Source organism: Cognatiyoonia sp. IB215446, assembly GCF_033963825.1.
Classification (GTDB): Bacteria; Pseudomonadota; Alphaproteobacteria; order Rhodobacterales; family Rhodobacteraceae; genus Yoonia.
The window spans coordinates 771,890-999,656 of sequence record NZ_JAXBMD010000001.1 but is presented as its reverse complement, the minus strand read 5'-3'; the positions used below and the strand labels follow the sequence as shown (position 1 = coordinate 999,656).

The 227,767-nt window shown below is 58.3% G+C and carries 230 protein-coding genes, 1 tRNA gene and 1 other RNA gene (1 of these 232 only partly in view); 113 read left to right on the top strand and 119 right to left on the bottom strand.

Annotated elements, in window-relative coordinates; all coding sequences use genetic code 11:
• Positions 1–6 precede the first annotated feature (6 nt).
• The 19 genes from SLH49_RS05045 to SLH49_RS04955 form a co-directional block, all read right to left on the bottom strand.
• Entirely contained in the window at positions 7–705 is a 699-nt protein-coding gene (locus SLH49_RS05045; protein ID WP_320268060.1) for a nucleotidyltransferase family protein, read from the bottom strand.
• A complete protein-coding gene (locus SLH49_RS05040; RefSeq protein WP_320268059.1) occupies positions 698–1,480 on the bottom strand; it encodes an XdhC family protein in 783 nt (260 codons plus the stop codon). The genes SLH49_RS05045 and SLH49_RS05040 overlap by 8 nt, the downstream gene beginning before the upstream one ends.
• Entirely contained in the window at positions 1,477–2,658 is a 1,182-nt protein-coding gene (locus SLH49_RS05035; RefSeq protein WP_320268058.1) for a vWA domain-containing protein, read from the bottom strand. The genes SLH49_RS05040 and SLH49_RS05035 overlap by 4 nt, the downstream gene beginning before the upstream one ends.
• On the bottom strand, positions 2,655–3,530 hold the full coding sequence (locus SLH49_RS05030) for a MoxR family ATPase (protein ID WP_320268057.1): 876 nt from the start codon (positions 3,528–3,530) through the stop codon (positions 2,655–2,657). The genes SLH49_RS05035 and SLH49_RS05030 overlap by 4 nt, the downstream gene beginning before the upstream one ends.
• A 59-nt stretch (positions 3,531–3,589) precedes the next feature.
• The gene (locus tag SLH49_RS05025; RefSeq protein WP_320268056.1) at positions 3,590–6,019 is read right to left on the bottom strand and encodes an aerobic carbon-monoxide dehydrogenase large subunit; all 2,430 of its coding nucleotides are present in this window, start codon (positions 6,017–6,019) and stop codon (positions 3,590–3,592) included.
• On the bottom strand, positions 6,016–6,510 hold the full coding sequence (locus SLH49_RS05020; protein WP_320268055.1) for a (2Fe-2S)-binding protein: 495 nt from the start codon (positions 6,508–6,510) through the stop codon (positions 6,016–6,018). The genes SLH49_RS05025 and SLH49_RS05020 overlap by 4 nt, the downstream gene beginning before the upstream one ends.
• An 11-nt stretch (positions 6,511–6,521) precedes the next feature.
• The gene (locus SLH49_RS05015) at positions 6,522–7,376 is read right to left on the bottom strand and encodes a xanthine dehydrogenase family protein subunit M (protein WP_320268054.1); all 855 of its coding nucleotides are present in this window, start codon (positions 7,374–7,376) and stop codon (positions 6,522–6,524) included.
• Between the two features lie 112 nt (positions 7,377–7,488).
• On the bottom strand, positions 7,489–8,568 hold the full coding sequence (locus SLH49_RS05010; RefSeq protein ID WP_320268053.1) for an MHYT domain-containing protein: 1,080 nt from the start codon (positions 8,566–8,568) through the stop codon (positions 7,489–7,491).
• Positions 8,569–8,852: 284 nt separating this feature from the next.
• Positions 8,853–10,004: a Gfo/Idh/MocA family oxidoreductase gene (locus tag SLH49_RS05005; RefSeq protein ID WP_320268052.1), complete on the bottom strand. Its 1,152-nt coding sequence runs from the start codon at positions 10,002–10,004 to the stop codon at positions 8,853–8,855.
• Positions 10,004–11,059 (bottom strand): sugar phosphate isomerase/epimerase, encoded by a 1,056-nt coding sequence (locus SLH49_RS05000; protein WP_320268051.1) that lies wholly within the window; start codon positions 11,057–11,059, stop codon positions 10,004–10,006. Before SLH49_RS05000 ends, SLH49_RS05005 begins: the two co-directional genes overlap by 1 nt.
• Positions 11,060–11,076: 17 nt before the next feature.
• Positions 11,077–12,117 carry a LacI family DNA-binding transcriptional regulator gene (locus SLH49_RS04995; protein WP_320268050.1) on the bottom strand — a complete coding sequence of 347 codons (1,041 nt, stop codon included), beginning with the start codon at positions 12,115–12,117 and terminating at the stop codon, positions 11,077–11,079.
• Positions 12,118–12,139: 22 nt separating this feature from the next.
• Positions 12,140–13,759, bottom strand: coding sequence for a dihydroxyacetone kinase subunit DhaK (locus tag SLH49_RS04990; protein ID WP_320268049.1), 1,620 nt, complete (start codon positions 13,757–13,759; stop codon positions 12,140–12,142).
• A gap of 13 nt (positions 13,760–13,772) precedes the next feature.
• Positions 13,773–14,765, bottom strand: coding sequence for an ABC transporter ATP-binding protein (locus SLH49_RS04985; protein ID WP_320268048.1), 993 nt, complete (start codon positions 14,763–14,765; stop codon positions 13,773–13,775).
• Positions 14,758–15,852 carry an ABC transporter ATP-binding protein gene (locus tag SLH49_RS04980; protein WP_320268047.1) on the bottom strand — a complete coding sequence of 365 codons (1,095 nt, stop codon included), beginning with the start codon at positions 15,850–15,852 and terminating at the stop codon, positions 14,758–14,760. The genes SLH49_RS04985 and SLH49_RS04980 overlap by 8 nt, the downstream gene beginning before the upstream one ends.
• Positions 15,853–15,854: 2 nt before the next feature.
• Positions 15,855–16,049 carry a hypothetical protein gene (locus SLH49_RS04975; RefSeq protein ID WP_320268046.1) on the bottom strand — a complete coding sequence of 65 codons (195 nt, stop codon included), beginning with the start codon at positions 16,047–16,049 and terminating at the stop codon, positions 15,855–15,857.
• A complete protein-coding gene (locus tag SLH49_RS04970) occupies positions 16,046–17,008 on the bottom strand; it encodes a carbohydrate ABC transporter permease (RefSeq protein WP_320268045.1) in 963 nt (320 codons plus the stop codon). Before SLH49_RS04970 ends, SLH49_RS04975 begins: the two co-directional genes overlap by 4 nt.
• Positions 17,005–17,952 carry a sugar ABC transporter permease gene (locus SLH49_RS04965; RefSeq protein WP_320268044.1) on the bottom strand — a complete coding sequence of 316 codons (948 nt, stop codon included), beginning with the start codon at positions 17,950–17,952 and terminating at the stop codon, positions 17,005–17,007. The genes SLH49_RS04970 and SLH49_RS04965 overlap by 4 nt, the downstream gene beginning before the upstream one ends.
• Before the next feature lie 91 nt (positions 17,953–18,043).
• A complete protein-coding gene (locus SLH49_RS04960) occupies positions 18,044–19,363 on the bottom strand; it encodes an ABC transporter substrate-binding protein (protein WP_320268043.1) in 1,320 nt (439 codons plus the stop codon).
• Between the two features lie 410 nt (positions 19,364–19,773).
• Positions 19,774–20,658, bottom strand: coding sequence for a polysaccharide deacetylase family protein (locus SLH49_RS04955; RefSeq protein ID WP_320268042.1), 885 nt, complete (start codon positions 20,656–20,658; stop codon positions 19,774–19,776).
• Between the two features lie 223 nt (positions 20,659–20,881).
• Between SLH49_RS04955 and SLH49_RS04950 the strand changes: the two genes are divergently transcribed.
• The 11 genes from SLH49_RS04950 (at position 20,882) to SLH49_RS04900 (ending at position 32,808) form a co-directional block, all read left to right on the top strand.
• Positions 20,882–21,964: a TRAP transporter substrate-binding protein DctP gene (locus tag SLH49_RS04950; protein ID WP_320268041.1), complete on the top strand. Its 1,083-nt coding sequence runs from the start codon at positions 20,882–20,884 to the stop codon at positions 21,962–21,964.
• A 74-nt stretch (positions 21,965–22,038) separates the two neighbouring features.
• Positions 22,039–22,548 (top strand): TRAP transporter small permease subunit, encoded by a 510-nt coding sequence (locus SLH49_RS04945; RefSeq protein ID WP_320268040.1) that lies wholly within the window; start codon positions 22,039–22,041, stop codon positions 22,546–22,548.
• 4 nt (positions 22,549–22,552) lie between these two features.
• On the top strand, positions 22,553–23,872 hold the full coding sequence (locus tag SLH49_RS04940) for a TRAP transporter large permease subunit (protein ID WP_320268039.1): 1,320 nt from the start codon (positions 22,553–22,555) through the stop codon (positions 23,870–23,872).
• A gap of 139 nt (positions 23,873–24,011) precedes the next feature.
• Positions 24,012–24,713 carry a FadR/GntR family transcriptional regulator gene (locus SLH49_RS04935; RefSeq protein WP_320268038.1) on the top strand — a complete coding sequence of 234 codons (702 nt, stop codon included), beginning with the start codon at positions 24,012–24,014 and terminating at the stop codon, positions 24,711–24,713.
• Positions 24,710–25,702, top strand: a complete 993-nt coding sequence (locus SLH49_RS04930; RefSeq protein WP_320268037.1) for an ABC transporter ATP-binding protein — start codon at positions 24,710–24,712, stop codon at positions 25,700–25,702. Before SLH49_RS04935 ends, SLH49_RS04930 begins: the two co-directional genes overlap by 4 nt.
• Positions 25,699–26,799, top strand: coding sequence for an oligopeptide/dipeptide ABC transporter ATP-binding protein (locus SLH49_RS04925; RefSeq protein ID WP_320268036.1), 1,101 nt, complete (start codon positions 25,699–25,701; stop codon positions 26,797–26,799). Before SLH49_RS04930 ends, SLH49_RS04925 begins: the two co-directional genes overlap by 4 nt.
• Before the next feature lie 23 nt (positions 26,800–26,822).
• Positions 26,823–28,331, top strand: coding sequence for an ABC transporter substrate-binding protein (locus SLH49_RS04920; RefSeq protein ID WP_320268035.1), 1,509 nt, complete (start codon positions 26,823–26,825; stop codon positions 28,329–28,331).
• A 61-nt stretch (positions 28,332–28,392) separates the two neighbouring features.
• A complete protein-coding gene (locus SLH49_RS04915) occupies positions 28,393–29,337 on the top strand; it encodes an ABC transporter permease (protein ID WP_320268034.1) in 945 nt (314 codons plus the stop codon).
• Complete coding sequence (locus SLH49_RS04910; RefSeq protein ID WP_320268033.1) at positions 29,334–30,209, top strand: ABC transporter permease; 876 nt, start codon at positions 29,334–29,336, stop codon at positions 30,207–30,209. Before SLH49_RS04915 ends, SLH49_RS04910 begins: the two co-directional genes overlap by 4 nt.
• A gap of 9 nt (positions 30,210–30,218) precedes the next feature.
• Positions 30,219–32,018, top strand: coding sequence for a gamma-glutamyltransferase family protein (locus SLH49_RS04905; RefSeq protein ID WP_320268032.1), 1,800 nt, complete (start codon positions 30,219–30,221; stop codon positions 32,016–32,018).
• 1 nt (position 32,019) lies between these two features.
• Entirely contained in the window at positions 32,020–32,808 is a 789-nt protein-coding gene (locus tag SLH49_RS04900) for a DUF1028 domain-containing protein (RefSeq protein ID WP_320268031.1), read from the top strand.
• A gap of 409 nt (positions 32,809–33,217) precedes the next feature.
• Here SLH49_RS04900 and SLH49_RS04895 read toward each other — a convergent pair whose 3' ends face one another.
• Complete coding sequence (locus SLH49_RS04895; RefSeq protein ID WP_320268030.1) at positions 33,218–33,421, bottom strand: phospholipase effector Tle1 domain-containing protein; 204 nt, start codon at positions 33,419–33,421, stop codon at positions 33,218–33,220.
• Positions 33,422–34,064: 643 nt separating this feature from the next.
• Between SLH49_RS04895 and SLH49_RS04890 the strand changes: the two genes are divergently transcribed.
• A complete protein-coding gene (locus tag SLH49_RS04890; RefSeq protein WP_320268029.1) occupies positions 34,065–35,126 on the top strand; it encodes a hypothetical protein in 1,062 nt (353 codons plus the stop codon).
• 1,168 nt (positions 35,127–36,294) lie between these two features.
• Positions 36,295–36,834 (top strand): hypothetical protein, encoded by a 540-nt coding sequence (locus tag SLH49_RS04885; protein WP_320268028.1) that lies wholly within the window; start codon positions 36,295–36,297, stop codon positions 36,832–36,834.
• A 644-nt stretch (positions 36,835–37,478) separates the two neighbouring features.
• Here the strand turns inward: SLH49_RS04885 and SLH49_RS04880 are convergent.
• Positions 37,479–37,552: transfer RNA gene (locus SLH49_RS04880), tRNA-Cys, on the bottom strand.
• Positions 37,553–37,720: 168 nt separating this feature from the next.
• Here SLH49_RS04880 and neuC point away from each other — a divergent pair.
• The 3 genes from neuC to SLH49_RS04865 are packed head-to-tail and all read left to right on the top strand — an operon-like array spanning position 37,721 to position 41,386.
• Positions 37,721–38,845: a UDP-N-acetylglucosamine 2-epimerase gene (gene neuC / locus SLH49_RS04875; protein WP_320268027.1), complete on the top strand. Its 1,125-nt coding sequence runs from the start codon at positions 37,721–37,723 to the stop codon at positions 38,843–38,845.
• Positions 38,829–40,097 (top strand): 3-deoxy-D-manno-octulosonic acid transferase, encoded by a 1,269-nt coding sequence (locus tag SLH49_RS04870; RefSeq protein WP_320268026.1) that lies wholly within the window; start codon positions 38,829–38,831, stop codon positions 40,095–40,097. Before neuC ends, SLH49_RS04870 begins: the two co-directional genes overlap by 17 nt.
• The gene (locus tag SLH49_RS04865; RefSeq protein WP_320268025.1) at positions 40,094–41,386 is read left to right on the top strand and encodes a 3-deoxy-D-manno-octulosonic acid transferase; all 1,293 of its coding nucleotides are present in this window, start codon (positions 40,094–40,096) and stop codon (positions 41,384–41,386) included. The genes SLH49_RS04870 and SLH49_RS04865 overlap by 4 nt, the downstream gene beginning before the upstream one ends.
• Here the strand turns inward: SLH49_RS04865 and modC are convergent.
• The 4 genes from modC to SLH49_RS04845 are packed head-to-tail and all read right to left on the bottom strand — an operon-like array spanning position 41,383 to position 45,072.
• Positions 41,383–42,483 (bottom strand): molybdenum ABC transporter ATP-binding protein, encoded by a 1,101-nt coding sequence (gene modC, locus SLH49_RS04860; RefSeq protein WP_320268024.1) that lies wholly within the window; start codon positions 42,481–42,483, stop codon positions 41,383–41,385. The two genes, SLH49_RS04865 and modC, sit on opposite strands and share 4 nt — an antisense overlap.
• Positions 42,444–43,139, bottom strand: coding sequence for a molybdate ABC transporter permease subunit (gene modB / locus SLH49_RS04855; protein ID WP_320268023.1), 696 nt, complete (start codon positions 43,137–43,139; stop codon positions 42,444–42,446). The genes modC and modB overlap by 40 nt, the downstream gene beginning before the upstream one ends.
• Positions 43,136–43,876 carry a molybdate ABC transporter substrate-binding protein gene (gene modA / locus SLH49_RS04850; RefSeq protein ID WP_320268022.1) on the bottom strand — a complete coding sequence of 247 codons (741 nt, stop codon included), beginning with the start codon at positions 43,874–43,876 and terminating at the stop codon, positions 43,136–43,138. Before modA ends, modB begins: the two co-directional genes overlap by 4 nt.
• Before the next feature lie 38 nt (positions 43,877–43,914).
• The gene (locus tag SLH49_RS04845; RefSeq protein WP_320268021.1) at positions 43,915–45,072 is read right to left on the bottom strand and encodes an acetoin utilization protein AcuC; all 1,158 of its coding nucleotides are present in this window, start codon (positions 45,070–45,072) and stop codon (positions 43,915–43,917) included.
• A gap of 43 nt (positions 45,073–45,115) precedes the next feature.
• On the opposite strand from SLH49_RS04845, the gene SLH49_RS04840 reads away from it, so the two are divergent.
• The 5 genes from SLH49_RS04840 to ptsP all read left to right on the top strand — a co-directional run bounded on the left by SLH49_RS04840 (position 45,116) and on the right by ptsP (position 50,299).
• Complete coding sequence (locus SLH49_RS04840) at positions 45,116–45,580, top strand: NUDIX hydrolase (protein ID WP_320268518.1); 465 nt, start codon at positions 45,116–45,118, stop codon at positions 45,578–45,580.
• 62 nt (positions 45,581–45,642) lie between these two features.
• The gene (locus tag SLH49_RS04835) at positions 45,643–46,047 is read left to right on the top strand and encodes a DUF1178 family protein (protein WP_320268020.1); all 405 of its coding nucleotides are present in this window, start codon (positions 45,643–45,645) and stop codon (positions 46,045–46,047) included.
• Positions 46,048–46,057: 10 nt separating this feature from the next.
• Entirely contained in the window at positions 46,058–46,708 is a 651-nt protein-coding gene (locus SLH49_RS04830) for an SDR family NAD(P)-dependent oxidoreductase (protein WP_320268019.1), read from the top strand.
• 72 nt (positions 46,709–46,780) lie between these two features.
• The gene (locus tag SLH49_RS04825; protein ID WP_320268018.1) at positions 46,781–48,019 is read left to right on the top strand and encodes an aspartate kinase; all 1,239 of its coding nucleotides are present in this window, start codon (positions 46,781–46,783) and stop codon (positions 48,017–48,019) included.
• 36 nt (positions 48,020–48,055) lie between these two features.
• The gene (gene ptsP, locus SLH49_RS04820; RefSeq protein WP_320268017.1) at positions 48,056–50,299 is read left to right on the top strand and encodes a phosphoenolpyruvate--protein phosphotransferase; all 2,244 of its coding nucleotides are present in this window, start codon (positions 48,056–48,058) and stop codon (positions 50,297–50,299) included.
• Here ptsP and SLH49_RS04815 read toward each other — a convergent pair.
• Together SLH49_RS04815 and SLH49_RS04810 are read right to left on the bottom strand one after the other, a co-directional pair.
• Positions 50,290–51,096, bottom strand: a complete 807-nt coding sequence (locus SLH49_RS04815; RefSeq protein ID WP_320268016.1) for an EcsC family protein — start codon at positions 51,094–51,096, stop codon at positions 50,290–50,292. The genes ptsP and SLH49_RS04815 overlap by 10 nt on opposite strands.
• Positions 51,097–51,131: 35 nt before the next feature.
• Entirely contained in the window at positions 51,132–51,629 is a 498-nt protein-coding gene (locus SLH49_RS04810) for an N-acetyltransferase (RefSeq protein ID WP_320268015.1), read from the bottom strand.
• A 70-nt stretch (positions 51,630–51,699) separates the two neighbouring features.
• Between SLH49_RS04810 and SLH49_RS04805 the strand changes: the two genes are divergently transcribed.
• Positions 51,700–52,308: a flavin reductase family protein gene (locus SLH49_RS04805; protein ID WP_320268014.1), complete on the top strand. Its 609-nt coding sequence runs from the start codon at positions 51,700–51,702 to the stop codon at positions 52,306–52,308.
• A 97-nt stretch (positions 52,309–52,405) separates the two neighbouring features.
• On the opposite strand, the gene SLH49_RS04800 is transcribed toward SLH49_RS04805, so the two are convergent.
• A complete protein-coding gene (locus tag SLH49_RS04800; RefSeq protein ID WP_320268013.1) occupies positions 52,406–54,031 on the bottom strand; it encodes a SulP family inorganic anion transporter in 1,626 nt (541 codons plus the stop codon).
• Between the two features lie 168 nt (positions 54,032–54,199).
• Here SLH49_RS04800 and SLH49_RS04795 point away from each other — a divergent pair, with 168 nt between their 5' ends.
• On the top strand, positions 54,200–55,069 hold the full coding sequence (locus SLH49_RS04795) for an S-methyl-5'-thioadenosine phosphorylase (RefSeq protein WP_320268012.1): 870 nt from the start codon (positions 54,200–54,202) through the stop codon (positions 55,067–55,069).
• A gap of 11 nt (positions 55,070–55,080) precedes the next feature.
• Entirely contained in the window at positions 55,081–55,611 is a 531-nt protein-coding gene (locus SLH49_RS04790) for an adenine phosphoribosyltransferase (RefSeq protein ID WP_320268011.1), read from the top strand.
• A gap of 86 nt (positions 55,612–55,697) precedes the next feature.
• On the opposite strand, the gene SLH49_RS04785 is transcribed toward SLH49_RS04790, so the two are convergent.
• The 10 genes from SLH49_RS04785 to coxB all read right to left on the bottom strand — a co-directional run bounded on the left by SLH49_RS04785 (position 55,698) and on the right by coxB (position 65,591).
• Positions 55,698–57,110, bottom strand: coding sequence for an FAD-binding oxidoreductase (locus SLH49_RS04785; RefSeq protein WP_320268010.1), 1,413 nt, complete (start codon positions 57,108–57,110; stop codon positions 55,698–55,700).
• Positions 57,111–58,105: 995 nt separating this feature from the next.
• Positions 58,106–58,690 carry a GNAT family protein gene (locus tag SLH49_RS04780; RefSeq protein WP_320268009.1) on the bottom strand — a complete coding sequence of 195 codons (585 nt, stop codon included), beginning with the start codon at positions 58,688–58,690 and terminating at the stop codon, positions 58,106–58,108.
• Entirely contained in the window at positions 58,690–59,958 is a 1,269-nt protein-coding gene (locus SLH49_RS04775) for a pitrilysin family protein (protein ID WP_320268008.1), read from the bottom strand. Before SLH49_RS04775 ends, SLH49_RS04780 begins: the two co-directional genes overlap by 1 nt.
• Positions 59,955–61,340: a threonine synthase gene (gene thrC / locus SLH49_RS04770; RefSeq protein ID WP_320268007.1), complete on the bottom strand. Its 1,386-nt coding sequence runs from the start codon at positions 61,338–61,340 to the stop codon at positions 59,955–59,957. The genes SLH49_RS04775 and thrC overlap by 4 nt, the downstream gene beginning before the upstream one ends.
• Before the next feature lie 4 nt (positions 61,341–61,344).
• Positions 61,345–62,022, bottom strand: a complete 678-nt coding sequence (locus SLH49_RS04765) for an SURF1 family protein (RefSeq protein ID WP_320268006.1) — start codon at positions 62,020–62,022, stop codon at positions 61,345–61,347.
• Positions 62,023–62,117: 95 nt separating this feature from the next.
• A complete protein-coding gene (locus tag SLH49_RS04760; RefSeq protein WP_320268005.1) occupies positions 62,118–62,921 on the bottom strand; it encodes a cytochrome c oxidase subunit 3 in 804 nt (267 codons plus the stop codon).
• A gap of 28 nt (positions 62,922–62,949) precedes the next feature.
• Entirely contained in the window at positions 62,950–63,561 is a 612-nt protein-coding gene (locus tag SLH49_RS04755; protein ID WP_320268004.1) for a cytochrome c oxidase assembly protein, read from the bottom strand.
• A complete protein-coding gene (locus SLH49_RS04750; RefSeq protein WP_320268003.1) occupies positions 63,561–63,764 on the bottom strand; it encodes a hypothetical protein in 204 nt (67 codons plus the stop codon). Before SLH49_RS04750 ends, SLH49_RS04755 begins: the two co-directional genes overlap by 1 nt.
• Entirely contained in the window at positions 63,764–64,696 is a 933-nt protein-coding gene (gene cyoE / locus SLH49_RS04745; protein ID WP_320268002.1) for a heme o synthase, read from the bottom strand. Before cyoE ends, SLH49_RS04750 begins: the two co-directional genes overlap by 1 nt.
• Positions 64,697–64,766: 70 nt before the next feature.
• Entirely contained in the window at positions 64,767–65,591 is an 825-nt protein-coding gene (gene coxB, locus SLH49_RS04740) for a cytochrome c oxidase subunit II (RefSeq protein WP_320268001.1), read from the bottom strand.
• A gap of 183 nt (positions 65,592–65,774) precedes the next feature.
• Here coxB and tldD point away from each other — a divergent pair, with 183 nt between their 5' ends.
• The 3 genes from tldD (at position 65,775) to topA (ending at position 71,303) form a co-directional block, all read left to right on the top strand.
• Positions 65,775–67,196 carry a metalloprotease TldD gene (gene tldD / locus SLH49_RS04735; protein WP_320268000.1) on the top strand — a complete coding sequence of 474 codons (1,422 nt, stop codon included), beginning with the start codon at positions 65,775–65,777 and terminating at the stop codon, positions 67,194–67,196.
• 305 nt (positions 67,197–67,501) lie between these two features.
• Positions 67,502–68,635 (top strand): DNA-processing protein DprA, encoded by a 1,134-nt coding sequence (gene dprA, locus SLH49_RS04730; protein ID WP_320267999.1) that lies wholly within the window; start codon positions 67,502–67,504, stop codon positions 68,633–68,635.
• A 103-nt stretch (positions 68,636–68,738) separates the two neighbouring features.
• Positions 68,739–71,303, top strand: a complete 2,565-nt coding sequence (gene topA, locus SLH49_RS04725) for a type I DNA topoisomerase (RefSeq protein ID WP_320267998.1) — start codon at positions 68,739–68,741, stop codon at positions 71,301–71,303.
• On the opposite strand, the gene SLH49_RS04720 is transcribed toward topA, so the two are convergent.
• The gene (locus SLH49_RS04720; RefSeq protein ID WP_320267997.1) at positions 71,300–71,749 is read right to left on the bottom strand and encodes a MarR family winged helix-turn-helix transcriptional regulator; all 450 of its coding nucleotides are present in this window, start codon (positions 71,747–71,749) and stop codon (positions 71,300–71,302) included. The two genes, topA and SLH49_RS04720, sit on opposite strands and share 4 nt — an antisense overlap.
• An 85-nt stretch (positions 71,750–71,834) precedes the next feature.
• On the opposite strand from SLH49_RS04720, the gene SLH49_RS04715 reads away from it, so the two are divergent.
• The 4 genes from SLH49_RS04715 (at position 71,835) to SLH49_RS04700 (ending at position 74,132) form a co-directional block, all read left to right on the top strand.
• Entirely contained in the window at positions 71,835–72,422 is a 588-nt protein-coding gene (locus tag SLH49_RS04715) for an SRPBCC family protein (protein WP_320267996.1), read from the top strand.
• Between the two features lie 96 nt (positions 72,423–72,518).
• Complete coding sequence (locus tag SLH49_RS04710; protein WP_320267995.1) at positions 72,519–73,223, top strand: CoA transferase subunit A; 705 nt, start codon at positions 72,519–72,521, stop codon at positions 73,221–73,223.
• Entirely contained in the window at positions 73,223–73,849 is a 627-nt protein-coding gene (locus tag SLH49_RS04705) for a CoA transferase subunit B (RefSeq protein ID WP_320267994.1), read from the top strand. Before SLH49_RS04710 ends, SLH49_RS04705 begins: the two co-directional genes overlap by 1 nt.
• The gene (locus SLH49_RS04700) at positions 73,842–74,132 is read left to right on the top strand and encodes a GNAT family N-acetyltransferase (protein WP_320267993.1); all 291 of its coding nucleotides are present in this window, start codon (positions 73,842–73,844) and stop codon (positions 74,130–74,132) included. Before SLH49_RS04705 ends, SLH49_RS04700 begins: the two co-directional genes overlap by 8 nt.
• A 25-nt stretch (positions 74,133–74,157) precedes the next feature.
• Here the strand turns inward: SLH49_RS04700 and SLH49_RS04695 are convergent, their stop codons facing one another.
• Complete coding sequence (locus SLH49_RS04695) at positions 74,158–75,048, bottom strand: lytic transglycosylase domain-containing protein (protein ID WP_320267992.1); 891 nt, start codon at positions 75,046–75,048, stop codon at positions 74,158–74,160.
• Positions 75,049–75,395: 347 nt separating this feature from the next.
• Between SLH49_RS04695 and SLH49_RS04690 the strand changes: the two genes are divergently transcribed.
• The 16 genes from SLH49_RS04690 (at position 75,396) to pdeM (ending at position 91,927) form a co-directional block, all read left to right on the top strand.
• Positions 75,396–75,578 carry a hypothetical protein gene (locus SLH49_RS04690; protein WP_320267991.1) on the top strand — a complete coding sequence of 61 codons (183 nt, stop codon included), beginning with the start codon at positions 75,396–75,398 and terminating at the stop codon, positions 75,576–75,578.
• A gap of 164 nt (positions 75,579–75,742) precedes the next feature.
• Positions 75,743–75,934: a hypothetical protein gene (locus tag SLH49_RS04685; RefSeq protein WP_320267990.1), complete on the top strand. Its 192-nt coding sequence runs from the start codon at positions 75,743–75,745 to the stop codon at positions 75,932–75,934.
• Between the two features lie 459 nt (positions 75,935–76,393).
• A complete protein-coding gene (gene cpaB / locus SLH49_RS04680) occupies positions 76,394–77,227 on the top strand; it encodes a Flp pilus assembly protein CpaB (RefSeq protein ID WP_320267989.1) in 834 nt (277 codons plus the stop codon).
• Between the two features lie 214 nt (positions 77,228–77,441).
• Positions 77,442–78,893, top strand: a complete 1,452-nt coding sequence (locus SLH49_RS04675) for a type II and III secretion system protein family protein (RefSeq protein WP_320267988.1) — start codon at positions 77,442–77,444, stop codon at positions 78,891–78,893.
• Positions 78,894–78,908: 15 nt separating this feature from the next.
• Positions 78,909–79,565, top strand: a complete 657-nt coding sequence (locus SLH49_RS04670; RefSeq protein ID WP_320267987.1) for an OmpA family protein — start codon at positions 78,909–78,911, stop codon at positions 79,563–79,565.
• Positions 79,566–79,814: 249 nt separating this feature from the next.
• The gene (locus SLH49_RS04665) at positions 79,815–81,062 is read left to right on the top strand and encodes an AAA family ATPase (RefSeq protein WP_320267986.1); all 1,248 of its coding nucleotides are present in this window, start codon (positions 79,815–79,817) and stop codon (positions 81,060–81,062) included.
• 11 nt (positions 81,063–81,073) lie between these two features.
• Positions 81,074–82,537, top strand: coding sequence for a CpaF family protein (locus tag SLH49_RS04660; protein ID WP_320267985.1), 1,464 nt, complete (start codon positions 81,074–81,076; stop codon positions 82,535–82,537).
• 6 nt (positions 82,538–82,543) lie between these two features.
• Entirely contained in the window at positions 82,544–83,509 is a 966-nt protein-coding gene (locus tag SLH49_RS04655) for a type II secretion system F family protein (protein WP_320267984.1), read from the top strand.
• Positions 83,510–83,518: 9 nt separating this feature from the next.
• Entirely contained in the window at positions 83,519–84,481 is a 963-nt protein-coding gene (locus SLH49_RS04650) for a type II secretion system F family protein (RefSeq protein WP_320267983.1), read from the top strand.
• A gap of 12 nt (positions 84,482–84,493) precedes the next feature.
• Positions 84,494–85,054: a tetratricopeptide repeat protein gene (locus SLH49_RS04645; protein ID WP_320267982.1), complete on the top strand. Its 561-nt coding sequence runs from the start codon at positions 84,494–84,496 to the stop codon at positions 85,052–85,054.
• Between the two features lie 27 nt (positions 85,055–85,081).
• Positions 85,082–85,933, top strand: a complete 852-nt coding sequence (locus tag SLH49_RS04640) for a hypothetical protein (RefSeq protein ID WP_320267981.1) — start codon at positions 85,082–85,084, stop codon at positions 85,931–85,933.
• Between the two features lie 9 nt (positions 85,934–85,942).
• Entirely contained in the window at positions 85,943–86,470 is a 528-nt protein-coding gene (locus tag SLH49_RS04635) for a prepilin peptidase (RefSeq protein ID WP_320267980.1), read from the top strand.
• A 126-nt stretch (positions 86,471–86,596) separates the two neighbouring features.
• Positions 86,597–87,907, top strand: coding sequence for an ATPase (locus tag SLH49_RS04630; protein ID WP_320238046.1), 1,311 nt, complete (start codon positions 86,597–86,599; stop codon positions 87,905–87,907).
• Positions 87,908–87,979: 72 nt separating this feature from the next.
• Positions 87,980–88,774: an NAD(P)-dependent oxidoreductase gene (locus SLH49_RS04625; protein ID WP_320267979.1), complete on the top strand. Its 795-nt coding sequence runs from the start codon at positions 87,980–87,982 to the stop codon at positions 88,772–88,774.
• A gap of 30 nt (positions 88,775–88,804) precedes the next feature.
• Positions 88,805–91,204, top strand: a complete 2,400-nt coding sequence (locus SLH49_RS04620) for a ligase-associated DNA damage response DEXH box helicase (RefSeq protein ID WP_320267978.1) — start codon at positions 88,805–88,807, stop codon at positions 91,202–91,204.
• Positions 91,205–91,243: 39 nt separating this feature from the next.
• Positions 91,244–91,927: a ligase-associated DNA damage response endonuclease PdeM gene (gene pdeM / locus SLH49_RS04615; protein ID WP_320268517.1), complete on the top strand. Its 684-nt coding sequence runs from the start codon at positions 91,244–91,246 to the stop codon at positions 91,925–91,927.
• Here pdeM and SLH49_RS04610 read toward each other — a convergent pair.
• From SLH49_RS04610 to ruvC, 17 genes are all read right to left on the bottom strand, one after another.
• Complete coding sequence (locus SLH49_RS04610) at positions 91,881–92,564, bottom strand: LytTR family DNA-binding domain-containing protein (RefSeq protein WP_320267977.1); 684 nt, start codon at positions 92,562–92,564, stop codon at positions 91,881–91,883. The genes pdeM and SLH49_RS04610 overlap by 47 nt on opposite strands.
• Before the next feature lie 121 nt (positions 92,565–92,685).
• A complete protein-coding gene (gene folD / locus SLH49_RS04605; RefSeq protein ID WP_320267976.1) occupies positions 92,686–93,579 on the bottom strand; it encodes a bifunctional methylenetetrahydrofolate dehydrogenase/methenyltetrahydrofolate cyclohydrolase FolD in 894 nt (297 codons plus the stop codon).
• Between the two features lie 102 nt (positions 93,580–93,681).
• A complete protein-coding gene (locus SLH49_RS04600) occupies positions 93,682–95,358 on the bottom strand; it encodes a formate--tetrahydrofolate ligase (RefSeq protein WP_320267975.1) in 1,677 nt (558 codons plus the stop codon).
• A 144-nt stretch (positions 95,359–95,502) separates the two neighbouring features.
• Positions 95,503–96,081, bottom strand: coding sequence for an MOSC domain-containing protein (locus SLH49_RS04595; protein WP_320267974.1), 579 nt, complete (start codon positions 96,079–96,081; stop codon positions 95,503–95,505).
• 207 nt (positions 96,082–96,288) lie between these two features.
• Positions 96,289–98,187: an ATP-dependent zinc metalloprotease FtsH gene (ftsH, locus tag SLH49_RS04590; protein WP_320268516.1), complete on the bottom strand. Its 1,899-nt coding sequence runs from the start codon at positions 98,185–98,187 to the stop codon at positions 96,289–96,291.
• Between the two features lie 104 nt (positions 98,188–98,291).
• Positions 98,292–99,557: a tRNA lysidine(34) synthetase TilS gene (tilS, locus tag SLH49_RS04585; protein WP_320267973.1), complete on the bottom strand. Its 1,266-nt coding sequence runs from the start codon at positions 99,555–99,557 to the stop codon at positions 98,292–98,294.
• Positions 99,548–100,363, bottom strand: a complete 816-nt coding sequence (ybgF, locus tag SLH49_RS04580; RefSeq protein ID WP_320267972.1) for a tol-pal system protein YbgF — start codon at positions 100,361–100,363, stop codon at positions 99,548–99,550. The genes tilS and ybgF overlap by 10 nt, the downstream gene beginning before the upstream one ends.
• 22 nt (positions 100,364–100,385) lie before the next feature.
• Positions 100,386–100,901 carry a peptidoglycan-associated lipoprotein Pal gene (gene pal / locus SLH49_RS04575; RefSeq protein WP_320238056.1) on the bottom strand — a complete coding sequence of 172 codons (516 nt, stop codon included), beginning with the start codon at positions 100,899–100,901 and terminating at the stop codon, positions 100,386–100,388.
• Positions 100,902–100,976: 75 nt separating this feature from the next.
• Positions 100,977–102,293 carry a Tol-Pal system beta propeller repeat protein TolB gene (tolB, locus tag SLH49_RS04570; RefSeq protein ID WP_320267971.1) on the bottom strand — a complete coding sequence of 439 codons (1,317 nt, stop codon included), beginning with the start codon at positions 102,291–102,293 and terminating at the stop codon, positions 100,977–100,979.
• Positions 102,294–102,395: 102 nt separating this feature from the next.
• A complete protein-coding gene (locus SLH49_RS04565) occupies positions 102,396–103,523 on the bottom strand; it encodes an energy transducer TonB (RefSeq protein ID WP_320267970.1) in 1,128 nt (375 codons plus the stop codon).
• Positions 103,524–103,526: 3 nt separating this feature from the next.
• Entirely contained in the window at positions 103,527–103,997 is a 471-nt protein-coding gene (locus SLH49_RS04560) for an ExbD/TolR family protein (protein ID WP_320238059.1), read from the bottom strand.
• A gap of 1 nt (position 103,998) precedes the next feature.
• Positions 103,999–104,673 (bottom strand): protein TolQ, encoded by a 675-nt coding sequence (gene tolQ, locus SLH49_RS04555; RefSeq protein WP_320238060.1) that lies wholly within the window; start codon positions 104,671–104,673, stop codon positions 103,999–104,001.
• 113 nt (positions 104,674–104,786) lie between these two features.
• Complete coding sequence (gene ybgC / locus SLH49_RS04550) at positions 104,787–105,173, bottom strand: tol-pal system-associated acyl-CoA thioesterase (RefSeq protein ID WP_320267969.1); 387 nt, start codon at positions 105,171–105,173, stop codon at positions 104,787–104,789.
• On the bottom strand, positions 105,170–105,787 hold the full coding sequence (locus SLH49_RS04545; protein ID WP_320268515.1) for a hypothetical protein: 618 nt from the start codon (positions 105,785–105,787) through the stop codon (positions 105,170–105,172). The genes ybgC and SLH49_RS04545 overlap by 4 nt, the downstream gene beginning before the upstream one ends.
• Before the next feature lie 40 nt (positions 105,788–105,827).
• Positions 105,828–106,847: a Holliday junction branch migration DNA helicase RuvB gene (gene ruvB / locus SLH49_RS04540; RefSeq protein ID WP_320267968.1), complete on the bottom strand. Its 1,020-nt coding sequence runs from the start codon at positions 106,845–106,847 to the stop codon at positions 105,828–105,830.
• A gap of 48 nt (positions 106,848–106,895) precedes the next feature.
• Entirely contained in the window at positions 106,896–107,546 is a 651-nt protein-coding gene (ruvA, locus tag SLH49_RS04535) for a Holliday junction branch migration protein RuvA (RefSeq protein ID WP_320267967.1), read from the bottom strand.
• On the bottom strand, positions 107,543–108,049 hold the full coding sequence (gene ruvC, locus SLH49_RS04530) for a crossover junction endodeoxyribonuclease RuvC (RefSeq protein WP_320267966.1): 507 nt from the start codon (positions 108,047–108,049) through the stop codon (positions 107,543–107,545). Before ruvC ends, ruvA begins: the two co-directional genes overlap by 4 nt.
• Positions 108,050–108,359: 310 nt before the next feature.
• On the opposite strand from ruvC, the gene SLH49_RS04525 reads away from it, so the two are divergent.
• The gene (locus SLH49_RS04525; protein ID WP_320267965.1) at positions 108,360–108,569 is read left to right on the top strand and encodes a DUF1127 domain-containing protein; all 210 of its coding nucleotides are present in this window, start codon (positions 108,360–108,362) and stop codon (positions 108,567–108,569) included.
• A gap of 71 nt (positions 108,570–108,640) precedes the next feature.
• Here SLH49_RS04525 and SLH49_RS04520 read toward each other — a convergent pair whose 3' ends face one another.
• The 7 genes from SLH49_RS04520 to SLH49_RS04490 all read right to left on the bottom strand — a co-directional run bounded on the left by SLH49_RS04520 (position 108,641) and on the right by SLH49_RS04490 (position 115,914).
• Entirely contained in the window at positions 108,641–109,024 is a 384-nt protein-coding gene (locus SLH49_RS04520) for a hypothetical protein (protein ID WP_320267964.1), read from the bottom strand.
• Between the two features lie 63 nt (positions 109,025–109,087).
• A complete protein-coding gene (locus SLH49_RS04515; RefSeq protein WP_320267963.1) occupies positions 109,088–109,966 on the bottom strand; it encodes a 50S ribosomal protein L11 methyltransferase in 879 nt (292 codons plus the stop codon).
• A 30-nt stretch (positions 109,967–109,996) separates the two neighbouring features.
• Entirely contained in the window at positions 109,997–110,731 is a 735-nt protein-coding gene (locus tag SLH49_RS04510; protein ID WP_320267962.1) for an SGNH/GDSL hydrolase family protein, read from the bottom strand.
• The gene (locus tag SLH49_RS04505; RefSeq protein ID WP_320267961.1) at positions 110,728–111,561 is read right to left on the bottom strand and encodes a PhzF family phenazine biosynthesis protein; all 834 of its coding nucleotides are present in this window, start codon (positions 111,559–111,561) and stop codon (positions 110,728–110,730) included. The genes SLH49_RS04510 and SLH49_RS04505 overlap by 4 nt, the downstream gene beginning before the upstream one ends.
• Positions 111,554–112,204, bottom strand: coding sequence for a peptide-methionine (S)-S-oxide reductase MsrA (msrA, locus tag SLH49_RS04500; RefSeq protein ID WP_320267960.1), 651 nt, complete (start codon positions 112,202–112,204; stop codon positions 111,554–111,556). The genes SLH49_RS04505 and msrA overlap by 8 nt, the downstream gene beginning before the upstream one ends.
• A gap of 53 nt (positions 112,205–112,257) precedes the next feature.
• On the bottom strand, positions 112,258–113,487 hold the full coding sequence (locus SLH49_RS04495) for an MFS transporter (RefSeq protein WP_320267959.1): 1,230 nt from the start codon (positions 113,485–113,487) through the stop codon (positions 112,258–112,260).
• A 30-nt stretch (positions 113,488–113,517) separates the two neighbouring features.
• Positions 113,518–115,914 carry an EAL domain-containing protein gene (locus SLH49_RS04490; protein ID WP_320267958.1) on the bottom strand — a complete coding sequence of 799 codons (2,397 nt, stop codon included), beginning with the start codon at positions 115,912–115,914 and terminating at the stop codon, positions 113,518–113,520.
• Positions 115,915–116,254: 340 nt separating this feature from the next.
• Between SLH49_RS04490 and ccoG the strand changes: the two genes are divergently transcribed.
• From ccoG to ccoS, 4 genes are read left to right on the top strand one after another with little or no spacing between them, the layout of a single operon-like run.
• Positions 116,255–117,667, top strand: coding sequence for a cytochrome c oxidase accessory protein CcoG (ccoG, locus tag SLH49_RS04485; RefSeq protein ID WP_320267957.1), 1,413 nt, complete (start codon positions 116,255–116,257; stop codon positions 117,665–117,667).
• A complete protein-coding gene (locus SLH49_RS04480; protein WP_320267956.1) occupies positions 117,667–118,119 on the top strand; it encodes a FixH family protein in 453 nt (150 codons plus the stop codon). The genes ccoG and SLH49_RS04480 overlap by 1 nt, the downstream gene beginning before the upstream one ends.
• The gene (locus tag SLH49_RS04475; protein WP_320267955.1) at positions 118,116–120,263 is read left to right on the top strand and encodes a heavy metal translocating P-type ATPase; all 2,148 of its coding nucleotides are present in this window, start codon (positions 118,116–118,118) and stop codon (positions 120,261–120,263) included. The genes SLH49_RS04480 and SLH49_RS04475 overlap by 4 nt, the downstream gene beginning before the upstream one ends.
• Positions 120,260–120,412, top strand: coding sequence for a cbb3-type cytochrome oxidase assembly protein CcoS (gene ccoS / locus SLH49_RS04470; protein ID WP_320267954.1), 153 nt, complete (start codon positions 120,260–120,262; stop codon positions 120,410–120,412). Before SLH49_RS04475 ends, ccoS begins: the two co-directional genes overlap by 4 nt.
• Before the next feature lie 88 nt (positions 120,413–120,500).
• Here the strand turns inward: ccoS and SLH49_RS04465 are convergent, their stop codons facing one another.
• Positions 120,501–122,720 (bottom strand): right-handed parallel beta-helix repeat-containing protein, encoded by a 2,220-nt coding sequence (locus SLH49_RS04465; RefSeq protein WP_320267953.1) that lies wholly within the window; start codon positions 122,718–122,720, stop codon positions 120,501–120,503.
• A 382-nt stretch (positions 122,721–123,102) separates the two neighbouring features.
• Here SLH49_RS04465 and SLH49_RS04460 point away from each other — a divergent pair, with 382 nt between their 5' ends.
• The 5 genes from SLH49_RS04460 to SLH49_RS04440 all read left to right on the top strand — a co-directional run bounded on the left by SLH49_RS04460 (position 123,103) and on the right by SLH49_RS04440 (position 127,864).
• Positions 123,103–123,387 (top strand): co-chaperone GroES, encoded by a 285-nt coding sequence (locus tag SLH49_RS04460; RefSeq protein WP_320238085.1) that lies wholly within the window; start codon positions 123,103–123,105, stop codon positions 123,385–123,387.
• A gap of 48 nt (positions 123,388–123,435) precedes the next feature.
• The gene (gene groL / locus SLH49_RS04455; RefSeq protein ID WP_320267952.1) at positions 123,436–125,082 is read left to right on the top strand and encodes a chaperonin GroEL; all 1,647 of its coding nucleotides are present in this window, start codon (positions 123,436–123,438) and stop codon (positions 125,080–125,082) included.
• A gap of 168 nt (positions 125,083–125,250) precedes the next feature.
• Positions 125,251–126,096 carry an NAD(P)-dependent oxidoreductase gene (locus SLH49_RS04450; RefSeq protein WP_320267951.1) on the top strand — a complete coding sequence of 282 codons (846 nt, stop codon included), beginning with the start codon at positions 125,251–125,253 and terminating at the stop codon, positions 126,094–126,096.
• A gap of 152 nt (positions 126,097–126,248) precedes the next feature.
• Positions 126,249–127,085: a DMT family transporter gene (locus SLH49_RS04445; protein ID WP_320267950.1), complete on the top strand. Its 837-nt coding sequence runs from the start codon at positions 126,249–126,251 to the stop codon at positions 127,083–127,085.
• Between the two features lie 53 nt (positions 127,086–127,138).
• Entirely contained in the window at positions 127,139–127,864 is a 726-nt protein-coding gene (locus tag SLH49_RS04440; RefSeq protein ID WP_320267949.1) for an alpha/beta fold hydrolase, read from the top strand.
• Here SLH49_RS04440 and SLH49_RS04435 read toward each other — a convergent pair whose 3' ends face one another.
• From SLH49_RS04435 to SLH49_RS04425, 3 genes are all read right to left on the bottom strand, one after another.
• Complete coding sequence (locus tag SLH49_RS04435; RefSeq protein ID WP_320267948.1) at positions 127,865–128,935, bottom strand: 5-(carboxyamino)imidazole ribonucleotide synthase; 1,071 nt, start codon at positions 128,933–128,935, stop codon at positions 127,865–127,867.
• Positions 128,928–129,419 (bottom strand): 5-(carboxyamino)imidazole ribonucleotide mutase, encoded by a 492-nt coding sequence (gene purE / locus SLH49_RS04430; protein ID WP_320267947.1) that lies wholly within the window; start codon positions 129,417–129,419, stop codon positions 128,928–128,930. The genes SLH49_RS04435 and purE overlap by 8 nt, the downstream gene beginning before the upstream one ends.
• Positions 129,420–129,480: 61 nt before the next feature.
• Positions 129,481–129,699 carry a YdcH family protein gene (locus SLH49_RS04425; RefSeq protein ID WP_320267946.1) on the bottom strand — a complete coding sequence of 73 codons (219 nt, stop codon included), beginning with the start codon at positions 129,697–129,699 and terminating at the stop codon, positions 129,481–129,483.
• 170 nt (positions 129,700–129,869) lie between these two features.
• Between SLH49_RS04425 and SLH49_RS04420 the strand changes: the two genes are divergently transcribed.
• Both SLH49_RS04420 and SLH49_RS04415 read left to right on the top strand, forming a co-directional pair.
• Positions 129,870–130,283: an Hsp20 family protein gene (locus tag SLH49_RS04420; protein WP_320267945.1), complete on the top strand. Its 414-nt coding sequence runs from the start codon at positions 129,870–129,872 to the stop codon at positions 130,281–130,283.
• A gap of 3 nt (positions 130,284–130,286) precedes the next feature.
• A complete protein-coding gene (locus SLH49_RS04415) occupies positions 130,287–130,511 on the top strand; it encodes a DUF1150 family protein (RefSeq protein ID WP_320267944.1) in 225 nt (74 codons plus the stop codon).
• A 26-nt stretch (positions 130,512–130,537) separates the two neighbouring features.
• Here the strand turns inward: SLH49_RS04415 and SLH49_RS04410 are convergent, their stop codons facing one another.
• From SLH49_RS04410 to trxB, 3 genes are all read right to left on the bottom strand, one after another.
• A complete protein-coding gene (locus SLH49_RS04410) occupies positions 130,538–132,247 on the bottom strand; it encodes a bifunctional sulfate adenylyltransferase/adenylylsulfate kinase (RefSeq protein WP_320267943.1) in 1,710 nt (569 codons plus the stop codon).
• A gap of 118 nt (positions 132,248–132,365) precedes the next feature.
• Complete coding sequence (locus SLH49_RS04405; RefSeq protein ID WP_320267942.1) at positions 132,366–132,899, bottom strand: RES family NAD+ phosphorylase; 534 nt, start codon at positions 132,897–132,899, stop codon at positions 132,366–132,368.
• Positions 132,900–132,902: 3 nt separating this feature from the next.
• Complete coding sequence (gene trxB / locus SLH49_RS04400; RefSeq protein WP_320267941.1) at positions 132,903–133,868, bottom strand: thioredoxin-disulfide reductase; 966 nt, start codon at positions 133,866–133,868, stop codon at positions 132,903–132,905.
• A gap of 137 nt (positions 133,869–134,005) precedes the next feature.
• Between trxB and SLH49_RS04395 the strand changes: the two genes are divergently transcribed.
• Together SLH49_RS04395 and SLH49_RS04390 are read left to right on the top strand one after the other, a co-directional pair.
• Positions 134,006–135,031, top strand: a complete 1,026-nt coding sequence (locus SLH49_RS04395; RefSeq protein WP_320267940.1) for a sterol desaturase family protein — start codon at positions 134,006–134,008, stop codon at positions 135,029–135,031.
• Positions 135,032–135,117: 86 nt separating this feature from the next.
• Positions 135,118–135,618 (top strand): Lrp/AsnC family transcriptional regulator, encoded by a 501-nt coding sequence (locus SLH49_RS04390; protein ID WP_320268514.1) that lies wholly within the window; start codon positions 135,118–135,120, stop codon positions 135,616–135,618.
• Between the two features lie 11 nt (positions 135,619–135,629).
• On the opposite strand, the gene SLH49_RS04385 is transcribed toward SLH49_RS04390, so the two are convergent.
• From SLH49_RS04385 to ccoN, 8 genes are all read right to left on the bottom strand, one after another.
• A complete protein-coding gene (locus tag SLH49_RS04385; protein ID WP_320267939.1) occupies positions 135,630–136,832 on the bottom strand; it encodes a DUF1501 domain-containing protein in 1,203 nt (400 codons plus the stop codon).
• An 11-nt stretch (positions 136,833–136,843) separates the two neighbouring features.
• On the bottom strand, positions 136,844–138,844 hold the full coding sequence (locus SLH49_RS04380) for a DUF1800 domain-containing protein (RefSeq protein ID WP_320267938.1): 2,001 nt from the start codon (positions 138,842–138,844) through the stop codon (positions 136,844–136,846).
• Between the two features lie 175 nt (positions 138,845–139,019).
• Positions 139,020–140,411, bottom strand: a complete 1,392-nt coding sequence (locus tag SLH49_RS04375) for a HAMP domain-containing sensor histidine kinase (RefSeq protein WP_320267937.1) — start codon at positions 140,409–140,411, stop codon at positions 139,020–139,022.
• On the bottom strand, positions 140,392–141,066 hold the full coding sequence (locus tag SLH49_RS04370) for a response regulator transcription factor (protein ID WP_320267936.1): 675 nt from the start codon (positions 141,064–141,066) through the stop codon (positions 140,392–140,394). Before SLH49_RS04370 ends, SLH49_RS04375 begins: the two co-directional genes overlap by 20 nt.
• 209 nt (positions 141,067–141,275) lie before the next feature.
• Positions 141,276–142,148 carry a cytochrome-c oxidase, cbb3-type subunit III gene (ccoP, locus tag SLH49_RS04365; protein WP_320267935.1) on the bottom strand — a complete coding sequence of 291 codons (873 nt, stop codon included), beginning with the start codon at positions 142,146–142,148 and terminating at the stop codon, positions 141,276–141,278.
• Positions 142,145–142,336, bottom strand: coding sequence for a cbb3-type cytochrome c oxidase subunit 3 (locus SLH49_RS04360; protein WP_320267934.1), 192 nt, complete (start codon positions 142,334–142,336; stop codon positions 142,145–142,147). The genes ccoP and SLH49_RS04360 overlap by 4 nt, the downstream gene beginning before the upstream one ends.
• 14 nt (positions 142,337–142,350) lie before the next feature.
• The gene (gene ccoO, locus SLH49_RS04355; protein WP_320238109.1) at positions 142,351–143,112 is read right to left on the bottom strand and encodes a cytochrome-c oxidase, cbb3-type subunit II; all 762 of its coding nucleotides are present in this window, start codon (positions 143,110–143,112) and stop codon (positions 142,351–142,353) included.
• A 14-nt stretch (positions 143,113–143,126) separates the two neighbouring features.
• Positions 143,127–144,722: a cytochrome-c oxidase, cbb3-type subunit I gene (ccoN, locus tag SLH49_RS04350; RefSeq protein ID WP_320267933.1), complete on the bottom strand. Its 1,596-nt coding sequence runs from the start codon at positions 144,720–144,722 to the stop codon at positions 143,127–143,129.
• A gap of 221 nt (positions 144,723–144,943) precedes the next feature.
• Here ccoN and SLH49_RS04345 point away from each other — a divergent pair, with 221 nt between their 5' ends.
• Positions 144,944–145,777 (top strand): universal stress protein, encoded by an 834-nt coding sequence (locus SLH49_RS04345; protein ID WP_320267932.1) that lies wholly within the window; start codon positions 144,944–144,946, stop codon positions 145,775–145,777.
• A 104-nt stretch (positions 145,778–145,881) separates the two neighbouring features.
• Positions 145,882–146,325 carry a universal stress protein gene (locus SLH49_RS04340; RefSeq protein ID WP_320267931.1) on the top strand — a complete coding sequence of 148 codons (444 nt, stop codon included), beginning with the start codon at positions 145,882–145,884 and terminating at the stop codon, positions 146,323–146,325.
• A gap of 9 nt (positions 146,326–146,334) precedes the next feature.
• Here SLH49_RS04340 and SLH49_RS04335 read toward each other — a convergent pair whose 3' ends face one another.
• The 3 genes from SLH49_RS04335 to fnrL form a co-directional block, all read right to left on the bottom strand.
• On the bottom strand, positions 146,335–147,261 hold the full coding sequence (locus SLH49_RS04335; protein ID WP_320267930.1) for an OmpA family protein: 927 nt from the start codon (positions 147,259–147,261) through the stop codon (positions 146,335–146,337).
• Between the two features lie 64 nt (positions 147,262–147,325).
• Positions 147,326–147,859, bottom strand: a complete 534-nt coding sequence (locus SLH49_RS04330) for an outer membrane protein (protein WP_320267929.1) — start codon at positions 147,857–147,859, stop codon at positions 147,326–147,328.
• 229 nt (positions 147,860–148,088) lie between these two features.
• Positions 148,089–148,808 carry a transcriptional regulator FnrL gene (gene fnrL, locus SLH49_RS04325; RefSeq protein ID WP_320267928.1) on the bottom strand — a complete coding sequence of 240 codons (720 nt, stop codon included), beginning with the start codon at positions 148,806–148,808 and terminating at the stop codon, positions 148,089–148,091.
• Positions 148,809–149,056: 248 nt separating this feature from the next.
• Here fnrL and SLH49_RS04320 point away from each other — a divergent pair, with 248 nt between their 5' ends.
• Entirely contained in the window at positions 149,057–150,457 is a 1,401-nt protein-coding gene (locus tag SLH49_RS04320) for a selenium-binding protein SBP56-related protein (protein WP_320267927.1), read from the top strand.
• 91 nt (positions 150,458–150,548) lie between these two features.
• Complete coding sequence (locus SLH49_RS04315) at positions 150,549–151,223, top strand: hypothetical protein (RefSeq protein ID WP_320267926.1); 675 nt, start codon at positions 150,549–150,551, stop codon at positions 151,221–151,223.
• Positions 151,224–151,523: 300 nt separating this feature from the next.
• Here SLH49_RS04315 and SLH49_RS04310 read toward each other — a convergent pair whose 3' ends face one another.
• From SLH49_RS04310 to SLH49_RS04290, 5 genes are all read right to left on the bottom strand, one after another.
• Positions 151,524–152,075 (bottom strand): acyloxyacyl hydrolase, encoded by a 552-nt coding sequence (locus SLH49_RS04310; protein ID WP_320267925.1) that lies wholly within the window; start codon positions 152,073–152,075, stop codon positions 151,524–151,526.
• 582 nt (positions 152,076–152,657) lie between these two features.
• On the bottom strand, positions 152,658–153,437 hold the full coding sequence (locus tag SLH49_RS04305; RefSeq protein ID WP_320267924.1) for an IclR family transcriptional regulator: 780 nt from the start codon (positions 153,435–153,437) through the stop codon (positions 152,658–152,660).
• Positions 153,438–153,446: 9 nt separating this feature from the next.
• Positions 153,447–154,805, bottom strand: coding sequence for a TRAP transporter large permease (locus SLH49_RS04300; protein WP_320267923.1), 1,359 nt, complete (start codon positions 154,803–154,805; stop codon positions 153,447–153,449).
• Entirely contained in the window at positions 154,805–155,467 is a 663-nt protein-coding gene (locus tag SLH49_RS04295) for a TRAP transporter small permease (protein ID WP_320267922.1), read from the bottom strand. The genes SLH49_RS04300 and SLH49_RS04295 overlap by 1 nt, the downstream gene beginning before the upstream one ends.
• Before the next feature lie 101 nt (positions 155,468–155,568).
• Complete coding sequence (locus SLH49_RS04290; RefSeq protein ID WP_320267921.1) at positions 155,569–156,798, bottom strand: TRAP transporter substrate-binding protein; 1,230 nt, start codon at positions 156,796–156,798, stop codon at positions 155,569–155,571.
• 91 nt (positions 156,799–156,889) lie between these two features.
• Between SLH49_RS04290 and SLH49_RS04285 the strand changes: the two genes are divergently transcribed.
• Positions 156,890–158,500: a choline dehydrogenase gene (locus SLH49_RS04285; RefSeq protein WP_320267920.1), complete on the top strand. Its 1,611-nt coding sequence runs from the start codon at positions 156,890–156,892 to the stop codon at positions 158,498–158,500.
• A 9-nt stretch (positions 158,501–158,509) separates the two neighbouring features.
• Here SLH49_RS04285 and SLH49_RS04280 read toward each other — a convergent pair whose 3' ends face one another.
• Both SLH49_RS04280 and nudC read right to left on the bottom strand, forming a co-directional pair.
• A complete protein-coding gene (locus SLH49_RS04280; protein WP_320267919.1) occupies positions 158,510–158,974 on the bottom strand; it encodes an SRPBCC family protein in 465 nt (154 codons plus the stop codon).
• Between the two features lie 42 nt (positions 158,975–159,016).
• The gene (gene nudC / locus SLH49_RS04275; protein ID WP_320267918.1) at positions 159,017–159,967 is read right to left on the bottom strand and encodes an NAD(+) diphosphatase; all 951 of its coding nucleotides are present in this window, start codon (positions 159,965–159,967) and stop codon (positions 159,017–159,019) included.
• Between the two features lie 91 nt (positions 159,968–160,058).
• Here nudC and SLH49_RS04270 point away from each other — a divergent pair, with 91 nt between their 5' ends.
• The 3 genes from SLH49_RS04270 (at position 160,059) to rsgA (ending at position 163,319) form a co-directional block, all read left to right on the top strand.
• A complete protein-coding gene (locus tag SLH49_RS04270) occupies positions 160,059–161,924 on the top strand; it encodes a bifunctional 2',3'-cyclic-nucleotide 2'-phosphodiesterase/3'-nucleotidase (protein ID WP_320267917.1) in 1,866 nt (621 codons plus the stop codon).
• A gap of 39 nt (positions 161,925–161,963) precedes the next feature.
• Positions 161,964–162,062: signal recognition particle sRNA small type (gene ffs / locus SLH49_RS04265), an RNA gene on the top strand.
• Positions 162,063–162,287: 225 nt separating this feature from the next.
• Complete coding sequence (rsgA, locus tag SLH49_RS04260; RefSeq protein WP_320267916.1) at positions 162,288–163,319, top strand: ribosome small subunit-dependent GTPase A; 1,032 nt, start codon at positions 162,288–162,290, stop codon at positions 163,317–163,319.
• A gap of 15 nt (positions 163,320–163,334) precedes the next feature.
• On the opposite strand, the gene SLH49_RS04255 is transcribed toward rsgA, so the two are convergent.
• The 3 genes from SLH49_RS04255 to SLH49_RS04245 all read right to left on the bottom strand — a co-directional run bounded on the left by SLH49_RS04255 (position 163,335) and on the right by SLH49_RS04245 (position 166,148).
• Entirely contained in the window at positions 163,335–163,817 is a 483-nt protein-coding gene (locus SLH49_RS04255) for a protein-tyrosine phosphatase family protein (RefSeq protein WP_320267915.1), read from the bottom strand.
• On the bottom strand, positions 163,804–165,342 hold the full coding sequence (locus SLH49_RS04250) for an ankyrin repeat domain-containing protein (protein ID WP_320267914.1): 1,539 nt from the start codon (positions 165,340–165,342) through the stop codon (positions 163,804–163,806). Before SLH49_RS04250 ends, SLH49_RS04255 begins: the two co-directional genes overlap by 14 nt.
• A 173-nt stretch (positions 165,343–165,515) precedes the next feature.
• The gene (locus SLH49_RS04245) at positions 165,516–166,148 is read right to left on the bottom strand and encodes a TetR/AcrR family transcriptional regulator (protein ID WP_320267913.1); all 633 of its coding nucleotides are present in this window, start codon (positions 166,146–166,148) and stop codon (positions 165,516–165,518) included.
• A 64-nt stretch (positions 166,149–166,212) separates the two neighbouring features.
• Here SLH49_RS04245 and SLH49_RS04240 point away from each other — a divergent pair, with 64 nt between their 5' ends.
• From SLH49_RS04240 to SLH49_RS04205, 8 genes are all read left to right on the top strand, one after another.
• Positions 166,213–166,542: a DUF3817 domain-containing protein gene (locus SLH49_RS04240; protein ID WP_320267912.1), complete on the top strand. Its 330-nt coding sequence runs from the start codon at positions 166,213–166,215 to the stop codon at positions 166,540–166,542.
• On the top strand, positions 166,535–166,942 hold the full coding sequence (locus tag SLH49_RS04235) for a CopD family protein (protein WP_320267911.1): 408 nt from the start codon (positions 166,535–166,537) through the stop codon (positions 166,940–166,942). Before SLH49_RS04240 ends, SLH49_RS04235 begins: the two co-directional genes overlap by 8 nt.
• Before the next feature lie 79 nt (positions 166,943–167,021).
• Positions 167,022–168,767 carry a DNA polymerase III subunit gamma/tau gene (locus tag SLH49_RS04230; RefSeq protein WP_320267910.1) on the top strand — a complete coding sequence of 582 codons (1,746 nt, stop codon included), beginning with the start codon at positions 167,022–167,024 and terminating at the stop codon, positions 168,765–168,767.
• Positions 168,768–168,811: 44 nt separating this feature from the next.
• Positions 168,812–169,372, top strand: coding sequence for a hypothetical protein (locus tag SLH49_RS04225; RefSeq protein WP_320267909.1), 561 nt, complete (start codon positions 168,812–168,814; stop codon positions 169,370–169,372).
• 74 nt (positions 169,373–169,446) lie between these two features.
• Positions 169,447–169,791, top strand: a complete 345-nt coding sequence (locus tag SLH49_RS04220; protein WP_320267908.1) for a YbaB/EbfC family nucleoid-associated protein — start codon at positions 169,447–169,449, stop codon at positions 169,789–169,791.
• 24 nt (positions 169,792–169,815) lie between these two features.
• On the top strand, positions 169,816–170,409 hold the full coding sequence (recR, locus tag SLH49_RS04215) for a recombination mediator RecR (RefSeq protein WP_320267907.1): 594 nt from the start codon (positions 169,816–169,818) through the stop codon (positions 170,407–170,409).
• A 133-nt stretch (positions 170,410–170,542) separates the two neighbouring features.
• Positions 170,543–171,847, top strand: coding sequence for a hypothetical protein (locus SLH49_RS04210; RefSeq protein WP_320267906.1), 1,305 nt, complete (start codon positions 170,543–170,545; stop codon positions 171,845–171,847).
• On the top strand, positions 171,844–172,683 hold the full coding sequence (locus SLH49_RS04205) for a hypothetical protein (RefSeq protein ID WP_320267905.1): 840 nt from the start codon (positions 171,844–171,846) through the stop codon (positions 172,681–172,683). The genes SLH49_RS04210 and SLH49_RS04205 overlap by 4 nt, the downstream gene beginning before the upstream one ends.
• Before the next feature lie 66 nt (positions 172,684–172,749).
• Here SLH49_RS04205 and SLH49_RS04200 read toward each other — a convergent pair whose 3' ends face one another.
• Positions 172,750–173,511, bottom strand: coding sequence for a DUF1013 domain-containing protein (locus tag SLH49_RS04200; protein ID WP_320267904.1), 762 nt, complete (start codon positions 173,509–173,511; stop codon positions 172,750–172,752).
• A gap of 133 nt (positions 173,512–173,644) precedes the next feature.
• Here SLH49_RS04200 and SLH49_RS04195 point away from each other — a divergent pair, with 133 nt between their 5' ends.
• Entirely contained in the window at positions 173,645–174,274 is a 630-nt protein-coding gene (locus tag SLH49_RS04195) for a ribonuclease T2 (protein WP_320267903.1), read from the top strand.
• Between the two features lie 45 nt (positions 174,275–174,319).
• On the opposite strand, the gene SLH49_RS04190 is transcribed toward SLH49_RS04195, so the two are convergent.
• Positions 174,320–174,634: a hypothetical protein gene (locus SLH49_RS04190; protein WP_320267902.1), complete on the bottom strand. Its 315-nt coding sequence runs from the start codon at positions 174,632–174,634 to the stop codon at positions 174,320–174,322.
• A 140-nt stretch (positions 174,635–174,774) separates the two neighbouring features.
• Here SLH49_RS04190 and SLH49_RS04185 point away from each other — a divergent pair, with 140 nt between their 5' ends.
• Positions 174,775–175,377 (top strand): HAD-IA family hydrolase, encoded by a 603-nt coding sequence (locus tag SLH49_RS04185; protein ID WP_320267901.1) that lies wholly within the window; start codon positions 174,775–174,777, stop codon positions 175,375–175,377.
• Here SLH49_RS04185 and SLH49_RS04180 read toward each other — a convergent pair.
• A complete protein-coding gene (locus SLH49_RS04180) occupies positions 175,364–176,137 on the bottom strand; it encodes an alpha/beta hydrolase (RefSeq protein ID WP_320267900.1) in 774 nt (257 codons plus the stop codon). The genes SLH49_RS04185 and SLH49_RS04180 overlap by 14 nt on opposite strands.
• Before the next feature lie 65 nt (positions 176,138–176,202).
• Here SLH49_RS04180 and SLH49_RS04175 point away from each other — a divergent pair, with 65 nt between their 5' ends.
• The 4 genes from SLH49_RS04175 (at position 176,203) to SLH49_RS04160 (ending at position 180,098) form a co-directional block, all read left to right on the top strand.
• Entirely contained in the window at positions 176,203–177,681 is a 1,479-nt protein-coding gene (locus SLH49_RS04175; RefSeq protein WP_320267899.1) for an NAD-dependent succinate-semialdehyde dehydrogenase, read from the top strand.
• Entirely contained in the window at positions 177,662–178,138 is a 477-nt protein-coding gene (locus SLH49_RS04170) for a GNAT family N-acetyltransferase (RefSeq protein ID WP_320267898.1), read from the top strand. Before SLH49_RS04175 ends, SLH49_RS04170 begins: the two co-directional genes overlap by 20 nt.
• Before the next feature lie 95 nt (positions 178,139–178,233).
• Positions 178,234–178,770 (top strand): RNA polymerase sigma factor, encoded by a 537-nt coding sequence (locus tag SLH49_RS04165; RefSeq protein WP_320268513.1) that lies wholly within the window; start codon positions 178,234–178,236, stop codon positions 178,768–178,770.
• Positions 178,767–180,098 carry a YfbK domain-containing protein gene (locus SLH49_RS04160; RefSeq protein ID WP_320267897.1) on the top strand — a complete coding sequence of 444 codons (1,332 nt, stop codon included), beginning with the start codon at positions 178,767–178,769 and terminating at the stop codon, positions 180,096–180,098. The genes SLH49_RS04165 and SLH49_RS04160 overlap by 4 nt, the downstream gene beginning before the upstream one ends.
• Before the next feature lie 15 nt (positions 180,099–180,113).
• Here SLH49_RS04160 and SLH49_RS04155 read toward each other — a convergent pair whose 3' ends face one another.
• From SLH49_RS04155 to SLH49_RS04140, 4 genes are all read right to left on the bottom strand, one after another.
• A complete protein-coding gene (locus SLH49_RS04155; protein WP_320267896.1) occupies positions 180,114–181,121 on the bottom strand; it encodes a serine hydrolase in 1,008 nt (335 codons plus the stop codon).
• Positions 181,122–181,182: 61 nt separating this feature from the next.
• On the bottom strand, positions 181,183–181,875 hold the full coding sequence (locus SLH49_RS04150; RefSeq protein ID WP_320267895.1) for a YafY family protein: 693 nt from the start codon (positions 181,873–181,875) through the stop codon (positions 181,183–181,185).
• On the bottom strand, positions 181,876–182,241 hold the full coding sequence (locus SLH49_RS04145; RefSeq protein WP_320267894.1) for a VOC family protein: 366 nt from the start codon (positions 182,239–182,241) through the stop codon (positions 181,876–181,878).
• 108 nt (positions 182,242–182,349) lie between these two features.
• Entirely contained in the window at positions 182,350–183,099 is a 750-nt protein-coding gene (locus SLH49_RS04140; protein ID WP_320267893.1) for a hydroxypyruvate isomerase family protein, read from the bottom strand.
• 197 nt (positions 183,100–183,296) lie between these two features.
• On the opposite strand from SLH49_RS04140, the gene SLH49_RS04135 reads away from it, so the two are divergent.
• Together SLH49_RS04135 and SLH49_RS04130 are read left to right on the top strand one after the other, a co-directional pair.
• Positions 183,297–183,452 (top strand): hypothetical protein, encoded by a 156-nt coding sequence (locus SLH49_RS04135; RefSeq protein ID WP_320267892.1) that lies wholly within the window; start codon positions 183,297–183,299, stop codon positions 183,450–183,452.
• A gap of 96 nt (positions 183,453–183,548) precedes the next feature.
• The gene (locus SLH49_RS04130; protein ID WP_320267891.1) at positions 183,549–184,274 is read left to right on the top strand and encodes a sterol desaturase family protein; all 726 of its coding nucleotides are present in this window, start codon (positions 183,549–183,551) and stop codon (positions 184,272–184,274) included.
• A gap of 71 nt (positions 184,275–184,345) precedes the next feature.
• Here SLH49_RS04130 and SLH49_RS04125 read toward each other — a convergent pair whose 3' ends face one another.
• Positions 184,346–185,296, bottom strand: a complete 951-nt coding sequence (locus SLH49_RS04125) for a hypothetical protein (RefSeq protein ID WP_320267890.1) — start codon at positions 185,294–185,296, stop codon at positions 184,346–184,348.
• A gap of 149 nt (positions 185,297–185,445) precedes the next feature.
• Positions 185,446–186,021 carry a DUF1285 domain-containing protein gene (locus SLH49_RS04120; RefSeq protein WP_320267889.1) on the bottom strand — a complete coding sequence of 192 codons (576 nt, stop codon included), beginning with the start codon at positions 186,019–186,021 and terminating at the stop codon, positions 185,446–185,448.
• Between the two features lie 68 nt (positions 186,022–186,089).
• On the opposite strand from SLH49_RS04120, the gene SLH49_RS04115 reads away from it, so the two are divergent.
• Genes SLH49_RS04115 through SLH49_RS04095 form a run of 5 tightly spaced genes read left to right on the top strand, consistent with a single transcriptional unit; the run spans position 186,090 to position 193,706 of the window.
• Positions 186,090–187,097: a MoxR family ATPase gene (locus SLH49_RS04115; RefSeq protein WP_320267888.1), complete on the top strand. Its 1,008-nt coding sequence runs from the start codon at positions 186,090–186,092 to the stop codon at positions 187,095–187,097.
• Positions 187,094–187,963, top strand: a complete 870-nt coding sequence (locus SLH49_RS04110) for a DUF58 domain-containing protein (protein ID WP_320267887.1) — start codon at positions 187,094–187,096, stop codon at positions 187,961–187,963. Before SLH49_RS04115 ends, SLH49_RS04110 begins: the two co-directional genes overlap by 4 nt.
• Positions 187,963–190,725: a DUF4159 domain-containing protein gene (locus SLH49_RS04105; RefSeq protein WP_320267886.1), complete on the top strand. Its 2,763-nt coding sequence runs from the start codon at positions 187,963–187,965 to the stop codon at positions 190,723–190,725. The genes SLH49_RS04110 and SLH49_RS04105 overlap by 1 nt, the downstream gene beginning before the upstream one ends.
• Entirely contained in the window at positions 190,722–192,788 is a 2,067-nt protein-coding gene (locus tag SLH49_RS04100; protein ID WP_320267885.1) for a hypothetical protein, read from the top strand. The genes SLH49_RS04105 and SLH49_RS04100 overlap by 4 nt, the downstream gene beginning before the upstream one ends.
• Positions 192,789–192,794: 6 nt before the next feature.
• A complete protein-coding gene (locus SLH49_RS04095) occupies positions 192,795–193,706 on the top strand; it encodes an endonuclease (RefSeq protein ID WP_320267884.1) in 912 nt (303 codons plus the stop codon).
• A gap of 88 nt (positions 193,707–193,794) precedes the next feature.
• Here the strand turns inward: SLH49_RS04095 and SLH49_RS04090 are convergent, their stop codons facing one another.
• Together SLH49_RS04090 and SLH49_RS04085 are read right to left on the bottom strand one after the other, a co-directional pair.
• A complete protein-coding gene (locus tag SLH49_RS04090) occupies positions 193,795–194,133 on the bottom strand; it encodes a hypothetical protein (protein WP_320267883.1) in 339 nt (112 codons plus the stop codon).
• Positions 194,130–194,828 carry a DUF599 domain-containing protein gene (locus tag SLH49_RS04085; RefSeq protein WP_320267882.1) on the bottom strand — a complete coding sequence of 233 codons (699 nt, stop codon included), beginning with the start codon at positions 194,826–194,828 and terminating at the stop codon, positions 194,130–194,132. Before SLH49_RS04085 ends, SLH49_RS04090 begins: the two co-directional genes overlap by 4 nt.
• Before the next feature lie 89 nt (positions 194,829–194,917).
• On the opposite strand from SLH49_RS04085, the gene SLH49_RS04080 reads away from it, so the two are divergent.
• The 5 genes from SLH49_RS04080 to SLH49_RS04060 all read left to right on the top strand — a co-directional run bounded on the left by SLH49_RS04080 (position 194,918) and on the right by SLH49_RS04060 (position 200,306).
• Positions 194,918–196,351, top strand: coding sequence for an FAD-linked oxidase C-terminal domain-containing protein (locus tag SLH49_RS04080; RefSeq protein WP_320267881.1), 1,434 nt, complete (start codon positions 194,918–194,920; stop codon positions 196,349–196,351).
• Between the two features lie 60 nt (positions 196,352–196,411).
• Positions 196,412–197,509: an FAD-binding protein gene (locus SLH49_RS04075; protein ID WP_320267880.1), complete on the top strand. Its 1,098-nt coding sequence runs from the start codon at positions 196,412–196,414 to the stop codon at positions 197,507–197,509.
• Positions 197,509–198,828, top strand: coding sequence for a glycolate oxidase subunit GlcF (glcF, locus tag SLH49_RS04070; protein WP_320267879.1), 1,320 nt, complete (start codon positions 197,509–197,511; stop codon positions 198,826–198,828). Before SLH49_RS04075 ends, glcF begins: the two co-directional genes overlap by 1 nt.
• A 68-nt stretch (positions 198,829–198,896) precedes the next feature.
• Positions 198,897–199,709 carry a trypsin-like serine peptidase gene (locus tag SLH49_RS04065; RefSeq protein ID WP_320267878.1) on the top strand — a complete coding sequence of 271 codons (813 nt, stop codon included), beginning with the start codon at positions 198,897–198,899 and terminating at the stop codon, positions 199,707–199,709.
• Positions 199,710–199,838: 129 nt separating this feature from the next.
• A complete protein-coding gene (locus tag SLH49_RS04060) occupies positions 199,839–200,306 on the top strand; it encodes an Hsp20 family protein (protein WP_320267877.1) in 468 nt (155 codons plus the stop codon).
• Positions 200,307–200,385: 79 nt separating this feature from the next.
• On the opposite strand, the gene polA is transcribed toward SLH49_RS04060, so the two are convergent.
• Positions 200,386–203,184: a DNA polymerase I gene (gene polA / locus SLH49_RS04055; RefSeq protein WP_320267876.1), complete on the bottom strand. Its 2,799-nt coding sequence runs from the start codon at positions 203,182–203,184 to the stop codon at positions 200,386–200,388.
• A gap of 61 nt (positions 203,185–203,245) precedes the next feature.
• Entirely contained in the window at positions 203,246–203,428 is a 183-nt protein-coding gene (locus SLH49_RS04050; RefSeq protein WP_320267875.1) for a zinc-finger domain-containing protein, read from the bottom strand.
• A gap of 88 nt (positions 203,429–203,516) precedes the next feature.
• On the opposite strand from SLH49_RS04050, the gene SLH49_RS04045 reads away from it, so the two are divergent.
• Positions 203,517–204,446 carry an ABC transporter ATP-binding protein gene (locus tag SLH49_RS04045; RefSeq protein ID WP_320267874.1) on the top strand — a complete coding sequence of 310 codons (930 nt, stop codon included), beginning with the start codon at positions 203,517–203,519 and terminating at the stop codon, positions 204,444–204,446.
• Positions 204,447–204,452: 6 nt separating this feature from the next.
• Here the strand turns inward: SLH49_RS04045 and SLH49_RS04040 are convergent, their stop codons facing one another.
• Together SLH49_RS04040 and SLH49_RS04035 are read right to left on the bottom strand one after the other, a co-directional pair.
• Positions 204,453–204,815, bottom strand: a complete 363-nt coding sequence (locus tag SLH49_RS04040) for an HIT domain-containing protein (RefSeq protein ID WP_320267873.1) — start codon at positions 204,813–204,815, stop codon at positions 204,453–204,455.
• Between the two features lie 8 nt (positions 204,816–204,823).
• Entirely contained in the window at positions 204,824–206,401 is a 1,578-nt protein-coding gene (locus SLH49_RS04035; protein ID WP_320267872.1) for a DUF5928 domain-containing protein, read from the bottom strand.
• Positions 206,402–206,527: 126 nt separating this feature from the next.
• On the opposite strand from SLH49_RS04035, the gene SLH49_RS04030 reads away from it, so the two are divergent.
• Positions 206,528–207,325 carry a sulfotransferase family protein gene (locus SLH49_RS04030; protein ID WP_320267871.1) on the top strand — a complete coding sequence of 266 codons (798 nt, stop codon included), beginning with the start codon at positions 206,528–206,530 and terminating at the stop codon, positions 207,323–207,325.
• A gap of 89 nt (positions 207,326–207,414) precedes the next feature.
• Positions 207,415–208,134 (top strand): hypothetical protein, encoded by a 720-nt coding sequence (locus SLH49_RS04025; protein ID WP_320267870.1) that lies wholly within the window; start codon positions 207,415–207,417, stop codon positions 208,132–208,134.
• Between the two features lie 61 nt (positions 208,135–208,195).
• Here SLH49_RS04025 and SLH49_RS04020 read toward each other — a convergent pair whose 3' ends face one another.
• The 3 genes from SLH49_RS04020 to nth form a co-directional block, all read right to left on the bottom strand.
• Entirely contained in the window at positions 208,196–209,398 is a 1,203-nt protein-coding gene (locus SLH49_RS04020) for a C4-dicarboxylate ABC transporter substrate-binding protein (RefSeq protein ID WP_320267869.1), read from the bottom strand.
• 208 nt (positions 209,399–209,606) lie between these two features.
• Complete coding sequence (locus SLH49_RS04015; protein WP_320267868.1) at positions 209,607–210,596, bottom strand: adenosine kinase; 990 nt, start codon at positions 210,594–210,596, stop codon at positions 209,607–209,609.
• Entirely contained in the window at positions 210,583–211,236 is a 654-nt protein-coding gene (gene nth, locus SLH49_RS04010; protein ID WP_320267867.1) for an endonuclease III, read from the bottom strand. The genes SLH49_RS04015 and nth overlap by 14 nt, the downstream gene beginning before the upstream one ends.
• Before the next feature lie 93 nt (positions 211,237–211,329).
• Between nth and SLH49_RS04005 the strand changes: the two genes are divergently transcribed.
• The 3 genes from SLH49_RS04005 to SLH49_RS03995 all read left to right on the top strand — a co-directional run bounded on the left by SLH49_RS04005 (position 211,330) and on the right by SLH49_RS03995 (position 213,826).
• The gene (locus tag SLH49_RS04005; protein ID WP_320267866.1) at positions 211,330–212,178 is read left to right on the top strand and encodes a bifunctional helix-turn-helix domain-containing protein/methylated-DNA--[protein]-cysteine S-methyltransferase; all 849 of its coding nucleotides are present in this window, start codon (positions 211,330–211,332) and stop codon (positions 212,176–212,178) included.
• A gap of 117 nt (positions 212,179–212,295) precedes the next feature.
• Complete coding sequence (locus tag SLH49_RS04000; RefSeq protein ID WP_320267865.1) at positions 212,296–212,952, top strand: OmpA family protein; 657 nt, start codon at positions 212,296–212,298, stop codon at positions 212,950–212,952.
• A gap of 103 nt (positions 212,953–213,055) precedes the next feature.
• Positions 213,056–213,826 carry a FadR/GntR family transcriptional regulator gene (locus SLH49_RS03995; RefSeq protein ID WP_320267864.1) on the top strand — a complete coding sequence of 257 codons (771 nt, stop codon included), beginning with the start codon at positions 213,056–213,058 and terminating at the stop codon, positions 213,824–213,826.
• Positions 213,827–213,891: 65 nt separating this feature from the next.
• Here the strand turns inward: SLH49_RS03995 and SLH49_RS03990 are convergent, their stop codons facing one another.
• From SLH49_RS03990 to SLH49_RS03965, 6 genes are all read right to left on the bottom strand, one after another.
• A complete protein-coding gene (locus SLH49_RS03990; protein ID WP_320267863.1) occupies positions 213,892–214,449 on the bottom strand; it encodes a F0F1 ATP synthase subunit B in 558 nt (185 codons plus the stop codon).
• A gap of 5 nt (positions 214,450–214,454) precedes the next feature.
• Complete coding sequence (locus SLH49_RS03985; RefSeq protein WP_320238196.1) at positions 214,455–215,000, bottom strand: F0F1 ATP synthase subunit B'; 546 nt, start codon at positions 214,998–215,000, stop codon at positions 214,455–214,457.
• Positions 215,001–215,078: 78 nt separating this feature from the next.
• Positions 215,079–215,303, bottom strand: coding sequence for a F0F1 ATP synthase subunit C (locus SLH49_RS03980; protein WP_008233394.1), 225 nt, complete (start codon positions 215,301–215,303; stop codon positions 215,079–215,081).
• A gap of 55 nt (positions 215,304–215,358) precedes the next feature.
• Complete coding sequence (locus SLH49_RS03975) at positions 215,359–216,111, bottom strand: F0F1 ATP synthase subunit A (protein WP_320238197.1); 753 nt, start codon at positions 216,109–216,111, stop codon at positions 215,359–215,361.
• On the bottom strand, positions 216,101–216,436 hold the full coding sequence (locus SLH49_RS03970; RefSeq protein ID WP_320267862.1) for an AtpZ/AtpI family protein: 336 nt from the start codon (positions 216,434–216,436) through the stop codon (positions 216,101–216,103). The genes SLH49_RS03975 and SLH49_RS03970 overlap by 11 nt, the downstream gene beginning before the upstream one ends.
• A gap of 177 nt (positions 216,437–216,613) precedes the next feature.
• A complete protein-coding gene (locus SLH49_RS03965) occupies positions 216,614–217,501 on the bottom strand; it encodes a LysR substrate-binding domain-containing protein (RefSeq protein ID WP_320267861.1) in 888 nt (295 codons plus the stop codon).
• Positions 217,502–217,605: 104 nt separating this feature from the next.
• Between SLH49_RS03965 and SLH49_RS03960 the strand changes: the two genes are divergently transcribed.
• The gene (locus SLH49_RS03960) at positions 217,606–217,797 is read left to right on the top strand and encodes a hypothetical protein (RefSeq protein ID WP_320267860.1); all 192 of its coding nucleotides are present in this window, start codon (positions 217,606–217,608) and stop codon (positions 217,795–217,797) included.
• A gap of 42 nt (positions 217,798–217,839) precedes the next feature.
• Positions 217,840–218,160 carry a metalloregulator ArsR/SmtB family transcription factor gene (locus SLH49_RS03955; RefSeq protein WP_320267859.1) on the top strand — a complete coding sequence of 107 codons (321 nt, stop codon included), beginning with the start codon at positions 217,840–217,842 and terminating at the stop codon, positions 218,158–218,160.
• Here SLH49_RS03955 and SLH49_RS03950 read toward each other — a convergent pair.
• On the bottom strand, positions 218,157–219,041 hold the full coding sequence (locus SLH49_RS03950; protein WP_320267858.1) for a DMT family transporter: 885 nt from the start codon (positions 219,039–219,041) through the stop codon (positions 218,157–218,159). The genes SLH49_RS03955 and SLH49_RS03950 overlap by 4 nt on opposite strands.
• A complete protein-coding gene (locus SLH49_RS03945; RefSeq protein ID WP_320267857.1) occupies positions 219,038–219,919 on the bottom strand; it encodes a LysR family transcriptional regulator in 882 nt (293 codons plus the stop codon). Before SLH49_RS03945 ends, SLH49_RS03950 begins: the two co-directional genes overlap by 4 nt.
• Positions 219,920–220,026: 107 nt before the next feature.
• Here SLH49_RS03945 and SLH49_RS03940 point away from each other — a divergent pair, with 107 nt between their 5' ends.
• Positions 220,027–220,566, top strand: a complete 540-nt coding sequence (locus SLH49_RS03940; protein WP_320267856.1) for an FMN-dependent NADH-azoreductase — start codon at positions 220,027–220,029, stop codon at positions 220,564–220,566.
• Positions 220,567–220,696: 130 nt separating this feature from the next.
• Positions 220,697–221,902 (top strand): sodium/glutamate symporter, encoded by a 1,206-nt coding sequence (gene gltS / locus SLH49_RS03935; RefSeq protein ID WP_320267855.1) that lies wholly within the window; start codon positions 220,697–220,699, stop codon positions 221,900–221,902.
• Here the strand turns inward: gltS and SLH49_RS03930 are convergent.
• Entirely contained in the window at positions 221,877–222,623 is a 747-nt protein-coding gene (locus SLH49_RS03930) for a class I SAM-dependent methyltransferase (protein WP_320267854.1), read from the bottom strand. The two genes, gltS and SLH49_RS03930, sit on opposite strands and share 26 nt — an antisense overlap.
• A gap of 31 nt (positions 222,624–222,654) precedes the next feature.
• Between SLH49_RS03930 and SLH49_RS03925 the strand changes: the two genes are divergently transcribed.
• The 8 genes from SLH49_RS03925 to SLH49_RS03890 form a co-directional block, all read left to right on the top strand.
• Positions 222,655–223,071, top strand: a complete 417-nt coding sequence (locus SLH49_RS03925; RefSeq protein ID WP_320267853.1) for a hypothetical protein — start codon at positions 222,655–222,657, stop codon at positions 223,069–223,071.
• A 23-nt stretch (positions 223,072–223,094) separates the two neighbouring features.
• Positions 223,095–223,565, top strand: a complete 471-nt coding sequence (locus tag SLH49_RS03920) for a hypothetical protein (protein ID WP_320267852.1) — start codon at positions 223,095–223,097, stop codon at positions 223,563–223,565.
• A gap of 35 nt (positions 223,566–223,600) precedes the next feature.
• Positions 223,601–223,939 carry a hypothetical protein gene (locus SLH49_RS03915; protein ID WP_320267851.1) on the top strand — a complete coding sequence of 113 codons (339 nt, stop codon included), beginning with the start codon at positions 223,601–223,603 and terminating at the stop codon, positions 223,937–223,939.
• A gap of 402 nt (positions 223,940–224,341) precedes the next feature.
• On the top strand, positions 224,342–225,838 hold the full coding sequence (gene ffh / locus SLH49_RS03910) for a signal recognition particle protein (protein ID WP_320267850.1): 1,497 nt from the start codon (positions 224,342–224,344) through the stop codon (positions 225,836–225,838).
• Between the two features lie 129 nt (positions 225,839–225,967).
• Positions 225,968–226,516, top strand: coding sequence for a GNAT family N-acetyltransferase (locus tag SLH49_RS03905; protein ID WP_320267849.1), 549 nt, complete (start codon positions 225,968–225,970; stop codon positions 226,514–226,516).
• On the top strand, positions 226,513–227,019 hold the full coding sequence (locus SLH49_RS03900; RefSeq protein WP_320267848.1) for a GNAT family N-acetyltransferase: 507 nt from the start codon (positions 226,513–226,515) through the stop codon (positions 227,017–227,019). The genes SLH49_RS03905 and SLH49_RS03900 overlap by 4 nt, the downstream gene beginning before the upstream one ends.
• Entirely contained in the window at positions 227,016–227,528 is a 513-nt protein-coding gene (locus SLH49_RS03895) for a GNAT family N-acetyltransferase (protein WP_320267847.1), read from the top strand. Before SLH49_RS03900 ends, SLH49_RS03895 begins: the two co-directional genes overlap by 4 nt.
• Positions 227,525–227,767, top strand: the start of a protein-coding gene (locus tag SLH49_RS03890; RefSeq protein WP_320267846.1) for a GNAT family N-acetyltransferase. The gene runs 264 nt beyond the window's last position; only the first 243 of its 507 coding nucleotides appear in the window; it begins with the start codon at positions 227,525–227,527; the stop codon falls past the right edge of the window. Before SLH49_RS03895 ends, SLH49_RS03890 begins: the two co-directional genes overlap by 4 nt.

The following is a 227,767-nucleotide window of genomic DNA, read 5'->3' as shown; positions in this document are numbered from 1 at the left end:
CCTTCGTTAGCAACAGGGAAATCGAATGTTGTCGGCCTGTTCAGGCGTCATCTTCAGCTTGTGGAGAAGGCGTCTCAGCCATAGGTGAGTGCGGGTCATAGAACGGCCTCTTTGCCTTGTTCGAACAGCCTCGCGAAGTCTTCGGGCGTATCCGACGTCAGCATAAAACCCGCGTGCGTCGAGTTCGGCGGCTTGCACGTGTTCGGGATGGTCGCGGGTAAAACGCATGCATCCCGGACGCGCGGGGTTTTCGGTAAGCCTGTGGCGCAGAGCGCGGGGCACGATGATCGGGTTGCCCCGTTGTCCGGCGTGGACGGGGATGGTGATTTTCTTGCTGTCACCAGCCCTTTGCGCGGCGATCAGTTTTGTAAGGTCATACGGAGTGAGAAGCGGCTGGTCTCCCAGCCCGACCGCCAGGAGTTCAGCCTCTGGTGCATGCTTGAGCCCCGTTGCAACGGAACCGGGCTGACCGCCGGCAAACGCTGCGTTGTGGGCGAAGTGCACTGGCAGGTCGTTGAGCACGGTGCGCACCTGTTCGGCCTCGAACCCGGTGACAACGGTGAGGGGTCCGTCGAGCACGCTCAAGTAAGCCCGCGCAACTCGACGCACCAAAGGCTCGCCCTCGACATCAAGAAGCAGCTTGTTCTGGGGGCCCATGCGGCTGGACAGGCCAGCGGCCAGGAGGATGGCGGCGATGCTATGCATCTAATGGCACCAGGTCTTTGCGGCGAACGCGAACAAGTTGGGCAAGGATCGACAGCGCGATTTCCTCAGGTGTGACAGCGCCGAGGTCTAACCCCGCTGGCGCGTCGACGGCCTCCGTCAAGGCTGGGTCGACACCATCCTGATGGAGCCTTTCTGCCAAGGTCGCGAACTTGCGCGCACTTCCGACAAAGGCCGTGTAGGTCGGCGAATGCGCCAACGCCGCCTTCAGAGCAGCGAGATCGCCCTGCCCTTGGGTCGCGACGACGACGTATTTGTGGCGCGCTGGATTGCCTTCGTCAGGCAACGACGAAGACACGGACCAATGAAACTGCGGGGCGAAAGCACTCAGAGCCTGTGCAACCGGTGATCCGCCCAAAATCACAAGTTCCGGCATTGGCACACAAGGCTCGATGAAGATGTCGACTGTGCCCCGTGAAGGGCAGCCGTTGCGGGCGAATTTTGTGCCGTCGACAGTTTCCCCGGGAGCAACGCCCTTTTCTTCGAGCAGGTCTTCCGGGGCCACCGAGATGAGTTGCGGCGCGCCACTTTGCAGTGCCTCAAGTGCCGCGCGTTTGACTGCCCCGCGCGTGCAGCCACCGCCGAGCCAGCCGTGCAGGATGGTTCCATCCGCAGCGAGCAGTGCCTTGGCGCCCGGCTTTGCGGCAGTTGCGCCAGCGGTACGGACAATCGTGGCGAAGGCGAAGGGCTCTTGTCGGGATCGCAGCTCTTGCGCGGCTTCTGCCAAATCCGCGTCGAGGATTTCGACCGGGCTCATATCGCCACCAGCTCCGGTTCCAACGAGGCGAGATCGTCCAGCGTGTTGGCCGCCTTGAAGAGATCGAGGTGCGGCAGAGCCGCTGCCATGCCACCCGCGACGGGTGTGTAATCTTTCCAGCCTTTCAACGGGTTGAGCCAGATAATTTTGCAGCCGCGTTTTCTGAGCTTGGCGAGAGCATTAGAAATGTGCTCCGCCGGTTCAGTATCGCAGCCGTCCGAGAGGATAAGCACGACGCTGCGCCCATCGACGAAGCGCTTGGCATAGGTGTCGGCAAACCGTTGCAGGGACGGCCCGATCTTGGACCCGCCGCCAAACCCATCGGCCATCAGTGACATCCGACCGATGGCCCGCATCGCATCCTTATCGCGCAGGGCGTCTGTGATCCGTACAAGGCGCGTATGAAAGAGATAGGCATCCGCATTCTTGTCCGCCCGCATGAGGCCTGCAAGGAACGCAAGAAAGACCTGTGCATAAACGCTCATCGAGCCGGATACGTCGCAAAGCGCGACGATCTTCCGTTCCCGGTCGGGCCGGTGCTTGCGCAACAGACTTAACGGTTCACCTCCAGTTGAAAGGCTGCGTCGAATCGTTTTGCGAAAGTGCAGCCGGTCGCCTTTGCTGGCCGCAATGCGGCGGTGGGAGCGGCGGTCGCGCAGAGCGGCGCCGATGCGGCGGGCTACCGCCTCGGCCTCGGCGATCTCGTCCGCCCGCACCAAATCGCGCAGATCGCGCCGGCTCAGGTTGCGTTGCTCTGTCGCGATGAGCTTGCCTGTGCCGTCGCTGTCCGCCTCGCCATCGCCGGTGTCGGGCGCGGTGGACGTACCGCTGGCGTTGGCGTCTTCGCCGGTGCCGTCGCGCGAGCTATGGACGTCGTCATGCAGTGTCGCTTGGGTCTTGGGCACGATGCGCTGTTTTACCCGCCCGGCATCCATCCAGAAGCTGTCAAAGAGCGCATCGAACCGTTCCGCGTCTTCCTTGCACCCGGTGCAGATCGCGCGCAGCACGCGGCGGCATTCATCGGGTTTGGCGGCGTTGACGTGGGTCAAGGCGCTGAGGCTCAGGTCCGCTTCGGCCACGCCCAGACGCAGGCCATTCTCGCGAAGGTGCGCGATGAACCCGACCAATCGCGCCGCAGGCCCAGGATCGCGAGCGGCAAAGCGGGTGACGCGGCTCATGCAGCTTTCCCCGCGATACGGGCAGCAACTTCGGCGGTGATCTGGGCCTGATCGCTCTGTGTCTTGATAAGTGTCGTTAGCGTAGAATGCAGAACGGCTGGGTCGTCCGTAAGATCTGCGATGCCTAGCCCGATAAGAGCGGCAGCGAAGTCGAGCATCTCGGCGATGCCGGGTGTCTTTTCGAGTTCCTCTTCGCGTAGCTTCTGGACAAAACCGATGATCTGATCAGCCAGACGCGCCTCAACCTCCGGGCAGCGGGCCCTCAAAATCGCAAGCTCTGTCGTGCGATCTGGATATTCGACAAAGGTGTAAAGGCAGCGGCGACGGAGCGCGTCGGAGAGGTCGCGGGTGCCATTGGATGTCAGAATGACAATGGGTTTGGAGGTTGCCGCAATCGTGCCAAGTTCTGGTACGGAGACCTGATAGTCGGACAGCACTTCCAAAAGATAGGCCTCAAACTCTTCATCTGCCCGGTCGATCTCGTCGATCAGGAGGACCGGGGGGGTCTCTTGGGTGATGGCCGCGAGGAGAGGACGCTCAAGGAGGAAATCACGCGAAAAGATGCGATCTTCCACTGATTTTCCAGTCTCCCCATCCTCAGCCGCCGACCGGATGGTGAGAAGCTGGCGTTGGTAGTTCCATTCGTAAATCGCCTGTGAGGCGTCTAGCCCCTCGTAACATTGAAGCCGGATCAGCTTCGTTTTCTGCGCCATGCTCAGAGTCCGGGCGACCTCTGTCTTTCCGACACCTGCTGCGCCTTCGAGCAGCAAAGGCCGCTCCAAAGTGAGCGCGAGGTGCAAGGCGACGGCGAGGTCGTCAGATGCAATATAGCCGTGCGCCGCCAACGCTGATTGAAGGGTCTTCCAGGTCATTGAGGTCTCCGGTGCCAAGGCGCGCACGGCAAAAGTGCGCGCGCCTCAAAGATTGCGTCTTAGCCGTGTAGGCCCAACTCATTGGCGGTCTTCCAGATTCGCCAGTGATCGTGCGGCATGTTGGTGTGCCGCAGGCCGAAGGCCCGGAAGGCATCCTGCACCGCGTTCGAGAAGCATGGCACGCCGCCTACATGCGGGCTTTCGCCCACGCCCTTCGCACCGATGGGATGATGCGGTGATGGCGTCACGGTGTAGTCGGTCTCGTAATTTGGCACTTCCCAGGCCGTCGGCAGGAAAAAGTCCATTAACGTTCCGGTCTTGACGTTGCCCATCTCATCGTAAGCAATCTCTTGCCCCAGCGCGACAGCGAGTGCTTCGGTGAGGCCACCATGCACTTGGCCTTCGATGACCATCGGGTTGATCCGGGTGCCGCAGTCGTCCAGCGCATAAAAGCGGCGGATGTTGGTCACGCCGGTGTCCACGTCGATGTCCATCACACAGACATAGGCGCCGAACGGATAGGTCATGTTGGGCGGATCGTAGTAGCTAACCGCTTCCAAACCCGGTTCAATGCCCGGGATGGCTTGGTTGTAAGCGGCGAAAGCGATTTCCTTCATGGTCTTGAACCGCTCCGGCGCACCCTTGACCACGAACCGGTCTACATCGAACTCAACGTCATCGTCATGCACTTCCAGAAGGTAGGCGGCGATCATCTGCGCCTTGGCACGGATTTTTCGCCCGGCCATGGCGGTGGCTGCCCCGGCAACTGGGGTCGAGCGCGAGCCATAGGTGCCGAGACCGTAAGGCGCCGTGTCGGTATCACCCTCTTCGATCGTGATCGAGTCAGCGGGCAAGCCGATCTCGGACGCGAGGATCTGTGCAAATGTCGTCGCATGCCCCTGCCCTTGCGAGACTGTGCCCAGCCGCGCGATTGCAGACCCCGTCGGATGGATTCGGATTTCACAGCTGTCGAACATGCCAAGGCCGAGAATGTCGCAGTTCTTGACCGGTCCCGCTCCGACGATCTCGGTGAAGAAGCTGAGACCGATGCCCATGAGTGATCGTGTCTTGCCTGCCTTGAAGTCTTCGACCCGTTGCGCCTGTTCTGCACGTAGCGCATCGTAGTCAACGGTCTTCAGAGCCTTATCCCAAGCGGTGTGATAGTCACCTGAGTCGTACTCCCAGCCCAGCGCAGCTGTGTAGGGGAATTGTTCCTTCTTGATGAAGTTGATCCGGCGCAGCTCTGCGGCATCCATGTTCAACTCAATCGCGAGAACTTCGATCATCCGCTCAATGAAGTACACAGCCTCGGTGACGCGGAACGAACAGCGATAGCTGACCCCGCCCGGCGCTTTGTTGGTGTAGACGCCATCGACCTCAAGAAAGGCGGTCGGAATGTCGTATGAGCCCGTGCAGATGTTCATGAATCCGGCAGGGAACTTGGTGGGGTCCGCACAGGCGTCGAACCCGCCATGATCGGCTGTGACGTGACAGTGAAGGCCAGTGATCTTTCCTTCTTTCGTCGCACTGATCCGGCCTTTCATCCAATAGTCACGGGCGAAGGCCGTCGTCATCAGATTATCCATCCGATCTTCGATCCACTTGACCGGTTTGCCAGTAACGATGGAGGCCACGGCCGAGCAGATATAGCCCGGATATGCCCCCACCTTGTTGCCAAATCCGCCGCCAATATCAGGCGAGATTATGCGGATGTTATGTTCCTCAATGCCGGTGATCAGGCTGACCACAGTGCGGATTGCGTGGGGCGCCTGGAAGGTGCCCCAAACGGTCAACTTTCCATTAACCTTGTCCATCGACGCCACGCAGCCGCAGGTTTCCAGCGGGCACGGGTGTGTGCGGTGGTAGTACATTGTTTCTTCGGCCACGACCTCGGCATTGTCGATGGTCTCAAACGTCGGCTCCTTTTCACCGGCTTCCCATGTGAAGATGTGATTGGGATGCTTCCGCGGCCCATGCGCACCATCGACGGCCTTGCCAGCCTCATCGACCGTATCCTCGCGCAACACGACGTCGGATTCCAACGCCTTGAACGGGTCGACGAGAACCTCAAGCTCTTCGTATTCGACCTCAACCGCCTCTATCCCATCCGCTGCTGCATAGCGGTCTTCGGCAACGACAAAGGCAACTTCTTGCCCTTGGAAAAGTACCTTGCCATCAGCCAAAACCATCTGTTTGTCACCGGCGAGTGTTGGCATCCAGTGCAGACCCAACGGCTCAAGATCCTTCGCAGTCAAGACCGCCAGAACACCCGGTACTTCCAAAGCCGCCGCAGTATCGATGTTTTTGATCCGGGCGTGGGCGTAGGGGGAGCGCACGAAGTCGCCAAAGATCATCCCATCAAGCTTGATGTCATCGACATAGTTGCCCTTGCCTTGGGTAAAGCGCGCGTCCTCCACCCGCTTGCGCGAGCAGCCCATGCCTTTGAGGTTTTCAATCCGCTCCTCGCGGCTTGTTACTTCGTCCTTCATTCTGCCGCCTCCTTGGCTGCATTCATCTCAGCCGCAGCGGCCTGAATGGATTTCACAATGTTCTGGTACCCGGTGCAGCGGCAGATGTTGCCCGCCATCCCAAAGCGGATTTCTTCTTCGGTGGGGTTCGGGTTTTCTTCCAGCAGCTTGGCAGCGCGGGTAATCATCCCCGGTGTGCAATAGCCGCACTGAAGTCCATGATGCTCCTTAAAGGCGTTTTGGAGTGGATGCAGGTCATCCGGCCCGCCGATGCCTTCGATCGTGGTAATGTCCTTACCGTCGGCCTGCGCGACGAACATCGTGCAGGCCTTGACCGACTTGCCGTCGATGGTGACCGTGCAGGCCCCGCAGTGGGAGGTCTCGCAGCCGATGTGCGGGCCGGTGATGTTGAGGCGCTCACGAAGGGTGTAGATGAGTAGTTCGCGTGGCTCTGCGAGGAATTCCTCCTCCTTGCCGTTCACTGTGATCGAGTAGTGCTGTTTCTTAGACATGTTTTCCTCCCTCACGCCCGCGACCACGCGCGCTCAACAGCGCGGCGCAGGATCACGCCCGCGACATGTTTTTTGAAGGCGATGGGGCCGCGATTGTCCTCGGTGGGGTCAATGTCGCCCAGTATTGCGCCCGCAGCGGCGGAGAGCGCCGCATCATCAACGGTCGTCCCCACAAGCGCAGCGCCAGCCGTCTCGGAGAAGACTGGCGTATCGCTCAGGTTTGTCATCGCGATGGATGCGGCGGCGCAAGTGCCCCCGTCTTTGACGATCTGGACCGCCGCCGCTGCTGTCGCATAATCGCCGATCTTGCGCTTCTGCTTTTCGTAGGCGTAGCCGCCCTTTGGCGTCGGGATCGTGACAGCGGTTAGGACTTCCTCATCCTCGCGGGCCGTCATGTAAGCCGCCTCGTAGAACTCCCGCGCCGGGATCTCCCGGGTGCCGTCGGGGCCAACTACGGTGAAGGTTGCATCAAGGCACTGCATGAGCCCAGGCATGTCGTTGCCCGGATCACCGTTGGCCACGTTGCCTCCAACAGTGCCCATGTAGCGCACCTGCGGGTCAGCGATCTGAAGCGCGGCTTCGCGCAGAATGGGCGCTGCCGTCGCAAGTGCGTCGTGGTCGATAATGTCGTGCTGAGTGACCATCGCACCGATGCGAATGCTGGCGGCCCCGATCTCAATATCAGACATACCGCCGACGTCCTGAAGGTCGATCAGGTGCGGAACATCAGCCATCCGCAGCTTCATCATTGGGATCAGGCTATGACCGCCCGCCATGACGCGAGCATCGTCGCCATGTTCCTCCAGGATCGACAGAACTCCTGCCATGTCCTTGGGTCGGTAATACTCAAACGCCGCTGGTATCATCGGCTCTCCTCCCTAAAAGCGATTCAACTTGCTGGAGGAAAGAAGTGCATAGGCCCACATGCCGAGGCTTCAGGAAATCAATGAAAAACAGGAATTTTGCACGAAATGCGCCTTAGAGCGCACGAGCTGCGCCCACCTGCGCCGCGAGCGCATCCTGTATAGCCTTCAGTTTTGAGCGGCTGACCGGCGCGGGCGGCAAATCGGCGCTGTCAAAAAGGCAACGCCCTTTGTCTTTGCTCCTTTCAAACCGCGCGACGCGCAACGGATTGACCAGATAACTTCGATGGGTCTGAAGGAAACCGAACGGCAACAGACGCTTGGTCGCCTCGGTGACCGACCAGACACAAAACAGTCGCTCATCCTCGGTATATACCTGAGTGTAGTGACCGTCCGCACGGACAAAGACGATGTCCTCCGCAGCCACAAACACCTTCCCGCCATCACGCTCGCACGGGATTTGCAGCTTCGGCTGACGCGGCGCGATCTCTGGCTCTGGCTCCTTGTCAGGCTCCCCGACTTGAATACGCTCAAGATAGGTGACGCTGACCCAGAGGCAGGCGCCGAAGATAATGAAGCTGAACATAATCACGCCCAGCGCCAAGGTTTCATTGCTCATGCTCGGGCCAAACTCGGTCGCGCCGGGCACTGCTACGAAACGTGTGCCCGACATTGCGAGGAAATGAACGGAGCAGACTGCAGCAGCGAAACACAGCGTTCCAAGGAGGATATTGCGGTTCGTTCGATGTCCATAGGCCACCCAGATGGCAAGAATGCACAGGGCGACGGCGACAATCGACGAAATGACGATTCCGATTGGGGAATATGTCGCACGACACAACTCCAGCCCTGCCATGCCGATGTAATGCATCACCAAGATGCCCATGCCGACAACGCCGCCGGCAATGGTGATCACCACTGGTGTCCTTTCGGTGAAGTGAAGCAGGATCAGCGCCCCGCCAACGATAAGAACGGCGGTCAGCGCAGAAACCAGGGTGATCGCCGCATCATAGTAGAAAAGGATCGGCAGTTGCAGGCCGAGCATCGCGATGAAATGCATCGACCATATCCCACCCCCAAGCGCGATAGATGCCAGCGCAACGGAAACCTTCTTCTCGAACGCGGGCTTCTTCGACAGATCACGCGTGAGCGACAGACCAGTGAAACCCGCCACAACGGCGACGACACAAGCCATTGCAACCAGAAAAGAACTGTGTGTGAAGTCTATAGTCTCCATATGTGCAAAATGCCTAACGATCATGCGTTTTGCAAACACCGGCGCGCTTCGATGCTAGAGATCAAATGATTGATAGATAGGTATAGGATCAGGAGGAATACGATATTCGAGGTTTGAAAGCATCATGGGGTATAGTCGAAAGAGACACTAGTGTGGCCAATCAAATTGTGTTGCCCGGCGGAGCAACCAATGTGCTGCCTTCGTTGCAACGCAGAGGCATTAGAAAGCCTCGCCCAAAGCTACTATAACGCGACCCAGGCCGCATTTCGCTTCGCGCTTTTGACGCATGCGTCGATAAACTGGACGCCCTTCAGCCCGTCCTGAACCGTCGGATAGATGACATCGCTGGGTGTTGGCGCGCCTGTCCTATGCGCCAAAATCGCCCTTGCAGCTTCGGCATATATGTTTGCAAAGCCTTCCAGATACCCTTCCGGATGGCCAGGTGGGATGCGACTGACACGCGCTGCGGCGTCGCCAGCACCAGCGCCGCCGCGTGTGATCAGGCGCTTGGGTTCTCCGAACGGGGTGTGCCAGAGGTAGTTCGGGTCTTCTTGCGCCCACTCCAACCCGCCAGTTTCGCCGTAGATCCGGATGCGCAGCGCGTTTTCATTGCCGGGGGCGACCTGGCTGGACCAGAGCATGCCTTTTGCTCCGCCTTCAAAGCGCAGCATGACATGCGCATTGTCATCGACCTGACGGCCCGGCACGAAGGCATCCAAATCAGCAGCCAGTTCTACGGCCACCAACCCGGTGATGAAGCAAGCGAGGTTGTAGGCATGAGTTCCGATGTCACCGGTCGAACCACCGGCACCTGAACGTGCCGGATCAGTGCGCCATTCGGCCTGTTTGAAGTCTTGTTCAACCGTCAACCAGTCCTGCGGGTATTCGACCTGAACAACCCGGATCTTCCCGATGGCGCCCGCTGCCACCATCTCGCGCGCTTGGCGAACCATCGGGTAGCCAGTGTAGTTATGGGTCAGGACAAAAAGGGCATCTGACGCCTCTACCGCTTTCACGAGTTTCTTGGCATCGGCGAGCGTTGAGGTCAGTGGTTTGTCGCATATGACATGGATGCCGCGCTTAAGGAACTCGCGCGCGGCGCTGTAGTGCACATGGTTCGGCGTGACGATGGCAACGGCCTCGATCCCGTTTTTCAACCGCGCCTCACGGACCGCCATTTGTTTGAAATCGTCATAGACGCGCGGCAAACCCAGCGCCTCGCCGCTGGCACGCGACTTTTCCGGGGTGGAAGACAGCGCGCCTGCGACCAGTTCGAACTGGTCATCAATGCGCGATGCAATCCGGTGAACACCGCCAATGAACGCATCATTGCCACCGCCAACCATGCCAAGACGAATACGACCTGTCAGATTTTCATTTCTGCCTGTGACCATCAGCTTATCCCCAACATTTTGCGGTTGCCTGCCTCATCCGTGCCGCCATCGGCGAAATCGTCGAACGCCACCTCGGTCGGGCGAATGATGTGATCGCGGACAAATGCGGCACCCTCCCGGGCGCCGTCTTCAGGATGCTTGATCGCGCATTCCCATTCGACGACCGCCCAGCCATCAAAACCGATTGCCGTGAGTTTTGAGAAGATCGCCTTGAAATCCACTTGTCCGTCGCCCAGCGAACGGAAACGACCGGCGCGGTCGACCCAGCTCTGATAGCCGGAATAGACGCCTTGGCGCCCGGTTGGATTGAACTCCGCATCTTTCACATGGAACATGCGGATGCGGTCTTTGTAGATGTCGATATTGTCGAGGTAATCCAGACACTGCAGCACATAATGCGACGGATCATAAAGCATACAGGCCCGCGGATGGTTGCCCGTGCGCTCCAGAAACATCTCGTAAGTGACACCGTCATGCAGATCCTCGCCCGGATGGATTTCATAGCAAACATCAACGCCGCAATCCTCGGCATGGTCGAGGATCGGCCTCCAGCGCGACGCCAGTTCGTCAAACGCCGCCTCGACAAGACCGGCGGGGCGTTGTGGCCAAGGGTAGACATAAGGCCAGGCCAGCGCGCCGGAAAAGGTTGCATGCGCTGAGATGCCCATATTCCTTGAAGCCGACAGGGCTTTCTTTACCTGATTAACTGCCCATTCCTGGCGTGCTTTTGGATTGCCGCGTACGGCCTCTGCCGCGAACCCGTCGAAGGCCTCGTCATAGGCGGGGTGGACGGCGACTAGCTGGCCTTGGAGGTGCGTGGAAAGTTCTGTGACCTCGACGCCATTCTCGGCAGCTATGCCTCTGAACTCATCGCAATAATCCTTGCTGTCAGCCGCCTTTTCGAGGTCGATCAACCGGCTATCCCAGCTGGGCACCTGCACCCCGACATAACCGCAATCGGCGGCCCATTTGGTGATCGCGCCCCAGGAATTGAATGGCGGGTCGTCCCCGGCGAATTGCGCCAGGAACAAAGCAGGCCCCTTGATTTGTTTCATTTTTTCCTCCCTCAAAGCTATTTCATGGTTGGCAGGTTTTCACGGATGACGATGTCGATCCGGATGTTTTCCTGCGAGGCGATGACCGGCTTGTTGTCGCATTTCGCGCGCAAGACACGCAACGCGCTGCGCGCCAGATGGCCGGTGTTCTGGGTGATCACCGCATCAAGCACCCCTTCCCGGATGAAGTGGGCCGAATTGTCGGTCAATTCGTGGTCGATGAAGATGGGGCGACCGTGGAAATTGTGTTTGGCAATGGCCCCGGCGACGCCGAGCACGCTGGCCCCGGCAGAGTAGATGCCGACGACGTCCCGGTATTGGTCCAGAGCCGTCAGCACGACGGCTTCGGTGTAGCCGGGGTCTTCATGGCCTTCGATGCTGGGCTGTGCATTGAGGTGATCAAATTGCTCCCCGAGGATCTGGTCGAACCCGTGGCGGCGTTCCAGCATATCGCGCGATTGACGGGAGGAGACGACTACCAGCACCTTGCCCTGCCGCCCGGCCAGAAAACGCCCCATGAGCATGCCGGCAGTGCGCCCTGCGGCGACATTGTCGATGCCGACGAAATGATCTCTTTCCGAGCCGAGTTGATCCGTTATCAGTGTCACCACCGAGATCCCACGCCGCCGAAGCCGAATGATGGCGTCCCGGACAACGGGGGTTTCCTTCGACATGATTGCCAGCCCATCGATCTCATCCGGACCTAATGCATCCAGTTCGCGGACCAGAAATGTATGATCATGGTTCGGCACGAGGATCGTGCGGATTTCGGTCCGGTCAAGGTGGGCCTGGGCTGCGACCTCTTCGATTGAACCCATTAAAGAGGCGAAGAACTGCCCCTTCCAATCCGGCAGGACAAAGGCGAAGCGATAGGTCTTGCTGCGCGCGAGGTTGGCGGCGGCTGTGTCGCGCACATAGGCAAGTTCGGCAATGGCGCGGTTCACCTTCTCGATTGTCGCTGCGCGCACGCCGGGGCGTTCGTTCAAGACCCGGTCAACGGTCGCAAGGCTGACCCCAGCCACACGCGCGACGTCGTTGACTGTGGGTTTCGCAATCACATCAAGACGCGTTTTGCCCAGTTTAGGTCTCCATCTCTTTTGCAAGTCCTTCGAACACAAGTGCGACGGCCTGTGCACCCGGATCGTTGTGGCCTTTGAGGTTTTCTTCGGGAACATATGCCGCCCGCCCGGCCTTGGCTCGGTGGATCGATGCGGTGTTGTCGGCGCCGGCGCGGGCCGCGGCGGCTGCGGCGGCGATGCCGTTCGGCAGCGCCTCCAATGCCGGCGCCAAGGCGTCGATCATAGTCCTGTCACCGACTTGCGCACCGCCAACCTCGCTGACCCGGCGCAACCCGTCGACTAACGCTTTTTCAACAGATGCACCATTTGCGCAAGCGTCCCCCGCCGCGTTGAAATAGATCGCGAGGATCACCCCTGACGAGCCACCCATGGTTTGGCTCAATTCATTGCCGAGTGCAGGAAATAGTTGTGTGAGATCGGCCAGCGGCATTCGGTCCAACCCGGATTTGAGCGCCCGCGCCGCTGTCGCGAGCGTGCTGCCCGTGTCGCCATCGCCGGACTTCGCGTCAAGCGCATTCAACTCGCCCTCGGCCGCGATCAGTAGGTCGGCCACGTTTTCGATGATGCTTTGCGTTCTGCTGTTGGTCGACGGGATCGGCTCGATTGGGGTTAACCCGTCCGGCAAAGGCACAACCGGCGGTGCTGTGACCGCGGCCATGCCGGGCCAGGCGGGCAGGGACACCGGCGCCGCCAAGGCGCTGTGTTCGGCGGGCGTTGCGTGCATGACCGATACTGAAAACCCGTGCATATCCAGCGAGGTCATCAGCGGTGCCGGTCCGATGATCTGCTTTACCAGACCGGATGCGGTCAGCGTGTGGGTCAGCACCGACATCTCAAGCGGCGTTGTCGAGCCGAGGTTGTTCACAATCGCGACGATATCTCCGCTGGCATGTTCCTTGAGCTTATCGACAACCGTTTCCATCGCCGCCATCGCGGTTGAGAAATCGACCTGCTCAACACCCGGTTCGCCGTGAATGCCGAGCCCCAGTTCTGCTTTACCCGCGCCAATGCGATCTTCTTTCTCTGATCCGGGAATGGTGCAGGTATCGAGGCTCATCCCGATCGAGGCAACCTTGCCGATCACCGCATTCGCCGCATCGGTGACGGCCTGCAGATCGGCACCATCTTCTGCCAACGCACCTGCGATCTTGTGCACAAAGAGCGTACCTGCGACGCCGCGTGACTGCGGCAGATCAGGCAGTGCGATGTCGTCATCGACAACAACCATTTCGACCTTGCGGCCCTGCGCCCTTGCACGCTCAGCGGCGAGGCCAAAGTTCAACCGGTCACCCGTGTAATTCTTGACGATCAGCAGACAGCCTGCGTCACCGGTGACGGCAAGAATGCCGGCCAGCACGGCCTCAACTGACGGGGACGCGAAAACCTCTCCGCAGACCGCCGCTGTCAACATGCCCTTGCCGACAAAACCAGCATGTGCTGGTTCGTGGCCCGAACCGCCGCCAGAGATCAGCGCGACCTTTGACTTGTCCCAATCCGAGCGAAAGACGACCTTGATATGCGGGTATCCGTCGAGCCGTGAAAGCGCGCCACCGGAAGAGGTGAGCAGACCATCGATGGCCTCGGTCACCAGATCTTCCTTGGCGTTGATGAATTGAGCCATTCTTGCTCCTCCCTTAGATGGCCCGCGCGCCGTCGGCGTCGAAATAGAGCGGATTTTGCGGGCTGATCTTGATCGTTGTGTTGCTGGCATAGTCCTGATGCGGATCGGTGAGCGTGGTGATCGGATGCCCCTGCACATCAAGATGAAGGCGCGTCTGATCGCCTAAGTGTTCCGAGCGCAGAACGGTGGCGTCGATGCCATCGCCCTGCCGGATGTTTTCAGGCCTCAGCCCGATTTGCGTGCCTTTATGCGTACCGGGGAACAGCGCGGACGGCAGAATATTGATGCGCGGCAATCCAAGACGGCTGGCCACATAGACGCTGTTGGGGTTTTCGTAGATATCCTTGGGGCTGCCATATTGGACGAGGCGGCCCTCTTCCAGAACGCCGATCTGCGTGGCCATGGTCATCGCCTCGATCTGATCATGGGTGACGTAAAGCAGGGTTGAGCCGAGATCGGCCTGAATGCGTTTAAGCTCGACCCGCAGGTCTGCGCGCAGTTTCGCGTCAAGCGAACTGAGCGGTTCGTCCATCAGGTAAATCTGCGGGTCGCGGACAAGGGCGCGACCAATGGACACGCGCTGCATCTCGCCGCCAGAAAGCTCGGTCGCCTTATTGTCGAGTTTGTGCGGGATCTGCAGGATCTCGGCGATCTGCTGAACCTTTGCCGCGATGACGTCTTCCGGCGTTTTCAGGATCGGCGAGCGCAGCGGGAAGGCGAGGTTGTCGCGCACGCTCATATGCGGATAGAGCGAGTATTGCTGGAAGACCATCGCCACATCGCGCTGCGCAGGTGTCTCAAGGCCAACGTCGCGCCCGCCGATCTGAACGCTGCCGCTGTCAAGCTTCTCAAGCCCGGAAATGAGGCGCAACGTGGTGGTTTTGCCAGCCCCAGTTGGGCCGAGCAGCACAACGAAGGCGCCATCGTCGATGGTCATCGAGATATCGTCGACGGCCTGGGTTTTGCCGAAGGCTTTCGAGACGTTCTTGAGGGAGACTTCAGCCATGGAGGACGCCCTCATTCAATTCGGATTTCAGCGCACGACCCGATTGACGATCAAACAGGGTGATGGTGGCGGGGTCGAATTCAAGGCCGACTGTCTCGCCCGGCTTCGCCACTTGCTGCGCTGGGGCGCGGGCCTTGACCTCACCGCCATGGGTTTGCAGCGTCACGATTTGGGTGGTTCCAAGATATTCGCTGGCCAGGATTTCGGCCCGGAACGGCGCATCATCCGAAAGCTTGATATGTTCCGGGCGGACGCCGAAAGCCATGTCGCCCTCAAAAGGCTCACGGGACTGCGGGATTGCAAAGCTTTGGTTATGCAGGGTGATGTCGCTTGCCGCAGCACCAAGTTTCCCGTTGAATTTCAGGAAGTTCATTGATGGCGATCCGATGAAATCGGCGACGAACATGGTGGCGGGTTTGTCGTAGATCTCCTGCGGGGTGCCGAATTGTTCGACCACCGCGTTGTTCATCACCACGATCTTGTCGCCCATCTGCATCGCTTCCAATTGGTCATGGGTCACGTAGACCGTCGTCGCCCCCATACGGTCATGCAGGGCGCGAAGTTCCTCGGCCATATGCTCGCGGAACTCCGCATCAAGTGCACCGAGCGGTTCGTCCATCATGAAAGCCTTCGGCTCGCGCACGATGGCGCGACCCAAGGCAACGCGCTGACGGTCGCCGCCTGACAGCCCGCCGACGGGGCGGTCAAGGATGTCTTCGATGCCGAGAATACCCGCCACTTCGGCAACCTTGGCTTTGACCTGCGCGCGTTGCATGCCCTGGCTGACCAGCGGATAGCTGATGTTCTTGCGCACGTTCATATGCGGATAAAGCGCGAACATCTGGAAGACAAAGGCAATGTCCCGTTGGGATGGCGGGCGCTGCGCGATGTCCTCACCATCAAGATAGATGTTGCCCGAGGTCGGCAGTTCCAGCCCGGCGATCATTCTCAGCGTCGTGGTCTTACCGCAGCCCGACGGGCCCAGAAGCATGAAGAACTCTCCATCCTCGATCGTGAAAGAGCTTTCGCGCACGGCAGTGAAATCGCCGAACTGCTTTTTGAGGTTCTGGATGACGATCTGCGCCATGACTAGTCGCCCTCCGGAAAGTGGCTGACGATGATGAACATGACCGTGCCAACCAGGGTGGTGATGAAGGAATAGGTGAAGGCCCAAATCACGAAAGGCTGCATCAGCATGAACACCCCAAGCGCGATGATGGTGGTGGCTAACATCTCCCACGGGCCGCGACGGAAGCGGAGAAGGCCTTGGATGAAGTTGCTCATTTGCGGACCGCTCCAAACGTGATCCCGCGCAGCAGATGTTTTCTCAGCAGGATGGTGAAGATCATGACTGGCAACAGGAAGAGCGTGACGCCAGCGGCGATGGCAGGCCAGTCGAGGCCACCGACACCAATGATGGTCGGGATAAAGGGTGGTGCTGTCTGCGCATTTGCTGTCGTCAGCAGAACGGCGAAGGCGTATTCGTTCCAGGCGAAGATCAGACAAAAGATCGCGGTAGAGGCGATACCCGTCGCGGCCTGCGGCAGCACCACTTTGTAGAAGGCCTGAAAGCGGGTGTAGCCGTCGATCAGCGCCGCCTCTTCATATTCAATGGGAATACCGTCGATGAAGCTTTTCAGCAGCCACACCGCCAGGCTGATATTCACCCCGGTGTAAAGCAGGATCATCCCAAGATGCGTATCCGACAGGCCCAACTGTCGGTACATCAGAAAGATCGGGATCGCGACCGCGATTGGCGGCATCATCCTAGTGGACAGGATGAAGAACAGGAGGTCATCGGCAAGCGGTATCTTGAAGCGACTGAAGGCATAGGCCGCAAGCGTGCCGAGAAAGACGCTCAGGAAAGTTGAGCCAAAGCCGATGATCACGGAGTTCAGGAAACGTTCGCCGAATTTTGAGGGGCCCACGATGACCATGTCATATTGCCGGACGATCTCGTCGGCCCAATTCTCGGGCGGGTTAGCATCTAGGAATTCTTGGGTTTGCCGGGTTCGCGTCGTGAACAGGTTCACATAGCCTTCCAGCGTCGGCTTGAAACCGGCCTCGCTATCGGACCCAATGATGTATTTGGGTGGATAGGCGATGGCATCGGCGGGGCTTTTGAACCCGGTGATAGCAATCCACACCAGCGGGATCATGGTGATCAGCGCATAGAGGATGACCAGCGTGCCGGCGAACCACTTGGTGCGGTTCGATGGTTCATTGACAGAGAATGCGCTCATCTCTCCTTCACCTTATTGAGGGCTTTGACATAGATACTGGCGAGGCCGAAGACGGTCACGAACAGGATGATCGCATAGGCCGAGGCGTAGCCGGTGCGCCATTTCTCGAACGCTTCGCGCTTGAGGTTGATGGAGGTCAGCTCGGTCACCGATCCCGGGCCGCCGCCGGTGAGTTGCACGACGAGGTCGAACATCTTGAAGTTCTCGATGCCCCGGAACAGCACCGCCAGCATCAGGAAGGGCAGCACCATGGGGATTGTGATGGTGAAGAACTGGCGCACCTTTGAGGCGCGGTCGATCTCGGCGGCTTCGTAGATATAGTCCGGGATACTTCGGAGCCCGGCGAGACATATGAGCATCACGAAAGGCGTCCACATCCAAGTATCGACAATGACAATGGACCATGGCGCAAGGTTCACCTGCCCCAACATCTCAAAGCTTGACGGGTCTTTGCCGGTGAAGAAGGCGACGATGTAGTTGAAAAGCCCGATTTGCGGTTGGTAGAGGAATTTCCAGAAGTTCCCGACCACGGCCGGTGACAGCATCATTGGCAACACGATGATCGTCGTCCAAAGGTCGTTGCCACGGAATTTCTTGTTGATCAGCCAGGCCAGCGTGAAACCGATCAGGACCTGAAAAAAGATGGTCCAAATCAGAAAATGCGCCGTCGCCTGCATGTTCAGCCAGATATCGCTGTCGGTCAGAATACGTTCGTAATTGCGCAGGCCGATGAACTCAGGCTCACGGTTCAAACGGTTCGCGCGATAGTTGGTGAAGCTGAGCTGGATGGTCCAGATCAGCGGAAAAATGTTGATCGCCAGCAGCAGAAAGATCGTGGGGGCGACGAATATCCAGGCGATGGCCCGGTCAGAGAGCCCGCGGATTTTGCGCGCAACTGGCGTGGGCGTTGCCGCGGCAACACGATCTATTGTCCGATCAGGCATAAGCTCGGTGACCCGTCACTTGAAGGATATGCCGGGGTCTTGCGCGACCCCGGCGCCAATGATGCATCGGCATAAGCCGACGCGCGGAGGTTTACAGTTTGCCTTCGTCTTCGAAAACTTCCGTCCAGTCCTCGATCAGCTTATCGAGCGCTTCCTGTGCCGTGCCCTGGTCGGCCACGACATAGTCGTGAACGCGCTTCTGCATCGCGAGAAGCAGTTCGGCATAGGCCGGCTCTTGCCAGAAGTCCTGGACACCATCCATCGCTTCCAGGAAGTCACCTGCAAAGGGCTGGCTTTCGACAAAGCCCGGATCCTGCAGGACCGCATTGTGGGCTGAGTAACCGCCCAGCTCCCACCATTTTGCCTGCACGTCAGGCTGGGCGAACCATTTGATGTACTCAAGCGCGGCGTCTTGCTTGTCAGAATAGCTGACCACCGAGATGCCCTGCCCACCCAAGGTTGACGCGGCGATGTTCTGCGGCGGGTTCACGAAAAAGTCGATCTTGTCGCCGCCCGTAGCCGGGTCAGCATAAAGGCCCGGGAAGAAGGCGAACCAGTTCATCGCCATCGCAACCTGGCCAGACTTAAAGGCGTCAAGGCTCTCACCCATATACGAGTTGGTGTAGCCCGGCGGTGTCGCGGTCTCGTAGAATTCCTTGTAGAATTCCAGCGCCTCGACGGCCTCGGGCGAGTTCACAGCACCTTGCATGTCGTAGGAACCCGGGGTGTTCTCATACTTGAAGCCCCAAGGGTAAAGCGCCGACGTCACGCCCATGGTGATGCCTTCCGAGCCACGCTCGGTAAAGATTGCAGCACCATAGACGGTCTTGCCGTCAATCTCGCGGCCTTGGAAAAACTGTGCGATCTGCAGCAACTCTCTCTGCGATTGCGGCTCGCGCAGGTCCTCTCCGGTAGCTTCCTTGTAGGCCGCTTGGATCTCAGCATCGGCGAACCAATCCTTGCGATAGAACCAGCCGTTCGCGTCACCCATGGCAGGCAGCGCGTAGTAGTTTGGCGTGCCTTTGGGCCAGGTCGAATAGGCGTACACGGTCGCTGGTGCGAAATCATCCATGCTAATGCCTTCGCTGTCGAAGAAGTCATTCAGCTGGACATAATGACCATTCTCAGCACCGCCGCCGATCCACTGGCTGTCACCGATCAGCAAGTCACACAGCTGCCCGCCCGAGTTCAATTCATTGAGCATCCGGTCTGCAAAGTTCGGCCAAGGCACAAACTCGAAATTCATGGTATGGCCCGACTGGGCTTCAAATTCCTTGGACAGCTCAACCAACGCATTGGCCGGATCCCAGGCCGCCCAGCATAGCGTGAGATCTTCGGCCTGCGCCGTCTGGGCCGCGCCCGAAGCGACAAGCGCAATGGCGCTGGCAGTTGCCAGTTTCGAATACGACATTCATTCCTCCCATTTGTTTGCCGCTTGTAATCATGACGAATCGCGACATGCATTGACGCTACCTGAGGTACGCACCTCAGGTCTAGATATTTCTGAGGTACGCACCTCAAGCGCAGAAACTTGTAGGAAAATCAAATCTGTACGCAATCTTCATTTGGTCGGATAGCTACAAAAATGAGTTGTGTCTGGTGATGTATCGACTCATGAAAGGCTTTACGATTGCGCCATATATTGAAGACGGTACCTATCTCATTATTTGGCCGACGCGGATGTTGATTGATCCGAGTGTCGACGTCAGAGCCTACGGCATTACACCGATACGCAGACATGCGCGATGGACCAGCGCGGAGATGTTATCAATTGCCTTGCCGATACGGGCCTGATTGATTTCGGCTTCCATCGCCGAGTGATCAGTCGGGTACCACATACTTGTAGTGATCACTGATTGCACCTGCGGTCGTCCACCAGATCTGATCACCACCATTGTCGCGAATATGACGTAGGGCGCGCTCCAAGTGTTTGAGCCGATGTGGGTGTCCCATAAGGTAGCCATGCAGCGCGATCCCCATCACAAGCGGTCGGCGCGTACTTTCTTCGAGCATGACGTCAAAAGCATCGCAGATCATGTCCCCGAACTCGGCCCCTTCACGTTTGCGTCCGACGATCTGGGGAATGTCGTTGAGTTCCTGTGGATAGGGTACTGACAGAATGCGCCCGCCTCTTGTTTTCATCCAGATCGGTTGATCGTCGTGACACCAGTCAAGCAGGTATTCGTAGCCCGCCTCTTCCAGCAGGTCAGGTGTGACGGCGCTTTGGCTGATCCAGGGGCCAAGCCAGCCCTTGGGCCGGTGAACCTCATGCTGTTCAACAGTTTTCGTCGCCTCTTCGATCAATGCGCGCTCTGCGTCTTCGTCCAGGACGCCCTGCCGTTCTGCGTTAGTGCGCCCATGCCCGGCAATCTCATCACCTCGGTTTCGGAAAGCTTCGATAAGGCCGGGGGCATGTTCATAGAGGTCGGAATTCACCAGCGCCGTGGTCGGTACGGACAGACGGTCGAACAGTTCCAGCATCCGCCACGCGCCAACCCGGTTGCCGTAATCACGCCAACCATAGTTCAGCACATCCGGTTGTGGTCCACCCGGCGCGAGTTCCGCCCCGAGCCCCTCACCAAAAGCGAAACACTCCAAATTCATGCCAAGATAGACGGCCAATCTGCGCCCATCCGGCCAGTCGAAATCGGGTCGGTCAGTGATGGCCGAATATGCATATCGTCCGTGATGGGGCAGGTTGGGCACCGCTGTCGCTCCTCTTGTTCGTAGCTTTCTTCTTCGCGATCAATGACGCGTTTGTCTCGCGCAAAAAAACGCCGTTCGTACAAAAAAGACGCTTATCACGCAGGCATTCGCGGGTTTTCAGACGGTTTTGACGGTCGAAACAGGCGGATTCCTCGCCCGTCGGCAAACGAACCCTAGCACGTCACTGAGGTAACAAAAGACAATGTGACAACAGGAGAAAAGTATGGATCGTCGCAAGTTCCTAACAACCGCCGCAGTGGGCACTGGTGCCACCGCGCTGGCCGCGCCAACTATCGCTCGGGCGCAGACAATCAGCTGGAAAATGACTACGGCATTCCCGCCGGGTCAGCCATTTTACTCGACCGGCCCCGGTTCGCTGACCGACTTTGCAGATCGTGTCCGCGCCATGTCGGGTGGCGCACTGGATATCACCGTCTATCACGGGGGGGAGCTGGTCCCGGCCTTTGAAGGGTTCGATGCGGTGCGGCAAGGCATCGTCGAAATGAATGGCTGGGTCAGCTATTTCGGGGCCGGTAAAGTGCCGGCCGCGCAATTCTTTGGCGCCGTACCATTTGGCATGTCGACCCAAGGGCAGAACGCCTGGTTCTATATTGGTGACGGCATGGACCTTTGGAACGAGACCTATGAACCGCTAGGCCTGGTCGCGATGCCGGTCGGCGCAACGGGTGTGCAGATGACCGGCTGGTTCAACAAGGAAATCAACTCCATCGAGGATATGCAGGGCCTGAAGATGCGCATTCCGGGCCTTGCCGGTCGCGGTTATGCCCGAGTGGGCGTTGATGTACAGCTTCTGCCGGGTGGCGAGATTTTTCCGGCGCTTGAGCGTGGCGTGATCGATGCCGCCGAATGGGTCGGCCCGGCTCAGGACAAGATCCTTGGGCTTAACACGGCGGCCAAATATTACTACACGACCGGCTGGCATGAGCCCACCACGGTGACCGAACTGGCCATCAACAAGGCGGCCTGGGACACGCTGGGGAATGAATTGCAGGCGATCGTCTCGAACGCGGCGGCGGCGTGTAACGTCATTTCGCATAGCTGGGCAGAGGCGAATAATGCCGCAGCACTGGAAGAGTTCCGCGCGAGCGGTACGGAGGTGCGCGTGTTGCCGGATGACGTGATCGCGGCGCTGAAGGTCGAGATGGGTCCGGTTTACGAAGAACTCGCCGCTGAAGACCCGCAGTTCAAGAAGGTGATGGACAATTACTTTGCCTTCAAAGAACAGCATGACATCTGGGCGTCAGCCTCGGAACAGGTCTGGCATTCGCAACTGCGCGACGCCTGATTGATCCATCTTAGGACTCATGGGCGATCCGAGGCCGGGTCGCCCAAATGCATGAATACCGGAATACCAATCCCATGAATAAAGCACTTGCTTTTGCCGATGCGGTCGATCGAGTGACGCGCGCGGCCTCCGCGCTCGCGTCTGCCCTTCTGCTCCTCATGATCGCCCTCGTCTTTTTCAACGTCTTTGGGCGCTACGTGGTCGGGGCCAGCCCCGTTTGGGCGCAAGAGTTGGAATGGCATCTGATGGCACCGATCGCGCTTCTTGGGATCACTGTGCTGATGCTGGAAAAGGGACATGTGCGTGTGGATATGGTGTTTGAGCGCTTGCCTGAACGCGCCCAGCACGCGCTTGATTTGTTCTCCATGCTGTGCGGGGCTGTCATTGCGGTCCTCTTCATCAAGTATTCGGCAGGCTTTGTGGATAGCGCCTGGTCGATCCGCGAAGGCTCACCCGATCCCGGCGGGCTGCCTGCGCGTTATGTCGTCAAGGCGATGATCCCGTTTGCCTTTGGCCTTTTTGCGCTGCAATGCCTTGCGAATGCGATCCGGCATGCAGCAGCCCTGCGCCGCGTCGGAGGGTAGCGCGATGGACGATATGCTCGCTATCTACATGATCCTTGGCTTCATGTGCGCGCTTCTGATCGGCATGCCGGTGGGCATCGGTATTTCGGTGGCAGGGTTCACCTTTGGCTGGATGGGTTTTGGGGATTTCCTGTTCAACCTCGTGCCATCACGCATCTACGGCGTTGTCACGAAATACGAATTCATCGCCATTCCACTTTTTGTCTATATGGGCGTCATGCTGGAGAAATCCCGCGTAGCCGAGGACATGCTAGAGGTGATCGGGCGTCTTTCCGGCCGAATGAATGGTAGCATGGCGGTTGCACTCATTGTAGTTGGCGTGCTGATGGGCGCATCGACGGGGATCGTGGGGGCGACCGTTGTGACGTTGACCATGCTCACGATGCCCATTCTTCTCAAACGCAATTACGATGGCGGCTTGGCTGCAGGTGCCATTTGCGCAAGCGGCACGCTTGGCCAGATCATCCCGCCATCGCTGGTGCTGATCCTGCTGGCCGATATCATGGGCGAAAGCGTCGGCACCCTTTTTGCCGCCGCGATGATGCCGGGGCTGATGCTGGCGGGGCTCTACATCGGGTTCATCCTGGTCCTAGGCCGCCTACGGCCCGATCTGATGCCACCGATCCCGGAAGCGGAACGCGCCGAAATTCGTGGCTGGGCGTTGGCTCGCAAGGCGGTGTATTCGCTTGCCCCGCCGCTTTTGCTAGTGGCTGGGGTGCTGGGCACAATCATCGGGGGGATCGCAGCACCGACTGAGGCCGCGGGTGTGGGCGCCGTCCTGTCTATCGTCATTGCGCTGATCTATGGTCGCTTGACCTTTGCGATGATCTGGAGTGCGGCGCAATCCGCGCTGCGCATCTCGGCTATGATCTTTTTCATCCTGATCGCAGCGCAGGTCTTCTCCGTCGCGTTCCGGGGCCTGAACGGTGAGGACATTGTGCAGGACACACTGGCCCTGCTGCCTGGCGGCGAGACGGGTGCGCTGATCTTTCTGATGCTGCTTTTGTTCGTGCTGGGCTTTTTCCTCGAATGGATCGAGATCAGCTATATCGCGCTGCCGCTTCTGCTGCCGTTCTTTGTGGCCTCTGGAACCGACATGGTGTGGCTGGCTGCCTTGATCGCGTTGAACCTGCAAACGTCGTTCCTGACGCCCCCCTTTGGCTGGGCGCTATTCTTCTTGAAAGGGGCCGCACCGCCACTGGTGACGACGGCGATGATTTATCGCGGTGTTTTACCATTCATCGCGATTCAGGTGGTCGCTTTGGTGATGCTGTTCAATTTCCCTGCCATTGCAACATGGCTGCCAGAAGCAATTGGCTGGTGATGTGGGCATCTGATCAAAAAGCAGGCGGAAGACGTCTGCCTGACCGCCGATTTTCATGATCTTCCTTGACCTTAGGTAAATTGAACCAAATTATGATTGGTGCGAACCAATTTATGAATGGTTCATAACCGGGTGCGCGATGAATATCGAAACCAGCTTTACAGAGAACACGACGCAGACCCTGCGCCAGATCAGGCAGCTGATCGCTTCCGGTAGCTTGCCGCCTGATGGGCGTCTGCCAACGGAACGGGAACTGTCGCAAGAATTCGGGATCAGCCGGCGCGCCGTGCGCCGCGCGCTGGAGGTGCTTGAGGCCGAAGGGCTGATCTGGCGCAAGCAGGGCAAGGGCACCTTTGCCGGAAAACCGCCAGAGCCTGCGTCTCAAATCGCGGCGAATATCACGGATGAAGTGGATGCGCTGGCGGTGATGGAGGCGCGGTTGGGGATTGAACCGCAACTGGCCGCCCTTTGCGCCCGCCGTGCGACGGTTGAGGATGTTGAACGCTTGCGCCATCTGGCGGCGCGCCTGTCCGACGCTGCTGACTCAGACGCATCCGAACTCTGGGACGGCGCCATGCACCGGATGATCGCGCGGATTGCCGATAACCCGATCCTGTCCACCGCCTTTGATGTGCTTGAAGCCATTCGCGCCCGCGATGATTTTCAACATAGCCGCCAACGCGCCCGCACGCCTGAAACGCGCGAAATATACACCGCCCAACACGACAAGATCATCGCCGCCATCGATGCCCGCGATAGTCATGCCGCGCGGGCGGCGATGACCGACCATCTTGAGACGCTGATCGCGAACCTCAAGAAGTCGCTTGAGGTGGTGCCATGAATGCGCCGCTTCTTGATGTGCGCGGCCTGTCGATCCGCATTGACGGCACAGAGCGGGATCTGGTCGAGGATGTATCGTTTACGCTGAACGCGGGTGAGACCCTCTGCATCGTCGGGGAGTCCGGCTGCGGCAAGAGCCTGACGGCGTTGGCTCTGATGGGGCTTTTGTCCACCCCACCCCTGCGGATCACCGGAGGCACGGCAGCGTTTCAGGGGGCCGATCTGATGCGGCTTCCACGCACTGCGTTGCAGGATTTGCGTGGCGACAGGATCGGGATGATCTTTCAGGAACCGATGTCGTCGCTCAACCCCACAATGCGGATTGGCGACCAGATTGCGGAGGCCGTCGAACGGCATAAGGGTGTGAGTACGGCAGAGGCCCGCAAACGTGCGCTCGACATGCTGCGCCGTGTCGGCATCCCCGCACCAGAGCAGCGGATGGCGGCCTATCCGCACAATCTGTCGGGCGGGATGCGCCAGCGGGTCATGATCGCCATGGCGCTGGCCAATGATCCCGCGCTGATCCTGGCGGATGAACCGACAACCGCGCTTGATGTCACGATCCAGGCGCAGGTGCTTGACCTGATGAAGACCCTTCAGGCCGAAAGTGCCAGCGCGATGATCCTGATCACCCATGATCTGGGCGTCGTGGCGGAAATGGCCGACAAAGTCGCGGTCATGTATGCTGGGCGAATTGTTGAGATTGGCCCGGCGGCGGCGATCTTTGATGATCCCCAGCACCCTTACACGATTGCCCTGATGAGCTCGATGCCCGCCTATGGCGCGCGGACCGACCGGCTTGTCACCATCCCCGGCGTCGTACCGCAGGCAGCCCGCATGCCAGCCGGATGCCGGTTTGCGCCCAGATGCCCTTTTGTGACGGATGTTTGCACAGACATGCCGCCGGATACGACCGTCGCCGCCGGCCATAGCGTCGGGTGCTGGCACGCCCCGCTTGAGGCGCTGCCCGAAGAGCGCATATCGGCATGACCGTACCAGAGACCATCCTTGAAGCATCCGCACTTCGGCGCGAATTCGTGACCAAGCGCCCGCTCTTCGGCGCGCCAACATTGGTGCGCGCGGTTGATGGGGTCGATCTGAAAATCCACCGTGGCGAGACCTTCTCCATCGTGGGCGAGTCCGGTTGTGGGAAATCCACGCTTGCCCGGCTGCTTGTCCGGCTGATCGAACCGACAGAGGGGGCCGTCCGGTACGCTGGGCGCAACATCGCCGACATCCCCGAGGCCGAGATGCGCCGCCTGCGCCGCGATTTGCAATTCATATTTCAGGACCCCTTTTCCTCGCTCAACCCGCGCATGACCGTCGGCGCATTGCTGGAAGAGCCGATGCAGGTGCATGGGCTAGGATCCGGCACAAAGCGCAAGGCGCAGGTGGCCAAGCTGCTGGCCCGGGTGGGCCTGCCCAGCGATAGTGCGGATCGTTACCCGCATGAATTTTCCGGCGGCCAGCGTCAAAGGATCGGTATTGCCCGTGCCTTGGCCAGCGGCCCAAAGGTCCTGATAGGCGATGAGCCGGTCAGCGCGCTGGATGTGTCGATCCAGGCACAGGTCCTCAATATCCTTGAAGACCTCAAGGCGGAATTCGGGCTGACCCTGATCGTCATTGCCCATGACCTCGCCGTTGTGCGCCACATGTCGGACCGTGTGGCGGTTATGTATCTGGGCGAGATTGTCGAAACCGCCGCTGTCGAGACACTGTTCAGCGCGCCACAGCACCCCTACACCGCCGCCTTGATCGCGGCGATCCTCGTGCCGAAAGTCGGCGTGCGTCGGGCGCATACCGCCTTGCAAGGCGATCCGCCCAACCCCATTGATCTGCCCTCTGGCTGCCGGTTCCACCCGCGCTGTCCGCACGCGACTGAGATTTGCCGGACGACACGTCCGGTGTTGTCGCCGCGGTCAGGTGGTGGGGCAGTCGCGTGTCACCACGCGGACACGCTGCACCTCAAGGGGCTTGAAAACGCTGAAGCGGGTCTCAGCGCCAAAGCTGCCGCCCGCATGGAGCTTTACCGTGCCGCGCGGGCGCGGGCCGATGGCGGGGGGGCCGCTGCAACGACACCACAATAAGACCAACACGGGAGTTAAGTCAGATGCAAACCAAATACCTTCTTTCAACCACAGCCGCGCTGGTGTTCACCACCTCGCTGGCCTTTGCGCAGGATTTCAGGATCGGCCTGGCCGAAGACCCCGATATCCTTGATCCGGATCAGTCCCGCACATTCGTGGGTCGGATCGTTTACGCGGCGATGTGCGACAAGCTCGTGGATATCACGCCCGACCTTGAAATCATCCCGATGCTGGCAACCGGATGGGAATGGTCCAGCGACGGCATGACCCTGACGATGACCCTGCGCGAAGACGTGACCTTTCATGATGGCGAGCCCTTCAATGCCGAAGCCGTCGCTTATAACATCAATCGATCAAAAACCCTGGATGAAAGCCGTCGCAAGTCCGAAGTGGCATCGATCAGTGGCACCAATGTGGTGGATGAATACACGATCGAGATCATGTTGGCGAACCCCGATGCGACGCTGCTGGCGCAGTTTGCTGACCGTTCCGGCATGATGCTTTCGCCGAAAGCGGCAGAGGAAATGGGGATCGGGTTCGGGAACGCACCGGTTTGCGCCGGTCCCTTCAGCTTTACCGAGCGCGTCCAGCAGGACCGGATCGTGCTGACCAAGTTCGAAGATTACTGGCGCGCGGATGAGATCAATTTCGACACGGTAACCTATCTGCCGATCACGGACGATACTGTGCGCCTGGCCAATCTGCGGGCGGGCGACGTGGACATGATCGAACGGCTGGCAGCGACGGATGTTGCCTCGGTTCAGGCGGATGATGGCCTGTTGCTCGAACAGGCCGTGTCACTGGGCTATCAGGGCCTGACGGTGAACGTCGCAAATACAGACCGGTCCGAAACACCGATGGGTCAAGATGCCACGGTGCGCCGTGCCTTATCGCTCGCCATCGACCGCGAGGTCCTGAATCAGGTGGTGTTCGAAGGTGTCTTTGCACCCGGCAACCAGCCTTATCCACCGACCTCGCCCTGGTATAACAGCGATTTCCCCGTGCCCGCCCGTGATGTTGAGGCGGCAAGGGCACTGCTAGCGGAAGCAGGCGCAGAAGGGATCAGTGTTGAGGTCCAGGTCTCAACCAACCCGGTCGCACAGCAGGTTGTGCAGGTGGTGCAGGCAATGGCCGCTGAGGCCGGCATCAATATCAGCATCGTGGCCAAGGAATTTGCGACGCTGCTGTCCGAACAGACCGCAGGTGCCTTTGAAATCAGCCAGATCGGGTGGTCGGGCCGCGTCGATCCGGATGGCAATATCCACCAATTCATGACCTGCGAAGGCGGGATCAATGACAGTGGCTATTGCAATCCAGAGATTGATACGCTGCTCAACGCCGCGCGCACATCGACAGATGTCGCGACCCGCAAGGAGAGCTATGACGCGGCGCTCGCCATTCTCCAGGAAGAGATCCCGATCATCTATCTTTACCACCAAACGTGGATCTGGGCGATCGATGACGCGGTTGCGGGCTACGTCCCCTATCCCGATGGCATGATCCGTCTGGTCGGTGTGTCCAAGACCGAGTGAGCACCTTGTCCCCGGCGGGTCACACCGCCGGGCCTGCCCGTTTCACCCCTAAGAGGCCCCCATGCTGCTTTTCATTGGACGCCGTCTTCTGGTCGCGATCCCGACGGTCATCCTGATCTCGATCTTCGTGTTTTTCCTGCAAAAGCTGTTGCCGGGTGATCCGGTTCTGGCGCTAGCGGGGGAGGACCGGAATCCCGAGATCTTGGAATACCTGCGCGAGAAATACCGGCTGAACGATCCGCTTTATGTCCAGTATTTCCACTGGATCGGCAACGCGCTGCGGGGCGATTTGGGGATTTCGCTGCGCACGCAGCAGCCAGTTCTGGAACTGATCTTGGAAAAGCTGCCCGTGACCTTGCAGCTGGCTGTGATGGCGCTGGTCTTTGCGATGGTCATCGGCATCCCGGCGGGCGTGATCTCGGCCTATTACAAAGGCACCTGGATCGATTGGGTGGCGAATGTCATCGCCCTGTCGGGGCTGTCAGTGCCGAATTTCTGGCTGGGGATCATGATGATCCTGCTTGTGTCGGTGAACCTGGGCTGGTTGCCCGCCTCCGGCTATCGGCCTTTTAGCGATGATCCACTGCAATCGATCCGCACCATGCTGATGCCCGCTTTCGTGCTGGGAACGGCCATCGCCGCAACGCTGATGCGGCATACGCGCTCGGCAATGCTGAGCGTGCTGCAATCAGATTATGTGCGCACCGCCCGCGCCAAAGGATTGCGCGAAAAGGTGGTTGTGCTGCGCCATGCGCTGAAGAACGCGCTGGTGCCAGTGGTGACGGTGATCACATTGCTGTTCGGCGAATTGCTGGCAGGCGCCGTGCTGACCGAGCAGATTTTCACCATCCCCGGCTTTGGCAAGCTGGTCGTGGATGCGGTATTCAATCGCGACTACGCGGTTGTTCAGGGGATCGTGCTTTGCACCGCGATCACCTTTATCCTGATGAATATCCTGGCAGACGCGCTTTACCGCGTCCTGAACCCACGCATGGCGACGCCATGACCGCGATTGATCTCGCCACGCCCGCCGAGGCGCTGCCGCCCCGCCGCAACCGCGTCTGGGCAAAGCTGCAGCGTAATGTGGCCGCGATGGCGGGCGTGGTGATTGTGGGGTTCTTTGTCATCGTGGCGCTGCTTGCGCCGGTTCTGCCAATCCCCGGCCCAGCAGAGACCGACTGGGGCGCTGTTCGCAAACCGCCCTCGCCTCAGCATTGGCTGGGGACCGACGAAATCGGGCGCGATATCCTGAGCCGGATGATCTGGGGCGCGCGGGCGTCGCTTTTGGCCGGTGTCGTCTCGGTCGCCATTGCGATGGCTATCGGCATTCCCCTTGGCGTGCTCGCGGGCTATGCCAAAGGCTGGTCCGACGCGATCATCGGGCGCGTGACAGAGGCCCTCCTCGCTGCCCCTTTCCTCATCCTCGCTATCGCACTTGCAGCCTTTCTGGGGCCATCGCTGACCAACGCGATGATTGCCATAGGCCTGTCGGCGGTGCCGATCTTTATCCGCATCGCACGGGGCCAAACGCTCAATGTGTTGACCGAGGATTATATCGAGAGCGCACGCGCCGTTGGTTTGGGACATGGGGCCATCATCTGGCGCTATGTCCTGCCCAACATCACGCCGCCACTTTTGGTGCAGGCGACACTGACGGTGGCGGCGGCGATCATTGCCGAAGCGTCGCTGTCTTTCCTTGGCCTTGGTCAGCAGCCACCAGCGCCGTCCTGGGGGGCGATGCTGAACACGGCCAAGGCGTTTATGGAACAGGCGCCATGGATGGCGTTCTGGCCCGGCATCGCGATTTTCCTTGTGGTGCTTGGCTTCAATCTTTTGGGTGACGGGCTGCGCGACGCGCTCGACCCGCGCGATACGTAAAGGCGACCAATGCAAACACCTCAGTTCACCACACGTCCTGAAATCCTTGGCACCTTTGGTGTGGCGACCTCGACCCATTGGATCGCGTCAGCCGTGGGCATGGCGATCCTTGAAAAGGGCGGCACCGCGATTGATGCAGGGGCGGCAATGGGCTTTGTCCTGCAAGTGGTGGAGCCGCATCTTTGCGGCCCATTGGGCGACATGCCGGCGCTGATCCATCTGGCGGGCGAGGACACACCACATGTCGTTTGCGGTCAGGGAACGGCGCCCGCAGGTGCGACGATTGCGCATTACAAGGATGAAGGGCTCGATCTGGTGCCGGGGTCAGGGCTGCTCGCCACTGTGATCCCAGGTGCATTTGGTGCCTGGATGCTGATGCTGCGCGATCATGGGCGGCTACCGCTGCGCGATATTCTGGAACCGGCGATCCATTATGCGCGGCACGGACATCCGACGCTGCCTCGCGTGTCTGCGACGATCAAAGGGCTGTCGGAGTTCTTTCGCGACGAATGGCCGACATCCTACGCCACCTGGGTGTCGGGCGGTGCCGCGCCAGAGCCTGAAAACCTGTTCAAGAACCCTGCACTCGCTGATACCTATGACCGTATCCTAACAGAGGCTGAAGCAGCATCAGGTCGCGAAGCCCAGATCGAGGCGGCGCGGCGCGCCTTCTACGAAGGTTTCGTGGCCGAGGCGATTGATACATGGCTACGTGAGGCCTGTGTGATGGATGCCGCGGGCGCGCGCCGCAGGGGTGTCATGACCGGGCAGGACATGGCCGATTGGCAGCCGAGTTATGAAGCGCCCGTTTCTGTCGACTATGACAGATGGACAGTTTGGAAGGCCGGTGTCTGGACGCAAGGCCCGGTGATGCTGCAGACGCTTCGGTTGCTTGAGAATACCGGGATTGGCAAGGCAGACCTGACGGGCGCAGATTTCGTCCATCAGGTGACCGAGGCGATGAAGCTCGCCTTTGCGGACCGCGAGGCCTATTACGGCGATCCCGACCATACGGATATCCCGCTCAACACTCTGCTCAGCCGGGATTACGCGGTCGCGCGGCAAAAGCTGATTGGCGACACCGCATCCTTGGAACAACGGCCCGGAACGATTGCGGGTTTTGAGGATTGGGCCAGTGCGGCTGTCGCGCGGGCCTCGCAGGATATCGTCGATACGCCCGGCGCCGGTGCCGGAGAACCGACAATGGCGCATCTGACCGAAAAGCGCGGAGATACCGTCCATATCGATGTGATCGACCGGTGGGGAAACATGATCTCGGCAACGCCTTCAGGTGGATGGTTGCAGTCCTCGCCGGTAGTGCCGGGGCTTGGCATGCCTTTGAATTCCCGGGCGCAGATGTTCTGGCTGACCGAAGGCCTGCCGACATCGCTTGCGCCCGGTCGGCGCCCGCGTACCACGCTGTCGCCATCCATGGCACGCGGTCCGGACGGGCGAGCGTTGACCTTTGGCACGCCGGGTGGGGATCAGCAGGATCAATGGCAACTGATCCTGTTCCTGCGGTTGGTGCATGGTGGGGTGAACCTGCAGGCCGGGATCGATGCACCCCTCTTTCATACGGCGCATTTCCAAAGCTCGTTCTACCCCCGCGCAGCGCAGCCCGGGCATCTGATGGTCGAGCCTGCTTTCGGCGATGCAGTCATCGCCGATCTGCGTGCACACGGGCATGGCGTAGAGGTGGCAGAACCATGGACCGTCGGCCGCCTGACCGCCGCAGCGCGCGACCCCTCTGGACTGATGCGCGCCGCCGCCACGCCAAGGCTGATGCAAGCTTACGCGGTGGGGCGATAGGATGACCTATTCCATTCTCGCACGTGATCCTGAGACAGACCATCTGGGCATCGCAGTCGCCAGTCGTTTTTTCGCTGTGGGCGCGCTGGTTCCGCACATTCGAGGAGGCAAAGGTGCCGTAGCAACGCAGGCATTTATCAACCCGATGCTGGGTGTTGAAGGTGTTGATCGGCTGGCGAAAGGCGAAGCAGCAGAAAAGGTGCTTTCGGATATGATTGCCCGCGATGGCGGGCGGTTGCAGCGTCAGGTGCATATGGTCGATGCAAATGGTCAGATATCGGCTCATACGGGTGCCGAGTGCGTCGACTGGGCGGGTCATGCTGCGGGTCCGGGGGTGTCCGTCGCGGGCAATATGCTGGCCGGACCACAGGTCGTCGAACATACCCTTGCTGCGTATCAGGCGGCTATGCACGAACCCCTGCCCAGGCGACTGTTGACTGCCATGGAGGCCGGGGCAGCCGCGGGTGGCGACAAACGAGGCACGCAATCCGCAGCACTCTGCATCCACAGGACCGAGGATTACCCATGGATCGACCTGCGCGCTGACGACCATCCCGATCCGCTGGCAGAGTTGCGCAGACTTCTGGACGTCGCCGGAGAGCGGTTTTTGCACGTGGCTGAGATCATGCCGACAAAGGCGGATTTTTCGGGCCTGACCGACAGAACAAGCATCGACGCCGCCATCGCTGCGGAAGAGGCCCGGCGCAAGGCCGAAGGCCGCGTCAGCCGGTCCTTTGCCACAGAACTGGGCGACCAGAGGCAAAACCCATCGGTAGCGCTGAAAAAGTGAGCATTCGCCTGACCACGCTGGGGCGACGGCGGTCAATGACGTGACATCGAGCACAAATGGCTCTCGACTACCTGTGACATATCAATGGCAGAGACAATTACTCAAGCGGACATTGCAGGCGCTGAACTGCTGCTTAGCATCGCCCAAACCGCGAAATAGCGATAGCAGATGCTGGACAATCTTGATGGCCAGCGGGATCTTACGGCTGCCAAGCGTACGCCGACCTTTCACAATACGACACCGATGGCCTGCCAGTTTGATCCGCGTCTTCCGGGCTTTACCATGCCGCATGGTCGCGACGCGCTGGTTCTGTCTGAGATTGCGAAGATGCTGCCGGGCGATGCGACGGATATCGCCTTCGCCCCGCTTGTCTTGCCCCCGCAAAGCTGTGCCAAAGTTGGCTCAGTTTTTAGAGACGGGATTGATGGCGCGGAAACGGTACTCGGACGAAGATATTCTGCGGCTTCAACTGATCTCGAAACCGTTCCTGAAAATCGAGTTTGCATCGAACGGCGGCGTCTACCATCCAATCTAGCGTGGTGTCGCCCAGCCCGGTCTCTGCATAGGAGCCGCCAACGTCGCCATGGACGCCCGGAAACCAGACCTGCTTCACGTTGGGCCTATTTTCCACGTCCCATCACAGCGGACAACCAGTCTCATAAAACAACCCAGACAAAAAACTTCGCGGTGAATTACCTGGAAAGTTGAATGAATTGAGCACTTTCGTCAAACCAGAGTGCGTTGATGTTGCCGCAACCCTAGCGAGTTTCGCGGTTTGGTTTCGATTTTTTGTTCGAACCGCAGATTACAGAAGTGCTGATTGCGAAGGAATGCAGTCTTCCGTGAAGAAGGTCGTAAACGGCAGCGAAAGCAAATATTCCCTCGCTGCCGTGTAACCAGTTACCTAATAATGCTCACTCTAAAAGGGGCTAATTACTCACCAACTTTACTCGTCACATGCACTGGATCACATCGGATTGTGGCCGCATATGGTTCTCTGACCCTGTCCTTTAGGATAGGTCGGCCACAGTTTGGTCGTAGCCCTTAACCGGAAGTTAATTTTGTTCGGTTTTGCGCTGGCACAAGCCATCCCGGATATCCGTCCAACATCTCACTTGAGGCCCAGTTCCTCAATCCCGCGCTTAGCGCGAATGACCGCCGGGCAGGTCGTTGTCGCACTTTAGCTGGGACGGCTTGTCTTCGTCCTGCCGTTACGTCATCAAGCACAAAAAGCTTTGCTTTGATGAGGGCGATTCATGCAGATGCGCAGCTGTGTTCCGATGATGCTAACGGTCGGTGTTCTGTACATGCCAGCTCCTTTGATTGGTCAGAGTTGGGAGAACCCGGCAAACAGATATCTGACTGCTCATGAAGCCTATGACGACGCGACCTGTCCGGTCGGTGCCGATGGTATTCAGCATTTCGTGTATTTCGCGCGGGACCGCCGTGCCATGCGTCGTCACGCTCTGCTTGAGTCCGGTAGGTTCGAAGGTGCTCAGGTCATGTACGCCTGGGCTGATTTAGAGCCACACAGAGGTGTCTATGATTTCAGCGATATCCAAGAGGATCTCGCTTACCTCAGACTGCATGGCAAGACACTCTTTATCCAACTTCAGGACGCGAGTTTCTGGCATCGCAATGTCCCCGTTCCAGGATATCTAAGATCGGACGAGTTCGACGGCGGAGCGACTGAGCAATTCTATGAGAACGGGCAACCGGAAGGTTGGGTTGCCAAGCGGTGGTCACCAAGAGTTCAGGAGCGGTTTAGTGCGCTTCTGCAGGCCCTTGGAGAAGAGTTTGACGGAGAAGTTGCTGGAATAAACCTTCAGGAAACCGCGATCGGAGTGTCCTCCGAAACAGACCCCAGTTTTTCTCCAGAACTCTACTTTGAAGGCATCAAAACAAACATGCAGGCTCTGGCAACTGCGTTTCCTAATACTGACAAACTCCAATACGCAAACTTCATGCCTGGCGAGTGGTTGCCTTGGGAGGATGAGGGATACCTGTCAGGCGTCTATCAGCACGGTGAGGTGATTGGTGTCGGTCTCGGCACTCCTGACCTGTTAATGCAGCGCAAGGGTCAGCTGAACCATCCCTTGGCAATGATGCACGAAGGTACTTTTTCTGTTCCGCTTGGGATCGCCATTCAGGATGGCAACTATGTTGGGCAAACGAACTCAAATGAAGTCCAGAGTGGGCGTACAAGTCTTGTGCCGAAACTTAGCGCATTTGCCCACGAGTTTTTGCAAGTGGACTACATGTTCTGGGTGAACCAGGAGCCATATTTTGAGGAAGATGTTCTGCCTTGCTTTGAGTAGACACCACGAAAAAAACGCGCACGGATGAGCGAGTACCAGTAACTTTTTTGTAACGTTTACCCGAAGGGCGGCAGGTAGAGATGTCAGTTTTATGGCGCTACCGGAGGGTAGAAAAGGCACGGTGACGTCTTGTTGTTCAAGAAAGTGATGCCCAAGCTACGTGTGACGAAGATGCGAAGAGGTGCTCTTAGACTATTGTAGACAGCACGATGCTACGCCGATTTGGCTATTGATTGCCGAGCGCAACACGTGGCCTAGCGGGAATAATGATCATAGCTGTTGGCAACGATCAGAGGGAGTGTGGTGGGAGGCAGCCAAGAAATGGGAATCTGTCAGTTGGAACAACGACACTAAACGCTGACCTGCGAAGCGGTACGAACCACTCAAACAAATTCACGCTAAATGATGGTACGGCCACAAAATGGCCCACTGCAGTCTACCTAAACCTATGTAATCTTTTTTATTCAATGAGTTATGAGGTTTTTGTGGAGGCGAGTACCGGATTAGCCTACATGTATTAAATAGTATTGTTTTTAAAGGATAAATTCGAAAGCGTATTGTCCAAGATATAGTCCAACAGATGCTTCGCGTTTGTGCTCGGCTGTTGGGGCCGAACGCAAAGTCGCCGACGATCCAAAGCGCATCTTGAGGGCCAACTTTGGATGTGAGGTTTTCAATCAAAACTGCGTCCATAAGTGGTTGATGACTTTCACGCAGATTTGCCCACTCTCTGGCCGAGGGAATGGATGCGAAAGCGTTGTATGCAGACGGCTCGATGCCTCCTCGTCGACCGTCCCGGACAGATCGAGCTCTTGAGTTACTGAAACAACACACGTACCGATCAAACCAATCGCAGAGCGTGGTGATGCCGCCTTTCAGTGAGCGGGCGATCATGGATGCAACTACGTCCGTCTTGACGCGCGCCGTATCCTGCCAAGCTCGCACAAGGCTCAACGTGGGGAATGAAACCGGCCAAAGGCAAGGGAAGCGACTTATGAAACGATACACATTTCGGGCTAGAAAGGTAGCGAGCAAAGGATTTCTGCTGACTCTTCCGCTTGATCTAAGTTAGTCTATCGGCATGAACGGGTGGGCAATATTTTTAGCATCTTACTGTGCAGTTGCACTTGTTACCTTCATTCCCGTAGGCCGCGCAATCCTAAAGCGAGTGAACCTGAAGGAAGCCAATTTTACTTTCTCGCATTCGCCTCACTTTTCTGAAGAAAATCGCGAACTGTTCGAACAGCACTATGATCGTCTAAAAGGAACGCTCGTTTTCTGGAAGAATAATGCTGCGAAATACGGTAACTTCCACCACTACTGTGTCGCTTGGACGATCCTGGGTGGAATATCGATACCCTTCCTTGCGCAGGCAATCACAGGCGATCCATTTTCAAAATGGTCGCTTACAATAGTTTCAGCGCATGTTGCCGTGCTTTATGTTTCTCAGAAAGGCTTCAAAGTCGAGCAGAACTACAAGAGCTTTCGCCTTGGTGAATCCGAGTTCTATGATCTTCGTAGAAGGCTTCTCGACATGCCCCATAAACTCGGAGAAAACGAGTCTGATCAAATCAAGAACTATTTTGAGCAAGTCGAAGCCATTCGCTCAGACATGAGGTTGCGGGAAGTGGATGGCATCGCTTCCTTTGAAGATTTGCGGCAAGCTGTTCAGCAAAGCAGAAACAATGACCCGACGGGTAATCCATAAGAATCCCAATTCTCCCGCCCCCCAGCAAAGCAGACAAGCCCGTTCCCACATTGCGCAATCTATTTACTATGCCTGGGTCAGGCGTGAACTTGCATCAAGGGGTATGGGCAGTCTCCGCCGTTGTCATCGATCCCAGGCGCTCCAATGTACCGTTAAAGCAGAAGATGGGTCAGAGCGTCCATGTCATCGATCTGTTGGGATCGCAACACCGAAATCCGCGCGGTTCGATCCTTTTGATGGCCCCGATCCTAACGATGCCCGAAAGCCTTGGAGTAGCAACAGGAACAACACAACCTGGGTCTCGGGGGCATACTTTGTGATTCCCGGTCAGCTGGTTATTAGAGTCGAGTAGCCGACAAGCTAAGTGATCCGACGCTACGGCTCCAAGATACACGTGGAACGGCCGCAACGAGGCTACTTCGAGCGGCCTTGGCCTCAACCAAATCGCAAATCACATGGGGTGGTCGCTTCGGTATGCCGCCGCTGTCATCGAGCATTATGCAGCCGTTTCGCCTGCCGAGAGCGCGGAAGTCCTCGACTTACTGAAGCGCGAAAAGCAGCGCCGCGAGGACAAAACTGTAAACGCTATTGCAAACGCCCCTGATGGGGCAAAGAGAGGAGAGAGCTAAGTCATTGAAATTAAATGGAGGCGAGTACCGGAATCGAACCGGTGTACACGGATTTGCAATCCGCTGCGTCACCACTCCGCCAACTCGCCTCGTGACTACGGGTCAGTAAGGCCGCACGTTGACGCAGTCAAGCGCATTAGGCTTGCGACCGTGAGGAAATCCAAACCAACAGAGTTTGCTTTCCCCTTCCCGCCCGATAGGCTAGCAGTCAACCTCCCGACGGGCTGCTCCGGCAAACGATCTTATTTGGAACAAAGATGCCTCGATCCATCCTTTTTGTGACCGGCACGCGTGCGGATTTTGGCAAGCTGGAACCTTTGGCGGTCGCTGCGCGCGACAAAGGTTTCACAGTCGCATTCTTCGTCACAGGCATGCATATGCTGGCGCGGTATGGGCTAACGAAACTCGAAGTCCACAGGACCGCAGGCGTTGCCGTGCACGAATTCCTCAACCAGCGCGATGATGATCCGCAGGATCTGATCCTCGCCAAGACGCTGATCGGGTTCTCGGATTTCGTCAAAGAGCATGCACCGGATCTTGTGGTGATCCATGGCGACCGGGTCGAGGCGCTCGCCTGCGCGCTGGTTTGCGCGACCAACTACATCCGTTGCGCGCATATCGAAGGCGGCGAGGTCTCGGGCACGATTGACGAGATTTACCGCCATTGTAACAGCAAGCTGGCAAGCCACCACTTCGTATCCTCGGATGTGGCAGCGCGGCGTGTGATGGCTTTGGGTGAACCGTCCGAAAAGATCCACGCGATTGGCTCACCGGAACTGGACTTCCATGCGGGACCATCCGGCGTCAGCATCGAAGAAGTTAAGGAGCGATATGCCTTACCTTTTGATGATTTCGGGATTTGCGTGTTCCACCCGGTCACGTCTGAAGTGACGACGATGGGCGATCAATCGCAGGCGCTTTTTGGTGCACTCAACGCATCTGGGAAACAATTTGTGGTGATTGCCCCGAACAATGATCCCGGCACGACCGACATTTGGGCTGCCATCGATACGCTACCTAAAGAGCGATTTCGTGTCTTGCCCTCTATGCGATTTACGCATTTTTCGGAACTGATGAAGCATGCAAGCGCGATGGTCGGCAACTCCTCGGCGGGTGTGCGTGAGGCGCCGTTTCTTGGCCTGCCCTCGCTTGATATCGGCACACGGCAGACCAACCGGGCGCAATCCCCATCCGTGTCATTTGCCGGAGCTTTTGAGACCGACAAGATCGCGCGGTTCCTGCAAGACGAATGGGGCAGGTCCTATCCCCGCCATCACGCATTTGGCGGCGGCAGTGCGGCCACACGTTTTCTGAAGGTCCTTGAGGATGACAATTTCTGGCGGGGATCGCTGCAAAAAACCTTCCATGATGCCGCGCAGTAAGATGCATCGCGGCGTGCTGCTGCGACTTTATCTGTTCATTGCGCATCTTGTTCCGATGATTGCGCCTTCGGTGTTGCGGCGCCGTCTGCGGAAGGGCAAGGAGCATCCCAAGCGTTGGCCGGAGAAGCAGGGGCGCGCTCTTGCCGCGCGGCCCGAGGGCACGTTGATCTGGCTCCACGCGGTAGGCCTTGGCGAAGTCATGTCGTTGCGTGGCCTGATCGCCCGCCTCACTGCCCTGCAACCAGATGTGCAGGTCTTGGTGACATCAACGACGGCGGCCTCGGCAGAGGTATTTGTCAGAAACCTGCCTCCGCGGACGCTGCACCAGTTTCTGCCACTCGATGCCCCGCTCTACCGCAAACGCTTTCTGGATCATTTCAAACCCAACCTTTGTATCTGGGTCGAACAGGATATCTGGCCGGGCTTTGTTCATGATTTGCACCGGGACGGCGTACCCCAAGCGATGGTTGCGACACGGATGAACGCTGAATCCTTTCGGCTCCACCAAAAGGCCGCAAAGTTGTACCGCGACCTTTACGGGGTCATGGCAATGATTACCGCGCAGGACGATGCGAGCGCTACACATCTGCGGCGATTGGGGGCGGGGCCCAGTGTCTCAGGCTCGCTCAAGCCCGCAGCACCGGCTTTGGCCTGTGATGGGGCGGTTCTGGAGCGGCTTAGAGATGCGTTGCAAAATCGGTGGGTCTGGGCCGTTGCCCCTTCACATCCTGATGACGAACAGATCGCAATCGCAGCTCATGACATCGTCACACAAGCCGATCCGACGGCGTTACTCATCATTGCCCCCCGATATCCCGAACGTCGGGATGAGATTACGGCACAGATCGGCGGAAACGCCCCAATCCGATCACGTGATGAGATCCCTTCTCAGGATGATCGCGTCTGGCTATGCGATACATTTGGGGAAATGGGGCTGATTTACCGCCTCGCGCGGGCGATCTTAGTCGGCGGTACCTTTGGTCCTGTCGCCGGTCACAACCCGTGGGAGGCGGCGGCACTGGACACCGCGATCTTTCACGGGCCACAGACGGCAAATTTTGCGCATGACTTTGAGGTGCTGGACTCGGCAGGCGGCGCACTAAAAGTTGACGACGCTGAGGCGCTCGCCACAGCGCTCATGCACCACGACCAGCCGGAATTAGCGCAGAATGCACGCGACTGCATCGCCAAAGCAAGCGCACAAACCGACAAATTGGCACAAGACCTTGTCGCACTGTTGAGGCCTGCATGAACACGCCGTTTCCTAGTTTGAAACTGCGCGTCGCGCTTATCGGCTATGCGGCGCTCTGGTGGGCGATGATGCCGGTCATCCTGCTTTACCTCTGGCGACGTGGGCGCAAGGATCCGCTATATTCAAAGCACATCTCCGAGCGGTTTGGCTGGTATCGCCAAACACTGCAGCAACCAGTCTGGGTGCATGCTGTCTCATTGGGCGAAATGCGCTCAGCAACACCACTGATCCGGGCACTCCTTGATAGGGGCGAGACGGTGCTGACGACGCATTTCACGCCAGCGGGCCGCCGCGAGGCTGAACGGGCCTTTGCAGAAGAAATCGCTGCCGGACAGGTCCAGACCGTGTGGGTACCATTCGAATACGGATTTTCGTATCGCCGGTTTCTACGTCATTTTGCCCCCAAATACGGGCTGATCATGGAGATCGAAATCTGGCCGCGCATGATCGCGGCCTGTCATCGCCTGGGCACACCGCTTTTCATGTGCAACGCGCAATATCCCAAGAAAAGCTATGAGAAGGATACCCAAGGCCTTGGCCTACGCGCCGAGCTGTTGGCTGGTTTCGCCGGTGGATTTGTCAAATCCGAAGGGCAACGTGCGCGTTTCGCGTCCCTGAACATGCCGAACCTGTATGTGACAGGTGAGTTGCGCTTTGACCAGCCGATCCCCCAAGCGCATCTGGATGCTGCCGCGCATGTCCGGCAGCGGCTGACACGCGGCCGCCCGACATTCACGCTGACAAGCGTGGTGGAGGGTGAAGACTCGATCTATCTGCGCATGATCAAAGCCACGCCCGAGGCGTTCTTTGTCTATGTGCCCCGCGCGCCTGAGCGATTTGATGAAGTGGCCGAGATGTTGTCTGCCGCCGGAATTCGCTACGCCCGCCGGTCAGAGCTGTTTGATGACACATTGGCGCCGCGCGGAGACACTACCGAGATCGACGTTTTGCTGGGCGACAGTATGGGCGAGATGTATTTCTACCTCGCGCTGTGTGGCCGCGCCATCGTGGGTGGCGGCTTTGTCACCAAAGGCGCGCATAACGTCATCGAACCACTTGCGCTGAAAAAACCGGTTATCGTCGGGCCGCATATCTGGACCATTGAATATCCTGCGACAGAGGCGATTGCAGCTGGTGTCTGTGCTCATGTGATGACCAAAGAGGGGCTGATCAGCACAGTGCAAAACCCGCCGCCGGTCAGCAGCGATCAGATTACCGCATTTTATGACGCCCATGCGGGCGGGGCCCAACGGACGATCGCGGCAATCGAAAAGGCCCTGCCCCGCTAGACGCCGACATCCTCGGGGCCAACGGCAGTGGCCTTGATGATCGCGTAAACCTCTTGCCCCACCGCCAATTGCATGCGCTGTGCGCTGCGCTGCGTCACCCGCGCCAAAAGCCGGTCCTGCCCTGCCAAGAGGCCGACCGCGACGCCGGGTCCCCGCCCGTCTTCAAGCCCGGTGATCTGTACTGGCAGGATGTTCAACGCGCTGATCCCAGCGGGCTTTTCGCGGGCCAGGATGACGTCTTGGGCCGGGATACGCAGCCGCACTTTCTGGCCAAGCTGCCCCAGGTGACCGGGCATCATCAACCGCCCGCCGGAAAAGGCAAGTTCTGTAAGGCCATCATGCAAAAGCCTGCCCGCAACACGGGTCTCGATCACCGCACCCGCCGCCCGCACACCGACCAACGGCACGGCATCAGGCCGCGACAGCACATCACCGATAGGGCCCGCAATACTCACCTGTCCCGCATCCATGACGACAAGTGTGGTCGCCAGACGGGCGACTTCTGACACGTCATGGCTGACGTAGAGAATGGGGATCTGCACCTCATCGCGCAGCTTCTCAATGTAGGGCAGGATCTCTGCCTTGCGCCGCGCATCAAGAGCAGCCAGCGGCTCATCCATCAGGAGGATCTGCGGGTTGCACATCAAGGCGCGCCCGAGCGCCACACGCTGCTTTTCACCGCCCGACAAACCCGCAGGCCGACGCGCCAGCAAATCCTCCAACCCCAATAGCGCGATCAGATGATCTGCATCATGATCACCGCCATATCGCAGGTTCCGCTCCACACTTAGATGCGGAAAGAGCCGGGCATCCTGAAAGACATAACCGACACGCCGCTGATGCGCGGGGCGGTTGATGCGTGCCGCGCTGTCAAACAGAACGCTGTCGCCTACCGCGATCCTGCCTGCATCTGGCTTGACAAGCCCCGCAACCGCATTGACCAGTGACGTCTTGCCAGAGCCGGACGGTCCGAAAATCGCCGTCAGCCCCGCCGGAGCTGTCACTTTCGCCTGCAAGGCAAAGGCACCCAGTTGCTTGGTGACATCGATCTCCAGCATCAGGCAGCCATCTGTCGGGCCACACGGCGCGCCAGCCATTCCGACGCCAGCAAAGCCCCCATCGCAAGGATGATAGAGACGATCACGAGACCAAGCACCGCAGGCTCGCTGCCGGGAACCTGCAGCAAACCATAGATCGCGGAGGGGATCGTTTGAGTCTCGCCGGGGATGGCCGCGACAAAGGTGATGGTCGCACCGAACTCGCCCAGCGCCTTGGCAAAACCAAGGATTGCCCCGGCCAGTATACCGGGAAGGATGAGCGGCAGCGTAATGGTGCTCAGCACCCGCCAGCGCGAGGCACCCAAAGTTGCCGCCGCATCCTCCAGCCCCGGATCCACGGCTTCGATCCCCAGCCGGATCGCGCGGACCATCAGCGGAAAGGCCATGATGCCCGCAGCCAGCGCCGCGCCAGTCCAGCGGAAAGCGAATGTGATGCCCAACATGCTTTCCAAGAACCCGCCAATGGGTCCTTGCCGCCCAAAGACCACGAGCAACAGGTAGCCTGTGACAACGGGCGGCAGCACCAATGGCAAATGAACCAAACCATTCAGGAACTGGCGCCCGATGAACTGCTTTCGCGCAAGAAGGTAGGCCACCCAAATCGCGAGCGGGAGCGCGACCAGCGTCGCCACCAGCGCAACTTGCAGCGAAAGGCGGATCGCCGTCCACTCGGCCGGTCCTAAAAGATCGGTCATTCGCCCACCGCCAAAGGTGGCAGGAAACCTGAAGCGGCCAGTTTTTCGCGGCCTTCCGGGCCCGTCAGGGTATCGAGAAATGCCTGCGCTGCGGGGTCTGCATTACGCGTCAGCGCGGCCTGATAGCGGATAGGCGGGTGACTATCGCTTGGAAAAATCGCCAGTTGCCGGACGGCGTCCGTGATCCGTAGATCGGTCGCATAGACAATCCCCAAAGGCGCCTGTCCGCGCGCAACAAGTGTCAGTGCCGCGCGCACATTGTCCACTTCTGCCAGACGATCCGATAGCGCCTCCCACAAATCCAGCGATTGCAGCGCAGATTTGGCGTAAATGCCCGCCGGCACGGCCTCGGTGAGGCCTAGCGCCATGCGTCCCCCGTCGAGCGCCTGCAGCAAATCACCAGCCTCCAACGCAAGAACATCCTCTTGCGCATCGCCGATCAAAACCAGTCGATTGCTGGCGAAATCGATGACGCTGGCAGGCACAACGTGACCTCCTTCAACAAGGACATCCATCCAGTCTTTGTTTGCGAGCAGAACGACATCGACAGGCGCGCCCAGACTGACTTGGCGCGCCATCGTGCCGCTGCCGCCATAGGACACCACGACATCATCCAAGGATACTGCAATCGCATCCACCGGTTCTTTGAGGCTGGCGGCGGCAAAGACAAGCACATCCGCGCGCACCATAGCGCCGGAAAGGCCAAGCCATATCAAAAGGACGAACCGCCATATCATGGCGCGACTATCTGACCGATCCTAAAGGGGTGCAAGTCTTAGGCCCACGCCGCGCGACGACTTGCCAGAACATTCACGCCATCACGGATATCTTCATGGATGGGTCCATCCCGTGGGCGGTCACGCAAAGTGGTGATCCAATGCTCCTGCGGCATGATCCGCCGCTGCGGTCCGTCCCAATGCAACGCCGCGAGCACGTCTCTGGCAAGCTCTGGCAATTTCTCCGGGATCTCCTGCCCATTCAACGTGGCCCAGACGCCCGACCACAAACGGCCAACAGACCAAGGGTTGTAGCCACCACCACCCAGAACCAGATAACGCGGCGCCAAAGGTCTGAGTGCTGCGACAATCGCCCAATGCGCATTGTTTGACAGGGTCAGACGCGATTGCGGGTCTTCGGCCACCGCGTCGGCCCCGCATTGCAGAACAATCGCATCGGGGTCGAACGCCGCCACGCAAGGCAAAATCAGCTCGTCGCGAATGAAAGCCATATCGGTGTCGTTCATTCCCGCAGGAACCGGCAGGTTAAAGACCTGCCCCGCACCACGATCCGCGAGCGCGCCTGAGCGGGGCCAACGGTTCACCTCATGCACAGAAATCAGCAAGGTGTCAGGGTCGTTTTCGAATGCGAACTCAACGCCATCCGCATGATGCGCATCGATATCGACATAGGCGATGCGCGACGCGCCGTTGCGCCGCAGCGACTGGATCGCAAGAACAGGGTCATTCAGATAGCAAAAGCCATTGGCACGGTCCGGCAATCCGTGATGTGTGCCGCCTGCAGGCGAATAGATGACACCTCCACGGGCCAAAAGCTCGCCTGCAAGCAAGGACGCACCCGCTGACGTGGCTGGTCTGCGATACATCTCTGGAAAAACTGGATTGGAGGGAGTGCCTAACCCATGGCGCGCGCGAACATCGTCGCTCACCCTTTGCGCGGCCTCTGCCGCTTGAAGGGCCGCGATATAGGCGGGCGTATGAAAACCCATCAAAGCCGCAGGCTTGGCGCGCGGGCTGACGATGAATTGCGCAGGCGGCAACCAGCCCATCGCGCGGCAAAGATCCATCACCGTCGACACACGCGGCACGCGCAAGGGGTGCCAGGCGCCGTAGCTCGAATGCCGATATATCTCAGAGCCGATAAATCTCGGCGCGGGGGTTGCCGGACCTGCGGTGACATGGGAAGTTTGCGTCATAGAAGCGGATGTAACTTAAAGTGTAACAGGAACCACGGTGAATATGACTGTGCGACAACTTCCGCTGAAATTGCGCACCGGGCGGAAAACCGATGCACGAGCGCAGTTTGCCGCACTTTGCTGGCGCGTGAAGAACGGGCGGCTGGAAATTTGCCTGATCACGAGCCGGACCCGCAAACGCTGGATCATCCCCAAAGGCTGGCCGATGCATAAACAAACGCCAGCCAATGCCGCGGCGACAGAGGCCTTTGAAGAGGCCGGGCTAAGCGGCGATGCCGTAGATCAATGCCTCGGCGTTTACACCTACAGCAAGCCACAAAAGGTGGACAATGCCCCGATTGTCACGCTGGTCTACCCGCTTCACGTCAGGAACGTGCACAGCAAATGGCCGGAAAAGCATGAACGCCGCCGCAAATGGTTCAGCCAGCGCAAGGCGGTCAAGAAACTCTCCGAGCCCGAGCTGAAACGGATCGTCGCCACATTCAAACCCAAGAAAACGCTACGTTAGCAAAACTTGCACCGGTTTTGAAAACGCTTAATTAGTCGAATGCTGTCAACACTCAGGATGCGATGATCAAATTTCACCTCAAATGCGACCAGGGTCATGAATTTGAAAGCTGGTTCCAGTCGGGCGCTGCTTTTGACAAGCTGGTTGCCGGTGGCATGGTGACCTGCACTGCATGCGGCTCAACCTCGGTGACGAAATCCATCATGGCGCCTGCGGTCAGCACATCCTCGCAGATCACGGCACCCAAGCAGACCGAGGCGGCACTGGCTGCATTCCGCAAGAAGGTCGAGGAGAACTCCGACTATGTCGGGACCTCCTTCGCCAAGGAAGCGCGGGATATGCATGACGGGCTCACCCCCGAACGGCCGATCTATGGTGAGGCCAAGTTCAATGAGGCCAAGAAACTGTTGGATGACGGTATCCCCGTGATGCCCCTGCCCTTTGTCCCCAGCAAAAAGACGAACTAGGCGGTCTGCGATGAACATTCTGATCACCGGCGCAAATCGTGGTATCGGCAAAGCGCTGTTTGATGGCTATGCCGCCCAAGGCCAGAACATCATCGGAACGCATCGGCAGGCTGACGCCGGGGCGATGCGGGAACTGGATGTGACCGATCCCGCCGCACATGCACGGCTTGCCGAGGCACTTGAGGGAACAGCGCTTGATCTGCTGATCTGCAATGCGGGTATCTATCCCGATAAGGGCCAGACACTTGATCATGGCTACAGTGCTGCGATGTGGGCCGAGGGGTTTGCCACCAATGTGACCGGCGTGTTTCTGACAATCCAGCATCTGCTGCCCCATCTGCGGGCTGCGCAAGATGCCAGAATCGCGATCATCTCGTCACAAATGGCCTCACATACACGCGCGCCTGGCGGCAGCTATATCTACCGTGCGAGTAAGGCTGCGGTGTTGAACCTTGGGCGCAACCTCGCCACCGATCTGCGGCCCGAAGGGATCAGCGTGGGCATCTACCACCCCGGCTGGGTACAAACCGATATGGGTGGCGCAACAGCAGAGATTGATGTGGACACTGCAAGACGCGGCCTGATGGACCGTTTCGCGGCCCTCAGCATCGAAACGACGGGCTGTTTTGAAACCTGGGATGGTCAGGCGCACGCCTACTAACCGTTTGCCCTTCATCACCGGCCTCTTTAAAGGAAGCGCGGATAAGTACCGCTGTTGCCTTTAGGACGACCCATGCCGACGCTTGTGATGAAATTTGGTGGCACTTCCGTGGCCAATCTCGACCGGATCGCACGGGCGGCAAAACGCGTGGCACGCGAGGTGGCCAATGGCTATGACGTGATCGTCATCGTCTCGGCCATGTCAGGCAAAACCAATGAACTGGTCGGATGGGTGGAAGAGACCTCGCCCCTTTATGACGCGCGCGAATATGATGCGATCGTTTCATCCGGTGAGAATGTGACTGCCGGGCTGATGGCGCTGCGACTGCAGGAAATGGATATACCGGCGCGGTCCTGGCAGGGCTGGCAAGTGCCCTTGAAAACAACCTCCGCCCATTCCAGCGCCCGGATCGAAGAAATCCCGACCGACAATATCAACGCCAAATTCGCTGAGGGCATGCGTGTCGCTGTCGTAGCCGGTTTTCAAGGGCTCAGTGCCGAAGGACGGATTTCGACCCTTGGGCGCGGCGGCTCGGACACTACCGCCGTTGCATTTGCCGCCTCCTTTGGTGCGGAACGGTGCGACATCTACACGGATGTCGATGGTGTCTACACCACAGACCCGCGGATCGCATCGAAAGCGCGCAAATTGGACCGCATCGCGTTTGAGGAAATGCTGGAACTTGCCTCGCTTGGCGCCAAGGTCCTGCAGACCCGCTCGGTCGAGCTTGCGATGCGCTACAAGGTGCGCCTGCGCGTCCTTTCATCATTCGAAGAACCGTCAGACAGCGCCGGAACGCTTGTCTGTGACGAGGAGGAAATCATGGAATCCAATGTCGTGGCCGGTGTGGCCTATTCCCGCGATGAGGCGAAGATGACCCTGATCTCGGTCGCGGACCGACCCGGCATCGCCGCCGCGATCTTCGGCCCGCTTTCCGAAGCAGGCGTGAATGTGGACATGATTGTTCAGAACATCTCGGAAGAAGGGCGCACCGACATGACCTTCTCTTGCCCTATCGATCAGGTGCTGCGCGCCGCGCGCGCGATGGAAGAGGCCAAGTCAGCGGGTGATATCAACTTCCATGATTTGGTCACAGATGATGCCGTCGCCAAGGTCTCGGTCGTGGGGATCGGCATGCGCAGCCATGCCGGTGTGGCCGCGCAAATGTTTAAGGCACTCCACGATGAGGGGATCAACATTAAGGTCATTACAACCTCTGAGATAAAGATTTCCGTCCTGATCGATCGAAAATACATGGAACTTGCGGTCCAAGCCCTTCATGATGCGTTCGAATTAGAAAAAGCGGCCTGATCCAAAGACGGGGTCCGGCCGTGTGACGGGGGACCAATGCCACATCGGTTCGAAAGCGAAAGCCGCAAGCTTTTGGGGCGTCTGCGTGCCGCTTTGGCAAGCGACACCGAAGGTCAGGCCCGTCTGAATAAAGTGGTCGAACTGATCGGCGATTCCATGCAGACCGAGGTCTGCTCAATCTATCTGTTCCGTGACGCCGACACGCTTGAGCTTTGCGCGACCAAGGGCCTTCAGGAAGAGGCCGTGCATCAGACCCGGATGCGTCTTGGCGAGGGTCTGGTCGGGCGTACGGCCAAGAACCGGACCGTCATCAACACCGCCGACGCCCCCGCTGAAAAAGGGTTCCGCTACATGCCCGAGACCGGGGAAGAGCGGTTTTCGTCCTTCTGCGGCGTCCCGATCCAACGACTGGGAGAGGTGCTTGGCGTTCTCGTCGTCCAATCCAAGGCGGCACGCGAATACACGCCCGATGAGGTTTACGCGCTCGAGATCGTTGCGATGGTCATTGCCGAAATGACCGAACTTGGTGCCTTTGTGGGCGCCGGTGCTGCCCTTTCAGCCCGTCATCAGCAGCCGGTTCTGCTGCGGGGATCAATCGCGCAAGAAGGGGCGAGCGAGGGCCAGGTGTTCCTGCACGAACCCCGCGTTGTCGTCACAAACCCGATCTCGGACGACCCGGAGACTGAGCATAACCGCCTTGTTGGTGCGATTGACGAATTGCGCCAATCGATCGATGACATGCTGAAAGGTGCCCGCAGCGTCGACCCCGAACAGGCCAAAGTGCTTGAGGCCTATCGGATGTTCGCCAATTCCGGCAGTTGGTTGCGGCGCATGAAGGCCGACATCGAAAACGGGCTTTCGGCAGAGGCAGCTGTCGAGAAAGAACAATCGCATGCCCGCGCGCGGATGGCACGGTCCGGCGATGCATACTTGCGCGAGCGCCTGCATGATCTTGACGATCTTTCCAATCGGCTTCTGCGCATCCTGACCGGCCAGGGCGTCGATCTGCAGGCCGACATGCCCGACAATCCAATCCTCGTCGCCCGCAATATCGGCCCGGGTGAGCTGTTGGAGTACGGCAAGAAGATCAAAGGAATTGTGCTAGAGGAAGGTTCCGTCGGCAGCCATGCGACTATCGTGGCGCGTGCCTGGGCGATCCCGCTTGTCATCAATGCGCGCGGTGTCACCCGAGAGGCGCTCAATGGCGACACGATCCTTGTGGATGGCGAACAGGGGATCGCGCATTTGCGACCCGATGAGACCGTGCTTGGTGCCTTTCGCGACAAGATTGCGATGCAGACCCGCGCACAGGAACGCTATGCCTCGATCCGAGACCTGAAGGCGCAGGCGAAATGCGGCAGCGTCGTGTCGCTTCACATGAATGCCGGACTGATCGCTGATCTGCCATCGCTGGAAGGGTCAGGCGCTGAAGGCGTGGGCCTCTTTCGTACGGAATTGCAGTTTCTGGTGCGCAACCAGATGCCCCGCCGGTCCGAATTGTCGGCGCTTTATGCACGGGTTCTGCGGGCGGCCAATGGCAAACGCGTGGCCTTCCGCACCCTTGATATTGGGTCGGACAAGGTCCTGCCTTACATGAAACCCAATGACGAACCCAACCCAGCCATGGGATGGCGGGCGATCCGCGTGGGTCTCGACAAACCGGGCGTGCTGCGCATGCAATTGCAGGCGCTGCTTCGCGCCGCCGATGGTGCACCGCTAACGGTGATGTTCCCATTCATCACCCAACTCAGTGAGTTCCGCGCCGCGCGGGCCGAGATGGACAAGGCCATCGCGCGCGAAACCAAGCTGGGCCACACTCTACCCAGCGCGTTGGAAGTTGGCGCAATGCTCGAAACACCATCGCTCGCCTTCGCGCCCGAGGCCTTCTTCGAAGAGGTCGATTTCCTCTCCATCGGCGGCAATGACCTCAAACAATTCTTCTTTGCCGCCGACCGCGAGAATGAGCGGGTGCGCAAACGCTATGACACGCTTGATGTCAGCTTCCTGTCGCTGATCGAACAGGTCGTGAAACGGTGCAAAGCCACCAACACGCATCTGTCCTTCTGTGGCGAAGATGCGGGGCGACCGGTCGAGGCACTGTGCTTCGCGGCGCTTGGTTTGCGCACGCTGTCGATGCGCCCGGCCTCAATCGGACCGGTCAAGCACCTGTTGCGGCGCGTGAACTTGGATGAGGTCAAGGCGGTGATGGACGAAGCCATTGCCAAGGGCGATCAATCCGTGCGGCGCGCCGTGGCGGATTGGCTGGTCTATCAGGTCTGAACAGGGACCTTTGCCGCGGCGAGAACGCGGTGGAATTCGTCCAACACGGCCTCTTCGCCATAGATGCGGGCCAGACGTCGCAGACCAAAATGGACGTGTGCCATGGCGACGTAGTAGTCGATGAACGCGTAATTCGTACCAGCACCCGCCGCCGCACCCAGCACCGGCACCGCCTGGCTGGCGAGTTTCTGTGAGAGAACTGCCGCAAAACGCGGCGCAACCCGCCCGATCAATCCGTTCACAGCAGCGCCGGTAATGCTGAGCCGCGCGCCGATAAGTGCCGTGTCAACCCCGTCATCCGCACTGCCGGGTCCACCGGCGCCAAAAACGGCGAGACATTCCATACGTGTTTCTGGGGCGTCAGGGTCTTCGCCATATTCGGTCGCCACGTGATGAACGGCGCGGAAGATAACCGTTGTCGTGACCGGCAACTCAGCCAGAGCGGTCGGCAGCCCGCCAAGACCACCCACAGCACCCGACACAGTGCCTACGAGCTTATGCAGGCGATCAGACCCGATATTGCTGCCCGCGCCCTGCCGTGACGCATGCGCCACATCAAAGCTTTGCCGCAACGCTTTGCGCGCCAGTGCATCGACCTGCGCGCGTGTGGATTTCGGCAATAGCTTCAGGCTATCTTCGACCTGTCCGCCAACAAAGTTGATGGCCGACATCAGCACCCCGTTGGCACGCTTTTGGCGTTGGGCGATTTCGGTAATCTCAGCCCGCGCATCGTCAGTCAGGGGTTGCGGCGGATTGGCCGGATTGACCTCTTTGAGAGTAAGATCAGCATCGCTCATGACACTGACATGGTATCCAAAGGTTAGAATTTCAATCAACGAATGCGGGTTACCTGCCCTGTGACCCCAGCCCACGCCCCATCTGTCAGGGCGAGCCCCAACACGCGATGGGGATTGGTGGGTGGTGGCATGGTGATGCCGTTCAATTTCGTGAAGCCAAATCGGCCATAATACGGCGCATCCCCGACAAGAATAATGCGCTGCCAACCGGCTTGCCGTGCTTTGCTTAGACATTCCCACATCAGCAACGCCGCCAACCCCTCGCCCTGACGTGTGGGATGCACGGCAATCGGCCCAAGCAACACTGCTTCAGCAGAGCCAATCCTCACGGGCCAGTTACGCACCGCACCGGCGAGGATCCCCTCAGGATCGCGCGCTGTCAGACAAAGCGCGCTGATCGGATCGACCCCTTCGCGTAGCCGATACGACGACAGCGCTGAGCGGCCCGGCGCGAAGCAAAGATCGTAAAGCGCCTCCACTTCCCACCAATCCTCGGGCGTTTCCTCGGCCAACACCATCGCCGTTTGCTGCATCTTGTCTTTCGTCTGGCCAAAGGTCTGAACTGAGGCTACCCCTTGGCAAACCAGACGAAAAGACCACACTATGTTCTATGAACCGAAAGAGGGGCACGGCCTGCCCCACAATCCCTTTAACGCTGTGGTGGCCCCGCGTCCCATCGCATGGATCGCCACACGCGGAACCGACGGGAGCGACAACCTCGCCCCCTATTCGTTCTTCAATGCCGTCGCCTATGTCCCGCCGCAGGTCATGTTCGCCTCAACCAGTGCCAAACCGGATCGCGATGGCACCAAGGACAGTGTCGCCAATATTCGCGACACCGGCGTGTTTGCCGTCAATATAGTGGAGTATGCGGCGCGCGATATCATGAACCAAACCTCTGGCCCGTGGGAGCGGGAGACGGATGAGTTCGCCCTCACTGGTGTGGAAAAGGCAGAATGCGAGACCATTCCCTGCCCACGCGTCGCCAATGCACCCGCGACGCTGGAATGCAAGCTGACGCAAATTATCCAGCTCCCGGGCGAAGCGAATTTCGCCGTCTTCGGCGAGGTGACCGGTGTGCATCTGCGCGATGATTGCATCATCGATGGAAAGTTTGATGTCACCACCTTCAACCCGCTGACGCGGCTTGGTTACCGGGACTATTCGGTGATCCGGGAGGTGTTCAGCCTGCAAAGGCCGGATGACAGCTGAGTCACGTACCCTGATCCAATTCCTGGCACAGGAATTGGACAAAATCCTTCGAAGGATTTTGCTCAGACTTTTCTGAAAAAGTCTGACACCTCCCGCGTCAATGTCCGCCGATGATCCCCGTGCGCACGCCGTAATCGACGGCTAGCGCATAATCCGGATCATCGTCGCTATCGACCATAAGATGCCCCGCCTTGGACAGTAGCTTGTGGCAATCACGGCTCAGATGGCGCAGTTGAATCGTCTTGCCTGCGTCTTCGTACTTTTGCGCAACGGCCTCAATCGCCTGCAAAGCCGACTGGTCCGCAACACGACTGGCTGCAAAGTCGATGATGACGACGTCCGGGTCACTTGCGACATCGAAAATCTCCATGAAGCCGTCAGACGACCCGAAAAAGAGCGGCCCTTGGATTTCATAAACCTGCGCCCCAGCCTCAGTCCGGCTTTCGCGCTTGATCGCGTGGATGCGGGTCGCGTTGCTCCAAGCGTAGGCCAGTGCGGAGACAATGACGCCGACCACAACCGCCGTGGCGAGGTCGGTTGCGACCGTCACGATGGTCACAAGGATTGTCACGAACGCATCGGTGCGCGGCACTTTGCGCAAGATGCGCAGAGAATTCCACGCGAAGGTGCCGATGACTACCATGAACATCACGCCGACCAGAGCCGCCAGCGGGATTTGCTCAATCAGGCTGCTGGCAAACAGGATGAAGGCCAGCAAAAACAAGGCCGCCGCAACACCCGCCACGCGGGTCCGGCCACCGGATTTCACGTTGATCATCGATTGCCCGATCATCGCGCATCCCCCCATGCCACCGAAGAACCCCGTGACAGTATTGGCCGCCCCTTGGGCAAGGCATTCCTGGCTGGCGCCGCCGCGTTTGCCGGTCATTTCACCCACAAGGTTCAAGGTCAGAAGGCTCTCGATCAAGCCAATCGCAGCGAGGATCAGTGCGTAAGGCAGGATGATCTCTAGCGTCTCCCAGGTCAGCAGCACCACCGGGATATGAAACGGTGGCAACCCGCCCTCAATACTCGCCAGATCGCCAACAAGCGGCGTATCCAGGCCGAAACCGATGACAATCGCTGCCACAACAGCGATCCCGGCAAGCGGGGCTGGTACGGCACTGGTCAGCTTCGGCATCACCCAGATGACCGCCATGGTCAGCGCCACAAGTGCCAGCATCAGATAAAGCGGCATGCCCGACAACCATTCACCATTGGCCATCCCATGCCCACCGCCTCCATGCGCAGTGCCCGGCACCTGAAACTGGCCCAATTGCGCCAGGAAAATCACAATAGCGAGGCCATTCACGAACCCCAGCATCACCGGATGCGGCACCAGCCGGATGAATTTGCCCCAACGCATGATGCCAACGAAAATCTGGATGAGCCCCATAAGGACAACAGTGGCAAAGAGGTACTCGACCCCGTGCTGCGCCACGAGGCTGACCATCACAACCGCCAATGCGCCCGTGGCGCCCGAAATCATGCCGGGCCGCCCCCCGAAAAGCGCTGTGATCAACCCCACGATGAAGGCCGCATAAAGCCCGACGAGCGGCTCAACACCCGCGACAAAGGCGAAAGCGACAGCCTCCGGCACCAGCGCCAAAGCGACCGTCAGCCCGGACAATATCTCAACACGCCATTGCCCCGGCGTCAGCGGCGCATCGGGATCGGAAAGCGAAAGGTTATCGGCGAAACTCGCCAAAAGGGCGCGGGCCATCGGGCATCCTATCAATTCGGGGGTTATTGCCGCCGCCGTAACCGAGGATGCCCAGTTTGTCACCCAACAATTGATCCTTTGACGCAATGTTGCGGCGCATGGGGCACGCGGGCTTCACATTTCATTCATTCCCATTCAGTGTCCTGCTGACAGGTGAATGCGAGAGGATTGATGCAAACCAAAATCGGAATTATCGGCGGCTCTGGCATTTACAATATGGACGGGCTGCAGGACGCAACCTGGACGCGTGTTGAAAGCGCTTGGGGCGACCCATCTGATGATGTTCTGACCGGCGTGTTGGATGGTGTCGACATGGTGTTCCTGCCGCGCCACGGGCGCGGTCATGTCTATGCGCCGACGACCGTGCCTTACCGCGCAAATATCGACGCGCTTAAACGATTGGGCGTCACTGATATTGTCAGCGTCAGCGCCTGCGGGTCTTTTCGCGAAGAAATGGCGCCGGGCGATTTTGTCATTGTCGACCAGTTCATCGACCGTACTTTTGCGCGGGACAAGTCGTTCTTCGGCACCGGTTGTGTCGCTCATGTCAGCGTCGCCCATCCCACTTGTCCTCGGCTTTCGGACGCATGCGAGATCGCCGCGCGCGATGCGGGGATCAAGGTGCATAGGGGTGGCACTTATCTGGCGATGGAAGGGCCGCAGTTTTCGTCACAAGCCGAAAGCAAGATGTACCGCGAATGGGGCTGTGACGTTATCGGTATGACCAATATGCCCGAGGCCAAGCTCGCCCGCGAAGCCGAGATTTGTTACGCTTCCATCGCGATGGTGACCGATTACGACAGTTGGCACCCTGATCATGGTGCTGTGGATGTCAACGAGGTCATCCAAACCCTGCAGGGCAATGGCACCAAGGCGCAAGACCTCGTCGGGCGGTTGCCCGCCCTTCTCGGCCCCGACCGTGCTCCCTGTCCGCATGGCTGCGACCGTGCGCTTGATTACGCTATCATGACGGCTCCCGACAAACGAGATCCCGCACTTGTCGCCAAACTTGACGCCGTCGCCGGTCGCGTTCTGTAAAAGGTAACCTGATGAAAACTGTCCAAGACTACATCCGCACCATCCCCGATTTTCCACATGAAGGGATCATGTTCCGCGATGTCACAACCCTGTTCGCCGACCCGCGTGGCTTTCGCATTGCTATCGACCAGTTGCTGCATCCTTATGCGGGTCAGCCTATCGACAAGGTTGTAGGCCTCGAGGCGCGCGGGTTTATCCTCGGCGGGGCGATTGCCCACCAGCTTTCCGTGGGCTTTGTCCCGGTGCGCAAAAAAGGAAAGCTGCCCGGCAAGACCATCGAACAAGCCTATACGCTGGAATATGGCGACGCGGTGATGGAGGTGCATGACGATGCAATGCAGGCAGGCGAGAAAATCCTGCTGGTTGATGACCTATTGGCGACAGGCGGAACGGCAGAGGCGGGCATCAAGTTGATCGAACGGATGGGAGCGGAGGTCATGGGCTGCGCATTCGTGATCGACTTGCCCGATCTGGGCGGGCGCAAGAGGCTGGAAGCATTGAATATGAACGTCCACGCACTTTGCGCTTTTGATGGCGACTAGCGATCCGCACGTATGGCGGCGCAACAAACGCGCCGTCGACGCCATCTGCGTCAAAACATGTCTTGCGCCGCAGGCGCTCCTTTGGATCAGACCTGCTTTAGGACAGCTCCGGGGTTCATGATCCCCAATGGGTCAAGCGCATCCTTGACGCTGCGCAGCATGACCAGCTTGGCCGGATCGCCGTAACGTTCCAGATCATCCACCTTCAGCCGCCCGACACCGTGTTCCGCGCTGACCGACCCGTCCATCTCGTGGACGAGATCATGGACCATCCGTTTCACGAGTTGGCGCTCTGCCTCGTAATCGGCGCGGCTTAGCCCCGGCATCGGGAACACGTTGTAATGCAGGTTTCCATCGCCAAGGTGACCAAAGCAGTTGATCCGAAATACGCCAATCTCTGCAAGGCGTTGCGGGGCGCGCTGAATGAAGGCGGGGATGGCGCTTAGGGGCACCGAGATATCATGCGAACTGACCGATCCAATCCGGCGATTGGCCTCAGGAATACTTTCACGGATATGCCAGAAATCACCACGCTGTGCCATGTTCTGTGCGATCACGCCGTCACTAACGAGGCTCCGCTCGGACGCCTCAACAAACAGGTTTTCCAGTGCCTCCTCGGGCGCCAATCCAGCAGGCAGACCGACATCAATCAGCACGCACCATTCTGGCACGTCGTCGAAGGGCACCCGAACGTCCGGCCCGACTTCCGCAAGAAAATCAAACCCCTGACGATGAATGATCTCGAAGGCTGAGACCCCTTCGCCTATCTGATCGCCTGCCAGCGCCAGAAGTTCCAGCGCGGCCCGAGGCGACGGCACAGCTATCATCGCCGCGCCAATACTGGCCGGACGAGGGCTGAGCTTCAGAGCCGCACCCGTGATGATCCCCAGTGTTCCTTCCGCCCCGATCATCAGGTTACGCAGGTCATAGCCGGTATTGTCTTTGCGCAGCCGCGTCAGCCCGTGCCAGATCGACCCGTCCGGCCGCACAACCTCCAACCCCAGACATTGCGCGCGGGCATTGCCGTAGCGCAGTACGTTCACACCGCCCGCGTTGGTTGAAAGCAGCCCACCAATCCGCGCAGACCCTTCCGAGGCGAGCGACAAAGGGAACAGCCGCCCCGCATCCTCCGCCGCCTTTTGCACATCGGCGAGGATCACGCCCGCATCACAAACCAAAACATTTTCAACCGGATAGACCTCGCGGATACGGTTCATGCGTTCAAGCGACAGGACAACTGGCGCAGGTCCATCCTGTAGCAATTGGCCACCGACAAGGCCTGTGCCGCCTCCGTAGGGCACGATGCCGACACGATCATCGGCACAACTCTTTATGACGGCAGCAACCTCTTCGGGCGAGCCAGGCGCGATAACCAAACCATGCCCCGTCCAACGCCCGCGCGGTTCGCTCAGATACGGCGCGTCATCCTCTTTGAACGCCGCGGCGGGCAGTATGTCACGCAGCTTGGCAGCAAAATCATCGGTCACAGGATTGAGCATTTTCGACGTCCTTTCAGCCCTCTACATGGGCCAAAAGGGGCACCAGTCCAACCCGATTTCAGACCGCCTTTGCCGCCCCTTACGACAAAGCGCCGTGCTTTGCATAGGCAATCTCTGGATCTATTGCGCCAAGGCCGGAAGTGGCCTCGAATCCCCAAATCGGATCCCGCGATCACCCTCTACGCGCCTACGACATCCTTAATCCGCTTGATGCATTGCACGGCAAGTTCGTGATATTCGACGAAATTACTTCTTGTGCGTACGACATCCGCAACCGAACCCCTGTAATCGGACGAGTCGCGCGGGCAGTAGCAGAGGATGCCACACCCGATGAGGCAAACCAGATCGTACTAAGCCATCGCCATGATCACCCTGTAATCGCTATTCGATGTCTTCAAGACCGCGAAATATGCACGTGCTGATCGAAGGTTTCAGATGCCTCGCTAACGTTGATCTAGAAGTTGTCCTTCTTATTATCGAAACCCGGCATTTGCGGATCGACAATGACGGTCACTTTCTTGCTGCAGATTGCCGCGGCGGACGATGCGGGGCTCCGTATCGGCTGTCGCCATTGTCTTCCCGTTGACAGTGCGGGAGAATTTCATGCGCTAGCTAACTCCATGCCGGGTCGCCAACACTCTCAAGTTGAGGACTGGCGGGCGCAGTTGGTGCAATTCGTAAAGTGAGCAACGGACCGCCATGTGCCGTGCGCGATTTGAGTTGTTCCATGTCTAAATGCGCGACGTGTTCGATGCAGCCCGCAAGATGATCACGCAATTTGTCGGTTAGTTGATCCTGTTCTGGATGGTCGATGTGGGTGACATCCTGCGAGCCGGCCTCCAATGGCTCGCAAAAGTTCTATCTCTACCGGTAAAGGCATCGACCGCGCTGGTATGGATTGTGATCATGGCCTACTCGCCGCAGCAACTGCGGAGATGTGGGTAGTCCACCTTTATCGACAAGATGGATGTGTTGGGGCGGATGCACGATTTGTTCTAACCAACGTCAGTTTTGCCGCGCCTGTCGTGTCGCAGATTGGCGTAGAGCACATGGTTGCGCCAACGCCCGTTGATCTGAAGATAGCTTTGCGCGACGCCTTCGTATTTGTAACCGCATTGCTCCAACAGCCGGCGTGACGCGGTGTTCTCAGGCAGACAGCCCGCCTCGATCCGGCTCAGGTCCATCACGGTAAACGCATGATGCACAACCGCTTTGATCGCTTCGCGCATGAATCCCTGGCGTGCATAATGCGCCCCGATCCAGTACCCCGTGATCCCTGATTGGGCGGGACCGCGTTTGATGTGGTCAAGCGTGATCGCACCCACCAGTGCATCATCAGAACGGCGAAACATGAAAAGCGGCATTGCGGTGCCATTGGCAATTGAGCGTTGCGCCCAATAGACCCGATTGGTGAAGGCCTTGCGGGTAAGATGGTCGCTCGCCCAGGTCGGCTCCCACGGGGTCAGAAAGTCGCGGCTTTCCGCGCGCAACGCGCTCCAGACGCGAAAATCGCTGTGCATGGGCGGGCGTAGGGTGAGCCGTTCGGCCTCAATCCGGACTTTCCGTTTGGCGCCCAGCATCACGCGGCCAATCTGGCTCGCAACGCATCCAATGTTGGTGCGGCCTCGGCGGGTCCGTAAAGCGCCATGGCAGTCCCGGCTTGGCCCGCCATCTGACCAGCAAAGTCCTTCACGTCGCCGGTTGTCACCGCATCAATCCGTTCAATCGTTTCGTCAAGGCTGGGCACCCTTTCCCAGATCGACAGGAGCCGCGCCAAACGCTCTGCTCTGTTTGATGGGCTTTCCAGCCCCATCAGCAGTCCGGCTTTCATCTGCACCCTTGCGCGCGCAACCTCCGCTGCAGTCATATCAGAGGCGGCGCGCTTCATCTCATCCATGGTGATATGGGCGAGTTCAGCGATTTGAGCTGCACTTGTGCCTGCATAGATGGTTGTGAGGCCGGTATCCTCATAGGCGCCAGCCTGCGCAAAGATCGTATAGCAAAGGCCACGATTTTCCCGCACCTCCTGGAACAAGCGCGAAGACATGCCGCCGCCCATCGCGCTGGCATAGATTTGCGCGGTGTAGATCGCGGGGTCGCGGTAGGTCGGCCCCTCGAGCGCCAAGGCAAAGTGCACCTGTTCCAACGGTTTCATCTCGCGCCGCTCTCCGCCCGCAAAAGCGGCAGGTTGCAGCGTATGCGGCGCGCGGGTCACAGGCGCAAGATGCCCGAATAGGGCCTCGGCCTGCCTGACAATCGCCTCGTGATCAATGGCTCCAGCCGCCGCAAGGATCATCTGGTTGGGACCGTAATGCTCTGCGACAAAGCTTTGCAGATCATCGCGACGGAACGCGCTCACTCTTTCTGAGGGGCCAAGGATCGTCCGGCCCAGCGCCTGATCGGGATAGGCGACCTCTTGCAGCCAGTCGAAGATGATATCGTCAGGTGTGTCGAGTGCCTGACCGATTTCCTGCAGGATCACACCGCGCTCAATCTCTATCTCGGCAGGGTCGAAAACCGGGTTGAGCAGGATATCGGCGATAACATCCAGACCCAAAGCGACGTCGTCTTCCAGAACGCGGGCGTAATAGGCCGTCATCTCGCGGCTCGTATAGGCGTTGATGTAGCCGCCCACATCCTCGATCGCCTCGGCAATCTGCAATGCGCTGCGGGTCTTGGTGCCCTTAAACGCCATATGTTCCAGGAAATGCGCGATGCCGTTCTGGTCGGCCCGCTCATGCCGCCCACCGGCCTGCACCCAGATGCCAATGCTGGTTGACTTCAGCCCCGGCATATCTTCGGTCACGATCCGGAAGCCGTTGGGCAAGGTATGAAGTTCAATTGTCAACGCGCAATCCGATCCCTGATGACGGCCTGCAGCGCCGCCAGATCATTGGCCACCGGTGTCAGGCGTTCTTGCCGGTCATACAAATCAGCCATCCGCGGGGGAAGAGGTGCCGTAACGCCGCTTGCCGCCTTGACCGCATCGGGGAACTTTGCTGGGTGGGCGGTAGCGAGTGTGACCATAGGTGTTTCGCCCAGATGCGCCTCGGCAACATGCACACCGACCGCGGTATGCGGGCAGAGGAGTTCACCATGATTTGCCAGATAGCGCTGGATCGCGGCACTTGTCTCCTCTTCCGATGCGCGGCCCGATTTAAACGTGTCCTTGAGCATCTGATAGGCGCCCTGGCTGATCTCAAACCCACCTTTCTTGAGGTCATCCATCTGACCAGCGACCGCCATCCCATCGCGCCCATAAGCGTCAAAAAGCGCGCGTTCGAAGTTTGAGCTCACCTGAATATCCATAGAGGGGCTGATGGTCGGAACTACGCCTTCTTTGGTATAGGCGCCCGTCTGAAGCGTCCGGTGCAAGATGTCATTGCGGTTTGTGGCAACCACAAGATCGGCAATCGGCAGGCCCATTTGCTTGGCAATGTAGCCTGCAAAGATATCACCAAAATTACCCGTGGGCACCGTAAAGCTGACCTCGCGATGTGGTGCGCCGAGGCTCACAGCAGAGGTAAAGTAATAGACCACCTGCGCCAGCACACGCCCCCAGTTGATGGAGTTCACACCGGCCAGCTTCACCTCTTCACGGAAGGCGAAATCGTTGAACATGTCTTTGACGGCGGCCTGGCAATCATCGAAATCGCCGTCAACAGCCAGCGCGTGCACATTGGCCTCGACCGGCGTCGTCATCTGGCGCCGCTGCACTTCGGAGACGCGCCCATTGGGGTAAAGGATAAAGACATCCACCGCCTCAAGCCCGCGAAACGCCTCAATCGCGGCAGAGCCGGTATCGCCCGACGTGGCGCCGACAATGGTCACACGGCTGCCAGACCGGCCGAGTGCAGCCTGAAACATCTGACCGATGAGTTGCATCGCAAAGTCTTTGAAGGCGAGCGTGGGCCCGTGAAACAGTTCCAACAGAAAGTGATTGCTGTCGATCTGTACCAATGGCGCGCGGGCCGCGTGGCCAAATCCGGCATAGGCCTGATCGATCAGCGCCTTGAATTCAGCGTCCGAAAATGTCGTGCCGATAAAGGGGCGCATGACATCGAATGCGACTTCTTCATAGGACTTTCCGGCCATAGCTGCGATCTGCGCATGGGTCAGAACGGGAACCTCGGCAGGCACGTAAAGGCCGCCATCGCGAGCCAATCCGGTCAACATCGCCTCTTCAAAACTGAGCGTGGGCGCTGCGCCGCGGGTGGAAATATAGCTCATCTGCCTAAGCGTCCTTTGCTGCAGTGGTGCGCCGTATCAAGAACAGGGTCATAATCCCCCAAACAATAGCCAGCAAGAACCATGTGGCCGCGTATTCAAAATGATCATTTCGGATATCCGCCGTTTCGACAGGCAAGGCGGTAAGTCGGGGATCACTTGGCTGAGTTGCGGTTGTCACGACCATCAGCGGCTCCGTGCCAAGATGGGTGGCCATCGCCGCCGTATTGCGGGCAAACCAGATGTTTTCGGCAAGATCTGGGTCCGGTGTGCTGCTGTTCTGGTCATCGGGCCACAGGAGGGTGCCAGTCATTTGCATCGGTGCAACCAAAGGCGGCGCATCCTTTGCCTCAAGCGGTAACAAACCCTGATCCACAAGGATCGGGCCGAAGGCGGTCTCAACCTTCGAAATCACGCGATATCCGGTCCCGGCGGCGGTGCCCGAGACAAGCACATGCAACTCATCACCCGTGGGTATACCTGTCAGGGTGACGCGGCTGTATTCATGCTCAGCTTCGGTGACATCCAGCGAAAGCGGCGCTGGTGCCGCAGCCAGACGGCTGTTGATATCGGCCAGAATACCCTCTTTCCAGGCCAGACGCTCAACCTGCCAGAGCCCCAGACTGATCAGCACGCCGCAACCGGCGACACCGAGGATCAGCGGGAAAAGGATTTTACGCCACATGCTCTCCCCCTTCTTGGCGCAAAAAACGCGCGAGCAGGCTCGCGCGTTCTATTCTTTGGACCGGATGGCAGAGCCATCGCTTAAGGTCGCGGCAATCAGATGCCCCAGATATAGACGGCGAAGAACAGGAACAGCCAGACCACGTCAACAAAGTGCCAGTACCAAGCGGCGGCTTCGAACCCGACATGCTTTTCCGGTGTGAAATCCCCGGCCCGCGCGCGGAAGTAACAGACCAGCAGGAAGATCGTGCCGATGATCACATGCGCACCGTGAAAGCCGGTGGCCATGAAGAAGTTCGAAAAGAACTTGTCGCCACCAAAGGTCCAGTCCTGCTGCACCAGCAGATACCAGTATTCATAGCCCTGCAGGAACGTGAAAGCGACGCCAAGTACGACCGCAAGAAGCAGGCCATTCTCCAGATCCTTGCGATTGTTTTCGTGCACAAGTGCGTGGTGCGCCCAGGTGACAGCCATGCCAGAGCACAACAGGATCAGCGTGTTGATCAGGGGAAGGTGGAAGGCGTCGACCTGATAGAACTCTGCCGGGACATATGTGGACCCGACATATTCGTCCATCGGGTACATGGCGTGTTTGAAGAATGACCAGAACCAGGCTGCAAAGAACATCACCTCGGACATGATGAACATGATAAAGCCGTAGCGCAGCCCGATCCGCACGACGGGCGTATGATCACCAACACGGCTTTCGGCCACGACCTCCGCCCACCAGGCAAACATCACGTAGATGACCGCGACAAAGCCCATCAGGAACATCCAGGGACCGGAGCCGTGCATCCACAGGACCGAGCCGAACAGCATTACGAATGCGCCAACGCCGCCTATGAACGGCCAGATAGATGGTGGCAGGATGTGGTAATCGTGGTTCTTTACATGCGCCATCTGGTGCGTTCCCTCTTGGCTAATCGTCTTAGTACGTGCGTATGGCGTCTGCCGGTTGCGGTGTCAAAGTGTCTGGCGCCATTGCCGCCTGCATGTCCTCTTCCGGGACATCGATTTCGTAGAATGTGTAGCTGAGCGTGATTGTGTGCACATATTGCCCTTCACGGTCATCGACGATGTCGGGATGCACGAAGAAGCTAACCGGCATCATCACCGTCTCGCCAGGCATCAACACCTGCTCAACAAAGCAGAAGCATTCGATCTTGTCGAAAAACGCACCGGCCTCGTAAGGCGTCACATTATAAGCGGCTTGTCCGGCAATAGGGACGTCGAGCGGGTTATGTGCCTCGTAAAAGGCCAGACCCGTCTCGCCGATGCGTATCTCCATTTCGCGCACTTCCGGCTTGAAAGTCCAGGGCATGTCGCGTTCCAGCGATGCGTCAAAGCGGACTTTGATGGTTTGGTCCAGGATCGTATCGCTGCCGGTTTCGGCCACATTAGTTGCGCCGCCAAATCCGGTGACGCGGCAGAACCAATCGTAAAACGGGACTGACGCCCAGGCGAGCCCGCCCATGAGGAACACGACACCAACCGTCTGAACGACAGTGCGTTTTGGCCCTTGAAGACTAGGAAACAGCATTATTCAGAAGCCTCCTCTTGCGGGATCAATTGCGGGCGGGCGACATGGTCAAAACGTTCGAATTGCCCCGCATCGCCCAATTGAATGACTTTCACGACAGTAAGCCCAAAGACAATCCCGATGAAGCCTAAAAGTATCAGCCCCACCCCGTAATTACGGCCTTTGCGCCGCTCATGCACCTCATGTTCGACCCGGATCGCCATCACCAACCTCCCAGCCCATATTGGCGCAAAGCCGCCTCGGCCAGAAGCGCCCCGAAATGGGCGAAGAGATAGTAGAGCGAGATTTTGAACACCCGGATCTCGGTCCGATGCTTATCGGCGTCAGACGCCGCATCATCGCGCCGCCAGATATCAAAAGCGCCCTTGAGGAACCAGGCATTCATAAGCGCGGCGACTGTCAGATAGACCGGCCCGCCGATGGATGTGAAGGCAAGGCCAAGCGCCACAGGTACCAGCAGAAGCGTGTAGATCAGGATATGATTGCGCGTGGCGTCACGGCCATGCGTTTCGGTCAGCATCGGAATGCCAGCGTTGCCATAATCCGACTTCACAAAGAGCGCGAGCGCCCAGAAATGCGGCGGTGTCCACATGAAGATAAGCGCGAACATCAATGCGCTTTCGACGCTCACCCCGCCCGTCGCCACAGCCCAGCCAACCATCGGGGGGAAGGCCCCTGCAGCGCCGCCGATCACGATGTTCTGCGGTGTCGCCCGCTTCAGCCACATCGAATAAATGACCGCGTAAAAGAAGATCGTGAAAGCCAGCAGAAACGCCGCGAAAAAGTTCGCCGCAAGCGCCAGCATCACCACCGAAAATCCCGACAAGGCCAAGCCAATGCCCAGCGCCTCATTCGGCTGCACGCGGCCTGCAGGGATCGGACGACCCGCCGTGCGCTTCATCCGCGCATCAATATCCGCATCCCACCACATATTCAGCGCGCCCGACGCTCCTGCGCCAACCGCGATGCACAGGATCGCCACAAAGCCGATGAACGGATGCACAGGAATGGGTGCCACAAGCAAACCCACCATCGCTGTAAACACCACCAAGGACATCACACGCGGCTTCATAAGGGCGAAGTAATCGCCCATGCTGGCCTCTTGCGGAGTTTGGGTGGCGGTAAAGTCGCTCATTCAGAACCTTGATCCTTGCCCGGTGAAGCCTAGGCCGAAAGGTAAGAGGGAATTAAGTAACAGCCTCGGCTCAGGAAGTGCCCTTTTCGTCGGCCAGCCACTGGTCATAGACCTCCTGGCTGACCACCTTGACCGTAATTGGCATGTAGGCATGGTCCTTACCGCAAAGTTCCGAGCATTGGCCGAAATAGATCCCCTCACGCTCGGCCGCGAACCACAATTGCGCCAGACGGCCCGGCACCGCGTCTTGCTTCACGCCAAAAGCGGGGATCGTCCATGCATGGATCACGTCGGCCGCAGTCACCTGCATCACCACTGTTGCACCAATTGGCACGATCACGGCGGTGTCCGTTGCCAGGAGATATTCCTCCTGACTATAGCCATATTCCTCAAGCTCGTCCTCAGCCAGCATGTAGCTCTCGAACTGGATGCCCTCATCGACGTATTCATAGCCCCAATACCACTGGTACCCGGTCACCTTGATGTTGATGTCCGCCTCGGGGATTTCCTGTTGCTTGAACAGGACCGGCAGCGAGAACGCCCCGATAAAGACAAGGATCACAATGGGCACGACGGTCCACGCCACCTCAAGCGGTGAGTTATGTGTGAATGTCGCAGGTGTCGGGTTCTTCTGCGCGTTGTAGCGGATAACGACCCAAGCCATCAGCCCGGTCACAAAGAGCGTAATGAGCGTGATGATGATCAAGAGCATGTTGTCGAGCCAGACCACATCGCGGGCCAACTCTGTCGCCGATGGCTGAAAACCGGTGCCGCGATCAACGGGGCGTCCCACAATCTCAAGGTCCTGGCCGATCTCTTGCGCGCTTGCGCGGGTCCCTGCCAGAACCAGTGCTGTTGACACCCAAAGCGAGGTTGCAGCGCTTTTCAGTCCCATAATTATTCCTCACATCGTTGCACCTGTTTTGGTGCTGCTCCCTGGTCCTCGCGTCCAGGCTGCGGACGGAATCCCGTTGTCTTCGACGCACCGTGTCCCATATCCTGCTTAACAACTCAAGAACCGCTGTTGCGTCAAACAGACGCTTTGCCACTAAATTCCACCTGCGCAAAGGAAAATCGCATGTCCAACGACCCGTTTCGCCCCTTTGAAACCAATCTGGATCAAGAGGCGGCTTTGCGTCTGCTGCGCGCAGCGACGGATGGGGCAGATGATGGCGAACTGTTCCTGGAACGTCGCAAGTCTGAGACCCTGTCATTTGATGATGGGCGCGTCAAGACCGCAAGTTTCGATGCATCCGAAGGGTTTGGGTTGCGGGCCGTGAAGGGGGAAACGGCTGGCTACGCCCATTCAACGACGATTGATGAACACGCGCTCAAACGCGCGGTGTCGACCGCACGTCTGGCCGTGGGTGACGGTGGTGGCACCATGGCCCCTGCCCCCGCCGGGACGAACCGCAAGCTATATACCGATGCCGACCCGATGATCGAGGCGACGTTTCCGGCCAAGATCGATGTCCTGCGCGAAATCGACGCCTTTGCCCGTGCGCTTGACCCGCACGTTGTGCAGGTGTCCGCCACGCTCGCCGCATCGCATCAGGAGGTGGTGATTTTGCGGCCCGAAGGCACATTGGTCAGCGATATCAGACCGATGTCGCGGTTGAACATTAGTGTGATTGTTGAGCGGGACGGTCGCCGCGAAAGCGGGATGGCGGGCGGTGGCGGCCGCGCAGGTTTGTCCCATCTCATTGTCCGCGACAATTGGGAGCCTGTAACGCGTGAAGCTTTACGCATTGCTTTGGTCAATCTGGATGCAGAAGCAGCACCTGCCGGCGTCATGGATGTGGTGCTTGGACCAGGATGGCCGGGTATCCTCTTGCACGAGGCGATTGGCCACGGGCTTGAGGGGGATTTCAACCGCAAGGGCTCAAGCGCATTTGCCGGGCTGATGGGCCAACAGATTGCCGCCAAGGGTGTGACAGTTCTGGATGACGGCACGATCCCGGATCGCCGGGGCTCGATCACCGTGGATGATGAAGGGACGCCTAGCGGGAAAAACACATTAATCGAAGATGGGGTTCTGGTGGGCTATATGCAGGATCGGCAGAATGCGCGGCTGATGGGCGTGGCACCAACAGGAAACGGACGGCGTCAAAGCTATGCGCATGCGCCGATGCCGCGTATGACCAACACCTATATGCTCTCCGGAGATGCGGACCCCGAGGCGCTTGTCGCTGACCTCAAGGATGGCATCTACGCGGTCGGGTTTGGCGGCGGTCAGGTGGATATCACAAACGGCAAATTCGTCTTCAGCTGTACCGAGGCCTATCGCGTCCACAACGGTGTCGTCGGCGCGCCGGTGAAAGGGGCCACTTTGATTGGCGACGGCGCGACGGCACTCAAGCACATTCGCGGGATTGGCAACGACCTGAAGCTGGACCCCGGCATCGGCAACTGTGGCAAGGCCGGACAATGGGTGCCGGTAGGCGTGGGCCAGCCAAGCCTGATGATCGGTGGGCTGACCGTGGGTGGCGCAGCCGCGTAACTGCAGCTGTCGCCCCTAGGTTGCGGGTGATAGGTGCATCCGGTCGTGCGCAAATAGACGCGATACGATTCGTGGTGAAGCGTAGGCCATCACACAGCAATGACCCACTATTTATGGGGAGAGGCTGCACCCAATGTCGTCAAAACTGAAAGTAGCTCGAAACTCTAAAGTCAGATAATTAGTCTTTACTATTCAACGCCTTATATTGTTCCGATCGTCACTTCAGAGAATTCGGTTGAAGTTCTTCACACCTCATTAACCCAGTTTGCCTAGCTGTGGTCCGGCAATATGGCGGAGCATACGGGATGGCCGGAACACACACTTCTTCCACTCACCCCCCACTCCACCCCACCACGGAAGACGATGCGGTTGACCGACTCCGCCTATTGCGCTCTCGCCGGGTCGGCGTGGCAACCTACCGACGGTTAATGGCCGAGCACGGGGATGCGGCGGCAGCGCTCAAGGCATTGCCGGAGATCGCTATGGTCGCTGGCGTGAAGGGCTACGAAGTGTGTCCCGCCAGCGTGGTGAAGGCCGAACTACAGGCGGCAAAGGCCGCTGGCGCCCAGCTACTGACAGATGATAGCGCCGACTACCCCGCAAACCTTGCCACGATAGATGATGCCCCGCCGCTCTTGTGGGCATTAGGTGACATTGCATTGCTGAAAAAGCCAATGATCGCGATTGTCGGTGCGCGAAACGCATCGTCGTTAGGGACCCGCATGGCAAAGCGATTGGCACAAGATCTGACGGCGCAGGGGTATGTTATCGTCTCGGGTCTTGCACGAGGCATCGACACGGCGGCCCATCATGGGGCGTTGGATGGTGGCACGATTGCGGTGCAGGCTGGTGGTGTCGACGTCATCTACCCGGCGGAAAACGCTGGCCTTGCCAAAGACATCGCCACCAAGGGTCTGAGGCTTTCCGAGGCACCAATGGGATTGCAGCCGCAGGCACGGCACTTTCCTTCCCGCAACCGTATTATCTCAGGCCTCGCCCGCGCCGTGGTCGTGGTGGAAGCCGCCGCCAAATCCGGCAGCCTCATCACCGCACGCAACGCGCTAGACCAGGCGCGCGATGTGCTGGCCATTCCGGGCCATCCATTTGATGCCCGTGCGGCGGGGTGCAACCTCCTTTTGCGCGATGGGGCGACACTGGTCCGCCACGCTGACGATGTGATCGAGGCGCTGGATCCTATCGCCACAGACACCACCGAATTGCCGCTTGCACCACCACCATCCACATCGACCAAGTTGCGCGACACCGCAGCGTTGCACAACATGATCCTGGCGCGGCTCGGCCCCGCACCAATTGCCGAAGATCAGTTGCTGCGGGATATTGAGGCGCCCGCAACCAGCGTCACGCCGGTCCTCGTCGATCTGGAACTCGATGGAAAAATCACCCGGCAGGCAGGTGGTCTTTTGGCGCGTGTGGTCTGAAATCGCCCATTTTCACAGGTCTAGAATCGCTCCATTGACATTCTGATCGCAGACGCCACATGTTCCGCGACTTAGGTCATTACCCTGCCGATGAAGGATTTCCATGCCAGTTGTCGTTGTCGAATCCCCTGCTAAAGCCAAGAAAATAAACGGCTATTTGGGCAAGGATTATACGGTTCTGGCATCTTACGGCCATGTGCGTGACCTGCCGCCCAAAGACGGCTCGGTCCTGCCGGACGACGATTTCGACATGAAATGGGAAGTCGCTTCTGACAGCAAAAAGCATATCAAGGCAATTGTCGACGCGCTGAAAGACGACCCCGAACTGATCCTCGCCACCGACCCTGACCGTGAGGGTGAGGCGATTTCCTGGCACCTGACCGAGGCATTGACCGCGCGCAAGGCCATCAAGAAAGACACGCCCGTCAGCCGCGTCGTCTTTAACGCCATTACGAAAGCCGCGGTCACCGACGCGATGTCTAATCCCCGGCAGGTCGATGCGCCACTTGTCGAAGCCTACTTGGCCCGTCGCGCGCTCGATTATCTTGTTGGCTTTAACCTTTCGCCCGTTCTTTGGCGAAAGCTGCCCGGTGCGAAATCCGCCGGTCGCGTGCAATCGGTCTGCCTGCGCCTGATCGTCGAACGCGAGATGGAGATCGAGGCGTTTCGCCCGCAGGAATACTGGACCGTCAAAGCGCTTTTGGAGTCACCCCGCGGCCAGACATTTGAGGCACGACTGACGACGCTTGCAGGCAAGAAGCTCGACAAGTTTGATCTTGGCAATGAAACCCAGGCCGAAATGGCCGTACAGGCCATCAATTCGCGCGATCTGGTCATCAAGTCTGTTGAAGCGAAACCTGCCACGCGCAACCCCTCCCCGCCCTTCATGACCTCCACCCTGCAACAGGAGGCCAGCCGCAAATTCGGCATGGGCGCCAAGCAGACGATGAGCGTGGCACAACGTCTCTATGAGGCCGGGCTGATCACCTATATGCGGACCGATGGCATCGACATGGCGCCTGAGGCCGTCACGGGTGCGCGCGATGCGATCAAGGCAAAATTTGGTGAGAATTATCTGCCCGACCAGCCGCGAATGTACAAAAACAAGGCCAAGAATGCGCAGGAGGCGCATGAGTGTATCCGCCCCACCGATATGATGGTGAGCACGGAAGACGCGAAAATCGCCGACGCCGATCAGCTCAAGCTTTATGACCTGATCTACAAGCGCACCATGGCCAGCCAGATGGCCGCTGCCCGGCTGGAACGGACAGTGGTGGATATCACAAGTGCGGATGAACAGGTGGTACTGCGTGCCAACGGACAGGTGATGGTCTTTGACGGTTTCATCGCCATCTATGAAGAAGGCAAGGATGACAGCGTCGTTGATGATGATGACAAACGCCTCCCGCAACTGGCGGAGGGCGATTCCGCTGAGAAGAAGAAGGTCGACCCCGAACAGCACTTTACCCAGCCCCCGCCGCGCTACACCGAGGCGACGCTTGTCAAACGGATGGAGGAGTTGGGGATCGGGCGGCCATCCACCTATGCCTCCATCGTGACGACAATTCAGGATCGTGGCTATGTGGAAAAGGACAAGAACCGTCTGATCCCACAGGATAAGGGTCGGCTGGTTACGGCATTCCTGACCAATTACTTCCGCAAATATGTCGGGTATGACTTCACTGCCGACCTTGAAAACCAGTTGGACGAAGTCAGCGCGGGCGATGCGGATTACAAGGCGGTACTCGGCCAGTTCTGGCGCGATTTCTCTGCAGCAATTGCCGAAACGGCAGATCTGCGGATCACGGAAGTCCTTGAAAAGATTAACGAGGTGTTGGAGCCGCATCTGTTCCCGCCCAATGAGGATGGCAGCGACCCACGGCTTTGCCCCAATTGCGGCGTTGGGCGCTTGTCGATGCGCACGGCCCGTTCTGGCGGGGCGTTCATTGGTTGCTCGAACTACCCCGAATGCCGCTATACCCGTCCATTCGGCCCGCCAAACCCCGAGGCCGAAGCGTCGGCCATACCACCTGATGGCAAGCTGCTTGGCATTGATCAGGGCGACGAGATTCGCGTCTTCAAGGGCCGCTTTGGACCTTACGTGCAGCGAGGGCAGGTTACCGAAGACAATAAAAAGCCACCGCGTACGGGTGTGCCCGAAGGCTGGAACCCCGAAGAGATCGGCCTGCCCGAGGCCTTGCGTCTTCTGGAATTGCCGCGTCTGATCGGCCAGCACCCCGAAGACGGTGTGAATGTGTGGTCCAATCTGGGCCGATATGGCCCCTACCTGAAACATGCCGAAAACACTTCATTCAAGGGTGGCACCAACGCCAACCTGCCCGCGATCGAGGATGTGTGGACAGTGGGAATGAACCATGCCGTGCAACTTCTGGCAGAAAAGAAGGCACAACGCGGAGGCCGTGGCAGTGCCGCCGTGCCGATCAGAGAATTGGGCGAGCATCCCGAGGCAGGCGGGCCGGTCAACATTTATGACGGCAAGTATGGCCCTTATGTGAAATGGGAAAAGATCAATGCGACGATCCCGGACACCATTGAACCTGCTGACCTGACCATGGCACAGGCCGTTGATTTAATTGATGAACGTGCCGCCAAGTCGGGCAAGAAAGTCACCAAGAAAAAGGCACCGGCGAAAAAGAAGGCGAGTTAATCCTGCGACCGTTCCAGCGCTTCGACGCGTGCACCAACTTTGCCCAAGAGGTAGATCAACTGGTCACCCTCTTCGGCGGACATGGCCGACAGGAACAGCTCCATATTGCTCAGGTCCTGGTTGTGGATCGTGTCGGCGACGGCGCGCCCCTGCTCAGTTAGGGACAAGGCGACGGCGCGGCCATCATCGGGATCACGATCGCGCGAGACGAGACCCCTTTTGACCAACCGGGCAATTAGGCTGCTGGCCGTCGTGGGTGCTACATGCAGCCGGTTGGCGAGCGCTGTTGCGCGCAAGCCCGGCTCGGCCCGTAGCAACCCAAGTGTATGAAAATCATGCGGATTATAGCGCTCCGCATGCTGGTGTTCGGGCGGCGTGCGTTCACTGATCAACATCACGCGCATCAAAGTACGCACAATCTTGCGAAGTTCATCGGCACGGGACATGGCGCATGTCCTGCCGGAAAGGGGTTGATGCCGCAAGGGGTGAACCTATTTAGTGCGATATTCGCAGTAAATAGGAGAGACATCCATGAAAGCCCCCACATTTGTTGCCGCCGGACTATGTGCCATCGGTTTCACATTCTGGTTCCAAAGCGCCGCCGCGAGCGATGTGCCACCTCAACCGGATCTCGCACGGGACAGCCTTTACCAAAGCAACGTCATCTCGGTCACGCTGGACGGTACGATGGCAGACGTCCGCGCCTTCATGGCGGCCAACCCGCTTACCGATTTTCTGGAACCAGCAGGCGACATCCCACGAATAACCGGTGTTGTTGAGCTTGATGGCACATGGGGCGACCCTGGTGCGCTGCGCCGCGTCGATCTTGATGGTGGCTACTGGGCTCACGAACGCGTGCTGACAAATGACGAGGACGAATTCACTTATCAAATCTGGGACATAACGACCTCCTCCGGCCGTTTTATTGACCATATCTATGGTGAGATCAGAATGACGGAAACGCCCGAAGGCACCAAGGTCACATGGTCTTACAACGTCAAGCCGCGCTTCTTTTTCGCCCGCCCCTCCATTCGCGGGTACCTCAACAATGACTTCGCTCCGTTCATGGAGACCGGACTGAGAGGATTTGCGGCGGCCTATGCGGAACGTGCCAGCTGACGACCAAGCCACCATCGCCTCCGCTGCAACGCGGCATTTTGTTGACTCTCTTGCGACTGGGCGGCACTACTTCCCCAACGTGAGGGGAGAGTGCGTATGAACAAGATTTATCCCAACGCAGCGGCGGCTTTGGACGGTCTTTTACATGACGGAATGTTCATTGCGGCGGGTGGTTTCGGCCTCTGCGGTATCCCCGAATTGCTATTGGACGCGATCAAGGAAGCGGGCACCAAGGATCTGACATTTGCCTCGAACAATGCCGGTGTCGATGATTTCGGGATCGGCATCCTGCTGAAGACACGGCAGGTCAAAAAGATGATCAGCTCTTATGTCGGTGAGAATGCCGAGTTCATGCGCCAATATCTGTCGGGTGAGTTGGAACTGGAGTTCAATCCACAAGGCACTCTCGCCGAGCGGATGCGGGCTGGCGGGTGCGGCATCCCGGGCTTCTATACCAAGACCGGCGTCGGCACCGTGATCGCCGAAGGCAAGGATCACCGTGATTTCAATGGTGAGACTTACATTATGGAGGAAGGCATCTTTGCAGATCTCTCCATCGTCAAAGCCTGGAAAGCCGATCCGACCGGTAACTTGGTTTTCCGCAAGACTGCCCGCAACTTCAACCCGCCTGCCGCGATGTGCGGCAAGACCTGCGTGGTTGAGGTAGAAGAGATTGTACCAACCGGCAGCCTTGACCCCGATCACATTCATCTGCCGGGTATCTATGTGCACCGCCTGATCCAGGGCGAGCACGAAAAGCGGATCGAACAACGCACAACTCGCACACGGGAGGACGCATAATGCCGTGGGGTCGCAATCAAATGGCCGCACGAGCCGCGCAGGAGCTGCAGGATGGCTGGTATGTCAATCTGGGTATCGGCATCCCGACACTGGTGTCCAACTACATCCCTGACGGTATCGAGGTAACACTCCAATCCGAGAACGGGATGCTTGGCATGGGGCCGTTTCCGCTTGAGGGTGAAGAGGACGCAGACCTGATCAATGCGGGCAAGCAAACGATCACAGAGTTGCCGCAGACCGCCTATTTCGATTCCGCGACGTCCTTCGGCATGATCCGTGGCGGCAAGATCGCGATGGCGATCCTGGGCGCGATGGAGGTGGCAGAAAACGGTGATCTGGCGAATTGGATGATCCCTGGCAAGCTGGTCAAGGGCATGGGCGGTGCGATGGATCTGGTGGCGGGCGTTGGTCGCGTTTTGGTTGTTATGGATCACACGAATAAACACGGCGACAGCAAGATCCTTAAGGAATGCACATTGCCACTCACCGGCAAGGGCGTCGTTGACCGGATCATCACCAATCTGGGGGTTTTGGATGTCACAGACGACGGTTTGCGCATTCAGGAACTCGCGCCCGACGTCAGCGAGGAACAGATGATCGCAGCAACCGAGGCCAAAATTGTCTGATCTGACGGTTCATCACGAAAAGGGCGAAAGCAAGGGCCGCTACTTCATCACACACGCGCAAGGCGAGAGTGAGCTGACCTATTCAGTCATGTCGCCGACGCTGGTGATTGCAGATCACACCAGCGTCGCAGCTGGGCAAGAGGGCCAAGGCATCGGCCTGGTGATGCTTGAGCAGTTCATCGCAGATGCGCGCGAAGGTGGCTTTAAGATCATGCCGCTTTGCCCGTTTGTGAATGCGCAGCGGCGCAAGCACTCCGACTGGGCGGATGTGTTTGCAACCTAAGTCTCAGACCTAAACGTGTACAGCGTCAGATGCCGTTCACGTTGAAGACGCATCCATCGCTGATCAATTGCGGTGGCGTCCGGCATAGCCCCTTCGCCACATGCCAGGCCGCAAGAACCTTGGGCACATAATCACGCGTCTCTGCGAAAGGCGGCACGCCCTGATGTTTGGTCACATTGCCCTCGCCCGCATTGTAACCGGCAAGCGCCAGAATCGGATCATCATCAAAGTGATCCAGCAACCAAATCAGATAGGCGACGCCCCCTTGGATATTCTGAGCCGCGTTCTTGCTATCGGTCACACCGAACCGAGCGGCAGTGTCCGGCATCAGTTGCATCAGGCCTTCCGCACCGGCTGAGCTGACCGCATCGACCCTCCCAGCGCTTTCGACCGAGATCACGGCAAGCACCAGCGCAGGCGAAATGGAGGTCCCTACGGTCTCGCGCAGGATATCTGTGCCATAGGTGTCCGCGATGCTTTGCAGGCTTTGCAGGCGCGGCATAGGCAGACGCTTGTCTGCAGGTGGGTTGCTGATCTGCTCCATCGCGCTGGCAAAGCGTGCGGGGCCACGCCCCGCAAGGTCGGCGGAAACGTTGTTCCAGAACCAGCCCAGATCCGAGGGCGGTGGTGCGGCGGCAACTGCGCCCGCCGCGGCTGGCACCGGCTCCGGTTCAGGGTCGGCATAGACAGGGCCGCGGCGCGGTGCATCAGGATCAATCTGAACCGTAATGCGCCCGACGGCACCGCCCGTCGGCGCTGCAACGCGCTTAAATGTGAAATCAGGCTGAAGACGCAACACTTCACGCGCCGGCTCGGCAACTTCGCTCTCCGCCTGGGCGGTTTCATCTTCCGCTTGCACAGCAGACGCCGCCAAAGCCGCGACAAGAGCCGCGAGCGAGATCACTTTCCGATTCATGTATCTGTCCTGCTCGTATTTTTGTGAGGCCAGAATGGCAGAAATCCGCCAAAATGCTAGATTCAGTCGAACAATTAGAGTTTTTTCCGCAGATTGCTGGCGATTTCGCAACGAGCGCCGGCCAACATTCATCTAGCGTTAAAAAAAATACCTTTCTATATCAGTATGTTAACCGTTTTCAGCTAAAAAACTTGAGTTCGACGAAAAAAGCGCCAAACACGTCAAACTCCCGCCCCATTCCACTGGCTATATGACCTCATCCAAGACGGGGATCGAATGAGCCGAGCGGTTCTGGAGACCCAGCGAGGAACTGAAAATCTCTAGCGATACCCTGAGGAGGGAACACAATGCTTAACTTTATCAAGAACTTCCGCAACGACGAAGACGGTGCCGTGACTGTTGACTTCGTTGTTCTGACAGCTGCAATCGTTCTGCTGGGCCTGGCCGTTGGTTCGGCAATCGGTGGTGCTGCTCGTGACCTGGGCAACAACATTGCGTCGAACATCGCAAGCGTGACGGTTGCACCTTAATCGGATTTCACGAATTGCTGCCGAATAACGCAGTATCGTAACCAAACGATTGCGCGGCACACAGTGCCGCGCAATTTTTTTGACATCACGAATATGCCAATACGTTATTCTTTCTTTAATAAGAATAACTTACGAAGCGTGAAGGCGGCAGGAAGGTGACGGCGATGAACATGATCAAAGCGAAGTTAAACGCTCTTTGCGACAACGAAGACGGGGCGGTCACACTGGATTTTGTCGTTCTGGTTGCTACAATTGTTCTTCTGGGTCTCGCCGTGGTTGGCGCGTTTGATGATGAGACAACTGCTCTCGCGAACAATATTGCGAGCAACATCGCATCGGTGCAGGTCGCACCATAGCTTGTATCTCGTCGAGGCGACAATGCATGGCCATTTCCAAACGGATCAATTAGAAACCCGCTGTGATGTGTACAGAACACTAACTGACTTTATCAAAGAAGCGCGCAAAAACGCGTATCAATCCAGTTCAGGGTCGCGGTATTCGCCTGCCAACCTCTCCTTAACCGAATTGCATTACTCCCATTCCAACGCAACGTACTGAACAGGCAGAACGCCGCGGCACCCACGTGTTCGCCACTTTGCTTTGGCCCTTTGCAATGCTAGAAACTATGCTGTGTTTGGTCCGTGTAGTGAAACGGTTTGGATCGATGGGCAAGGTAATGTATGGACGAAACGTTGAGAGAAACGTTCACCTTCCAACGCCGTGACAACAATAACAGTCTCATCTTTCGCTCGTTGACGTTAAAACCGGAACGATTCGATCACTCCTGAAGAGACAAGCAAGACGAGGTAAGTGTAATGCGCGCAGTTTTCGGTTTGGTTCTACTGGTCGGCATGGGTCTGGCTGGCTTCGCAGTTTACATGGTCAACCAGTTTCTCGACCAACAGGCATTTGCACTGGAACAGGAGCGAGCCCGCGCAGCCAACATCGTGGCAACGATTGATGTATACTCGCCGTCTCGTGATATTTCTTACGGCGAACGCCTGACGATAGACGATGTCAAAGTGATCAAGTACGCCAGCGACTATCTGCCGGAAGGCATTTTCAGAACTGAAGAAGAGCTGTTTCCGGAAGGCGTAAACGTCCCACGCGTCGTCCGAATCCCGATGCGGGTGAATGAACCCATTACTTTGTCAAAGGTGACAAGAGCAGGTGCGCCGCAGGGTATCACAGCGTTGTTGGATCCTGGAATGCGCGCCTTTCCACTTCCCGACCGCATCACGGAGGCATTTAGCGGAGAGCTGCGCATCGCCGACCTGATTGATCTCTACTGGGTTGGCAATGTGGATGTGGGCGAGGACATTTCGCGACTTGTTAAAACCCGCCTTGAAATCATCGCGATGGATGAACCTGACGAAAACGGTGATGGCGGCGGCAATGGTGTTGTTGTTCAGGTCTCGCAAGAGGATTTTGCAGAGCTACAAGCCTTGCAAGCGGCTGGATCACTATCGCTGACACCGGTCGGCAGCAGTGATCTGGCAGCTGGTGATGTGACGATCCAGACCAATATTCGAGACATTCTTGGGATCGTAGACGCTCCAGAACCGGTTGTTGAGGAAGAACCCGAAGAATGCTTCCGTACCGAACGTCGTGGCGTAGATATGGTGCAGATACCTGTCGCCTGCAACTAATTGCAGTACGAGATAGGATCCAAACCAAGTGTCAAAAGCACCTCATTCCGGGGTGCTTTTTTCATTTAGCACCTAAGGTGTTGCGATTTATCCACATCGGGTTCGACCTGTAATGCATTGATTCTTGCAATAAATGCGCATCTGACGCATGGTCCGAAAATCATGGGCGATTAAGACCCATCAAACGAGGCGTGATCGGAGAGGCAGGTCACTTATGAAGTATGATCGATTTTTGAAAGCCGTTTTAACCGGCTTGACGTTGTCGCTAACCACAGCGGCACCGACAATGGCACCGGCCGAAACGTTGCGCGTCTTGCGCGGCGCGGCGTCCAGTGCCCTGAGCGTCCCGATGAACCGGGCCGTTGTCGTGGAAAGCGATGTTCCGTTCACGGAATTGTCCATCGCGAACCCCGGCATTGCAGATATCTCGTCCTTGTCCGACCGGACGATCTATGTGTTGGGCAAAGAACCCGGGCGTACAACGCTCACCCTTCTTGGAGCCGATGGGCGCCTGATTACCAATGTCGAAGTTCATGTCTCGCCCGATATGGCCGAGTTCAAGGAACGTCTGACGCAAATCCTTCCCGGCGAGAGCATTGAAGTCCGCACCGCGAATGATGGTATCGTACTTTCTGGCACCGTCAGCTCGATCGCACGGCTTGATCGGGCACTCGACTTGGCGGAACGCTATGCACCTGGTCGTGTATCTAATCTCATGATGGTCGGCGGTACGCAGCAGGTGATGTTGAAGGTGCGTTTTGCGGAAATGCAACGTTCAGTCAGCAAGGCGTTGTCCACACGGCTTGGTTTCAATAGTGGCGGGCCAATCGGCGGCCTGTCGAGCTTGGGCGGGACAAATGGCGGCGGCGTCGGTGCTGTTGAAGACTCTGAGAATCCGGGCACCTTCCTAAACGCGCCGCTGATATTGACATCCGGTGCTGAGAGCACGGGAGCCGTCTTGTTCGGCTTTGACGCCGGCGGTGTTGGGGTTGACGTGTTGTTCGAAGCGCTTGAATCCCGTGGCATGGTCCGCTCACTTGCTGAACCGAACCTGACTGCACTGAGCGGGCAAGAAGCAACGTTCCTCGCGGGCGGTGAGTATCCGGTTCCAGTGAGCAACCTCAACAATGTGATCACCATTCAGTTCAAGCCGTTCGGTATCGAGCTGAACTTCACACCCCGGGTGATTGACGGCGACATCATCAATCTGGAACTGCTCGCCGCGGTTTCGGCGATCGACCCATCAAATGGTATCAGCATCGACGACTTCGTCATCGACGCCTTTACCCGCCGAGAAACGTCAACCACGGTTGAGATGCGTGACGGTGAAAGCTTTGCGATTGCGGGCTTGCTGACCGACGACTTCCGCGACCTGAACAACCAGGTGCCTTGGGTCGGTGATGTTCCGGTGCTCGGAGCCTTGTTCCGCAGCGCCGAGTATCAGCGGGAGCAAACAGAGCTTGTGATCATCGTCACACCGCATCTGGTGACACCGACCCGCGGTGATACGTTGGCCCTACCAACCGACCGCGTTCGGCCACCAACCGAGCAGGATCTCTTCCTGTTTGGTCGCGTCGCGGCAACAGATGCACCAACTTCGGGTGGTGCGGGCGAAGTAGCGCGGCAGGACTTCACTGGGTCCTACGGCTATGTCCTGGATGAATGATTGGAGCGCAGGTCAATGAAATACTATATGACAACGGCAATCGCCGCAGCCGCACTCGCAGGGTGCACCTCATCTGACCCAACATTCTCGGGGTTTTACAATGAAGCGGGTTCGATCGTCGATTCAGGCGATTTCGGCAATGCCAGCATGAATAACTTCTTGGTTCAAACTGGTCAGCAGGATTATACGATTAATCTTGCGCGCCGTTTTGCCTCGGATGTGAATTCGACGGTGAACTTTGCCTTTAACTCGACGGCGTTGGACGCGGATGCGCGGGCAATCCTGATGCAGCAAGCAAACTGGATCCGTCAGTTCCCCGAAGTCCGCTTCAAGGTATTCGGTCATACCGACCTCGTCGGTAGTCAGGCTTACAACCGGAACCTCGGGCTGCGTCGCGCGCAAGCTGTAGTGTCGTTCCTTGCATCACAGGGGATCGAACGCAGCCGTCTTGAGGCAGTTGTATCATTCGGCGAAACGCAGCCACTGGTCGTGACAGAGGGACGCGAGCGCCGCAACCGGCGGACAGTGACCGAGGTATCCGGTTTTGTCGAACGGCATCCGACCCTACTGAACGGCAAATACGCGCAAGTAATCTTCCGCGAGTACATCACCAGCGCTGTACCACCGCGGCAGACGGTGGATACCCAAATTCAAACAGGGACCGGCGGCTAAATTCCGCCGACCCAATTGGCGCCGGATCATGCATCCGGCGTCAACACTCAACGAGTTTTGACCAGATCGTCCTATTATTTCGCACAATTACGATCTTTTGGTCCAAATCTCGACACGATTCCCCCCGATAAGTAACAAAGGCTGGTATGCTGGGCTCCTCAAGGCGCTAACTGGTGATTCACCGGATACACCTATGTTGCAGCTGTGTCATATTGGCAGAAGCGGCCAAACTCATGAGGACGTTTGACGATGAATACCAGTCCGGTCGTACAGCACGATCCACCGCCAATTGTTGCCTGCACCATCAGCCGCGATGTGCAAATCTTCGATCTGTTGATCGAAGATATGGAGGCCGCGCTCGGGGATGCGTGGGGTGACCTTAGTTTTGAGGATGCTGCCGCGTTTCTCAGCCAGCCCGAAGCGCGTAGTCTGCAGTTCGTCACCATCGCGATGGACGCGAACGACGAAGACAATCTAAATGGCGTGTCAGAAGTTATCGCGGCCGCAAAGGCGGCCAAGATCAAGGTCATTCTGATCGCCGAGGATGTCAGCCCCTCTGCCCTGCACCAGTTGCTGCGTGAAGGTGGCGACGAGTTTGTACCCTACCCACTTCCCGAGAATGAACTTGCACGGGCGATTGAACGTGTTCTGACCGCGGAAGAGACACCTGCCGCCACCGGTGACGGTGAAAAGAAGTTCCGGGCCACGGGCACAAAATCCGGTGTTGTTATTCCCATCCATGGGCTAGCTGGCGGCACAGGTGCCACGATGATGGCCGTGAACCTTGCATGGGAATTGGCCAATGTTGACAAGGACAATCCGCAAAAGGTTTGTCTGATTGATCTCGATTTCCAATTTGGTTCTGCCTCGACCTACCTCGACCTGCCGCGTCGGGAAGCGGTGCTTGAAATGTTGACCGATACAGAGTCTATGGAACCCGAAATGTTCATGCAGGCGCTGCTTACCTATGGTGAGAAGCTGCATGTTCTGACGTCACCGACGGATATGATCCCGCTCGACATGATCTCGCCAGAAGATATTGAGCGTGTGGTCGAGATGGCGCGCGTCAATTTCGACTATGTGATCATCGATATGCCATCGACGATGGTAGAATGGTCCCAAACTGTGCTTGAGATGGCGCACGTATATTTTGCGATGATTGAACTAGACATGCGGTCCGCGCAGAATACGCTGCGGCTCAAAAGGGCCTTGCAATCTGAAGATCTGCCATTTGAAAAGATCCGCTTTGTGTTAAATCGCGCTCCAGGATTTACTGATCTGAACGGTAAAGCACGTGTCAAACGTTTGTCAGAGAGTTTGGGGATCTCGGTTGAGGTCTTGCTGCCGGATGGGGGCAAACCTGTCGCGCAAAGCGCTGATCACGGGACACCTATGGCAGAAGGATTAGCAAAGAACCCCTTGCGCAAAGAAATTATGAAACTTGCCAAATCAGTGCATGATGTCAATCAGGCCGACGCCGTAGAAGCACGAAGCTAGGAGTTAACTTCATGTTTTCGAAATACAAAAAACCGAGTGCACCCAAGACACCTGCGGCAAACACAGCCGCGCCAGGCGTTCCAAAGGTCAACATTGCCCCCGTCGCAACGGCCCAGCCTGAAGAACAGCGCCAATCACTGATGAAGGCAATGCCTGCTAAAAGACCGGCAAGCGCAGGGCCAATGGACAAGGAGAAGCGGCGCAAGGAGCGTTTGCAAGAAATCAAGTTAGAATTGCACAAGTCTCTACTGGACAACCTGAACCTTGCCGCATTGGAAACTGCGTCCGAACAGGAACTGCGGACAGAGATCAACGCGATTGCCAATGAATCGCTGGAAGAGATGGGCATCGTTCTTAACCGCGAAGAACGGCAATCGCTCAGTCAGGATCTCTTCTTTGAAGTCACTGGCCTTGGACCGTTAGAGACACTGCTGAAAGACGAAAGCGTTAACGATATTCTGGTAAACGGACCGCAACAGATTTTTGTGGAACGTAATGGCAAGCTTGAGCTGACCGATATCACATTTAAGGACGAAAAGCACCTCCTGCGGATCATCGACAAAATTGTTTCGGCGGTGGGACGGCGTGTCGATGAATCCAACCCTTATGTTGACGCCCGCTTGGCCGACGGATCGCGCTTTAATGCCATGGTACCGCCCATCGCGGTGGATGGATCACTCGTTTCCATTCGTAAATTCAAGAAAGACAAGTTGGGCATTGAAGAGCTGATCAAGTTCGGTGCCTTCACCGAGGAAATAGCAGCCTATCTCCAGGCAGCTGTGTCAACACGACTGAACGTGATTGTATCAGGCGGTACGGGTTCAGGTAAGACAACAACTCTGAATGCTCTCTCTGGCTTTATCGACGACGCAGAACGTATCCTGACAATTGAGGATACGGCAGAACTCCAACTGCAACAGACCCATGTCGGCAGGATGGAAAGCCGGCCACCCAACGTGGAAGGCAAAGGTGGCGTTTCGCAGCGCGACTGTCTGAAAAACGCGCTGAGGATGCGCCCAGACCGCATCATCGTGGGGGAAACCCGCGGCGAAGAGGTGATCGACATGCTGCAGGCCATGAACACCGGCCACGACGGGTCGATGACCACGATTCACGCCAACTCTGCCCGCGATGGTATCTCTCGCCTGGAAAATATGATCGCGATGGCAGGGATCGAAATGCCGATCAAGGCAATGCGCAGCCAGATTTCCTCAGCTGTGAACCTCATTGTGCAGGCGTCACGCCTGCAGGATGGTTCGCGCCGCATGGTGTCGGTGACAGAAATCACCGGTATGGAAGGCGACGTGATTTCGATGCAAGAGATCTTCCGCTATCAGCGTGTCGGCCTAACCCCTGATAACAAGATCATCGGTCACTTTACGGCGACCGGCGTGCGCAGCCACTTCTCGGAACGGTTTAAACTGTGGGGCTATGACCTGCCGCCTGCAATCTTCGAACCCATGGTTGCGGAGTAACAACGGATGATATCTGCTGAACCAATCATTTACATCCTGATCTTCGTCGCCGTTCTGGCGCTGGTCCAAGGCGCCTATCTGGTGATCTTTGGCAAATCGATCAGTATGGACGGAAAGGTGAACCGCCGCCTCGACATGCTCGAAAAAGGTGGAAGCCGCGAACAGGTGCTGGAGCAGCTTCGCAAGGAGATGACCCAGCATATGCGGTCGCAAAGCATCCCGATCTATTCGATGCTGGCGAATAAGGCACAAATGGCCAATATAGCGTTTACACCCATGCAGATTATTCTGCTAATGCTGGTTGTAAGTGCTGCGGCCTTTGGCATGCTGACAATTCTGACCGCAGTCAGCCTGCCGATCCGCGTTCTTGTTTCTGTGTTGATGGGTGTTGGCGGCGTTTATGTTTGGATCAGCACAAAAGCAAACAAACGTATGTCCATGATTGGCGAACAGCTGCCTGAAGCGGTTGAACTGATGGTACGTTCGCTGCGGGTTGGCCATCCGTTTTCAAACGCAATAGCAATCGTCGCTCGTGAAGTGCCTGACCCATTGGGTACTGAGATGGGCATGGTTTCGGATGAGGCAGCCTATGGACGTGACATGGGCGAAACACTGAAAGCAATGGCAGAGCGGCTTGATAACCAAGATTTGCGCTTTTTGGCGGTTGCTGTGAACATCCAGCAAACATCGGGCGGTAACCTTGCTGAGATCCTGGACGGTCTGGCAAAGGTTATCCGCGCGCGCTTCCGCCTGTTCCGTCGGGTGAAAGCAATCACTGCAGAGGCAAAGTGGTCAGGCAATCTTTTGTCGGCCTTCCCAATCCTGGCGCTAATCGGCATCAACGTTGTCCAGCCGAATTACTTTGATGAGGTGATGGAAAGTCCGCTCTTCATTCCGGCTTGCTTTGTCATCGCAGCCTTTCTGGTACTCAATATCATCGTTATGCGTTCATTGGTGAACATTAAGGTCTGAGGAAACGCAATGGAAGTTATTCAAACCATGATAGTCGACGTCCTGGGGCCTTTTGGTCCCCTGATGATTGTTGGCCTGCTCGGGGTGTTCCTGATCCTTATCACCCTTCCTGTCTTACTCAAGCGCGAAGTCGATCCACTGGACAAGTTGCGTGCGTCCAACTCGGCAAGTGTTGGGAAAACATCCAAAGGCGAAAACCTGCGAGCGGCGTCCGGTAAGGACAAGTTGGAAAGATACTCCAATTTCCTCGAACCGCAGAACGAAGAAGAGTACTCCGCGTCAAAACTAAACCTTATGCAGGCCGGTTATCGCAGCCCCAACGCTGTGCGAATTTTCCACTTCGTGCAATTTGCCCTTGGTATCTTCGGTCTTGTTGGTGGTACAATTTACGCTTTGGTCAAGATGTCGCAGGGAACGGTCGAGACTCAGCAACTTGTCATGATGATCGGCATTCCCGGGATTATTGGCTACTTTCTGCCAAAATACTGGGTCACCCGCCGCAAAGCGACCCGTCAGCAAGAAATCACAAATGGTTTCCCCGACAGCCTTGACATGCTGCTGGTCTGTGTGGAAGCGGGTCAGTCTCTGGACCAATCCATCGTACGCGTATCGCAGGAATTGCGTGCCGGTTTCCCTGATTTGGCGGACGAGTTCGAAATCGTCAGTCAGGAAGTCAAAGCGGGCAAGGATAAAAATACCGTCCTGCGGGATATGTCGGAGCGTTGTGGTGTACCAGACATTACGAGTTTTGTGACGGTGATGATCCAATCACAGCAATTTGGTACATCAATTGCTGATGCGTTGCGGGTCTATTCGTCAGAGATGCGCGACAAGCGCGTGATGCGGGCCGAGGAGGCGGCGAACAAGTTGCCCACGAAAATGACCCTTGCGACTATGATGCTGACTGTGCCCCCATTAATGGTCATCCTGATTGGCCCCTCGATCTACGCCATCGTCATCAATCTGGCCTAAGTAAGACAGACCATGGATGTCACACGGGCCATATGGGGCCTTTTCCTATTTATCTTGGCCGCCTGCGAAACGGGCGGCCTTAATCGTTCGACGGATGGTGTGTTTGCGCCGGGCGTTGCAGGACCCAGCGTCGAGGATAACCTAGTCGTCGGTCATCGCCTGATGGATGCCGGGGAATACGAACTCGCACTAAAAGCTTACAATCGCGCCGCGCTGCAACAAGGTCTGAACGTTGATACAATGTCGGCCATCGGCTCGGCCAATCTGAACCTCGGCCGGCTAGGCCAGGCCGAGGAATGGCTGCGCCGTGCGGTCGCCGAGGACCCGACATTCCCACCAGCTTGGAATAATTTGGGCGTGATCCTCATGGAGAGAGGCCAAATCGCCGAAGCGAGCGAAGTTTTCCGCCGCGCATTTGCCGCAGATAACGGAAATTCGGACGAAATTCGGGACAACTTGCGCTTAGCACTCGCAAAATTGGAAAATCCGGACAATAATGCGTTACAACAAAATCAGAACTTCAATCTGATCCGACGCGGTCCCGGTGATTTCGCCCTCACGTCGGACTTATAGGCAAGAGCAGTAAAAGGACGCAGAAACATGCGCCACATCACCATCATGACGCTGAGCGCGGCAGCTCTGGGGCTGGCCGCATGTACGCAACCCAATCCGGAAGCAGAAGTCGAACGCGCCCTGCAGAACCTAAACGTTGTTGATGAGAGCAATCTCAATGAGGTGATGCTTACGGTTGGTGACCCCAACGAGGCCGTTAACTACTTTGCTGGCGCCAACGCAAACGACCCCGGTCGTATTGATCTGCAGCGTGGATTGGCCAAATCACTTATCCGAGCCAAACGGCCACAAGAGGGGATCGCGGCATGGCAGGTGGTTGTCGCTCATGGTGAATCCACTAATGAAGATCGCGTTGAACTGGCCGACGCCTACATTCGCGCAAATGAATGGGATGACGCCGCCGCTGCGTTGAACACTATCCCACCCACCTACGAGACATTCAAACGCTACCGGCTTGAAGCGATGGTAGCAGACAGCCGCCAGCAATGGGAGAAGGCCGACAGTTTCTATGAGATTGCCGTGGGTCTGACGACAAGGCCTGCTTCCGTTTACAATAACTGGGGCTATTCAAAGCTGACCCGCGGCGACTATTCCGGGGCGGAGCGGCATTTCATCGACGCACTCCGCTTTAACGATGACCTGTTTACGGCTAAAAACAATCTGGTTCTCGCCCGTGGGGCGCAGCGCGAATACACGTTGCCCGTCGTGCGGATGACTCAGGTCGAGCGTGCGCAACTCTTGCACACAATGGCTCTGGCCGCGATTAAACAAAACGATATCACGATCGGCAAGTCGCTCCTGAATGAGGCGATCGAAACGCATCCCCAGTATTTTGAGCCTGCTGTCCGCGCGCTCGAAGCACTGGAAAACAACGCGTAAGACCAACAAATGGGTTTGACGGCAGCGGCAGCGTACTGGTTTCTTCCTGTCGTCATCCCAATCGCGATTTTCGTGTCGTGGAGCGACATGAAGCGCATGAAGATCACGAACCAATCGATGATGGTTCTTTTTGCAGCCTTTGTCGTGACCGGCCCCTTCGCTCTAGGGTTTCCCGACTACTTCTGGCACCTCTTACACGGCCCCATCGTGTTGGTAATCGGTATGGCGCTCTGGGCCTTGCGGTTGATGGGCGGGGGTGACGCCAAGATGTATGCCGCCATGTCGCCCTATTTCGCGGTCGCCGATTGGTTCCTGATCTTGATGGTCTTTACCGCCGCCGCCTTTGCAGGCGTCATCACACACAGCCTTTTTCGCTTCACACCGTTGCGCAGGCTTGCGCCGGATTGGGAAAGCTGGACCGCACGTCGCAGCGATCTGCGCGGGGGGCTTTTCGGGCTTGATCTTGCCTTCCCCAAAGGCCTGGTGCTGAGTATGACGCTCTTATTCTATTTGATTTTGGTGGCGGTATATCGCTGAGGCTGCAGCAATGCCTCATACAGGAACATCTTTATTCACTATTTAGCCACAATAGGCTGTATTGTGAAAATGTAACGCCGCAGCATGCCTCGGTACGTGATCATTTGATTGACAGGTGGGTCGATTATGAACGTTCAAACCTCCTCCGTGATGGCACCCCCAGCACCGCGTAGCCTTGAAGGGATGCTGTTGCCGATGGCGATGATGCGCGACATCCTGATCAAGACGATGTTCCGCATGAACCTTGATCTGGTCTCGGTCATCAGCCGCGCCATCTGCCTGCCGATCCCCGTGACGCAAGAGCTTGTCGATATGGCCCGCGGCCAGCGCTTGCTTGAGGCGACCGGTACGTTGAACGCCAATAGCGGCAACGAGATGGGTTATCAGCTGACCGATGCGGGCCGTGCCCGCGCCTTGGACGCGCTCGCCCAGTCCGAATACTATGGTGCGATGCCTGTCCCGCTTGAGATCTATCGCGAACAGATCCAGCGGCAGTCGATCCGCAACATTCAGATCACCCGCGATCAGTTGCAAACGGCGATGGGTCATCTGGTTCTGCCGGATGACCTCTTGTCGAATCTCGGTCCTGCGGTCAGCGCGGGTCGTTCGATCCTGATGTATGGCCCACCCGGTAACGGGAAATCCTCGATCTCGAACGGTATTCGTGACGCACTGGGTGATAAGATCTACGTACCACGTGCTATCGAGTATTCCGGTCAGGTGATCACGGTTTACGACCCGATTGTACACAGCGCCGCCGAGGAAGACGTGGACGACCCCAACAGCCTGCGCCGCACCTCTGGTCGGTTCGATACGCGCTATGTCCGCTGCGAACGGCCCACGGTGATCACGGGTGGTGAATTGTCACTATCGATGCTCGATCTGGTATACAACCCAACCGCGCGGACCTATCAGGCACCGCTGCAGCTGAAATCCACCGGCGGCATCTTTATCGTGGACGACCTTGGCCGTCAGGCCGAACCGCCCCAGACCCTTGTGAACCGCTGGATTGTTCCGCTGGAAGAAAGCAAGGATATCCTTGCACTGCAATCCGGTGAAAAATTCGAGGTTCCGTTTGACACGCTGGTCGTCTTCTCGACTAACTTCCACCCGAACGCGATCTTCGACAAAGCCGCCTTGCGCCGCATCTTTTACAAGATCAAGATCGACGGCCCGAACCAGGAAGACTTCCTCAAAATCTTTGCCATGGTCGCGCGCAAGCGGAAGATGCCGCTGGACGAAGAGACGCTCGTGCATCTCTTGAACGTGCGCTACCCCGAAATCGACAGTGTCTATGCGAACTATCAGCCGATCTTCCTGATCGATCAGATGATCTCGATCTGCGAATTTGAGGGCATTCCCTACCAGATGTCGCCCGAACTGATCGACCGCGCCTGGGCGAACATGTTCGTGAAGGAAGAGGATATCATTCACTAAACGGCTTCCCGACATTCCAAATTCAAAAACCTCCCCCTAATCTGGCGGGAGGTTTTTTGTTGGGGGAATGGCATGGACGAGATCATCGGTGTGGCCGGTTGCGGACGGATGGGGACCGGCATGCTCGCCAATCTGCGCAAGGCGGGGATTGACGCGCGTGGCTATGATATCCGGCCTATTGACGGCGTGGGAACGGATATCGATGCGTTTTGCGATGGGCTGACAATGCTGATCAGCGTTGTGCGGGATGCGGCGGAAACCGATACTCTGCTTTTTGACGATCAGGCCGTGATCAGCCAGGCAAAGTCGCTACGACATGTCATCATCTGCTCTACGCTTTCGCCCAAATATGTCATCGGTCTACGACAGCGTATCCCCGATCATATCGCGCTGACAGACGCGCCTATGTCCGGGGCGCAGATCAAAGCCGATGCTGGCACGCTGACCTTCATGACCGGTGGTGACATATCCGCGGTGCAGCCGCTACTGCAAGCAATGGGGCAAGAAGTCCATCAGATGGGGGACTTCGGCGCAGGCATGACGGCCAAGGTGCTCAACAATCTGCTTGCCGCATCCCATACCGCGATGACCCGGCTGGTGCTTGATTGGGCGGATGAGGCGGGCCTTGATGAGGATCGATTGCTCAAACTCATTCACACTGCGTCGGGCCAGAACTGGCTAGCATCGGGGCTCGATGAAATTGAGTTCGCGCGCGACGGCTATGCACCGGACAATACGATCGGCATTCTGGTCAAGGACGTCACCGCAGCAATGGACCTGGCCACGGATGATGCGGCCCTGCCCAAAGCGGTCCGGACCGCCATCCGCAATCTCAAACCACGGTCGCGGCTTGCGAATGGGTCTTGACCCGCGGCACCGGCGGGGCAGTTTAGCCCCATGACCGCCCTGCCCCCGCATTTTGAAGACTGGTTTGCACGGCGCGGTTGGGCCATTCACCCTCATCAGCAAGCCATGCTGGATCAGGCGAGCGCACCTGCCCTTTTGCTTATCGCACCAACAGGCGGCGGCAAGACGCTCGCCGGTTTTCTCCCTTCGCTGATCGAACTCAGCGAGGGTGCGCATGACGGATTACACACGCTCTATGTCTCACCGCTTAAGGCGCTGGCGGCCGACATCCGGCGCAATCTGCGCACACCGGTGGACGAGATGGGTCTGCAAATCCGGATTGAGGACCGGACCGGCGATACCTCCTACACGCAAAAGCGGCGGCAGCGGGCAGACCCGCCGCATATTCTGCTGACCACGCCAGAATCGCTCGCACTCTTGACCAGCTACGAGGATGCGCCGCGCGTCTTCAAGGGACTGGAGCGGATCATTGTCGATGAAATCCACGCGCTCAGCGAAAGCAAACGGGGCGATCAATTGATGCTGGCGCTCAGTCGGTTGCAGACGCTTGCGCCTAATCTGCGGCGCGTGGGGCTGTCGGCCACGGTCGAAGATCCCGGCGCCATCGCCGCCGAACTCTCGCGCCAACCGGACCCTTGTGCGATTATCAACGCTGATCCGGGACCTGCCCCGGACATTTCCATGCTGTTGACTGACGAGAAACCACCTTGGACCGGTGGCGGCGCGAAGTACGCGATCCCGGCGGTTCTCGAGGAGGTCAAGAAGCACAAGATCACCCTGATCTTCCACAACACGCGCGCCCAGGCCGAGATTTTCTTTCACAATCTGTGGCTTGCAAATACCGACGATCTGCCCATCGGTATCCATCACGGCTCCCTCGCGCGGGAACAGCGTGAACGGGTTGAGGCCGCGATGGTGAATGGTGATCTGCGCGCGGTCGTTTGTACCGGCAGCCTCGATCTGGGCATCGATTGGGGCGATGTCGATCTGGTTGTACAGGTTGGTGCACCAAAGAATGTAAAGCGGCTGGTGCAGCGGATCGGGCGGGCCAACCACCGCTACAACGCGCCCTCGAAGGCGCTGCTGGTCCCGGCAAACCGGTTTGAAGTGGTCGAATGCGTCGCGGCCCTCGACGCCGTGAAAGCGCACGATCTTGACGGCGATCCCAAGGGGCCAGGACCGCGCGACGTACTCTGCCAACACATCCTGATCACCGCTTGTGCAGGTCCTTTCGACGCTGATCAGCTCTTTGCCGAGGTGAAGAGTGTCGGCAGCTTCCGCACCTTAACCCGTGCAGAGTTTGACGATTGCCTCGAATTCTGCGCCACCGGCGGCTACGCCCTGCGTGCTTATGACAAGTGGAAAAGGCTGGTGCAAAACGCCGATGGCATGTGGCAATTGCGCGACCCGCGCGCAGCCCAGCGCATTCGGATGAATATCGGCACGATCCAGGACACGGACACGTTGAAGGTCCGCATGAAGGGCAATTTCAAACCGTTGGGTGAGGTGGAAGAAAACTTTGCGGCCACACTCACCCCCGGAGATACATTCCTGATCGGCGGGCAGGTCGTGCGTTACGAAAGCATGAAGGAAATGACCGTGCAGGTCACGCGGCGCGGCGACAAGACGCCAAAGATCGCCACCTTCATGGGAACCAAATTCGCCAATTCCACCCAATTGTCTCAGCGGATCTTAGCTATGTTCAAGCAGGATGATTGGCCCGATCTGCCGGTGCATACAGCCGAATGGCTGCACCTGCACCGTGCGGTCTCAAAACTGCCCGAGGCGGACCGGATTCTGGTCGAGACCTTCCCCCATGAAGGCCGCCACCATGTCTGCGCCTACGGCTTTGCCGGGCGCAATGCGATGCAGACCCTCGGCATGCTTCTGACCCAACGGATGGAAGAGCTTGGGCTGGACCCGCTGGGCTTTGTCGCGAACGACTACGCCACGCTGGTCTGGGGGTTGGAGCCGGTACACGATCCTGCCCCGCTTTTTCAGGCGTCAAATCTGCGCGCTGATTTCGAAACATGGTTGTCAGGCAACGCGGTGATGAAAAAGACATTCCGCGCCGCAGCCACCATTGCCGGTCTGATCGAGCGGAACCTGCCACAAAGCCGCAAAACCGGGCGGCAAGCTACGTTCTCCTCCGACATCCTTTACGATACGCTAGCAAAATACGACCCCGACCACCTTATGCTGCAGATTACCCGGGAAGAGGCGATGCGCGGCCTTGTCGATTTCGGCCGAATCGAGGAGATGCTGGCGCGGACAGCAGGCAATATCGATCACATGAAACTCGACCGGGTCACGCCGCTATCGTTGCCGATGTTTTTGGAACAAGGCCGTATTGCGGTTGCGGGTGCAGCACAGGACCGAATGCTTGAGCAAGAGGCGGAACGCCTCTTGGCCGAGATCGGCGTGGAATAAAGCTTGATGGATGCCCCGCAATCCGCCAAAGAACAGATCATGAACGGCCACAATTTCATCCTCTGCGGGACCCGTTGTACTGCCCTACCTACCGGTGCACTTTACTTGCCCGATCAGCGCACGCTCTGCGTGTCTGACCTGCATCTGGGAAAATCTGACCGGATCGCCCGCCGTAGCGGGCTGATGTTACCGCCTTATGAGGTGCAGCAAACGCTGGAGAAACTGCAGGACGATATTCACAGGCTGAACCCGCAGAGGCTGATTTGCCTCGGCGACAGTTTTGATGACCTTGATGCGGCTGAGAGCCTGAATGATGACATGCGCCTTCTTCTGACAGGGCTGCAGGCCGGACGCGAATGGATCTGGATCGAGGGCAACCACGACCCAGGCCCGGTCGATCTGGGCGGCGCACATCTGGCACAGATCGAAATCGGCACGCTTACCTTCCGGCATATCGCCACGCGGGAAAAGGCCGAAGTTTCAGGGCATTACCACCCCAAACATCGGCTCACCGGGCGCAGCAGACCAGCCTTTGTCTATGACACGGACCGTTTGATCCTGCCAGCTTACGGCGCTTATACGGGCGGATTATCCTGCAACGCGCCGGATTTGCGCAAGCTCTTTGGCCCGAAGGCCGTGGCCGTTCTGACAGGCAAGAAGGCAATCGCCGTGCCGCTTACAGAAACCCGGCAGCCAGTACATCTTCGCGGTAGGTCTTACTGACAGGCACCTGCGTGCCATCGGCCAAAACGACAAATTCGCGGTTCTTCTCTTTGACAGCGCTTGTGATATGCTCGGTCGACACCCAGTGCGACCGATGCGTACAAAAACCCGGCGCGCCGTCCATCTCGCGGATCGCATCCGTCAGCCGCATCAGCACGCGGTGCCGGGTGCCGTCATCAAGATAAACATCGACATAATGATCATCCACTGTCAGGCGCATGATGGATGCATTGGTCGGCAACGGCAGACGGTCATAAAGCCGGGCACGGCTGCTCACTTCATCTTCCGTCGTGCCCCAAAAGAAGAACGTCAACACACCCATCGTGGCTGCAAGTCCTCCGATATTGCCCGCAAAGATCATGAAACCGGACAAATCCCATACCCCACCGTCGAAAAGGCTGCTCAGCGCCCATGCCGATGGTGAAAACAATAATGTAAAACAGATTGCACATTGGGCCAAACGCCCCGCCCGGCCGCTCACCACACCATAACGCTCCACAATGCGGTGGGTAAGCCGAATGCACACATCGGCCGCAGCCAGCAAGATAAACCAATAAACAAAACGGCCCGCGAGTGTCAGTGCCTCATAGGTGCCAAACGGACCCAATAGCGCAAAAATGATGGCAGCGCCCGTCAAAAGAAGCAGCCTTAATCCCCATGAAGTATATGTTCTCGATGGCGGAAATGCACCTTGCATACGTTTTCATAGCGAACGAAACCTCACCGAACAACGTTAGGGTGTATTGGTTGACGTCTGGTCAAGCAGTCAGACCCTCGGGCTCGGACAACCCATGCGCACGGCAGCAGGCAGTCACAGTATTCGCCAAAAGGCAGGCGATTGTCATCGGTCCAACCCCGCCCGGCACCGGCGTAATCGCCCCTGCAACAGCGGCACAACTGTCGTAGTCGACATCACCGACCAGACGGGTGCCGCCATCCGGCTTGTCAATGCGGTTGATGCCAACATCGATGATTGTGGCACCTTCCTTGATCCAGTCGCCGGGGATCATCTGCGGACGACCGACGGCAGCCACCACAATATCGGCCTGTTTCACCATTCCGGGCAAATCCTTGGTTCGGGAATGTGCAATCGTAACGGTGCAGCTATCGCCAAGCAAAAGCTGTGCCATAGGCTTGCCCACAATGTTGGAGCGCCCTACCACAACCGCATGCAGGCCCGAAAGCGACCCATGATGGTCCCGCAACATCATCAGACAACCGAGCGGCGTGCATGGCACCATCGACTTCTGGCCGGTCCCCAATAGCCCGACATTCGAGATATGAAAGCCATCCACATCCTTGGCCGGATCAATGCGGTTGATCACCAGATCGCTGTCCAGATGGCCCGGCAGCGGCAATTGCACAAGGATCCCATGCACCGCCGGATCAGCGTTCAACTGATCAATCATCGTCAGCAAATCCGCCTCGGACGTGTCCGCCGCCAAACGATGGGTGAAAGAGGCCATGCCAACCTCAACCGTCATCTTGCCTTTTGAGCGCACATAAACCTGGCTTGCAGGATCCTCGCCCACAAGCACTACAGCCAGACCCGGCTTGATACCTTGCTCTTCCTTCAGGCGCGCAACATGTTCGCCAACTTGCCCGCGCACCTTGGCCGCGAAGGCCTTTCCGTCAATCACTGTCGCTGTCATCGCATTCTTCTCATGTTCAAAAATACCTCCGCCGGAGGCAAATGGGAGGGTGGGCGGGGCGATGTCCCGGGCATACCCGGGACGAGCGTCGTACCAACCGACCTAGAACAACCCTTCAATCTGGCCTGCATTATTCAGCATAATCGCCTCTGCCGACGGCACACGCGGCAGACCCGGCATCGTCATGATCTCACCACAGATCGCCACGATAAAACCTGCCCCGGCGCTCAGCCGGACTTCGCGGATCGGGACGGCATGCCCCGTGGGCGCGCCGCGCAGGTTCGGATCGGTCGTAAAACTGTACTGCGTCTTAGCCATGCAAACCGGCAATTCTCCATAGCCCTGCTCTTCCCATGCTTTGAGCTGATCGCGGATCTTGCTGTCAGCGATCACCTCATCGGCGCGGTAGATGCGTTTGGCAATCGTCTCGATCTTCTCAAAAAGACGCATATCATCAGGATAGATCGGCGCGAAATTCGCCTCATCCGCATCTGCAATCTCGGCCACACGGGTGGCCAGCGCCTTGGTGCCTTCCGAGCCCAACGCCCAATGCTTGCACAGGATGGCCTCAGCACCCTGCGTGGCGACGTAAGCTTTGACCGCATCAACTTCCGCATCCGTATCCGTCACGAAATGGTTGATCGCCACGACCACCGGCACCCCAAAGGATTTCACATTCTCAATATGACGGCCCAAATTTGCGCAGCCCGCATTCACGGCCTCCACATTCTCGGCCCCCAAATCGGCCTTGGCGACACCACCATTCATCTTCATTGCCCGCACCGTGGCCACGACCACGACGCAGGACGGGGCAAGACCCGCCTTGCGGCATTTGATGTTCATGAACTTCTCGGCACCTAGATCGGCCCCAAAGCCGGCCTCGGTCACCACATAATCCGCGAGTTTCAGCGCCGTGGTCGTGGCCGTGACCGAGTTGCAGCCATGTGCGATATTCGCAAACGGCCCACCATGGACAAAGGCCGGATTGTTTTCCAGCGTCTGTACGAGATTGGGCTGCATCGCATCTTTCAACAGCACCGTCATCGCGCCGTCGGCCTTGATGTCGCGGCAATAGACCGGGCTGCGATCGCGGCGGTAGGCCACGATGATATCGCCAAGCCGCTTTTGCAGGTCTTGCAGATTGCGCGCAAGACACAGGATCGCCATGACCTCAGACGCCACGGTTATGTCGAAGCCAGCTTCGCGCGGGAAACCATTCGCCACACCTCCCAAGGAGGTCGTAATCTGGCGTAAGGCGCGGTCGTTCATGTCAAGCACGCGCCGCCAGGTCACGCGACGGATATCGATTTCCAGTGCATTGCCCCAATAGATATGGTTGTCGATCATCGCCGACAGCAGGTTATGCGCACTGGTGATCGCGTGAAAGTCGCCGGTGAAGTGCAGGTTCATATCCTCCATCGGCACCACCTGCGCGTAGCCACCACCGGCGGCACCGCCCTTCATGCCGAAACAAGGGCCGAGCGAAGCCTCACGGATACAGATCGCCGCCTTCCTTCCAATCGCATTCAAACCGTCACCCAAACCCACCGTCGTGGTCGTCTTTCCTTCACCTGCGGGGGTCGGGTTGATCGCAGTCACAAGGACCAGCTTGCCATCGGGCCGATCCTGCACGCTGTCGATCAAACGCTGGCTCACCTTGGCCTTGTCGTGGCCATAAGGGAGCAGATCGTCGCTTTCGATGCCCAGCTTGGCGCCGATCTCTTGAATGGGACGTTTTTGCGCCGCGCGCGCGATCTCGATATCGGACTTGTATTCCATGAAAGCCTTCCCTGACTTTGGGGCAAATGCCACGTCGCTCTTGTGGATGCTTCTATCCGTCGTGCGGGGCGACATGCACCGTGATTGCGACATTTTCGGTCCCGGAATCGGCGGTGCAGACCAAAGCCGTTTCGGATTGGAAACCTATGGGCGCCATGCGCGTTGGTCGGGCACATGCAGTCGCACGCTGTCGCCGACTTGCACAGCCCCTTCCCGCTCGACCCAGGCCGTCACGCCGCGCTTGTCCTTTGCCGCCGCCTTAAACTTGTCGCCAGCGCCCGGGTGGTCGGCGTTGATGACCTTGGCAGGCAAATGGCAAGGACGGTTTTCCATATCAACAACGATGGTCGCCCCAGATGCGAATTGCAGCCGCGAGGACGGGGGCACATGGGTGAAGTCGGGAATGCCACTGATAACAAGTGATGCTCCGGCCATGGCCGGGTCAAGCGCGGCGAGGCCGCAGGCATCTGCAATCTCCGCCAGTTCTTCCGCTGACAAGACCGAGAGCTGTCGTACATTCCGAATCTCCGTCCCCTTCGGATATTGGCTGACCACACGTGAGCATGATGGCCGGTTCAACCCGCCATGAGCCTCACCCGGGATGCCTGCAAATGTCAGTTGTGCCGACGTTATGGCCCGCGATTTGAGAGATGCATCGCGATCCGGCACCAAACCGATCCACGTGACTTCACCAGTAATCTCGGTCTGCACGAGTGCGGGCATCACAAATCCTTTTGAAGCATCCGGCTTTGCGTATGCGCACCAGCCTGTTCGCGCCAGTCGTGCCAGCACCAATCCCGATAGGCAAGCAGTCGCGGCAACTTTGTGGATTTATCAAATCAGTCGGTGCTTCTCCCAACGCAAAGAATGCGCCAAACGATGCTGATCGTCTCAAACGAAAACGCCGCCCTGTTGGGCGGCGTCTTATTGTCAAACTGATGGCTCTGGTTCGAGCCCCGCATCAGGTTCGCGCGGCTTTTTCGGTTTGGTTTTCGGAATGGCCGTGACTGACGGTGTGCCACCAGATGGTGGTGTCTCATCGGCATCGTCGCCTGCTTGTGGTGGCTCACCACGGATTACACGCTCAATCTCGTCACCGGTAAGGGTCTCATATTCCAGCAGGCCTTGCGCCAAACGCTCGAACTCTTCATTTCGTTCCAGAATGATCTCACGCGCACGCTCATAGCCTTGCTGGATAAAGCTGCGCACCTCGTCCTCAATCAACTCCTTGGTACTGGCAGAGACCGACAGACCAGCTGTATTGCCCTGATAGCCTTCATGTGCCTCGGCGTAGTCGATATTGCCGACCTTTTCAGACATGCCCCATCGAAGAACCATGGCACGCGCCAACTGGCTGGCCTGCTGAATGTCACCAGCCGGGCCGTTTGAGACTTCGTCTTCACCATATTTGATGATCTCGGCCGCCTTGCCGGCCATCATCATCGCAAGACGTTGGTGGCATTCGTCCTTGAACATGTTCAGGCGATCCATCTCAGGCAGGCTCATCACCATGCCCAGCGCACCGCCGCGCGGGATAATCGTTGCCTTATAGACAGGGTCACATTTTGGCAGCGTGATCCCCACAATGGCATGGCCTGCCTCGTGATAGGCCGTCATTTCCTTTTGTTCGGCGGTCATGACCATGGACCGACGCTCGGCCCCCATCATGACCTTGTCCTTGGCCGCCTCAAAATCGACCATCGTGACAAAGCGCCGCCCAACACGCGCCGCCATCAAGGCAGCTTCGTTTACAAGGTTGGCAAGGTCAGCGCCGGAGAAGCCGGGTGAGCCGCGTGCGATGATGCGCAGGTCAACATCGGGACCCAGAGGGATCTTGCGGGCATGCACGCCGAGGATCTTTTCACGACCCTTGATGTCGGGGTTCGGCACGGTGACCTGACGGTCGAAACGACCGGGGCGCAGCAAGGCAGGGTCAAGAACGTCACGACGGTTGGTCGCAGCGACGATGATCACACCTTCATTTGCTTCAAAACCATCCATCTCAACCAGTAACTGGTTGAGCGTTTGTTCGCGTTCGTCGTTACCGCCGCCATAACCCGCGCCGCGGGACCGACCAACGGCATCAATCTCGTCAATAAAGACAATACATGGCGCGTTCTTTTTCGCCTGTTCGAACATGTCGCGCACACGTGATGCACCGACACCCACAAACATTTCGACAAAGTCAGAACCGGAAATCGTAAAGAACGGCACACCCGCCTCGCCCGCAATCGCGCGCGCCAGCAGCGTCTTACCGGTACCTGGAGGGCCTACGAGCAACGCGCCTTTCGGGATCTTACCGCCCAAGCGGCTGAACTTCTGCGGGTTGCGCAGGAATTCTACAATTTCTTCCAGTTCTTCCTTCGCCTCATCAATGCCGGCCACATCATCAAATGTGACGCGGCCGTGCTTTTCGGTCAGCAGCTTGGCCCGCGATTTGCCAAAGCCCATCGCACCACCCTTGCCACCGCCCTGCATGCGGTTCATGAAGTAAATCCAGACACCAATCAGCAAGAGGAACGGCAACAAGCTGACGATAAAGGATTGGAAAACAGAGGTTTCCTGGCTCCGAGCCGACACAGGAACATCCGCATCGATCAGCAGGTTGGTGACTTCTGCATCCTGCGGCATGATCGTGGAATAGGTGCGACCGCCTTCTTCGAAGCGTACATTTTCGCCGTCGATCACCACATTGGTGACGCGGCCACCTTCGACGGCTTCGACAAATTCAGAATAGCTGCGAGCCTCTGAGTTGGCTGATCCGGGAGGGCTGCTGAAAAGATTAAACAGCGCCAGCACCATCAGGAACAGGACGACCCAAAAGACCATGTTACGCGCGTTGCCCAAGGGAAAAACTCCTTTGATATCGGGAAATGAGACGACAGAGTCGCCGCATAAGCGTTTCATCTAAAATAGAGGCAAAACGTTAATCTTCAATGCGCAAACGCATGTTGATGAAAATCCGCGACAATCTGTGCGGACCATCCGTTACGTAAACCGGCCAAAGGGGCGGCGATCAGTTCATCGCCATCCCAAATGGCCGGTGTTGCAATCAGCGATGTGCGCGGCAAACCGACCTCGCGCCATTCGGCGCATTGATGAATGCCGTCGCCCAGGGCGCTTACGACCAAAGCATCGTCATGGGGTCCGTCGATGGCCCAGCGACCATCCCAAAGCTCTGTTGTTTTGCATACCAAGTCGCGCACGGCACTATATTCTCGTGTGATGCGCCAGTCATCAGCTTTGCGGGTGATCAGGCAGCCGCCCATTGTGGCGCTGCCGTCGCTTTGCAGTGACGCAACGATATCAAACAACGCGCTTTGCCTTGGTGGATAGTCGGCCCCGTTGATCCACGGGATTGCCGCCCGCCACAGGCGGCGTTTGATCTCGGCCGGCAGCGGCCCCGTCAGGCCGAGGCGCAGAACCAGATCACCCGCCTCTTGCACGATGTAGCGTCGCGCCTCGATCTGCGCATAGTGATCAAGCGCCACTCGCGCACTGCGCATCGCGCCACTGACACTGTTGATCGCATCGACCGTTACACCAAGATCAGACAGGATACTCAGGGCCTTGCGGGCGCGGGCACGGTCAAAACTGTCATCCTCATTGGTCGGATCTTCGGCCCAGACGATACCGTGTCGCTGCAAGTAAAAGCGCAATTCGGATCGGCTGTAGTCCAAGAACGGTCTGGCCCAGGTGACGCCAAAACGATCAAACCGCGCATCCATCTTGGATAGCCCATCGGGGCCCGCTTTCCGGGCAAGGCGGATCAGGAAGTTCTCGGCCACATCGTCCGCCGTATGACCAAACACAATGGCATCCACCCCGCTTGCAACGGCCCAATCGGCGATCAGGCGATACCGCGCATCGCGGGCCGCCGCCATGAGGTTTCCCGCCCCATCCCAGCCCTCCCAGTTCAAAACACTATGCGAAACATCCAGGTCAGCACATGTCCGAGCGACCAATGCAATCTCGCTCGCTGCTTCGGGGCGCAATCGATGATCAACGGTCACTGCCTCCAGCGCCAAGTCACCCGATTTCGCCAATTGGGCAAACACCTGCAAAAGCGCCATGGAATCTCCGCCGCCAGATACTGCCACGGCCACGCGCGCGGGCAGCACTGGATCAAACGCGGCGCGCGCTGCGTTGAGCAAATCGTCATCGCTGAGTTCTGATTGGGGGGTGCCTGCTACTGACATCCCAGATTTTGCATCGCAAGCTGCGCATCTGAGACGGCTGCGTTGCCCGGAAAGCGCACGCCCACTTCGGCAAGGGTCAGACAAGCATCCTGGGTCTGTCCAATTGACCCCAGCGTTGTGCCGAGCTTGAACAAAGCGTCGGGCGCCGTGCCACCCGTCGGGTCACCCGAAAATGCCTCCAAGTAGGCACGGGCCGCATCGGTGAAGTTGCCCAGCCCCTCAAGAGCTTCACCACGCAAATAATTCGCCTGCGCCATCAGCGGGCTGCCCGGGTAGGTCGTGCCAAAGGACGCAAGCTGGTCAACGGCGCTGCGAAAGTCACCGGCGGCGAGCGCCTCCTGCGCCCGCTCAAAGTCGCCCTGTTCGCCAACGGCCAAGGCGGGGCCGCCTGTTGCCGGGGGTGGGTTGGCGGCGGGCACGTCCGCGCCATTATCCACACCGCCCAACGACGGTGTGTCACCTAATTGGCCGATGTCACAATCGCTTTCCAACTCACAAAGACGGAACTCGAGATCTCCAATGCGGTTGGTCCCATCGACTGTGATGCGGTTGATCCGGAACTCCAACTCTTCGGATTTGGACGTCAGGCGCTGCAACTCCGCCTCAATCGCATTGAGCCGGTCGAGCGGCGTGTTCCCGACGACGCCGGAATTCAACCCACCAGTCGTGGACAATTCCCGGCGCAACCGCTGCACATCTACATAAAGCACCGTCAATTGTTGTCGGATGTCTGCCAGCGTCTCATCCTGCGCCAAGGCAGGAAGTGGAGTCATCAGCAGGGCGCAGACAAGGACAAGGCGGTGCATATTGGGCTTCCTTTGGTCTTGATCAGCTTGTGATAGCCGAGAATGACAGCACCGTCACCGCACGACGGTTCTGCGCGTAGCAGCTTTCGTTCGAACAGACCTCAATCGGGCGCTCTTTGCCGTAGCTTGTGACTTCCAGACGGCTGGAAGGAACACCGCGCGACACCAAATATTCGCGCACCGCATTTGCACGGCGGAAGCCAAGGGCGAGGTTGTATTCACGCGTGCCTTGCTCATCAGCATGGCCCTCAATCACGGCACGATAATCGGTGTTCGTCATCAGCCATTGCGCTTGGCCATCCAAGATGGATTTGCCCTGATCGGTGATGGTGGATTGATCCACTGCAAAGAGGACGCGATCCCCAATCGTCTGGTTGAAGAATTGCGGGCTTGCCGGGTCACTGGCCGAACCGGCCAAACCGCCATCGGCACCAGCGCCGCCAGCACCACCCGCGCCGCCGCCAAAACGGTCCGGGTTGGTACAGGCCGCCGTGGCCAGAACCAAAAGCAAAACCGCCACCTTTTTGAGAATGTTCATCCGTTTGTTCCTGTTGTTATCTGCTCGTTTTGGCGCACTATAGCATGGCTTTTGGCTATGGGTAATCACACATCGTTACGGCTGCAATGGCCCCCATGACGGGTCCGAGCCGCCGCCCTGAATGGGCACTGCTTTCAGGTTTCGCCCCGAAATATCGACGGAGTAAAGGGTCGATGTCCCACCGGCCCCTTGGGTTTCACGGCTGAACATGATGACGCGACCGTTGGGCGACCATGTGGGCCCTTCATCAAGGAAGGATGAGGTCAGCAAACGCTCTTCCGAGCCATCCGTGCGCATCACGCCGATATGGAACCGGCCCGCATTCTGCTTGGTGAAGGCCACAAGATCACCGCGTGGCGACCAGACGGGCGTGCCATAACGCCCTTCGCCAAAGGAAATCCGCCGCGCCTCACCACCATTGGCGGACATGATATAAAGCTGCTGTGTGCCCGAACGGTCGCTTTCAAAGACGATCTGGCTGCCATCGGGTGAAAGGCTGGGCGCCGTTTCAATCGAAGGGGCCGAGGTCAGGCGTAAGCTCTGCCCGGAGCCGAGATCGGTGCGGTAGATATCCGTGTTGCCCCCATTTGAAAGGCTATAGATGACCGAACGGCCATCGCGTGAAAATCGTGGGGAGAACGCCATCTCACCCGGTGCTGTCGTCAATTGCTGGCGGCCCACATTGGCCACGTTGAGCACGTTGATCCGGGGAAAGCCGGACTCAAAGCTTGTATAAAGCACCCGGTCCCCGTTAGGCGAAAACCGCGGGGCGAGCACGATACTGCTGCTGTCGGTCAGAAACTGCACATTCGCCCCGTCATAATCCATGACGGCCAGACGCTTCAGCCGGTTATCCTTGGGTCCGCTTTCCGAGACAAAGACGACACGGCTGTCGAAATAGCCACCTTCACCCGTGATCCGGCTATAGACGGCGTCTGCCACCTTGTGCCCCATGCGCCGCCAGCCCGCGATGGTGCCTGCAAACTGCAAACCCTCACCCAGTTCCTGGCCTGAGAACACATCATAAAGGCGGAATTTGACGACCAGTTGCTGTCCGCTGACAGTCACCGCCCCGGTGATCAGGGCCTGCGCGTTGATCGCGCGCCAATCAGGAAAGGCGATGGGCTGCGCGAAAGAGGACACCTGAGAGATAAAGGCCGTTGCTGGCACTTCGCGGAACAGACCAGTCCCCGCAAGGTCCTGCACCACAAGGCGGGAGAGATCAGAGGCCACCTGCTGCGCCTGCGGGCTTTCCGCCTCGAAACTCGGCACCGCAAAAGTGATCGGTTCGATCACGCCATCGGTGATCGTCAACCGTAAGGGGCCGTTTTGCGCCACGGCCGGAACCGCGAGTAGCAGCACCACCAGAAATGCCAGAATACGTCTCATCATCTTCGCCTCACTCCGCCTGTCCGGGTTCGTCCCGAAACGCGTTTACCTTTTCTTCTTAGCAGGCAGATGAAACGATTTCACCTCACCTACGCGTGTCTTTGCCTATCGTAGTCGCATTGTGCTGGGATCAAATGTAAGTTCCACATCCTTCCACCACTCATATTTCTCCGGCGGCAGGTTATAGCCGCCGCCTTCGAAAGAGCAGCGCAGGATGGCGCGGCGTGCCGCGTCGAAGGCCGCCTGTCTGGCGCGATCATCACCACCGGAGGCCGAGATCAAACGCACGTCACCACCAACGACCTGCCCATTCCGATCCAGACTGAAGCCAACCTCGACGGTCACGTTTGCGGAAGGGGCACCATTATCAACGACCCAGCATGCGCTGACCGCAAGACGAAAGCTTGATTCTTCCAACCCCGTTAGTGCATCCCCGCGTTGCAGTGCTGGCGGCTCTGTCGAAGTCTCCGTTTCTTCTGAAAGGTCCAAATCTGCCAGCAGCTCTTCGACAGACTGACCGTCAGTTGGTGGCGCGGGGTCTGTTTCCACCTCTGCTGTCTGCTCAGGCTCCTCAACCGGAGGTGCCGGGCGGCTGGGGCGGGCAACAGGACGTAGAGAGGTTGTTGGTGCCAGATCGGCGATCCCGATTTGTGTTTCGGATTCGGGAGGTGCTGTTGGCTCCTGCTCATCCTCAACGACCTCTGCCTCCGCCGTATCGTCGGGCACAACTTCCTCGCGCACCACGTCATCCACCCGCGCATCGGGCGGGGGCGGTTGGGATGGGGTTGACGTGATCCGATCCGCCTGTGGCGGTGTTGGTTCATCGCTCACCTCCACATCTGGGGTCGGAGGTGGCGGTGGTGGCGGTGCAGGAACTGCGGGAGGCGCGTCGGCCACATCCGTCTCGACCGGTGCAGGCGGTTGCGGCGGTGGTGCCTCGCTGGGTGGCGGTTCGACCGGTTGGGGTGGCTGCGGTGGAACGGGTGGTGTGTCTTCAACGGGCGGTGGTGGCAGTGTTTCATCAATCACAGGTGCCACCGGCGCCATCGGCTCTGCCTCGCCCGGTTCGGGCGTCGATCCCGCGCGTAACTGCTCAAACTCCTCACCGCTCAGCACGGAGACCGAGATATCCTCAAACACCAGCGGCTCTGACTGAAAACCCCAGCCGAGGATAAAGAGCGTGATCAGCCCCGCATGGCCGATGCCCGAAATATAGGTGCCGGGGCTCCACATCGCCTAGCCGTCAGCGCCGTCCACTGGGGCGACATCCGTCACGAGTCCGATATCCGAAAAGCCACCGGCATTCAGAAGGCCCATAATCTCGGCCACGCGGTTCCAGTCGTTGCGGCCATCGGCGCGCAGGAAGATCTTGTCACTGGTCCGTTCCGCCGCAATCGCTTGCAGCCGCGCGACGAGTTGCGCCTCTTCCACATCCGTTTCCTGGATCATCACGCGGCCATCATTGGTGATCGTGACGGTCAGCGGCTCTTCTTCATCCCCCGGAAGGGCGGTCGCCGCCGTTTCCGGCAATTCCACCGGCACACCGACGACCGACAAGGGCGCCGCCACCATGAAGATGATCAAGAGCACCATCATCACGTCGACAAACGGGGTGACATTGATCTCTGACATTGGCTTACCGCGGCGCGACCGGCGGCGACCGCGTCTGCCCCCGTCCCCGCCTGAATTCATGACGCCCGCACCCATGTCAGCTGTCCAACTGCCTGCTCAAAATCGTGGCGAACTCATCGGCAAAGGCCTCGTACCCGCTCACAATAGCATCACTATCAGAGCTAAGCTTGTTATAGTATATCACCGCCGGGATCGCGGCGAGCAGCCCAAGCCCCGTGGCCAGCAGCGCCTCAGCAATACCTGGGGCGACAACGGCCAGATTGGTGGTTTGCGCCTCTGCAATCTCGATAAACGCGTTCATGATGCCCCAAACGGTGCCGAAAAGGCCTACGAAGGGTGCGGTTGACCCAACCGTCGCCAAAATCGGCAGGCTTTTCTGCAGACGCCCTGCTTCTTTTGCGATGGCTACATCCATAGATCGGTCGATCCGCGATGTGGCATTCGCGATCAGCCCACCATCATCGGTATGCGATCGCTCCCATTCCTGCATGCCCGCAACGAATATCTTCTCGGACGGTCCATCAGGATCGCGCCCGATCTTGGCATAAAGGCCGTCCAAAGGATCACCCGACCAGAACGACCGGTCAAAGATATCCGCCTCGGCCCGGGCCTTGCGATACTGGATTGTCTTGTCGATGATCACGGCCCAGGTCCAGATGGACGCGACGACCAGCATGATCATGACGATTTTGACAGTGATCGTGGCGCGCGCGAAGAGCGCCCACATGGTGAATTCGTGTGCTGCTTCCATTGACCTGCTCTGCCTGTCGGCCTCGTTTGAGGCTCATATTGCGGCGAAGCGTACAGCATCGGCACGGGGAAATCCAACCAATCCCGCATCACATCTGCGAAAAAGCGGTGGGTTTAGTGGACCGAACGGCGGATCGCCGCTGGCAGGCGCGCAACTGCCCCCTGCGTGGTCAGGCAAACGACCGTCACATTGGCCGAAAAAAGCAAAGCCTCACCGCGCTTTACATCCTGACGAAAGACCACGCGGGCACCGGTGATCGCATCCATCGTGCTTTCGACAACAAGCTGATCATCGTAATGCGCGGGCGCGATGTAGTCCGCCTCGACCCGGCGGACAGCAAAAACAAAGCCCTCTGCCTTCATCTCCACTTGATCGATCCCCATCTCCCGCACCCATTCGGAGCGGGCGCGTTCGATGAATTTCAGGTAATTGGCATAATAGACCAGCCCGGCGAGATCGGTGTCTTCATAATAGACGCGGATGGGGAATGTGTGGGTCATGATGGTTTTGTCAACCGTGCTTCTAATCTGAGCGTATGGCTCGCATCCTGCGCCATGGCTGGCATCACCGGGTCATAAGCCGCGCGGATCACATCGGCAATCTCTGGGCGCAAGACGGCCTTGCCATCAATCATCGCAAGCGGCGGCATCTCATCGAAGGCCGTGTCGGACCAAAGCAGGATCGTCTGCACGGCCTGAGACAGGGCCAGCGTGTCCGCGCCAACCGCGCTTAGATGCTCATCCATCCGCAGAAATACGAATGCAGCGCGGATGGCGCCACCTTCATCAAACCGGAAGATCCGGTACTGATTGGCATCAGCCGACTTCAGCCGCCCCACGAGCGGCAAAAGATCAGGCACCAGTCGGTCCAGGTTCGGCACTGCGGGCAGTTCATCCCAATCGATGCAAAAAAATACCATCAGATTGGCCCCCAATTCCGGATCGGTTTCGGCCATCTGATGATTGGCGAGGGTGACGACGGCCTCAATGGCCCCTTTGAAAACGGCCAAGGTCGCATCATCGACACCAAAAACCACCGGCACAATCGGTCGGCCCCAGCGGGCAAAGACATACTTCCCGTCAGCGCGGGTGAACAAAGGCGCTACATCTTTCATCATCTCGCCAAAAATACTCCCGCCGGAGGCTCCCCGCCTCTCAATCAAACAAATCCGTCTGCGATTTTGGCGGCGCGATCCCCAGATGCGCCCAAGCCGCCTGCGCCAGCATCCGGCCGCGCGGCGTCCGCTGGATCAGACCCCTCTGCAGAAGATAAGGCTCAATCACGTCTTCCAAACTGTCGCGGCTTTCCGACAAGGCCGCGGACATCGTTTCCACACCGACAGGTCCACCGCCATAACTCTCCGCGATAAGGCGCAGATAGCGGCGATCCGCATTGTCGAGACCCAGATGGTCAACGCCCAACCGGGTCAGGGCCCGGTCCGCGATCGGTTGCGTGACGGTCCCGTCACCTTCGACAATGGCAAAATCCACGACTCGCCGCAGAAGTCGTCCCGCGATACGCGGCGTACCGCGTGCGCGTTTTGCGATCTCTGCAGCGCCATCATCGGAAGCGGGCGCGCCCATCAGACGCGCGCTGCGGGTGACAATCTGGTGTAGCTCATCGTCTGTGTAGAATTCCAACCGTGTCGGAATACCAAAACGATCGCGCAAAGGCGTCGTCAGAAGACCCATCCGCGTGGTCGCACCCACAAGCGTAAAAGGTTGCAGCTCAATCCGTACAGTCCGCGCGGCGGGGCCTTCGCCGATCACTAGATCCAGCTCAAAATCTTCGAGCGCCGGATAAAGCACCTCTTCCACGGCCGGGTTCAGCCGGTGAATTTCGTCGATGAAGAGCACATCACGCGCTTCAAGATTGGTGAGGATCGCCGCCAGATCCCCCGCCTTGGCGAGCACTGGTCCCGACGTCATACGGAAATTCACGCCGAGTTCCCGCGCCATGATCTGCGCCAGCGTCGTCTTACCAAGCCCCGGCGGTCCATGGAAAAGCGCGTGATCCATCGCCTCACCGCGGCGCCGCGCGCTTTCGATGAACACCTTTAGATTAGCCCGCGCCTCACGCTGCCCAATAAATTCATCCAGACTTTGCGGACGCAAGGCGCGATCCGCATCATCCGGCTGCGGGTCGGGACGCAATGTGGGATCAGGTTGGGTCACAGCGTTCTCCAGCGAAGACGGCCCGTAGGGCGGATGAGCACATCATCCCTACCCTTTCGGCGAGAGCAGCTGCAAGGCCGCGCGGATCAGTGCGGGTGTGTCTGCCTCTGGTGAATCGCCCAGTGCTTCAGCTACGGCCGCCGCAGCATCACCGGGCGCATAGCCCAAATTTGCCAGGGCTGACAGCGTCTCGGCCTGTGCCGGGTTGGCTTGTGCCTGGCGAGGTGACGTCAACATGTCGGTCTCAATGACATCACTCTGCGCAGTCTCGACCGCTGCGCCGCCCATCGCCATCACCGCCGGTGCCTTGTCCTTGAGCTCTATCGCCACGCGCTGCGCCGTCTTCGGCCCCACGCCTTTTGCCTTCGCAATGGCGTTCCAGTCCCCCAACGCGATCGCGCGACTCACGCCTTCTGCGCCAATCGTGCCCAAAATCGCCATCGATGCCTTCGCACCGATCCCCTGCACGGACATCAGCAAACGGTGCCACTCCTTTTCCACAAGCGTGGTGAAACCAAAAAGCTGCAGGTTGTCTTCCCGCACGAGAAGATCAGTGTAAAGCGCCACCGCCTCACCATTGCCCGGCAGGCCAGCCATCACACGGTCCGAGACATAGACCACGTACCCAACACCGCGCACATCGATCAGGACATGGTCAGCACCGCGATAATCCAGTCGCCCCGAGATCTTGCCGATCATGCGCCCGCCTTAACCAATGCTTGCGCGAGCGTCCCTGCCGATTGCAGATGATGCGCATGGCATATTGCAATCGCCAAGGCGTCCGCCGCGTCAGGACCGGCGATCTGCGCACCCGGCAATTGCAGCTTCACCATATGCATGATCTGCGTTTTATCGGCATGTCCGACCCCAACGACGGCTTTCTTGACGGCGTTCGGCGCATATTCCCCGATGGTCAGCCCCGCCTGTGCCGGAACCAGCATCGCCACACCCCGCGCCTGACCCAGCTTCAACGTACCAGCCCCATCCTTGTTGACGAAGGTCTGCTCAACTGCTGCCGCCTCAGGCGCATAGACGTCGACGATGTCGGACAGTTGCTGATGCAGTGACAAAAGCCGCGCCGCCAGATCGTCACCAGACGAGCGGCAGATCCCGTTTGCAACATGCGCGATCCGCGCACCAGACACCGCAATCACCCCCCAACCCATGTTGCGAAGCCCAGGGTCGATCCCCAAAACACGCATCGCTCGCCTCTTTTGTTCTTTTCTTCAGAAATGGTTAGCACAAAAGGCGAACAAAAACCAAGGCGCTTTCAAGGCACATGATATACGGCAGACCTGAGAACCAGCGTCGAAACCGTCATTCGGACGTAAAAAAGCGACACACTTAACCCTTTGTAAACAATGACTTTACGGCCAAATCCGCCCAAAAATAAGGCATGCTAAAAACGCATATGTCCCATGCCAAAATGTCACTGGTCAGGCGGAAAAAACGTTCCTATCTGCGGCTCATGAGAACAACGCAGCATTGCTGCACAGCACAAGGATGATGGCTATGGCCGCTTTTGACACAACCCGCCCCTCCGTTGGCCTCTCCGCAGGTCGCATCCCTTCTGTTTTTCTGTCAGCTTTTGCTGCAATTGCTGCGTGGAACGATGCCCGTATCACGCGCAACGCTTTGACAAAACTGAGCGAGCGTGAACTGACAGATATCGGCCTGACGTATGGCGACATTGACGAGGTTGCACGCCTCTCTCGCCGCTAAAGCATACGGCGTCAGTTGAATGCAAAAGGCCGCGCTAACGAGCGCGGCCTTTTTGCGTTTTGGAGGACGGATTATTCGGTGAATACGGCGCCGAAACCTTCGGCAATAAATTTGGTCGCAGGATCGGCCTGCATGATCCAGCCGCCCGCCTGCTCCATTACACTTCCCTGCTGCAGAGCGATGACTCGCTCGACATATGCCTCAGTACCCAATGACGCATAGACAGCGCCTTTGAACAGGAAACCGAGAACGACAATCGCTAATAGCCCCCTCAGCGGAAACTTCGGACGATAAACGCGGGGGCGTGCAACGATCAAGCCGTCTGATGTGACGGTTTTCACGGCACCTGAACTTTGCATACGGTCGTGACGGCGGACGATCCGCTTGAGACGCTTATCGAATGGAACATGGGCCTGCGCCATGACATCCTCCACAACAATCAAATAACTAATCATTCTGTTGTCCCTGAGATAATGGCCTGAAACAAGTTATTTTCCCATTACACTGACCAAAAGAGATCAAACTGGTGGGTTTTTGCCCATCAAAAGCGTGGTCCAATCAACAATTTCCTCTTTTTCAAGCAGATTGAACCCATTTCGTTGATAAATGGCCGTCACGTCTTGCGCCTGTTCATTCAGAATACCCGAGAGAATCACATATCCGTCATCTGCTGTGAAACGTGCCATATCAGGGGCCAGATCGACCAATGGCCCCTTTAAAATATTGGCAAAGACAAGATCGAACGGCGCGTGTTCCTGCAAAGCCGGGGCTGCAAAGCCCGCACCAGTGAAACATTCCACCCGCCCCGACAGCCCATTTGCTGCCACATTTGCTGCTGCAACCTCAACGGCCACGGGGTCAATGTCGCTCGCCCAAACCGGGTCAGAGAATATCTTGGCTGCCGCCATAGCCAACACCGCCGTGCCGCATCCGACATCCACGATCCGGCCTCCAGCGAAGCCCTTATCAAGCAGCCGGTCGAAGGCGCGCAGACAGCCTAGGGTCGTCCCATGATGCCCAGTGCCAAAGGCCATTGCCGCCTCGATCAGCAAGGCGTGTTTGCCGGGCGGCACATTGTCCGCATCATGCGCGCCGTAAACAAAAAACCGCCCGGCTGCGACGGGTGGCAGATCACGCTGCACCTTTGAGACCCAATCCTGATCCGGCACCTCGGAAATGCTGAAAGGCCTGGCGCCGTGCAGCGCACTCAACACAGCCAAGGCGGCAACATCGGGGCGTTCCGAAAAGTAGGCGCCGACCTCCCACAGACCCGATCCGTCTTCGATCTCGAAGACGCCGATGCCGGTGGGCTCGGGCACAACAGCCTCAAGCGCGTCTGAGAGCGCATAGGCCGCCGTTTCGCCGGAAAGCGTGGTGAGCGCGGTGAATGTCGTCATCCTGAGAGGTCCTTTTGGGTCAAGGACGCGTTAGGCATTGCGATCCGTGCCGTCAAGCAGCGCTGCATGGTCCAGAATTTGTGCCGCCACCGCGTCGGCCCAGGCCGAATAGACGACTGGACCGGGGTGAAACCCGTCTTCTGACATGTTTTCACGGTTCAGTCGCATATCAATTGTGATCGATGTGGCATCCCGACGTTCCGCCACCATTTCGTGCAAGGCCTTGTCAAAACGCGCGGCCTGCCGGCCCAGTACCCAGCGCAAAGGTTGCGGCAAAAGCGGGAAATCATGCATCGGTGGCAGGCCGGAGACCACGACGTATTTGACGCCAAAATCATGCACCAGACGATCCAGCAAAGCCGATTGCTGCCGCAGCCAGCGGCGCAGGCTGACACCTTTGGTCACATCATTGACGCCCAGAGCAATCACAGCCACGTCGGCATCCAATGCCTGCATATCCTGCAACCAGCCCAGAACGTCACCGGTGCGCGACCCGGTCGCAGCAATCAGCCGGTAATCGGTGGTGAAGTGAGGTGCCAGCCGATGATTGACCTGCCCCAGCAAAGCATCCTGCTGATCCGCAACGCCGACGCCCGCAGCGGAGCTGTCACCCAATATCGTCAGGCGCAATGGCGGCCCCTGCCCCACTTTGCCCTCACGGGCGCCATCAGGCTCCGGCAAGCGCAACACGGTCATCCGCAGATAGACCGCCTGCAACAAAAGCACCGGCATCAGAACTGTTCGCGCGGCGGCGTCCAGGATCACAGATCGACCGTCCCGTCGATCAGGACATGCACATGGCCGCCAATCGTCACGCCACGTGGGGTGCTATCCACGAATACGCGGCCTTCTCGGCCCAGCACCGTCCCCTGCGCCATGACCAGTGCGCGGTCGAGGCGTCCCTCGGCGTGCATCCACTGTGCGATGGCCGCGTTCAGCGATCCGGTGATCGGGTCTTCGGACATGCCGCTTGAGGGGGCTAGGTTCCGGACTTCGTAATCTGCAGCCGCACCTGTTGAATGTGGCCCGACCACGCCGAGCCCCACAAATTCCGGCCAGCGCACCCGATCTGCGTCGATGGCAAGCACTGTCGCGGCATCGGTAAGCTCGAGCACCTGCCATACCGGACCGTTGTTCAGTTGCGCAGAACGCACAATCTGTGACGCATCTAGGCCGAGGGCCTTAGTCAGACGCAACTGATCTGATGAGGGCAACGCTGATACCTGCGTCGGCGGAGCGACAAAAGCGGGCACGTCACCGGAAATGTCAATCTCGACAAGGCCAATCTGACATTCCTGACGGACCAACCCAGGCTCTTGCGGCTGCCCTCCGGAATGGAGCCATGCCGCACAGCTGCCCAGCGTTGGGTGCCCCGCAAAAGGCATCTCGCGTCCTGGTGTGAAGATACGCACCGCGTAGTCGGCGTCCGGCATGGTCGGTGGTAGCAGAAACGTCGTCTCGGCCAGGTTGGTCCAGGCAGCGAAATCCTGCATCTGCGCTGTCGTCATCCCCTTGGCATCGACAACGACCGCAAGGCCGTTCCCTTTGGTAGGAACGGCGCTGAACACGTCACATTGCAGGAACCGTCTAAGCACCGACCCCAATCGGGCAGGTCACGCCCGTTCCGCCAAGCCCGCAATACCCGCCCGGGTTCTTTGCCAAGTATTGCTGGTGATAATCTTCCGCGAAATAGAACGGAGGCGCGTCGATTATCTCGGTCGTGATTGCGCCATAGCCAGCGGTCGACAGGCGCGGTGCAAAGGCTTCTTTTGAAGTCTCCGCCGCCGTCTTTTGCGCGTCAGAATAAGTATAGATGCCCGACCGGTACTGCGTTCCTGTGTCATTGCCCTGACGCATGCCCTGGGTGGGATCATGTCCTTCCCAAAAGACCTGCAGCAACTGATCATAAGAGATCACGGCTGGGTCAAAGACGACACGCACGACCTCATTATGGCCGGTCTTGCCGCTGCACACCTCTTCATAGGTCGGGTTGGGCGTGTAGCCTGCGGAATACCCCACCATCGTCGATTTCACACCGTCAAGCTTCCAGAACATCCGCTCCACACCCCAGAAACACCCCATGCCAAACATCGCCTCTTCCAGACCTGTAGGCGGATCGGGGGTTAGCGGTGTGCCGTAGACAAAATGGGTCTGTGCGGTCGGAATAGGCGACGCCCGGCCCGGCAAAGCAGCATCGGGGCTGATCATTTCAGACTTGGCGCGATTGAGAAAAAACATATCGGCGAAACTCCTCTCGGTTAGGTCTGATATAGGATGGAACGCGCCCATTTCTACTCTGCCGCTGCGACCAAACGCCCTTGAAACACTGTCTCATGTCCCGGTTCGGGGTGGCGCGGGATCAGCAGTGACAACAGAAGCGATACAATGGCCATCCCAGCCGCGATCAGGAACACAAGGCCCGGCGATTGCAGCCAAATATAGCCCAGCAATGCCGGTAGGAACACAGCGGCAATGTGATTGATGGTGAACGCCACAGCAGCGGTCGGCGCGATATCCTGCGGGTCGGCGATCTTTTGAAAATAGGTTTTGATCGCCAAAGCCAGGCTGAAGAAGATGTGATTGATGATGTAAAGCGCGGTCGCCAGCATCACACCCCAGCCAAAGTAGTAAATGCCGCCATAGGCAAAGAACACACCACAGAGGCCGACATATTCGAAGATGAGCGCACGCCGCTCGCCAAACACCTGCACGAGGCGGCCCAGAAGCGGGGCGGCGAGCATGTTGACCAGCAGCGTGACCATGAAAAGCTTGGTGATATCGTCGACGGCAAAGCCGAACTGCTCCACCATCATGAAGCCCGCGAAGACGACAAATATTTGCCGGCGCGCGCCTGACATGAATTGCAGCGCATAATAAAGCCAATAACGCTTGCGCAGGACCATCTTTTTGACCTGCGGGTGCGGCGCCTCAAACTGCGGATAGGCCAGCAGGCAGATCGTCGCGACGACAGCGGTGAAGCCGCCCGACAGCCAGTAGACGGCACTAAAGCTGAGACCCAGCGGTTCCCACGTCAGAACGATCAAAAGATAGACGATTAGGGTCGCCGCCGATCCGGCAGAAAGGATCCAGCCCAGGGTCTGTGGTGCCTTTTTCTTGTCGATCCACTGTAATTGCAGCGATTGGTTGACGGTTTCGTAATAGTGGAACCCGATTGAGGACAGCATGGTCACAGCCAGAATGCCCCCCATCTGCGGGAATTGCGCGGTCACAGCCGTCGCCGCCCCCAACATGATCAGCGCGACAAGGCCGAGCACCTGTTCGCGAATGAACATGATCAGGGCAATCACGCCAATCGCAAAGAACCCCGGGATCTCGCGCACTGTGTGCAACCAGCCGATGTCCGAACCATCGAACCCTGCCACCTCAATAACGAAGTTATTGAGCAGCGCTGACCATGTCGCGAACGCAACGGGCATCGCCATGGCCATCACAAATAGGAGCGATGTGGGCCTGCGCCAAAGCGGCAATTGGTGAGCGTCTTCGAGGCGAACAATCTTCATGGCGTCAGCAATACGCCTGTCGCGCGGCAATTACGAGAGGGGATGCAAAAGCGCCTCAAACTCCGCGACCGGCAAGGGCTTCGACAGCGCGAACCCTTGCAGCAGGTCACAATCAACGTCTGCAATGGCATTCAGATGGCCGGCGGCATCCAACCCCTCGACCACAATCTGCAGCTTCTCAAGCCGTGCCATCTGCGACAAAAGCTGCAATGTCTTGATCTGCTCGGGCCGGGCGACAATCGGGCCGACAAGGCTTTGATCGATCTTGATCCGGTCGGGCCCGATCGCCTGCATGGCGGCTACCGACGAATGCCCCGATCCGAAATCATCAAGATCAATCCCGACCCCCAAGGCGCGAAGGTCGGTAAGACGCCTTATCTGGTCCGGCGTCATCTCATCGAGAAAAGCCGTCTCAAGCAGTTCAAATGCGATCTTGTGGTGCGGTTTGATCAGGCTGCGCACATGATCAAGCATTAATGCGTTGTTCAAACGGTCAGGCGACACATTCATCGCGATCAGAGGAAATGGAAGACCTTTCGCGCGCCATTCTGACTGCAACGAGACGACCTGCTCAAACACATGTGCGTCAATCCGGTCAGCCACGCCAAGCTTTGTTGCCTCAGGCATGAAAGCATCGGGTTTCAGCAGCCCACGGTGCGGGCAATTCCAACGCACCAATGCTTCTGCCCCGGCAAGCTCATTGGTGTTGGCATCATATTGCGGTTGAAAATAACACAGGATTTCGCCGCGCATCAGCGCGTCAAGCAAGTCCTGCCGTGTTTGTCCGTCAGGGGCGACAGTCGGCCTCGTATCGCCGGAATAGAAGTGATATCGTCCGCGCCCGGCCTGTTTGGCGGCATAAAGTGCCGCATCAGCTTGGGCAAACATGTCGGAACAGCCGATATCTTTTCCGATACTGAAAGCGCAACCAACACTGACGCCGAAGGCACAATGATGGCCGTCAAAGTAGAATGGCTGTTCAAATGCCGTAACAATTGCTTTGCAAAGGGCGTGCATGCGTTCGGAATCGGGGGCTTTTGAGAAGAGCACCACAAACTCATCTCCGCCGGTTCGGCAGACAAGTCCTTGATCCCCAAGCAGGTGCTTGAGTGTTCTCGCCACATGCACCAACACCGCATCACCGGCCGGATGGCCCAAGGTATCATTGATTTGTTTGAAGAAATCCAGATCCAGGTGCAGCACCGCCCCGCGGCAGGTGGGTGTCGCGTGCGCGCGAAGCTGACCGATGCACTCATCCAGAAGCCGCCGGTTCGCAACGCCGGTCAAGGCATCATGCCGCGAGTCGAATTCAAGCTGCGCTCGCGCCGCCTCAAGCTGGGCGCTGCGCTCATAGTCCTCGGTCACATCGATATTGACGCCGATCAGCTTGGCTTGATTTGCATCGCGCGCCACGAACCCAGCAAGACTGCGAATATGTCGAACGTCACCGTTCGGTCGCACGATGCGAAAGTCACGCCGAAAATCGAGCCCGTGTTTCTGACAATGCGCGGAATAGGCACGGGCATCTTCCAGATCATCGGGATGCAGATAAGTTTCCCACATATCGCCGCGCCGCATATTCTGGCCGTCGGTGATCCCGTAGATCTCAAGCATGCGGTCGTCCCAATGGACTTCATCTTTGGCGCGATCATATTCCCAAACGCCGATCCCGGAGGCGTCGATTGCCAGTTGCAGCTTATTCGTCAGTTGCTGCATATCGCTGTCGCGTTGGCGCAGGATGGTGACATCAGTATCGGTGCCCACAATCCGCAGCGGTCTGCCGTTCTTGTCGTTTTCCACCACTTTGGCGCGGCACAAGACCCAGATCCAATGCCCCTGCATATGGCGATACCGGTACCGGACACTAATGCTGCGCCGCTCACCCCTGACCTGTTCGTCGAAGATGTTTTGCAACGTGATCCGGTCAACCGCATGGGTGTTGTCTTTCCAGCGACGCCCAGGCGCGTTGAGGTCGACATCATCACCAAGCCCCCTGATCTCACGCCACTTTTTTGAGACAGTGAGGGTCTCGGTCGGCACATCATAGTCCCATACGCCCTGGTCGAGATGCTCCATCAGATAGGCGAGGCGCGCATCTTCCTGCCGCGTCGTGCGTTCCAACTGGCAAAGAAAGCCCGCGGACCGGTCATCTGGCCGCATCGGTGCCAGCGACATTTCCAGCACCTGCCCGGCAATCCGGAGCGTCGTGACAAAAGGCGCGACATCGTCGCCCGTGCCCACTCCCGGACATTGACGCAAATAATCGAGACAATCGGACCATGTATCAGGCGTCATCAGTTCCGCCAATGGTGCGCCATGCCCGTTCGGCTCAGGCAGATCAGCACAATCTCGAAAAGCCGCATTGCAGTCAACGACGACACCGTAGCAATCAATCACAGCAACGGGCTGCGTCAGCAGGGAAAGCATCCTGCGATCATCTTGTAAAAGCATGTCGGCAGTATCGTACACGTCCTGTCCCGATCTTTGCAGCCCGCGCATTCGCAAACTTCCACCGATAGAGGCTATCATATCGACACGCCACAAAAGTTAACGCGACAACGATTTCTGACGATAAATACGCTGCTTGAAATAAGCGAACCGTATCGGCGGCAAAGATGCCGCCAATTTCGGCGTACCGCCTAACTCTTGAGCCGGGATGGTTCGGGCGGCTTCCGCCTCCGTTACGTTTTGATCCACATCAAGGAAGGTGCCTGCGGACTCGCTAAAACCGATCCTGCGAACAGAGTGTCATCCTTGCAGGTCCCCGATGTCTTCGACCGAGAACCAACCCCTTTACGCCCCGCGTGAGCCGATTTTCCCGCGCCGGGTCAAGGGCTTCTACCGAAACCTGAAATGGTGGGTGATGGTCGTGACGCTGGGCATCTATTACCTCACCCCCTGGATTCGCTGGGACCGTGGCCCGAACCTGCCTGATCAGGCGGTGCTGGTCGATCTGGCCAACCGGCGGTTCTATTTCTTCTGGATCGAGATCTGGCCGCATGAGTTTTACTTTGTCGCAGGCCTTCTGATCATGGCGGGCCTCGGCCTTTTCCTGTTCACATCCGCGCTTGGCCGGGTCTGGTGTGGCTATACCTGCCCGCAGACGGTCTGGACTGACCTTTTCATCCTTGTCGAACGCTGGATCGAGGGCGACAGGAACGCACGCGTCCGGCTTTGGAACGAAAAATGGACACCGCGCAAGATCAGGTTGCGGGTGGTCAAGTGGATCGTCTGGCTGCTGATCGCCGTGGCCACAGGCGGGGCTTGGGTCTTCTATTTCGCGGACGCGCCGACCCTGGCCTATAGCCTCGCAACCTTGCAAGCGCCGCCCGTTGCCTGGGCCACCATTGGCATTCTGACCGCCACAACCTTCGTCTTCGGTGGCTTCATGCGTGAACAGGTCTGCAACTATATGTGCCCCTGGCCACGTATTCAGGCCGCGATGATGGACCCCGAAACGCTGACCGTCGCCTATCGCGAGTGGCGGGGGGAGCCGCGCGGCAAGAAGCATGAAAACAAGGAAGGCGACTGCATCGATTGCATGGCCTGCGTGAATGTCTGCCCCGCCGGTATCGACATCCGCGACGGCCAGCAGATGGAATGTATCACCTGCGCGCTTTGCATTGATGCCTGTGACGACGTGATGGAAAAGATCGGCAAGCCGCGTGGGTTGATCGACTACCTCGCCCTTTCGGATCAGGAGGCCGAGGCGAACGGCAAACCGCCCAAGCCGATCTGGCAGCATGTTTTCCGTTTCCGCACAATGCTTTACACGACCCTGTGGGGACTGATCGGGATCGGTCTCGTATTCGCGCTCTTCATTCGCGCCGATATCGAGATGACCGTGGCCGCCGTGCGCAACCCGACCTTTGTCACCCTGTCGGACGGCACGATCCGCAACATCTACGACATTCGCCTGCTCAACAAGCATGGCGAAGATCGGGAGTTCCATCTCTCGCTCCGCTCCGACGAAATCCTCCGCATCGACCTTGAGGGCACAGCCCTGCGCAGCATCAACGTGCCCGCCAACGAAACTTATCTGCAGCGCGTCTATGTCTCGGCCCGGCCCGGCGATCCGGCGGCCAGCATGGACCGGGTTGATCTGCGGTTCTGGGTCGAAGACCTCGTCTCGGGCGAGCGCGCGCATAAAGACACCATCTTCAATGGGAGGGCCCAATAATGACCCGTGAGTTTACCGGCTGGCACATGCTGGCACTGATGTTGGGCGGCTTCGGCATCATCGTGACCGTCAACCTGACACTGGCCTACAATGCCGTGGCCACTTTTCCCGGCGTCGAGACGCGGAGCGCCTACCTCGCCAGCCAGCAATTTGAGGCCAATCGTGCCGCGCAGGATGCGTTGGGTTGGGATGTCGCGGCCTCTTTGACCGGCGGCACCCTGACAGTCGCGATCACCGACAAAGACGGCAATCCGGTGCAGGCCGAGGTCACGCGCGCCACCTTCGGGCGGGCCACCCATACGGGTCAAGACACCGTGCCTGCCTTCACGTGGAACGGCCAAGCGATGATAGCCCCGGTCACCGCCGGTGATGGTTACTGGAACCTGCGCCTTGAACTGCTTGCCCCTGACGGCACCCAATTCCGCCGCCGCTTCCCACTTACCGCCGAATGAGCGACAGTTCCGCCTGCCCGGCCTGTATCGGCCTACCCGAGGGCCAGCTTGAAAAAGCCGCCTCGAACGGGACGGATCAGGTGGTCCTGTCGCTACCCGGTATTCATTGTGTGGCATGTATCAATGGGGTTGAGCGGGCTTTGCGCGGCATGGAGGGGGTGGCCAATGCCCGCGTGAACCTGTCCATGAAACGAGTGACGGTGGGGACCAATCAGCCCGTCTCGCCAGAGGCGATGATCGACACGCTGGAGCTGGCCGGGTTCGAGGCGCGGCTGCTCGATACGAGCCTTCTGGGATCAGAAGCAGACGCCTATGGCGGCAATCTGCTGACACGGCTGGCCGTGTCGGGCTTTGCGAACATGAACATCATGCTGCTTTCAGTGGCCGTCTGGTCAGGTGCCATGGGTGCGACAATGCATATGTTCCACTGGATCACGGCCTGTATTGCCATTCCGGCGCTGATCTATTCCGCGCAGCCCTTTTTCGAAAGTGGCTGGCGCGGGCTAAAGGCGGGCCGCCTGAATATGGATGTGCCGATTTCGCTGGCGATCCTCTTGGCCTCGGGCATTTCTCTTTACGAGACGCTTTATGGCGGGCGGCATTCTTACTTTGACGCCGCCGTCACGCTGACCTTCTTCCTGCTAATCGGACGCTATCTGGACCATCGCAGCCGCAAAGCTGCCGCGTCCGCCGCCGCACAACTCTCCGCATTGGAAGCCCCGCGTGTGATGCGCCTGCGCGATGGCGTGCGGCAGATGGTGGATTTCGGCGATCTGGCCATTGGCGATCTGGTGCAGGTGCTGCCGGGCGGGCGCATTCCGGTGGATGGGACAATCACCGAAGGCACAAGCGAGATCGACCGTTCCTTGCTGACCGGTGAGAGCCGCGCGATCCCCGCGCAGGTTGGCACACAGGTTACCGCAGGAGAGGTGAACGTGACCGGCCCGCTGACAATCCGCGCGGCAACCGTCGGTGCGGAAACCACCTTGCGCAAAATGGTCACGATGGTCGATCAGGCCGAGGCCGTGCGCAACAAATACACCGCCGCCGCTGACCGGGCCGCCGCGATCTATGCGCCGGTTGTGCATCTACTCGCGCTGGTCGCGTTCATCTTCTGGATCCTTTATTCCGGCGATTTCCGCCTGTCACTGAACATCGCCGTTGCCGTCCTCATCATCACCTGCCCCTGTGCGATGGGCCTCGCCGTCCCCGCCGTCTCAACCACCGCTGCGGGGCGCCTGTTCCGCGCTGGACTGCTTGTCAAAGACGGCACAGCGCTGGAACGCTTGGCCGAAGTCGACACGGTCGTCTTTGACAAGACCGGAACGCTGACCATGCCCGCTGCTGCACGCGATACGCTGGATGCACAGATGCAAGGCATCGCCTTGGCCCTCACCCAAAATGCGACCCACCCGGTCTCACAAGCCATTGCTGCCTCGCTTGACGATGTTGCACCCGCGCAGATCAGCGCACAACAAGAGCATCCCGGCAAAGGCCTGAGTGCCATCTATCAGGGCCAGAATGTCCGCCTCGGCTCCGGCGCGTGGTTGGGTACGGGGCGTGGGACATATATCCAAGTCGGCGACCGGAAACCGCAGAAAATCACCTTGCGATCTGAGTTACGAGAAGGTGCAGCAGAGCTTGTCCAAAATTGGCAAGAGACGGGGCTGGCCGTGCATCTGGTCTCTGGCGATGACGCGGACGAGACAGGCACGATCGCCGCAGAACTGGGCATTGATAGTTGGAGGGCAGACACAAAACCCGAAGACAAGATCGCCTATATCAACGACCTGACCGCCAAAGGCGCGCATGTGCTCATGGTGGGTGACGGGCTGAACGATACCGGCGCGCTGGCGGCAGCCTACGCTTCGGTTTCGCCCGCCACCGCAGCCGACGCCTCGCGCGCGGCATCGGATATCGTGCTCTTGAACGACAACCTCACCCCGCTCATTGAACTGCCAGCCATCGCCCGCGCCGCCAAAGCGCGCATTGTCGAAAACTTCACCATCTCGACCATCTATAACGTCATCGCGGTGCCAATCGCACTTGTGGGTCTGGCCACGCCGCTCATCGCCTCCATCGCCATGTCGGCCTCGTCCATCACTGTTCTTTTGAACGCTTTGCGGCTAAAGGGGCGGGTATGAACGTTCTTGTCCTGTTGATCCCTGTATCGCTGATCCTCGGCGGGCTTGGCCTGGCTGCGTTCTTGTGGACGCTCAAATCCAACCAATACGAGGATCTCGAAGGTGATGCCTGGCGCATTTTGTCGGATGACGACGAACCGCCTGCCTAGGCGGATACCTCTGACAAAGACCAATTCCTTTGTCGGCGTGCGAACTCACCCCAAATACCGTTTCAGACGCCTTCAAAAGCCAACGCATTTATGCGATTTCAAATAATGTGAGGTTCGACCAAAGGCTGTCGGCAAGACCACCGGCATCCAGATCGGTCGCCAAGACAAGACTGTCGAGCTCACCTGTAAAGTATTCGCCGACCGGGATCTCGATACGTTCCGGACTACCATCAAGCAGGGACGGATCGAAGAAGTCACGGATGCCAAAGCCATCCTGCGTGCCCAGCAGGGTGAAGTAAGTGTCGCTGTCGGGGCTTTCATCGTTGTCAAAGCCGATCGCATGCAATTCGCCTTCGTTAAACGCGGCGAAATCAAATGACAGAACGGTGTTTTCGGTCACGGTGTAGTCGATATCGAGCCGCTTCCAGGAATTGGCATCCTGCACAACGGTAAAACCGTCATCGAAGATCTCGACGCTGCCTCTGTCCTGGCGGGATCCGTAAGATTGAATGATTTCCAGTTCACCATTCAACCTGACGCGCGGCCCATCCTCGAACAGCCGCACACCAGACCAGAAACTGGCGGCCGGCTCCTGCCCACCTGTACCGGGGGTGTCTTTGTCTGTGACAAAAACCAGACGGTCGAAGTCCCCTGTGAAGTATTCCCCAACCGGAATGCGGAAGAATTGCGTATTCGCACTGGCGCCAGCATTGACGTTGAAATCCTGGATGCCAAAGCCCTGCTGAGTACCGCCAAGCTGGAAATAGGTGTCGCTGTCGGGCGTGTCGTCATTGTCAAAGCCGATACCATAAATCTCGGCCTCGCCCCCGGTGAACAGGCGGAACGTCAGGACCGTGTCTTCCGTCACTTCGTAGTCAATCAAGAGGTGGTTCCAGGCATTTTCGCTTTGCTGCAACACGGTGCCGAAACCGCCGATTGAAAATGTGCCCTGATCCTGCTTTCCACCATAGCTCAGGACGGGCACGACAGTTTCGTTGAAGATGAAGCTGTCGACTGGATCAAGCCGGAGTTCAAATGCACCCAGATCAACCGCCCCTGCTCCGGCAGTCTCGACAAAGGAGAGATCAAAGTTTCTTGTAAACCCTGGTCCGCGTCCATCACTGGTCAGCAGCGCGCCCGTGGCATCGACAGCCAGCGCCCTGTCGCCAGCATCAAGGGCCAGGTTCAACTCGGACGCGCGCAATGCAATTGTCTGCAACGTCCCACCATTATCTTCCAGAACTGGCCGCCCGTCGGGGCTGATTGTGGCAAAGATATCCTCGGCCCGGATCCGGCTGACCAAGAGATCACCATCAAAGAGTGCTGTGCCAACGATATTTTGACCTTCTTTGTTGACGATCCATCCGGGCGCTTCAGTGACGATGCTGTTGATCAGAGTCAGTTCCGCGCGGTTTTCAATCTCCGCACCGTCATTGGCCGTGACCGTCGATTGGATCACAGTCAGATCGCCAGTATTCCGCACCGCATTGGGTGCAACAAAAAAGCCATCGCCTTCGTTGCCAGTGATGGTTGCGCCGCTGATCACCATATTACCAGTGTTGCTGATCGCCGCTCCGACATCCGAGAAATTGCCGGTAAAAAGCACGTTGGTCAGCAGTGCAGTTCCGCTATTCACAAGGCCGCCGCCGTCACCGGGAAAACGCCCGAACACAGCGTTGTCGCTAAAGCGTGTGTTTTCCACAACAATCGTGCCGGTATTTGCGATGCCACCACCGCTGGAGGATGAGCGCCCTACCCCGACGGGAACGTTGTCAAAGACTTCGGAATTTGTCAGCTGCAGCGTGCCCGCATTGAAAATGCCGCCCCCGAATGATCCACCCACATCGGATGATTGGTTGCGGTATATGCGGGCATCATCAAGGGTCAGGTTGGCATCTTCACTGATCAGTAAGCCACCGCCATTTCCAACAACGTTAATGGCATTGGCATCGGCAAGGCCACCGCGCGTCACGTCGACATTTGAAATGACCGATGTACCGTCATCGACTTCTAAAACGCGGGACCTGAAGCTGCCATCAAGAACAATGCGACCTCCCCCGTCTCCGGCGGCGTCGCCGTCAATTGTGATGTCGCTAGTGATTTGCAGCGCTTCACCTGACAGCGCGATCCGGCCATTGGCAAGATCGGGGTGAAATATGATCTCATCCGCGCCGTCAAGCGCGTTGGCGAGCTCAATGGCCTCGCGCAGTGACAGACCAGTGCCGTCTTCGGCTTCTCGGGTGGGGTCAATCGGTAATCCGGTTGCAATTGCTTCGTCTGATAGGGTGGTGACGGTGTAAGTTGCCATGAATATCTCCGGCCATAATGAATGCTATCGTCCTGCCCGGAGCGCACGCTTACAGCATCACCCCCGGCGCGAAGTAAACGTAATGGTTGATAAGTACGCAATTCCTACATGTTTAACGGTACAATCCCCGATTACCCCAGGCAAGTATGGCTTTTGCGAAGCGGCGTGATCCGCCCATAACCCGCTTCGCTGTCTCGAAGCTGTTTCAGGGCTCGTTTGCGGGGCAGCTTCTACTGCGACATCGCCTACACGGCTGATTTCATAAATTCTTCGCATTGGGGCTGTTGACTCACAGCGCGGCGTTTCCTACCTACCCGCCATTAGCACTCGCGTCTGGTGAGTGCTAACTGGGAGAAACTCGAAATATTGGAGACGTTCCGAGATGGCATTTACACCACTCCACGACCGTGTACTCGTCCGTCGCATTGAAAGCGACGAGAAGACAGCGGGCGGTCTGATCATTCCTGACAGCGCCAAAGAAAAACCTGCCGAAGGCGAAATCGTCAGCACCGGCGAAGGTGCCCGTAAGGACAGCGGCGAGCTGATCCCGATGGCCGTCAAAGCAGGTGACAAAATCCTGTTCGGCAAGTGGTCCGGCACAGAAGTCAAAATCGACGGCGAAGAGCTGTTGATCATGAAGGAAAGCGACATCCTCGGCATCATGTAAGCCGATCTGTCCACCCTCATTTCTATCTAATTCAAGGAGCACATGAAAATGGCTGCTAAAGACGTCAAATTCGACACCGATGCACGCAACCGCATGCTCAAAGGTGTCAACACACTTGCTGACGCAGTAAAAGTTACCCTCGGCCCTAAAGGCCGCAACGTGGTGCTGGACAAGTCCTTCGGCGCACCACGCATCACCAAAGACGGTGTATCTGTTGCCAAGGAAATCGAACTGGAAGACAAGTTCGAAAACATGGGCGCACAAATGGTCAAGGAAGTGGCCCAGCGCACCAATGATGAAGCGGGTGACGGCACAACCACTGCAACCGTTCTGGCCCAAGCGATTGTCCGCGAAGGCATGAAGTCGGTTGCCGCTGGCATGAACCCGATGGACCTTAAGCGCGGCATCGATCTGGCAACAACCAAGGTTGTCGAAGCCATCAAAGGCGCGTCGCGCGAAGTCAAGGACAGCGACGAAGTCGCTCAGGTCGGCACGATCTCTGCCAACGGCGAAGCTGAAATCGGCAAGCAGATTTCTGACGCGATGCAGAAAGTCGGCAACGAAGGCGTCATCACGGTTGAAGAGAACAAAGGTCTCGAAACTGAAACCGACGTTGTGGAAGGCATGCAGTTCGACCGCGGTTACCTGTCACCTTACTTTGTCACCAACGCTGACAAGATGACGACTGAGCTGGAAGATGCGATCATCCTGCTGCACGAAAAGAAACTATCCTCGCTGCAGCCAATGGTTCCACTGCTGGAATCGGTCATTCAGTCCGGCAAGCCGCTCCTGATCATCGCAGAGGACGTTGAAGGCGAAGCGCTGGCGACACTCGTGGTCAACAAGCTGCGCGGTGGTCTGAAAATCGCTGCTGTCAAGGCGCCCGGCTTCGGCGACCGTCGTAAAGCCATGCTGCAGGACATCGCGATCCTGACAGGCGGTCAAGTCATCTCCGAAGACCTGGGCATGAAGCTCGAAAACGTCACCATTGACATGCTGGGCACCGCCAAGCGCGTCAACATCACCAAAGACGAAACCACAATCGTCGACGGTGCTGGCGACAAGGCCGAGATCGAAGCACGGGTCAACCAGATCCGCGGCCAAATCGAGGAAACCACATCCGACTACGACCGTGAGAAACTGCAAGAGCGTGTGGCCAAACTGGCTGGCGGTGTTGCCGTGATCCGCGTCGGCGGCATGTCTGAAGTGGAAGTGAAAGAGCGTAAGGACCGTGTCGATGACGCCCTGAACGCAACACGTGCTGCTGTGCAGGAAGGTGTTGTTGTCGGTGGTGGTGTTGCTCTGGTCCAGGGTGGCAAGGCGCTGGACGGTCTGAGCGGTGAGAACTCCGATCAGGACGTTGGCATCAATATCATCCGCAAAGCCATTGAGGCTCCACTGCGCCAAATCGCTGAAAACTCCGGCGTCGACGGCTCCGTCGTGGCTGGCAAGATCCGTGAAAGCAGCGATGCGGCCTTTGGCTTTAACGCGCAGACCGAAGAATATGGTGACATGTTCGCCTTCGGCGTGATCGACCCGGCCAAAGTTGTGCGCACAGCGCTGCAGGATGCTGCATCTGTTGCCGGCCTTCTGATCACAACCGAAGCCATGGTTGCCGACAAGCCTGCCAAAGAAGGCGCAGGTGCTGCTGGCGGCGGCATGCCCGACATGGGCGGCATGGGCGGCATGATGTAAGACGTGGCTTGGGCTTCGCCCAAACACGTCTGGCGCGTGGCAGGCGTTTGCAACGCAGATGCCGAGAATGCGCTCGGTCGCAGATAGAGACGGGCGGTGCATCCAGCACCGCCCTTTTCATTTCTGCCGATCCGGTATCAACTCCGCCGAGACAAGACGGAGGATCACATGAACCGCATCGGCATCATCGGATTGGGCCGGATGGGCAGCGCCATGGCCCGGCGTTTCGCTACAGAGGGCTATGACGTCCATGGCTGGACCCGCAGCGGTCGCGCTGTTGAGGACATAGAAAGCGTCAAGGATATCGCCGCTCTGGTCGCTGTCAGTGACACGCTGATCCTTAGCCTGCTCGACGGCGCGGCCGTTGCTTCGGTGCTCGATCAGCTTCTGGATTGCGATCTGGCAAGCAAGCACATCATCGACACAAGCACAGTGATCCCAGATATCCTCAAGACCCGAAATGAAGCCATAGCCGCCAAAGGTGCCACGGCTGTCGATGCCCCGATCTCGGGCGGGCCGGAGCTTGTCCTCGCAGGCTCTTGCGGGATCTTCATTGGCGGGACAGAGGACGCTGCTGAACGCGCGCAGGCAACGCTTGCCGCCATCTCGAACCGCGTCTTCCATGTGGGGCCGCTTGGCGCAGGGCTTGTCATGAAGGTGATCAATAACGGGATGATCCAGGCCTATTTCGCTGGGCTGAACGACATGATGCCTTTGGCGAAACGCGCGGGATTACCCATGGAAACCGCCATGCGGATCCTGTCGAGCGGCCCTGCGGGCATGCCGATGATTGCGGACCGCTTGCCAAAGATCTTGGGAGAGGACCAAAGCGTCGGTTTTGCCATGTCAGCCGTCGCGAAGGACAACGATGTCTTTCTGCGCGTTGTCCGCTCATTCGGTCTCGACGCGCCCATTCTGGAAATCGCTGGCAAGCAACAACGCGCGGTCGTTGCCGCGGGCCACGCAGACGCCGACCCTGCCGTGATGGTCCCCTTCGCTTATGACAATGGATGAGCGGTTTTGGCCCTGCAAGGCATGGTCATTTTTGCGTCATCGTTCTTGCAAACAGGGGTCAGAGGCCGCTTATCTGGACGCTGAATTGGTTCAGGAGCAATGCGTGAAATCTCAATCCGCTCATCAGCATCACACCGCTGGTCAGCCCTAGAATGCGGCTTTTCCTTCTTGTCGCGCTGACGATGACCGCGTTCGCGTCGAATTCGCTCCTCAACCGTGTGGGCGTTGCAAGTTACGGCATGGATCCCTTTGATTTTGCCGTCATACGCACGGGCGCTGGTGCTGCGATGCTGTGGGGGCTGGTGGTCATGCGCAGTCAGGCCAAACCTCAGCTATTTGCCACAAAACGTATCGCGGGTGCACTGGCGCTTGGCATCTATATGATTGGTTTCTCCTGGGCCTATCTGACACTGGATGCCGGGCTGGGCGCATTGATCCTTTTTGGCGTGCTGCAAGTAGTTGTCTTTGGTTGGGCAGTGATCACGGGCCAGCCCATTCCCATCTATCGCTGGATCGGGGCCGTGATCGCATTGATTGGATTGGTCGTTTTGCTGTGGCCCACAGGCTCTGCCGCTGTCCCTTTTTTCGGTGCGCTCGCGATGGTTGCGGCAGGCGTCGCTTGGGCCGCCTACACACTTCTGGGACGGGCGGAGGCTGATGCATTGGGTGCGACGGCCAGTAACTTTCTGTTGTGTCTTCCGCTTGTCGCACTGACCCTGCTGATTGCAGGGGATCACAACCTGAGCCTTGGCGGCGTCATTGCGGCGATTGCAGCGGGTGCGATCACATCCGGGCTGGGTTATGCACTGTGGTATCGGGTGCTGCCCGATCTCGCCACGACAGTCGCGGGCATCGCACAACTCAGCGTGCCTGTCATCGCCGTTGCTGGCGGTGTTCTGTTACTGGGCGAAGCGCTCACGCCGCGGCTGATCTTTGCTGGCATGCTGGTGCTGGGCGGAATTGCCATATCGCTCATTCCGCGACGTTAGGTTCTTTTGGAAAGGGTCTTTTGCCGTCACAAACCGATGCTAAATCCTGATACATGAAGCTTTTGCAAACGCTCATTCTGTCGCTTTTTGCCGCCGCCCCAGCGGCAGCCGATGAATGCGTTGTCCTGTTTCATGGCCTTGCCCGTAGTGAGATTTCGCTGACGCCAATGCAATTGGTTCTGGAAACCGAGGGCTACAAGGTGATCAACCGCGGCTATCCATCGACAAGTGCCACAATTCAAGAGCTGGTGGATCAGCACGTAGCCGAGGATGTGGCAGCCTGCGGCGACAGGCGCGTCAATTTCGTCACCCATTCCATGGGCGGCATTCTGGTTCGCGCATGGCTAACCAACAATCGGCCCGAACAGATGGGGCGCGTGGTCATGCTTGGGCCGCCCAATAGCGGGTCGGAACTCGTTGATCTTTTTGGCGATCTGGAACCGTTTCAATGGGTGAACGGGCCTGCGGGGCTGCAGCTCAGTACCGATGCGGACAGCCTGCCCAACTCGCTTGAAAACATCCCATATGAGATTGGCATTATCGCAGGCGATCGGACACTGAACCCCTTCTATTCCAGCCTGATCGAAGGGCCTGATGACGGCAAAGTGTCGGTGGCATCCGCCCGGCTTGAGGGGATGCAGGACTTCATTGTCCTACCTGTCACGCACACTTTCATGATGAACAACCCGCTGGTGATCCAGGAAACCCTCTTGTTTCTGCGGGATGGGCAGTTCAATCATGGACTAACGCTGCTCGACGTCATCTTTGATACCGATTGATCAGGCGGGCCGGATGATCCGGTTGACATGCCCCATCTTGCGGCCCGGGCGAGCCTCAGCTTTACCGTACAGATGAATAGCCGCGTCGCTGCCCGCAGTGTCAGGTATGCGGTCGATATCGTCGCCGATCAGGTTCTCCATCACCACATCAGCGTGTCGGCTACCGTCGCCCAAGGGCCAGCCAGCAACGGCGCGGATATGCTGCTCAAACTGGCAGATCGTGCAGCCATTCTGCGTCCAATGGCCGGAATTGTGCACACGCGGGGCGATCTCGTTCACGATCAGGCCCCTGGGGGTCACAAACAGCTCCACCCCCATCACACCCACATAGTCGAGCGCGTTGAGGATCTTGGCCGCGATCAGCACCGCATCGGTCCGCTGCGCTGCGGATAACTTCGCGGGCACGGTGGTGGTCCGCAGGATGCCATCCTTGTGCACGTTTTCGCCGGGATCGTAGCACGCAACTTCACCATCCGCATTGCGCGCGCCGATCACCGAGATCTCGTGGCTGAACTCGACAAAACCTTCGAGGATTGCAGGTGCCCCGGCCATGGCGGAGAAGGCTACCTCCGCATCTGTCGGGGACATGATCCGCGCCTGCCCCTTGCCGTCATAACCCAACCTGCGGGTCTTCAGGATCGCCGGGGTTCCGATCTCCTCAAGTGCGCGGTTCATGTCATCCAGCGATACCACATCAGCAAAGGGTGCGGTTTGCAGACCCAGATCCTGCAAGAATGCTTTCTCTGTCAGCCGATCCTGACTGGTAGCAAGCGCGCGGCGGCCCGGATGGATGGAGGCCAAATCCTCCAAAAGATCAAGGGCGCTGGTGGGGATGTTTTCAAACTCATAGGTGATCACGTCGACCGTTTGACCGAACGCGGTCAGCGCGCCAGTGTCGTCGTAGCTGGCCGTTGTGACGCTATGGGCCAAATCTGCCGCCGAGGAATTCGCGCTCGGTTCAAAGATATGCGTCTTCAGCCCCAGACGCGATGCCGCGACTGACAGCATGCGGCCCAATTGACCCCCGCCCAGAATCCCGATCGTCGCCCCGACGGGCAAAGGCTCAGTCATCTTGCGGAACATCCGGGATTGAGGCCGATAGTGCCGCGCGCCACGCGTCAAGCCGGGCGGCCACATCGCCATCCTCTAGTGCCAATATGCCAACGGCCATCAGTCCCGCGTTCTTGGCCCCCGCCGCGCCAATCGCCATTGTGGCCACCGGATAACCGCGCGGCATCTGCAGGATGGAATAAAGGCTGTCGACACCCGCCAGCGCCTTGGTTTGCACTGGGACACCAATGACAGGGATACGCGTTTTTGACGCTATCATGCCCGGCAGATGCGCCGCCCCGCCCGCACCTGCGATGATAACCTGCAAGCCTCGCGCAACAGCCGTCTTGCCGTAATCCCACAATCTGTCAGGCGTGCGATGGGCGGATACGATCCGGCTCTCGTAATCAACGCCGAGTTCCTGCAGAATATCTGCCGCTTCCCGCATTGTGGGCCAATCGGATTGGCTGCCCATAATGATGCCAACCGGCGGGGATTTCGTCATGCGCATGTCCACTTCAAAAATGAAGCGGCACTATAGCCGCGCGCGGGCGGGCTGCAACGCCTTAGGCAATAATGTCCGGCAACAACCGATCCTCAAGTGCCACGATCCGGTCCTTCAATACCAGCTTCTGCTTCTTCAGCCGTTTGATCGTCAGCATATCGGCAGAGCCACGGTCGTGCAGGGCGTCAATCGCCTCGTCCAGATCTCGGTGCTCACGGCGCAAAACCTCCAACTTCACACGAAGGACATCTTCCTGTTCCATTCTCGCGGATTTGTTCATCTGCGGCGCGCTCGCTTCTGGTCACTTTGATATCACTATAAATAGGGGCTTTAGCGACAAGTTCCTAATACTTCCTCTTGATCAAGCCACCTGAACGCCCCATATTTTTCACTGATGGTCGCCGAAACGGGGCCAAAATCGACAGTCGCTTATCAAGAAGGGCATGTCTTATGACGAAATTGGCTTTGGGAACGCATCCGTTCCTGTTGGGTTTTGAGCAGCTTGAACGCCTCGTTGAGCGGACCGCGAAAAGCGGGAACGACGGCTACCCACCCTACAATATCGAACAAACGTCCGAGAATTCGTACCGCATTACGCTTGCCGTGGCCGGGTTTTCCGAAGGCGATCTGTCAATCACTGTTGAAGACAGTTCTCTGGTCATCCGGGGGCGGCAACAAGATGATAGCGAAGGCCGCATCTTCCTGCATCGCGGGATTGCGGCACGTCAATTCCAGCGCTCATTCGTCTTGGCGGAAGGTGTAGACGTGGGTGAGGCGCTGATGGAAAACGGCCTTCTGCATGTGGACCTGACCCGCGCTGTGCCGGAACGGATCGTGCAAACAATAAACATTAAGAAAGGGTAACGTATGAACACGAAGATTGATCTTAAAACACTTGGTCAGGACATCGTCTACGTCAAACCCGTCCAGGTATCTGACCTGCCCCTAGAAGTGCAGGACGAGGTTGGTGACCTTGAGGAATTGTTCGCCGTACACAACGCGGAGGGTGAGCAATTGGCCCTCGTCGCCAATCGCAAACTGGCCTTTCATCTGGCGCGCGAGAACCAGATGCAGCCGGTGACAGTACACTAGGCAAAGTAAGGTGACATCAGCCCACCTTACGCCTTGATCAGGCCGAGGCTTTCCAGTTTTAGGATCACCTGATGGGCACAGTTGTCGACAGGCACGCTTTCGGTTTCCAACCGCAGCTCAGGGTTCTCTGGCACGTCATAAGGGTCTGAAATCCCTGTGAACTCCTTGATCTTGCCAGCGCGCGCGAGCTTGTAGAGGCCCTTGCGGTCGCGCCGTTCGCATTCCTCGATGGACGTGGCAACATGGATCTCAATGAACGCGCCAAACTGCTCAATGTCTTCGCGCACCGCACGGCGGGTAGTCGCGTAGGGCGCAATTGGCGCGCAGATGGCGATACCACCGTTCTTGGTGATCTCAGAGGCGACATAGCCGATCCGACGAATATTCAGATCGCGATGTTCCTTGCTGAACCCAAGCTCTGACGACAGGTTCTTGCGCACGATGTCCCCGTCAAGCAAAGTCACGGGCCGCCCGCCCATCTCCATCAACTTGACCATCAGCGCGTTGGCGATGGTGGACTTGCCCGAACCGGAAAAGCCCGTGAAGAAAACGGTAAAGCCCTGTTCCGCGCGCGGGGGCCGGGTCTTGCGCAGTTCCGCAACGACAGCGGGGAACGAAAACCATTCGGGGATTTCCAGACCTTCGGCCAAACGGCGCCGCAGCTCTGTGCCGGAGATATTCAGGATCGTGACATCGTCCTTATCGTGGATTTCATCCGCAGGTTCGTATTGAGCCCGATCTTGCACATAGACCATGTGCTTAAAATCGACCATTTCGATGCCCATTTCTTCCTGATGCTTACGAAACAGGTCCTGCGCATCGTAGGGGCCATAGAAATCCTCGCCCTGACTGTTCTTGCCCGGCCCCGCATGATCGCGCCCGACGATCATATGGGTGCAGCCATGGTTCTTTCGAATAAGACCATGCCAGACCGCCTCGCGAGGACCAGCCATGCGCATAGCGAGGTTCAGGAGCGACATCGTGGTGGTTGACGACGGATACTGGTCCAGCACCGCTTCATAACAGCGCACCCGCGTGAAATGGTCGATATCACCGGGCTTGGTCATGCCCACGACCGGATGGATCAACAGGTTTGCCTGCGCCTCCTTCGCGGCGCGGAATGTCAGTTCCTGATGCGCGCGGTGGAGCGGGTTGCGCGTTTGGAAGGCCACAACCTTGCGCCAGCCCAGTTTGCGGAAATAGGCGCGTAACTCATTGGGCGTATCGCGGCGCGCGCGAAAGTCATAGTGCACCGGTTGCTGAATGCCGGTGATAGGCCCGCCCAGATAGACAGATCCAGCCTTATTGTGCAGGTAGTTGACCGCCGGATGGGCCTGATCATCCGCGCCAAAAACCTGCTTCGCTTCATGGGATTTGTCGGGCGTCCATTTGTCTGTGACCGTCATGGTCGCGAGGATCACACCTTCCTGATCGCGCAGTGCAATGTCCTGCCCCATCGCAACGGTCTCGGCAAAGTCCGGGCTGACATCGAGCGTGACCGGCATTGGCCACAGCGTACCGTCAGCCAAGCGCATATTGTCAACAACGCTCGTGTAATCCGCCTCTGACAGAAACCCTTTCAGCGGAAAGAATCCGCCATTCATCAAAAGCTCCAGATCGCAGATCTGACGTGGCGTCAGATCGTGGCTGATCAGCTCTGCCGCTTCCAGCTTCAGCTTCTGTGCGCTGTCGTAAGACACATAGAGTTCGGGGATCGGGGCGAGGTCCTGGGCCATTCTCAACTCAATTCATAAAATCACTTCGAGTGGCTGATAGACCCGTGATGCAGCGAATGTCTAGCGATCCCTACAAAAAAGGACCGCAACCTGAAAATTTCCGCGCATGGGGGAGGACTTACCGCCGTAACCGCGCATCGGGGGACAGGTTTGAAACAGCGATGTATGCCCCTGCTTGCGCGACCACCGCATCGGTCCCGGCCTCGTTCCAGCGAAAGAGTGTAAGATGCGTTTTGGTTGGGTCGGTTCGCGAGGCATAGAGCATCCCGTCCAATCCCAAATCCCGCACCCGATCAGCCAAATCCCATGTTGGTGACGGCACCCCCTTGGCGCGCAGGTTTTGCCACTCAATCGCACGATGCGTCGTGTCGATGCCCAAGGCAGCCGTGGCCACATCATCACGCAAATCCACAACCCGCGCATCGCACACACGCAGCGGAAAGATACCACGGGAGGGTGTATTTGCATCGGTGTAGCGCGCTGTCGCGACAACACAGCCCTGCGGCGTGTCCGAAAGATAGAGCGCGCGCTGGCCATCCCGATGAAACCGTCCCTCTGGCGCATGTGCCGGCGCAAGAATCCGAGCCGCTTCAGCTGCGGCCTTCATCCGGTAGTAAATTCCAGTGAGTGTCAGAAGATGCTGATCTGACACGCCCTATTCCGCTGCGGCGGCAGGCGCGGCTTCCAGCTCAGCCAGGTACTTTTCAGCATCCAGCGCGGCCATGCATCCCATGCCAGCACTGGTAACGGCCTGACGGTAAACGTGATCCGTCAAATCCCCGGCGGCGAAAACACCGGGGATGGCCGTGCGTGTGGTGCCGGGCTCGACCTTTACATAACCGCCATGATGCGTCTCAAGCTGGTCCTTGACGAGTTCTGAGGCAGGTGCGTGCCCGATGGCAATGAACACACCCTTGGCTGGGATCTCGGTGATTTCACCTGTCTTGGTATGCTTCACGCGCACACCTTCGACACCCAGCGGGCTGTCTGCGCCGTAAACCTCATCGACCTCATGAAACCAAAGTGGCTCAATTTTTGGGTTCTGGAACAGCCTGTTTTGCAGGATTTTTTCGGCCCGCAGCTCGTCGCGGCGGTGGATCAAGGTGACCTTCGAGGCGAAGTTGGTTAGAAACAGCGCCTCTTCCACAGCCGTATTGCCGCCGCCAACAACAGCAATCTCCTGCCCGCGGTAGAAGAACCCGTCGCATGTCGCGCAGGCGCTGACGCCGAAGCCCTTGAACTTATCCTCGGTCGGCAGCCCGAGCCACTTCGCGCGCGCACCCGTGCACAGAATGACGGCGTCTGCGGTGTAAACGGTGCCGCTGTCCGATTGCGCCGTGAAGGGGCGGTTCTGCAGATCAAGCGAGGTGATGATATCGCCCACAACATCACATCCCATCGCGCGCGCATGTGCCTCCATCCGGACCATCAGGTCAGGGCCCTGCACTTCGGTATCGCCAGGCCAGTTTTCGACCTCGGTCGTCGTGGTCAACTGGCCACCCGGCTCAATACCCTGCACCAGAACAGGTTCCAGCATGGCGCGCGCGGCATAGACACCCGCGCTGTAGCCCGCCGGGCCTGAGCCGATGATGAGCACTTTGGTATGACGGGTGGTGGACATGGGGGCAGCCTTTTCGCAGAATCGGTGGTGCAACATAGTCCTTGAAAATGACATGGAAAAGCCATTGGGCAAACCTTATCGTCACATTATGTAAGATCGTTGAAGGGGCCGCTGGCGGCAAACAGAGGGTGTCTGTCATGGAGTGGTTTCAAAGGATCTTTCCAGATTTCTGGGGAACCTTCACGGTCGAGTACCTGCTGTCGCCGATTTATCTGGCTAGCACTGCAATCATTGCTTGGCTGGTTTGGTACTTTCGCACGGACAAGGAAACGCGCTTTCTCAGCTTTCTGTTTCCAAAAGAGGTGTATCTCCACAAATCAACCTGGCTTGATATCAAACTCGCGGCCTTCAATACGTTCTTCCTAGCCACTGGCGCGATTGCCGCTCTGGTCATCCTTCCCTGGGTAACGCTCACAGCGCACGGCATGCTGATGGACATTAGTGGTCATACCGCGACGGAACAAACGCTCGTGCGCAGCATCTTCGCGGGCGTCGTCCTGTTTTTGACTAAAGATTTTTGTCGGTATTGCAGCCACTACATTCACCATAAATATCGTTTCCTTTGGCCATTTCATGCGGTTCACCACTCAGCCGAGGTGATGACGCCCATCACATTCATGCGGATGCACCCCGTCAGCATGGCAGTGCAAATGACAATTATTTCGGTCCTTGTCGGGATCGTTCAGGCCATCGTTCTGTTCGTGCTGGTTGGTCAGATCAATGCGGCCACGGTGTATATCGGGATCTATGCGTGGAGCATCTACGTCTTCTTCGGCGCGCATCTGCGGCACAGCCACATCTGGGTGAGCTACGGTCCGATTATGGAGCATATCCTGATCTCGCCTGCCCAACACCAAATCCATCACTCAACAGCACCTATTCACCACGACAAGAACTTTGGTGAGGTCTTTGCGCTTTGGGATTGGATGTTTGGGACGCTCTATATAACGCACGGCAAGGAAGATGTGATATACGGCATCGCAAACGGAAAAGGCGAATTGATCGACCAACCCTACAACAACCTGCGAGATGCACTGTTAGGACCATTTGGGGAGGTTTGGGAGGAAGTCGCAAAAGGTACGACCTTTGATCCGAACGGTGGTGCAGACGCCCAACCAGAACCCTCTCAGCCCCTGCCTGCACCCATCGCCAAAGACGGATAGAGCTTATTTTGTTACCCTGATACGAAACAATATTGCGCATTAGGAAGTGCCTGCGTAGTATTTGCAAAAGAATTGGGGAACAGATGATGCCAGGCACGAAACTTGACGAAATCGACCGCATGATATTGGCCGAATTACAGGCCGACGGGCGCATGACGAATGTCGAATTGGCCAAACGTGTCGGCATCTCGGCCCCACCGTGCCTGCGTCGTGTGCGCACGCTTGAGGATCAGGGATTTATTCAGGGCTATCATGCCGATGTGAATGCGCGCGAACTCGGCTTTGAAGTGCAGGTCTTTGCGATGGTCGGCCTTGTCAGTCAGGCCGAGGTGGATCTGTCGGCGTTTGAAAACCTGTGTAAAGGCTGGCCCCTTGTGCGCGAATGTCACATGCTCAATGGCGAGGTGGATTTTATCCTCAAGTGTGTGGCTCCGGATTTGCGCACATTTCAGCGCTTCCTGACGGAGGAACTGACGAGTGCTGACAATGTGGCCTCGGTGAAGACCTCACTTGTGATCCGCGGCTCCAAGGATGAGCCGGGCGTGCCATTTGACGTGCTGGAAGCGCGCTTGGCGCAAGAGGCCTGACCCCCCGGGGGTCAGCGGCGGAGCAACGCCGGGCGCGGACCAATCCGGTTGAATTCTGCGTGGTTGATCCCCCAAAGATCATTCAGAATCGCCCCGTAGATGCGCCGATAATCAGTGGTAAAGATCATCTCGCGATCCTCCAGCCGATCAAGGCTGGGCCGTTCGCCCGCCAAACCACCAGCCACGGCACCGCCCGCCACAAACACGGGCGCCGCCGTGCCATGGTCCGTGCCGCCTGACGCATTCTCGCGCGCGGTGCGGCCAAACTCCGAATAGGTAACGATGGTCACCTGATCCCAAAGCCCCATGTCGTGCAGCACGGTGGCAAATGCGTCAATCGCCCCGGCAAGCTCTTCCAGCAGATAGCTGTGTCTCTCAGGCTGTGCTTCGTGCGTATCGTATCCGTCTTGGACCACCTTCAGCACAGGAACCTGAACGCCAGCATCCAGCAGGCGGGCCGCCGTGCGCAATTGTTCACCAATCTCGCTGTAAGGAAAATCCCAACGCTTCTCGCGCGTTGCTTCAAGCTTGGCCTTAATCGCATCGCCGGTGACTTGCGCGCTATCATAGGTCGCAAGCACGTGGTCGAGCGGCGAGATCGCGCGATCCGGACGCACGGCATGTGGCCGCGCTTGCAGGTACGAAAGCGTTTCGAGAAACGTCTCGCTATCACGCATGGCCGAAAAACGACCATCGCCGTTCAGCGGGCCCATCTCTCCACCCAGCACAAGGCCGGCCGCGTCACTTGTATCGGCGGCACCCATGCCAGCGGCAAAAGCAGAGGAAACCCAGCCTTGTTGTGTTTTCGCTTCCGCCCCCTGCCCCGCATTCCAGATCTCGATTGACCGGAAGTGGGACCGGTTGGGGTTCGGGTATCCGACGCCTTCGATGATCTGCAACTCACCCCTGTCCCAGAGATCGGCGATGCTGCGCAGCGATGGGTGCAGGCCGGTATCGGTATCCAGCGACAGCAAGTCTCGCGCCGCCAACCCGATCTCGGGGCGTAAGTCGCGATAGCGGGGATCGGAGATGGGCACGACGGTATTCAGCCCGTCATTGCCGCCCGCAAGTTCGATCAGTACCAAGATGTTTCCTTGCGGCGGCGTTTGCCCCGCCGCCCTGACAAAACCCGGCAGCGACAAGAGCGGCAGCGTAGCCGCCGTGCTGCCCAGGGCAGACAGCAATTGACGGCGCGAGGGGGAGAGGCGTTTCATAACGATGCTCCTTAATTGACCTGGTATTCGGGAGAGAGGATCAGGCGACGCAGCAAGGCCTCCGGGTCGCGCACAATAACTTCATGACGCACGCCCTGCGCCTGTTGCGGTACTGCAAGAAGGGTCTGGCTAACCCGTTTGCTCTCCATATTGGTGCCCGGCAGGGCGCTTATCCAATCGCGCGTCGTTGGGTACACGACTTGCGGAATGGCCGCATAGCCCACGGCATCTTCGCGCGCCTCGACATAATCGTCGATGTCATCAAGGTCGCGCACCGCATCGAGCCCGGAAAGGCCCAGAACATTGGGATGGCTGGGCACCAAAGCCAACGCCATCTCCGCCCTGCCCAGCATGTTCGCGGACTTTGTGGCGAGCACTTCGCTTGCCGCGATCAGGCCGTCAATCTCTGGTGGCATCCAGTCTTCATCCGCGTCAGGCCGCCATACCGCATGGGCCGATGTTGTTTGCACAAGCGCTGGCAAGTGCTGCGTGATTGCCCGGATCAATGCGGCATCGTGGGGCTTCAACGGGGAATGCGCATCGAGAAAACCATCCCATGTCTCAAATATGACCCAATCCGGGTCGTCTTCGCTTTTTGGTGCTGAACGCAGGCAGCTCGAGACGCAATCCGCTACATTGATGTAAAGGCCAGTGAAATCCTCATCACGGTCATGGGCCAGCCAAAGTGTCAGCGAACGCCAAGTCTCGCCCTGAAAACCCAGATCATAAAGGATGATCTCGGCGCTCAGCGTGTCGTCTTCCTCTTCGACGTAAGTCACAAAGGTTTGGCCAACACGCAGATCGTCGGGTCCGGTCGCGGCAGGGAGTGGTTGCGGAAGGGCCATCATCATTGGGGTTGACGTGAAATCTGCTGCATCCTCTCCGTCTTCCAAGAGATAGGTCAGCATCGTGGCCCGGCCAGAGGCACTGGCATCGTTGATCCACCCGACACCTTGCGGCCAGCCGCCGACATTCGGCGGCATGAACAAGGTTTGGCCGACATCACCGGCGGCCCAGACAAGGTTGCGCGCGTCATCGACCGGCAGACCCAGCGAGCGCACGGTTCCAACGATCAGTTCAACAGGGCTTTTGACCAAACGCCCGCGATTGGCGGGGTCCCAGAACGCATCACTGGTCAAAAGCCCGCGTAGAAGCGGTTTGAGTTCCAGATCATGCGCGCGCCAAAGCGCGACAAGCCGGTCCACCTCTGCCGGGTCGGGTTGGTCGGAGACGAAGCTAAGCCACAGCTTTTCAACGATGAAGGGGCCAAATTCCGGGTGTGCGAGGGCAAGATCCGCCAGATCCGTCGCCCCGAAGCGGCCCTTTCGCCCGAACAGCGTTTTGACACCGCCATCATGCATCTCTTCGTAGAACGCATGCACCGGCGCGCCATGTTCAGCGATGGTCTGTCCTGTCAGCGCGCGGGCCGCGGCCCGCACGTCCGCCTGATCATAGCCGCGATTTTCGCCCAAGGTAAAAAGTTCCAGAAACTCGCGGGCTAGGTTTTCGTTTGGCGCATCAACCACGTTTTCCACGTTGCTGAGGTAGTCCAGCATCGCCGGGTCCCGCAGAATGCCGTGGGCGAGATCGGCAAAGTTCCCGGCCGCATTTTCGCGAAAGAACCTGTTCTGATTGGCCATCCACTGGGAGTTCTCGGTCTGGTCAAAAGAGGTCGCGAAATGGTCATGCCAGAACAGCACCAGCCTCTCGGTCAGGGGCGACGGCGTTGCCACCATCTCGGCCATCCACCAGGCGCTGAGTTCCTCAATCTCAAGCCAGCGATTGGTGAAGTAGAGTTCACTTTGGGTCTGCCCCAATTGCCAGATCAGGTCTTGCGGATATGGCCACATATCGACCCAGCCCGGCATAGGCGTGTCCGGTTCCGACTGCAAACCAGCAAGAATACGGTCCACACCTTCTTCGTAGGATTGGCCCATGAAAGCCGTGATCTCATGCGGGGCTGCGCCAAAGCCGGTGCGGCTGATGAGGTGGCGTGCCTCTGCAGCGGTCATTGCGTCCGGTCCTGCCAAAGCCGATCCCCCGCAAACGGTCGTGGAAACTATCGCAAAAACGGTAAAGAAACTTCGCATCATCCCACCTCATCTGATTATGCGATGGAAGGCTAACATGGCCCGAGAGGGACGCTGGTTACATCTGGCGCCCCGGTTTCATACAAAACCGTAAACTTTAGTCTCGGCGCGGGAAGACCAGTTTGAAAACCGCGCCTTGCACCTCGGCATCCAGGCTGATCGTGGCGCCATGCAGATCGGCGATGGCCTTCACGAGGCTCAGCCCCAATCCATTGCCTTTCGTCGAGCGGCTGGCATCCGCGCGATAGAACCGCTCAAAAATCCGTCCCCGGTTTGCGGGCGAGATACCGGGGCCGTCATCGGCAACCGTCACGACAATGCTTTTGCCGTCGACCTGCAGCGAGAGCGTCACTTGTGCCGCGTCGCGGGTATGCTCCACCGCATTTTCCAGCAGGTTCGCCAGCAGTTGCTCCAGCAATTCGCGGTCGCCAGCGATCATCGCACCATCATCGATGTTCGCTTGAAAGGACTTGTTGGCATCCTCGAAAATGGGCGCATAGGCCTCGGCCATGTCGCGCGTCATTTGTGAGAGATCGACGTCCTCAAAAGCGGCCTCACGTTGCCCGGCCTCAACCTCGCCCAGACGTAAAAGCGCGTCGAATATCCGCAGTATCTGGGCAAGATAGTCCTCGGCTGCTGTCAGATGCGCCTCAACCGCCTCCGGGTCATTGCGGTTGCGGCTGATCAGTTCTAGTCGCCCGCCGATATTGGTCAGCGGGGTGCGCAGGTCATGGGCGACGCCGACCGACACCGCCTCGATATTGGCGTTCAGCGCCTCCAGCCGGTCGAGCATGCGGTTGATCCCGCCCGCAAGCCGATCAAACTCATCATAGCGGTCCGATTCAGGGGCCCGGCTGTTGATCTGCCCTGCGGCAACGGCAGCGGCGGTCTGTGATATGCCTTCGATGCGATTGAAGACCGAGCGGCTGAGCAGATAGCCGGTGAAAAGCGACAGGGGCAGCACGATCAGCACCAAAGCAAATGACATTGCCATCGCGAATTCCAACGTTGCCGCACGTCCTTCCGGCAAAAACTCCCCGATTGTGATCGTCTCACCCCCGCGCAGCAGCGCCAGATGGGCGCGCACAGGCTCATCAATTTCGGGGTGATCCAGATAGGTGACCTGCCACCCGACATCGGCGAAAAGGCCAGGGAATCCAGCGACGGGTTCGTAATCGACATCGCGCAGGACGACCAATTGTGCCTCATGTTCCAGAACCTCGTAGATCAGATCATCATCCCATAGGGGTTCCCCGTCTTCCACAATCTCTTCATCGATCAGCGCTTCGGACCCTCGGCCATAATAGACCTCTTGTGCATAAGCGATGCTGTCCAAGATGCTTGCGCGCTGTTGCGCGTCCATGTGCCAGACAAGCGCACCGCTGATGCTCCACAAAAGAACCAGCGCGATGATCACAAAGCCTGCGCAGGCCCAGATCACGCGCCCAAAGACCGTTGAGCGCAGGATGCTATGGGGCGTCGATGACATAGCCAGCCCCCCTGACCGTGCGGATCAGTTCCACGTCAAATGGCTTGTCTACCTTGGCGCGCAGACGGCTCATATGGGTCTGGACGAGGCTCGTTTTGGGGTCAAAGCGATAGCCCCAGACCTGTTCCAGCAGGATCGTGCGCGTCATCACCTGACCGGGATGCAGCATGAGGCATTCCAGCAGTCGGTATTCAAGCGGCGAAAGATCCAGGGCCACGTCACCGCGATGCACCACACGCTGCAAGCGGTCCATGGTCAGGTCATGTAGCGCAAGCGTCTCGGTCTTGACCCGCTGTTGCGGACGTCGTGCGATGATCTTGAGGCGGGCCATAAGTTCGGACAGGGCAAAGGGCTTGATCAGGTAATCATCCGCCCCTGCCTCCAGCCCCTCAACCCGGTCAGCGATGCGCGTGCGGGCGGTCAGCATCAGGACGGGTGTCGTGATATTGGCCCCGCGCATTAGGCGCAGGGCATCAACCCCATCCATGCCCGGCAGCATCCGGTCAAGCACGATGGCGTCGAAGGTACGCCCCGATAATGTGAGCATCGCGGCTTGTGGCGTGTCGTGCCAGACCACATCCCACCCCGCCTCACGCAGACCCCTTTGCAGGTAACTCCCGGTTTCGGTGTCATCTTCAATGATCAGAACATTCATTACGCGGATGCCACTTTCGCCGGGACCCGTGTAATCTACCGCGTCAGATGCCTTTCGCAACTAGCGACCTTTCACCACATCAGCGGGTCAAAACGACACTGACATAGTGCCCATCAAAGAAGGGCACCCGCCATTGCAGATGCCCTCCCCTTCACGAAAGCCCCACCTATGCGCGAACAGACGGTCGGGGCCGCGTGACCTCAGTTACTCTATTCACCGCCACCAAGCTGGTGGACATAGGCCGTCACCGCTTTGACCTCGGCCTCGGTCAGGCGCTCACCCCATGGGGGCATCACGCCAAAGCGCGCGTAGCGTACCGTTTCTTCGAGCGCTTCCGCGTCGCCGCCATAGAGCCAGATGGCATCAGTCAAGTTGGGCGCACCAAGGTCGTAATTGCCCATCCCATTGTCGCCGTGGCAGGCAGCACAATTGTCGAGGAACAGACCTTCACCCATTGCAGCCAGTTCGGCGTCATGCTCTTGCCCGGAGATCTGCAAGACATACTGCACCGAGGCATCTACCTCTTCATTGGTGAAGATCTCGTCATAGGCGGTCATCTCGGAATAGCGCGCATCCCAATCCTCTTCGTTCCGAATGCCGTGGCGGATCGTATATTCGATATTCTCGAAATCACCGCCCCACAGCCAGTCATCATCCAGAAGGTTAGGGTAGCCCACGGCACCGGCAGCACCCGATCCGTGACATTGCGAACAATTGTTGCGGAACACCGCGGCGCCCTTGGACGATGCGAAACGCTGCAGGTCCGGCATCTCGGACAGAGTGTTGAGATCAGCGCTTGCCAATTGCGCGTTGATCTCGGCATTGGCCTCTTCAAAGCGCGCGATGTCGGCGGCGACTTCACCCCGTGTCGAATAGCCCAGCATGCCGGACGTGGCAGAGTTGATCAACGGCCATGCGGGAAAGGCAATCGTGTAGCCGATGCCCCAGATGATGGTCAGGTAAAAGCACCAGAGCCACCAGCGCGGGAGCGGATTGTTGAGTTCCTTGATCCCGTCCCAGGCATGACCTGTCGTGTCGATGCCTGTGATGTCGTCGATTTCTTTGTCTTCATGGCTGCTCATGATTGCAGCTCCTCGATTTCGGATGAACCGGGGTGGTCCTCGTTACGGAAAGGGATGATGGCGGTCTCTTGATGCACGGCGCGGCTACCGGGGCGGATTGCCCAGAGGATCGCCCCAATAAAGAGCGTGAACATCGCCAGAAGCATCCAGTTGTCAGCCATCTGCGAGAGGAGAGATGCGTTTTCCATGGGTCTTCCCCTCCTTAGCGGCTTGCATCTGGCGTAAAGGTCGAGAAATCGACCGTCGTGCCCAGCATCTGCATATAGGCGATCAAGGCATCCATTTCGGACACACCAGGTTCACCATCAAAGTTACGGATTTGCGCACCGGGATAACGCTCCAGCAGATCGTCATAGGCGTCCGTATCCGGATCGGCCTGCGCCAGAACGTCGGCCGCCGCGACCTCGATCATTTCCTCGGTGTACGGCACGCCGACGAAACGATGCGTGCGCACAAGATCGGCGGTGTATTCGGCGTTCACCGGGTTATCGAGCAGGTAGGCATAGCCCGGCATGATCGATTCCGGCACAACCGATTGCGGTTTGATCAGGTGATCCACATGCCAGTCATCCGAATATTTGCCGCCGACCCGCGCGAGGTCTGGCCCCGTGCGCTTCGACCCCCATTGGAACGGATGGTCATACATCGACTCGGCTGCGAGCGAATAATGCCCATACCGCTCAACCTCATCCCGCATCGGGCGGATCATCTGGCTGTGGCAGACATAGCAGCCTTCGCGGATATAGACCTCGCGTCCCGCCAGTTCGAGCGGGGAATAGGGTCGCACCCCTTCGACCTCTTCAATCGTGTTTTCGAGCCAGAAAAGGGGTGCGATTTCCACGATCCCGCCCACCGTCACCACCAGTAGGGACGAGACCAGTAGCAATGTCGGGCTGCGTTCCAGGATCGCGTGTTTACCAAGGATACCTTTGGCAGGGCCGCTGTTTGGTGTTGTGTCAGACATGTCTCAGCCCTCCTTTACTCTGCAGGTACGCCAACCGGTGCGGCCACGCGCTGGCCTCCCCGGATGGTCATGTACATGTTCCAGGCCATGATCAGCGCACCGGTGAGGTAGAGCACCCCGCCGAGGCCGCGCACGACATACATCGGGAACTTGGCGCTCACGGTGTCGGCAAAGCTGTTCACCAGGAACCCGTTCGCATCGACTTCACGCCACATCAGTCCTTCCATGATGCCCGTTACCCACATCGAGGCCGCGTAGAGGATGATGCCAATCGTGGCGAGCCAGAAGTGCCAGTTGATCGCGGACAGCGAATACATCTGCGCCCGGCCCCACAGCTTGGGTGTCAGGAAGTAGAGGGCGGCAAACGTGATCATGCCGTTCCAGCCCAGCGCACCGGAATGCACGTGCCCGATGGTCCAGTCTGTGTAATGTGACAGGCTGTTGACCGCGCGGATCGACATCATTGGTCCTTCGAAGGTGGACATGCCGTAGAAAGCCAGACTGATCACCATCATCCGGATGATCGGGTCGGTGCGCAGCTTGTCCCATGCCCCTTGCAGGGTCATCAGGCCGTTGATCATACCGCCCCAGCTGGGCATCCACAGGATGATCGAAAAGACCATGCCCAGCGTGGACGCCCAGTCGGGGAGAGCGGTGTAATGCAGGTGGTGTGGACCCGCCCAGATATAAAGAAAGATCAGCGCCCAGAAGTGGATGATCGACAGCTTGTAGCTGAAAACAGGGCGTCCGGCCTGCTTGGGCACGAAATAGTACATCATGCCCAGGAACCCGGCGGTCAGGAAGAAGCCCACCGCGTTGTGCCCGTACCACCACTGCACCATCGCGTCCTGCACGCCGCTGAAGACCTGCACCGATTTGCTGCCCCAGATCGAGACGGGAATGCTGATATTGTTGACGATATGTAGCATCGCCACGGTGATGATGAAGCTCAGAAGGAACCAGTTGGCCACGTAGATGTGCTTTTCCGTGCGCTTGAAGATCGTGCCCAGATAGACGGCGAGGAAGGCGACCCAAACGATGGTCAGCCACAGGTCCACATACCATTCAGGCTCGGCATATTCCTTGGATTGCGTGGCCCCAAGCAGATACCCGGTAGCAGCAAGCACGATGAACAGGTTGTAGCCCCAGAAGACAAACCAGGCGAGGTTACCGCCCCAAAGCCGCGCGCCACAGGTACGCTGCACGATATAGAATGACGACATGATCAGGGCGTTACCCCCGAATGCAAAAATGACCGCTGATGTGTGCAGCGGACGCAGACGACCAAAGTTGCCATAAGGCTGAAGAACTTCGAAATTCAGCTGCGGGAACGCAAGTTGGAAAGCGATCACAACGCCAACCAGAAAGCCAACAACGCCCCAGAACCCTGTGGCGATGACACCGGCGCGGATGACGTCATCCATGTATCCGTCCGGCGTGGCTTTGACGGGTTCGTCAATCTGGCGCAAGACCCGGATGAACATGAAACCTGAAACGCCGAGAATGATGATCGCGTGCACGACATACGCCGTATCGCGCCCCCAATTCGCGCCGATCGCTGCAAACAGGGCGACACAGCCCAGCGCGATCAACTTGATATAGTTCCCCATAAGAGTTCCCCTTCCTTCGCCGTCCCGAAAAAAGGGGCGACAGACCTTTGGTGATTTTGCTTATGGAATGTCGACCGGGCTCTCGCCTTGATGTGGATCAAGACTTCATTTGACATGGATCAAGACACGCGCCCCATGACCGCGCCATAGTGATCCCAAGGAGCGGTTTTGCGCGAACAATCGCCCCCAACGTGAGAACCGATATGGGGAAAGCTGGGCCAATGTCTTACAAGATCATTGCGACGATACTGACGGATAAGGATCAGTCCACCGAAGGCCTCGATGCCGCAATTTCGCTCGCCGATCGAATGGGCGCGCATCTTGACATCTATGTGGTGACCATCAGCCACACGGAAACCAACAATTACTATCTTGGTGCCGAGGCGCTGATGGTTGCCGAACAAACGCGTGATGCAATTGACGAGCGGCAAAAATTGGAAGCCTGGCTGGAAGACCGCATGCATGGCGAGTTGATCCGCTGGTCAATGGAAGCAGCGACCGTGCAGGGCCCGGCATTGACCGGGTATCTGGCGCGCAAGCTGCGTTTTTCCGATCTGGTCGTTCTGCCGCGCCCCTATCAGAACAACCCGGAGGCTGCGAACCTCGTTGAAGCATGCCTCTTTGCGGCAGAGCGCCCTGTCTTGATGATCCCGCAGGGGTGCAAGGCGCCCGAGGCGGGCGGGCATGTCCTGATGGGCTGGAACGACGGGGCCGAGGCACTGGCTGCGGCCAGAGCTGCATTGCCCCTACTGCAACAGGCGGACAAGGCCGACATCTGCATCATCGATCCGCCCCAACATGCCGCTGACCGGTCTGATCCTGGCGGAGCCATGGCCCAGTATCTAATGCGCCACGGCACCAAATCAGAGGTAGCCGTTTTGGCGAAAACAGAACCACATGTGGGCGATATTCTGCTGCGGCGGGCCAAAGAGGTCGGCGCGCAGATGATCGTTAGCGGCGCTTACGGGCACTCGCGCTTGCGCGAGGCGGTTTTTGGCGGAGCAACACGCAGTCTGCTGGAACTGGCGGACCGGCCGATCCTGATGTCGCGCTAAGGCGCGGCAACGGGACAACGCAATTTGCCAGCGTGTATTGGCAACGCGTCGATAGGGCGACGCGCCCGGACGTGCGGCAGTTTCCCAAAAGAAGGAGGAGGAAGATGTTCAAGACAATCGTGGTTGCGGTGGACGGGTCCGAGTGTTCAAAGAAGGCCGTTACAACCGCCTGTGACATCGCTTCGGCAAGCAATGCAAAGATGATCATCGTGCATGCCCCGCAGGCCGAGACGACAGCTTTCATCGTCGGCGGGCCAGTGGGTTATCACGAATTGCTCACCGCCCCATCCCACGCCGAGTTGGAGGAAACTGGCAACAAAATCGTCGCCGAAGCGGCGGAACTGGCCAAGGAAAAAGGCTGCACAGTCGAGACGGACATGCATATCGGCGATCCGGTGCGACAGGTGCTCAAGGTCGCAAAAGACAAGGACGCAGATTTGATTGTCATGGGCCGGCGCGGTCTCGGATCGGTTGCAAGCCTGTTTCTGGGCAGCACATCACAAAAGATCCAGCACCACGCGACCTGTGCCTGTCTGACGGTGGTCTGAGCGCCTGCGCTATCGGGCGATGATCTCGACTCGACGGTTAAGCGCACGACCGGCAGCTGTCGTGTTGGTCGCGACCGGGGCCAGGAAACCGGCCCCGGCATGGCTCATGCGATCAGTTGAGATGCCGTAATCCGACACCAATGCATCCCTCACAGCCTCTGCCCGGCGGTTGGAGAGGCCCAGATTGTATTCCATCGATCCCTGATTATCGGTATGGCCAACAATCACGACAGCAAGATCGGGATTGGCCGACAGAAACGTGGCCATCTCTGCCAGTGTGTCGGCACTGTCAGGGCGGATCGTCGCCTCATCCGTGTCAAACTGGATACCGTAAAGCGCGACACGCCCTGTCTCCAGCACATCCGCCTCCATCGCGGCGGCATCGACCATCTTGAACGCGATCTCATCCGTCTCAACCACGGTCACCTGAACGCGGACACGATCATCATTGTCGACGCTGAAAAGGATCGCGGCATAAACCTCACCGGTCTCGCCCGTCTGTTTCACACCCAGATAGCGGTAGTTGAACGGATCGACGATCATCCGTGGCAGCGGAAATTGCTCGATCTCGTAAGCCAGCGCCGTGCCCCCACATGTGCCGTCTGCACACTGAAAAACGGTTTCGAACCCAGCCTCGCCCAGCGCCATTTCATAGTTTCGCTCAACCTCGACCAATGAGGCGGCTGAAGGCAGAATATAGGCTATGCTGGTCTTCGCCCCTTCTATAGACTGAAAACTATCGTCACCCGCGCTGCGAAGTTCTGCCACGGGAAAGAGATATTCGTCGAAATCTCGCCGGTCATATGCCGTGATCGCCGCACCTTCAAAGCGGCCAATCAACGGGTGATCACTGCTGCCTTCGACATCCTGTGCCGAGAGAGTTCCAGCACTCATCACAGCCATGCCAGCTGCCAACAAAACCTTTTTCATCATCATCTCTTCCAAACCTGTCGCTTCAGCTTTCCACCAAGCTAACACAGATTCGGGTCATGACATTATGTCAGAAATGCAAAGACAGCCGCGCGCCCGTGGCACTTATGTCAAAGTCATCGCCCGTACCCGCAAAATCGTCGTAGCGGTAATGGGTGTATTGCCCACCAAGGCTGAGGTTGTCGGTCAGGCGATAGTCAATGCCCACGCGTGCAAAGGTGCCGTTATCTGTCTCATCGACATCACCTGCCAATCGTGCCTGCGAGACGCCGACAGCGACATATGGCAAGAAACTACCAAGATCGTAACCTGCACGAACGTGCCCAGCGGCAATGATTGAAAGCGGGAAGTCATCGCTCCAGCTTTCGATGGCGGTCAGGTTCACCTCAACTTCAGCACCAATAACAAGCTGCCCGAGGTCCTGCAGATATCCGCCATGAATACCCATTGCGATCCCGTCGCCAATGTGCTCAAGACTGCGTGCGTCGACCTTAGGCAAGCTCGCTTGACCGCCCAGATACAGACCTGTCCAATCAACATCATCAGTGGTCGCTGACGGGGTTTCGATTGCGGGTTCAATAATGGTGGATAACCCACCTGCCATAGTGTGGCTTCCAAGTGATAGCATTGCCATAGCAAGCAATGGTCTGGCAAAACTCTTGGCTCTCGTCAGCACGCGTAATCTCCATCTTAAAAATGCTTTTGGGATGGGTCGTGCTGTTTCACCAAAACGGCAACCGCACCAGTGCGGGCGCGGCAAATACCACGCATGCACACGCAAAAACCACGCGTGCTGACACGGTAGGATGCCTCTTTTTCAGCGCGTCTGGTGGTTAGGCGTCTTCGCCCGTTTCGGCCTTCAGGGCGTGAAGATCGGGAACACTGATATCGCGACGATCGCTGAAGGCGATCAGGCCGTCCTTTTTCAGTGCAGACATCTGACGGCTAACCGTTTCAATCGTCAGTCCCAGATAATTGGCCATCGTCTCGCGCGTGATCGGCAGGGTGAATGACGTTTGCGCCGTCTCGCCGGGCTTGAGCGACGCCATCCGCGTCGCAATCATGTGCAGTAAAGATGCGATTTTTTCACGCGCTGTCTTACGCCCCAACACCAGCATCCACTCGCGTGCCGCATCCAACTCATCCAGCGTCATCTCGAGCAGGCGCTGACCCACATGGGGTGTCTCGTCAATCAGCGTCTCAAAAGGACGGCGGCGAAAGCAGCACAGCATCACATCCGTCTCACCAACGACATCACAATCAATAGTGTTGCGGTGCGGTCGGCCCAGAAAGTCCCCCGGCAGCAGAAGTCCGACCATCTGCACGCGACCGTCTGGCATCGTGCGCGTCAGACTGGCCACGCCAGACACGATTGACCCCACGAATTCCAGCGGGTCACCGGCAAAGAAAATCGGCTGCCCTGCAGAATACGAACGGTAGTATTTGATCTCTTCCAGCCGCACCAACTCGTCGGAGTCGCAGCGGGAACAGACAGCGTTATACCGAATTGGGCAATCGGAACAGGACGACATTTTTGGGACGGTCAACGTCATCTGATGGGGTCCCCGGCAATGTTGGCTACGCTCACTATCGCTGAAAAATGCGGCACGTTCCACCCGAAATCCGGTCGCCGGGAGGGCGGCAAATTGGCACTCCATTATTTTCTTGATCGTGGGCAGGGGTCGCATGCATAGTCAAATCAATTGTCTGACAATTGATGCCGACTATTTTCGGCATAAGGCCCCATAGGCCCAATAAGCCGACAAACCGGCATTTTCATCAAATCTGGGAGGAGATTGACATGAACCTAAGACCTGATCCGACGTTCTATCCAACGGCCAAAATCGCGATGGAGGCACCGGCAGAGACGCTGGCTTTCACCCTTATGCTCAGTCCCGATGGCAGTCAGCCTGACGGCCTTGCGGTTGTCGACGTCGATCCCACATCTGACACCTACGGGCAGATCGTGCATAGCCTGTTCATGCCGAACAAGGGTGATGAGTTTCATCATTTCGGTTGGAACGCCTGCTCATCGGCCCTGTCACCATTGACCGGCCATGCATTTCTGGAGCGCCGCTATCTGATCATCCCTGGTATCCGGTCCAGCCGGATTTACGTCATCGACGTGAAAGAACCATTGAAGGCCAAGATCCACAAGATTATCGAACCGGAGGAGCTGTTTGAGAAGACGGGCTATTCCCGCCCACACACCATCCATTGCGGGCCAGAGGGCATCTATGTCTCAACCCTTGGAGGTGGCGGCGAGGACGGAACGGATGGCCCACCCGGCATTTTCATCATGGATTGCGAGACATTCGAGATACTCGGCCGGTACGAGATGGACCGGGGGATTCAGGACAAGCATTACGATTTCTGGTGGAACCTGCCGCGCGATTACATGGTCAGCAGCGAATGGGGCCTCCCGCCGCAATTTGAGAACGGGATCGTTCCAGAGGACCTGCTCAGCAACAAATACGGCCACCACATCCATTTCTGGGATCTGCGCGCGCGCAAGGTCACAAAGTCGATTGATCTGGGTGAAAACCACCAGATGGCGCTGGAGATTCGTCCGGCCCACGATCCGGTCAAGGAGTATGGGTTCTGTGGTGTTGTGGTGGACACGACGAACCTGCAAGGCGCGATCTTTACCTGGTGGCGGGATGAAAATGGCGAGTGGCAGGCCAAGAAGACGATCACCATCGATCCGGTCCCAGCGGATGCGGATGATCTGCCGGAACTGCTGAAGGGCTTTGGTGCCTGCCCGCCGCTGGTCACGGATATCGACCTGAGCCTTGATGACCGGTTCCTCTACGTCGCTTGCTGGGGGCTGGGTGAGATGCATCAATATGATGTCTCGGACCCGATGAACCCGAAACTCGCCGGCAAGGTCGAGATTGGCGGGATCGTCAAGAAGACCCCGCATCCCAATGGCAAAACCTTTGGCTACGGCCCGCAAATGGTTGAGATCAGCCGCGATGGAAGGCGGGTCTACTGGACCAATTCGCTTTATTCCACATGGGATGATCAGTTCTACCCCGGCGAGCGTGGTGCCGCGATGGTGTGCGCCGATGTGGGCGAAAACGGCGGGCTGACCTTGAACAAGGACTTCTGGGTCGAGTTCCCCGAAGGCTATCGGAGCCACCAGATCCGTCTGGAAGGCGGCGATTGCTCGACGGACAGCTTCTGCTACCCGAACGTCTGATGCAGGTGAAACGATGCCCCGGGCATGATCCGGGGCCTCTTCCCCTATGCGCGTCGAAGGGCAGTGTCGCGCAAATCAAAGGCCATCTCTCATGGCTGAACTGATCACTCCTGCCGCCCTGTGGTGGGCGGTGATCGTCTCTGGCCTCTATCACGGGCTGAACCCCGGCATGGGGTGGCCGCTAGCGGTTTCCGCGGCACTAATGGAACGGAAAACCTCTGCCTTGCCCGGCGCGCTTGTGGCGCTGGCGGTTGGCCATTTCATTGCCATGTGCGCGATCCTGCTGCCGTTTTCGCTGATGGTGACGCTGGTCTATTACGAGGGCCAGATCCGCATGGGCGCGGGGCTCTTGGTGATCGGGCTGGGTATTTACCTGCTGATCAACCGCAGGCATCCCAGGTTCCTGGCACGGGTGCCGCCGTCTAGGCTGGCGCTTTGGTCCTTTCTTGCGGCCATGGCACATGGCGCGGGCCTGATGCTGGTGCCGATCTTTCTGGGGCTCTGTGCACCCGGCACGTTGGATGCGGGACATCAGGCCGCTGAGGACCTGATGACAAACAATGTCGGAATGGCCTTCATCGTCGCGGCCATCCACACGGCGGCCATGACATTTGCGGGCGGTTTGCTGGCTGCTGTAATGTATTTCTGGCTGGGCCTGAAATTTCTGTCACGCACGTGGTTCAATCTAGACATCGTCTGGGCCCTCAGCCTGATCGCCGTCGGCGGCTTCGGGATCATGACCGCGTCGCACACGACCACAGTTTAGAGTGGTACCTCCACAGCACGAGGGTCGCGCAAATCACTTTCGGTCCATCTGTTCAGCAAGTTGAGCGCCTTCAACGCTCTGGATAGGTCGGCCTTGCGGAACATGTCCGTCATTCGTGGCCTCTCTGAAAATGGCTGAAGCCAGCCGAAAAGAGACTTTGGATGAACCTCTCGACCACCATATGCTGCGAGGGCCAGCGTCTGCATCAAAGGTGAAGATTGCCGATATGACCTACAACAGCGACCCAGTGCGCCTGGCATGACGGTCGAAGGACGAGGCTGCCTGTCTCAGGTGTCGCCCTCACCAACCCAGTCTTGAACGAAGGCTTGGCCCCTCCCAGTTGGTCGTCCAACGGATGGCGATCGTTTCGCGGCTCGGGATGTCGTCGAAAAAATCTGCATTGGCCATGCTGTCGTAGGTGATCGTCAGGTTACTGCCGTTGTCAAACGTATAGCCAATACCAAGTCCCGCTCGAAATTGCAGAACGCCATCAAGATCAGCGCCGTCACCTTGCCTGTAAAAACCAGGCATCAGCGAGGTTTCGATGAACAATGGGGTGTCGTAAACGTATTGGCTGCTCCATTTCCCGCCGATCCCGAACCATGCAGCCCCATCAGTTGTGAGCGAAAGACCATAAGTGGGGCGAAAGGGCCCGCGTCGACGATGGCTGTCATAGCCAAGGTAGAACTCATTCGCGTCCTCAAATTCATCAGATTGCAGTTGTCCGAACTGATAAAATAGCTGTGGGTCTTGCCTTTCGGTCGTCAGGCACCCGTTGGGGCAATCATTCAACGTCATATCTGCCACACTTGTCATCCACCAGATTAGTCCAAGTGTACTACTGTCCATCATGTCATCCTATTTTGTGTGGCCGGGTTGAGACTTCCGAAAGATATAATAGGGCGAGATAAAACTGGGGTCAGGACCCTAGGGCGCATATCTGTCTGCAACAGCGCAGCTAAACGAAATGCCCTGCGTAATCTCCCCAAGAAATCGCTTTTGACCTATCAGCTTACATCTTGTGTGACCGCAACATAAAGGCAGGCTACAGGGCGTCAGTAGCCGCCACAACGGGCATTTTCGTGATGGTTTGGTACAGCGCCGCTAGTCTGACAACGCCTGCGCGGCCGAGGCGGATTGAAATTGACCATACACGATAGCTCTCTATCAACCCGCTAGTTGACGGTCGGCAATTCGGGCCACTGGCGCAACATCGGATCAGCCTTATCGCCGGAAAAACTGGAGCGTCCAAGCGCTGCAGACTGATCCGAGTTTGCAATTCTGTCGTGTTCGCTTTGGGCAGCGTCGCTGCCGTTCGGGCACCACGCAGCACCGACCACTTCGGGCTCATTACTGACATTACCCCAAAAACAAGTCTCACCATCTCCGGGTCCGCAGTTGCCATACCGTCAGGCCTAACCGGAACAATAAGACCTAACGCCCGACGATCTCTGTCAGCTCTGCCGCTGCGCGCTGCAGTTCCGGCAGATGATCAACCAGTTCACCGACATCACGTCGCTGCTCCGGGGCGTGGATCGACAATGTCGATAGAAGCCGCCCGCGGTCATCCAGAATGGGTACGGCGATGGCCGTCATGCCGGCCATGAATTCCTGATCGTCGGTTGCATAGCCGCGGTCGCGAATCTTCGACAACTCGTCGTAAAGATCGTCGGTCGCCGTAATCGTATGGACCGTCTGGCGTTCCAGCACATAGTTGCGCAGGAACCGATCCAGATAATCCGTCCGCAAAGTGGACAGATACATCTTCCCGCTTGCCGTGCAATGAAATGGCACCTGCGTACCGACAGGCAGCTGGATCCGCAGCGGCCAATGGGTTTCCACCCGGTCGAGGTAGAACATCCCATCCCTTTCCGGGATTGCGATGTTGCAGGTCTCGCCCACAGACATTGCCAGCGCCTTGAGCACCGCCAACCGAACCGTGCGCACCCGCTCGGACGACAACGTGTTGGTGGCCAATATCCGCATCCGGCGCCCTGGACTGTAGGATCGTCCGTCAATGTCGCGCTGCAGGAAACCCTCAGCCTCTGCCGTGGCAAAAAGCCGGTGGATCGTGGGTTTCGGCAAGCCGAGATTTTCATTCACCACAGATGGTGTCACGGGGACACCGGCCTTCGCCACCTCCTCCAGCAGAATCAAAAGCCGGAGGTTAGTGGGGATTTGCGCCGTGCTTCCCGCGACATCATTCTCTGCCATGGCCATCTTTTACCTGTTCGGCAGAAGCGCCAATGCTGTTGCAGGCACCATCGCCACAATAAACCATACCGTGATCAACGCGATCAGATAGGGCACAATGTAGCGAAGCAACCGGAAATACGGAACGCCTGTCACCCCGGACGCCACATAAAGGTTCAGACCATAAGGTGGCGTGATGAACCCGATGGATGCGCCCACAAGGAAGATCACGGCAAAGTGGATCGGATCAACACCTGCGGAAACCGCAATTGGGGCCAAAATCGGGGCCAAAATGATCGTCACCGGCAGGCTTTCAAGGATCATGCCAGAGAAGAAGACGATTACCATTGCCGTAAACAACACGGCATAATACCCCCCCATTGATGTCACGAAATCCCCGATCACGGCCTGCGCACCCAAGAGCGACAGGATCTGCTGCATCACCACGGAAATGGCAATCAGCGGCGCGAGGATGCCCGAAATCTGGGCTGACCTGACAACGATTGACGGAATCTCCCAGACCTTGAAACCCTCAACAACGAACATCTCGGACCAACCTTTTTGCTCAACCGGTTTATCCTTGTCGCTGCCCATGATCTTGTTCAGCGGATAGCTGACAAGCCCTGCGATGATGCAGAAACCGACGGTCACGCCCGCGGCCTCGGTTGGTGAAAACTTGCCCGTGTAGATGCCCCAGAGAACCAGACCGATCGCAAAAAAGCCAAGCCAGGCCCCAAATGCAGTCTTCAGGACTCGGTTCAGTTGCAGTGGGATCAGATAACCCCAGCCATTGATGCGGCAGATGATCCAGCAGGCAAATTGCATGCCAAAGACCATCAACGCGCCCGGCAGAATGCCCGAAATGAACAGATCCGAGATCGGCAGGTTCATCAGGAAACCGTAGACGATGAAGATGATGGACGGAGGAATGATGATCCCGACAGTACCACCTGCCGCTGCCGTGGCGGCAGAGAAGCGTTCGTCATAACCGCCTTTTGTCATCTCCGGATGTAGCATTGACCCGATTGTGGCTGTCGTGGCCGAGTTCGACCCGGAAATCGCGGCGAACAGGCCGCAGGCCCCGATCGATGCCATCGCCAGACCACCGCGCAGCCAGCCCAGACAGGAATAGGCAAAGTCCGATAACCGCCGCGCGATACCCGACCGGTTGATAAGGTCACCGGTCAGAATGAAAAGCGGCATCGCCAGCAAAGCAAAGCCCTTGTTAAAGACGTTGAGCAGCTCTGACCCCATATTGTCGAGTGTCAGGCCCAGCACAAACGAACAGCCGATGACCCAATAAGCGATGACCAGGAGCACCGGCACGCCCATCATGAAAAAGAACGTGACGCCAAGTGAAATCAGCGTGACCCAGGTTCCGGTATCCATCACACATCCCCCCCGATCACGGCCTGTTCAATTAACGGCTCATCATTGCGCCAGCGGCGGAAATCATCTGACAGATTCTCAAAGACGCGACCTGCGAGAAGGACAAAGGCCACGGGAATCGTTGCGATAAACCACCATTGCATGGTGTCGTCCGTTCCCAGAACAATCTGGAAGTTCGCCGCCGAATTGGCGGTAAGACGCAATGTCGTTGTCACCACAATAACAGCCAGACCCAGCCACAGGATCGCATCAAGCACCAGACACATCATCTGGCCCACGCGCGGCATTCTGCTGCGGAATTCGCTGAAACTCAGATGCGTGCGCAGCCGCACGTTATAGGCCGCACCAAACCACGCCATGATCATGAACAAAAACGGGGGTATCGTCGTCGACCAGGGCTGTTGATCATTGAAAATGAAGCGGTCGATCACGCCCATGAAGATGATGTAGGCAATCGCCAGATAACTCCACACCATAATGGTCTTTTCAAGATGGCGGTCGATAAACGGCACCGTCTTGTAAACGAACATGACGATCAGGCCGCCAACAATGGTAAGAAATCCACCAAACAACCAGGCGCCATCACTGCGCAAGGCGGTGCGGATCATAAAGGCGTCCTGATCCGCCAAGGCACTGAAGATGCCGAAAAATTCGCTGAGCATGGATATGGCCTCCCCCGTCCATATCGGGCCGGGTCAACCGGCGTAGTGACAAAAAGCCAGCCCAGAGTTTCCGGGCTGGCTTGTCCCAGACTAGAACAGGATCAGGCTTTCCACCAACGGCGTGGTTCAACATTTTCCGCAAGTGTGTGCGGATTGGTCCGAACCTCGTCATAGATTTCCTGATATGTGTCGATGCCACCGGCCCAGCCGTTGATCCGCTCACGCCACTGCTCCCACAGCGCAGGCTGGAATTCGGGCGAGCACATTTCCTCGGCCTTCTTGATTTCGGCATCTGACAGATTGGCGATGCGCACGTTGTTTTGTGCAAAGATCGTGTCTGGCAGTTGTGGCGTTGAGAAGCCGACGGTGTTCACGAGTGCGGCCTCGTTTGCGGCCTGTACGTGAACCTGCGCCAGATAAGCCGATTCCATGATCGCGTCCTGCAAATAGCCTTCCATGCTGTCAAAGACAGATGCCGACATCGCGGTATGCTCTGTCCCGCAGAAGAAACGCAGGTCGACACATTGCGACACAACCGGCGACATGTTGGCGTAGGCCACGGCTGACGCCCATGTTTCCGCGCCGTCGATCAGACCCTGCTTGAGACCGTCAAGCGTTTCCTCCCACGCAATCGGCACAGGGTTGAGGTTGAGCGCCTGCATGGCAATGCGGCCCAGCTGCGTGCCCGTCACGCGGTTCTTCGTTCCGGCCAACTGCTCAATACTCGTAACAGTTTCACGATCCTGCCAGGACAGACCCAGCTGGATGCCACGCAATTCCGCATGGCTGAACAGGAACTTCAGCCCGTGCATCTTTTCGAACGGATCGCGCAGCACTTCCTGGCTTTTTGGACTGTAAAGGAAGTAATACTGGTCAGCCCGGCTGCGGAACATATACGCGTAGTCGAGCACGTTCAGATAGGGCGCGCCACCAGCCGAGTTCTGCGTGGAGGCTGCATACATGTCCACGATTCCCTGCTGGGTCTTTTCAACGCAGGACAACTGGTTGCAGATCTGGTTGTCACCAATGAATTCCACCCGGATCTCCCCATCCGTGCGGCTTTCAAGGTCACGCAAAAACTCCAGCACGCCAGCCCGTTCGACCAGCAGGTTACGCTGGTTGAAACCGGCCGCACCCATCTTGAGCGTGTATTTCGGCTCGTTCGCGAAACGCTTCTCGTAAGACGATTCTGCCGCTGCTGCGAGGTTGGCTACGCTCATCGCGCCACCAAAGGTTCCTGCAGCAAGCAAGGTCGAGCTCATCCCGTACTGACCAGCGACCTTGAACAGGTCCCTGCGCGAAATATGGCTCAGCTTATCTCCAATTTTCATGTGTTCCTCCCATATTGAAAATTATTGAGACTTTTCGTTTCAAAAAAGCCTAGTATAGTCTTTCCATTCTGCATAGTATTTTTTCACTTTGATGGAGAAACGTGCAGTGGAAGCTGATTTTATCGTTGTTGGTGCGGGGTCTGCGGGATGCGTTGTGGCCAACAGGCTCAGTGCGAATCCGGCCCACAAGGTCATTTTACTTGAGGCTGGCGGCAAGGATACGAATCCGTGGATTCACATTCCGGTCGGGTATTTCAAGACGATCCATAACCCAAAAGTCGATTGGTGCTACAAGACAGAGCCCGATCCGGGCCTCAACGGACGGTCTATCGAATGGCCTCGTGGCAAGGTACTCGGCGGGTCATCATCGCTGAACGGTCTGCTTTATGTGCGTGGCCAGTCTCAGGACTATGATCGCTGGCGGCAGATGGGAAATACCGGCTGGGGCTGGGATGATGTGCTGCCGCTTTTCAAGCGGGCTGAGAACAACGAACGCGGGGCCGACGAGTATCATGGCAATGCAGGGCCGCTTTCCGTATCCAACATGCGCATCCAGCGCCCCATCACGGATGCATGGGTCGCCGCAGCGCAAGCCGCTGGCTACAAATTCAATCCCGACTACAATGGTGCCGATCAGGAAGGCGTGGGTTTTTTCCAGCTCACGGCAAGGAACGGGCGGCGCTGCAGCGCTGCCGTCGCGTATCTCAACCCGGTGAAATCGCGCGAGAACCTGCAGATCATCACCCATGCGCTGGTCGAAAAAGTGGCGATCACAGACAAGAAGGCGACGGCTGTCACCTATACCGACCGCCAAGGTCGCCAGCAGACGATCACGGCGCGCAAGGAAATTATCCTGTCGGGCGGTGCGATCAATTCGCCCCAGATCCTGATGCTGTCCGGTCTTGGCGAGGCGGCACATCTGGCCGAACATGGAATTGACGTTGTCAATGAACTCACAGGCGTCGGCAAGAACCTGCAGGACCATCTGCAAGCGCGACTGGTCTACAAATGCAACGAACCAACCCTGAACGATGAGGTCTCATCGCTTTACGGGCAGGCACGCATCGGGTTGAAATACCTGATGTTCCGCGCAGGGCCGATGACCATGGCGGCAAGCCTTGCCACCGGCTTCATGAAAACCCGACCCGATGTCGCAACCCCGGATATCCAGTTTCATGTCCAACCGCTTTCAGCCGAGAACCCGGGCAAGGGTGCCGACAAGTTTTCGGCCTTCACGATGTCGGTTTGCCAGTTGCGGCCCGAAAGCAAGGGCGAGATTCGGCTACAAAATAACGCGCCAAGGACCTATCCGAAGATTGTCCCCAATTATCTATCCACTGAGACCGACTGCCAGACCATTGTCGCCGGTGTGAATGTCGCACGCAAAATCGCAAGACATGCACCGCTCAGCTCAAAGATATCCGAGGAATTCCGTCCACACCCGTCCCTGGATATGGAGGATTACGAAGGCACGCTGGATTGGGCGCGCAACAACACCGCATCCATCTATCATCCCACCGGCACCTGTAAAATGGGCCAGGGCAAGGACGCAGTCGTCGATGAACGGCTACGGGTTCACGGGATCACCGGTTTGCGGGTGGCGGATTGCTCCATCATGCCAGAGATCGTGTCGGGCAATACAAACGCCCCGGCCATCATGATCGGTGAAAAAGCGTCTGATATGATCCTCGAAGACCTTTAGGTGCAACGCTCAGGTTTGGGCGCGATACGCCTCTTCAATGTCTTCGGCATAGTCGCGCACGCGCGCTTTGAACCGCTTGGTCAGCTTCGTCTTTGCCAGCTTCATCGATTGTAGAAGTAGCCGCGCCGTCAAGGTATGCGCGCGCAGATCGATCCCGATGGCAAGACGCGTCCGGCTAGGTGAGAGCGATACCAATGTCACATCTGAAACGGCCGTCAGTCCATTCATCTCCGTTTCAAAGATGTAAGCCTCCGGCGGAGTGAACTGCGTCAATTTCACCTGCATCTGCCGGTTGCGCCCGCGAAATTCGAACACGGCATCCCAAGCCATCCCGACTTGCGCTGGCCCATCACCGTTGCGGCTGATCTCGGCACCATATTGGCGTCCCCGCTTTTCCAAGGCATCGAAATCACTTGCACGATCGAAGACAAAGGCAATGGGGGCTTCGATGTCTTCGCGCGTACTGAATTTCATACGAACCGTCTTTTAGTTAGAGTAATGATGACCGCGTGCCCGTCACTCATCCAGCCTATCGGCCAGCCATGCACGGAGCAAGAAATGCGCGATAGCCCCCTTGCGGGCAGGCAGGATCTTCGGATGCGTGCCCGCAAAGGCCTGTGCCATCTCTTCACGGCTGACCCACAGCGCGTCCTCAATCTCGTTTGGATCAATCGTCAATTCCGTGCCAAGGGCTTCACCCGCGCAGCCCAGCATCAGGGATGCCGGAAACGGCCAGGGCTGGCTGGCGAGATATCGCACCGGCCCCACCCGCACGCCAACCTCTTCGAACACTTCGCGGCGCACAGCGGCCTCGACCGTTTCCCCCGGCTCGGCGAAACCGGCAAGGAGCGAATACATCCCCTCTGGCCAACCGGGAGAGCGCCCGACCAGCACCGCATTACCGTACGTGATCAACATGATCACAACCGGGTCGGTGCGGGGGAAGTGATGATGGCCGCAGGCCGGGCAATCGCGTTGCCACCCAGCCATGGCCATGACGCTTTCATGCCCACAGACGGCACAGAACCGATGCGTCTGGTGCCAGCCAAGGACCGCCTTTGCCGTCACCGCAAGTTCTGCATCCGCCGGTGAAAGCTGGGTCATGATCCCGCGCAGCTCGGCAAAGACCGCGTTCGGAACGGATGGGTGATGTTGCTGGGTGCGGTCCAGAAAGCTGTTAAGGTCTGCCGCGTCACCGTCTGGCGGCGTCCAATCCGACATATCTGTCGCCAGAACCGGCCCGGTGTCCGCGTTGCACAACAAGACCCGTTCGCGGCTAGCGTCATCCAATACAGGATGGTCGAGCGGAACCTGCACCAGAGTACCGTTCGCAACCATCGGTTTTCCGCGCCACTGCAGAATTGTCTTGGCTGCGGGATCGGCAATGAGCTGATCAATTTCTGCGCGACGCTCTGTCGCACGATTGAGCGCTGCACCACCAAAAGTAACCGTTTCCGCAATCTTCATGGTGTTGCAATGGCACGGTAACTGCCGGGATTCAAACGCTTCTGCTAAAAGGACAGGTGGCCGGACACGGATTTCTCGTTATGGTTGCGACATGTTAGCAAATCACGCCGACCTATTGGACGTCGGATCTTCGCACAACGCGACCCATGCACGGCTTCGGATTCTGGAGACGACAGATTTGCACATGCATCTTTTGGATTACGACTATTTCGCCGCCCGCACAGCCCCACAATACGGGCTGATCCGGCTGATTGAGCAGATCGAGGCGCTCCGGCACGAAGAAGGGGTTACTACCCTGCTCTTTGACAATGGCGATTTTGCCCAGGGCAATCCTCTTGCCGATTATCTTGCCACACATCCTGAACACGGTCGCCCGCATCCGATGATCAACGCGTTTAATACGCTCAACTACGATGCCGTCACGCTTGGGAATCACGAGTTCAATTATGGAATTGGCTTCTTGCGGCACATCCTTGCAGATGCGCTTTGCCCAATCGTGTGCGCCAACATTGACCTGCTGCAAGGCCCCCCGTTGGCAAAGGATTATACCCTTCTCAAGCGAACGCTCATATGCAGCGACGGGCAGGAGCGTATCATCAGGGTTGGGGTGATCGGATTTGTCACGCCACAAATCACGCAATGGGATCGCGACAAGCTCGCCGGTCAGGTACAAACCGAGGATATCGTCACCTGTGCAGAGCGGCTGGTGCCGCAGATCAAGGCGGCAGGTGCTGATCTGGTCGTCGCTTTATGTCATTCCGGCATCGGCCCCGAGAGCCACAGCGATGGCATGGAAAACGCCGCCATCCCTCTGGCAGCTCTTGATGGGTTGGATGTCGTACTGACCGGGCACACGCATGAAACATTTCCTGACCCCACAAGACCATCATCAAAGATTGTGAACCCCGTCGCCGGAACCTTGCACGGCAAACCTGCAGTTAAGGCCGGGTTCTATGGCAGCCATCTTGGAGTAATCGATCTTGAGCTGAGCTTTGACGGGGCGAAATGGTCCGTCGGCACGCATCAGGCGTCGCTCGTCACTGGGCTCACCCCGAAAGAGGCGACGCACAAGCTGCACAAGCCTTTTCTCGCTGGTTTGCGAGAGAGCCACGCAGCCACGCTGGCACATATTGAGCAGCCCATCGCAACTATAACAACGCCCATCCACACCTACTTTGCCACAATTCTCCCCGATCTGAGCCAGCAGATTCTGGCGGATGCGCAACGGGCACATGTAGAGATCGCGCTGGCTGGTGGCCCATATGCCGCTCTGCCGATCATCAGTGTGACGGCACCTTTCATGTTCGGCGGCCATGCGGGGCCTGGGCACTACATTGATCTTAAACCCGGTCCGTTGACACTGCGCGATGCTGCCGCGGTTTATCCATTCGCAAATGCAATCTGCGCCTTCAGGTGCACCGGAGCCTATCTGCGCACTTGGTTGGAACGCGCGGCAGCGCATTATGCACAGCTCACACCGGGGCAAAGCGATCAGATGCTGCTCGCCCCTCATAGCCCCGGCTACGACTACGATGTGCTTGACGGCCTGCATTATGAGATCGACCTTAGCCAACCTGCAAGCCGCCCATCGAACACAGCGACACAAACGGGAAGGATCACACGTCTGACTTATCAAGATCGCCCGGTCAGGGACGGTGACCCTCTTATTCTGGTTGCCAACAGCTATCGCGCGTTCGGTGGCGGCAACTATCCGGCGGTGGCCGAGGATGCGATTGTCTATCGATCCACAGAATCCGCGCGCGACATTCTGGTTGCTCATCTGCATGAACGTAAAACTGTTGCGCCAGAAATCCGACCTACATGGACGTTCAAACATCTGCCAGAAACCAATGCGATGTTCCTATCATCACCCAAAGCCCGGCCATTCATGACTGATCAAATGAGGTATCTGGGGTCAGGGCCCGATGGGTTTGACCGCTTCGCGCTTGTTTTGTGACGTCTTGCGCTGCTCTACGCTGCCGCTTATATGTCGTTTTGAGAGGTTGGCGCGGGCGAGCGCCTCGCCAACCTGGTCAGGTCCGGAAGGAAGCAGCCATAACGAGCCCCGCTTGGGTCGTTGTCCAGCCTCTCACCATTCATGATTTGCGTTAGCAAATTGTGAACCCGACAGAGTGAAATCGCGCAGCGATTTGGCTGAGTCGGGCTCACCGCCGCAGCCCTTCGTAAAAAAGGAGGACAAAGATGATTGTGCGTTTTTCCCTCCCGGTCCGGGTGCGCTGAAGGCTTTTCCGTTACCTCGTCCGGTCGACGCTGACATGAATATGTCAGCCACCCCATCGCCTTTGACGAGGACACTTCATTGACAGACCTGACACGCGACGCCCTTGGCTGGTCGCCCTTCTATATGTCCCAGCTTGAGATTGAAGAGCTGGAGACACTCACCCCTGCCCGGATCACGACCGTTCACCGTGACCGGGTGAATGCGCTTTCCGAAGTTGGGCCACTAGTCCTGACACTTGATCCTGGCATCACCACTGCGGCAGTGGCTGTGGGTGACTGGGTATTGGCTGCCCCCGCACAGCACCGGCTGGTGCGTGTGCTGGACCGCAAAACAGAACTCAGCCGCGGCACCGAATACCACAGCGGCGAAAAGCAACTGATTGCCGCGAATATCGACACGCTCTTCATCACATCCTCCTGCAACAACGACTTCAATGTTGCGCGGCTGGAGCGGTATCTCGCACTCGCGCATGATGCGATGATCACGCCGGTCATCGTTCTCACCAAGGCAGACAAATGCGACGACCCCGATCACTACATCGACGAGGCGCGCAAACTTGGGCGCGATCTGGAGGTGCTGGCGATCAATGCGAAAGGCGATGATGTTGCTAAGGCGCTGGCTCCGTGGAGCGGCAAGGGCCAAACCATTGCCTTTGCCGGGTCATCGGGTGTTGGCAAGACGACCATCGCCAATGCCCTGACCGGCGGGCAGGCGCTGACCCAGGATATCCGCGAAGACGATGCGCGCGGACGGCACACGACCACGGGCCGGTCGCTCCACCATATCCCCACGGGCGGGTGGCTGATCGACACGCCCGGCATGCGTGGGTTGGGCGTAGCGGAAGTTGAATTTGGTATCGATGCGACTTTCCCGGAGATCACGGAACTGGCGCAACATTGCAAATTTCGCGACTGCCAGCACGAAAGCGAGCCGGGCTGCGCCGTGCAAGCGGCCATCGCAAGGGGTGAGATTGATCCGGAGCGCCTGAGGCGGTTCAAAAAGCTCAAGCGCGAGAATGCCTACGCGACGGAGACAATTGCACAATCACGCGACAGACACCGCAAGTTCGGAAAGATGGTGAAATCAGCGATGGCCAAGAAGAAAAGATAAGGGCCGGCGCTCACCTCAGCCCTGTTGTGCCCACGCCAATTGTGCCTCGGTTTCCACTGCACAAGGCCGTATTGCACGCAGTCGGGCGAGGGCCGCATCAGCCCCCTCGCCCGCCGCGATCATCAGACGCAGACACATCATGCCCGACCGACCGCAACCGCCAAAACAATGGACTAGGACACGCTCACCACGCGCAAGAATCGCCAGCGCGTCTGTCCGCACTTCGTTCCAATCCCAAGTACCATCCGGCACGTTGAAATCGGGCACGGGGCAATGCCACCACATCACCCCTTCATTGGCCAAGTCAGTCCCCAGCGTTCCGGCACCCTTGCGGTCCAGCTCGGCCTGCGCAGTCATCGAGATCACCATCGCAGGCTGCCAATCGATCAGGCGCAGCCAGTCGGTGTAGTAGTGCCGCGTGCGCCCGGGGATGGGGGTGATCGCCAATTCACCCCCGCCCACCGGCAAGCTGTTGATAACGAACTCAGACAACGCCATGTTCGACAACCTGCCCCGGATGTGCCACCGCCCAGTCTGCAAGAAAGTCCGCGACCTCTGGCTCTCCGGCCAGCTCTGCGGCACGTTTTGGCAAGGCCACTCCGTGTTCCAACACCAGTTTCAGACAGGTCAGATAATCGCGTTCTGCCCGGTCCGGACAGTTCTCGGACCCATGAATGATGGTGCTGAGCAGCGTGCCTCCAAACCCGTTCACGTGGCTCAAATCCGGACCAAGTTTCAGAAAATAGGCGACCATTTCCGGCAGACCTTCCCAACCTGCGACCTGCACGGGTGTCAGCCCCTCGGTATCAGGCGCATCCCAGGGCACACCCACCGCGATCAGCGCCTCGACATGCGCCTGCCGCCCCGGCAGCCACAACACTTCGCGGAGCACTTGCCCAAAGGCAGGCGGCACCTTGTCCATCTCCAGATAACGCCCCGGTTCAACATGGCCGCGCACGCAGTCCGCCAACACCTGCTCAGCTTCCGAGAGCGCTGGCATAGGTCCAAGTTCTTCAAGCCTGCGCCGCAGGACATCATTGCCGAAAACACAAGCCGCTGCATAAGCGCTCGCCCCACGCCAGCGACGCGCCGGATCGGCGCCCGCGTCGAGCAAAAGCTCAATCATTTCCGGCCGCGCATGGCGGCGGGCGGCCTGAAACAACGCCGGGACAACCCAGGGCGCTTCACCCCCAACCTCATTAGCGGCAAATTCGTTGGGGTCCGCTCCGGCATCAAGCAGCATGCGCACCGCGCCCACATCGTGAAAGTCCATGGCGCGCAGCAACGCATTTGTTCCTTTCGGCGCGGCACCATGTGCGAGCAGCAGTTTCAGCCCTTCGTGATGGCCAAGCTCGGTCGCGTGATAGAGGCTTTCATTGTCGTTAGGGTCAGCACCATGCTCCAACAGCCAGCGACCCAAAGCGATGTTCCCCGCATGCCCAATGGCACCATAAAGCGCCGAGAGTTTATGATCGCTGCCCGGCTCATGTGGGAAGCCATCATTCACATCTGCACCATGGCTGAGCAACAGCTTCGCGATGGCCAGCATGTCAGCTTCACGCTCCGGCCAGGCCTGCAGCATCTTGGAAAAGGCCAGATGTAGGATCGGACGGCGCGGACCATAGGCGCGTGTTGCTGCCGCTGGATCAGCAGCCAGCGTGGCGCGGACCGCCTCAAGATCGAACATCGCCACCTGCAGCCCGAAATTTCCATCTGCAAGATCGGGTGTGTCCCACATCAATTGCTGCACCACCTGAATCTGGCCATGAAAGATCGCTATCTTGAGCCGCTGTTGCTTGGCCGCGCGGTCCATGCCTTGCGTTTCGACGGCGATTTTCATCTGGGGCCAGCTGGCAAAGCTGTTTTCGCGCGCGATCACATGCAGAAAATCGGCCCGTTTCAGTGGACCGGACTTACGGGGCCCGACAGCATCAACACGCGCAATCGCCGCACGGTCACCGGATTCGTAGTGTTTATGAAGGGTTTTCGCCTGCCTGCGCAGGGCATCCAAAGGATCAGTCATCGGCTTCCTCACCATGCATACCCGCCGGTTCGCTGATCCGGGCAAATGAGAAAGACCATCAATGGGTCCGTCAGGGTCGTCATTGGGTGCATCACGCTTTCCGCGAACCTGGGTGCCGCCCAACACGGCACGCCCGTTCTATCTCGGGCATGCACACAGAGCAAGCGACGAGATTAACGCGCCTCGTCCGGGAAAAGCACATCCTGAATGCGCTTGATATGAATGGCCCGCTCTGCCGGCTTGCCGATATCCACCCCAAGGATCGACTCCGACAAACCGGGCAGCGCGACCGGCACCATGCCGGCGGTCAGGACAAACAAAAAGAGGTCGCTGTAGACAAAGGGCTTCAGCGCGCCTTCCCATTTTTCGGCCCTATAGAGTTCGGCATAGGTACCGCCCAAACGATGCCAGGCATCTGAAAGGTACTGGGCGCGTGGTGTGTTCTGATACCCCTCAAGCACCATCAGGCGCACCAACATGGGCTGCGCTGCCGTCACCTCAATCATGATGCCGACCAAGTCGCGAATGTTCGGATTGCCACCGGCACACCTCGTCGCCAGAGCCAATTCGCGCGCATAAGCATCAAGCGCGTGATCGACGGCATCCCGCCACAATGCCTCTTTCGTGCCGAAATGGCGCCGGAACAGCCCGTGGCTGACACCGACCTGATCGGCAGTGTTGCGCAGGCTCATCGCTTCATAACCGCTCTCGGAAAATGCCTTAAGCGCACCCGTCAGCATCGCCTCACGAGTTGCATCGGCGACTTCCTGCGATTGCCGCCCCTTCGGCCTTGTCTGATATGTCATTGCCACCCAACTTCATTTTAGTTTACGACTGGATACTATAGATTCGCACCCGAGGAAACCGAAATTGACACCCGGCATCACATCATTCCTGACGACACCGATTGGCCGGTTGCGGCTGATGGGCTTTGTCGAAGGCACAACGCTGATTGTTCTCCTTTTCGTCGCTGTCCCGCTCAAGCGGATTTTTGGGCTGCCTGACTTTGTGTCTGTCATCGGCCCACTACATGGCGGGACGTTCATCGCCTATCTGACCATTGCCAGCGCCACGGTATTTGGCGGCGACTGGCGCGCGAGCGAGATCGGTCGTGTTCTTGTGGTCTCGATCATACCGTTCGGGACCTTCTTGAATGATGGCCTGTTGCGCAGAAAACAGGTGGAGCAGGCTGATGTATGACACGCTCAAAGCGCTGCACCTTTTGGCCATGGTCGTCTGGATGGGCGGCATGCTGATGGCGCCGATTATCTTGCTGACCGTCAGCCGCCTGGAAAACCCGGCAGCCTTGGCGACGGCCTTTCGCGGATGGTATCTGCGGCTGATCAGCCCGGCATTGGTTGCCGTTTGGATCTTTGGGATCGCCATCATGACGCTTGGCAATTGGTTTGACGCCCCCTGGATGATTGGCAAGCTCGCCATCGTTCTGATCCTATCGGGGGTTCATGGCGCGATTTCAGGGCAATTCCGGCGCTTGGCCACGGATTCGGGCTATCGATCTCCCTCATGGATCACGTGGCTTGTCGTCGCTCAGATCGCGCTTCTTACAATCATCATCGGGCTTGCGGTTTTCAAACCCTGAGCATGCGCCGTGGAAGGTGGACGTCCGCCATGCGGCCCCTTAGGCTGGTCCGGTCAGTGCGATTCACACCAAGGCCCCCATGACCGATCAACCCAGCTACCAAGTGCTCGCCCGTAAATACCGGCCCGAAACCTTTGCTGATCTGGTGGGGCAAGACGCGATGGTGCGGACGTTGAAGAATGCGTTTGCGGCTGACCGGATTGCCCAGGCGTTTATGATGACCGGCATCCGAGGGACCGGCAAAACCACCACCGCCCGGATCATCGCGAAGGGAATGAACTGCATCGGCCCGGATGGCAACGGTGGGCCGACGACAGAGCCTTGCGGGGTCTGCGAGCATTGCGTGGCGATCATGGAAGGCCGCCATGTGGATGTGATGGAGATGGATGCTGCCTCGCGCACCGGCGTCGGCGACATTCGCGAGATCATCGACAGTGTGCATTACCGCGCGGCCTCGGGCCGCTACAAGATCTACATCATCGACGAAGTGCATATGCTGTCGAAGAACGCCTTCAACGCGCTTTTGAAGACTTTGGAAGAGCCGCCCGCGCACGTCAAATTCATCTTCGCCACTACCGAAATCCGTCAGGTGCCCGTCACGGTCTTGTCCCGCTGCCAACGGTTCGACCTGCGTCGGATCGAACCAGAGGCGCAGATGGGCCTCTTGCGCAAGATCGCAGATGCTGAAAGTGCCGAGATCACGGACGAGGCGCTGGCGCTGATCACCCGCGCCGCGGAAGGCTCCGCCCGTGATGCGCAGTCGCTCCTCGATCAGGCGATCAGCCATGGTGCAGGGGAAACCACCGCTGAACAGGTGCGCGCCATGCTTGGGCTAGCCGACCGAGGCCGGGTGCTCGACCTGTTTGACATGATCCTGCGCGGCCGGGCGGCGGAAGCGCTGACCGAACTCAGCGCGCAATACGCAGACGGGGCCGATCCGATGGCTGTGCTGCGCGATCTGGCTGAAGTCTGTCATTGGGTCAGCGTGGTCAAGATCACGCCCGAAGCGGCAGAGGACCCGACGATCAGCCCTGATGAACGCACCCGGGGGCAGGCCATGGCCAGCGAATTACCAATGCGTGTCTTGTCGCGGATGTGGCAGATGCTGCTGAAAGCGCTGGAAGAGGTCGCGATGGCCCCCAACGCGATGATGGCCGCAGAGATGGCGGTGATCCGGCTGACCCATGTGGCCGACCTGCCCAGCCCCGACGAGTTGGTGAAGAAACTGCAGGACGCCACCCCGCCGCCCGCCAAAGCCACGACAGCGCGTCCGGCACCTTCGGGCAACGGCGCGCATGCCGTTTCTGTGGCCCCTGCCCCGACCCATGCCACACCGTCAGGCCCAACCGCCTCTGGCGCGCAGACAGCCGTCGCCTTGGCCACCGACGCGCTTCAGCATTACGCAAGGTTCGAGGATGTGGTCGAACTGATCCGCGCCCATCGCGATGTCAAACTGCTGGTTGAGGTCGAAAACGGCCTGCGGTTGGTCAGCTACCAGCCGGGCCGGATTGAGGTCAATCCAACAGCAAATGCCGCACCGGACCTGATCGGGCGCTTCGGCGCGCGGCTGCAGGCCTGGACCGGCAATCGCTGGGCAATCAGTGTTGCACCCGGCGGCGCGCCGACCATCGCAGAGGTCCGCGATGCCAAGCAAAACGCCACACGAGCCGAGGCAGAAGCGCATCCGCTGGTACAGGCCGTGATCGCCGCGTTCCCGAAGGCCAAGATCACCGCGATCCGCAGCGAGGCCGATATCGCACAAGAGGCGCTGGCAGACGCGTTGCCCGAAATCGACGAGGAATGGGACCCGTTTGACGATGATTAGGGTATTTGTCCCGCCATCCAAATAGGATCTTGGAGAACACGGACATGATTGTTCTGAGCCTTGTGAGCGGTGAGGGTGCATTGCCGCTCAAGCTAGGTGCCACGCGGGACGAACTTGTCGCAACGATGGTCACATATGGCGAAAAGCCGTCTTCCGAGGTTGATCACAACGCAATTCTCCATGCAGCACTTGTCGCGACCCTGGGTGAAGAAGGTGCAAAGGAGCATCTGCCGGATACGCCCCAAGGCAGCAGTGACACGCTGTATTTTGTGGAGAACGCGATAGAAATAGCGTTCGGCGCGGATGACAGGGCGAGCTTCATCGGTATTTCGCAACATCCCAATGTCGCGTTGCAGCTTGATGGCACCGACCTGATGCCACTGCCCGCAAGGCAGGTCTTTGACATTCTCGCGGCGAGGGAAGAGGCCGCGCCGCCTTACTCAACGGAAGAGGTGATGTTTCAAAGCCAGATCATCACGCTTTGGAACGCCGGTCCGCAATACAACAGAACCGATCCCAGAGTTGCCGTCTGGGGGCAGATCGGGGTGGCGACGCACAATACCTCGCGCGGCGCGTCAGTTCCGCGTGACCGGGCCAAAAGCTGACGGACCAAGACTTGCGCTGATCCCTCGCGGTCCGTATCTCGGAGACAGGTGAACAGCGGATCGAGAGGAACGGGATGCTCAAAGGATTAGGCGGGCTTGGCGACATGGCCAAGATGATGAAGCAGGCGCAGGAAGTACAGGCCAAGATGGCCCAGATGCAGGAGGACCTCGATACGATCACGGTCGAAGGCGTGAGCGGCGCGGGACTGGTCAAGGCCACAGCCACCGCCAAGGGAGAGCTAAAGGGCCTCGATATCGATCCTTCGATCTTCAACGGCGATGACAAAGAGGTTGTCGAAGACCTTATCCTTGCAGCGATCAAAGACGCCCAGTCAAAAGCCAATGAACGCTCACAACAGGAAATGGCCAAGATCACTGAAGGCCTGGGCCTGCCGCCGGGTGTGAACCTGCCGTTCTAGGTCGCGAGCGAACTAGCACATCAGATGAGCAACGGGACCGAAGACCTCGACAACCTGATCGCGCTGATGGCCAAGCTGCCGGGTCTGGGTCCGCGCTCGGCACGGCGGGCTGTGCTGCATCTGATCAAGAAGCGCGCGCTGGTCCTGATGCCGCTTGCGGATGCGATGCACAAAGTGGGCAGCACAGTGCGCGAATGCATCAATTGCGGCAATGTCACGACGTCGGACCTTTGTGATATCTGCCAATCGGAAAAACGCGCCAATGGGCAGATTGCCGTTGTGGAGGATGTTGCCGATCTCTGGGCGATGGAGCGCGCAGGCGTCTTCAAGGGGCGCTATCACGTTCTGGGTGGTACATTGTCGGCACTGGATGCAATTGGCCCGGATGAGTTGCGCATCCCGAAACTGATTGACCGGATCACAACCGATAGCGTCACCGAAGTGATCCTGGCCCTGGGTGCCACAATCGACGGGCAGACGACCGCCCATTACATCGCTGACCAATTGCCGAACGTGACCGTCACCTCACTTGCCCAGGGCGTACCGGTGGGTGGAGAGCTCGACTATCTCGACGATGGTACGATCAGTGCCGCGCTGAATGCACGCAAGGCGCTTTAGGCTCGGGCCGAAGACGCCGGCATCGCCGCCGCTCATCCTGCGTTCATCTTAATTCAAGATATTGTCACAACTTCGGGCATCAACTGCCCAACTTGGCAGCGAAATGGTATCGCAAACGACACATGTGATTTCCATGACGCACGATAAACGACCCAACAATTTCTCGGAACGCCTACAACGGATTGAAGACGCCCGAAGCACCCGCGAACCAGTAACTGCCGCCGAACTTGGGATCGCGCCAGAGCCGTCACCCTATGATCGCCCACAGGAAGACCATACGATACGCAATGGCCTGATCTGGGTTGTCATCGCGGTCATGGTTGCCTTTGGCGGGTATCATGCGGCGCTCGCCCTACCTAATGATCTGAAGGCCGTCATTGGGTTGCCTGTAGATGAAACCGAGATGGTCGCGGCCCAAGAGCCTGAGCCGGAACCGGTCGCAATACCCGAGCCCGCCTCTTACATCGGGGCTTTCCTGCCATCGCCTGCTGTCGCCAGTCTTGAAACGGATCAGCTCAGCCTGGCGGACCTCGCGAGCGATGTGGCACTACCCACGCCGGACACAATGTTGGGCGAGATCATTCCGTTTGATCGCAACATTTCGTGCCGGCTACGCCGGCCCCAGCGCGATGAGAACGTTGTGAATGTGCGGCTTGAAGGTGGCTTGTTGCCCGCGCCGCTTCAGGCCATCTCGCATACGGCACTTGCCGACCGGCTGCTGCGCAACGTCAAGGCTGTCACACAGAACCGGCTACCTGCACAGCGCAATGGGCGCGTGACGGGTCCGTTTGAAAGCATCGATGTCTTTCTGAGCGACACATCGGCACCGCAATATGTCGTCTTGCAGAACTTGGGCGGCAACATCCTGTGGAACCTGCATCTGGCGCCGGATGTGCGGGTTGCGCATGTGGCACTGATCTCTGAAGGGTTACCTGCAGTCGCCAATCTGCCGGACGGGGCGACGATTGAAGGCCTGCATGTGAGCGATTTCGTAGAGCCACACCGTTTTGGCGCCGATGACAGGATCCGCGAATGCATGATCCGGCCCTGGCGCAAACCAGCACCGGACTGGGTCGCGCATCAAAAGGCGGCAGAGGGCAATGAGCTATTCCGCAACCAGCTCACGAGCTTCACCAAGGGGCATGCCGCCTTTAACGCCTGGTACACGCAAACGCTGGGGGTCGATGCGACAGCACATGTGGTTGCGCCGGACAAGGCCGCGCATGTGCTTGTCGGACCGCGGCCCAGAGTGCCCATCCGTTACCAGCCGATGGAAGGGCAAAGCGTGCATGTCATGCGCACCGATACGATCATCGCAGGCGACAGCGCAACACGCGCAGCCCTGACCGAAGCCTTGCACCAGGACATGCTGCGCGCGGCGATTGGCGGCGATCTGGCCGCGCTTGATCCGCCTGTGATGGAAAGGAGCCTGCCATGACCGGCCTGCGCATTCTGGCATTCTGTATCGGCTTGGTGGTTATATTGCCCATGGTTGCCCTGAACAAATGGGGCTTTCAGATGAGCATGTGGGTCAACAAAGAGGTCTCGCGCAATGAGGCGATGCTGGACGGAGCGGCAGAGGTTCCGGCGGCCACGCCGATGCCCACCAGCCCGCTGGCATGGCTGCGCAACAGGTCCGAGCTCAACGCGCTTTTCTCAAGGGACGAGATCAATCCGCAACGTGTTGTTACAGTCACCGAGATCATCGATCCTGCCGACTTGCTGGCCCCGGGCGAGGCCGGACCGGACGCTGTCTTTCTGCCGCTTTATGCCGAGGCCCGCGCGCCTGCCCAGCTCAGCCGCTATTGCGCGGATGTCCTTTCTGCACTTGGCGGGCGATGCGACGTGCTGTCGAGCAGCGCCACAATCAACCGCGAGGGGAAAGTTGTCCTGACCGGACAGCTGGGTTTTCGCCCCGATGCGGTATTGGGCGATCCGTCGCAAGTGTCGGATGGGCAAGTGATATCCGGCAGTATCCGCCTGCCGCATAGCGGCGATCTACGCCCGGCCTATGATCAGGCCGCGCGGGTCGCGGCGATGCAGCAGGCGCAGGCCATCTGCGATGCCCTACGCGCCGAATTTGGCAATTGCGTCCTGACACGGACCGAACTGAATATCGAAGAATTGTGGATCACGGATCTGGAGGTTTTGCCAGCCGGAACCAATCCGCAGCGCCTCATCGCGAGCGCGACCTACAAGATTTACGCCAATCCCGCGACGCTGGATCGCACGCGTCTTGGCACGCGGCTGCAGGACCTGTCAGCCGGGCTGTAAAACTTCTCCACGAAAAAAGGCGCTGGCTTGCAGCACCGCGCCTTTTTGAAGACCTGATCCCGTTGATCAGTCCTTGCTGTCTTCACCATCATCGTCAGGAAGGTTGAAAAAGCTGTCCGCATCAGCCAGATCACGTTCATCCTTGGTCTCATCCTCCTCGTCATCGCGTGGATCAGACAGGCTGAAGGTCTCCAGTCCAGCCATCGCGCTTGGCATCTTGGGCTCTGCCGGCATGCCAAGCGATTGTTCTGTGCTAACGAGCTTCCGCCGCTCATCATCGGACATCACGGTGCCTTCCTTGGCCTTTTTGGCATTAGCCTTCTGGACGGCGGCATCCAGTTCCGACTGCTTACAGAGCCCAAGCGCCACGGGATCAATCGGGTCGATATTGTTGATGTTCCAATGGGTGCGTTCGCGGATCGCTTGGATCGTGGGCTTAGTCGTGCCGACAAGCTTCGAGATCTGACCGTCCGTCAGCTCAGGGTGGAACTTAACCAGCCAGTAGATTGACGCAGGCCGATCCTGCCGCTTGGATAGCGGCGTGTAGCGTGGGCCGCGCCGCTTTTCCTCGCCTGCAGATGCAGGGTTATAAAGCAGCTTCAGCTTATGCAGCGGGTTCGCCTCACCCTTTTCGATCTCTTCTTGAGTCAGTTGTTTATTGGCGATCGGGTCAAAGCCCTTCACGCCAGTCGCAACATCCCCATCGGCAATGCCCTGCACCTCAAGCTCATGAAAGCCACAGAAATCCGCGATCTGCTTGAAGGTCAGCGTTGTGTTGTCGCAAAGCCAGACTGCCGTCGCCTTGGCCATAATCGGTTTATCAGACATCCCTTGTCTCCTGATCTGTCAGACAAGCGTCACCCGCGCCCTTGCTTGGGCAGACTGCGCTGGCAGCCGGGTTCACATTGTCGAGGAACTTAAACCGTATATAGTGAGGTGCGTGACGATAGAAAAGGTCAAAATGCGCGTCATCCTTGCCCTGCTTTGCCTGATTGCAGCGCCTTTGCGGGCTGAGGACCGGGCGGGCGTGTTCGACTACTACGTTTTGTCGCTGTCTTGGTCGGCCAATTGGTGCGCCATTGAGGGCGATGCGCGCAACTCCACCCAATGTGATGCGAGAGAGGATTTTGGCTGGATCCTGCACGGTCTGTGGCCGCAATATGAGCGGGGATATCCGGAGTTCTGCCCGACAACAGCGCGCGCGCCCAGCCGGTCGGACACGGCCGCCATGGCCGATATCATGGGCACGTCCGGTCTGGCCTGGCATCAATGGCGCAAACATGGCGTCTGCACCGGCCTGTCATCTGACGACTACTACGCATTGTCGCGCGAAGCTTATGCCCAGGTTGTGCGACCATCGGTCTTTCGTCGGTTGGAGAACACCGTCACACTACCGGCCAGTGTCGTTGAAGAGGCGTTCTTGCAAGACAATCCCGATCTGCGCGCCGATCAGATCACGATCACCTGCAAGGCGGGTTACATCCAGGAGGCACGTATTTGCATGACGCGCGACCTGCAGTTTCGGACCTGTGGTGCCGATGTGATACGGGATTGCGCCATGCGCGACGCGCGGTTTGATCCGATCCGTTGAACTTGGTGCGTTAGGATCGACGGTATATTGGTACGCGTGCGCAGGTCAGGAGGCGGCGTTGACGGGCTCTGGCTCTGTCTGGACAACGGTCCCATCCTTGAGAGTTACCGATCCGCGCGTATCCTGACAGCGCGGCGTGCCGTCACGGTTCAGACGCGGTGTCATGAAACCCTCGATACCGTCGTCAATGTACCAATGCTGGCACCCATCGGGGTCAACCCATACATTGGCGACACCATCCTTGAGCGGACCACCATCAATAATGCCGCCATCAACGACATCATCGGGACCACTGCTTTGCTCGCAGGCGGCCAACGCCCCAAGAACCGTGGTCATCGTGATAACCCGCAAAATACTCATATCTCTCTCACTATCCCTGCCAGAGCGATTCGCTCACTACGCTAGAGACAATAGGTTGAGAATGGGTGTAGGTCTAGCGCAGCGCCAAACCGCCATCGGAATCGGCAAACCCAAGCAAAACTACCACATCGTGCAGGGCAATGAAGAATAGCACGCTATATCTAGTCGATGTGGACGGCGTGATTGTGACGGGGCGTCCGGGCGACCAGGCGCCATGGTGGACCGACCTGCAAACGCATTTCGGCTGTACCAAAGCTGACCTGCAAAAGCACTTCTTTCAGCCATATTGGCAAGACATTGTCTGCGGCCGCGACAGGCTCCTGCCGCGTCTGGAACAGGCCTTGTGGAAGATGAAAAAGGACATCGCGGCAGAAGGTCTGCGCGATTTCTGGTTCCGCAATGATGCGCATGTCAATGTCGGCGTCTGCGCCTGGATGGACCGACAGCGCGCAGCCGGGCATCGGGTCATGCTGGCGACGAACCAGGACCACAGCCGGGCCGCATTCCTGTTGGAAGAACTGCGGCTGAAGGATCATTGCGACGGCGCATACACCTCTGCCGCTTTGGGCGTGGCGAAGCCGGACAGCGCATTCTTTGATGCAATTGCCAAGTCAGAACGGCGTGCCGCCGGCGACCTTGTTTTGATTGATGACAGCCCTGCAAATGTCGCCGCCGCGCAAGGATGCGGTTGGCGCGCAATTCACTATACCGGCCAATCGCCAGAGGCGCTCACCCTGCAATAGTCTGGGTCAACGCAGTACCCGGATCGGCCAAATCCTCAACCACATTGAAATGATGCTGGCCTGGCACAACCTCATGCGCACAGCCCCACGCATCGCTGAGCGCCTTTGACTGCTTCAGGAATGCGGGCCGCTCATCAGCACCTACCCAAACGGTCACATCAACCGATGGCGGCGGCAAATGCACCGGGCTTTCCGCCTGCGCCTCCTCCGCGTCGATGCGAAGCGTTTCGTTCATGCTGGTCTGCATCAGCGGCGCGAGGTCTGCGACGGGGGAGATCGGGATGACTTTTTCGACCCTCTCCTGCCATCTGGCACCGAGGCGCGGTGCGGTCATGCGGGCCACCAATTGCCCGCCGGCGGAGTGGCCTGCCAGTCGGATCGGGCCAAGGACGCGGGACGCCGCCAGCGCAATTGCGGCGGCAACCTGATCGCCAATCTGCCCGATCCGCACATCGGGGCAGAGATCGTATGACGGCATGGCCACCGCCCAGCCATGGGCGAGCGGGCCTGCCGCCAGATGCGACCAGAAGGATTTGTCAAAGCGCAGCCAATAGCCGCCATGTACGAACACAACCAGCCCCTTGGCCAGTCGGTCGGGATGGAATAGGTCAAGGCGCTGGCGCGGCGTCTCTCCGTAAATCACATCGCATTCGCACATCGCACCGGCACGCAAGGCCGCAGCCTCGCGCGCCCATTTGTCGGGATAGTCGTCTGCCCCCGAGATATAGGCCGCATTCGCATAGGCATCATCCAATTCCATGTATCCCCCCTTTACGCCGCGACGCCGCGCTGATCAGATAATGCCAAGCCAAAGCGGAGGACACCATGCTTGATGACACAACCAACCTGAAATCGATGCTGTCGCGGCCTGACCTTGTCTGCAGCGAGGCGTATGTGGCAGGCGAGTGGATCGCAGCCGATAGCGGGAAAACCTTTGAGGTCACAAACCCCGCGCGCGGCGATGTGATTGCCCATGTCGCCGATCTGGGTAGGGCGGAAACGGCGCGCGCCATCGCTGCTGCCCATACCGCGCAGAAGGCGTGGGCCGCGCGTACCGCGAAGGACCGCGCCATGATCCTGCGCAGGTGGTTTGATCTGATGATGCAGCATCAGGAAGACCTTGCCATCATCATGACCGCTGAACAGGGCAAACCGCTCGCCGAAGCAAAGGGAGAGATTGGCTATGGCGCTTCGTTCCTTGAATGGTTCGCCGAAGAAGGGCGTCGCATTTATGGCGAAACGATCCCTGCGAATATGGCTGACAAACGGATCACTGTCCTAAAACAGCCTGTTGGCATTGCCGCCGGCATCACGCCATGGAATTTTCCGAACGCGATGATCACGCGCAAGGCCGCCCCGGCGCTTGCCGCCGGTTGTGCCTTTGTGATCAAGCCATCCGAGCTCACGCCCTTGTCGGCGCTGGCAATGGCAAGACTCGCCGAAGAGGCTGGCGTGCCACGAGGTCTGTTCTCTGTCATCACCGGCACCGACAGCAGCGCCATTGGTCAGGAGTTCTGCGAGAACCCTATTGTCCGCAAACTGACCTTCACCGGTTCAACGCAGGTGGGCCGCATCCTTTTGGCGCAGGCCGCCGATCAGGTCATGAAATGCTCAATGGAGCTTGGCGGCAACGCGCCTTTTATCGTCTTTGATGATGCCGATCTGGATGAGGCGGTCACCGGGGCCATCGCCTGCAAGTTCCGCAATAATGGGCAGACCTGCGTCTGTGCGAACCGGATTTACGTGCAGGCAGGTGTCTATGATGCCTTCGCCGCGAAGTTCAAAGCGGCGGTCGATGCCTTGCAGGTCGGTGACGGATTTGACGATGGCACAACCCTTGGGCCGTTGATTGAACCAAAAGCAGTCGACAAGGTGCAGCGCCACCTTGAGGACGCATTAACCAAAGGCGGACAGATCCTGACGGGCGGTAAGCCGCACGATCTGGGCGGACAGTTCTTTGAACCGACAATCGTCACTCAGGCAACCAAAGACATGCTCGTCAGCACCGAAGAAACCTTCGGCCCCTTCGCACCGCTCTTCAAATTCGACGATGAGGACGATGTGATCGCACAGGCCAATGACACGATCTTTGGCCTTGCCGCCTATTTCTATGCCAAGGACATCAGCCGGGTCACGAAGGTGTCCGAAGCGTTGGAATACGGGATCGTGGGCGTGAACACCGGCATCATCTCAACCGAAGTGGCCCCCTTTGGCGGTGTGAAGCAATCGGGTCTGGGCCGCGAAGGCTCTCACCACGGGATCGAAGAGTTTCTTGAGATGAAATATGTCTGCACCAGCATCTGACATGATCATCCGCGACGCAAAAGTTGAAGATGTCCCGCAGATGAGCGCTTTCCTGGGCAGGATCGCTGAAATGGGCAGACGCGTCAGCCCATGGGACGAGGATTTTGTACTGCGCAACTACATTAATGCCGCCGACAAGATCCAATGCGCTCTGGCCGAGGACGATGGCAAGGTTCTGGGTTTTCAATCCCTGAAGCTGGCAACCGAAGGCAACATATACGACGTCACCCCTGGCTGGGGCATCATCGGGACACATGTGAACCCCGATGCCGCGAGGCGCGGGGTAGGACGAAGCTTGTTTACTAAGACGTTGCGCGCTGCACACGAGCACGGCTTGAAAAAGATCGACGCGAGTATCAGCGCCGCAAACCCCGAAGGACTTGCCTATTACGAGGCGATGGGCTTTCGCACCTACCGCAGCCCTAATGATCTGATCTGCAAGTGCTATGATCTTTGACCACCCTGATACGCAGATAGATCCACGGACCTGAAAAAAATCCACAAACGCACCAAGGATTGACCATTGATGCGCGTCAAACCACCGTGATGCGTATGATGACAAGCGATGAGGATCTGGCAGAGGCCGCCGCTTTAGGCGACGCGGATGCGTTTGCGAGCCTGCTTGAGCGGCATTATGACCGCCTTTTCAAACTCTGCTTTCGGCTGACCGGCAGCCAGACCGAGGCCGAAGATCTCACGCAAGATATCTGTGCAGCCCTACCGGCAAAGCTCGCGGGCTATGCTAGGCGGGCCAAGGTCACCACCTGGCTTTACCGGGTGGCCGTGAACGCAGCACATGACCGGCGGCGCAGGCGCGCCTCTTTCGTCAAGGCACGTGAAGGCTGGGGCGCTTGGGAAGTCAATCGCAAGGCCAGCATCGATGCGACCGATGCTCAACTCAATTGGCTGACCGGCGCGATGAACCAGCTGAGCCCTGATCTGCGCGACACGCTTGCGCTGATCCTTGACGACATGACGCATGCTGAAGCCGCAGAAATCCTCGGCGTCAGCGAAGGCACGATCAGCTGGCGCATGTCCGAAGCCAAGAAACGCCTGCGTGAGATCAAGGAACAGGAGGACGTGGCATGAGCAATGATTTGGACGACTTCAAAACCATGTTCGACGCCGCCACACCGCAACCTGACGCTACTCGGCGGGCAGAAAACTTCGCGCTTGCGCGCAAGAATTTCGAAGACCTTCATGGTGCGCAAGCTCGTCCGGGGATTGCTCCGCATATGCGCGGACGACTTTGGCGCGGTTTTCAGAGCATCGTCGCAGGCCTCACAGGCAGGACGGGGCTGGCAACCACCACCGCCGCCGTTGCTGCAGGCTTTTTGCTGGTCACACCCCAGCTTCAGGACAGCGTTGCGGTGCCGCCCGCGCCTCAGATAACGACACTGGATTTCGACGGGGCGGTGACCGCACCACAGATTGAACGCGGGCCGATGCTCAGCGATGATATGTCCCCGGATCTCTTGCAACGCGAACCGTTGACCCAACCCTTTGGCGAAGTGCTGCGCGGCCCCGTTCGCGAGTCCTTTGCGCCAGAGGCTGAGCAACAGAATGACTTTGCGCCCGATTTCAGCAACCGTTCGACGGCGGATGAGGCGATGCCCTTTGCTGCCAATTCGGCAGAGAGCGCATTGCAGGCGGATGACGCCGAAGTTTTCGCGTCAACCGCCAGCCCGCATGCCTCGTCCTATGCTTTGGTTCGCGCAGCGCTGATGCGGGGTGAGTTGCCGGCACCTGATGTCGTGGATGTCGCTGAGATGGTCAGCCATTTCTCCGCGCCTGATGCGGTGAATGATGCCAATCTGTCCGCCGTGCAACTCATCATCACAAGTATTCAAGCGCCCTGGAACGCCGAGACGCTGCTTGTGCATATCGCGCTCATTGCTCAACCGAAGGACGAAGATGTGATGGCAGGACTTCGGTCCAATGCGTCGTTTGCCGGGGACGTGGATATGCAGATCACATTCGATCCTGACCTTGTCACAAGCCATCGGCGCATCGGAGACGCGATGCCCCGTCCGAATGAAGCGGGGCAGAGCAGCACCGCATTTGCCTTTGATCGCCTTGATGCTGGGCAGACTATCTCGCTTCTTTTTGAGGCCACATCGGACCGCGAGAAAAGTGATCGTCTGGGGCAGATCACTTTGCGCTATCAATTGGCTGGCGACGATCAGATCAGAACAACTGAAACATCCATTCCCGCCCCTCCCCCGGCAAACACCGAAACAAATTTCGCCGCCGCTATTGTCGCATTTGCGCAGCTTTTGCGGGGCGATGACCATCCGGGCGGCTGGACTTATAATCAAATGATTGCGTTTGCCGAGGCCAATCGGGGAGCGGACCCATTTGGGCAAAGCGCCGAGGCTGTGGGATTGATGCGGCTGGCGCGGGAATTGTCGGAGTGAGCTGTCAGTGGACAGTCAGCCCAGTTGCACGCGGGCAGCGGGTAGAATGCGCCGCTCAATCAGGCGCATCAGATCGCCAAAGTAGCCACCGCTGCGCGCTGGCAAGGTCGGGTCTGAGGTCAGTGCCAGCGTCAGTTCAAGCTGTGGTGCGACGCAAATGATCTGGCCGCCGTAACCCCGCGCCAGAGCATATCCGACCCCGCCAGTTTCACCCAGAAACCAACCGTATCCATAGTCGAGCCCCGAAAAAAATGACCGGGTACGGGGCGCGAAAGACTGCGCAACCCAAGACGGACTGAGCACCTGCTGACCATCAAACCGCCCCACCTGCCGATACATCTCACCAAACCGGACCATCGCATCAAGCGTCAGCGCCATTTCATTGCCGCCCATATACCGGCCTTGTGGATCACGGGTCCATGCGGGGATATCGATGCCAAGCGGCGCTCCCAAACGCCTGCGCGCGAGGGTCAAAAGGCTCTGGCCCGATATCTCGCTCAGAACCGCGCCAAGGATATGAAACGACCCGGTGGAATAGAGCATCCGCTGACCGGGTTCGGCCACGAAAGGGCGGCTCAGCGCATCGGCGACCCAGTTGCGGCTGCTGACCCAGGCGCCGTAATTGGCACCCGACGTGCGTTCGAGGCCGGCCTGCATTGTCACAAGATCTGCAATGGTGATCCCAGCGACCCCAGGGTCTGCCTCCCACGGGATCAGGCGCGGTGCGACCTCACCAAGCGTCGCGTCGATTGACGCAAGCTCACCGCGATCAAGTGCTGCACCGGTCAGGGCCGCCACGATGGTCTTTGATACCGACTTGATCGGCACAGGTCGGTTGAGCGAGGGGCCGCGAAAGACCCGTAGCAGAACGGGTTGGCCGGACTGCCGGATCGCCAAGGCGTGGCATTGCGGCAGGTCTTCTGCTGCTGCGGCGATGCTTTCCCAAATATCGGTCTGGGCCAGCGCGGGCGCCGCGAGGGCCGATGCAGCCCCGGCCAGAAATGTGCGTCGATCGAAAGTCATTCAGCAGCCAATGAGTGGTCCGAGATACCATAACCGCTATTGCCCTCACGGCTACCCACATTTACGTGCGCTTGTCGCAATATGCCTCGGTTTCAATAAACGCCTTCAACGTCTGGTGTTTTTCCAAACGGAACCGATCACCCTCGCGGAGAGTCAGTATCCTGTCGAGCCGGAACATCCGAAATGCATCGCGCAATTCGCACCAACAAACGGCCGTCCAAACCTGCCCCCAGAACCACACGCCCAAGGGGCGGACGACGCGTTCCGTGCGCGTTCCACGCTCGTCGATATAGCTGATCTCGAGACTGATCTGCGCCTCTGATGCGGCTTCGAACCGGTCGAGAAAATCGCGCCAGAGCCCGTTTTCGCGTGGCGTACCAATCGCGTGAACGCTGACCTGACCGACCTTTGCGCGCGCCTCTTCGGGGAGAACCGTATCGATCTTGACCATGGCCTCTTGCGCGGCAGCGGCCATCTTGGTGCCGCCCCAGACCTGCAAGAGGCGTGCGCCTGAAACCAGCGCCACAATCTCATCATGGGTAAACATCAGCGGCGGCAGATCATAGCCGTCGCGCATGACGTATCCGACACCAGCCTCGCCCTCGACCGGCACACCTGACCCGATCAGATGCGCCACGTCGCGGTAAATCGTCCGCGGCGTAACTTCGAGCTTTTCGGCCAATTGCGCTGCCGTGATCAGGCGACCGCCCCGCAGATACTGCAAGATCTGAAAAAGGCGGTCAGCACGGCGCATTTATTCGGTCGACTCGTAAAGGCCAATCGAATTGCCATCGAGGTCCTTGGCATAGACGAACCTGCCCGAGGGGATGGAAATCGGCGGGCTGACAACCTCGCCCCCTGCCGCTTTGCACCGCTCAATCCCTGCTTCAAGCGTGTCAGGCAGGTCGATATGGATCGTGTTGCCGCCGTCCTTGGCGGGTGTGCCGGGATAAAGGTGGGCTCCAGCCGTTTCCATGACACCGCCCAGCATTGCCATCGGATTGGGGCCAGAATTGTCGATCGTCATCTCATATCCGAAGACTTCATTGTAAAACGCCACGGCCTTTTCCATATCCGTGACCGGGATTTCACCCCAAACCATGATGTTGCGTGCAGCCATTTCTCATCTCCTATGTGCTGGTTGATGAGACAACGTTAACCATACCCCTCCTGACAGCGTTGTGTCAGCATGTTTCAGGAGGACGCAAAATCTTGTGCAATGGGCAGACTAGCTCAGCCAACCGAGCCCTGCCGCCGTTGTTTCACGAGGCTTATATTCCCCCGCGACCCACCCGGTGTAGCCGTCCGCATCAAGCTTTTTGAAAACTGCAGGATAATCGATGTCACCCTGATCGGGTTCGCCACGGTCAGGCATTTGCGCCACCTGAATATGGACCGTTATGTCGCGCATGGCCTTCCATGTGCCAAGGACATCGCCTGTTATCTTCGCGGCATGAAAGGTGTCAAATTGCAGACGCAGATTGGGCGCATCCACTGTTTCGACAATGCGCCGACCCAGATCAAAATCGTTGAGGAAATAGCCCGGCATCGTCTCGTTGTTGATCGGTTCGATGGTCAGGCTTTGCTGCGGCGCCTCAGCGGCGGCCCAGCGCAGATTCTCGATGAAGGCGGCCTCGGCTGCCTCCCCCTCAGCCAAACCCGCCATGACATGTAGGTGACCGGCCCCAAGCGTACGGGCATAGCGCACCGATCGTCTGAAATCGCGGCGAAACCGCTCTTCCAGCCCCGGCACGGCGGCAAAGCCCTGATCACCACCGGTGTAATTGGGTGGCGGGCAGTTGATCAGCGCCATCTGCAACTCGTACCGCGCCAGTTTGTTGACGATATCCTGCGCATTTACATCGTAGGGAAACAACACCTCGACCGCATCGAACCCTGCCTCTTTCGCCGCTTCAAAACGCTCCAGAAGCGGCAACTCAGTAAAAAGCCACGTCAGATTGGCACAGAATTTTGGCATTGGGTGCGCCTTTTATTTGGTCACAGCCGACTTACAGCCTCAGCGACAGTCCGCCAAGACGGAAATCGGCGACGAACAAGCTCCGCAAGCCCGGTGCTTGATTGCAAGGCGTCTAGTGTCCACATTCTAGGTGTCGGCAATATGTATAGGGTTAGTGAGTAATGCGCGCACTTATTCGATTTCTCATGAGTTTGTTTATGCCCGTCATCCTGATCGGCGGCGGTGGCGCATTGGTCGGCTGGGGGCTGAATAACACCTGGTCGATTATGATCTACGCGGGACTTGCGATGATTGCCGCGGGCATTATCTGGGGCCTCTTCTTATGGTTATGGGTCAGTGAAGGTGGCCTGTAAGGAGTACATAGTTCGAAGTTTGTCTGACGCAGCGTCGCGCTTGAGCATGACAGTGGGCAAAAGCATGATTTCAACCACGCTGAAAGGAGCCCTGTCATGATCCCGACCTTACGTGTCCTGATGCATATGGGCAGCCTGCAACGTCTTTTTCCGTTCTGGCTCGTTGCGATGGCGCTATTTGTCAGCTTCTATTCAGGCTGGCTGTTGCTTGCTTTGCTTTACGGCTTCGTCCTGCAGTTCTTTGTCGAATATGCGATGCACAGATTCCTTCTGCATCGTGAACCGCCAACCGATCAGGGCATCTTCAATCAGCTCTATCGTAGCCATATCGGCCATCACGAGTTTCCGTCTGATGCGGAGTTTTTCACCGGTGATGATCACTGGTACCCCGTGCGCTTCGGACTGATCTCGTTGGCGCTGCATACAGCGGTCCTGACGCTCTTTGTTGGCTTGGTACCGGCAGCAATCTGGTCGTTTGTGGCGCTCTTTGCCGGTTCGGTCAGTGCTTTTGCCTTCTATGAGTATTGCCACACGCTGGCGCATCTGAATATCAGAAAGGGCTGGTTCGGGCAAAGGATTACGCGCTCACATCTGGCCCACCATTTTCAAGATCATCACGCGACATTTCACGTTAGCTTCGGCATGGGCTGGATCGACCGGCTTTTTGGCACGGCGCACGACCTCGAAACCGCCCGTGCCCGCTATGATCGCGAAACGATCCTGTCGATGGGCATGGACCCAGAGGACCTGCGGCTTGTCACAGCGCGCAAGGCTTACGGGGTGACCAAAATGCCACGGGGCGCCAAGCGCGCGGCCTCGTAGTATTTCCTGACCACCTTGCAAAAAAGGCCCGCACAATATGCGGGCCCTTCATCGTTGGTCTGTTCTGATACTTAGAAACTAAGCGTCAATGCGGATGCCGCTCCCGTCGCGATGTCGTCTTCCAAACGCTGTTCTATGCTGTTGTCGAGACGCTGGCGGTCACCAAACTCATATGTCAGCGCGAAAGTGAAGACCGTCACTTCATCGATCTCGACATCGCTACCATCGACATATCCGACATTTAGATCAGCCGAGAAACCTTCGGTAAACTCGTACGCGCCACCAATTGTCACCGAATAAAGATCAGGGGCGTCATCACCTGCATAAGAGGCATAATCTACTTGCGCACGAAACGCCGGTGTAAACCCGTAGCTGTAACCAAAACCAAAAAGCGTCACATCGGTATCAGAATTACCCAGAAAAAAGCCGTTCGCCTGAAAAGGCGCGACGTCAAAACTGCCCGTACCGTAATAGGTTGTACCGTCAAACTCGCTGTCATCCTGCAGGAAACCAGCCAGCGTCGCCTCTGGTACCGGTGAGACCTCACCAAACACTGCGGTCGTAACGTTGTCTTCGTCCAGATCAAACTGCGAGACGTTGATACCTGCACCGAATTGCGATGTGCGGTATTGGCCGAAGAACTCGGCACCATTTGCATCAGCGTCAAGGGTGGTGGAGCCGTCATCGAGTTCAATATCGATACCCGTCGCACCCACCCCAACCAGAATCTCAGGTGTGACCAGGAAACCCGCGCCAAAAGCATATTCGAATGTCGTGGTTTCAATCGTTTCCGGATCGGTGCTAACGACGCCCCTGGCCAGATCACCCGACAGGACGATTTGACCCACTGTGTATTCCAGCGACCCCTGAAGCAGATCACTATCGAAATCGACCGAGTCGCTGCCTTCCTCAAGCTGTAACCTAGTCGCATCGTAGCTAAATCGGTTGTAATTTACACCATCGGCCATCGCCGGTGCTGTCAGCAGCGCAACGGTTGCTGTGCTGGTTAGAATGGATTTCATCTTATCCTCGTAAGTTTTGTTGTGAGGCGCATATGTGCGGTGTCGCGGCAGCCAACAAGAAGCACCCGCACACGCATTGCGGGTATGATGCATTTTAGCATCAGCGGGCGGCGAAGCCGAGCAATCGACGCAAGTCCCGCGTGGCTATTTCAGTTGAGCTCCACTGATGGGATGATCGGGAAAAACTGGCCCGATGAACGCAAGCCAAACCAGTCTTCCCCGTCATGTTTGGCATGCTCGCCAATCTCGACGAGCCTGTAGAATGACTTGCGGTCGATCAACGCTTCCAGATTGGCGCGGACCAACACGTAAGGTGAAGGCTCGCCCGTTTCGGGGTCCCGCTCCACGCGGATCGGGTGGTTGGGTCCCGCGATCATGCGGTCGCCCACATTCGTCTCGAATTCCAGACCGTCACCCTTCCGGTTGAAATCAACCGCGACGAAGGGTGCGTCATCCACCGTGATCCCCACCTTCTCAACCGGGGTAACCAGTACGTACTCATCATCGTCTTTGCGCAGAATCGTTGAGAAGAGGCGCACGAGCTCGGGCCTGCCGATGGGCGTGCCCATGTAAAACCAAGTTCCGTCCCGGGCGATGCGCATGTCAATCGCACCGCAATGGGGCGGATTCCACAAATGGACCGGCGGTAAACCGCCCTTTTGGACGGCACGCGCGCTGCTGGCGAGGCTTTCGGCTGACGGTGTCACAATCTTTTGTGTGCTCATTGCTTTTGCCATTGGGGTTTGCGGGATTATCTGTACCAATAACACTATAGTTCAACCGGAGGATTGTCATGGCCAACGACGCCGATCTTGTCGCCCATATCGAACATCTGGGCGCAAAGCTGGGCGATGCCCGCACCAGCATTTCGGCCCGTTTCATTGGCCAGCAAAGGGTCGTGGACCTGACGCTCACAGCACTGATTTGCGGCGGCCATGCAGTGCTGATCGGTCTGCCGGGTCTGGGCAAGACCCGCCTTGTCGATACGCTCTCCACCGTGATGGGCCTTGATGGCAACCGTATCCAGTTCACGCCCGACCTCATGCCTGCCGATATCCTGGGCTCGGAAGTGCTGGAGACGACCGATGACGGCTCGCGTTCCTTTCGGTTCATCGAAGGTCCGATCTTCTGCCAGCTTCTGATGGCGGATGAGATCAACCGCGCCTCGCCCCGTACACAATCCGCTCTGTTGCAGGCGATGCAGGAAAAAGAGGTGACCATCGCAGGTCAACACCGCCCCCTTGGTGTTCCGTTCCATGTGCTGGCCACGCAGAACCCGATTGAGCAGGAAGGCACCTACCCCCTGCCAGAGGCGCAGCTTGACCGTTTCCTGGTGCAAATTGATGTCCCCTACCCCGACCGCGCGACCGAAAAAGACATTCTGATCGCCACGACGGGTGTGGAAGAGGCACAATCGAGTGCTGTGTTCACAGCACAGCAATTGCTGGACGCGCAGACTGTTCTGCGGCGGATGCCGGTCGGCGACAACATTGTCGAAATGATCCTTGATCTCGTCCGCGCCTGTCGCCCGGATGATGCGACGGCACCCGATGTGATCAGGCAAAGCATTTCCTGGGGTCCAGGCCCGCGCGCCGCACAGGCACTGATGCTGACGGTCCGGGCAGCCGCCTTGCTTGACGGCAGGCTTGCGCCCTCGGCTGAGGATATCCGGACCATGGCGGTGCCTGTCCTTGAACACCGCATGGCGCTGTCCTTTGCGGCGCGTGCCCGTGGTGAGAGCATTCAGGACATTATCAATCAGGTCGCAGCACAGATCACGGAAGTGCCTGCCGCCGCATGACCGAACCGCTCGCCCTTCGCTCGCAAGCTGAAACGCTTGCAGCACCCCTCCCTGCGCTTTTGGCCGAGGCAGAACATCTGGCGTCGACAGTCCTGTTGGGCGATCACGGGCGCAGGCGCGCGGGCACGGGCGATACGTTCTGGCAATACCGTCCGGCGCAACCGCATGATGAGGCGCGCAGCATCGATTGGCGCCGCTCTGCCCGGTCAGACAGCAATTTCGTGCAGGACAAGGAATGGCAGATCGCGCAGTCGATCATCCTATGGGTCGACCAAGCCGCGTCGATGTCTTTTGCGTCAGACAACCACCCGACTAAGGGCACCCGCGCGCGGACGCTCGCTCTGGCACTGGCGATCCTGCTGATCAGGGGCGGCGAACGGGTGGGCCTGACAGGTGTCCGCCTGCCGCCGCGCCGGGGCGAAGTCCAGATCATGCGCATGGCCGAGCTACTAAGCGAGGATCATCAGACAGACTATGGCGCCCCCGAGGCGCAAGGCATGCTCGCCCATTCCCGCGCGCTATTTGTCAGTGATTTCCTGGGCGATATTGGGCCTGTCGAGGACGCGCTTTTGCGCGCCGCGGACCGCGATGTACGCGGCACGCTTCTGCAAGTGCTCGACCCGCAGGAAGAGGCATTTCCCTTCGACGGGCGCACGATTTTCCAATCCATGACCGGCGCGCTGCAGCATGAAACATTGAAAGCCGGTGATCTGAAGCAACGCTATCTCGACCGGCTTGCCCAGCGCAAGGACAGGCTAGCGCATCTGGCCCGCATCACCGGTTGGCAATTCAGCACGCATCATACGGGCGAAAGCGCGACGAACGCGCTGCTCTGGCTTTACGGCGCGATGGAGCGGCACGCCTGATGTGGTCCATCGGTCCCATAGGTTTTGCGGCACCTTGGCTGCTTTTGGGCCTCATCGCCCTGCCGATCCTGTGGTTGCTCTTGCGCGCCGTACCACCAGCCCCAATCCGGCGGCGTTTCCCCGGTGTCGCCCTGCTTTTGGGCCTGACCGATGACGAAACCCAATCGGATCGCACGCCGTGGTGGCTCTTGCTGCTCCGGCTGCTCGCCGTTGCGGCCATCATCGTGGGCTTTGCGGGTCCGGTCCTGAACCCGCAACAGGCACGCGAAGGCACCGGCGATCTTGTGATCGTGCTCGACGGGTCTTGGGCCGGTGCGCCGACTTGGGGCGCCAAAATGGACCGTGTCGACACGCTCCTGACCGAGGCGGCGGTTGCGAACCGGCGCGTAGCCGTCGTCAACCTCACCGATCTACCAAACGAGGCACTGCCTTTTGCCGCCCCCACCGACTGGCAGAACCGCCTGCCTAATCTGACGCCCAGCCCGTGGCAGCCCACCGATCCAGCAGCCTATTTCGCGGAGCAATCGGGGAGCTTTGAGACCTACTGGATTTCGGACGGGCTGGATTATGAAGGTCGCGATGTACTGCTCAGCGCCCTCGAAGGCTTCGGTGAGGTCACCGCCTTCCAATCCCCGCGTCAGATCTTTGGCTTGCGTCCGGCGCGGTTCGAAGACGGCCAAGTAAAGGTCTCAGCGACCCGCACGCCCGTTGGCAACCTCACCGAGACCACAATCAACGCCATCGGCTTTGATCCGGCAGGGGTGGAGCGGCAGTTGGCCACTGTACCCCTCATCTTCGAACCCGGCGAGGCTGTCGCCGAAACCGCGATGGTTCTGCCGCCGGAACTGCGCAACCGCATCACCCGCTTTGAAATCAGCGGCGCGCGCTCGGCAGGGGCCGTCAGCCTGACCGATGACGCGCTGAAACGACGCGAAGTCGCCCTGATCGCGGGTCGGGATGACCGTGAAGGGCTCGAACTGCTCTCGCCGCTTCACTACCTGCGCGAGGCATTGGAGCCGACCGCCGATATCATCGACGGCGCGCTCGAAGATATCCTGCTGGCCAATCCTGATGTGATCATTCTGGCCGATGTGGCGATCCTGACGGATATCGAGGCGCAGGGGATCGAGGATTGGGTGGACAATGGCGGCATGCTTTTGCGCTTTGCCGGGCCGCGTCTTGCCGCATCTGACCTTGGCCGCGCTGAAGAGGATCCGCTTTTGCCGGTCCGCCTGAGGTCCGGCGGGCGCAGCGTCGGCGGCGCGATGAGTTGGGGAGAGCCCAAATCGCTCGCACCCTTTGCTGAAGCCTCTCCGTTCTTCGGCCTACCCGTGCCCGATGATGTCACCGTCACCAGTCAGGTCATGGCCCAGCCTGACCCAACATTGGCAGACCGCGTGATTGCACAGCTCGCCGACGGAACACCGCTGGTGACGCGCAAGGTCATGGGCGAAGGGCAAGTGGTACTTGTCCACGTCACCGCCAATGCCGAATGGTCCACTTTACCGCTGTCGGGGCTTTTCGTGCAGATGCTCGAACGCCTTGCCGTTTCAACCCGCCCCGTAACCCCGGACACGGCAGAGCTGGAAGGAACCACTTGGCTGCCAAACCGGGTGCTTGATGCCTATGGCCGTCTTACAGACGGCACCGACCTTCCCGGCATCGACGGCACCTTGCTGGCCGAGGGCACCCCCGGGCCAGATGTGCCACCGGGTCTTTACGCAGGCGGCGACCGCCAACTTGCCATCAACGTTATCGGAAAGGACACCATGCTCAGCACCGCGCAATGGCCCGCAAGGATCACCGTCGAAGGCATGGCTGTCACCCGTGAGACTGCGCTGAAAGGCTGGTTGTTGAGTGCGGCCTTGATGATGCTTCTGATGGATGTGATTGCCTCGCTCGCCGTTGGTGGACGGCTGCGTGGGCCGCGTGCGGATGTCGCGGTCGCGGTCGCACTTGCCATCGTGCTTTTCGGCCAACCCGCACAGGCGCAGGAACGGACCGCCGATGATTTCGCACTACAGGCAACAACCGAAGTTGTCTTGGGTCATATCCTGACCGGTGATCGCGAAACCGATGAGGTCGCGGCAGCCGGGCTGACAGGCATCTCACAAACGCTGTTCCGTCGCACAGCCATTGAGCCTGCCACCCCAATGGGCGTGAATATCGAGACGGATGAACTGGCCTTCTTTCCATTCCTCTACTGGCCGATCACGGCTGAACAGCAACTGCCAAGTCGTGAGGCATACGGCAAGCTCAACCGCTATCTGCGGTCCGGCGGGATGATCATGTTTGACACCCGCGACGCTGATACGGCGCGGTTCGGCTCTGGTTCGCCTGAAGGGCGGATGCTGCAGGCGATTGCACGGTCGCTCGACATTCCACCGCTGGAACCGATCCCTTCCGATCACGTGCTCACCCGCACCTTCTATCTCTTGCAGGATTTTCCGGGCCGTTATGCCAGCCGCGATGTGTGGGTCGAGGCCGCGCCGCCTGACGCCGAGCAGATCGAGGGTATGCCGTTTCGCAACCTCAACGACGGGGTCACTCCTGTCATTATCGGCGGCAACGATTGGGCACGGGCCTGGGCGGTGAATGACAATGGCCAGCGGATGTTCCCGGTCGGGCGCGGCATGGCGGGTGAGCGGCAGCGTGAAATTGCCCTGCGCTTTGGCGTGAACGTGATCATGCATGTGCTGACCGGTAATTACAAATCGGATCAGGTGCATGTGCCCGACCTGCTCGACAGGCTTGGCCAATGACCGGAACGCTGATCTTCGACCCTCTGATACCGCTCGTGATGCTCTACGCCGTAGCGGGGCTCGTCGCTGCCGCTGTCGCTTTGGCCGTGTGGCGCCGGTTGCCTGGCTGGTGGCTGCGCGGGCTGGCTGGTTTAGCGCTGCTGGCGGCGCTCGCCAATCCGGCTATCCAACAGGAGGACCGCGAGCCTCTTAGCGACATTGTCATGCTGGTTGTCGATGAAAGCGCGAGCCAGCGGATCGGTGAGCGTCCCGCGCAGAATGCCACCGCCATTACAAATGTCGAGGCGCAGGTGGCCAGGCAGACCAATACTGAACTGCGCATCGTCACACTCGGTGACGGTGAAGGCGACACGGGCACAACGCTGATGACCGCCTTGTCAGAGGCTTTGGCCGAAGAGCCGCAAGGGCGCATTGCCGGTATCATCCTGCTGACCGATGGGCGGCTGCATGATCTAGACCGCGCCCCGCGCCTGCCCGCACCGATGCATACGCTGCTGACCGGAGAGCCCAACGATTGGGACCGGCGGCTGATCGTTTCAAACGCCCCAGCATTTGCGATCCTGGGCGAAGAGGTGACGCTGACACTTAGGATCGAAGATCAGGGTGCAGCGCCCGCGGAAGACAACGTGGCCCTCTCTATCTCAATCGATGGTGAAGCCCCGATCACCGTGCCCGCGCCGATTGGTCAGAACATCGAACTGCCACTCGAATTGCCCCATGGCGGCATGAACGTGCTGCAATTCACCATCCCTGACGCGCCGGGCGAATTGACCAATCGCAACAACAGTGCCGTGATCCAAATCAACGGGGTCCGCGACAGGCTGCGGGTCCTGCTCGTTTCGGGAGAGCCGCATCCGGGAGAGCGCACATGGCGCAACCTTCTGAAATCCGATTCCGCCGTCGATCTGGTGCATTTCACCATCCTGCGCCCGCCGGAAAAACAGGACGGCGTGCCGGTCAATGAGCTATCTCTAATCGCCTTTCCGACACGCGAACTGTTCCTTGAAAAGATCAACGATTTCGACCTGATCATCTTCGATCGCTATAGGCGCCGTGGCATCCTGCCCAGCGCCTACATCGACAATATCCGCGAATATGTGGAACAGGGCGGTGCCGTGCTTGTCTCGTCGGGGCCGGAATATGGCTCTGCGGAAAGCATCTATCGCTCGCCTTTGGGTCCAATCCTGCCGGGTGCGCCCACCGCGCGGGTGTTTGAAGAACCCTTCAAACCGCAGATCACCGATATCGGGCAGCGGCATCCCGTGACCGAGGGCCTTGATGAGATCACCGAAGGCGCTCCTGAGGAAGGGCCGACATGGGGCCGTTGGTTCCGCCTTATCGACGTGCTGGTGCCTGAACAGGCGACCACCGTGATGTCGGGCCTTGATGACCGACCACTTCTCATCCTCAACCGGATTGGCGAGGGGCGCGTGTCACTGATCGCATCGGACCATTCTTGGCTGTGGGATCGCGGCTATGAAGGCGGCGGGCCGCAACTGGAACTCCTCCGCCGTCTCGCCCATTGGATGATGAAGGAGCCGGAACTCGAAGAAGAGGCGCTGTGGGTCGAACCGGCGGGTCAGACCATGCGGATCATCCGGCGCACGCTTGATCTGGAAACGGGCGAGGTGACCGTCACCCATCCGGATGACACCGAAACAGTGCTGACCCTCGAAGAAGTATCGCCAGGTCGGTTTGAGACGCTGTGGGAAGCGCCCGAAATTGGCCTCTACCGGCTGGATGATGGTGAGGAAACGGCCGTCATCGCCCTCGGGCCCGCCGCACCGCGCGAATTTGAACAGACCATTGCGTCGGGCGAATTGCTCGACCCGCTCGTGACAGGCACGGGCGGCGGGATCAAACTGATCTCTGACGGCGATGTCAGTATCCGCGCTGTGCGCGAAGGAAGACCCGCAAACGGGCGCGGCTGGATCGGGATCACCCCGCGCGGCGCGTTTCAAACCGCCGATGTCAGTATCACGCCACTTCTGCCGGCCTGGGCGTTCCTGCTCCTTGCATCGCTTCTGATGGTTGGGGCCTGGCTGCGCGAAGGGCGGCGGTAGGCTCCGGTGCTGCTGACATTTTTTAAAGCCTTTGCGGTTGTGCTTCTGATCCTGCTGACGATGGTGGGCTGCCAGACGATCCGCAATTCGGGGAATACACCGCTGGGCTCAGCGCCGCCCGATACGTTGCGAGTTGCCACATACAACGTGCATTACATCGTGCTGGAGCGCGAAACCGGCCCATGGTCTGTTGGAGATTGGGAGCGTCGCAAGGGCCCGTTGGATAGCGCATTCAAAGCCATCGACGCTGACATCATTGGCTTTCAGGAGATGGAGAGCTTTTCGTTTCGGACCAATCAGGTCAACCTGACCCTGGACTGGCTGCGCGACAACAACCCGGGCTTTGCGGCCGCAGCTGTAGGTGATCCGACCACGTTCCCGTCAACCCAGCCGATCTTTTACCGCACCGCTCGGCTTGAGCTGTTGGACCACGGGTGGTTCTTCTTTTCCGAGACGCCGGATGTGATCTATTCGCGGACCTTCAATGGCTCCTTCCCCGCCTTCGCCTCCTGGGCGCAATTTCAGGACCGTGCCACCGGCGCAGCCTTCCGCGTCATCAATATCCATACGGATTTCGCGAGCCGCTCGAACCGTATCCAATCGGTAGAACTTGTTGTGGAACGCGCCACGCCTTGGATTGAGACCGGTGAGACGCTTTTTGTGATCGGGGATCTGAATGGCCGTCTTGGAGATCGGGTCGTCAACATCCTCGCTGATGCTGGCCTAGACTTTGCCCCAGTGCAGGGGGCCACATATCACTTTAACCGCGGCCTGAACCTCTTTGGCGCCATCGACCATGTCTCGGTTACTGGAGAAGCCACATTGGCGGGCGACCCTATCGTCTTGCGGCGAAAGTTTGATGGTGAATGGCCAACAGACCATTATCCGGTAATCGCCGACTACCGTCTGTGGCAATAAGACACGGTTCTGGAGCAGATAGCCAGATGTGCGTGTCGTGGCCGCCTGCCGGACTGTTGGAAATCCGGGCCAGTGGCCAAAACCCCGATCACTCCATCAATCGGACCTCAAACAATTCATCTGACCAGCCATGCACGTTGCAGCGGGCGCGGACGAAAATGGATGTCGCGCCATCTGGGATATGCACGCCGGAGAGCGATCGCGTGAATGGCATCTCATTCACATGCGGATGCGCGAGTTCGCGGATGCCAAGGCTATTGCCATCAGCATCCAGCACTTCCCAACCATCGGCGTAGTGATCCCAGCCGGTATCGGGGTGATCCAGCGTGACACTGACCCGGTCTCCTTGGACAGTCACGTCCAATACAGTGGGAAGATCGGCAAAGGCGGGGGCCGCAAGCAGGGCCAACAAGACTGCATATTTCATGAAGTGTCCTTTAGCAGGATTTGCCGGGGCAGTGATGCAAATTCCCGTGACCAGACGATCCAGACAACGGCAACAGTCGCAATAATCAATGCCACGGCGCCCAAAAGCCAGGCCAGCGCGCCAAGCGCGAAATACATGGCACGCAGGCCCCGATTGAAATTGACCGCAGCGCGGATATTCAACTCCGCCGCCTGTGCAGCCCTCGGATAGGCCACCGGATCATTGGGGTCGTTGGGGACCGCTGCCATCAGCACCGCACAATAGCCAAAGACGCGGTTCGCCCAGACAAATTTCAAGAACGCATTGGCCAAAAAAAGCGCCACGAGCCCCAGCTTCAATTGCCAGACCAACACCGGCACCGGCATTTCGACGACCTCAGCCGCGACACCCTGTAAAGGCGCGGTATTGCCAACCAGGGCCAACACCCCACCAATTGCCAACAGGCAGGTTGAGGCGAAGAATGCCGTGCCCTGCCGCAGCCCGCCCAGGATCTGGCTGTCAAAGATGCGTGGATCACGTGTGACAAAGACCTTCATCCAATCCCGCCGCCGCTCTGCCATCAGGATGGTGACGGATGGACGTTTGGCGCCGGGATGCTCGATCAACCAACCAATGCCCAGCCAGCACAGCACAATGGCCCCCGCTGCCACCCAATCCAGCAACGACAGCGCCGCGATATGATCCACGATTTGCATCAATGTTTATGTAACTCCCTTCGTTCAGACTTGCCATGATGCAAAATTGGTAATATATTTTTACCAATCAGACATGGAGGAGTCGGTCGATGGAAATGCCAGCCCCGGACGCCAGCGTATTGTCGCGCAAGGATTACATCGTTGAACGGCTCCGCGCGGTTCTGCCGCAAGGTGCTGTGATTTCTGACATTTCCGAGACACGCGCCTATGAATGCGATGCGCTGACGGCCTACAAATGCCCACCTCTCTGCGCAGTCCTGCCTGCCAATACCGAAGAAGTCGCGGCGGTCATGAAGGTCTGCCATGAACTTGAGGTCCCCGTCGTGCCGCGCGGGTCCGGCACATCGCTGGCCGGTGGCGCTTTGCCCACAGCAGACAGTGTCATCCTGGGCGTGGCGCGCATGAATCAGGTGATCGAGACGAACTATGATGACCGCTACATCAAGGTGCAGACGGGCCGTACGAACCTTTCGGTCACCGGCGCGGTTGAGGCAAACGGTTTTTTCTACGCGCCCGACCCGTCCAGCCAGCTGGCATGCGCGATTGCGGGCAATATCGCGATGAATTCCGGCGGCGCGCATTGCCTGAAATATGGCGTGACGACGAACAACCTGATGGGCGTCACGATGGTCATGATGGACGGCACCGTCGTCGAAATCGGCGGGGCGCATCTGGATTCCGGCGGGCTCGATCTACTAGGCCTGATCTGCGGATCGGAAGGTCAGTTGGGTGTCGTGACCGAAGCAACCTTGCGCATCCTGCACAAACCCGAAGGCGCGCGGCCGGTTCTGATGGGTTATGACAGTTCGGAAGTGGCCGGTCAGGTGGTCACCGACATCATCAAGGCGGGCATCCTGCCCGTGGCCATTGAGTTCATGGACCGCCCCTGCATCGAGGCCACCGAAGCCTTTGCGAAAGCGGGCTATCCGATGTGCGAAGCGTTGCTGATAGTCGAGGTCGAAGGATCGGAAGCGGAGATTGACGCGCAACTCAAACTGATCATGGAGATTGCCGCCAAGCACAACCCTGTGGAATTGCGCGAAGCGAAAGATGCTGACGAGGCCGGGCGCATCTGGTTGGGGCGCAAATCCGCCTTTGGCGCGATGGGCCAGATCAACGACTACATGTGCCTTGATGGGACGATCCCCGTGTCATCTCTGCCATTTGTGCTGAAGCGTATAGGCGAGATGTCGAAGGAGTTTGGATTGGATGTGGCCAACGTCTTCCACGCGGGCGACGGTAACATGCATCCGCTGATCCTGTTTGACGCCAACAAGCCCGGCGATCTGGAGCTTTGCGAGCGGTTCGGCGCTGAGATTCTGAAGCTGTGCGTTGAGGTCGGCGGGTGTCTGACCGGCGAACATGGCGTGGGCATCGAAAAACGCGATCTGATGAATGTACAGTTTGACCCGGTTGATCTGGAGGCGCAGATGGCCGTCAAGGATGTGTTTGACCCCAAATGGCTGCTGAACGCGGCGAAGGTGTTCCCGCTCGATACATCCTCTGAACGTCGGGCTGCTTAGGGGCTTAGCCCCTCGGGCTGACGCCCTCACCCCAGGATATTTTTGGCCAAAAGAGGTTCAATGACACCGACTAGCGAAGAAGAATTGTCCGAGATCATCGCGGGCAGCAATGGCCCGTTGCGGATCAAGGGCGGCGGTACGCGGCCCATCGGGAAAACCGACGGGGCGGACCTGTCACTGGCTGGCATGTCGGGCATTACACTCTATGAGCCGGGCGCGCTGACAATTGTTGCCAAGGCAGGCACACCGGTGGCGGAGATTGAAGCGAAACTTGCCAAGGAAAATCAGCGGCTTGCGTTTGAGCCGATGGACCACCGTGCGTTGCTGGGCACTAAGGGTGAGCCGACCATTGGCGGTGTCGTTTCAGCCAATGTCTCTGGCCCGCGCCGCATCTCCGTGGGTGCTTGCCGCGATTTCATGTTGGGCATTCAGATGGTCGATGGGGCCGGCAATATCGTCAAGAACGGAGGCCGCGTGATGAAAAACGTCACCGGTTATGACCTTGTGAAGCTGATGACCGGCGCTTACGGCACTTTGGGCGTGCTGACGGAAGTGTCCATGAAAGTGCTGCCCGATGTGGCGGCGCAGGCCATGCTGGTACTGGATGGGCTGGATGATACACAGGCGGTCGCTGCAATGTCTGCAGCGTTGTCATCGCCTTATGAGGTCACAGGCGTGGCGCACGACCCGCAAAAGGCCAAGACCCTTTTCCGGCTCGAAGGATTTCCGGATTCCATTGCCTATCGTGCAGAGGCGCTGACAAAGCACCTCGCCAAATTCGGTGCTGCCGAAACGATTGACGACACGGAAAACGTGAAAATGGCATGGGCCGACATTCGTGATGTCCGCGGCTTTGCGGGTCAGGACGGGGATGTCTGGCGGATTTCAGCAAAACCGTCGGATACGCCGGGTCTTGTTGCAAAGGTCGGCGCGAAAGCGGTGCAATATGATTGGGGCGGCGGATTGATCTGGGCACTGACCGACACTGGGCGCGACATTCGTGGGTCTTTGGGCGAGTTTGACGGGCATGCCACATTGATCCGAGGGGACGCAGTGCCAACCTTCCATCCCGAACCCGCGCGGCTTGCCTCAATCTCGGCCGGCTTAAGGGAAAAATTCGATCCGCGCGGCATCCTCAACCCGGGGCTGATGAACTGATGCAGACGACATTCACACCCGAACAGCTCAAAGACCCTGGCATCCAAAGGTCCAATGAAATCCTGCGGACCTGCGTGCATTGCGGGTTTTGCACGGCGACCTGCCCGACATATCAGGTGCTCGGGGATGAACTCGACAGCCCACGTGGGCGGATTTACCTGATCAAGGACATGCTCGAAAATGAGCGGAAGCCGGATGAGAAAACGGTCAAGCATATTGATCGTTGTCTGTCCTGCCTTGCTTGCATGACAACCTGCCCGTCAGGCGTGCACTATATGCATCTGGTCGATCATGCGCGTGCCTATATCGAAAAGAACTATGACAGGCCCTGGTCCGACCGCGCGTTGCGCTGGCTGCTCGCCCGCATTCTGCCTTATCCGACGCGGTTCCGCCTTGCCCTGTTGGGCGCGAAGATCGGGCGACCTTTTTCGCGGCTAATACCCGATGCGCGGCTGCGCGCGATGTTGGATATGGCGCCCAAAGTGATTCCGCCGGTCAGCCGCAATGACGATCCACAGACCTTTCCGGCGGAAAACAAGAAGATGCGCGTGGCACTCATGACCGGCTGCGCTCAGAAGGCGCTGAACACGGATATCAACGACGCCACCATCCGCCTGCTCACCCGTCTGGGCGCAGAGGTTGTCGTAGCGGAAGGGGCCGGGTGCTGCGGGGCGCTGACCCATCACATGGGCAAGGAAGATGAAAGCCACGCAACTGCCGCCAAAAACATCCGCGCCTGGGCGCGAGAGATGGATGGCGATGGCCTTGATGCCATCGTCATTAACACCTCTGGCTGCGGGACCACGGTGAAGGATTACGGCCACATGTTCCGCAACGATGCCTTGGCCGCAGATGCCGCCCGCATCGCTGACATCGCGATGGATGTGTCCGAAATCCTGATGAAACTCGATTTGCCGGAGGGCGCTGATAAGGGCACCAAGGTCGCTTATCACGCCGCCTGCTCGCTCCAGCATGGACAGCAGATCAAGACCTATCCCAAAGACTTGCTGAAGAAGGCCGGGTTTACGGTGCTTGAGCCTGCGGATAGCCATCTGTGTTGCGGGTCGGCGGGGACGTATAACCTGATGCAGCCGGAAATCTCGAAGCAGCTGAAAGACCGCAAGGTGCAGACGCTGGAGGCGCTGACACCCGATATCATTGCGGCAGGTAATATCGGCTGCATGATGCAGATCGGCGGTGCGACGGAGGTGCCGATTGTCCACACTGTCGAGTTGCTGGATTGGGCAACAGGTGGCCCGCAACCCCCGGCCCTTACAGCACCCGGCAAACGCGAACCGGCCATTCCCATCCTGCGTTAGATCTCGCGACTTTTATGCCATAAATCTGCCGTAACTCTCGCCCATCTTGCATCTAAAGGAAGGTGGACATGACGCGGCGATTTCTTTTTGGTTTTGTATTCATGATGATAGGTGCTGTCATGGCACCCGCGCAGGAATCGGACCTGATCTCGCTTGAAACGCGCCAAGACAGCCAAGGCTGGGAGGCGGTCGGGCGGCTCGACATTCGTGGCAAAGGGTTTTGCACGGCCGCACTGATCCGTGACCGGTTGATCCTGACTGCCGCACATTGCCTTTTTGATGACGATGGCAGCCTGATACCGGCAGAGCGTTTTGAGTTCCGCGCGGGCCTGCGCGACGGGCGCGCCGCCGCCACACGCAGCATCACCCGCGCCATCGCGCATCCCGACTACACCCATAATGGCGAGGCGACGCGCCCCGCCGAGGTGGCAAAGGACATCGCCGTGCTTGAGCTTGACCGCCCCATTCGCGCTGTCAGGATGCGCCCCTACCTGATTGCGGAGCAGCCGTTGACCGGTGATCAGGTCGGCGTTGTCTCCTATGGCCGGGGCCGCGAAGACGCGCCCAGCCTGCAAGAGGTCTGTCAGGTCCTCGGGCGTCAGACCGGCGTGATCGTGATGACCTGCGATGTCGAATATGGCTCAAGCGGGTCACCCGTTTTCATGATGCGCGATGGGCAGACCAAGATCGCATCCGTCGTCTCGGCCATGGCGCAGGTTGACGGGCGCAAGGTCGCTTTGGGCACGTCCTTGCAAGGCCCGCTCACCAGCCTGCTTGCGCATTTTGCCGCGATGGGGCCGGCGCGCCCCGGCGGCACGCAGCGCCTGATCAGCACTGGCGAACGCAATGACACAGGTGCGAAATTCATCAGCGCCGACTAGGGTCTTGAAAGCGCAATCATCCCTTCCCAAGTACTGATCAGCAGGGCGCCAAAGATGGGCTCTGCAATCAACCGGTTTGTCCCGGATGGGAAAACCAAAACTGTTATCGCTTGATAAAGGATGACCCAAATGCGCAGTTTTGATCTTACACCGCTGTACCGTGCCACCGTTGGCTTTGACCAAATCGCTGATCTGATGGATCGCGCCCTTGCCAGTGACGTCGGCCAGAACAGCTACCCCCCCTACAATATCGAAAAGACCGATGACGATGCCTGGCGGATTTCTATCGCCGTGGCCGGTTTCTCGGAAAACGACCTCGCCATTGAGCTCAAAGACCGCGCGCTCCTTGTGACGGCACGCAAGGCCGAGGATGGCGCAGATCGCAAATACCTGCATCGCGGCATCGCCACCCGCGCGTTTGAGCGGCGTTTCCACCTCGCCGATCACGTGAAGGTCACTGGTGCCAGCCACGAAAATGGCATGTTGCACATCGATCTAGTGCGTGAAGTGCCTGAGGCGCTGAAACCCCGTCGGATTGAGATCGCCTCGTCTGGCAAGACAGCTGCCAACCTGGTGGAAGCCAAGTCAGTCAACTAAGGCTTCGACACTTTCGTGATCGCAAAATCCTTCGAAGGATTTTGTTCAGAGTTTTCGATAATTCTGGCGGGCCGCGGCGCTAATGCGCTGCGGCCCAATTTGCTCCCTGCCCTGCATCCACCGCGAGCTTGACGTCAAGTTTCACGGCCGGGTCGCTCGCTCCTTCCATTACATCGCGAGCGATACCAATCAGATCATCGACTGCCCCTTCTTCGACTTCGAACAGCAGTTCGTCATGGACCTGCAGTAGCATTTTCGCAGGCACGCCTTTGATCGCCGCGGGCATGCGGATCATCGCCCGCCTGATCACATCAGCGGCTGTGCCTTGGATGGGCGCGTTGATGGCTGCTCGGCGGGCAAAGCCCGCATGTGGGCCTTTCGCATTGATCTCTGGCGTATTGATCTTCCGACCGAAGAGCGTCTCCACATAGGTGTTGTCTTTCGCAAAGGTGATCGTGTCGTCCATGTATTTGCGGATACCGGGGAACCGCTCAAAATACCGGTCGATGAAGCCTTGCGCCTCACCCCGTGGAATACGCAGGTTCCGCGCCAGGCCAAAGCCGGAGATCCCGTAAATCACACCGAAATTGATCGCCTTGGCCTGACGCCTGATTTCCGGCGTCATGTCATCCAGCGGCACGTCGAACATTTCGGACGCCGTCATCGCGTGAATGTCGATCCCATCCAGAAATGCCTGTTTCAGCGCATCGATCCCGGCGATATGCGCCAGAATGCGCAGCTCGATCTGGCTGTAATCGAGGCTGACGATCACCTTGCCATCTTCAGCCACAAAAGCCTCTCTGATCCGCCGCCCCTCTTCGGTCCGCACCGGGATGTTCTGCAGGTTTGGGTCGGTTGAGGCGAGCCGCCCGGTATTGGCACCCGCAATCGAATAGGAGGTATGCACGCGGCCAGTATCCGGGTTGATGTGGTTTTGCAGCGCGTCGGTGTAGGTCGATTTCAGCTTGGACAATTGCCGCCAATCGAGGATCAGACCCGGCAATTCATGCTCGGTCGCCAGATCCTCCAGCACATCCGCTCCGGTGCCATAGGCGCCTGTCTTGCCCTTTTTGCCGCCGGGCAGACCCAGCTCGTCAAACAGGATTTCGCCCAACTGCTTGGGCGAGCCGACGTTGAACTGCCGTCCAGCCTTTTCCTGAATCTCATCCTCCAGCCCCGCCATTTTCTGGGCGAAGGCGTTGGACATGCGGCTGAGCGTGTCGCGATCCACCTTGATCCCGTCACGCTCCATCTGCGCAAGGACCGGGATCAGGGGCCGCTCCAGCGTTTCGTAAACGGTCGTGACCCGTTTGACATGCAATTGTGGCTTGAAGTGTTGCCACAGGCGCAAGGTGATATCCGCATCCTCGGCCGCATAGGCGGTGGCCTTATCAATCGGAACCCGGTCAAAGGTAATGGCGGATTTCCCGCTGCCCAGAAGCGGTTTGATTGGAATGGGGGTATGGCCCAGATACCGCTCTGACAAGATATCCATACCGTGGTTATGCAGGCCACCATGCATCGCATAGGACATCAGCATCGTGTCATCGATCGGGGCCACATCCACGCCATATCGCGCAAAGATCTTGGCATCATACTTCATATTCTGCCCGATCTTGAGGATCGCGGGATCCTCCAGAACCGGCTTCAATGTCGCGAGGCAGGCCTCCATCGGCATCTGCCCCTCGGCAATGTCGTCAGAACCGAAAAGATCATCCGATGCGGCAGCTTTGTGCGTCAGCGGGATGTAGCACGCCTCCCCCGGTTCAACGCAAAGCGAGATGCCGACAAGATCAGCAATCATCTCATTCAGGCCAGTGGTTTCCGTATCAACCGCCACATAGCCACGCTCGCGAATACGGACGACCCAGTCCTGCAAGGCGGCTTCATCGGTGACAGAAGTGTATTTCTCAGCGTCAAACGGCACCGCTTCGGGTGTCGCGGTTGTGGCCTCGGGTGCGGGTGCCTCAATCACCGGTGCCTCTACACCCAGCTTGTCGGCGATGCGTTTGGTGACGGTCCGAAACTCCATTTCGGCCAGAAAGCCCATCAGAACATCGGCATCCGGTTCCTTGACCTCCAGATCATCCAAACCGAAATCCAGGGTCATCTCGCAATCGAGTTGAACGAGCTTCTTCGACAACTCGATCTGCGCGCGGTGATCAATCAGCGTCTGCCGACGCTTAGGCTGCTTGATCTCTTCGGCGCGGTCGAGCAGGCTTTCCAGGTCGCCAAATTCATTGATCAGAAGTGCTGCGGTCTTGATCCCGATGCCTGGCGCGCCGGGCACGTTGTCGACACTGTCGCCTGCGAGAGCCTGCACATCCACGACACGCTCTGGCCCCACTCCGAATTTCTCGAACACACCATCGCGGTCGATCCGTTTGTTCTTCATCGGGTCGAGCATCTCGACCCCGTCGCCCACCAATTGCATCAGGTCCTTGTCCGACGACACAATGGTCACCCGCCCACCGGCGGCGCGGGCCTGATGCGACAAGGTGCCGATGATATCGTCGGCCTCAAACCCTTCCATCTCTTCACAGGCGATGTTGAAGGCCTTGGTCGCGGTGCGGGTCAGCGGGATTTGCGGACGCAAATCCTCGGGCATTTCATCCCGATTTGCTTTGTACTGATCATACATTTCGTTACGAAATGTGTGACTGCCCTTGTCAAAAATGACCGCCACATGGGTGGCCGCATCAGGGCCGCTATTCGCCTCCACATAACGTTGCAGCATGTTCACAAAACCGCTGACCGCACCCACCGGCAAACCATCTGATTTGCGCGTCAGAGGCGGCAAGGCATGATAAGCGCGAAAGATAAATGCAGAGCCATCGATCAGATGCAGATGACAGCCTTTGCCGAATTGGGTTGTCATGACATGGCTCCTTTGCGTGGAAATGCTTTCGTTTTGCCACGATCAGGACAAGGCTGCCAGATCAGACTTTCCCTTCAAAATCCCGATGGATGATCTTGGCGTCGCAGTAAGGGCATTCGACCCAGCCGCGATCCTGCGGGATTTGCAGCCAGACCCGTGGATGGCCCAGCGCGCCTTCGCCGCCGTCGCAGGCCACGCGCCACTCATCCACAATGCGGGTCTCGGGGGCGGGTGTTGTCGTCATCGCGCGTCCTGTCTGCTTGCGGCGGGTCGCGGCCCGCTTTAGATCATCGCGGGTATAGCGCAGCCCAATCCTTGGGGGAAGTACCCGTATGACCGACAATGCCATCGAAATTCAGGGTCTGAAAAAGACTTATGCGGGTACCGGCAAAGCGCCCGCAAAAGAGGCGCTGAAAGGCATTGACCTGACCATCCCGCGCGGGTCGATTTTCGGGCTGTTGGGCCCGAATGGCGCCGGTAAATCGACGCTGATCAATATCCTTGCCGGGCTGGTGGTGAAGTCGGCAGGCACGGTCAAGATCTGGGGCTTTGATCAGGATAAGAACCCGCGCCAATCACGCGCGGCAATCGGGGTGATGCCGCAGGAACCGAATCTCGATCCGTTCTTTACGCCCGCAGGGTCGCTTGATGTGCAGGCAGGGCTTTACGGTGTCCCGAAGGCGCAGCGGCGGACGGCGGAAATTCTCGACCTGATCGGCCTGACCGACAAGGCGGATGCCTATGCGCGGTCGCTTTCGGGCGGGATGCGGCGGCGGCTTTTGTTGGGCAAGGCGCTCGTCCATTCGCCGCAAATCCTCGTTCTGGATGAACCAACGGCCGGGGTGGATATCGAATTGCGCAACATGCTTTGGCAAAATGTCCGCAAACTCAACGAACAGGGCATGACGATCATCCTGACGACCCATTACCTCGAAGAGGCGGAAGAGATGTGCGACGATATCGCGATCATCAATCATGGGGAGGTGATCATCCGCGACTCGACCCAAAACCTGCTGGGGCGCTTGGACAGCAAAACGCTGGTGATCACGCCCGCACATCCGGCGGAGTTGCCCGCCCTGCCGGAAGAGATCAAAGGCGATAAAGCCGCTGACGGGACGCTGAGCTTTACGTATCAAAGCGAGAAAACGCCCGCCGATCAGATCCTGTCGCTCGTCCGTGATGCGGGCATCATGATCAAGGATGTCCGCACGCAAGAGGCTGATCTGGAGGACGTTTTTCTGTCACTCACAAGGGCGCAATAGGCGCGCCTAACCCTGTAGCATGCGCCCCAATTGCCGCCCGCCGATGATGTGCATGTGGTAATGCGGCACGTCCTGAACACCATGCGTCCGCGTGTTGCTGATTGCGCGGAAACCTCCATCGGTGTCGGTCAAGCGGCACACTTCGGCCACGGCTTGCATGAACCCCACCTGCTCTTCGGGCGATGCATCGCGTGCGAAGTGATCAAGACTGACATAAGGTCCCTTGGGGATCACCAGCACATGGACCGGGGCCTGTGGGTTGATGTCATTAAAGGCCAAAGCGTGGTCGTTTTCGTAAACCGTCTGGTTGGGAATTTCCCCACGTAGAATTTTGGCAAAGATGTTCTGATCGTCGTAGCTGTAGTCCATCGGGATCCTCAATCAACAAAGAGATGCGGGGTTTCGGCCAGTGTCCTGGCGACGTCACGATTGACGCTTAGGAATTGCACCAGAGCGTCGGCATTTTCGTCAACCGATGCGGTATCGGACATGCGGGTTGCGTTCGGAAAGTCGACATCACGGATGCTGTCGCGTTCAAAGATCATGTCATGTCGGATCGTGGGCAAAAGACGCGCCATCGTTGCCTCGCTCGTGTTCTCGCCAGCAAGGCCCACGCGTTTGGCGTGACCGATGAGATAGTCATCGTCAAAGCGGCATTCGATCTCAAGCAGGCGCACCACAGCCCGGTCGGTAAAGAAATCCTGCATGAGATCTAGGCTGGACGTATCAAGGCAAATCACCAAGCGATCACTGTCGTAATGGTCGAAAACCATCCGCATCAAAGCGCGGCGATGGCGGCTGCGTTTTTCCAGCGTCGTCTCAATACCGCCGAGATCAGGAAGTGGCGTGTCCTCTTCATTGAATAGATAGGCAACAGCGGGAATGATTGTGTGATGCTCAATCGCGGCCACAAGTCGTTTGGCCACATGCCATTTCTTGCAGGCAATCATTAAAAGCTCACGCCCACGACCCAAGGTCGTCTCGCGTTCCCAGAAACGCGGGGCAAACCGCCGGCCCACGCGACCGCGGCCGGTCAGAAACTCGAAGAGCCGCCGCCCTTCGTTAGAGATCACAAAGTCCATCCGATCGCTGGCATAAAGGTCGCCGAGCCGTTCCTGCAGATCATGCGCTTCGCTGCTGATCTTGCGCGCAAAAAGGCCGTCCTGCCCCAACAGCAGATCATAATGATCGTTGTAGAATGTCACCGGCATCCCGTAGTCGGTGAACATCAGAAATGTCAGGGTGCGGCTGTCAATCTCGCGTCCCGGCACCAGATGACGGGTGAGGGTCTGAAAAAAAGTCTCATCCGGGATCCAGGTGGTGCGGAAGAAGCGCATCACATCGGGGCGTTCTTTGATGAAACCCAGGATCGCCTCAATCGTGCGGCGGCGCAGACACCACCACTGACTGCCGATCATGATATCGAGATCAGCTGGAATGGGTCGCGTCAGTTTGAACCTTTGTTGAAGCTCCAGCGCGGTGTAAAACCTGCGCTTCTGCGTGCGTTCATTAAAGAAATGCCGGTAGATCAAACGCTCTTCGCGAAAACCGGTTTTGATCCAATTGCTTTTGAAGAAATCAAAACTCTCCACATAATCCATGTCATGCGCGTCAAGAAAACGGTGCGCATAGCCCGCCGATTTGATCGGCATGCAATCGCCCGACACCATGTAAAAATGCGTGGCCTTGGGAAAGGCGTCCACGGCAGCATTCACGGCGTAGAGCGTGGCTTGCACAAGACTCCATTCGCCCCAGCCGCATTTTGCCCGTTTGGCCGCAAAGACGACATTGGGATCATCGGCTAGTGCGGCACGGATCGCGGCATAATCCTCTGCATTCGCCGAGGCGTCAAAATGAACGGCCATGTAGTCGCCCGCCGCCGTCAGCCGCTTGGCCTGGCGAATGATCGCCTCGGGGTTCTTGTGACACAGAAGGATGTAAGCGATCTGAGCCATTTTTCCTCGTTGCGGGGTCCGTCCCGCTTCATAACGCGAAGAGGCGTTGAAATAACAGGGTTTCTTTGATTTGTAGTGTCAACAGTTGAAAGGGTGAGGCAGGTGGCGAATTTTCCAGGAACATGGATGACGTCCAGCGAAAGTGTCGTTTATCGGGTTGTCCCGAAATGCGCCTGCTCGACCATCGGCCAGATCATGTATTATTCAGATCACGGCGTGTTCTTTGATGGCGATATCCATGACGCCAAATCCGGTATCCACAAATGGGCGCTCGACGAAAGCAAGGACAGAATTCGCGCCAATGTCAAAGGCCATACAAGCTATGCCTTCACCTGTGTGCGCAACCCTTACACCCGGATCCTGTCGTCATTCTTTGACAAGATCTGCGGCATTCAGCGCAACGGGCAGTACTACAGGGGCAACCTTGTTCCGCTGCTAGTCCAGAAATACGGAATCGAAGTGGGTGACCCTGACACCGGTTTCGAATTCGATCAGATCAAAAGCTTTCGCCGTTTTCTTTTGTTCGCGCGTGACACGATCCGCTGGCGCCGCCCGATGGAGCCTGACATCCATTGGTCTGCCATGTCAGGCCATATCGCGACGTTTATCGTCAATGGGGGACGCTACGATCACATCTTCTGGACCGAGAAGTTCAACGATGGGATGCAGCGCGTCCTGAACGGGATCGAGACCAAGCATCCCATCACGCTGGCCGATATTCCAAGGTTCAATGAAAGCGAGGGGCACGGGCCCAAGCGTGCCCATCCAGTTGAAGACTACTTTGACGACCTCTCGATGCACATTGTCTACGAGATGTACAAAAAGGACTTCCGCATCTTCAAATACGATTTCGAAAATCCGTCCAACAAGATGCCAATTGGCCAGATCGATCTGGATGAGGTGCACGCAAAGCTGGGGCAATAACGGTTAACGGGTTGAGTTTTTGGACCTTTTGCGCCTCGACGCCTTCTAAAACCGAATTATATCGCAGCGCGATCAGCAAAGGTTCAACCATGTCCGTTGTGCTCATCCTTGGCAGTGGCCCGAATGTCGTGGAATGTCGCGACTGGTCGCGCGATCCATTTGACCGGATCGTGGCCATCAACAATGCCTGGGCCGTGCGACCGGATTGGGATGACCTCATTCACCCGGAGGATTTTCCAAAAGACAAATGCCCAGTTGATATTGCGGCCCACCAGCGAATCGTTACAGCGGCCGACTACGTACCGCTGCAAAACACTCTGGGCGGTTTTGTTTATGCCGGCGGTACGATGGCTTTTACTGCTGCTTATTGGGCACTTGCCTCATTGAAACCGCGTGTCATTGCCATGCTCGGATGCGACATGGTTTATCCGACGGGACCGAACACCCATTTCTACGGAAAGGGTGAAGCGGACCCTTTACGGATTGATATCTCGCTTCGGTCGCTTGAGGCAAAATCCGCGCGGCTAATGGCGATAGCGGCGCGCCAGAATTGCGCGATGGTGAACCTCTCCAAAGACGAAAGTCGCCTGCTATTGCCGCGCGCTACCCCGGAAACCCTCGGCGAAGCCACGATCAGCCCCGTTGACCAGAGCGTCGTGAAAGCCGCCTTGGCGGAAGAGACGCGGCTGAACTATTACGTCCCATCAGGCCGTTACTGGCTGGAGGAGGCACGGTTTGACACCGCAGCCATCGACGCGCTGGATGCGCTTTGGCTGAAGGCCGTCAATGCAACGCAAACGGTGCAGTGAAAGAACAAAGAGGCCGAAACATGTTCGGCCCCAACGTCTTATTTTCTGCTTTGCCGCTAACCTAAAAGTTTTGCGCCACGGTCTGCACAACCAGATTGTAAAGCTCTTGCGCCGGCACGCCTTCTACGCTGTTCTCGGCGATCCATCGTGCGGCGGTTGGTGCAGCAACCAGGCTATTGATCCGCGATTTGATCTCATCACCAAATGTCAGCTGAATGATGCTGCGGTCGTCCAAGGCAGGGAACCACGCCTGCATCGTGACGTTGGTATAGTGATCTACATAGTGATCCAAGGCTGGTTCGACCGAGGAGATCAGCGCCTCACGGTGTTCAGCACTCAGTGCGTCAAACGCCGGTGTGTTCATCACAACCGGGCAATTCGTCGTCCCAGGGTTCAGGTTTGTGGTCCACCAAGAGCCACTCTCAATCACGCCAAATGCCATATGCGCATGCGGAGCAAAGCTTGCCGCCGCAATTTCGCCTGAACGAAGGGCATCTGCCACGGCGGGTGCGGGAATTGTAATGGCTGTGGCACCGAGCGATTCAACCGCATCGCCAATCCCACCGGGGGCACGGATCGTCATCCGCGCAAAATCGGCAAGCGACGTGGGCGGCTGACCAGACCCCAAGAGGTTCTGCTGCGGTTGCGGCGACGGCATCAGCAATGTCGCATTCCAGCGGGCCATGTCAGCGATGGTGTAGGGATGCTCATAGACCGCGACGGAGACCGCCACCTCTTGCTCGAGCGTTGACACACCAAGGAAAGGCAATTCTAACACATTGAGAGACGGGTTCTTTTCCGGGTTATATCCGGCACAGAACTGCGCCATCTCAAACCGCCCTTGCGAAATGCCGTCCAGGTTTTCGACACTTGGGGACAGTTCACCACCATAAACAAGGTTCAGGGTGAAATCGCCTTCCGTCTTTTCGTCAACCAGTTCGGCGAGCTTTTCGAGATGCTCAGTAAACGCACGGCGCTGACCCCATAACGAAACGTTCCAGACAACCGGCCCGGTGTTCAGATCGGGGCAGCCATCGCCAAAGCATTCGACCTGATCGGCGCGCACATTGAGGCGACCAAGGATCGAGTCGATGACATATGTGTTGTTACTAAACTCCACCAAATTGCCAGCAATCGTATTCCCATCTGCCGTCTGCAGCGTGATTTCTTGCGCGGCAACCATGCCAGGCAAGGTTAACGCAACCAACGAGGCACAGAGCCCCGACCTAAGCGATTGCTGGGCGTACTTGACTACTTCAATCATACCGCATTCCCCATCTGACATCTCAACTTTCAAACGTGTCATTCCCGCAAAGCTGCTGCGTGCAATCCGCGGTCAGACCGCAAGTGATAAGCGCAACTGCTTCACTCTCCAACTCTCTTTGTTGAGCACCAATACGACAAAAATCAGCCGAAATATGGTTTATTGTTGGCTAAACAACCGCCTTACGCAAGGCAGGCGTCGTTCAAAACTAGATGAGCCCTTCAGCAGAGAACACGGTTCTGAGGTCCGATTTTGGTCTGGGGCCGATATGCCCGATGACCTCTGCCGCCGCGATAACGCCCATCCGCCCGCAGGTTTCGAGCGGCTGACCGGTGGCAAAACCATAAAGAAACCCGGCAGCAAACTGATCGCCCGCACCGGTGGCATCGACGGGCACAACCTTGCGCACAGGGACTTCGACTTGGTGGTCGCCCTGGCGCAAAATCACAGGATCGCCCGAACAGGTGCAGACGACCGTTTCGCAGACCGCGCTTGCCTGATGGAGTGCGGCACTCAGGTCGTCGGTCTCGTAGAGCGTGGTCCATTCGGCTGCATTCCCAACGACAAAATCCATATCCTCAGCCACGAGGCGCTGAAAATCGGCGCGATGCCTGTCGGCACAAAACGGATCGGACAGCGTGATGCCAGACCTTCCGCCGGCGGCACGCATGGATTGAGCCGCAGCCGTGAATGCAGTTTTTCCGTCATCCTTGTCGAAGAGGTAGCCTTCGAGAAATAGGATCTTGCTGTCATCGAACAGCGCTTCGGAGACGTCTGCCTGCCCCAAGTCAGCACCTGCTCCGAGATACGTGTTCATCGACCGTTCGCCATCGGGCGAGACAAAGATCATGGAACGTGATGTTGGCGCTTCAGCGTCGGCAGATGGCGGATTGGGAAAGGCCGTTCCTGCTTCCTCCATGCCCTTGGCATAGAACCGGCCAAGCGCATCATCCTTGACCTTGCCGATGAAGGCGGTGGAAAGGCCCAGGCTGCCCAGCCCCGCAATCGTATTTGCGACCGATCCACCAGGCGTTTCGGTCCGGTCGGTCATTGCGGCGTAAAGCACCTCGGCCCGGTCGCGTTCGACCAATTGCATGATGCCTTTCTCAATCCCCATATGGTCGAGGAATGTATCCGCGGCATGGCCAATCACATCAACAATCGCGTTGCCGATGCCAATCACGTCATAGTTGCTCATAAGTTTTGTCCTCAAACATACATAGATCACGGATCAGGCAGGCCGCGCATTTGGGTTTGCGTGCCACGCAGACATAGCGCCCGTGCAATATCATCCAGTGATGAGCATGAAGTTGATAGTCGGCAGGAATATGATCTTCGATGGCGCGCTCAACGGCACTCACGTCCTTGCCAACGGCCACACCGCTGCGGTTCCCAAAGCGAAAGATATGGGTGTCAACTGCCTGCGCCGGTTGGCGCCACCACATGTTCAAAACCACATTGGCCGTCTTGCGCCCCACACCGGGCAATGATTGCAACGCGGCGCGTGAATTCGGCACCTCGCCACCATATTCATCGACGAGGATCTGGCTCATCTTCATGACATTCTTGGCTTTTTGCCGGAAAAGGCCAATTGTCTTGATGTGCTCGGTCAGCCCATCAAGCCCCAGATCCAGCATCTTCTGCGGTGTGTCCGCCACTTTGAATAACGCCCGCGTAGCCTTGTTCACACCCGCATCGGTTGCCTGGGCCGATAGCGCAACCGCCACAACAAGGGTGTAGACATTTACATGTTCCAACTCACCCTTGGGTTCAGGTTCAGCGGCCTGAAAACGGGAAAAGATGTCTCGGATCGTATGGTAATCAAGCTGTTTTGCCATTGAGCCGGTATGCCTTGGCCGTTGTCAGGGGGCAAGCGCAAGATGCGCAATTTCCGGGTCGCAACAGTGCACCGTTATTCCTAATTTAACGGTATGGAACAGACTGACACATATCACTATCAGGTCATGCGCCGCGCCATCGAAGCGATTGATGCGGCGGGCGAAACACAAATCACGCTTGCCGATCTGGCGGCGGACATGAACATGAGCCCGGCGCATTTTCAGCGGCTCTTTTCATCGTGGGTGGGTGTCTCACCCAAAAGGTATCAACAATACCTGACGCTGGCCCATGCCAAGACGCTGCTGAAAGAGCGATTCACGACGCTGGAAACCGCCCATGCGGTCGGCCTGTCTGGGTCAGGCCGGTTGCACGACCTTTTCGTCAGGTGGGAGGCGATGAGCCCCGGCGACTATGCTCGCGACGGCGCGGATCTGACCATCTATTGGGGCTGGTTTGAGAGCCATTTTGGCCCCGCTTTGGTCATGGGAACGGATCGCGGTATTTGCGGCATCGCCTTCGCCGCCGAGGCTGGACCTGAGCCCGCCATGGCCGACCTGAAATCGCGCTGGCCCAAGGCCACCTTCGTCGAAGACCAGACCTTTCTGCAGCCTTGGGCCACAGCCGCACTTGGCATGAGCGGTGAGACGAAGCTGCATATGATCGGAGCACCCTTTCAATTAAAGGTGTGGGAGGCGCTTTTGGCCATCCCGTCGGGTCATGTCACGACCTATTCCGAGATTGCTCAGGCCATTGGACGCCCCAAAGCCGTCCGAGCGGTGGGCACCGCCGTCGGGCGCAATCCGGTCAGTTGGCTGATCCCCTGCCACCGGGCTTTACGCAAATCGGGGGGTTTAGGCGGCTATCATTGGGGGCTGCCGGTCAAGCGCGCGATGCTCGCATGGGAAGGCGCGCGCGCGGATGTGTCGGCGGGTGTGAGCTAAAACTGGCTAAAGCTCGCCAATCACCGCGCCGTTATTGGATATCACTGCCAAATTGCGCATAAGCTGTGCTATCCAAATCGCGCATTTTGCGCACCCATATCGACTGGAACCATAACCATGACCTTTACGAAATTCCCACTCATGCTGGCGGCTGCGTCGCTGACCTTTGTTGCCGCATGTGACCCGACGGGACCAAACGCCAACCAGAATACCCAGCAGGGCGCCTTGATCGGCGCAGCGGGCGGTGCGCTGGTCGGCGCCTTGGCCAATAACGACGGATCGATCCGTGAACGCAATCAGGCCGCACTTATCGGCGCGGCCCTTGGTGCCGGTGTCGGCGCTGGTGTTGGCAACAGCCTCGACCGTCAGGCCGAGGATCTGCGTCGCGCCCTGCGTCAGGATGTGGGCGTTTCCAACAACGGTCGCGATCTGCGCGTTGTGCTGTCGCAAGATCTGTTGTTTGCAGTCAACAGCACGGCAATCTCTGACGTATCTCGGCGTGAGCTTCTTATCGTAGCAAATTCGCTGAACGATTACCCCGACACGACAGTAAATGTCATCGGCCATACCGACAGCGACGGCCCTGCAGCGTTCAACCAGAATCTGTCGCAGGAACGAGCGCAGGCCGTGGCCTCTGTCCTGCTCAGTGGTGGTGTATCGCCCAGCCGCGTCCGCTCGCTGGGTGCGGGTGAAAACCAGCCCGTCGCCTCGAACCAGACTGCCGCCGGCAAGCAAGCCAACCGTCGCGTTGAGATTGTGATCACACCGAACTAAGCGACACAAAACCTCCAAAGGGGTCGCAGTTTTGCGGCCCCTTTTTTGTTGTCGGCCTGCCAAATTGGTCATATCCTTTGACCAATAAAGCAAGGTAGAGCAAATGCCCTTTGAGCCAGTCCAACAGGAAAAACTATCACACGGGGTCATCCGGCAGATTGAGGGGCTGATCCTGCGGGGCATCCTGCGCCCCGGCGAAAGGTTGCCCTCTGAACGGGAACTGGCCGAGCGCATGCATGTCTCGCGCCCCTCCCTGCGTGAAGCTTTGGGCGACCTGCAAGAACGGGGGCTTCTGACCACCAAGGCGGGTGCGGGCGTCTATGTGGCCGATGTTCTGGGCTCTGCCTTTGCGCCGGCGCTCGTTAAGCTGTTCTCAACACATGAGCAGGCCGTCTCTGACTACATCAGCTTTCGCCGTGATATGGAGGGGCTGGCGGCAGAGCGTGCAGCTAAGCTTGCAAGCGATACCGACCTGAAGGTAATCGACACGATCTTCCAAAAGATGGAGTCGGCCCACCAAAAGCGCAATCCGGCGGATGAGGCGCATCTGGATGCCGATTTTCACCTGTCGATTATCGAAGCCAGCCACAACATCATCATGCTGCACATGATGCGCTCGATGTACGAATTGCTGCGTGAAGGCGTGTTTTACAACCGTTCGATCATGTTCAAACAGCGCACGACCCGCGACATGCTGCTCGACCAGCACCGGCAGATCAACATCGCGCTGCAGGCACGCGATCCGGCGGCAGCGCGACGTGCGGTCGAAAAGCACCTCGATTTCGTTGACGAGGCGCTGAACCAGCAAAGAAAAGCAGACCAAAACGAGGTCTATTCGCAAAAGCGGTTTGAGCACGAACTCGGAAGACCATAAGGCACCCAACAAAATGCCCGCAAGCCGGATGGCATGCGGGCATTCTGGTTGTCACTCAAATCAGTTTAATGCAGGCGTTCCGCGACAACGGCGATGGAATCGTCGATCAATGCACCAGCTGATTTCGCATCCATCTGCTTGGCCATCACGTCCTTGGCAGCGCCAACGGCAACAGCAATGGCCTGATCACGCACTTCCTTCACGGCAGACGATTGCGCGCTTGTGATCTGTTCTTCGGCAGCGGCGAGACGGCGGGTGATCGACGCAGCGATCTCATCCTTGGCGGCGGCGGCGGCGTTTGTCGCCTCTTCCTTGGCCGATGCCACGATGCGCTCTGCCTGTTCCTGAACTTCTTTCTGCTTGCGCTCGTAAGAGGCCAGCAATGATTGCGCCTCTTCACGCAAGGCCTTGGCTTCATCGAGCTCTGCCTTGATGCTTTCAGCCCGCTTGTCCAGCAAGCCCCCCACCAAACCCGGCACCTTGAAATAAAGCAGGATGCCGATGAAGACGAGAAAGCCGATCGTTACGACAAAGTCGGTATTCGCCAGCGAGAAGAACGGTTTGTCAGCTGCTAGCGCGGGCGATGCAGCCAGGACGAGCAGGGTTGAGAGTGTCAATCGCATGGCGCTTACCCCTTCATCCGTGCCGTGACGGCATCTGAAATGGACTTGGCATCAGCTGATCCGCCCATAGCCGCGACCAATTCCTTTGCGGTATCCATCGCAACTTCCGTCACGCTTTTCACAGCACCGTCGCGGATTTCTGCAATCGCGGCTTCGCTCTCGGCGGTTTTTGCGGCGATTTCTGCGTCGGCCTTTTGCATTTCCACATCAAGCTCTGCCTGAATCTCGGCCTTGGCTTCTGCGACGATCTTGGCCGCCTCGGTGCGGGCGTCGACCAGCGCTTTTTCGTACGCAGCTTCCGCCTCTTGCGCCTTCAGCTTCAGTTCTTCCGCCGCGGCGATGTCATTGGTGATCGTGCCTGAGCGTTCCGCCAGAACCGCGCCAATGCGTGGCAATGCAATGCGCGACATCACGAAATAGATGGCTGCGAGCGTGACAAGCAGCCAGAAAATCTGGTTGGGCATCCAGTCCGCGCAAAGTTGCGGCATGCCAAGGGCGGATCCCCCTGCATCAACGCAAACTCCTGCGGCGTCTGTTGTTTCTGTTGCCATGATGGCCCCCGAATACCTTGGGAATTTACCGGCTGATATTTAACACATCAGCCGGTCGTAAGGATATGGGTCGCTGTCTTAGACGGCGAACATCAAAAGAAGCGAGACGAGGAACGCGAAGATCCCCAGCGCTTCGGCAAAGGCTAGACCGATGAAAAGTGTTGCTGTCTGACCGGCAGCAGCGGATGGGTTGCGCAAAGCACCCGCGAGGTAGTTACCAGCCACGGTGCCCACACCGATAGCAGCGGCACCAGAACCGATTGCAGCCAGACCAGCGCCGATATGTGCGAGTTCGCCTTCCATTGTGAATTCTCCTTACGATTGGAAGTTGAGTGTCGTGTGGGCGTCGCCCACGTTGTTAGTGATGCGGGTGAAGTGCGTCCTTGAGATAGACACATGTCAGAATGGTGAAAACGTAGGCTTGGATGCCGCAGACCAGCATCTCAAGCCCGTAAATGGCCACGATCCCAAAGATCGCGAGGGGGCTGACCAGTGTCAGCGCGGCAAAGCCCGCAAACACTTTCAGCACTGCGTGACCGGCCATGATGTTGCCTGCCAGACGAATGGAATGGCTGACGGGGCGCACGAAGTAGGAAATAACCTCAATCACCGCGATGATCGGGCGCAGGATCGCTGGCGCGTCCGACATCCAGAAGAGCCCCAGAAAGGATGCGCCGTTCTTCACAAAACCCAGTATCGTCACTGCGATGAATACCCCGAAACCCAGAACGGCCGTGACCGCAATCATTGAGGTCGGGCTGTAGGAGGTCGGGATCAGCGCCAGATAATTGGCAAACAGGATGAAGAGGAACAGCGTGATGATGTACGGGAAGTATTTGACGCCATCCTTGCCCGCGACATCCTCAACCATCTTGTAGATGAAGCCGTAAATCAGCTCACCAATCGATTGCAAGCGCGTCGGTACGATGGCCCGCCCTCGGCTGCCCAGCACAAAGACGCCGATGATGGCAAGCAGCGAGATCGCCATCCACAGCGTCACATTTGTTGGCGTGTACCAGGCGACAGGGCCGTCACTGAAAAGCGGTTTGACGATAAACTGATCCAGCGGATGAAAGACCAGACCACCAGCTTCACTATCTTCAGTCGCCACGCGCGTCACCCTCTTCTTCAGCAGCGGCTTGCTGCTTCATCTGCACCTCTTTGGCGGACCGCATCATGGTGAGAACACCGGCGGCGAGGCCAAAGAATATGAACAGCACCATCAAAAACGGTTGGGTGCCAAACAGGCTGTCCAACCCATATCCGATGCTAAATCCGATCCCCAGACCGGACACAAGCTCTATCACCATGCGCCAGGCCAATTGCGCCTGGGAATAGTGTTCTTCCGAATGATCCTTGACCGTTTCCGGCTCTTTCAGCGCGGCTATTTTCGCCTCAAGTGCTTTCAGGCGGTCGGCTTCATCGCCATCGACCATGTGTCAGGACCCTTTGAAAGGTTGGGGATGGTCTAGGTGGCAGACAACAGAGAGTCAAGCGCGGCAGATCGACAGCCAAGATACTGATTTTTATATAAATTTATGGCCACCTGAGATACTATTGACCGTGCAAACAAGGCATCTTCGGCGCTGACCGATATTCAACTGATCAGTTGACTATTGCTTGCCTGAGCGCAGCGCCGCACTCTGATCAAGCAGCCAATCACGGAACAACCGCACGGCACTGCGCCGCAATACGCCCTCGGCCAGCACGAGATGATAACTGCCCATGCGAAAGCCGATGTCAGAGCATTGCACAAGACGCCCCTCGGCCAGATCGGTCTGCGCCAACTCGCTGGAGGCGAGAATGACGCCATGGCCTGCAAGCGCAGATTCGTAAGCCAACCGCGCGCGCATGCGCCAATCTGACGCCGCCGCCGCTGGCGGAGGACACCCGGCAAGTCTCGCCCAATGGCGCCAAGTATCTTCGCGCCGGTCACGCAACAGCGGCAATTTCAGCAATTCCTCAGGCGACAGAGGTGTGGGCACGAGTTTGGGCGCGGCAAAGGGATAAAGCGGCGCATCGCTTAAAAGCGGTGCTGCCTGGTTTGCTGGCCCAGCATGGAAAAAGCGCAGGGCCACATCCGCCTCATAGCGGCTCAGATCCGCAAGCTCGCTGTTGGCTTGCAGCCGCAATTCAACATCCGGGAAACGGGCATAGAAATCGCCAAGCCGCGGGACGAGCCATTTCATCGTGAAAAGCGGCTCAGCGTCAACGGTCACCTGCCCGGCCGGGCGTTGATGGAACACCTCGGTCGCCTCGGCGATGCGGTCCAGCGCGGGCGTGATCGCCGCCAGATAACGTGCACCGGCCTGCGTGAGCGCCACACCGCGCGGCAGATCGCGGAACAACTGCGCGCCCAGACGATCCTCAAGCCCACGCACATGGCGGCTAATGGCAGAGTGATTGACGTTCAGTTCTTCGGCAGCACCGCTAAAGCTTTCATGGCGCCCCGCCGCCTCAAAGGCGCGGAGGGCATTTAGCGGGGGAAGGGAGCGCGGCATAACATTATGTGCCTTTTTGGCACATGTCTTGTCAAGAAACGGCCTTTGATTGGAACAGAGATTCGACCGATATTCTCTGGTGAACCTACTTGAAAGCTGAAGAGATGCTGAGAAAAACAACGGCTGCATTGGCAGCCGCATGGCAACGCTTTGTCATCTGGGTCCGCCCGGATCGGACGGTACTCCCTAAGGCAATAAGTGACAGAACTGCACGCGATATCGGCCTGTCGGGGGCAGAACTGGAACGCCATCGCTTTGTCTGGCCGTCCGAAAGCCGCGACCGTCCGCTGATATGAAATGCTGGTCTGGCCCGGCTTTGGCTGATAGCACATCGGGTCATGGCCGAACCGCTTGACATCATCTTTGCCGCCCTTGCCGACCCGACGCGCCGCGCGATCCTTGCGATGCTGCTTGAGGACGACATGGCCGTTACAGACGTGGCCGAACCGTTTGAGATGTCTTTGGCGGCAATATCAAAGCATTTGGGGGTTTTGACGGCGGCGGGCCTGATCTCTCAGGAAAAGCGGGGCCGCGTGAAGTGGTGCAAACTGGAACCGGACGCGCTGCGCGAGGCATCCGTCTGGATGCAGGCCTTCGGCCAAATGGATGCGATCGACCTTGACGCGTTCGAGGCGTTTCTGGCCAAGGAAATCGGCTAGTCCTCCTCGTTTTTCAGCAGCAGGATCAACGCGATCACCGTCAAACCAACGCCAGCGAGCACAAGCGCGGGCGGCGCGGTGCTGCCTAGCAAAAGCGTCCAGACAATGACCCAGCTTGGCGTCAGATAGGTGTAGGCCATCACCTTGGCACTTGGTAGGCGTAGCGTCGCGAATTGCAGCAAGACAAAAGTTGCCGCACTGGCAAAGATCGCGGTGTAAAGGATCGTGATCCAGACCAGCGCGGGAAGATTGCCCCAATCAGTGCTCTGCAGATCACGCCACCCGATGATTGTCAGCATCACCGCCCCGGCAAGCAGCACGCCAAAGGTAAAGACAATCGCAGGCTCGCCCCGGTTCAACTTGCGGACAAGCGGCGTGTAGATCGCATGCGCCACGCAGCCCCAGAAATAGATGACCTCCCCCTGCCCGACCCGAAACTGCAGGATTGCCTGTAAGTCAGCGCGAAAGATCACCCAGACGGCACCTGCTGCACCGATAGCCAGTGCGAGGCCCATGCGCGGGGTCAAAACCTGACGCAGGATCAACCAGCCAAAGCCTGCCGACAGGATCGGGGTCAGGGTAAAGACCGCGGCCGCACTCACCGGAGGGGCAGTCTTCAACCCTTCGAACATCAGGACAAAATAGGTCGTAAAAAACCCAGCCAGCGCGATGTAGCGCCAAGGCGCCTTTGTGGCCCCAGCAGGCAAACCCGTCGTCATAAACACCGCCAAACCAATGACCGCCGCCGCAATCCAGAAGCGCACCGCGTTCAGTGCCAGCGGCGCAATCTCATTTGCCACCAGTGCCCCCAAAGCAAAGGATCCCGCGACCAGAAGCGAGAACAGAAGCATCGCCAGATGCCCCAATTGTGCAGGTGTCATGCGGCCGCGTTCTGTTTGAAATGCGCTTTGAGGAACTTCAGAAACGCTTGAACCTTGGTTGTGCGATGCAGATCCACATGGGTGACAAGCCAGAGTGGCGCTGACCAGCCATCATCGCTGGGGACCACTTCGACCAGTTCGGGATGATGATCCAACTCTTGTGAGATCACAAAGCCCAGACCGGCACCGGCAAGGATCGCATCAAGCATGTTGCGGTTGTCGGTGGCGCGGTAGGTGAACTTTTCCTCCGGGACGCGTTCGCGCAGCCATATCCCGAACGGTGCACGCGACTTTTCGTTGTCGAACACCACGAATTTGTGGTTGGGCAGGTCCTCAATACCCCCGGGGCGGCCATGGCGCGCGATATAGGCTTCAGACGCGACCAAAGACATGCGTTGCGACATGAAGGGTTGGACCACATTATCAGGCTCTTCCGGCATGGAGCCTGCGCGGATCGCCACATGCGCCTCGCCATATTCCAGCCGGAACACGCGATCTCCGGTGCGATAACGGATATTCACCTCCGGGTTTTCATTCTGAAACGCGACCATGATGGGCGTTAGCATGCCAGAGAAAAGGTCAAGCGATGTGATGACAAGGTCACCCGACACGCCTTCGCCCTGCCCACGGATCCGGCCGGCAAGCTGGGTGAACTGATCATCAGTGGCTTGCGCGACCTGCAAGAGATCTTGGCCCGCTTCGGTTGCGGTGTAGCCACGTGCATGCCGCTGAAACAGTTTGACGCCGAGGCGTTGTTCCAACGCGTCAATATGGCGAATAACGGTCGCATGGTGCACGCCCAGCATCTCTGCAGCACCACTGACGGTTCCCTTGCGTGCGACCTGATACGCGGTGCGGATTTCGTCCCAGTTTTCCATGGATTCTCTGTGCGCCTGCAAACATCTGGTGTTGAAATTCGGCTATTTTGTTCGCGAATGCAACAGCTACCTTTCCGGTCATGTTCACATCCTCAGGAGCAACCGCAATGACTGGAACTATCCTTCACATCGATGCGTCAGGCACAACCGATGCATCCGTCAGCCGGGCCGCAACTGCGCAGCTCTTGGCTGATCTTGCACCCGCCCGCGTCATCCGCCGCGATCTGGCCGCAACGCCCCTGCCCCAGGTTGACGACACCTGGATCAAGGCCCGCCTGGTGCCGGAAGCTGATCGCACCGATGTCGAAGCCGCTTCCTTGACGCTGTCCGACGAACTGATCGCCGAATTGCAAGAGGCCGATACGATCGTCATCGGCATGCCCATGTACAATTTCGGCATGCCCGCATCGCTAAAGGCGTGGATCGATCTGGTCGCACGCCCCGGCGTGACCTTCCGCTATACGGAGAACGGCCCCATCGGTCTGCTGGACGGCAAACGTGCGGTTGTCGCTGTCGCCTCTGGCGGCGTTCCGGTTGATAGCGGCCTGGACTTTGCGACACCGCATTTGCGACAAGTGCTGCGCTTTATCGGCATCGACGATATCACCGTACACGTGGCCAAGGAATTGGTGGCAGAGGCGGCCTAGAAATCTGTTCCCACCACCTTATCGCTCGGGCCCCATACGGGGCCCTTGGGGTCATATCCTGCATCCCCCTTGTCTTGCGCGGACCGCTACGTCATGAGCCGGTCAAACAGGACTGACAGGATAGCGAGATATGGATATCGTTGTTCCGGCCTTTATCGCCGTCACCTTGGGCATGATCGTGTTCTTCCTTGGCGCGTTTCTGACCCGCGCCGTTGGATTTCTGAAGAATTACAACATCCCCGAGCCCGTCTCTGGCGGGATTACTGTTGCCCTAATCACCTGGGGCTTTTTCGCGCTGACAGGGCGGCAGATCATTTTTGACCTCGCCGTCCGCGACTATCTTTTGGTGCTGTTTTTCTCGACCATCGGGCTGAATGCCCGCATTGCGGATTTGTTCAAGGGCGGCAAGCTGCTGGTCATCCTCTTGTGTCTGACGCTGGGCTTTATGGTGCTGCAGAATCTTGTGGGACTGGCCGGAGTGTTGCTGTTCGATCTGCCGACACCGCTGGCCGTTCTTCTGGGATCGGCATCACTTATTGGCGGGCATGGCACTGCGATTGCCTGGGGGCCGCAGATCGAGGCGGCGACCGGATTTGCCGCCGCCGATGAGGTCGGGATCGCCGTTGCAACATTAGGTCTGGTTATCGCGGCCCTGATTGGCGGTCCGATTGCCAAGCAGTTGATCGACAAGAACGGGCTGGAAGGGCCGCATGACGTCGACCCTGTTGTCGGGCTGGAATTCGAAGAAGAAGGCGAGCCTGCGGACGTCGTCAACCATATCAGCCTCATGCGCGCCACACTGGCCGCGCATATCGCGATCTTTCTAGGGTTCATCGCGCATCAGATCATTCTCGAAATGGGGCTGCAATTGCCCCTTTTCGTGCCGTGCCTGTTGGTGGGCATCATTATGTCGAACACTGTGCCCTACGTCGTACCGTGGATCACCTGGCCAACGGGCAGCCGGGCACTGGCGGTCCTGTCCGATTACAGCCTGTCGATCTTTCTGGCCATGTCGCTGATGAGCATGCAGCTTTGGTCGCTGGCCGACCTGGGAGGCACCTTGCTGGTTGTATTGGGGCTTCAGGTGATCATGACGGTCACGTTTATCCTGTTGATTGTTTTCCGAGCAATTGGCCGAACTTACACGGCCGCCGTGCTGAGTTCAGGCTTTGCGGGGTTTGCGCTTGGGGCCACGCCTACGGCGATTGCAAACATGTCCGCAGTGACAAAACGCTACGGCGCGGCACCGCTTGCCTTTATTGTGTTGCCGCTGGTCTCGGCTTTCTTTGTCGACCTCGCAAACGCGTTCATCATTCGATATTTTGTGGGGCTTTAGGCGGCTTCTGCCACTCCATCATCATCAGGTACGGCATTTCTTGATAGGATGCGATGCGCTCCGCCGGGCCAGTGGTCGGTTGCGGCTCATCGAAATGGGTCAGCGCTAGACCCTGCGCGACGAACCATTGCATGTAATGCGAAAGCGGTCGGTGCCAGTTCTGGACGCGCAGCCCATCCCATGCGAACCACATCTTCTCGGTGCGTAAGTAATGTCCAAGCGGGCGCAATTGCTCACCTGTGTCCGCACAACGGCGTTTTCCGAATATGTAACTGGACGTAGCAAAGCTCGCTAAGTTGGCGATGAGGACTCGCCCGCCTGGGCGTAGCACGCGGGCCATTTCAGCAATCGCGGTTTCAGCGTCGTCAATATCGATCAGCGACAGGTAACTCACGACCAGATCAAAGCTGGCGTCGACAAAAGGCAAAGCTTCGGCAAACCCCTGCACATAGGTGCCGTCCGCGTCCTGTTGTTGCGCGGCACTCACCATCGCGGGAACAGGATCAAGCCCGATCGTCCGAAAGCCCAAAGGCTGCAGCATCCGGCAAAACCGCCCCTCACCACAACCAACATCAAGCGCATCACCGCCGCCCAAGACCTCGGCCCGCTCCATCATCGGCGCGTCCAGCACATGCCGGCGCGAGAAATCTCCGCCATCCGCGCTGCGGGTGATCCAGGCCTCCGCCGAACTGACCCAACCATTTTCATCTGCATCGCGCATAGTCGCCCCCTTCCGGCAGGGTATAGGTGCCATGCCCGAAGATGCGCAACGCATCGGCTGGACATTTATGATGTCACGCTACTTCTGCGCCATGACACGAATTTCACCGCTCACCGCCTTGCGCGCCGCCCTGACTGTCGCTTTCCTTTATTTCGGCCTGCGCAAGCTCTTCGGCTACCATGTGGATGTGGGCATTTACGAGGCCATCGGCTTTGGCCAGTTCCCCCGCTACATCACGGGCTCCGTCGAGGTCGCGGGCGCTGGCCTCCTGTGGGTGCGTGGCGCGGAAGGATATGCGGGACTGCTATTGCTGGCGACGATGCTGATAGGGCTGAGCGCACTACTGATCTGGGTCGGGCCGCCCTATTGGCACATGTTTGTGTTGATTGTCGCTACAGCGACGGTGGCATGGGCCTATCGCGCGCAGCCTTTGCAGCTGATCCGGTAAGTAGCTACCCACACGTCAGCAAGTTGAAGGTTATCAAAAATACGCCGCAACGGCTGGTCCTCAGATCGCTTCCGCATATCGGGATCATCTTTTTGGGTATCTTGTTTCTGACGATCTTCGGTGCGGCATCGCTTGGCGTTTATGACGGCAATTTCGTCGGTGCCGTTTTCGGCTACCTCATTGCGGCTTGGCTCGGGTACAAATTGAACCGCGAAGCGCAGATTGACGAGGTGGCGCTGGACCGCGACGCCGGATTGCTTGAGATCAAGCGCTATTCCCTGAAAGGCCGCGAACGCGTGCGGCATCCCCTGAGCGATCTGAGCTACGCAGATCTCGACATGCGTCCACACAAGATCAACCTGACCGAGCGCCGGGTCGCACTTGTGCTGGATCGCGGGATGGATGCGGGGCGGCACCCGCTGACGACGAATTTCTACACCAGCAACACGACAATCCATGCCGCTGATGCTATCAACAGTTGGTTGAATCAATAAGTCGGAATCACTACTTCCGGTGAGATGGATCGAACTTGGCGCATAGCGCAACGTCCGATGCGGAGCGTGATGGTGCTTATGAGCAACGATTGATGAAAGTCGTAAGGAACACCACAGAACAACTGCACCTGCGCTTCTTTCCATGGACTTTGTGCGTGGGGTTTTTGATTTTAATTGCAACTTTGCTTGGAAGTTGGTGGGTCGCCCTTGTCAATGGCGATGCTGTCCAGCTAGCCGTGATGTTTTTCCTTTCCATTGGTTTTTGGATGGTGAAACCCGAGGAATTGGTTGACCTTGTTGATCTAAGTTTTGACCGAGGAACTTCACAGATCGTCCTGAAACGCCGCACCTTGACCAAGAGCCACAAAACATAATTCGAGTTGCGCCACCTTGTTGAGGCGAATGTTTGGGAAGAACTGACTGAGCAGGATCAGCTTCTACATGCCGTAGGACCCGGAAAACCTCTGCCTAAGCTGGTGCTTATATTCGCGACCGAGAACACGCCCAAAATCCAAAAAATTCCCGGATGGCGCTCAAGCGAACGCACAACCTACAATCTTGCGAATACAATCAATGAGTGGATGTCGTCGGATGTTGACTCACCCACCGCGCAAGCGTAAACGCCCCACAACACCCGGATAGCGTCAGCTTTCCGGTCCCCGAAATCAAGGGGATCGCCCTCCGTCAGCGCGTCGCGCCCACGGGGGCGCTACTGCTTTTTGCTTTGCCATCTTATATTGGCAGGGCAACCGAAACGACGATGAGGGCTTTGGCCGATGTTTGAAAATCTCTCTGAACGCCTGTCCGGTGTTTTTGACCGGCTCACCAAGCAGGGTGCGCTGTCCGAGGATGACGTCAAGACCGCCCTGCGCGAGGTACGGGTGGCGCTCTTGGAGGCCGACGTCTCCCTGCCCGTCGCCCGCGATTTCGTCAAAGCCGTGCAGGAAAAGGCGACCGGTCAGGCGGTGACGAAGTCGATCACGCCGGGTCAGCAGGTCGTCAAGATCGTGCATGATGAGTTGAAACATGTGCTGACGGGTGATGACGATCCGGGCGCGTTGAAGATTGATAACCCGCCGGCCCCGATCCTGATGGTCGGCTTGCAGGGCTCGGGTAAGACGACGACAACCGCCAAGCTGGCCAAACGGCTGAAGGATCGTGAGGGCAAGCGGGTGCTGATGGCTTCGCTCGATACCAACCGCCCTGCAGCGATGGAGCAATTGGCGATCCTCGGCGGTCAGATCGGGGTGGATACGCTGCCGATTGTGCCAGGTGAGACGCCAGTACAGATCGCGAAGCGAGCGAAGACGCAGGCCTCTTTGGGTGGCTACGATGTCTATATGCTCGACACGGCCGGGCGCCTGCATATCGATCAGGAGCTGATCGCGCAGGCGGCTGAAGTGCGTGATGTGGCGAACCCACGCGAGACGCTTTTGGTCGTTGATGGCCTGACCGGTCAGGACGCGGTGAATGTCGCGCAGGAATTTGACGACAAGATCGGCGTCTCTGGCGTTGTCCTGACGCGGATGGATGGCGATGGGCGCGGTGGTGCGGCGCTGTCGATGCGGGCGATTACGGGCAAGCCCATTCGCTTTGTCGGTCTTGGCGAAAAGATGGACGCGATTGAGACGTTCGAGCCGGAACGGATCGCGGGCCGTATCCTCGGAATGGGCGATATCGTGGCCCTTGTTGAGAAGGCCCAAGAGACGATTGAGGCCGAGCAAGCCGAAAAGATGATGCGCCGGTTCCAGAAGGGCCGGTTCAACATGAACGACCTGAAAATGCAGCTGGAACAGATGATGAAGATGGGCGGCATGGAAGGGATGATGGGCATGATGCCGGGCATGGGCAAAATGGCCAAGCAGATGGATCAGGCAGGGTTCGATGACGGGATCCTGAAACGCCAGATCGCGCTGATCAATTCGATGACAAAGGCCGAGCGGGCGAACCCTGATCTGCTCGCCGCAAGCCGCAAGAAGCGGATCGCGAAGGGCGCCGGTCTGGAAGTGTCGGAACTCAACCGCCTTGTGAAACAGCACAAGCAGATGGCGGGCATGATGAAAAAGATGGGCAAGGGCGGCATGCTGAAACAGGCCATGAAAGGCATGTTCGGCAAAGGCGGCGGCATGCCTGATATGAATGACCCAGAGGCGATGGCGAAAGCCGCCAAGGAATTGCAAGGCAAGATGCCCGCCGGTGGCCTGCCCGGTCTAGGCGGCGGCGGAGCCATGCAACTGCCCCCCGGCTTGTCGGGCTTTGACAAGAAGAAGTAACGCCATGCTATCATCTCGCCCCAAATACTCTCGCCGAAGGTATCCTAAACGCGCCGCTTTCCCTGCGGTCCCGCAGGGGCACCCGTCCAAAAATGATGTCGCGCGTCAGCGCGTCCTTTGGATCAGACGATGACCCCCGCACCCACCCTCACCACAGCGCGCCTTGAACTGCGCGGCCCGCAGAAACGGGACCTTGCGGCCTTTACCGCGTGGGTCACCCGGTCTGAGCGTATGGCTACTGTCGGCGGCAAAGGCACTGAACGCGATGCCTGGCGCGGCTTTATCGCAGGCATCGGCCATTGGCAGTGGCACGGCTACGGGTTTTTCACGGTCGCCGAACGCAGAACCGGCATGGCCGCAGGCCGTGTGGGCGTCATCAACCACATCGAATGGCCGCAGCCAGAGTTGGCCTGGCACATGTTTGACGGTTTTGAGGGTAAATCCTATGCGTTTGAAGCGGCCTGTGCCGTGCGTGAATGGGCGGGGCGTTCACTTGGTCTACAACCGCTCATTTCCCTGATTGCACCCGACAATCTCCGTTCGCTCCGACTGGCCTCCCGTCTGGGCGCGATGGAGGAGCGGCGTGACGTGGTGGATGGCGAAAAGGTCATCATCTTCCGCCATCTGTCGCATGACGATCCACGGGCCGTGAAACAGGCGGCGGAGGCGATTGCATGACCGCCCCCTTGACAACCGAACGCCTGATCCTGCGCCGCCCAATCCCCGCTGATTGGCCCGTCTATCGCGATTTCATGATGTCGGAGCGCGCAAGCTATTTCAGCAGCAGCGGCGATCTGGGCGCGACTTGGAAAGCCTTCGCAGCCGAACTTGGCCATTGGCAGATGTATGACGCGGGTCTTTGGGCTGTGACATTCCGCGACAGCGACACCATCATCGGCCTTATCGGGCCGTGGCATCCGCCGCATTGGCCGGAGAAAGAGATCGGCTGGATGATGCTTTCGGTGGATGTCGAAGGCAAAGGCTTTGCCACAGAAGCCGCCCGCGCGAGCCTGACCCACGCCTTTGATGTTTTGGGCTGGACAACCGCCGTCAGCTACATTGACCCGGCCAATGCCCGTTCGATCCGCTTGGCCGAAAAGCTGGGGGCGGTTTTGGACAAGGCGGCGACGTCACCCATGCCGGGCACGCTCGTTTATCGCCATGAAAGGGCCGCCGCATGATCCCTGTTCTGCATACCGAACGGCTGACGCTGCGCGCGCCCACCTGGGACGACTTTGACGCTTATGCGGCCTTCCGCGGCTCGGACCGTGCGAAGTTCCTCGGCGGGCCATTTACGCGCGCGCAGGCTTTCGAGCAGTTATGCGCAATCATCGGGCATTGGCGTTTGCGCGGCTATGGCCGCTGGATCGTCGCCGACCGCGAGACAGATGAGCCGCTTGGCATTGTTGGCCTGCTTTATCCCGAAGACTGGCCAGAGCCAGAGATTGCCTGGTCGGTGTTTGAGGCTGGTGAAGGGCGCGGTATCGCCCATGAAGCGGCGCTTGCGGCGCGTGATTACGCCTATAACACGCTCGGCTGGACGACTGCGATCAGTCTGATTGATCCCGCCAACACACGCTCGGTCGCGCTGGGTGAACGGATGGGTTGTAAGTTTGAGAAGACCTTCCAGCATGAGACGCTGGGCACCATGCATATCTGGCGGCATCCGGCGCCGGAGGATCTGCGATGATCCCGACCCTGCACACAGAGCGGCTGACATTACGCCCCCATGCGCGCGGCGACTTTGACGCCTATGCGGCCTTCATGGCCTCGGAGCGGAGCGTTTATATGGGAGGTCCCTTTGACCGCGACAAAGCCTGGGCCTGGTTCACGACTGAAATCGCCAGCTGGGCGCTTTACGGGTTTGGGACTCTGGCGATGGTCTATGACGGCAGGCTCGCCGGGGGGGTCGGGCTGATACATCCACCC

Bases quoted from the DNA above. Each gene is read 5' to 3' on its own strand.
- SLH49_RS05045 (WP_320268060.1), bottom strand. From the start codon at position 705: ATGCATAGCATCGCCGCCATCCTCCTGGCCGCTGGCCTGTCCAGCCGC.
- SLH49_RS05040 (WP_320268059.1), bottom strand. From the start codon at position 1,480: ATGAGCCCGGTCGAAATCCTCGACGCGGATTTGGCAGAAGCCGCGCAA.
- SLH49_RS05035 (WP_320268058.1), bottom strand. From the start codon at position 2,658: ATGAGCCGCGTCACCCGCTTTGCCGCTCGCGATCCTGGGCCTGCGGCG.
- SLH49_RS05030 (WP_320268057.1), bottom strand. From the start codon at position 3,530: ATGACCTGGAAGACCCTTCAATCAGCGTTGGCGGCGCACGGCTATATT.
- SLH49_RS05025 (WP_320268056.1), bottom strand. From the start codon at position 6,019: ATGAAGGACGAAGTAACAAGCCGCGAGGAGCGGATTGAAAACCTCAAA.
- SLH49_RS05020 (WP_320268055.1), bottom strand. From the start codon at position 6,510: ATGTCTAAGAAACAGCACTACTCGATCACAGTGAACGGCAAGGAGGAG.
- SLH49_RS05015 (WP_320268054.1), bottom strand. From the start codon at position 7,376: ATGATACCAGCGGCGTTTGAGTATTACCGACCCAAGGACATGGCAGGA.
- SLH49_RS05010 (WP_320268053.1), bottom strand. From the start codon at position 8,568: ATGGCTTGTGTCGTCGCCGTTGTGGCGGGTTTCACTGGTCTGTCGCTC.
- SLH49_RS05005 (WP_320268052.1), bottom strand. From the start codon at position 10,004: ATGGTCACAGGCAGAAATGAAAATCTGACAGGTCGTATTCGTCTTGGC.
- SLH49_RS05000 (WP_320268051.1), bottom strand. From the start codon at position 11,059: ATGAAACAAATCAAGGGGCCTGCTTTGTTCCTGGCGCAATTCGCCGGG.
- SLH49_RS04990 (WP_320268049.1), bottom strand. From the start codon at position 13,759: ATGGCTCAATTCATCAACGCCAAGGAAGATCTGGTGACCGAGGCCATC.
- SLH49_RS04985 (WP_320268048.1), bottom strand. From the start codon at position 14,765: ATGGCTGAAGTCTCCCTCAAGAACGTCTCGAAAGCCTTCGGCAAAACC.
- SLH49_RS04980 (WP_320268047.1), bottom strand. From the start codon at position 15,852: ATGGCGCAGATCGTCATCCAGAACCTCAAAAAGCAGTTCGGCGATTTC.
- SLH49_RS04975 (WP_320268046.1), bottom strand. From the start codon at position 16,049: ATGAGCAACTTCATCCAAGGCCTTCTCCGCTTCCGTCGCGGCCCGTGG.
- SLH49_RS04970 (WP_320268045.1), bottom strand. From the start codon at position 17,008: ATGAGCGCATTCTCTGTCAATGAACCATCGAACCGCACCAAGTGGTTC.
- SLH49_RS04965 (WP_320268044.1), bottom strand. From the start codon at position 17,952: ATGCCTGATCGGACAATAGATCGTGTTGCCGCGGCAACGCCCACGCCA.
- SLH49_RS04960 (WP_320268043.1), bottom strand. From the start codon at position 19,363: ATGTCGTATTCGAAACTGGCAACTGCCAGCGCCATTGCGCTTGTCGCT.
- SLH49_RS04950 (WP_320268041.1), top strand. From the start codon at position 20,882: ATGGATCGTCGCAAGTTCCTAACAACCGCCGCAGTGGGCACTGGTGCC.
- SLH49_RS04945 (WP_320268040.1), top strand. From the start codon at position 22,039: ATGAATAAAGCACTTGCTTTTGCCGATGCGGTCGATCGAGTGACGCGC.
- SLH49_RS04940 (WP_320268039.1), top strand. From the start codon at position 22,553: ATGGACGATATGCTCGCTATCTACATGATCCTTGGCTTCATGTGCGCG.
- SLH49_RS04935 (WP_320268038.1), top strand. From the start codon at position 24,012: ATGAATATCGAAACCAGCTTTACAGAGAACACGACGCAGACCCTGCGC.
- SLH49_RS04930 (WP_320268037.1), top strand. From the start codon at position 24,710: ATGAATGCGCCGCTTCTTGATGTGCGCGGCCTGTCGATCCGCATTGAC.
- SLH49_RS04925 (WP_320268036.1), top strand. From the start codon at position 25,699: ATGACCGTACCAGAGACCATCCTTGAAGCATCCGCACTTCGGCGCGAA.
- SLH49_RS04920 (WP_320268035.1), top strand. From the start codon at position 26,823: ATGCAAACCAAATACCTTCTTTCAACCACAGCCGCGCTGGTGTTCACC.
- SLH49_RS04915 (WP_320268034.1), top strand. From the start codon at position 28,393: ATGCTGCTTTTCATTGGACGCCGTCTTCTGGTCGCGATCCCGACGGTC.
- SLH49_RS04910 (WP_320268033.1), top strand. From the start codon at position 29,334: ATGACCGCGATTGATCTCGCCACGCCCGCCGAGGCGCTGCCGCCCCGC.
- SLH49_RS04905 (WP_320268032.1), top strand. From the start codon at position 30,219: ATGCAAACACCTCAGTTCACCACACGTCCTGAAATCCTTGGCACCTTT.
- SLH49_RS04900 (WP_320268031.1), top strand. From the start codon at position 32,020: ATGACCTATTCCATTCTCGCACGTGATCCTGAGACAGACCATCTGGGC.
- SLH49_RS04890 (WP_320268029.1), top strand. From the start codon at position 34,065: ATGCAGATGCGCAGCTGTGTTCCGATGATGCTAACGGTCGGTGTTCTG.
- neuC (WP_320268027.1), top strand. From the start codon at position 37,721: ATGCCTCGATCCATCCTTTTTGTGACCGGCACGCGTGCGGATTTTGGC.
- SLH49_RS04870 (WP_320268026.1), top strand. From the start codon at position 38,829: ATGATGCCGCGCAGTAAGATGCATCGCGGCGTGCTGCTGCGACTTTAT.
- SLH49_RS04865 (WP_320268025.1), top strand. From the start codon at position 40,094: ATGAACACGCCGTTTCCTAGTTTGAAACTGCGCGTCGCGCTTATCGGC.
- modC (WP_320268024.1), bottom strand. From the start codon at position 42,483: ATGGCTGGCGCGCCGTGTGGCCCGACAGATGGCTGCCTGATGCTGGAG.
- modB (WP_320268023.1), bottom strand. From the start codon at position 43,139: ATGACCGATCTTTTAGGACCGGCCGAGTGGACGGCGATCCGCCTTTCG.
- modA (WP_320268022.1), bottom strand. From the start codon at position 43,876: ATGATATGGCGGTTCGTCCTTTTGATATGGCTTGGCCTTTCCGGCGCT.
- SLH49_RS04845 (WP_320268021.1), bottom strand. From the start codon at position 45,072: ATGACGCAAACTTCCCATGTCACCGCAGGTCCGGCAACCCCCGCGCCG.
- SLH49_RS04840 (WP_320268518.1), top strand. From the start codon at position 45,116: ATGACTGTGCGACAACTTCCGCTGAAATTGCGCACCGGGCGGAAAACC.
- SLH49_RS04835 (WP_320268020.1), top strand. From the start codon at position 45,643: ATGATCAAATTTCACCTCAAATGCGACCAGGGTCATGAATTTGAAAGC.
- SLH49_RS04830 (WP_320268019.1), top strand. From the start codon at position 46,058: ATGAACATTCTGATCACCGGCGCAAATCGTGGTATCGGCAAAGCGCTG.
- SLH49_RS04825 (WP_320268018.1), top strand. From the start codon at position 46,781: ATGCCGACGCTTGTGATGAAATTTGGTGGCACTTCCGTGGCCAATCTC.
- ptsP (WP_320268017.1), top strand. From the start codon at position 48,056: ATGCCACATCGGTTCGAAAGCGAAAGCCGCAAGCTTTTGGGGCGTCTG.
- SLH49_RS04815 (WP_320268016.1), bottom strand. From the start codon at position 51,096: ATGAGCGATGCTGATCTTACTCTCAAAGAGGTCAATCCGGCCAATCCG.
- SLH49_RS04810 (WP_320268015.1), bottom strand. From the start codon at position 51,629: ATGCAGCAAACGGCGATGGTGTTGGCCGAGGAAACGCCCGAGGATTGG.
- SLH49_RS04805 (WP_320268014.1), top strand. From the start codon at position 51,700: ATGTTCTATGAACCGAAAGAGGGGCACGGCCTGCCCCACAATCCCTTT.
- SLH49_RS04800 (WP_320268013.1), bottom strand. From the start codon at position 54,031: ATGGCCCGCGCCCTTTTGGCGAGTTTCGCCGATAACCTTTCGCTTTCC.
- SLH49_RS04790 (WP_320268011.1), top strand. From the start codon at position 55,081: ATGAAAACTGTCCAAGACTACATCCGCACCATCCCCGATTTTCCACAT.
- SLH49_RS04785 (WP_320268010.1), bottom strand. From the start codon at position 57,110: ATGCTCAATCCTGTGACCGATGATTTTGCTGCCAAGCTGCGTGACATA.
- SLH49_RS04780 (WP_320268009.1), bottom strand. From the start codon at position 58,690: ATGCTGGGCGCCAAACGGAAAGTCCGGATTGAGGCCGAACGGCTCACC.
- thrC (WP_320268007.1), bottom strand. From the start codon at position 61,340: ATGAGCTATATTTCCACCCGCGGCGCAGCGCCCACGCTCAGTTTTGAA.
- SLH49_RS04765 (WP_320268006.1), bottom strand. From the start codon at position 62,022: ATGTGGCGTAAAATCCTTTTCCCGCTGATCCTCGGTGTCGCCGGTTGC.
- SLH49_RS04760 (WP_320268005.1), bottom strand. From the start codon at position 62,921: ATGGCGCATGTAAAGAACCACGATTACCACATCCTGCCACCATCTATC.
- SLH49_RS04755 (WP_320268004.1), bottom strand. From the start codon at position 63,561: ATGCTGTTTCCTAGTCTTCAAGGGCCAAAACGCACTGTCGTTCAGACG.
- SLH49_RS04750 (WP_320268003.1), bottom strand. From the start codon at position 63,764: ATGGCGATCCGGGTCGAACATGAGGTGCATGAGCGGCGCAAAGGCCGT.
- cyoE (WP_320268002.1), bottom strand. From the start codon at position 64,696: ATGAGCGACTTTACCGCCACCCAAACTCCGCAAGAGGCCAGCATGGGC.
- coxB (WP_320268001.1), bottom strand. From the start codon at position 65,591: ATGGGACTGAAAAGCGCTGCAACCTCGCTTTGGGTGTCAACAGCACTG.
- tldD (WP_320268000.1), top strand. From the start codon at position 65,775: ATGTCCAACGACCCGTTTCGCCCCTTTGAAACCAATCTGGATCAAGAG.
- dprA (WP_320267999.1), top strand. From the start codon at position 67,502: ATGGCCGGAACACACACTTCTTCCACTCACCCCCCACTCCACCCCACC.
- topA (WP_320267998.1), top strand. From the start codon at position 68,739: ATGCCAGTTGTCGTTGTCGAATCCCCTGCTAAAGCCAAGAAAATAAAC.
- SLH49_RS04720 (WP_320267997.1), bottom strand. From the start codon at position 71,749: ATGTCCCGTGCCGATGAACTTCGCAAGATTGTGCGTACTTTGATGCGC.
- SLH49_RS04715 (WP_320267996.1), top strand. From the start codon at position 71,835: ATGAAAGCCCCCACATTTGTTGCCGCCGGACTATGTGCCATCGGTTTC.
- SLH49_RS04710 (WP_320267995.1), top strand. From the start codon at position 72,519: ATGAACAAGATTTATCCCAACGCAGCGGCGGCTTTGGACGGTCTTTTA.
- SLH49_RS04705 (WP_320267994.1), top strand. From the start codon at position 73,223: ATGCCGTGGGGTCGCAATCAAATGGCCGCACGAGCCGCGCAGGAGCTG.
- SLH49_RS04695 (WP_320267992.1), bottom strand. From the start codon at position 75,048: ATGAATCGGAAAGTGATCTCGCTCGCGGCTCTTGTCGCGGCTTTGGCG.
- SLH49_RS04690 (WP_320267991.1), top strand. From the start codon at position 75,396: ATGCTTAACTTTATCAAGAACTTCCGCAACGACGAAGACGGTGCCGTG.
- SLH49_RS04685 (WP_320267990.1), top strand. From the start codon at position 75,743: ATGAACATGATCAAAGCGAAGTTAAACGCTCTTTGCGACAACGAAGAC.
- cpaB (WP_320267989.1), top strand. From the start codon at position 76,394: ATGCGCGCAGTTTTCGGTTTGGTTCTACTGGTCGGCATGGGTCTGGCT.
- SLH49_RS04675 (WP_320267988.1), top strand. From the start codon at position 77,442: ATGAAGTATGATCGATTTTTGAAAGCCGTTTTAACCGGCTTGACGTTG.
- SLH49_RS04670 (WP_320267987.1), top strand. From the start codon at position 78,909: ATGAAATACTATATGACAACGGCAATCGCCGCAGCCGCACTCGCAGGG.
- SLH49_RS04665 (WP_320267986.1), top strand. From the start codon at position 79,815: ATGAATACCAGTCCGGTCGTACAGCACGATCCACCGCCAATTGTTGCC.
- SLH49_RS04660 (WP_320267985.1), top strand. From the start codon at position 81,074: ATGTTTTCGAAATACAAAAAACCGAGTGCACCCAAGACACCTGCGGCA.
- SLH49_RS04655 (WP_320267984.1), top strand. From the start codon at position 82,544: ATGATATCTGCTGAACCAATCATTTACATCCTGATCTTCGTCGCCGTT.
- SLH49_RS04650 (WP_320267983.1), top strand. From the start codon at position 83,519: ATGGAAGTTATTCAAACCATGATAGTCGACGTCCTGGGGCCTTTTGGT.
- SLH49_RS04645 (WP_320267982.1), top strand. From the start codon at position 84,494: ATGGATGTCACACGGGCCATATGGGGCCTTTTCCTATTTATCTTGGCC.
- SLH49_RS04640 (WP_320267981.1), top strand. From the start codon at position 85,082: ATGCGCCACATCACCATCATGACGCTGAGCGCGGCAGCTCTGGGGCTG.
- SLH49_RS04635 (WP_320267980.1), top strand. From the start codon at position 85,943: ATGGGTTTGACGGCAGCGGCAGCGTACTGGTTTCTTCCTGTCGTCATC.
- SLH49_RS04630 (WP_320238046.1), top strand. From the start codon at position 86,597: ATGAACGTTCAAACCTCCTCCGTGATGGCACCCCCAGCACCGCGTAGC.
- SLH49_RS04625 (WP_320267979.1), top strand. From the start codon at position 87,980: ATGGACGAGATCATCGGTGTGGCCGGTTGCGGACGGATGGGGACCGGC.
- SLH49_RS04620 (WP_320267978.1), top strand. From the start codon at position 88,805: ATGACCGCCCTGCCCCCGCATTTTGAAGACTGGTTTGCACGGCGCGGT.
- pdeM (WP_320268517.1), top strand. From the start codon at position 91,244: ATGAACGGCCACAATTTCATCCTCTGCGGGACCCGTTGTACTGCCCTA.
- folD (WP_320267976.1), bottom strand. From the start codon at position 93,579: ATGACAGCGACAGTGATTGACGGAAAGGCCTTCGCGGCCAAGGTGCGC.
- SLH49_RS04600 (WP_320267975.1), bottom strand. From the start codon at position 95,358: ATGGAATACAAGTCCGATATCGAGATCGCGCGCGCGGCGCAAAAACGT.
- SLH49_RS04595 (WP_320267974.1), bottom strand. From the start codon at position 96,081: ATGCCCGCACTCGTGCAGACCGAGATTACTGGTGAAGTCACGTGGATC.
- ftsH (WP_320268516.1), bottom strand. From the start codon at position 98,187: ATGGTCTTTTGGGTCGTCCTGTTCCTGATGGTGCTGGCGCTGTTTAAT.
- tilS (WP_320267973.1), bottom strand. From the start codon at position 99,557: ATGTCAGTAGCAGGCACCCCCCAATCAGAACTCAGCGATGACGATTTG.
- ybgF (WP_320267972.1), bottom strand. From the start codon at position 100,363: ATGCACCGCCTTGTCCTTGTCTGCGCCCTGCTGATGACTCCACTTCCT.
- pal (WP_320238056.1), bottom strand. From the start codon at position 100,901: ATGAACATTCTCAAAAAGGTGGCGGTTTTGCTTTTGGTTCTGGCCACG.
- tolB (WP_320267971.1), bottom strand. From the start codon at position 102,293: ATGATGAGACGTATTCTGGCATTTCTGGTGGTGCTGCTACTCGCGGTT.
- SLH49_RS04565 (WP_320267970.1), bottom strand. From the start codon at position 103,523: ATGTGGAGCCCCGGCACCTATATTTCGGGCATCGGCCATGCGGGGCTG.
- SLH49_RS04560 (WP_320238059.1), bottom strand. From the start codon at position 103,997: ATGGGTGCGGGCGTCATGAATTCAGGCGGGGACGGGGGCAGACGCGGT.
- tolQ (WP_320238060.1), bottom strand. From the start codon at position 104,673: ATGGAAGCAGCACACGAATTCACCATGTGGGCGCTCTTCGCGCGCGCC.
- ybgC (WP_320267969.1), bottom strand. From the start codon at position 105,173: ATGACCCACACATTCCCCATCCGCGTCTATTATGAAGACACCGATCTC.
- SLH49_RS04545 (WP_320268515.1), bottom strand. From the start codon at position 105,787: ATGAAAGATGTAGCGCCTTTGTTCACCCGCGCTGACGGGAAGTATGTC.
- ruvA (WP_320267967.1), bottom strand. From the start codon at position 107,546: ATGATCGGCAAGATCTCGGGGCGACTGGATTATCGCGGTGCTGACCAT.
- ruvC (WP_320267966.1), bottom strand. From the start codon at position 108,049: ATGCGTGTTTTGGGGATCGACCCTGGGCTTCGCAACATGGGTTGGGGG.
- SLH49_RS04525 (WP_320267965.1), top strand. From the start codon at position 108,360: ATGGCCGCTTTTGACACAACCCGCCCCTCCGTTGGCCTCTCCGCAGGT.
- SLH49_RS04520 (WP_320267964.1), bottom strand. From the start codon at position 109,024: ATGATTAGTTATTTGATTGTTGTGGAGGATGTCATGGCGCAGGCCCAT.
- SLH49_RS04515 (WP_320267963.1), bottom strand. From the start codon at position 109,966: ATGACGACATTCACCGCGCTCACCACGCTTTCCGGCGAAACGGCGGCC.
- msrA (WP_320267960.1), bottom strand. From the start codon at position 112,204: ATGTTTTTTCTCAATCGCGCCAAGTCTGAAATGATCAGCCCCGATGCT.
- SLH49_RS04495 (WP_320267959.1), bottom strand. From the start codon at position 113,487: ATGAAGATTGTTCGCCTCGAAGACGCTCACCAATTGCCGCTTTGGCGC.
- SLH49_RS04490 (WP_320267958.1), bottom strand. From the start codon at position 115,914: ATGCTTTCCCTGCTGACGCAGCCCGTTGCTGTGATTGATTGCTACGGT.
- ccoG (WP_320267957.1), top strand. From the start codon at position 116,255: ATGTCTTCGACCGAGAACCAACCCCTTTACGCCCCGCGTGAGCCGATT.
- SLH49_RS04480 (WP_320267956.1), top strand. From the start codon at position 117,667: ATGACCCGTGAGTTTACCGGCTGGCACATGCTGGCACTGATGTTGGGC.
- SLH49_RS04475 (WP_320267955.1), top strand. From the start codon at position 118,116: ATGAGCGACAGTTCCGCCTGCCCGGCCTGTATCGGCCTACCCGAGGGC.
- ccoS (WP_320267954.1), top strand. From the start codon at position 120,260: ATGAACGTTCTTGTCCTGTTGATCCCTGTATCGCTGATCCTCGGCGGG.
- SLH49_RS04465 (WP_320267953.1), bottom strand. From the start codon at position 122,720: ATGGCAACTTACACCGTCACCACCCTATCAGACGAAGCAATTGCAACC.
- SLH49_RS04460 (WP_320238085.1), top strand. From the start codon at position 123,103: ATGGCATTTACACCACTCCACGACCGTGTACTCGTCCGTCGCATTGAA.
- groL (WP_320267952.1), top strand. From the start codon at position 123,436: ATGGCTGCTAAAGACGTCAAATTCGACACCGATGCACGCAACCGCATG.
- SLH49_RS04450 (WP_320267951.1), top strand. From the start codon at position 125,251: ATGAACCGCATCGGCATCATCGGATTGGGCCGGATGGGCAGCGCCATG.
- SLH49_RS04445 (WP_320267950.1), top strand. From the start codon at position 126,249: ATGCGGCTTTTCCTTCTTGTCGCGCTGACGATGACCGCGTTCGCGTCG.
- SLH49_RS04440 (WP_320267949.1), top strand. From the start codon at position 127,139: ATGAAGCTTTTGCAAACGCTCATTCTGTCGCTTTTTGCCGCCGCCCCA.
- SLH49_RS04435 (WP_320267948.1), bottom strand. From the start codon at position 128,935: ATGACTGAGCCTTTGCCCGTCGGGGCGACGATCGGGATTCTGGGCGGG.
- purE (WP_320267947.1), bottom strand. From the start codon at position 129,419: ATGACGAAATCCCCGCCGGTTGGCATCATTATGGGCAGCCAATCCGAT.
- SLH49_RS04425 (WP_320267946.1), bottom strand. From the start codon at position 129,699: ATGAACAAATCCGCGAGAATGGAACAGGAAGATGTCCTTCGTGTGAAG.
- SLH49_RS04420 (WP_320267945.1), top strand. From the start codon at position 129,870: ATGACGAAATTGGCTTTGGGAACGCATCCGTTCCTGTTGGGTTTTGAG.
- SLH49_RS04415 (WP_320267944.1), top strand. From the start codon at position 130,287: ATGAACACGAAGATTGATCTTAAAACACTTGGTCAGGACATCGTCTAC.
- SLH49_RS04410 (WP_320267943.1), bottom strand. From the start codon at position 132,247: ATGGCCCAGGACCTCGCCCCGATCCCCGAACTCTATGTGTCTTACGAC.
- trxB (WP_320267941.1), bottom strand. From the start codon at position 133,868: ATGTCCACCACCCGTCATACCAAAGTGCTCATCATCGGCTCAGGCCCG.
- SLH49_RS04395 (WP_320267940.1), top strand. From the start codon at position 134,006: ATGGAGTGGTTTCAAAGGATCTTTCCAGATTTCTGGGGAACCTTCACG.
- SLH49_RS04390 (WP_320268514.1), top strand. From the start codon at position 135,118: ATGCCAGGCACGAAACTTGACGAAATCGACCGCATGATATTGGCCGAA.
- SLH49_RS04385 (WP_320267939.1), bottom strand. From the start codon at position 136,832: ATGAAACGCCTCTCCCCCTCGCGCCGTCAATTGCTGTCTGCCCTGGGC.
- SLH49_RS04380 (WP_320267938.1), bottom strand. From the start codon at position 138,844: ATGACCGCTGCAGAGGCACGCCACCTCATCAGCCGCACCGGCTTTGGC.
- SLH49_RS04375 (WP_320267937.1), bottom strand. From the start codon at position 140,411: ATGTCATCGACGCCCCATAGCATCCTGCGCTCAACGGTCTTTGGGCGC.
- SLH49_RS04370 (WP_320267936.1), bottom strand. From the start codon at position 141,066: ATGAATGTTCTGATCATTGAAGATGACACCGAAACCGGGAGTTACCTG.
- ccoP (WP_320267935.1), bottom strand. From the start codon at position 142,148: ATGAGCAGCCATGAAGACAAAGAAATCGACGACATCACAGGCATCGAC.
- SLH49_RS04360 (WP_320267934.1), bottom strand. From the start codon at position 142,336: ATGGAAAACGCATCTCTCCTCTCGCAGATGGCTGACAACTGGATGCTT.
- ccoO (WP_320238109.1), bottom strand. From the start codon at position 143,112: ATGTCTGACACAACACCAAACAGCGGCCCTGCCAAAGGTATCCTTGGT.
- ccoN (WP_320267933.1), bottom strand. From the start codon at position 144,722: ATGGGGAACTATATCAAGTTGATCGCGCTGGGCTGTGTCGCCCTGTTT.
- SLH49_RS04345 (WP_320267932.1), top strand. From the start codon at position 144,944: ATGTCTTACAAGATCATTGCGACGATACTGACGGATAAGGATCAGTCC.
- SLH49_RS04340 (WP_320267931.1), top strand. From the start codon at position 145,882: ATGTTCAAGACAATCGTGGTTGCGGTGGACGGGTCCGAGTGTTCAAAG.
- SLH49_RS04335 (WP_320267930.1), bottom strand. From the start codon at position 147,261: ATGATGATGAAAAAGGTTTTGTTGGCAGCTGGCATGGCTGTGATGAGT.
- SLH49_RS04330 (WP_320267929.1), bottom strand. From the start codon at position 147,859: ATGGCAGGTGGGTTATCCACCATTATTGAACCCGCAATCGAAACCCCG.
- fnrL (WP_320267928.1), bottom strand. From the start codon at position 148,808: ATGACGTTGACCGTCCCAAAAATGTCGTCCTGTTCCGATTGCCCAATT.
- SLH49_RS04320 (WP_320267927.1), top strand. From the start codon at position 149,057: ATGAACCTAAGACCTGATCCGACGTTCTATCCAACGGCCAAAATCGCG.
- SLH49_RS04315 (WP_320267926.1), top strand. From the start codon at position 150,549: ATGGCTGAACTGATCACTCCTGCCGCCCTGTGGTGGGCGGTGATCGTC.
- SLH49_RS04310 (WP_320267925.1), bottom strand. From the start codon at position 152,075: ATGATGGACAGTAGTACACTTGGACTAATCTGGTGGATGACAAGTGTG.
- SLH49_RS04305 (WP_320267924.1), bottom strand. From the start codon at position 153,437: ATGGCAGAGAATGATGTCGCGGGAAGCACGGCGCAAATCCCCACTAAC.
- SLH49_RS04300 (WP_320267923.1), bottom strand. From the start codon at position 154,805: ATGGATACCGGAACCTGGGTCACGCTGATTTCACTTGGCGTCACGTTC.
- SLH49_RS04295 (WP_320267922.1), bottom strand. From the start codon at position 155,467: ATGCTCAGCGAATTTTTCGGCATCTTCAGTGCCTTGGCGGATCAGGAC.
- SLH49_RS04290 (WP_320267921.1), bottom strand. From the start codon at position 156,798: ATGAAAATTGGAGATAAGCTGAGCCATATTTCGCGCAGGGACCTGTTC.
- SLH49_RS04285 (WP_320267920.1), top strand. From the start codon at position 156,890: ATGGAGAAACGTGCAGTGGAAGCTGATTTTATCGTTGTTGGTGCGGGG.
- SLH49_RS04280 (WP_320267919.1), bottom strand. From the start codon at position 158,974: ATGAAATTCAGTACGCGCGAAGACATCGAAGCCCCCATTGCCTTTGTC.
- nudC (WP_320267918.1), bottom strand. From the start codon at position 159,967: ATGAAGATTGCGGAAACGGTTACTTTTGGTGGTGCAGCGCTCAATCGT.
- SLH49_RS04270 (WP_320267917.1), top strand. From the start codon at position 160,059: ATGTTAGCAAATCACGCCGACCTATTGGACGTCGGATCTTCGCACAAC.
- SLH49_RS04255 (WP_320267915.1), bottom strand. From the start codon at position 163,817: ATGGCGTTGTCTGAGTTCGTTATCAACAGCTTGCCGGTGGGCGGGGGT.
- SLH49_RS04250 (WP_320267914.1), bottom strand. From the start codon at position 165,342: ATGACTGATCCTTTGGATGCCCTGCGCAGGCAGGCGAAAACCCTTCAT.
- SLH49_RS04245 (WP_320267913.1), bottom strand. From the start codon at position 166,148: ATGACATATCAGACAAGGCCGAAGGGGCGGCAATCGCAGGAAGTCGCC.
- SLH49_RS04235 (WP_320267911.1), top strand. From the start codon at position 166,535: ATGTATGACACGCTCAAAGCGCTGCACCTTTTGGCCATGGTCGTCTGG.
- SLH49_RS04230 (WP_320267910.1), top strand. From the start codon at position 167,022: ATGACCGATCAACCCAGCTACCAAGTGCTCGCCCGTAAATACCGGCCC.
- SLH49_RS04225 (WP_320267909.1), top strand. From the start codon at position 168,812: ATGATTGTTCTGAGCCTTGTGAGCGGTGAGGGTGCATTGCCGCTCAAG.
- SLH49_RS04220 (WP_320267908.1), top strand. From the start codon at position 169,447: ATGCTCAAAGGATTAGGCGGGCTTGGCGACATGGCCAAGATGATGAAG.
- recR (WP_320267907.1), top strand. From the start codon at position 169,816: ATGAGCAACGGGACCGAAGACCTCGACAACCTGATCGCGCTGATGGCC.
- SLH49_RS04210 (WP_320267906.1), top strand. From the start codon at position 170,543: ATGACGCACGATAAACGACCCAACAATTTCTCGGAACGCCTACAACGG.
- SLH49_RS04205 (WP_320267905.1), top strand. From the start codon at position 171,844: ATGACCGGCCTGCGCATTCTGGCATTCTGTATCGGCTTGGTGGTTATA.
- SLH49_RS04200 (WP_320267904.1), bottom strand. From the start codon at position 173,511: ATGTCTGATAAACCGATTATGGCCAAGGCGACGGCAGTCTGGCTTTGC.
- SLH49_RS04195 (WP_320267903.1), top strand. From the start codon at position 173,645: ATGCGCGTCATCCTTGCCCTGCTTTGCCTGATTGCAGCGCCTTTGCGG.
- SLH49_RS04190 (WP_320267902.1), bottom strand. From the start codon at position 174,634: ATGAGTATTTTGCGGGTTATCACGATGACCACGGTTCTTGGGGCGTTG.
- SLH49_RS04185 (WP_320267901.1), top strand. From the start codon at position 174,775: ATGAAGAATAGCACGCTATATCTAGTCGATGTGGACGGCGTGATTGTG.
- SLH49_RS04180 (WP_320267900.1), bottom strand. From the start codon at position 176,137: ATGGAATTGGATGATGCCTATGCGAATGCGGCCTATATCTCGGGGGCA.
- SLH49_RS04175 (WP_320267899.1), top strand. From the start codon at position 176,203: ATGCTTGATGACACAACCAACCTGAAATCGATGCTGTCGCGGCCTGAC.
- SLH49_RS04170 (WP_320267898.1), top strand. From the start codon at position 177,662: ATGTCTGCACCAGCATCTGACATGATCATCCGCGACGCAAAAGTTGAA.
- SLH49_RS04165 (WP_320268513.1), top strand. From the start codon at position 178,234: ATGATGACAAGCGATGAGGATCTGGCAGAGGCCGCCGCTTTAGGCGAC.
- SLH49_RS04160 (WP_320267897.1), top strand. From the start codon at position 178,767: ATGAGCAATGATTTGGACGACTTCAAAACCATGTTCGACGCCGCCACA.
- SLH49_RS04155 (WP_320267896.1), bottom strand. From the start codon at position 181,121: ATGACTTTCGATCGACGCACATTTCTGGCCGGGGCTGCATCGGCCCTC.
- SLH49_RS04150 (WP_320267895.1), bottom strand. From the start codon at position 181,875: ATGCGCCGTGCTGACCGCCTTTTTCAGATCTTGCAGTATCTGCGGGGC.
- SLH49_RS04145 (WP_320267894.1), bottom strand. From the start codon at position 182,241: ATGGCTGCACGCAACATCATGGTTTGGGGTGAAATCCCGGTCACGGAT.
- SLH49_RS04140 (WP_320267893.1), bottom strand. From the start codon at position 183,099: ATGCCAAAATTCTGTGCCAATCTGACGTGGCTTTTTACTGAGTTGCCG.
- SLH49_RS04135 (WP_320267892.1), top strand. From the start codon at position 183,297: ATGCCCGTCATCCTGATCGGCGGCGGTGGCGCATTGGTCGGCTGGGGG.
- SLH49_RS04130 (WP_320267891.1), top strand. From the start codon at position 183,549: ATGATCCCGACCTTACGTGTCCTGATGCATATGGGCAGCCTGCAACGT.
- SLH49_RS04125 (WP_320267890.1), bottom strand. From the start codon at position 185,296: ATGAAATCCATTCTAACCAGCACAGCAACCGTTGCGCTGCTGACAGCA.
- SLH49_RS04120 (WP_320267889.1), bottom strand. From the start codon at position 186,021: ATGAGCACACAAAAGATTGTGACACCGTCAGCCGAAAGCCTCGCCAGC.
- SLH49_RS04115 (WP_320267888.1), top strand. From the start codon at position 186,090: ATGGCCAACGACGCCGATCTTGTCGCCCATATCGAACATCTGGGCGCA.
- SLH49_RS04110 (WP_320267887.1), top strand. From the start codon at position 187,094: ATGACCGAACCGCTCGCCCTTCGCTCGCAAGCTGAAACGCTTGCAGCA.
- SLH49_RS04105 (WP_320267886.1), top strand. From the start codon at position 187,963: ATGTGGTCCATCGGTCCCATAGGTTTTGCGGCACCTTGGCTGCTTTTG.
- SLH49_RS04100 (WP_320267885.1), top strand. From the start codon at position 190,722: ATGACCGGAACGCTGATCTTCGACCCTCTGATACCGCTCGTGATGCTC.
- SLH49_RS04090 (WP_320267883.1), bottom strand. From the start codon at position 194,133: ATGAAATATGCAGTCTTGTTGGCCCTGCTTGCGGCCCCCGCCTTTGCC.
- SLH49_RS04085 (WP_320267882.1), bottom strand. From the start codon at position 194,828: ATGCAAATCGTGGATCATATCGCGGCGCTGTCGTTGCTGGATTGGGTG.
- SLH49_RS04080 (WP_320267881.1), top strand. From the start codon at position 194,918: ATGGAAATGCCAGCCCCGGACGCCAGCGTATTGTCGCGCAAGGATTAC.
- SLH49_RS04075 (WP_320267880.1), top strand. From the start codon at position 196,412: ATGACACCGACTAGCGAAGAAGAATTGTCCGAGATCATCGCGGGCAGC.
- glcF (WP_320267879.1), top strand. From the start codon at position 197,509: ATGCAGACGACATTCACACCCGAACAGCTCAAAGACCCTGGCATCCAA.
- SLH49_RS04065 (WP_320267878.1), top strand. From the start codon at position 198,897: ATGACGCGGCGATTTCTTTTTGGTTTTGTATTCATGATGATAGGTGCT.
- SLH49_RS04060 (WP_320267877.1), top strand. From the start codon at position 199,839: ATGCGCAGTTTTGATCTTACACCGCTGTACCGTGCCACCGTTGGCTTT.
- polA (WP_320267876.1), bottom strand. From the start codon at position 203,184: ATGACAACCCAATTCGGCAAAGGCTGTCATCTGCATCTGATCGATGGC.
- SLH49_RS04050 (WP_320267875.1), bottom strand. From the start codon at position 203,428: ATGACGACAACACCCGCCCCCGAGACCCGCATTGTGGATGAGTGGCGC.
- SLH49_RS04045 (WP_320267874.1), top strand. From the start codon at position 203,517: ATGACCGACAATGCCATCGAAATTCAGGGTCTGAAAAAGACTTATGCG.
- SLH49_RS04040 (WP_320267873.1), bottom strand. From the start codon at position 204,815: ATGGACTACAGCTACGACGATCAGAACATCTTTGCCAAAATTCTACGT.
- SLH49_RS04035 (WP_320267872.1), bottom strand. From the start codon at position 206,401: ATGGCTCAGATCGCTTACATCCTTCTGTGTCACAAGAACCCCGAGGCG.
- SLH49_RS04030 (WP_320267871.1), top strand. From the start codon at position 206,528: ATGACGTCCAGCGAAAGTGTCGTTTATCGGGTTGTCCCGAAATGCGCC.
- SLH49_RS04025 (WP_320267870.1), top strand. From the start codon at position 207,415: ATGTCCGTTGTGCTCATCCTTGGCAGTGGCCCGAATGTCGTGGAATGT.
- SLH49_RS04020 (WP_320267869.1), bottom strand. From the start codon at position 209,398: ATGATTGAAGTAGTCAAGTACGCCCAGCAATCGCTTAGGTCGGGGCTC.
- SLH49_RS04015 (WP_320267868.1), bottom strand. From the start codon at position 210,596: ATGAGCAACTATGACGTGATTGGCATCGGCAACGCGATTGTTGATGTG.
- nth (WP_320267867.1), bottom strand. From the start codon at position 211,236: ATGGCAAAACAGCTTGATTACCATACGATCCGAGACATCTTTTCCCGT.
- SLH49_RS04005 (WP_320267866.1), top strand. From the start codon at position 211,330: ATGGAACAGACTGACACATATCACTATCAGGTCATGCGCCGCGCCATC.
- SLH49_RS04000 (WP_320267865.1), top strand. From the start codon at position 212,296: ATGACCTTTACGAAATTCCCACTCATGCTGGCGGCTGCGTCGCTGACC.
- SLH49_RS03995 (WP_320267864.1), top strand. From the start codon at position 213,056: ATGCCCTTTGAGCCAGTCCAACAGGAAAAACTATCACACGGGGTCATC.
- SLH49_RS03990 (WP_320267863.1), bottom strand. From the start codon at position 214,449: ATGCGATTGACACTCTCAACCCTGCTCGTCCTGGCTGCATCGCCCGCG.
- SLH49_RS03985 (WP_320238196.1), bottom strand. From the start codon at position 215,000: ATGGCAACAGAAACAACAGACGCCGCAGGAGTTTGCGTTGATGCAGGG.
- SLH49_RS03980 (WP_008233394.1), bottom strand. From the start codon at position 215,303: ATGGAAGGCGAACTCGCACATATCGGCGCTGGTCTGGCTGCAATCGGT.
- SLH49_RS03970 (WP_320267862.1), bottom strand. From the start codon at position 216,436: ATGGTCGATGGCGATGAAGCCGACCGCCTGAAAGCACTTGAGGCGAAA.
- SLH49_RS03965 (WP_320267861.1), bottom strand. From the start codon at position 217,501: ATGCCGCGCTCCCTTCCCCCGCTAAATGCCCTCCGCGCCTTTGAGGCG.
- SLH49_RS03960 (WP_320267860.1), top strand. From the start codon at position 217,606: ATGCTGAGAAAAACAACGGCTGCATTGGCAGCCGCATGGCAACGCTTT.
- SLH49_RS03955 (WP_320267859.1), top strand. From the start codon at position 217,840: ATGGCCGAACCGCTTGACATCATCTTTGCCGCCCTTGCCGACCCGACG.
- SLH49_RS03950 (WP_320267858.1), bottom strand. From the start codon at position 219,041: ATGACACCTGCACAATTGGGGCATCTGGCGATGCTTCTGTTCTCGCTT.
- SLH49_RS03945 (WP_320267857.1), bottom strand. From the start codon at position 219,919: ATGGAAAACTGGGACGAAATCCGCACCGCGTATCAGGTCGCACGCAAG.
- SLH49_RS03940 (WP_320267856.1), top strand. From the start codon at position 220,027: ATGACTGGAACTATCCTTCACATCGATGCGTCAGGCACAACCGATGCA.
- gltS (WP_320267855.1), top strand. From the start codon at position 220,697: ATGGATATCGTTGTTCCGGCCTTTATCGCCGTCACCTTGGGCATGATC.
- SLH49_RS03930 (WP_320267854.1), bottom strand. From the start codon at position 222,623: ATGCGCGATGCAGATGAAAATGGTTGGGTCAGTTCGGCGGAGGCCTGG.
- SLH49_RS03925 (WP_320267853.1), top strand. From the start codon at position 222,655: ATGCCCGAAGATGCGCAACGCATCGGCTGGACATTTATGATGTCACGC.
- ffh (WP_320267850.1), top strand. From the start codon at position 224,342: ATGTTTGAAAATCTCTCTGAACGCCTGTCCGGTGTTTTTGACCGGCTC.
- SLH49_RS03905 (WP_320267849.1), top strand. From the start codon at position 225,968: ATGACCCCCGCACCCACCCTCACCACAGCGCGCCTTGAACTGCGCGGC.
- SLH49_RS03900 (WP_320267848.1), top strand. From the start codon at position 226,513: ATGACCGCCCCCTTGACAACCGAACGCCTGATCCTGCGCCGCCCAATC.
- SLH49_RS03895 (WP_320267847.1), top strand. From the start codon at position 227,016: ATGATCCCTGTTCTGCATACCGAACGGCTGACGCTGCGCGCGCCCACC.